This is a genomic window from Micromonospora costi, from assembly GCF_003626655.1.
GTDB lineage: Bacteria > Actinomycetota > Actinomycetes > Mycobacteriales > Micromonosporaceae > Micromonospora > Micromonospora costi.
The window spans coordinates 678,541-904,157 of the sequence record NZ_RBAN01000003.1 but is presented as its reverse complement, the minus strand read 5'-3'; the positions used below and the strand labels follow the sequence as shown (position 1 = coordinate 904,157).

Genomic DNA, 225,617 nt, shown 5'->3' with positions numbered 1-225,617 from the left:
AAGTTGTGCCACAGGCCGAGCGACACGGCGGGCAGCTTCAGGCCGCTGCGACCGCACCGGCGGTACTCCATCGTGCCGTACCGGTCGGGGTCGGCGAGGTAGCTGGTGTTCACGACACTCCTGTCAGGCGGGCGGCCGGGGCGGGTGCCGCCACCGGCCGGGGTGCGACGGGCCGCCACCGCCGCGGGTGCGGTGGGCGACGGGACCGCCGTGGGCGGCGGGCCCGGTACATCAGCAGAACCTATCCCGCCCGGCCGGGGCGACGCGGGCTTCGTGAGCTGCCCAACGCTGGCCCGGCCCGCGCCCCGGGCTTCGTGAGCCGCCCGACGCCGGTCAGACGGCCCGGCCCGCGCCCCGGGCCGCCCGCAGGTACTCCACCGCGGCGAGGAAATCCTCGGCGGGCCACGGCATCCGGCGGCTGATCTCCTCGCGATGGTCGTCCCAGAGCCGGCCCGCCGACGCCTGCTCCCGGGCGCCGTCCGTTCCAAGGAGCGCCCCGAGGCCGGTCCAGCGCCCGACCAGGTCACGGACGGCCGGGTCGTCGACGGGCGTACCGGCGCGCTGGTGCCGGATCGCCTCCTCGATCAGCGTGCTCATCTCGGCGCGGGCCGCGTCCACGGCCTCGGTGCCCAGGGCCGCGCGCCGCTCGGCGAGCCGGTCGCGCTGGTCCTGGCTGAAGTAGCGCTCGTACATCGACATCGTCTCCAGGGTCGTGAGGAACTGGTCGGGACGGGGCACGTCCTCGGCGTCGAGCTGCGCCACCAGCTCGGTGAGGTGGATTTCGAGCCGGTTGGCCCGCTCGATCTGCACCCGCACCTGGCGCAGCTGCGCGTCGAGGAGCTGCCGCAGGGCGGCCGGATCGGCGCCGCCGTGGTCGAGCACCACGGCGATCTCCGGAAGCGACAGACCCAGCTGGCGCAGCCCGCGTACGCGGTAGAGCCGGCGTACGTCGGCCGCCGTGTACCGGCGGTGTCCGCTCGCCGTCCGCTCGCCGGGCGAGACCAGGCCGAGCTGGTCGTAGTGGTGCAGGGCGCGGACGGTCACGCCCGTGGCCCGGGCCAGCTCGCCCACTGTCCAGCGCCGTCCGCTGTCGTGCTCCGTACCCACGGCGCCACGCTATGACCTGCCGCTACGTCAGGATCAAGCCCGCGACCGGGCCTTCCCCCGGCGGTGGAACTGCCCGCCGGCGGGCCGCTAGCCTGACGCCGGGGCGGCACGCGGAGGGGGCGCATGAGCCGGGCTGTCGAGGAGTCCAACCGGGCGATGCTGCGCGCCCGGGACGCGATGGACCGGGCGTACGCCGACCCGCTGGACATCCCGGCGCTGGCCCGCATCGCCCACGTGTCCGAGGCGCACTTCATCCGCACGTTCCGGGCCACCTTCGGGGAGACGCCGCACCGCTACCTCCAGCGTCGCCGTGTCGAGCGGGCGATGTACCTGTTGGCGCAGACAGACCGGGACGTCACCGACATCTGCTTCGCGGTCGGGTTCAGCAGCCTCGGCACGTTCAGCCGGACGTTCCGGCAGATCGTGGGGGAGTCGCCCACCGCGTACCGTCGCCGCAAGGCGCCCCCGGACGTCCCGTCCTGCTTCACCAAGGCCTGGACGCGACCCAGCAGTTTTGGATAAGCACCAGGTCAGGGCGGCCCTCTAGCGTCATGGGCATGACGATGAACGCACTGACCCGCTCCCAGATCTACGTCCTCGACCAGGACGAGGCGCTCGACTTCTACGTCGGCACGCTCGGCCTCGAGGTGAACACCGACGTCGACCTCGGCTTCATGCGCTGGCTCACGGTGAACGTCCCCGGCGACAAGGACCGGGAGATCCTGCTCGAGAAGCCCGGCCCGCCGGCCCTCGACCCGGGGACCGCCGAGCAGGTCCGCGAGCTGCTGACCAAGGGCGCCATGGGCGGCTGGCTCTGCCTCACCACGGACGACGCGCGCAAGACGTACGAGACGCTGGTCGCGAAGGGCGTCGACATCACCGACGAGCCGAGCGAGAAGCCGTACGGGATCGACTTCGGGATCCGCGACCCGTTCGGCAACAAGATCCGCATCGGCCAGATGTTCGCGCAGGGCTGAGGGAGGGCGGACCGGTGACCCAGACGATCACGTTCGATTCCGTACGCCCGGCCGAGGCCGTCGGCCGCGACCGGCTCCTGCTGGTCGGAGGCATCCTGGCGGGGCCGCTCTTCGTCGGCTCCGCGCTCGTCCAGGGCCTCACCCGGGACGGCTACGACTTCCGGCGGCATCCGGTGAGCGTGCTGAGCACGGGTGATCTGGGCTGGATCCAGATCGCCACGTTCCTGGTCACCGGTCTGCTCACCATCGGCGCCGCGTGGGCGCTGCGGCGGGTCGAGCCCGGCGGGTCGGCGTGGCTGCCGCGGCTGGTCACCCTCTACGGCATCGGCCTGATGGCCGCGGGGGTGTTCAGCGCCGACCCGGCGGACGGCTTCCCCGCGGGCACACCGCGCGGGGCCGGGCAGATCAGCTGGCACGGCGGCCTGCACTTCCTGGCGGCGGCGCTCGCCTTCGTCGCGCTGATCGTCGCCACCGTGCTGCTCGCCCGCCGCGCGGCGCGGTCGGGCCAGCGGGTCCGCGCCGGGCTGAGCCTGCTGGTCGGCGCGTTCTTCGCGGTGGCCTGGGTCGCCATGATCGTACGGCCGGGACCGCTGACCATGATCGGTTTCGGGCTCGGCGTGACGGCCGGCTGGGCCTGGCTCACGGGAACCCTCATGGCAGCCGTGCGGGGGTCGACACGCTGAACCGCCGGGCTCGATGAGCCGCTCGACCGGCTCGGCCGCGGCACACGGATCGGGAGGCGCGACGACGGTCGCGCCTCCCGCCGCGCGTGTCCGGCGCGTCGCGCCGTAGGGTCGGCCCGACCGGGTGAGGGAGGGTGACGGTGGCGGACGCGGAACTCGTCGTCGAGGTGACCGGGCCGGTGGCGACGGTGGTGATCCGCAACCCGGCGCGGCGCAACGCCATGACGCCGGGCATGTGGCGACAGCTCCCGCCGCTCCTCGACGAGCTGGAGGCCGATCCGGGGATCCGCGCGCTCGTGCTGACCGGCGCGGGCGGAACGTTCTGCGCGGGTGCCGACCTCGGCGACCTGGACGAACTGCTCGCGGCCGGTGACGCGAGCATCGCGGTGACCGCCGAGGAACGGCTGGCCGCGTTCGCCAAGCCGACCATCGCGGTGGTGCGCGGCGCGTGCGTGGGCGGGGGCTGCCAACTCGCGGTCGCCTGCGACCTGCGGATCGTGGCGGCCGACGCCCGGTTCGGCGTACCGCCGGCCCGGCTCGGGCTGGTCTACCCGGCGCCCACCACCCGGCGGTTGACCCGGCTGGTCGGGCCGTCCGCCGCGAAGTACCTGCTCTTCACGTCGGAGCTGGTCGACGCCGAGCGGGCCCTGCGGATCGGCCTGGCCGACGAGGTGGTGCCGGGGGACGCGCTCGCCGCCCGCGTCCAGGAGATCACCGACGCGATCGCCCAGCGCTCGCCGCTCAGCGTCGCGGCGGCGAAGGAGATCGTCGACGACCGGGCCGGCCCGGCCCGGGTCGCCTGGTGGCACCGCAAGGCGCTGGCCAGCGGCGAGGCGCGCGAGGGCGTCGCCGCCGTCCGCGAGCGCCGTACGCCCCGCTTCGCCTGGCGCGCCTGACGGCCTGACGCGCCTGATGCGCCCCGTCGATCATGCAGTTGTGGTGGTGGATGAAAGGGGCAATCACCCCTGATCCGGGCACCATAACTGCATGATCGACGGGGGCGGAGGGGGGCGGCGGAGGGGGAGGGGATAGGGGGCCGGCGGGTGCTGCGCCGGAAAGTGGCCCGACGCGGCCCCCCGTTCCCGCCGGCCGGTCCGTTCACCGCCCGGCGAGCGATGCCCAGCTCGGTACCGCCGGCCGCCGGCGCAGCGGCATGCCCGCCTCGGCCGGCGTCCGGTCGCCCTTGCGCTGGTTGCACGCGTAGCAGGCGGCGGTCGTGTTCTTCCAGGTGTTCCGGCCGCCCCGCGAGCGCGGCAGGACGTGGTCGACGGTGCTGGCCGGCCCGCCGCAGTACGCGCAGCAGTGGTGGTCGCGCCGTAACACCCCGGCGCGGGACCAGGCCGGGCCGGCGCCGAACCGCCAGCGAGTGACGACGTACCGGACCAGCCGGACCACCCGCGGGAGCGGGAAGACGCCGATCACCCGGTCCGGCTCGGCCTCGTGGATCTCGGCGACCCGGCGGCAGAGCATCCGGATGGCGTGCTGGACGGTGACCCGGTGCAGCGGGCCGAGGTCGGCGTTGACGACGAGGACGGCGTTCACCGGGGACTCCTTCCACGGGGACGGCGACGGGCGTAGGGGGCCGGACAGCGAAAAGCCGCCCGGTCCGGCTGGCGGGACGGGCGGCTGGACGCGTGGCGGCACGCGTCAGTCGGGCCCGTCCCGGGGACCTTCGGCTCGGCAACCGCCGGGCAGCCGCGACGGCACGGCGATGACGTGCGACATCGACATGGACGGCTCCCGGAGTGGTGGTTGACCTTGCGCGATCACCGTAGGTCCAGCCCTGAGACGCGGGCAACGGAATTCGATCGAGCCGCCGGCACCGGGGTTCAGCGACGCTTCGCGAGCAGGCCGCGCGGCCGGACCGAGTCGACGGGCTCCGCGGCCGCGCCCTCGGCGCGCAGGATGTGGTTGGCCGCCATGATCCCGGTCGCCGCCGCGCGCTCCATGAGCGCGCTCGGGAACGGCGTCGCGATCCCGTCGCCGGCCACGTAGAGGCCGCCCGCGCCGGTGCGTACCTCGGGTCGCCAGGCGTGACCGCCGGGCGGGAAGGCGGGCGCCTGGGCCGCCACCCGGGCCCGCAGCTCGCGGACCCGCAGCCCGCCGACCTCCGGCCAGAGCACCGCCAGCTCGGCGCGCATCCGCTCGGCCAGCTCCGTGGCGGCCACGCCCGGCTCGCAGGCGTACGCGTGCAGTTCGACCACGCTCCCGCCGGTGCGCTCCGCCCAGCGGCGCGGTTCCCGCTCCAGCCGGTGGTAGAGCGTCACCGAGTCCAGGGTGGACTGGCGGGAGACGCCGCTGAAGACGGCCCGGTCGGGTCGTACGTCGCCGTCGAACCAGTAGCGGGCCACCGCGTACGGCGGGCCGGGCCTGCCGAACGCGGGCATCGCGGCCACCAGCCGCGGCGCGTGGTCGGCGAGGCCGGGCGACGCGCCCACCAGCGTGGCGAGCGCGGGCGGGTCCACCGCGAGGACGACGTGCCGGGCGTCGTACGCCGTGCCGTCGGCGGTCGCCACCCGCCACTCGTCGCCGTGCCGGTGCAGCGCGGCGGCCGGCACACCGGTCAGCACCCGGCCGCCGTGCCGTTCGACGTGCCGGGTCAGCGGCGCCCAGATCGCCGTCGCGTAGTCCTCGTGTGGCGCGTCGAAGGCCAGTCCCTCGCCGTTGCCGAGCAGGTAGAAGTGGAACTGGGCGACCATCTCGGCGGCCGACATCTCCGCCTCGTGGTTGAAGAACGAGTGCGAGAACACCTCGAAGAGCATGGCCCGGGCGCGGTCCGGCAGCCGCAGCGAGTCGAGCAGCTGCTCGGCGGTGCGGCCGTCCAGCTCGGCGTAGGTGCGGACCGGGTCGTAGCGCAGCAGCGGCAGCGCGGCGTCGCGGTCCATGTCGCGCAGGTCGGCGAGACGCAGGCTGGGGCTGCGGGCCAGCAGCGTGAGCAGGTTCAGCGGCGGCGCGGCGGGCAGGTCGCCGAACTCCTCGGTGGGCCACCGCGCGGAGAGGATCGGGTAGCCGCGCACCGGGCGCAGGAAGCCGAGGCCCGGGTCGATCCGCCGGAGGACGGCCCGCCAGTTGTAGTACTGCCGGAAGAACGCGTGGAAGCCGTGCTCGACCTGCTGCACGCCGTCGCCGAGCGCTTCCGGCCAGGCGCCCAGCCGGCCGCCGAGCGTCGACGCCGCCTCCAGCACGGTCACGCGCACGCCCCGCTCGGCGAGCACCACCGCCGCCGACATACCGGCGATCCCGCCGCCCACCACCAGCGCCGTAACCGGGTGCGGCACGCGGGGGGCGCCACCACCGCCGGGGTCGACCCGATGCGGCCGTACGCCGAGAAGCCGACCGACCATCCGCGACAGCGCCATCCGGACTCCGGGGGTGTGAGGGGCTCTCGCCTGTCTAACGGTCGGGCGGTGCGGAGGTGAGGCAGCGGCGCTCGCGGTCCGAGGCGGGCCAGACGTACTCGAGGTCGGGCGGGACGTCACCGAAGATCGGCCGGTAGTGCTCCGGGTCCTTGCGGACCAGGGACGAGCGGTGGCTGAGGTGCAGGTCCTCCCGTCCCAGCCAGGGCGGGAGCTCGCCGGCGTCGGCCAGCTCCTGCTGGGTCCGGATCGTGGCGACGCCGCAGGCGGCGGCGAGGTCGCGGGTCATGGTGCCGGCGCAGGTGTCGGCCCGGCCCGGCTCGGACCAGACCGCGCACATGTCCAGCCCGTACCGGGTCAGCGCCTCCTCGTACCCGGCCCACATCTTGACCGCCGGATGGTTGCGCCAGCCGTACGTCGGCCAGGTGAGCCCGCGCAGCACCTGGATCGTCTCCACCCGCTGCTTGCCCAGCCGCTTCTGGTCCAGCGTCCGCGCGCTCGCCAGGAAGTCCGGGTACGGGAGGAAGGTCTGCATGCCGCTGCTCTACCCGCCGTCCCGGCCCGCATACCTGGTCCGGCACGAACCGGACGGGCTCGCCCACGCTGGTCGTGCTGACTACGATCCGGGCATGGGGGAGCCGTGGCGGGACCGGGCACGTCGGGCGGTCGAGTGGAACTGGCGGCTCCGCCCCGCCGGTGATCCCCGCCCCCACTACGTCGTCTGCGGCCGTGACGCGCTGGCCTACTACGTGGCGAAGGCGTTGCTGGAGACCGAGCTGCCCGCGGGCGGCGCGCGGGTGACGGTGGTGGTGCCCGAGCGGCACCGGGCCAACGGACCGGACGTGGCGACGCTGCGGGGCGTCCGGGTCGTCCGCTCCGACCGGCTCGACGAGGCGACCTTCCGCGCTGCCAACCTCGCGGGCGCGGCCGGGCTCGCGCTGCTGCACCAGGACGACGTGGGCAACCTGCACGCGGCGCTCTGCGCCCAGGCGGTCGACAAGCAGGTCCGCCAGGTGCTGCGCATGTTCAACGGGACCCTCGCCGACGGCGTGCGCACCCTGCTCCAGGCCCCGGTCGAGGTGCTCTCCGACGCCGAGATGGCCGCGCCCGCGTTCGTCGCGGCGGCGCTCGGCGAGGTGGACCCGACGCACGTCCAGCACCGGGACCGCACGCTGCGGGTGGCCCGGAGGGTCGACGTGCGGGAGCAGGACGTGGTCTGCGGCCTCGCCGACCTTCGCGATCCGCAGCGGGTGGTGCTGCTGCCCGCCGACCCGTCGACCGCCGACCTCGTGCTCGCCGAGGCCACCGGGCAGCCGCCCGGCACCGAGGTCGCCGCGCGGCGGCTCGTCCGGGCCCGGCGCCGCCGCCGGCCGGTCGCCGTACTGCTGCGGGCGGTCCGGGGCTTCGCCACCCGCAAGATCGGCATCGCGATGATGGTCGTGCTGGCCGTGATCGTCGTCCTCGGGGCACTGATCGCGCAGGCCGAGGGGGTCTCGCCCGCCGAGGCGCTCTACCTGACCCTGGTCACCACCCTGAGCGGCGCCGACCCGGACACGAGCAAGGCACCGGACGCCCAGGTCATGCAGGTGGTGCTCAACCTCGCGGGGCTCGCGCTGATCCCGCTCATCACCGCCGTCGTGGTCGACGGCATCGTCAACGCGCGGCTGGCCCTGCACACCGGCCGGCTCCAGCCGCACCGCTCCGGTCACGTGGTGGTGGTCGGGCTGGGCAACGTGGGCACCCGGGTCATGGCCCAGTTGCGCGAGTACGACGTCGAGGTCGTCGCCATCGACAAGGTGCCCGAGCCGCGCGGCGGCGCCCTCGCCCGGCAACTGGAGGTGCCGCTCATCGTGGGCGACGCCGCCCAGCCGGAGACGCTGGAGGCCGCCTCGGTCGCCGACTGCCAGGCGCTGGTGGTGGTCTCCACCGACGACGTCGCCAACCTGGAGGCGGCCCTCGCCGCACGGGACCTCCGCCGTGAGCTGCGGGTCGTGCTGCGGCTGTTCGACGGTGACTTCGCCGAGCGGGTCGAGGAGGCGTTCGGCATCGGGGTCTCCCGGTCGGTCTCCTACCTGGCGGCGCCCGCCTTCACGGGCGCGCTCACCGAGCGCGCGGTGATCGCCACCATCCCGGTGGGGCGGCACGCGTTGCCCGTCGCCGAGGTGCCGGTGGCCGCCGGGTCCGAGCTCGACGGGCGCCCGCTGAGCGCCGTCTCGCGGGACGGCCAGGTGCGGCTCATCGCCCGTACGCCGGCCGGCGGGCGGACGATCTGGTGGAAGGACCTGGACCCCCGGCAGGTGATCTTCGCGGGCGACCGGCTCACCGTGGTCGCCCGGCGGGCCGGCCTGGACGGGCTCACCCGGCAGTGCGCGCCGCCCGCCCCGGTGCCGCCCGTGCCGACCAGCCGCCCGGCCGGGACGCTCCGTCCCGTGCCGTCCGGCACGTCAGGCGTGCCGCTGCCGAACGGCGTACCCGACGGCGCCGACCGCGAGCACGGCGAAACCGGCGACCACGCTGGTCAGCGGCAGGTTGGCCGCGAGCAGCAGGCACCCGACGAGCCCGAGCAGGGCGAGCGCCTGAACCGGTAGCCTCCGGGCCGGTTCGCGGCCCAGGGTGAGCGCGGCCGCGTTGGTGATGGCGTAGTAGACCAGCACCGTACAGCTGGAGAAGCCGATGGCGTGGCGGACGTCGCCGGGCAGCACCACCAGGATCACGACCGCCGCCACCGCCAGCTCCGCCCGGTGCGGCACCCGGCGGCGCGGGTGGACGGCGGCCAGCACGCCCGGCAGGTCCCGGCGACGGGCCATCGCGAGCAGCGTGCGTCCCACCCCGGCGAGCAGGGACAGCAGCACACCGGTCACGGCGACCGTTGCGCCGGCCCGGACCACCCAGGCGAGGCCGGGGAGCCCGGCCGCGGTCACCACGTCGGCCAGGGGCGCCGCGGAACCGGCCAGCCGGTCGGCGCCGAGCACCGCGAGGCTGACCACCGCGAGGACCAGGTAGATCGCCAGCACCACGCCGAGCGCCAGCGGCACCGCCCGGGGGATCGTCCGCTCCGGTTCGCGGACCTCCTCACCGAGGGTGGCGATCCGGGCGTACCCGGCGAAGGCGAAGAAGAGCAGGCCGGCGGCGGTGAGCACACCGCGGCCCGAGCCGCCGGGATCGCTCAGCCGGTCCAGCTGGGCGTCGCCGCCGACCAGCCCGGCGACCGCGACCAGCGCCAGCACCGCGAGCACGACCGCGACGAGCACCTTCGTGGCGGTCGCGGTCTTGCCGATGCCCCGCAGGTTCACGGCGGTCACGGCGAGGACGGCGAGCACCGCGACCAGCCGGGCCTGCCCCGGCCAGAGGTACGCCCCGATGGTCAGCGCCATCGCGGCGCAGCTCGCCGTCTTGCCGACCACGAACCCCCAGCCGGCCAGGAAGCCCGCGAACGGACCCAGCCGTTCCCGGCCGTAGACGTAGGTGCCGCCGGACTCGGGGTAGCGGGCGGCCAGCCGCGCGGAGCTGGACGCGTTGCAGTAGGCGATGAGACCGGCGAGCACGAGGGCGGGCAGCAGCCCGGCGCCGCCGGCCGCCGCAGCGGCCGGCGCGAAGACCACGAAGACGCCCGCGCCGAGCATCGACCCCAGCCCGATGAGCACCGCGTCGGGCACGCCCAGCCGCCGTTCCAGGTCAGTCACGGCGGGGGAGGTTACGGGCCGGAGGTGAACAACCGGGTACGCGCCGACCCGGGCAGCCGGGCCGGCAGTGGTACGTCGTCCCACGGCACCCGGTGCAGCAGGCGGTCGAGCAGCAGCCCGAGCAGCAGGCCGGCCACCGAGTCGGTGAGCCAGTGCCACCCCAGGTACGTGGTGGTGCAGAGCACGATCAGGGGCGGCAGCACGCGGACCGCGAGGACGAGCCGGGGCGGGACGGTACGTCCGTAGGTGCGTAGCAGGGGCGCGAGCAGCAGCGCGAGCACGCCGTACCAGACGATCGCGTTGGCCACGTGCCCGGACGGGTAGGACTGCGCGAACCGCACCGGCAGGTCCTGCTGGAAGAGGGGCAGCGTCTGGTCGGGCGGCAGGAACGGCTCCTTGATGCTGGCGCTGGGCGCCGGCCGGGCGGTCCAGACCTTGAGCGGCCCGATGGTCAGGTACGTCAGCGCGAACGCGACGACCGGCGGCAGGACCGGCCGGACCGAGCGGACCCGGACCGCGACGAGCACCCCGAGGCCGGCCGCGATGAGGGTGAGCGGGGTGCCCTGCCCCAGCAGGTTCAGCACCCGGGCCACCCAGTACGCGACCGCCGGCCGGTGCCCCTCGGCCCAGTCCGCCACCGCGCGGTCGATCCCGAACAGCTGGTCGGCGGCGAGCGCTACGGTCAGCCCGACGAGCGCGGCGAGCAGCAGGCCGTCGTACCACCATCCGGCGGGCCGCACCGGCCGCAGCCGCACCGCTTCGCGTGCCACCGTGGTCTCTCGCACCCGACCACGCTACCGGGGGCTGTGGGCCGAGCCACGATGGGAAGCGCTTCGCGGGGGGTACCCGGCATGCTTGTCCCCGTGCGGATCACGTCTGCTCTCGTGGACCCGGCGCTGCTCGACCTTCCCTGGTCGACTCCGCTGGAGGAGTGGCCTGCCCAGCACCTGGTGGCGCTGCCCCAGGGCATCTCCCGGCACATCGTCCGCTTTGTCCGTCTCGGCGACTACGTGTACGCCGTGAAGGAGACCGGCGAGCGGGTGGCGGAGCGGGAGTACGACCTGCTCCGGGCGCTGGAGCGGATCGACTTCCCGGCCGTGGAGGCGGTGGCGATCGTCGCCGACCGGCAGACCGACGACGGCGAGCCGCTGGACCCGGTCCTGATCACCCGGCACCTCCAGTTCTCGCTGCCGTACCGGGCGCTCTTCTCGCACACCCTGCGCCCGGAGACCATGGGCCGGTTGCTCGACGCCCTCGCAGCGCTGCTCGTCCGGATGCACCTCACCGGCTTCTTCTGGGGCGACTGCTCCCTGTCGAACACGCTGTTCCGGCGGGACGCCGGGGCGTTCGCGGCGTACCTCGTCGACGCGGAGACCGGGGCGCTGCACCGTTCGCTCTCCAACGGCCAGCGCGGTGAGGACCTGGAGATCGCCCGGGTGAACATCTTCGGGGAGGCGTTGGACCTCCAGGCCGCCGGGCTGCTGCACGAGTCGATCGACCCGGAGGTGGTCTGCGAGGAGGTCGTGCAGCGCTACGAGCGGCTCTGGCACGAGATCACCTACGAGCAGCAGGTCGAACGCGAGGCGCGGCACGACATCGAGGGCCGCATCCGCCGGCTCAACGAGCTCGGGTTCGACGTCGCCGAGATCGCCGTGTCGACGATCGACGACGGGCGCTACCTGGTGCGGCCGAAGGTGGTCGACGCCGGGTACCACACGCGCCGGTTGTTGCGGCTCACCGGCCTGGATGCCGAGGAGAACCAGGCCCGCAAGCTCCTCAACGACCTGGACGCCTACCGGGCCGAGAGCGACCTCACCGACGAGCAGCAGGCCGCGCACCGCTGGCTGACCGAGGTGTTCGAGCCGGTGGTCCGCGCGGTGCCGGCGCACCTGCGGCGCAAGCTGGAGCCGCAGGAGGTGTTCGCACAGATCATCGAGCACAAGTGGCTGCTCTCCGAGCGGGCCGGCCGGGACGTGGGCATGGCGCCGGCCGTGCAGTCGTACCTGTCGGACGTGCTGGCGCACCGCCCCGACGAGCAGGCCGTCCTCGGCGTGGAGATCTCCACCGCGGCCGGCTGACGGGCCGACGGGCGCAGAACCACGCACACCCACCCACGCCGGCCACCACCCACCCGACCCCGCAGTCGGCCCCGCCCCGCCGCGGTCGGGTCGGGCCGCTGGTGCGGGTTCGCTCACCGCGGAAGATGCCTCCCGCAGGCCCGCGAACCGGACACAACCCCCAAACCAGCCACACCGAACCGGTGATCGACTCGACATCCTGGAAGTCGCGGTGTCCACCCCGACCGGACACCGCGACATACATGCAACCCGAGTCGATCAAGCGCCGCCCCTAGCACCAGATCGGCGATGCGGCATCCGACCCACCTCGACCCCGCCACATCGGCGACACGGAGTCGATCACGCCTGACCTGCCGGCCCGGCGGCCCGATGCCTGTGCCCGCATCAGCCTCCTGCGCCCGGATCGGCCTCGCCGGCCATCCTGTCCTGCACCTTCGCGGCGCAGCGGTCCAGCACCGTACGGGCGTCCAGCGCCGTCACGCGGGCGCCGCCCGTCGCCCCGGCCCGGTCACTCCTGCCAGGAGCCGGCCCGCAGCACCCGGATCACGTTGAGGTCGTCGTCGAGCACCACGAGGTCGGCGCGGAGGCCGACCTGGAGCGCGCCGACCTGGTCGCCGAGCCCGATCGCCCGGGCGGGGGTGGTGGCGACCATGCGGGCGGCGTCCGCCATGGGGATGCCGGTCGCGACCGCGTGCCGTAGCGCGGCGTCCATGGTGAGGGTGCTGCCGGCGATCGCGCCGTCGCGGGCCAGGCGCGCCACCCCGTCGGCCACCGTGACCGCCTGGCCGCCCAGCTCGTACTCGCCGTCGGGCATGCCGGCGGCGGCCATCGCGTCGGTGATGAGGGCGGCCCGCTCGGGCCCGGCGACCGAGGTCGCGAACGTGAGCATGCCGTCGTGCAGGTGCACCCCGTCGGCGACCAGCTCGCATACCACGTTCGGGGCGTCGAGCAGGGCCACCACGGGCCCGGGCTCCCGGTGGTGCACCGGGCGCATCCCGTTGAACAGGTGGGTGCCGACGCTCGCGCCCGCCGCGATCGCCGCGCGGGTCTCGTCGTACGTGGCGTCGCTGTGCCCGACCGCGGCCACCACCCGGTGTGCGGTGAGCAGCTTCACCGCCTCCAGCGCGCCGTCCCGCTCGGGCGCCAGCGTCACCATCCGGATGGTGCCCCCGCCCAGCTCGATCAGCTCGGTCAGCTCCTCGGTGGACGGGTCGCGCAGGAACTCGGGGTTCTGCGCGCCGCACCGGGTCGCCGACAGGTACGGGCCCTCGAAGTGGATGCCGGCCAGCACCCCCTCCTGCACCAGCGGACGGAACGCCGTGGTGGCCTCGCGCATCAGCGCGAACGGCGAACTGACCAGGCTGGCCAGCAGGGTGGTGGTGCCGTGCCGGAGGTGGAAGCCGGCCGCCCGCCGGGCCTCGTCGGCGTCCCCCGTGGTGAACGTGTGCCCGCCCCCGCCGTGCGTGTGCATGTCCACGAAGCCGGGCAGGATCCAGTGCCCGTCGCGGACCGACGGGTACTCCGCCACCGCGCTGATGCGCTCCCCGTCCCACTCGACGCAGCCCTGCCGGATGACGCCGGTCGGGGTCACCACCTTGCCGCTCACCCGCTGGGTCATTCCATCTCCATCGTGTCCGGGACGCCGCCTGCGGCGTCGAGGGCGAGCAGGGCGGCGCCGAGGCAACCGGCCTCGTCGCCGAGGGCCGCCGCGACCAGGCGCGGCTCCCGGTGGAACGTCATCCGGTCGCGCAGCGCGGCCCGCAGCGGGTCGAGCAGCCGCGCGCCGGCCTGGGCCAGCCCGCCGCCGACCACGATCGTGGCGACGTCGAAGAGCGCCTGCCCGGTGGCGAACCCGTCGGCCAGCGCCTCGACGGTCTCCTCCCAGACCTGGGCCGCGAGGGGTTCACCGGCGGCGGCCCGCTCGGCCACCTCGGCGGCGGTGGCGGGCGCGCCGGCCAGGTCCGCGTAGCGGCGGCCGACCGCGGCGGCGGAGGCGACCGCCTCCAGGCAACCGGGCCGCCCGCACCCGCAGCGCGGCCCGCCGGGGCGGACCAGGATGTGCCCGATCTCGCCGGCCGCGCCGTGCGCGCCGATGCTGGCCGTGCCGTCGACCACGTGGGCGGCCGCGATGCCCGTGCCGATGGCCACGAAGAGGACGTGACCCGCGCCCCGGCCGGCCCCGAGCCGGGCCTCGGCGATCCCCCCGGCGCGCACGTCGTGGCCGAGCGCCGTGGGCAGGCCGAGCCGGGCCGCCACGAGGTCCCGCACCGGTACGTCGCGGAAGCCGACGTTGGCCGACCAGACGGCCACCCCGCGCGCCTCGTCGACCACGCCCGGCACCACGATGCCGGCGGCCACGGGGGTACGGCCGTCGGCGCGCGCCTTGCCGGCGAGGCCCTCGGCGACGTCGAGGATCGTGGCGACCACGGCCTCCGGGCCGCGCGCCGCGTTCGTGGGGTGCCGTTCGGTGTGCACGGTGATGCCGTCCGGCCGGACCAGGGCGCACTTCATCCCCGTGCCGCCGACGTCCAGCGCGACGACGACGTCGCTGTCCCGCCCGACGGTGCGTTCGCGGGACTCGGTCACGCGAGTACCACGGACCGGGTCAGGTGGCGGGGCGCGTCCGGGTCCAGGCCCCGGCTCGTGGCGAGCGCGACCGCGAACCGCTGGGCCAGGATCAGGTCGGCCATCGGGTCCACCGGGGTCCGGCCGGCCGCCCAGCTGCCGAGGACCGTACGGCAGCCGTGGGTGCGGCTGTGCGCGAAGGCCGCGCCGGTCGCGGCGACGTCCTCCGCCAGGCCCTCGGGGAGCGCGCCGAACGCCCAGACCAGCCGGCCGGTCGCGGCGATCGAGATCGGGCCGTGCCGGTAGTCCATCGCGGGGTACGCCTCGGCCCAGAAGGTGGCCGCCTCGCGGCACTTCAGCGCGGCCTCGTGCGCGAGCCCGACCGTCCACCCCCGACCGAGGAAGGTGACCTGCTCGATGCTGGCCGGCTCGATGGGCAGCGGGGCGCGGACGGCGACCTCGGCGTCGGCCGCGAGGGCGTCGAGGTTCTCGCCCAGGTGGGCGCGGAGCAGGGCCAGCGCGGTCGTCGCGAATCGGGTCTGCACGACCGAGCGCTCGTCGGCGAACGGCATGGTGACCGCCGCGTCGGCCAGCTGCACGGCCGGTGACCCGGGATCGCCGACGAGGGCGGTCGTCGCGAGCCGCCCGCGCAGCGCGTCGAGCAGCTCCACGACCTCTGTGGTGGTGCCGGAGCGGGTGATCGCGATCAGCCGGTCGTAGCGGCGTCCGGTCAGGAACTCCGAGGCCTGGAAGGCGTCGGTCTCGCCCTGGCCGGCCCGTTCGCGCAGCGCCGCGTACGCCATGGCCATGAACCACGAGGTGCCGCACCCGACGACGGCGACCCGCTCACCGGGCGCCGGCAGGTCCGCTGCCACCCCGGCGACCAGCTCCGCCGCCTTCCGCCAGCAGTCGGGCTGGCTCGCGATCTCCGCGTCGACGTACGACATGAGGACTCCTCGCCGAGGGTGGCCGTGCGCGATACGGCTCGTTACGCCCGTCTTTCGCGCGTCATTCTGCGCGAATCCGGGTGGCCGTGGCAACCGGCACACGGATCGAGCAGGGCAATGTTTTGCGCCTACGTAGTTTCGCGCACTACTGTGCACGCAATCAATCACGGATCGTGCAGTCGCTTGGGAGGGCCCGCGAGGTGGATCGGTACGCCAGATGGAACGCCCTGCTCGAGATGCTGACCGACAGCGGCCGGGTCAGCGTCGAGGAGGCGGCCGATCGGCTCGACGTGTCCCAGGCGACCATCCGGCGCGACTTCGACCAGCTCGCCCAGCAGCAGATGATCACCCGTACGCGGGGCGGCGCGGTCGCCAACGGCGTGTCGTACGACCTCCCGTTGCGCTACAAGACGGCCAAGCACTCGGCCGAGAAGCAGCGGATCGGCGCGGCGGCCGCGGCGCTGGTGTCGCCGGGCACCGTGGTCGGCCTCAACGGCGGCACCACGAGCACGGAGGTGGCGCGCGCCCTCGCCGTGCGGCCGGACCTGAACACGAGCGCCGAGGGCGCCCAGCTCACGGTCGTGACGAACGCCCTGAACATCGCCAACGAGCTGCTGGTCCGGTCCCGGATGAAGGTCGTGGTGGCCGGTGGCGTGGTCCGGCCGAAGTCCTTCGAGCTGGTGGGCCCGCTGGGCGGGGCGCTGCTGCGCGAGGTCACCCTGGACGTCGCCCTGCTCGGCGTGGACGCCATCGACCCGCAGCTCGGCGCGGCGGCCCACCACGAGGGGGAGGCCGCCATGAACAACCTCATGGTGGCCCGGGCCAAGCGGGTCGTGATCATCGCGGACTCGTCCAAGCTGGGCGGTCACGCCTTCGCCCGGATCTGCCCCGTGGACCGGGTGGAGACGCTGGTCACCGACTCGGGCGCCGACCCGAACGTGGTCGAGGCGTTCCGCGCGGCCGGCGTGCACGTCGTCTGCGCCTGAGTCCACGTCCTTTCTCACTCACCGTGATCGACTGACCCCGATCGTCGCTCTTTCGGCGCGTCACTGCATACCGGGTATTGCAGCGCCGTGCATACCGCGTATGGTGTCGCCTGTCACGCCCGAATCGGGGGAGGTGCAGCTTGCCAGCTGTCCTGGAGATCGAAGGTCTACGGAAGACCTACAAGAGCCGCCGGCGCGGCACCCGCAACGCGCTGGACGGCTTCGACATGCGGGTCGACGCCGGCCAGGTGCACGGCTTCCTCGGCCCGAACGGGTCGGGTAAGACCACCACGCTGCGTACGCTGCTCGGTCTGATCCGGCCCGACGGGGGCCGGATGGCCCTCCTCGGCCACGAGGTGCCCGACGCGCTGCCGGCCGTCGCCGGGCAGGTCGGCGCCATCGTGGAGAGTCCGCAGTTCTTCCCGCACTTCACCGCCCGGGACACGCTGTCCCTGCTGGCGTCCGCCGGCGGTGTGGCGCCCATCCGCATCGACGAGGTGCTGGAGCTGGTCGGGCTGCGGGACCGGGCCGGCGAGCGGGTCAAGACCTACTCGCTCGGCATGAAGCAGCGGCTCGCGGTCGCGTCCGCCCTGCTCAAGAACCCGAAGCTGCTGATACTGGACGAGCCGGCCAACGGCCTGGACCCGGGCGGCATCCGCGAGATGCGGACGCTCATGCGCAACCTCGCCGAGTCCGGCATGACGGTGGTGCTCTCCAGCCACATCCTCGGCGAGATCCAGCTGATCTGCGACTCCGTGACGATCATCTCGCTGGGCCGGCGCGTGGCCTTCGGGCCGGTCGACGAGGTGCTCGCGCAGCACTCCTCCGGCGCGGTCCGGATCCGTCTGGAGGCCGTCACCGACCTGCCGTCGGCGGCCGACGTGCTCACCCGGGCGGGAATCCGGGTCACCGGGCACCCCGACCACCTGATGCTCGGCGGCGTCGACAAGCCGGCCTCGGTCACGCGGCTCCTCGCCGAGCAGGGCCTCTACGTGAGCGAGCTGGCCCCCGTCGCGGTCGACCTGGAGAGCGTCTTCCTCGAACTGACCGCCACCGCGCCGGTGCCCGGCCAGCACCGGCAGGTCGACCAGTCCACGAAGGTCGGTGGGGCGGAGCAGTCCGGCGCCACCGGAGGGGGGTGGGGGGCGTGAGCCTCTACCGTACGGAGCTGCGCCGGCTCGCCAAGCGGCGCTTCACCCGCTACATGACGCTGCTCGGTCTGCTGGTGCTGGCCGCGGTCGTGGTCGGGACGTTCTTCACGAACCAGAAGATCGACGCCTCGGTGCGGGCCCAGGCGGATCGCCAGGCCGAGCAGCAGTACCAGGAGCAGGTGCGCTACTCGCAGCAGGAGCGGACCGCGTGCGAGCGCGACAAGGCGGCCGGCGCGGCCGATGCCAACCGCTATCCACCGGACTGCGCGATGATCCAGCCCCCGCCCCGGGAGGCGTTCGAATCCCGGTGGTTCCTGCCGTCGACGTTCAACTTCCGGGAGAGCTTCGCCGAGACCCTGGTGCCGTTCGCGGCGATCCTGGCACTGGTCGGGTTCGTGATCGGCGCGTCCTTCGTGGGCGCCGAGTGGAGCACCGGCGGGATGATGAATCTCCTGCTGTGGCGGCCCCGGCGGCTCACCGTACTGCTGACCAAGCTGGCGGCGCTGCTCACCGGCCTGCTGGCGGTGACCCTGCCCGCCGCGGTGCTCTGGTTCGCGGGGTTCTGGGCGGTCGCCACCTTCCGGGGCAGCACCGAGAAGGTGACCTCGGGCGTCTGGCAGTCCTTCGCGCTGACCGGGCTGCGCGGGGTGGCGCTCGTGCTGGCCGTCACGACGATCGGCTTCGCCCTGGCCTCGCTGGGGCGGCACACCGCGATGGCCCTCGGCGGCGTGGTGGCCGTGATGGTGGTGGGCCAGTTCGGCCTCGGCATCCTGCTCAGCATGGCCGGCGTCCGGTTCCCGGAGGCGTGGCTGCTGCCGACGTACGCCCTGGCGTGGATGCAGAAGAAGGTGACCCTGGAGGACTGGCAGGCGTGCAACGCCACTTTCACCGGTGAGTGCCGGCCGGACACCTTCGACGTGACGTGGGGGCAGTCCTCGGTGCTGTTCGCCGTGGGCGTCGCGGTGGTGCTCGGCGCGGCCATCTGGGCCATGCGCCGCCGGGACATCTCCTGACCGTCCATCCGTGGCGGACGACGGCCGGGGCGATCACTCGCCCCGGCCGTCGCGTGTCCACCCGCCTCGGCCGGCTGCGCCGCTTCCGGGCGCGCTGGTGCGGGCCCGCCCCCGATGTACGGGAAGCCGCCCGTCGATGCCGCCGTGACGTCGGATGCGTCGCGCGTCCGCCCTGGTTAGGCTGAGGTTCCCCCCGGTCGGCGTCGCGGTTGCCGGCCGCCCGCCCGAGGAGCGCCATGCAGCCTGCCGACGCCGCCCCGGCCGCCGCCGAGCCGCCGACCGACGCTCCCGACGCCGCTCCCTCACGCGGCACCCGGGCCGGGCACGTCCCGCCGCCGCGCTCCGCACCGCCCGCCGAGGCGGTGCCCGACTCCGGGCAGCCGGTGGTCGACGCGGAGGAGACCCCGACTCCCGCACCGGTCGAGACGGGCGCGGGGCTCACCGAGCGGGAACGGGCGATCCTCGCCTTCGAGCAGCAGTGGTGGCGGCACGCCGGCGCCAAGGAACAAGCCATCCGGGACGCCTTCGGCCTCTCCGCCACGCGCTACTACCAACTGCTCAACGGGCTGCTCGACAACCCGGCCGCGCTCGCCGCCGAGCCGGTCCTCGTGGGCCGGCTCCGCCGGCTTCGTTCCTCCCGCGCCCGCAACCGCCGCCGCTGACCCCGACGTCCCCGGCGACCCGCCCGCCGATCATGCAGTCGTGGTGGCCGGATTGGCCGTCCGCACGACTTTTGTCAACCACCACGCCTGCATGATCGGCGCTTGACCCGCGGGCCTCTGCTGCCGAACCCGCCGGCCGTGAATGTCGCCGGACCCGGCGGGTAGGCGTCGGGTGGCGTTCCGGGGTCACCTCGTGTCCCGGGGCCGACGAAGGGAGTGCACGATGACGGCGATCAACCAGAACAGACCGCCGAGCGGCACCACTGAGCAGGCCCGCCAGCAGGCGTCCCGGGTCGGTCACCAGACCGCCCAGGCCGGTGGCCAGCTCGGCCACGCGGCGGCCGAGCAGGGTCGGCAGGTGGCCGCGCAGGCGCGGCAGCAGGCCCACTACCTGAGCGGCGAAGCCACGTCCCAGCTGCGTGAGCAGGCCCGCTCGCAGAAGCACCGGGCCGCCGAGGGATTGCGCAGCATGGGCCGCGACCTCGGTTCGATGGCCGACCAGGGCGATTCCGGCATGGCCGGTGAGGTCGTCCGTCGGGTCGGCGACGTCGCGCAGCGGGCCGCCGGATGGCTCGACGAACGCGAGCCCGCCGACGTGCTTCACGACGTGCGGTCGTACGCCCGCCGCCACCCGGGCATGTTCCTGACCGGTGCGGCGGTGGCCGGGCTGCTGTTCGGCCGGCTCACCCGGAACATGACCTCGTCCGGCGACGGGCACCACCCCGAGGCCGGCAGGGGACAGACCGGGCAGCCGATGCGGCACACCGGGCAGATGGCGCAGACGCCGACCGGGCCGCAGCCGTACGAGCGGACCGTCGAGGCGCCGTACAGCGCCGACGTGCCCTACACCCGGGCCGGGCGGGCACAGAACATGCCGCCCGCCGACCGGCAGGACCCGGGCATGCCCGGCGGGGTGGCGCCGTGAGCGCCCCCGAGAAGGAACGCACCCAGTCGGTCGGTGAACTGCTGGGTGACGTGACCCGCGACATGTCGACGCTGTTCCGCCAGGAGATCGACCTGGCCAAGGCGGAACTGCGCGAGGAGGCGACCCAGGCCGGCAAGGCCGGCGGCATGTTGGGCGGCGCGGCGTTGGCCGGCTTCCTGACCGTGCTGTTCGTCTCGTACGCGGCCTGGTGGGGTCTGTCCAATGTGATGGACCAGGGCTGGGCCGCGCTGATTGTGGCGGCCGTCTGGGCGGTTGTCACCGCCATCCTGTTGGCCGTCGGGCGAAACAAGCTGCGGCAGTTCCGCGGAGTGCTGCCCCGGACGCAACAGACCGCACGGCAGGTGCCGAACGCCTTGCGCGGCCGGTGAGCCAGCCGGGAGGGAGCAGGATGTCCACCGATCCGGACCTCATCCGGGAGCAGATCGAGCAGACCCGGAGAGACCTGAGCAGCAACGTCGACGCGTTGACCGACAAGGTCGACCCGCGACGGATCGCCGGTGACCGCGTCGGCCAGGCGCGCGGCGCGTTCACCCGGGTGAAGGAGAAGGTGATGGGTTCGCAGATGGACGGGCACGGTGCCGCGCAGCGGATGACCGGCTCGATGCAGCAGATGTCCGGCCAGGCGGGGCAGAAGATGTCGTCGGCCGCCGACTCGATGCAGCACATGACGGGCCAGGCGGGGCAGAAGATGTCCTCGGCCGCCGACTCGATGCAGCACATGACCGGCCAGGCCGGCCAGCGGATGTCCAACGCCGCCGGCTCGGTGCGGGACGAGGCCCGCTCGATGGGACAGCAGTCCCGGCAGCAGTTGCAGGGCAACCCGCTGGCGGCCGGTCTGATCGCGTTCGGCGCCGGGCTGCTCGCCTCCGCGCTGATCCCGCCGAGCCGCCGCGAGCGGCAGTGGACCGGGCAGGCCAAGGACATGGTCGGCCACCAGCTCAGCGAGCACTCGGGCCAGCTGCGGGAGCAGGCGAGCCACGTCGGCCACGAGTTCCGCGAGAACATGCAGGGGCCGGCGCAGGAGGCCGCCAGGTCGGTCGGGTCGACCGCCATCAAGGGCGCGTCCCAGATGCGGGAGCAGGGCCGATCGGCTGCCCAGCACGTGCGTGGGCAGACTCACGAGGCGGCCGGTGAGCTCCGCCGTTGAGCCGGTGCGGGCGGTGGGGCGGGCCCCGCTCATGCGGGTCCGCTCCGCCTCCGCTCCGATCCCCGGACGGGACGCCAACGAGGATCTGGTGTTCCGTTTCGGGCCGTTGGTCGGCGTCCTGGACGGCGCCACCGTTCCCGAGGGCTTCGACACGGGGTGCGTGCACGGGCCGGAGTGGTACGTGCGGCACCTCGCAGCGCGGCTCGTGCTCGCCGAAGCGGTGCGCCCGGCGGCCACGCTCATGAGCAACCTCGCGGCGGCGATCCTCGCGGTGCGCGCGGACCACGGCGGCGAGTGCGACCTGGACCATCCCGGCACGCCGTCGAGCACGGTGTGCCTGCTGCGCGAGGGCGGCGACCAGGTGGACTACCTGGTGCTCTGCGACAGCCCCCTGGTGCTCGACGCGGGCGGCCGGGTCACCGTCGTCTCCGACGACCGGCTCGACGCCGCGATGGCCGATCTGCGCCGCACGCTGGCGACCGTCCCGGCGGGGGACGCCGAGGACCGGCTCACCCGGTTCCGGCAGGCCGTCGGGGTGCAGCGGGAGCGGATGAACCGCACGCACGGGTACTGGGTGGCCGCCGCCGACCCGGACGCCGCGTACCACGCGGTGACGGGGACGGTGCCGCTGCGCGGGCCGGGCGCGCTGCGCCGGGCGGTGCTGCTCAGCGACGGCGCGTCCAGTGCCGTCGAGCAGTTCGGTCTGGTCGACTGGGCCGGCCTGCTGGACGTGGTGACGGCCGAGGGGCCGGGCGCGCTGATCGACCGTGTACGGGCGGCCGAACGGGACCTTCCGGAGCGGCTTCGCCGGCACAAACGCGCGGACGACGCCTCCGTGGTGCTCTGCGAGTTCGACCCGGGCGACAGCCCGGCTGACGACGGAGCGTGAGCTAGCGCCGGGGCGGCCCGACCGGCTGGTACCGGCCGACGGACCGCCATTCGCTGCGGGATGGGGTGGACTTCTCCCGGTAGGGCCGGCAGACTGCGGCACGTGGCGGGTACGGTCCGGTTGGAGCCGGTGGACGAGCGAAACCTCGAGCCGTTGCTCTCCGTAGCGGCCGCCGAGGCGGAGCCCGGCGACGTGATGCCGCCGGTGGAGGCGCCGGCCGGCTGGTCACACGCGCGGCGGGAGGCGTTCCGCGAGTTCCACCGGGCGAGCTTCGGCGGGCTTGCCGGCCCGACCCGGACGCAGATGTACGCGATCCTGGCCGGCGGTGAGGTCGTCGGGATGGTCCGCATGACGCGCCGCGACGAACCCGGGACGGTGGAGACCGGCATGTGGCTCGGCCGCTCGGCGCGCGGCCAGGGCGTCGGCGGGGCCGCCCTGCGGGAACTGCTCAACGAGGCGGCGGCGGCCGGCATGCGTGCCGTTGTCGCGGAGACCACCCGGGACAATTCGAGCGCCGTCCACGTATTGGAGAAATGCGGCGCCCGAATTCGATCGGACGGGGACAAGGTGTACGCCGAAATCTGTCTTGATTCCGCGCCACCGGCCCTCTGATCCGATTCGCACGTTCTTTCTCCGACTGTCTCCTTCGCGCTCCTGACCAGCGCGTCCGTGCCTAGACGTCCGTTTTGACGCACTCCCGACCCGTCTTTCGGAATGGGTTCGCCAGCGTCTGTGGCGAAATCGTCTGCGCGGTTTCGTGGTGGTGCCCTGGGGTACTGCCCGCCGGGTCCGCCAAAACGGGACGCCTGATGAAAGGTCCCGCTCGCGTCGGTCAGCGGGCCCTTTCTTCGGCCCCGACGGCAGCAGGCGTCCGGACCGCGGGGGAGCGAAGGAGAATCGATGAACAGCGGAGCACGAATCGGACTCGCAGCGGGTCTCGGCTATCTGGTCGGTCGGCGCCGGAAGCTGCGTGTCGCCCTGGCCCTGGCTGCGGCCGTCGCGGCCGGCCGGGCGAGCATGCACCCGGGCGGCCTCTTGAAGCGCGGCGCGGACCTGCTGCAGGCCCACCCCCACCTGGCGAGCGTCGGCCGTCTCGGTGGCCCGCTCGCCGTGGCCGGCAAGGCGGCCGCCAGCGCCGCGGCCGGCAACGGTATCGACGCCATAAGCGGCAAGCTCCGCGACTCGGCGGACACGCTGCGTCGACGCTCCGCGGGGCTCACCGGCCAGACGTCCGGGGGCGACGGGGCCGAGCAGGCGTCCGACGGCAGTGAACCGGCCGAGCCCGCCGGCCAGCGGCGGGGGCGGTGAGCATGGCACCGAACCCGAGCAGCGGCGGGCTGAGCGGCAAGGTTCGCGGCCAGCTCGCCGACGAGGTGCGGAACCTGGCCCAGGCGCTCGGTGAGCGGGCGGCCTCGGCGGTGACCGAGAAGATCACCGGCGCGACCGACCGGCTCAGCGAGTACGCGAAGCAGGGCGGCGGCCCCGGCCTCATCGCGGCCGCCACCGGCGCGCAGCGGATGGCCAAGGGTGACTCCCCCGTGAAGGCGATGATCCACGCCGGCATGGCCGGCGGTAAGGAGAAGGTGATGTCGGCCCTCGGCAGGGGCAAGGGCGGCAAGGGCGGCGGCAAGAAGCTCAAGGTGACCAACATCGTCGAGACGATCGAGGTCGGCGTGCCGGTGCGGGTCGCGTACAACCAGTGGACCCAGTTCGGTGACTTCCCGAGCTTCATGAAGAAGGTCGAGAACGTCGACACCGAGTCCGACGAGAAGCTCACCTGGAAGGCGCAGGTCTTCTGGTCGCACCGGTCGTGGGAGTCGACGATCGTCCGGCAGATCCCCGACCGGCTCATCCACTGGCGGTCGAAGGGTGAGAAGGGCTCGGTCGACGGGACCGTCAGCTTCCACGAGGTCACCCCGGACCTGACCCGGATCCTGGTGGTGCTCGAGTACCACCCGCAGGGCCTGTTCGAGCACACCGGCAACCTGTGGCGCGCCCAGGGCCGCCGCGTCCGGCTGGAGCTGAAGCACTTCGTCCGGCACGTGATGACGCACACCGTGCTCGACCCGGACTCGGTGCAGGGCTGGCGAGGCGAGATCGAGGACTCGCAGGTGGTCAAGGACCACGACACGGCCGTGCGGGAGGAGCGCGAGCAGGAGGAGCGGGAGCGTCCCGAGCCGGCGGCCGGCCGGGAGGAGCCGGAGGAGCCGGCCGAGGAGGAACCCGGCGAGGAGGAGCCGCGCCGGGAACGGGCCCGTCCCGCCGCCCGCGGGCGCCGCCGTCCGGTGCGGCGCCGTCCCGCCGAGGAGGAGTACGACGAGTACGAGGACGAGTACGACGAGGGCTACGAGGAGGAGCCGGAGGAGCCCGAGGAGCCCGAGGAGCCGCGCCCGACGCGTCGGCGGGCACCCGAGCGGGCGCGCCGTGCCCGTCCCCGCGAGGAGCCGGAGGTGGGCGAGGAACCGCGGCCCCGCCGTACGCCCCAGGCGCCGCGCCGTCCCGTGGTCCGCCGTCGCCGAGAGGAGTCGGAGCAGTGACCATCGCGACCACTGACGGCCAGGCCGGCGGCGCTCTGGAGCGGAGCGGGTCGTCGTCCGGGCTGGCAGACGTCGTGGAGACGGTGCTCGACAAGGGCGTCGTGATCGACGCCCAGGTCTCGGTCGCCGTCGTCGGCATCCAGTTGTTGGAGATCAACGCCCGCGTGGTGGTGGCGAGCGTCGAGACGTACCTGCGGTTCGCCCAGGCCGTCGACCGCCTCTCCATCACCCCGCGCGACCAGAAGGGGCTGCCGGACCTGGTCGAGGGAGCCACCGGGGCGGTGACCGCCGGCAAGGCGGCGTCCGGCGTGGGCAAGACCGTCGGGGCGATCGGCGGCGCCGTGCGCGACGCCGTCGGTGAGCTGGGTTCCGACCGCGACCGGGACCGCCCCCGGCGCCGCCGCCGCGACGAGGAGCGGACCGATGAGTGAGGAGCGAGGCTTGTTCATCTACGGCATCGTGCCGTCCGATGTGGAGCCGACCCCGGACGCGTCCGGGGTCGGCGACCCGCCGGGTGAGGTGACCGTCGTCCGGCACGGACGGGTGGCCGCCCTGGTCAGCGAGGTACCGCTGGAGACGGCCCTCGGCCGGCCCGCGGACCTCACGGCGTACCAGGAACTCCTGGACGGGACCGCCGCCGTGGCCCCCGTGCTGCCGGTCCGCTTCGGCACGGTGGTCACCGGGCCGGACGCCGTCGCCGACCTGCTCGACGCGCACGGCGACCGGTTCGCGTCGGCGCTCGACGAACTGGAGGGACACGTCCAGTACGTCGTGCACGGCCGGTACGAGGAGTCCGCGCTGATCCAGAGCGTGCTCGACGACAACACGGCCGCCGCCGACCTGGCCGACCAGGTGCGCGGGCAGCCCGAGGAGACCACCCGGGAACAGCGGATCCGGCTCGGCGAGATCATCAGCCAGGCGGTGGAGCTGCGGCGGGAGGCGGAGAACCGCGACCTGCTCGACACCCTCGGCCCGCTTGCCACGTCCGCCCTCGCGCGGCCGCCGAGCAACGAGCTGGATGCGGTGAACGCCGCCTTCCTGGTCGAGGCCGACCGGGAGGACGACTTCGTCGACGCGCTGGAGGAGTTCGCCGAGCAGCGGCGGGGCCTGATCCACATGCGGCTGCTCGGCCCGCTCGCCCCGTACGACTTCGTGAGCGCGCACCAGCTGGCCGGGTGAGCGGTGGACATCCTCTGGGCGCTGCTGACCCTGCCGTACGCGCCGGTGCGCGGGCTCACCGCCGTGGTCAAGGTGATCGCCCGCGAGGCGGAGTCGCAGCTCTACAGCCCGACGAACATCCGCCGCGAGCTGGAGGAACTGGACGCCGCGGCGGCCGCCGGCGAGCTGTCCCCGCAGGAGCGGGACCAGCGCCAGCAGCAGGTGCTCGAACGGCTGACCGGCCCGACCGAGCGCCCGGCCGCCGCCCAGGGCGGGCGCGAGCCGGCGCCGGCCCGACGGAACGGCGACGACGGGCGCCGCGCACCCGTCGTACGCCGGAACGGGCCGGCGCGGCGGCGCGCGGCCGCGGCGGGCCCGCGCGGCGGCGACCCACGGCCCGCCGCCGAGCGGGCGCGGCGGGCGGAAACGGAGCGGCGACGAAACGGTGGGGGAGGTGTACGGGATGGATCGGATCCGCGGCGACGGCGGCCGGGAACGCCGGCGTGAACCCGAGCCGGAGGACGAGTGGGTGGACGACGAGGAGTACGTCGAGCCGCTGTCGGCCGCCGAGGCGGCTCGGGAGGGGCTGCGGCAGATCATCGAGCTGACCGGCCGCGAACCGGTGGGGACCACGTCGCTGAAGGCCGTCAAGGACGGCTGGCTGGTCGGCGTCGAGGTGATCGAGGACCGGCGCATCCCCGCGTCCACCGACCTGCTCGGCCTCTACGAGGTGGAACTGGACATCGACGGCGCCCTGCTCGGCTACCGGCGGGTGCGGCGCTACCAGCGGGGGAAGGGCGAGGTGGGCTGAGATGACCAGTACGCCGTCGGTGGTGCAGAACTCCGGCCAGGTGCTGCCGGCCGGGCACGAGCCGGCCAACCTCGGCGACATCCTGGAGCGGGTGCTCGACCGGGGCATCGTGATCGCCGGGGACATCCGGGTCAGCCTCCTCGACATCGAGCTGCTGACGCTGAAACTCCGCCTGGTCATCGCCTCGGTCGACACCGCACGGCAGATCGGCATCGACTGGTGGGAGCACGACCCCTGGCTCAGCTCCCGCGCCCGCCCGCCCGTCGAGCCGGGGCCCCGGGACCCGGAGGAGGTGGAGGCCGAACGCCGGCCGCGGGTCGAGGCCCGGGCCCGGCGACGCGACGCCGAACGGGAGGAGTGGGATGAGTTCGACGGTTGACTGCGGTGCCGGTGACCTCGTCGCCGACACCGGCCGGTGGCTGCACGGGGTGGTGCGGGAAGCGGATCTCGGGCTGCTCACCGGTCTGCCGGGGATGGACGGCGAGCCGGTCCGCCCCGTCCGGGCCGGCGGCCTCGTGGCCGTGGTGAGCAGCGTGCCGCTGACCGAGTACGGCGAGGAGGCCCTGCGCCGGAACCTGGAGGACCTCGCCTGGTTGGAGCGGGCGGCGCGGGCGCACCACCGCGTGGTGGACGCCCTCGCCCGAGCCGGAGCCGTGGTGCCGGCCCGGCTGGCCACCGTGCACCACGACGACGGCCGGGTGGCCGCCTCGCTCACCGACCGCCGCGCCGAGCTGGTCACCCTGCTCGACCGGCTCAGCGGCCGCGGTGAGTGGGGAGTCAAGGGGTACGTGGTGCCGGGCGCGACGCCGCAGGCCGAGGAGACCGCGGGGCCCGGCGGCGCCGGGGCGGCGTACCTGCGGCGGCGGCGGGCCCAGCTCACCGCCCGCGAGGACGGGCAGCGGGCCGCCGCCTCCGCCGCGGCGGCCGTACATGACGCGCTCTCCCGGCACGCGGTGGCCGCCCGACGGCACCCGCCGCAGGACCGCCGGCTCTCGGGCGCTCCCACCGCGATGGCGCTCAACGGCGCGTACCTGGTGGACACCGCGACCCTGTCCGCCTTCGCCGGGCTGGTGGACTCGCTCCGCGCCCGGCACCCCGAGCTGCGCCTGGAGCTGACCGGGCCGTGGCCGCCGTACTCCTTCGTGGCGGAACGTCCGGCCGAGCCGGCGCTGGTGCGGGAGCCGGCATGCTGACCGCCCGCACCGCGCCTCGGCGGTGGGCGGTTGGCGTTGCGCCTCGGCGGCGGTGGTCGGCGCCTGGCGTCGCGGCTCGCCGGCCCTGGTCGGCGGCTGGCGTCGCGTCTCGGCGGTGGTCGGCGCCTGGCGTCGCACCTCGGTGGTGGTCGGCATGGTGACCACCTCGCTCGCGCCGAGCAGCGCGGACGACCCGCTGGCCTACCGGCCCGTCGCCCTGGTCGACCTGCTCGACCGGGTGCTGGCCACCGGCGTGGTGGTCAGCGGCGACATCACCCTGGCGATCGCCGACGTGGACCTCGTCCGGATCTCGCTGCGCGCCCTCATCGCGTCCGTCGGCGCGCTCGCGCCGCCGGAGCCGGAGCCCGCTCCCGGGCCGGTCACCGAAGGGGTGGTCGGATGACCGCGCATGACGGGACCGGCCCCGGCCCCGCGCGCCGGGACGAGGCGGCGGTCGTGGTCCCGGGTTCCGAGACCGCGCGCCGGGACGAGGCGGCGGAGCTGGTGGCCGCGCTGGACGCGCCGCAGTGGCGTCCGCCCCGGGTCACGCCGCTGGACCGGCGCCTCGCCGTGGACCGGGACTCGGTCGAGCGGGGACTGGCCAGCCTCGTGCTCACCGTGATCGAGCTGCTGCGGCAGCTCATGGAGCGGCAGGCGCTGCGCCGGGTCGAGCTGGGTGACCTCACGGACGAGCAGATCGAGCGGATCGGCGTGACGCTGATGGCGCTGGAGGAGCAGATGACCGGGCTACGGGAACACTTCGGCCTGGCCCCCGAGGACCTCAACCTGGATCTCGGCCCCCTGGGCCCCCTCCTACCAACAGACTGACCCGCCGCCCGCCCGGCCCCCCTCGCGCGGTGATCATGAAGTTATCGTCACGACACGCCGGTGGGAGCGCCGACAACTTCATGATCACGGTGTGGGTGGGGGTTCGTGGGTGGCCGCGTAGGCCGTTAGGTGGGCCAGCTGGGCTGGGTCCAGGGACGGGCGGACGCGTCGGCGGGCCGCGGCCACGTGCCCGGCGGTCACCGTGGTGGCGTTCAGCGACTCACGCATCGCGGCCAGCGCCGCCTCGCGTACCAGGGCCGCGCAGTCCGCGGCGGAGAACCCGTCCAGCTCGGCGCCGAGCGCCGCGAGGTCGACGTCCGGGGCCAGCGGTACCTGTCGGGCGGCGGCCCGCAGGATCTCCGCGCGGGCCGGCCCGTCCGGCGGCGGTACGTAGACCAGGCGCTCCAGACGCCCGGGTCGCAGCAGCGCCGGGTCGACCAGGTCGGGCCGGTTGGTGGCGCCGACCACGACCACGTTGCGCAGCGCCTCCACGCCGTCGAGTTCGGTGAGGAGGGCGGCCACCACGCGGTCGGTCGTACCGGCGTCGCCGGCCTGCCCGCGTACCGGGGCGAGCGCGTCGACCTCGTCGAGGAAGACCAGGGTGGGCGCGGCCTCCCGGGCCCGGCGGAACAGCTCGCGGACGGCCCGCTCGCTCTCACCGACCCACTTCGACAGCAGCTCCGCGCCCTTGACCGAGAGGACGTTCGCCCGCCCCGAGCCGGCCAGCGCGGTCACCAGGTAGGTCTTGCCGCAGCCGGGCGGCCCGTAGAGCAGGACGCCACGCGGCGGCTGCACGCCCAGCCGGGCGAACGTGTCCGGGTACGTCAACGGCCAGAGCACCGACTCGGTGAGGGTCTGCTTCACCTCGACGAGGTCGCCCACGTCGTCCAGGGTCACCGTCGCCAACTCAAGCGTGGACGCGGCCATCGTGGTCGGCCGGACCACCTCCAGCGCGGCCGTGAAGTCCGCCATCGCCACCGTCGGCGTCCGCGCCGCCTTCTGCCGCAACGCCGCCCGTACGCCGGCCTCGCGGACCAGCGCGGCGAGGTCGGCCGCCACGAAGCCCGGCGTACGACCGGCGACCTCGTCGAGCCGGACGTCCTCGTCGAGCGGCACCTCGCGGGTGAGCACGGTGAGCTGCTCCCGCCGCAGCGCCGGGTCGGGCAGCGGGATGCTGATCCGCAGGGAGAGCAGATCGGGCGCGCGCAACGCCGGGTCGACCGCCTCCGGACGGCCGGTCGTGCACACCACCGCCGCCCCGGCCCGGACCGTCTCGGCGAGCACCTGACGGAACACGGTGGCGACCGGCCCGGGCTGATCCGCCGGCGCGAGCGCCTCCACGTCTGTGACGAGCAGCACGGCCGGGCCACCCGAGCGGACGGCGGCCGCCGCGACGCGCAGCCGGTCCGCGGCCGCCTGGTTGTCGAGCGCGGCCACCTCGGGCGCCCACAGGGCGCAGATCCGGGCGCCCACCTGGGCGGCCACGGCACGGACCAGGGCCGACTTGCCGGAGCCCGCCGGGCCGCTGATGAGCACCCCGAGCGAGACGGTGGTGCCCAGCCGGCCCAGCACCTCGCGGTGGTGGAAGCCGAGGTCGAGCAGTTCGGTCAGCTCCTCGGCCTGGGCCCGTAGTCCCGGCAACTGGTCGAGCGCCGGCGCGTCGACGGGGACTTCCACCTCGCCGGTGGCGCCGGCACCTCGGCCGCCCGCCACGCCAGCGCCCGTGCCGCCGGCACCCGTGACGCCGGCACCCGTGCCGCCGCTCGGTCCGCCGCCGCTCGGCCCGGCGGCATCTGGGCGACCGCCCGCCCCGCCGCGGGAGCCGTGGGTCACCGGCCCATGCTCCCAGCCCACCAGGGTGTCCATCGTGACCAGCGCCCCGCCGGCCGGCTCGGCGGCGACCACGGTGAGCAGGGTGCTGGTCCAGGCGTACCCGACCGTGTTGGCGAGGCTGCGCCGGGCGGCCTCGACGAGGCTGCGGACCGACGCGTCCGGCAGCACGTCCTGCGGCATCAGCGACACGTCGTCGCCGGCGGTGACCACCTTGCCGAGCAGCGCGAGCCGGAGCATCTCCGGGCTCACGGCGGCCACGATCTCGACCGGCCCGGCGAGCGTGACCCGGGTGGCGGCGGTCACCGGCAGCGGGGTAATGGTCACCTGGCCCCCGTCCCGCACGCCCAGGTTGCCGAGCACCAGGTCGTCGGCGTACATGAGGGAGGTGCTCGCGTCCGGCCCGGCCGGCGCCACGATCCCGGCGGTCTCCCGCCGGCCGGCGAGCCGCACCGGGTCACCGGGACGCAGGCCCAACGCGGTCAACACCTCCGGGTGCAGCCGGACGACGCCGCGCCGGGCGTCCAGGGCCGCCGGGCGCAGGCTCGCGGTCAGGGTCAACTCGGGCGCCACCGTCCGACCCTAGCCGCCGGCGGCCCGCGCCGCCCGGCCACCGCTACCGGTCGTGATCGGTGAGCAGCGACGGGTCGCGGCGGATCAGCTCGGCGAGCCGGGCCGCCGGGGCGTGCCCGGTGCCGCCCCGCCCGGGCGGCCACGACGGCGCGTTCCTCCCGGACACCGGCCAGGTCGGCGGCGGCGCCAGCTCTGCGGCGACCGTCACCTCGTCACCGCTCCAGGCGACCCGCAACGGGTACGCCTGCCCGCCCTGCTCCACCCGGACGGTGACCGCCAGCCCGGGGTGCTCGGCCACGACCCGGCGGACGGCCTCGACGACCGCCTCGACGGGATCCTCCGCCGTGGCCCGGTCACCGTCGAGCCGGTGCGCGCCCGGCTCCCGGCCGCCTTGCGCGCCCGGCTCCCGGCCGCCTTGCGCATCCGGCTCCCGGCGGCCTTGCGCGTCCGGCTCCCGGCCGCCTTGCGCGTCCGGCTCCCGGTCGGTCTGCGCGCCCGGCTCCCGGTCGGCCTGTTCGGCCGGGCCCGCGGCCCGCCGCAGCGCCTCCTCGCGCCGGGCCATCCGGGCCAGTGTCTCGTCCAACCCACCTCTCATCACGACCACCCCTTCGTGGATACGGGTCTGACCGCCCCGGAGTTCAGGCCCCCCGGTCCCGGGTGGCCCGTTCCAGCGCCCGGTCCAGGACGACCAGCAGGGCGTCCCGTACGGAGAGCCGGTCCCGGGCGTCGAACTGCACGAGCGGCACGTGGTCGCCGACCGCCAGCGCCCAGCGGATCGATTCGAGGTCCAGCGCGAGCCGCCCGTCGAACGCGTTCACGCCCACCACGAACGGCAGCCCGGACTGCTCGAAGTAGTCGATGGCCGGGTAGCAGTCGTCCAGCCGCGAACTGTCCACCACCACGAGCGCTCCGAGGGCGCCGCGGGCCAGGTCGTCCCACATGAATCCGAAGCGGGCCTGGCCGGGCGTGCCGAAGAGGTAGAGCTTCAGGCTGCGGTCGATGGTGACGCAGCCGAAGTCCATGGCGACCGTGGTGGTGGTCTTGGTCGAGCGCGCCCCGGGGTCGTCGATGCCGATCCCGGCGCTGGTCATCTCCGCCTCCGTGGTGAGCGGAGCGATCTCGGAGATCGCGCCGACCGTGGTCGTCTTGCCCACGCCGAACCCGCCCGCGATCAGAATCTTGACGGGCACGGGGGGCGCGTCCGCCGGGCGCGGCCGGGGCAGTGCCCCGGGCACGGGTACGGAGGCGGTGGCGCGGGTCGGCGCTGACGCCGGCGGTGGGACGCGGTCGGTGGCCGGTCCGGCCCCCGCGGGCGTGCCGTAGCGGGTGGCGGCGCTGTTCCCGGCGAGCCCGCCGAGCGGGGCGACCGGCCAGTCAGGAGATCGCACGGAGTCCATCAATCACTCGCAGGATGAGATCGGGGTCGGAGGCGCCGCCGCCGTGATCGAGGTGCACCTCGAGGTGGCCGGCGGCCCGTAGGTCGCCGACCAGGACGCGGGTCACCCCGAAGTGCAGCCGGGTACGGGCCGATATCTCCGCGACGGAGATCGGCTCCGTGCAGAGCGCGACGATCGCCTGGAGTTCCGGCGCCAGGAGTGCGAGCGCCGCGCCCGTACCGACCGGTGCGGCGGTCACCTGGGTCTCCAGGCTGATCGCCGGGTCGACGGCGGCCACCCGCCCGGCGGTCAGCACGAACGGGCGGGGGACGGCCGGCCCGTCCGTCCCGGCCCCGGCGGCCGGCGCACCCGCGTCCGGGGCGGACGGCACGCGCAGGTAGGGCCGGATCCGGACCTGGTGATCCGGATCCGGCCCCGCGCCGGGGACCTCGCCGGTCATTGCTGGGCGGCGTTCTTCAGCTCGGCGATGAGGCGGGGGGTGAGCGCGCCGCCGGCCCGCCCGGCGAAGAGCGTCATCTCGTACGCGACGGTGCCCAGGTTGGCCGACCGGTCGGCGACCACCCCGAGCACCGACCCGCTGCTGATCGCGCTGATCAACAAGTAGCCCTCGGCCATGTCGACGACCACCCGGTTCAGGCCGCCGAGCGCGTACCAGCTGGCGGCGCCACCGGCCAGGCTCGTCATGCCGGAGACCACGGCCGCGAGGCGCTCCGCGTTGGACCGGTCCCGGATCGCCGACATGGCCATCAGCAGCCCGTCCGAGGAGACGGCGATCGCCTCCAGCACGCCGGCGGTGCTCGACGTGAAGGAGTCCAGCAGCCAGTTGAAGGTGCGGGCCTCCGGGCTGAGGTCCCCGACGGGAGCGGGGCTGCCCGGGTTGTCGACGTTGTCGTGCAGGAAGGAACTGGTCACCGTGTTGATCCCTCTTCGTTCCGACGGCCTGGACTGACTTCGCGCAGAGCACGGGCTACGCCCGCCTCGAACTCGGTGATGAGGTCGCGGACCTCGGCCGGGTCCCCGGGATGGGAGCTGATCGGCTGGCGGGCCGGCGGGGTGGGGAGGCTCGCGCCGGGGACCCGCCGGTTCAGCGTCGGCCGATCGGGCCGTACGCCCGGATCCGGTGCCGGCTGGTTCAGTTCGGCCCGGCGTACCCCGGACTGGATCGCCTCGACCAGCGCGCGGGCCGCGGTCGGGTCGACGGCGGCGGCGGCCGGCGGGCCGGCGGACGGGCCGCTCGGCGGCAGGTTCGCCCCCGGCACCCGCTGCCGCACGACCGTGCCGGCCGCGCTCCCGGGATCCTGGGCCGGCTCCGCGCCCGTGGCCCCCGCCGTGTCGGCGGCCGTGGTCGGCCGGACCGGGCGGCGGGGGAGGCCGGCCGGGGTGGTTCCGGCGGGCGGCGTCGCCACCGGGCCGGTGATCGGGGTCGCGGTGCCGGCCGCATCCTCGCCGGTCGGGCGGTCGTCCGCGCCGGGGCCGCCGGCCGGGGCGCTGATCTCCAAGTACGCGATGGCGCCGGTCGGTGCCGGCTCGACCCCCGTGCCGAAGGCGTCCCACGACTCGCCGGACTCCACCGACCGGGCGGCGCGGTCGAACAGGGCCGGGTCGAAGCCGGCGGGTTCGAGGCCGGCGGGGTCGGAGCCGGCCGGATCGCCCGGCGCGGTCCACGGCCCTGGTGAGTTCGGGGCGGTCCGCGGCCGCGGGACGGTCGGCGCGGTCCGTGGTCCCGGGACGGTCGGAGCCCCGGCCGGCCCGCCCGGGCCGGTCACCGGGGCGGGTGCGGCAGGCTGCCTGCCCGGCGCGCGGCGCTCCCGGGCGGGCACGGTGGCCCGGGCCACGGCGGCTCCGGCCCGGTCGGCGGGGCGCAGCACCAGCGACGCCTGCGGGATCTCCAGCCGGGCCGTCACCCCGCCGCCGCCGGTCGGTGCGAGGCTCACCGCCCAGTCGTGCCGGCGGGCGAGCCGCCCCACCACGAACAGGCCGAGCACCTCGGTCGGGGCCAGGTCCAGCCGCTCCCGCCGGGTGAGCCGCGCGTTCTCCTCGGCCAGGCGTTCCCGGGTCATGCCGATGCCGTGGTCGGTGACGGCGAGCCGGGCGCCGTGCTCGGTCCGCTCCGCGCTCACCAGCACGCGGGTGTGCGGCGGGGAGAAGACGGTGGCGTTCTCCATCAGCTCGGCGAGCGTCAGCACCAGGTCGCCGACCGTGGCCGGCGCCGCCGCGATCTCCGCCGGCACCCGGACGTCCACGCGGGTGTAGTCCTCGATCTCGCCGAGCGCGAGGCGGACGACGTCGGCGAGCGGGACCGGTGCCGTGTACGCGTCCGCGCCGGGCGAACCGGAGAGCACCACGAGGCTGCCCGCGTTGCGGCGCAGGCGGCTGGAGACGTGGTCGAGCCGGTACAGGTCGGCGAGCCGCTCGGGGTCGGTCTCCTTCTGTTCCAGCCGATCGATGAGGGCGATCTGCCGGCCGACGAGGTTCTGCGTACGGCGGCCCACGTGCCCGAACATCTGCGCCACGTTGCGCCGGCCGGCGACCTGCCGCTCGACCAGGCGGGCCGCGGTGGTCTGCACCCGCTCGAACGCCCGGGCCAGGTCGCCGATCTCGTCTCGGGCCCGGACGTCGACCGGTTCGAGCCGCACCGGCGACGCGCTCTCCGTCTCGTCGTCGGTGACCCGCACCAGTTCGCCCTCGGCGACGCGGGCGACCCGGTCGGCCGAGCGGGTGAGCCGGGTCAGGGGGCGGGCCACCGTACGGGCCACCGCCGCGCTGAGCAGCAGCACCACGGCCAGGACGAGCACGGCCACGCCGGCGACCAGGTACGCGGCGGTCAGCGCCCGCCGTTGCTCGCCGGTCACCTCGGCGAGTACGTCCGCCACGATCTTCTTCTCGATGAACTGGCCCAGGGTGATCATCGACCGGGCGGAGGGGAAGAGCGCGTCCAGCGGCACGTTGCGGACCGCTCCGGCCGGGTTGACCGCGCTCGTGGTGAGGAAGTCCGCGCTGGTACGGGCGGCCACGGCGGCGTCGTTCAGCTCGGCGAGCTTGCGCTGCTCCGGTGTGATGAGGCTGCGGAAGCGCACGCTGTCCGCCCGGAGCGCGGCCATGCAGGCGACGAAGCCGTTGTGCACGGCCGGGTCGGCGGTCGCCTTCACCAGCACGATCAGGGTGGCGCAGGTGCCCAGCCCCTCGTCGGCGCGGAGCAGGGCGTCCAGCGCCAGCACCTGGCGGCCGGCCGCCGTGCCGGTGTCCACGTCGAACGCGAGCCGCAGCGAGTCGATCAGCGCGACGTCGACCGGCCCGTACGCGTCCATCACCCGGCCCGGGGTCGCCGTGCCGGCCAGGACCGCGGCGCGCACGTCGGTCAGCGCGCGTACGCCCGCCAGCGCGTCGGCCACGCGGGGCGGCAGGGTGTCGCCGTGGTCGGCGCGCAGGTCGGCCACCCGGTCGTCCACGGTGGCCGCCGTGCGCACCAGCTCGGTGCGCTGCACGCGGCCGAGCAGCAGGCCGACCGAGAGCATGCGCTCCTGTTGCAGGTCCTGCACGAGTGTGCCGATCCGGCTGGCGAGTCGCACCTGGTCGGCGATCTCGCCGGCCCGCTGCGCGGCGGTCACCCGGTCGTGGACCACCGGGACCGCGAGCCCGACCATGCTGATCAGCGGGACGACCACGAGCAGGGCGAGCTTGCCGCGGATGCGGAGCCTACCGAGCAGCATCGGCGGGCCCCCACCGTGCGGCGTCGGGGTCGCCGGCCCGGCCCGCGGGCTGGAGCGGTCGCGGCTCACCGGACCCCGGCTGCCACGTCGGGGCCTCCGCCGTCCGGTCGTCCTCCGCCTTCCGTGCCCGTCGCGCCTCGGCGGCCGCGCGCCGGGCCCGGCGCGCGGCGGCGATCAGCACCCCCGCGAGGACGGCCAGCAGCAGGACACCCAGCCCGGCCGCGGCGACCACCAGCCACCGGTCCCGGTCGAGCCGGTCGACCCGGGCGGCCAGCAGCGCGTCGAGTTCGGCCAGGATGACCGGCTGGAGCTGCTCGGCGGCCGCGTGCGCGTCGAGCCGGGCCCCGGCGACCGGCGCCGCGTCCAGCGTCCCGGTGCGGGTGGGCGCGGACGCGGCGGCGAGCGCCTCGACGGCCCGCTGGTAGGTGTCGAGCGGCGTCAGCACGTTGCCACCGAGATCCGCGCTCTCGGAGCGGTCCACCGCGGCGCGGAGATCGTCGACGAGGGTGCCGGCCGGCGTGAGGGCGGCCACCCGCAGGGCGGCGAGCTGGGCGAGGGTGCGGCTCCGGTCGTCCGGGGAACGCCGCGCGGCGAGCGTGGCGAGGTCGGTGAGCCGTCCGGCCGCCACCATCGCCTCGGGCAACTGCCGCCCCGCCGCGTCCTGGAGGAAGAACGAGTCGGACTCCGGGTCGCGGATCAGCCCCGAACTCTCCCGGACCTTGCGGTGCAGGTCCAGCAGCAGGTCGGTGACCTCCCCGTACGCCGTGAAGGCGGCCTCCGGGTCGGTGGGTGGGCGGTCGCGCAGCGCCTCCAGCTTCGCGCGCAACCCGGCCCAGCGCTCCTGGGTGCGCAGCTCCGCGCCGACCCGGGCGTCCACCCGGGCGACCTCCTCGACCGCGTCGGTCAACGCCGCGCCGGTCGCGGAGCGTCCGGCGACCGCGGCGGACTGGGCGTCGACCAGCGCGTCGGTGACCGGGCCGAGGATGCGCAGGTATGCCACCCCGAGCCGCTCCCGGGCGGCGAGGCTCCGGTCGTCGTCGGTGAGGCGCCAGCTCTGCTGGAACAGCACGCCGAGCGGCGCCAGCAGGCCCACGACGAGCAGCAGCGGCACCACGCGGCGGGCGGTACGTGGACGCACCCGTGACGCGGGGACGGTCATGGCGGGTCTCCTCCGGAGGAGGCGGGACGGGGTGGGTGGCGTGGGGTGGGGGCGGTCGGGCCGGGAGCCGGGGTGGCCGGCCGCGGTCCCGTGCACCGGACCGGAAAAGTAACCGAACCGCAGGTCGGTGATCCTGCCGCCGATCGGTCAGCTTTGCGTCACTTCGAGCGATGTCACTGGTCGTCCGTCTCTCCGGCACGCTCGGTGCCATCGAGGGGTGTGACATGCAGCGATCAAGACCGATTTCCAGCGGTAGATCGGAATTCACGGAATCCGAATTCGTCCCGCTGAGATCCGCCCGAGGATGAGCGGTCGCACCGCCGCGGGCACCGATCGGACCAACCGGACGGACGTACGGCGGATCTCAGCCAACGCTCAGGGATCGACCCGTACCGTGTGCCGCATGAGATCGCCGCTGTCGGTCCCGTCGATCCGGCGTGCCCTGCCCACCGGACGCCGGGCGGTCGCCGCCGCGGCGGTCGTCGTGCTGCTGGCCGCCGCCGTCGTCTGGGCGGTCCTGCCGCGCGGTCCACAGGTGCGTACGGAGGCCGCCATACTGACCGTCCGCTCCGGACCGGACGGCCAGCAGCCGGTCGACCTGGACACGGCGCTCTACCTGCCGGAGGACGCGTCGGCCGGGCACCGGGTGCCCGCCGTGCTGCTGGCACACGGCTTCGGCGGCACCAAGGAGTCGGTCAAGGCCGACGCCGAGGAGTTCGCGGGCCGGGGGTACGCCGTCCTGACCTGGACCGCGCGGGGCTTCGGCCGCAGCGGCGGCGAGATCCACCTGGACCACCCGGACTACGAGGTGCGGGACGCGCAGCGCCTGCTGGACTGGCTCGCCGCGCGCCCGGAGGTCCGCACCGACGCGGCGGGCGATCCCCGGGTCGGCGTGGTCGGCGGCTCGTACGGCGGCGGGCTGGCCCTGCTCCTCGCCGCCCAGGACCGGCGGGTCGACGCGATCGTCCCCATGATCACCTGGAACGACCTGGCCCGCAGCTTCCTGCCGGAGAGCACGGGCGGCCAGCCCACGGCCGGTGTGTTCAAGAAGGGCTGGGCGGGCCTGTTCTTCGGCGGTGGCGGCAGCAGCGGCTCGGGGCCGGTGGGGCTCTCCGGGGTGACCGCGGCCCAGCCGCAGGGGGCGCCGGCCTCGGCCGGGCCGCCGAGCCCCGGCCCCGGCGAGGGCCCCGGCACCGGGCCGGGGCACGCCCCGGGCGCCGCCGCCGACCCGTCCTGCGGCCGGTTCGCCGCCGACGTCTGCGCCGCGTACCTGCGGATCGCCACCACCGGCCGGGCCGACCAGGCCGCCGTGGACCTGCTGCGCCGGTCGAGCCCGGCCGGCGTGCTCGACCGGATCGCCGCACCGACCCTCCTCGTGCAGGGCGAGGCGGACAGCCTCTTCCCGCTCGGCGAGGCCGACGCGAACGCCCGGGGCATCGCGGCCGCCGGCACCCCGGTGCGGGTCGCCTGGTTCACCGGCGGGCACGACGGCGGCGAGGGGCCACAGACCGATTCCGACCGGGTCCGGTTCCTGACCGTGCAGTGGCTCGACCACTACGTCAAGGGGGAGGGCACGGCTCCCGGGAACGACTTCACCTGGTCGCGGATCGCGGGCTTCGACGCGCTCGACCGCGGTCTCGTGGCCACGGGCTACCGCACGTCCGACTACCCGGGCACGGCCGGCGAGCGCCGTACCGAGATCGCGGTGACCGGCCCCGACCAGCGGATCGCCAACCCGCCGAACGGCAACCCGGCGGCCATCTCGTCCGTCCCGTTCGCCGGCGGGCTGTCCGGCCTGCTCGACGGGGTGGCCGGCGACGTGCCGGGGCAGCACGCCCGGTTCGAGTCGGCGCCGCTGACCGAGGCGGTGGACGTGGTCGGCTCGCCCACGTTCCCGATCCGGGCCGCGTCGCCGACGGGCGAGGCGGTCCTCTTCGTGAAGCTCTACGACGTCGACCCGAACGGCGCGGCCACCCTGCCCAACGGCCTCATCGCGCCGGTACGGCTCACCGGGCTGCCCGCCACCATCGCCGAGGCGCGGCCGGTGACCGTCACCCTGCCGGCGATCGTCCGCCGGTTCGAGGCCGGCCACCGGCTCCGGGTCGTGGTGGCCACCTCGGACCAGGCGTACACCACGCCGGCCGAGCCGGCCGTCTACACCGTGGCGGCCGGTGACGCGCCGCTGGCCCTGCCCGACGTGCCCGGCGAGCCGATCCCCACGGCGGCGACCGTCTGGCGCTGGGTGCTGGTCGGGCTGCTCGCCGCGATCGCCGTGGGGCTCGTCGTGGTCGTCGCCGTGGTCCGTCGCCGGCACCGGCGACACGACAGCTCCGTGCATCCGGCGTACGCGGACGTGCCGCTCGCCGTACGGCAGCTCCGCAAGGAGTACGCGGACGGCTTCGTGGCGGTCTCCAACGTGGACTTCGAGGTGCACCCCGGTCAGGTGGTGGGCCTGCTGGGGCCGAACGGCGCCGGCAAGACCACGACGCTGCGGGTGCTCATGGGGCTCACCCAGCCCACCGCCGGCGAGATCTACGTGTTCGGGCACCGGCTGGTGCCCGGCTCGCCGGTGCTGTCCCGGATCGGCGCGCTCGTCGAGGGGCCCGGTTTCCTGCCGCACCTGAGCGGCCTGGAGAACCTGCGGGCGTACTGGCGGGCCACCGGGCGGCCGGCGGAGGACGCGCACTTCGACGAGGCGCTGGAGATCGCCGGCCTGGGCGACTCGGTGCACCGCCGGATCAAGACGTACAGCCACGGGATGAAGCAGCGGCTCGCCATCGCCCAGGCCATGCTCGGCCTGCCCGAGCTGCTGGTGCTCGACGAACCGACCGACGGGCTCGACCCGCCGCAGATCGCCGAGATGCGCCGGGTGCTCCAGCGGTACGCCACCGACGGCCGTGCCGTGCTCGTCTCCAGCCACCTGCTGGCCGAGGTGGAGCAGACGTGCACCCACGCCGTGGTGGTCAACAAGGGCCGGATCGTGGCGTCCGGGCCGGTCGAGGACATCGTGGGCGAGTCGCCGAGCGTGCTGTTCGAGGTGAGCGACCCGGACGCGGCGCGGGCCGTGCTGGACGGGCTGCACGGCGTACGGGTGCTGCCCGAGAGTGACGGCCAGCTGGTCGTGGACACCAACGGCACGGCCCGCAGCGAGGTGGTGGCCGAGCTGGTCCGGGCCGGTATCGGAGTGGACCGGGTGGTGCCACGGCGCCGCCTGGAGGACGCGTTCCTCGCCCTGGTGGGCGAGACGTCGCGGGGAAGCGGGGACCGCTGATGGGTACGTCCACGGTGGGCGCCGCCCCCGGCTACCGGCCGTCGGCGACGCTGCCGTTCGCCGCCGAGTTCCGCCGCCAGGCGGCCCGCCGGCGTACGCAGCTGGCGCTCGGGTTCATGGTGCTGCTGCCGCTGATCATCCTGATCGCGTTCCAGTTCGACGCCGGCGACGACGACAACGGCGGTGGCGAGTTCGCCAGTCTGATCTCGTTCGCCACCTCGGGCGGCCTGAACTTCACCCTGTTCACGATCTTCGTCTCGGCGTCCTTCCTGCTGGTCGTGGTGGTGGCGCTGTTCTTCGGCGACACGGTGGCCAGCGAGGCGAGCTGGGGCAGCCTGCGCTACCTGCTCGCGGTGCCCGTGCCCCGGGCCCGGCTGCTCACGGTGAAGCTGCTGGTCGCGCTCGCGTACTCGGGGCTGGCGCTGCTGCTGCTCGCCGGCACCGCCCTGGCGGCCGGCACCGCCCGCTACGGCTGGTCGCCGCTGCGCAGCACGGTCGCCGCCGAACTGCCGCCGGGCGAGGGGCTGCTCCGGCTGCTCGCCGTGCTCGGGTACCTGGCGATCGTCCTGCTGGTGGTGGCCGGCCTGGCGTTCCTGCTGTCGGTGAGCACGGACGCGGCGCTCGGCGCGGTCGGCGGCGCGGTGCTGCTCTGGATCCTGTCCAGCATCCTCGACCAGATCACCGCGCTCGGGGCGCTGCGGGCCTTCCTGCCCACCCACTTCAGCACCGCCTGGCTGGGCCTGCTCTCCACGCCGGTGCAGACCGACGACGTGGTGCGCGGGACTATCGCCTCGATCAGCTACGCGACCCTGTTCTGGGCGCTCGCCTACTGGCGCTTCACCCGCAAGGACGTCACCTCGTAGGCGATGCGTCCCGGGCGTTTGCCCGGGGCCGTGGCGCGTTCCCGGCGGCTGTCCGGGGTGGTGGCGCGTTCGGGGCGGTTGCCCCGGGGTGGCGGCGCGCTACAGGCGGCTGTCCGGGGTGGTGACCACCGACGGCGCTCCGCTCGGGGCGGACGGGGCCGGCGGCTGGGCCGGCGTGGTCGGGTCGGCCCGCTTCCAGGCGCTGACGCCGATCCGGCCCGTGTTGCCCAGGTCGATGGGCCCGTCCGGGTCGACGCCCTGGGCGGGCTGGCCGGCGGCCGGCGCCACGTCCAGGTACTCCCCGTTGGTCGGCGCGGCGCTCGACTCGGTGTACGTGTTGCGCCAGAGCACCGCGGCGGTGGCCCGGTCGCCGGGGCGCAGCGTGAGCGGGCGGGGCGCCGCGTCGAAGCCCGACGTGATCTCCTTCGCCCCCTTGACCACCCTGAGCTGGATCGGTTGGCGCTGCTCGTCCCGCACCGTGAGCACCGGGTATCCGTTCAGCTCGTACGGTGCCGTACCGCAGTTGACCAGCTCCAGGCCGAGCGCCCGCAACCCCATGGCGGCGTCCGAGCCGGTCGAGCGGATGAGCACGCCCGACGCCGGGCACGCCGTCGATGCCGGCTCCGTGGGGCTCGTCAGCGGGGCAGGCTGCCGGTCGGCGGTCGGAGCCGGCGACCCGCCCGCCGACGTGCAGGCGGCGAGGGGAAGCGCCGCGACGAGCGGCAGACCGCTGAGCAGGAATCGGAGCCGTACGCGTCGCGGTGTCACCGTCGCATCCTCGCACCGCTGATCAACCCGCCTGCCCCCGTCCCCCGCAGCACACCGCCCGAGGCCACGGGCCGTTCTTGTGTCGCCATGTACTGCCACGGGCCGCCGACCGCTCGCCAGAGCCCCCGAGCGGTCAAGATCGTGCTACTTCGTGGAAGTAGTGGCCTCGCCGGCCGCCGGATACCACTACTTCCGGGATGTTGCGTGATCTTGGCGGTACGTGTCGGCGGCGGCCGTCGACTCTTGCCTAGCCGTCGGGCGTGCCCCGGATCTGGGGCAGCTCGACAGCGGACACAGGCCGACCAGATCACCGCCCACCCGTGGCCACGGTCGAAGGGGCGCAAGATCGTGCTACTTCCGGGATGTTGCGTGATCTTGGCCTGCGGGGTGGGTCAGGGGCGGGACCGGACGAGTGCCGCGGGCGGATCAGGTGTTGCTGGCCGCGGTGCTGCGGGTGAGGACGGCGTCGAGCAGCCCCGGGTAGAGCTTGTCCAGTTCGTCGCGGCGCAGCCGTACGTAGCGGCTGGTGCCGGCGACCCGGGTGCGGGTCAGCCCCGCCTCGCGCAGCACCTTCAGGTGGTGGCTGCGGGTGGCCTTGGAGACGCCGAGCTCGAAGGTGCCACAGGCGTACTCGTCGCCGGCGGCGAGCGCCCGGACGATCTGCAGCCGTACGTCGTCGGCCAGGGCGGCCAGCACGGCGGTGACGGGCACCTCGCGCAGTTCGGGTTCCTCCAGCTCCATGTGACCAGTGTAACCATTGTTCGACAGAAGTCGAACAAGCTCCTAGGGTCGGTGGCGTTGGTTCGAAGGTAATCGAACATAGGAGTCGAGGATGCGTTCCCGCGCCGCCGCCTTCCCGCTGCTCGCCGTGCTGAGCTGGGGCGTCATGTTCCCGGTCCTGGCCAGCGCGCTGACCCGGGTCGACCCGCTCAACCTGACCACCACCCGGTACCTGCTGGCGACCCTCGTCCTGATCGCCCTTCTGCTGCTCCGGGAGGGTGTGGCGAGCCTCCGCTCGGGCGGGCGCGCGGTCGAGGTGGCGGTGCTCGGCGTGATCGGCTTCGCCGGCTTCAACCTGCTCACCAACCTGGCCCTGGAGCACGCCGCGCCGCAGCAGATCGCCCTCTTCGTGGCCACCACCCCGCTGGTCACCCAGCTCGTCCGGTGGGCGCGCGACGGCGTACGCCCGCGGCCGGCTCTCCTTGGCCTGTCGCTGGTGGCCCTCCTCGGTGTCGGCCTGGTGATCACCCGGGGGCGCCTCGACGGTCTCGACCAGTTCGGCGCCGGCGGGCTCATGATGATCGGCGCGGTGGTCGGCTGGGCGATCTACACGCACGGGGCGAGCCGGTTCGGCCAGTGGTCGCCGCTGCGCTACACGACCCTGACCGCGTTCGCCGGCACGCTCGCCATGCTGGCCGCGAGCGCCGGCGCCGACCTCGCCGGGGTGCAGCACACGCCGGCCGCCGCCGACCTCGTGGCGGTCGCGCCGCAGCTGGCGTACGCCGTGATCGTGGCCGCCGTGATCGCGGTGCTGGCCTGGAACACCGGCGTGCAGCGGCTGGGCTCGGCCAACGCGGCGCTGTTCATGAACCTGGTCCCGGTGACCACGTTCGCGGTGCAGATCGCCCGCGGCTACCGGCCCGGCCCGGTCGAGCTGGTGGGCGCCGCCCTCACCATCGTCGCCCTGGTCGCCGCGAACCTGGTCAACCGGTCGCGCGTCGGAGCGCATCGGTTGTCGCGGGCCCCGCACCAGTTCGCGGTCACCGACCCGGTCGCGGTGGTGGACCCCGTCGCGGTGACGGCCCGCTGACGGCTCACACCGTGGGAACCCCCGGGAGGCGCGGCCCGGACGGCGCATAGACTCGGCGGTACAACTGAATACCTCATCCAGAGGGGCTGAGGGATACGGCCCGACGACGCCCCGGCAACCACTCCGCGCGCTCACCGACGAGCGACGGCGGGGCAGGTGCCAATTCCGTCCCCGCCGCAGGGTGCGATGCGGGGAAAGATGAGAGGACTCCTCGACATGACGTCGACGATCGCCGCGTCCGGCATCGACACCTCGGCCAGCCCCGCCCGCGCCCTGGTCTGCCGCGCCTGCCAGGCCCGCTACCCGCTCGCCGCCCAGCACGCCTGTTACGAGTGCTTCGGCCCGCTCGAGGTCGACTACGACGCGGCCGTGCTGGCCACCGTCACCCGCGAGCAGATCGAAGCCGGCCCGGCCAACCTGTGGCGGTACGCGGCCCTGCTCCCCGCCGGCCAGGACCCCGCCACCCGGGTCACCCTGAACCCCGGCCTCACCCCGCTGGTCGCCGCCCCGCACCTCGCCGCCGAGCTGGGCATCACCGCCCCGGTCTGGGTGAAGGACGACAGCGCGAACCCCACCCACTCGTTCAAGGACCGGGTCGTCTCCGTGGCGCTCACCGCCGCCCGGGCGCTCGGCTTCACCCGGTTCGCGTGCGCGTCCACCGGCAACCTTGCCAACTCGGTGGCCGCGCACGCGGCCCGCGTCGGGGCGCCGTCGGTGGTCTTCATCCCCGGCGACCTGGAGCAGGGCAAGGTCGTCACCACCGCGGTCTACGGCGGTGAGCTCGTCGCCATCGACGGCTCGTACGACGACGTGAACCGGCTCTGCGGCGAGCTGGTGGAGACCGACGAGTTCGAGGACACCGCGTTCGTGAACGTGAACGTCCGGCCGTACTACGCGGAGGGGTCGAAGACGCTCGGCTACGAGGTGGCCGAGCAGCTCGGCTGGCGGATCCCGGCCCAGGTGGTCATCCCCATGGCCTCCGGCGAGCTGCTCACGAAGATCGACAAGGCGTTCGCCGAGCTGGTCGAGATCGGCCTGGTCGAGGCGCCGGCCGGCGGCTGGAAGGTCTTCGGCGCCCAGTCGGCCGGCTGCAACCCGATCGCCACGGCGCTGCACTCGGGCACTGACGAGATCGTCCCGGTCCGGCCGACCGGCATCGCCAAGTCGCTGAACATCGGCGACCCGGCCGCCGGCCTGTACGCGCTGGAGGCCGTCCGCCGCAGCGGGGGCTGGATGGACTACGCCGACGACGACGAGATCCGCGAGGGCATCCGCCTGCTGGCCCGCACCACCGGGGTCTTCGCCGAGACCGCGGGCGGCGTGACCGTGGCCGTACTGCGCAAGCTCGTCGAGTCGGGCCGGCTCGACCCGGCAGCGGAGACCGTCGTCTTCAACACCGGCGAGGGTCTGAAGACCATCGACGCGGTCGCCGGCCAGGTCGGGCCCACCCACCGCATCCGTCCGTCGCTGCGCGCGGCCCGCGACGCCGGCCTGCTGGGCTGAGCCCGAGGGCCGTCGAGGGGCGCGACCCGCCCGGACGGAGGATCCGGCCGATCCGCCGGGTAACCGGCTTTTCGCTCTGGGTGCAGAAAACCCGCCGCTAAGGACTTGACGGCAGGAACCGGACGGCGCAAGATGCTCCGTGCGGGAGGGCGTATCGCCGGAGACTTTCCAAGTTCTTGCGACCCAACGCCGGAGGCGTTGTGCGATCGACCCTCCCGACCAACGTCCGAACGGGCCAGCGAATATTCGCTGGCCCGTTCGCGTTCCCGGCGGCACGCTTTGCGGCATGACCGTGACGATCGTGCCGTTCGACGCCGCCGACCCGGCCGCGATCGACGCGGCGTACCGGGTCGGGGCGGCGGCCAACGACGCCGACGTGCCCGACTTCCCGCCGTTCTGCCGGCAGCGCTTCGACGCCATGGTGAACCACCCGCTGCCGGGCACCGTCACGCTGTGGGCGCTGGCCCGGCTCGACGGCGTCCCCGCCGGCTATCTGGCGTTGGACCTGCCGCAGCTCGACAACACCGAGAACGCCACGGCCGAGCTGGTCGTCCATCCGGCGCACCGGCGGCGCGGGGTGGGCCGGGCGCTGCACGAGCACTGCCTGGGGCTGCTGCGGGAGCAGGGCCGCAAGCGGGTGATCGGCATGGCGGTGTCGGCGCTGGCCGGGGGCCCGGAACGGTCGGAGGCGGGCGCCGCGTTCGCCGCCGCCGTGGGCGCGCAGCCCGCGCTCGCCGAGATCCGCCGCCGGCTGGACCCCACGGGCGTCGACCAGGCCGCGCTGGACGCGCTGCTGGCCGTGGCCCGCGCCCACGCCGACGGCTACCGCACGGTCCGCTGGCACGGTCGCATCCCGGAGGAGTACGTGGCGGACATCGCGTACCTGGACGGCCGGCTGGTGACCGACGCGCCGATGGGTGACCTGGAGTGGGAGGCCGAGCAGGTCGACGCCGCGCGGATCCGGGGCACCGAGCGGGCGCTGGCGGCGCGGGGCCGGCGGCAGTACCACGTGGCGGTGCAGCACGAGGCGTCCGGCCGGTTGGTGGCGTGGACGCTGCTCGACGTGGGCGCGTCCGCCGACTGGCACGCGTTCCAGCAGATCACCATCGTCGACCCGGCACACCGCGGCCACCGGCTCGGCCTGCTCACGAAGATCGAGAACCTGCGTCACCTGCTCGCCCACGAGCCGGCCGTACGCGCGATCGACACCTTCAACGCGGCGGCAAACGCCCACATGATCGCCATCAACGAACAGCTCGGCTTCCGCCCGGTCGACGGCTGGACCGACTGGCAGTTGACGATCTGAGTTGTGACACGGCCCTACTGATTTTGGTGCTCTCTGTTGCATGATGGCGGGCATGACGGAGACCCCGCACCCCCTCTACGACCGGCACGTCGACACCCTCACCCGTGCGCTGACCGCGATCTCGGAGCGCGGGTACTGGTCCGCCTACCCGGAGTCGCCCAGCCCCCGGGTGTACGGCGAGACCGCCGCCGCGGACGGCAAGGCCGCCTTCGAGGCGTACCTGAACGGCGACTTCCCGCTCGACCAGCCGGGCGCCGGCGACCGGGTCGCCACCGAGACGAGCCCGTTCGGCGTGGACCTGGGCGTGCGCTACCCGCACGCGGGAGCCGACGAGCTGGTCGCCGCCGCCAGCGCCGCGCTGCCCGCCTGGCGCGACGCCGGGCCGCAGGCCCGCGTGGGCGTCTGCCTGGAGATCCTCGACCGGCTGCACAAGCACATCTTCGAGCTGGCCAACGCGGTGCAGTTCACGAGCGGCCAGGCCTTCGTCATGGCCTTCCAAGCCGGTGGGGCGCACGCGCTGGACCGGGCGCTGGAGTCGCTCGCCTACGCGTACGCCGAGATGACCCGGCACCCGGGGACGGCGGGCTGGGAGAAGGCCGCCGGCAAGGGCGACCCGCTGCGGATGACCAAGACCTTCCACGTGGTGCCGCGCGGCGTGGCCCTGGTGATCGGCTGCAACACGTTCCCGACCTGGAACTCGTACCCGGGCCTGTTCGCCTCGCTGGCCACCGGCAACCCGGTGATCGTCAAGCCGCACCCGCGCGCGGTGCTGCCCCTGGCCATCACCGTGCGCTACGCCCGGGAGGTGCTGGCCGAGGCCGGCTTCGACCCGAACCTCGTGCTGCTCGCGGCCGAGGCGCCGGGCGAGAAGCTCGCCTCCACCCTGGCCCTGCACCCCGCCGTCAGGATCGTCGACTTCACGGGCTCCACCGAGTACGGCGACTGGCTGGAGGCGAACGCCCGGCAGGCCGCGGTCTACACGGAGAAGGCCGGCCTGAACACCGTGGTGATCGACTCCACCGACGACTTCGCGGGCCTGTGCCGCAACCTCGGCTTCACCCTGACGCTCTACAGCGGACAGATGTGCACCACCTCGCAGAACATCCTCATTCCCCGGGACGGCATCGAGACCGACCAGGGGCACAAGAGCTTCGACGAGGTGGCCGGCGGCATCGCGGCGGCGGTCGGCAAGCTCACCGCCGACCCGGCCCGCGGCGTCGAGTTCACCGGGGCGATCGTCAACGACGGCGTGCTGGAGCGGCTCGACGAGGTGACGAAGGTCGGTGAGCCGGTGCTGGAGTCGCGTACGGTCGAGCACCCGTCCTTCCCCGCCGCGGTGGTCCGTACCCCGACGGTGGTGAAGGTCGCCGCGGACGACGCCGCGACCTACGGCCGGGAGTGGTTCGGGCCCATCTCGTTCGTCATCCCCACCGACTCCACGGCCCACAGCCTGGAGATCATGCGGAAGACGGTGGGTGAGAAGGGCGCGCTGACCGCCGGCGTCTACTCGACCGACGAGGCCGTGCTCGACGCGGCCGAGGACGTGGCGATCGAGGTCGGGGTGCACCTGTCGTGCAACCTGACCGGCGGGGTGTTCGTGAACCAGTCGGCGGCGTTCTCCGACTTCCACGGCAGCGGCGCCAACCCGGCCGCGAACGCCGCGCTCACCGACGGCGCGTACGTGGCCAACCGGTTCCGCATCGTGCAGAGCCGCCGCCACGCCTGACGCCCGTGCGGGGACCCCGGCCCGGGGTCCCCGCCGGTCAGGGTTGCCGTCGTGGGGGCGCCGCCGTCCGGGCGAGCCCGGGGTCGGCGGGCGCTGCTTCAGGCGGGGCGGCGCATCTGTAGTTCGGTCAGCGCCGGGACGGTGGGGTGCCGCACCCGGACCCCGGTGTCGACGAAGCCGATCTTCTGGTACGCCCGATAGGCCCGGTCGTTGCCGACCACGACCTCCATCATCAGCTCGGGCCGGCCGCACGCACGCGACCAGGCGGCCACCGCGTCGACCAGGTCGCCGAGCAGCCCGCTGCCCCTCCACGTGGGCGTCACGTAGACCGCGTAGACGACGGTCAGTCCCGGCTCGGTCGGCGTGACCGTGCCGCCGGCGTGCCCCACGAGCCGGCCGCCGGGATCGGCGATGAACTGCGCGGTCTGCGAGCCGGTCGAGGTGGCCGCGACCCGGGCGGCGTACTCGGCGTGCGGGCGGGCGGCCGCGTCGGCCAGGGTCTCGAGGAACGCCAGCGGCGCGTCGGCGAGCATCTCCAGCCGCAGGGCCCGCATCCGCGCGGCGTCGACGGGGCGTACGCGCCGGATCTCGGCCCGGGTGGGGTGGGGGCCGTCCGGAACGCTCGTCATGCCCGCATGCCTACCACAGCGACGGTGGACGATGGTTTCCCGCCGTTCATCGGTGGCATTTGCCCATTTTGTGATCGTGCGCCGCCGTCACACCTCGTGTAGCGTGCGATTTCGGTCACCGGATTCAGCGGCCGTCGCCGATCGCGGAAAACGGTGGTTTCCGAGCGCCCGGCCGTGCCCGCGCGCTCGGGTAGGAAGCGCCGCGCAGAGTGAGGAAGTGCACCGTGGCACAGGGCACCGTGAAGTGGTTCAACGCCGAAAAGGGCTACGGCTTCATCGCCGTCGACGGCGGGCAGGACGTCTTCGTCCACTTCTCCGCGATCGAGATGGACGGCTACAAGGCGTTGGACGACGGCCAGCGGGTGGAGTTCGAGATCGCCCAGGGGCAGAAGGGCCCGCAGGCGGAGCGGGTGCGCGTCATCGCCTGAGCGGCCCGTCCCGCACGCTCGTCGCCGGGAAAACCCCCGTTACGGGGCTGCGCCGCGGGCACCTGAGCCAGGAAGATCGTGAGCCGTTCCAGCTTCGCTGAGGAGGGTTCATGTCCGACCAGCCGCCCCCGGCCGCCCCGCCTCCGGGCCAGCCCGACCCGTCCGGTCCGCATCCGGGCTGGTCGAGCCCGTCCGGTCCGCCGTACGGCGCCGACCCCACGGCGTCCGGTGCCGCCGGTCCCCCGTACGGCGCCGCTCCGGCCACCCCGCCCCCCTGGGACCCGGCGGCGCCCCCGGCATGGGGTCCGGGCACGCCTCCGCCGTGGGATCCCTCGGGTGCCCCGACGCACCAGGGATGGGGGTACCCGGCCCCCGGTCACCCCGGCGGCTACCCGCCGGCTGCCGGCCCGTACGGCGGGCCGCCCTGGTATCCCGGGCCGCCCGCCGGCTGGTACCCGCCCGGTATCGACCCGGCCGACCCGCTGGTCACGCCGCCCGGCGCGCGTCTGAACGGCTGGTACGAGCGCCTCGTGGGCGCGATCCAGCGTGGCTGGCGGGTCCTGCTCCCCATCCTCCTGCTCACCCAGGCGCTGCCCGCCGCCGTGCTGTCGGTGGTCAGCCTCGGCGTCGACCCGACCGCGCGGTGGGAGGCCTCCACCGTCCAGGACCCGGCCGCGCTGCCCGACACCTTCTTCCAGGATCTGGCCACCGTCCTCCTGGTGTCCGTGGGCGGCGGCGTGCTGATCGGGTTCGTGCAGGGCATCGGCTGGGCGGCGGGCACCTGGACGCTGGCCCGTCAGGCCGCCGGCCAGCCCGTCGACGTGGGCGCCGCGTTGCGCTACGGCCTGCGCCGGGCGCTCGGGCTCTGGGGCTGGACGCTGCTGAGCGGCGTGATCATCGCCATCGGCGTGTGTTTCTGCGTCATCCCCGGCATCTACCTCGCCTTCGCGCTCAGCATGGTCGGGCCGATCTACCTGTTCGAGCGGCAGAACCCGATCGGGCGGTCGTTCCGGATGTTCCACCAACGGCTGGGGTTGCTGCTGGGACGGGTGGCGCTCGTGGCGGCCGTGGTGCTCGTCGGCAGCCTGGTCGTCGGCCTCGTGCAGGGGGCCGCCACCGCGCCGCTCGGGCTCGACCCGCTCGCGGCGCCGGGCACGGCGATCGGCGCGGTGGTGGTGCTCGCGCTCACCGCGGTGCTGACGCTCCCCGTCCAGCTCGTGCAACTCGTGGGGTTCGTGGTGACGTACGCCGAGCAGCGTGCCCATGAGGGCCCGGTGAACAGCGCCGGACTCGTCGCGGAACTCGGCTGACCGGTCTGGTCGTGCTTGCACTCGGCAGGGGAGAGTGCTAAACAAGTCATTGGCACTCGCAAGCCGCGAGTGCCAAAGGTCGGGGCGGTGGGGCCGCGGCCACACGGGCGGGACAAGCCGCCGGTGGGGCACGTGGCCGGTCGTCGCGGGCTATCCGGCCCGGCCGAGGAGACGTCGCCGTCACATGAGGGCGACGTTCCAAGGTGCGTACACCAGGCGGCCCATCCGGGACACACACTCGGGTGGCCCGTGAGTGTCCAGGAGGACAACGCCGTATGGCCAAGATGATCGCGTTCGACGAAGAGGCGCGCCGCGGCCTCGAGCGGGGCATGAACCAGCTCGCCGACGCCGTGAAGGTGACGCTCGGCCCCAAGGGCCGCAACGTCGTGCTCGAGAAGAAGTGGGGTGCCCCCACCATCACCAACGATGGTGTGAGCATCGCCAAGGAGATCGAGCTCGAGGACCCGTACGAGAAGATCGGCGCGGAGCTGGTCAAGGAGGTCGCCAAGAAGACCGACGACGTGGCCGGTGACGGCACGACGACGGCGACCGTCCTGGCCCAGGCCCTGGTTCGCGAGGGCCTGCGCAACGTGGCCGCCGGCGCCAACCCGATGGCCCTGAAGCGGGGCATCGAGGCCGCCGTGGCCAGCGTCTCGGAGGAGCTGCTGAAGCTCGCCAAGGACGTGGAGACCAAGGAGCAGATCGCCTCCACCGCCTCCATCTCGGCCGGCGACACCAGCGTCGGCGAGATCATCGCCGAGGCGATGGACAAGGTCGGCAAGGAAGGCGTCATCACCGTCGAGGAGAGCAACACCTTCGGCCTGGAGCTGGAGCTCACCGAGGGTATGCGCTTCGACAAGGGCTACATCTCCGCGTACTTCATGACCGACCCGGAGCGTATGGAGGCCGTCTTCGACGACCCGTACATCCTGATCGTCAACAGCAAGATCTCGTCGGTGAAGGACCTGCTCCCGATCCTCGAGAAGGTCATGCAGGGGGGCAAGCCGCTGCTGATCATCGCCGAGGACCTGGAGGGCGAGGCCCTGGCCACGCTGGTGGTCAACAAGGTGCGCGGCACCTTCAAGTCCGTCGCCGTCAAGGCGCCGGGCTTCGGTGACCGCCGCAAGGCCATGCTCACCGACATCGCCATCCTCACCGGTGGCCAGGTCATCAGCGAGGAGGTCGGCCTCAAGCTCGACGCCGTCAGCCTCGACATGCTGGGCCGGGCCCGCAAGGTCGTGGTGACCAAGGACGAGACCACGATCGTCGACGGCGCCGGTGACGCCGAGCAGATCCAGGGCCGGGTCAACCAGATCCGGGCCGAGATCGACAAGAGCGACTCCGACTACGACCGGGAGAAGCTGCAGGAGCGCCTGGCCAAGCTGGCCGGCGGTGTTGCGGTGATCAAGGTCGGCGCGGCCACCGAGGTCGAGCTGAAGGAGCGCAAGCACCGCATCGAGGACGCCGTCCGCAACGCGAAGGCCGCCGTCGAGGAGGGCATCGTCCCGGGTGGTGGCGTCGCGCTGGTGCAGGCCGGCAAGACCGCCTTCGACAAGCTGGACCTGACCGGTGACGAGGCGACCGGCGCCCAGATCGTCAAGATCGCGCTGGACGCCCCGCTGCGGCAGATCGCCGTCAACGCCGGCCTCGAGGGCGGCGTGGTCGTCGAGCACGTCCGCAACCTGGAGGCGGGCCACGGCCTCAACGCCGCCAACGGCGAGTACGTGGACCTGCTGGCCGCGGGCATCATCGACCCGGCCAAGGTGACGCGCTCGGCGCTGCAGAACGCGTCGTCGATCGCGGCGCTGTTCCTCACCACCGAGGCCGTCGTGGCGGACAAGCCGGAGAAGACCCCGGCCGCCCCGGCTGGCCCGGGTGGCGGGGACATGGACTTCTGAGTCCAGTTCCAACCGGAGAAGGGGCGGGCCGCTGACGCGGTCCGCCCCTTTCCGTATGCGCGCTGACCCGGTGACCCCCGTCGATCATGCAGTTATGGTGGGCGAAAGACCCGGCTATGCCCCTTTTGCGGGGCACCACAACTGCATGATCGACGGGCGCCGACGCGGCGGGGCCCGTCAGGTTGGTAGTGGGCGCTGGTTGCGGCGCTTTTGCGCCGGGTCGTACGGGGCGCGCAGCTGGATCGGCGCGTCCACCATCTCGATCGGTTCCTCGGTCAGTGGCTCACCGGCGTCGGCCATCTCCGCGAGCTGCTCGGCGTCGCCGTAGTCGAGCCGGTCGATCGGGAAGTGGCCGGGGAGATGGCCGACCGGCGTCCAGGTGACGGGCGCGACGTCGTCGGTCTGTTCGTCGTCCGTGGTCATGGCTGCCTCCTCTACCGAAACGGTAGGGGGCCGGAATGGCAGATGCGGGCGAATGGCGTTATCTAGGTCTATATCCTATTCGCCCGTTATTGAATTTCGAGCGCTTTCCGGTACAGGAAGAAGACGCGCTCGATCCGCGCGCCCGCACTGCGCGAGTAGAACGGTACCGGGCCCACCCAGCCGATCTGGGCCGAATCGTGCCCGGCCGCCCGCTGATCGGCCAGGCAGCGGCGTAGCAGCACCCCGCCGATCCCCGAACCCTCGGCCGCCGGGGCGGTGCCCATCGGACCGAACCAGCTCGGCCGGGACGACCCGTACGCGGCGAAGGCGACCACCTCGCCGTCGCGTTCGGCCAGGTGGCAGCCGGCCCCCGGGCGGCCCACCGATCCGGCCAGCTCGGCGTCCCACGTACCGCCGAACGTGCCACGGGCGAGCGCGACCAGCGCCGGCAGGTCGGCCGGCTCCGCCCGGCGCACCGTGATCCCCTGCGCGGCGAGCCGGTGCTCCGCGGCCTCGGTCGACCGCAGTGCGGGCGACCCGTCGTACGACAGGTCGGCTGTCATGTTCCACGCCGTCCGGTCCTGCCGGTAGCCGAGCGCGAGCGCCGCGCAGACCGCGGGCGTGTAGCGGACGTCGATGCCGGGCCACGCGTAGTAGGGCGGATTACCGGCGAGGAGCACCTCGCTCGCGCCCAGCCCGGCGAGCCGCCGTTCCGCGGCGGCCAGCAGCGCCCGGCCGGTGCCGCGGCGGCGGTGCTCCGGCGCGACCGCCAGGAGGTCCACGTGCCCGAGCCGCTGATCGGTCCCGGACATCGAGCCGACGAGTACGCCGGCCAGCTCCGCCCCCCGGTACGCGCCGACGGCCACGACCGGCCGGTCGGCCGCGGCCCGGGTCCACACCGCGTCCACGATCACGGTCGCCTCGGCGGCGTCCTCCGGCAGGTCCAGCGCCTGCTCGCAGAGCCGGCTGGCGGCCGCCGCCGAACCGGGGGCCAGGTCGGCGATCTCGATCTCCGCGTCCATGGTGGCCGACCCTAGATCACCGGGTACGGGTGCGCGCAAGATCCCGCCGGGTCAGCGGGCGGCCCGCACGGCCGCGTACGCGTTCACAACCCCCGCGCCCGTGATGTCGGCCAGCCCTCCGCACGCGTCCGCCGGATCGCTCGCCCGGTAGGTCGGCGTGGCCGGGGTGGCGGTCTCCCGGAGCAGCCGCCGGGTCCGATCGACGTCGCCGACGAGCGACGGGTTGGCCGACCACATCAGCGCCACGACGCCGGCCACCTGCGGCGTCGCCATCGACGTGCCGTCGAGTGTGCCGTACCCGCCACCCGGCATCGCCGAGCGCACCCCGACGCCCGGGGCCAGCACGTCGGGCTTCGGGGCGCCGCCCGGGGCCGGCCCCCGGGAGGAGAATTCCGCCACCCGGTCCTCCGCGTCCACCGCGCCCACGGTCAGCACATCCGGATACGGTGCGGGCGGGTCGTCGATCGACGCGCACCAGGGGCCGGTGTTGCCGGCCGCGGCCGCCACGAAGATGCCGGCGGCGTCGAGGGCGGCGGTGGCCGGCCGGAGCACGCCCGCGTCGCAGCCCTCGATGCCCGGGCAGCCCCAGGAGTTGGTGAGGATGTCGGGGGCCCGCTCGGGACGACCGGCGGTGAACGGGTCGCCGCCGAGCGGGAACGGGGCCAGCATGAACTGGAGGCAGTCCAGGTAGTGCGCCGGGCTGCCCAGGTTGCGGTCCAGGTTCACGCAGCCGACCCACTGGGCCCCCGGGGCGACCCCGATGCCGCCGCGCCCGACCGCGCTGCCGAGGGTGTGCGTACCGTGCCCGCCCGCGTCGGTGGGCGAGCGGGTGCCGTCCCACGGGTCGAACCAGGAGTCGTCGCCGCCCCGGAACCCGTCCGCCAGCGCGGGGTGCCGGCCGTCCACACCGGAGTCCGAGCTGCCGATCACGATGCCGGTGCCGGTCACCCCCAGTTGCGACCAGACCTGGTCGGCGCCGATCCGGCGGATGTTCCACTCCGGGCCGGTCGGGGCGGGGTCGGTGCCCCGGGTGGTGCCGGCCGGCGCGGGCAGGGGACGCAGCCGCTGGCTCACCAGCACCCGGGCCACCTCCGGCCGGCCGGAGAGCCACGCCCGCACCGCCGGCCCACCGTCCACCTCGATCGCGTTGACCAGGTAGTACGGCGTGGGGCGCAGCCCCAACCGGTTGAGGTCGCGGCGCAGCCCGGCCTGCGTACGGTCGGCGGTGGCGACCAACCGCCGGTACACCTCGGCCGCCCGCGCGTCCCGACCGGCCCGCCCCGGCGCGGCGGCCGGTAGGCCGCTCAGGTCGGCCTGCTCGCGCAGCACCACGAACAGCCGCTCGCCGTACAGGCCGGGCTGCCCCGGTCCCGCGTCGACCGCGGCGAGCGCCACCAGCAGCACCGCGGCGGTGACGGCCGCCGTCCGCCGGCGCGGGGTGCGACCGCGCGGCCGGGCGAGCAGCACGCCGTACGTGACGGCGACCAGCAGCGCGACCGCGAGCCCGGCACCGGCGGCGACCGCCACCCAGAACGGCACGTCCCGGCTCCCGGCCAGAAGCAGGGTGATCTCCTCGGGATCGGCGAAGGCCAGCGGCCCGAACGCGGCGAGCCCGACCAGCCACCGGGCCGGCCCGGCGGGGATCCGGCCGGCCGGGTGCCGGCGGCGGGCGGCCGCGTGGAGCGTGGCCAGCGCGAACCCGGCCGGAGGCAGGGTGACGAGGGCGGGCAGTTGCGCGCCGGACTGGCCGGCGCCGGCGGCGATCAGGAGCAGCGCCACCCCGGCGACCAGGCCGCCCACGAGCACGAGGCGGGCGGGCCGGGGCTGGTCGCCAACCGCGAACCGGTCCCAAAAGGCGCTGTCGAGCAGCACTCCGGCCACCGCCCCGAGGGCCGCGGCGGCGAGCGCGGCGAGGACGGTCTCCAGCAACCCGCCCAGCGCACCGAGCCAGGCCCAGGGCAGCAGCAGCGCGAACCCGGCCGCCATCGCGAGCAACGTGACGGGACCGGGCCGGAAGCGCGCACGCCGCGCCGGGCCGGTAGCGCCGGGACTGTCTCCCGCGTCGCGACCGGACGAGTCGCCGGGACCGTCCGTGCCGTCTGTGCGGGGGCTGACTGCGCCGGGACCGTCCGTGCCGTGCGTGGGGGGGCTGACTGCGCCGGGGCCGTCCGTGCGGGAGGCGGCCGGGGGTGTGCCGGCCGGCGTCGTGGGGCGGCGGGCGAGCCGGCGCAGCACGAGCGCGGCCAGGACGGCCATCGCGGCAAGGCCCGCGAGGTACGCCTCGTGGTGCACCGGCGGGACGGCCCGGAGCAGCCCGAACAGGCCGAGCAGCAGGACGCCGACCAGCCAGGCGCGACCGGTGGCGCGGACCGCGGCCGAGCGGGGCAGGAGGGCGAGCAGCACGGTGGGCGTCCCGACCAGCACCACGGTCAGCAGGCTCACGGCCGGCCAGAGCCACACCGCGCGGTCCCGGCCGAGGCCGAGCAGCAGCTGGTCGACCAGCCAGCCGGCCGCCTGCCCGAACACGGTGACGGCGACGATCCAGCAGCCGGTCAGCACCGCCGCCACCACCGGCCAGGGCCCGGGGCGGGGGGCGGCGGGCGGGCGGGCGTCCGCCCAGGGCGGGGGTACGGCCTGCATTGAGAAACAGTACGACGAGGCACCGACGCCGGCCCTCCCCCGGGGCGGGCGGACGCCGCGACGACCGGCCACGCGATCGTGATCCACACCAGCTCGGCGAGGTGGCGGTGTCGACCACACCGGGACCCCGCCACATCGGCGATCCGGAGTCGATCACGGCGGTGGCCAGTGCCGTGGCCGCGGCGCTGGGACGCGAGGCGTCGACGCGTACGTGCCGACGGATGGTCTTGGCGGTTACGGTGGACGGGTGCGCGACCCCAACGTGTCCCGATCCGTAGCCGGCCGGCTGTCGCCCGATCGGCGTGCCGACGACCTGCGCCGACTCCGCGCGGAACGGTTCGACGTGCTGGTGATCGGTGGCGGGGTGACCGGGGCGGGCGCCGCCCTGGACGCGGCCTCCCGAGGGTTGAAGGTGGCCCTCGTCGAGGCGCGGGACTTCGCGGCCGGCACCTCCAGCCGGTCCAGCAAGCTCATCCACGGCGGGCTGCGCTACCTGGAGCAGTTGGAGTTCCACCTGGTGCACGAGGCGCTCACCGAGCGGGGGCTGCTGGCCACCCGGCTCGCGCCGCACCTCGTACGGCCGGTGCCGTTCCTCGTGCCGCTGCCGGCCGGCCGGGGGCTGCGCGACCTGCCCGCTCGGACCTTCCGCCGTTCCTACTACGGCACCGGCGTCGCCGCGTACGACGTCTTCGCCGGCCTCTTCGGCACCGGTCGGGGCATGCCCCTGCACCGGCACCTGACCCGCGAGGGCGCGCGGCGGATCTTCCCGAGCCTGCGGGCGGACGCCCTGGCCGGGGCGATCCGCTACTACGACGGGCAGGTCGACGACGCCCGGCTCGTGGTGACGCTGGCCCGCACCGCGGCGAGCCTCGGGGCCACCGTGGTGAGCAGCGCACGCGCCGTTGGCCTGATCCGGCAGGCGCGGGAGGTGACCGGCGTCCGGGTGCGCGACCTGGAGGCGCCGGCCGGGTCGCCGGACGCTGAGTTCGAGGTACGGGCGCGTACGGTCATCGCGGCCACCGGCGTGTGGAGCGACGACATGTCGCGGATGCTCAACGACGTCGGGCTGCGCCCCGGGATGCGGGTACGCGCGTCCAAGGGCGTGCACCTGGTGGTGCCGCGGTCGGCGATCACCGGCGAGGCCGGGCTGATCCTGCGCACCGCCACCAGCGTGCTCTTCGTCATCCCGTGGGGCGGGCACTGGATCATCGGCACCACCGACACCGACTGGCGGCTGGACCGCTCGCACCCGGCCGCGTCCGCGCGCGACATCGACTACCTGCTCGACCAGGTCAACACCGTCCTGGACCGGCCGCTCACCACGGCCGACATCGAGGGCGTGTACGCGGGGCTGCGCCCGCTGCTGGCAGGGGAGGCCGATTCCACCTCGAAGCTCTCCCGGGAGCACGCCGTCGTCGAGCCCATGCTCGGGTTGCTGCTGGTCGCCGGCGGGAAGTACACGACGTACCGGGTGATGGCCTCGGACGTGGTCGACCGGGCCGCGCGGAGGCTCGGCGGCGTACGCCCGTCGCGCACCGCGGACCTGCCGCTGCTTGGCGCGGACGGGTACCCGGCGATGTGGCGGGACCGGGCCGACCTGGCCCGCCGGCACGGCGTCCCGGTCGGCGTGGTCGAGCACCTGCTGGAGCGGTACGGGACGCTGACCCTCGACCTGCTCGCGCTGATCGACGCCGAGCCGCTGCTCGGCACCGCGCTGGCCGGTGCGCCGGAGTACCTGGCCGCCGAGGTCACCTACGCGGCGCGCGCCGAAGGGGCGCTGCACCTGGAGGACGTGCTCACCCGGCGTACGCGGATCTCCTTCGAGACCAGCCACCGCGGCGTCGACTCGGCAGAGCACGCCGCCGAGCTGATGGGGGCGGTGCTCGGCTGGGACGCCGCGCGCCGGGCGCGTGAGGTCGAGCACTACCGGGCCCGGGTCGAGGCGGAGCGGCAGTCCCAGCTCATGCCGGACGACGTGGCGGCCGACGCGGCCCGGCTCGGCGCCCCCGACGTCCGGGGGTACGCCGCGGACCGGGGCGGTGACGGCGACCCGGCCGAGCTGTCGTCCTGACCGCCATAAGCTACCGAGGTGTAGGGCTACCAGGCGCAACCTACGGTGCTGTAGCTTCCGGCGAGTGGTTCGTTCTCGTTCACGTCTGCTCGTCCCTCTCCTCGGCGCGGTGCTGGCTGCCGCGTTGACCGGATGCTCCCTGGGTCACGCGGCGACCACCGAGGACACATCCGCGGCGAGCGACGCGGCCGCCGGCCTGCCGGGGCCGGACGCCCCGACCACCGTGGGCGATGGCCAGGTCACGCTGGTGCAGCAGGTCGGCGGTAACGGTCCACTGCGTACCCTGCGGGTGGAACGCGACGGCGCGTGGAAGTGCTTCGACTGCGCCGGCGACGGCGTCAACTCGACCGGCGCTCTCGACGCCGAGCAGGTGAGCCGGTTGCAGCAGCTGCTCGCCGACCCGGCGCTGGCGGGGGAGACCGACGCGGCACGGCGCTACCGGGCCACCTGCATCGACGCGTTGACCTCCAGCCTGCTCACCGCCGCCGGCCCCATCACGTCCCAGGACTGCCCGGGCGCCGCCCGACCGGCGATCGCCGGCGAGATCCTCCTGCTGCTCACCCAGGCCACGCCCGCCGAGCTGAAGGGCTGATCCGCCGGGCGGCACCGCGCGCCGGGCGTCACCCGTGCCGGCTCAGAGCACCTTGCCGGGGTTCAGCATTCCGGTCGGGTCCAGCGCCGCCTTGATGGCCTGCTGCACGCGTACGCCGACCGGCCCGATCTCCCGGGCCAGCCAGTCCCGCTTGAGCAGCCCCACCCCGTGCTCGCCGGTGCAGGTGCCGCCCAGGTCCAGACCGAGCTTCATGATCTCGTCGAAAGCCCGCCGGCCGCGCTCCAGGCTGGCCGGGTCGGCCCGGTCCACCACGATGTTGGGGTGCATGTTGCCGTCGCCGGCGTGGCCCACCACGCCGATCGGCACCTCGCACTCGGCGGCGATGCGGGCCACCCCGTCGAGCAGAGCGGCGAGCGCGCCGCGCGGCACCGCCACGTCGTCGATGACGAGGCCGCCGTTGCCGCCCGGGTACGCGTCCGCCGCGAACTTCTCCATGGCCGGGTGGGCGAGGCGGCGGGCCTGCAGCAGGGCGGCAGCCTCGACGGCGTCGGTGGCAGCGTAGACCTCGTCCGCGCCGGCCGACTCGCAGACCTCGGCGAGGGCGGCCAGGTCGTCGGCCGCGCGGGTGCCGGTGTCGGCGGCGGCCAGCAGCAGGGCCTGGGCGTCGGTGCGGAGACCCATCGGCTGGTACGCCTCGATGGCCCGCAGGTGGGTCTGGTCCAGCAGTTCCAGCAGGCTCGGGCTGAGCCCGCGGGCGGCGATCTCGGCCACCGCGGTGCCGGCCGCCGCGGTCGACGGGAAGACCGCGACCAGGGTGAGCGACTCCGCGGGGGCGGGACGCAGCGCCACGGTCACCTCGGTGACGACGCCGAGGGTGCCCTCGGAGCCGACGAAGAGCCGGGTGAGGTCGTAGCCGGCCACTCCCTTGGCGGTCCGCCGGCCGGTACGCAGCACCTCGCCCGAGGCGAGCACCACCTCGAGGCCCAGCACGTACTCGGTGGTGACGCCGTACTTGACGCAGCACATGCCGCCCGCGTTCGTGGCGACGTTCCCGCCGATCGTCGACGACTCCCAGGAGCCGGGGTCCGGCGGGTACCAGAGGCCCTGCTTCGCGACGGCCGCGGCGAGGGTGGCGTTCACCACGCCCGGCTGCACCACCGCGATGCGGCTCACCGGGTCGATCTCCCGGATCTCGTCCATGGCGACGGTGCTGAGCACCACGGCGCCGTCGACCGCGTTGGCCGCGCCGGCGAGGCCGGTCCGCGCGCCCTGCGGCACCACGGGTACGCCGTACCTCCCGGCCGCCCGGACCACGGCGACGACCTCCTCGGTGCTGTGTGGCCGGGTGACGACGAGCGGGGTGCCGGCCGCGCAGAGGTCGGCCTCGTCGCGCTCGTGCATGCGCAGCAGGTCCGGGTCGGTCAGCACGGCGCTCTCGCCGAGCGCGGCGCGCAGGTCGTCGATGAGGGGGGATCCGGCCATGCTGGAGAGGCTAGGTGCCCGGCCGCCGATCATCAACATGATCGACAAGGCCGGGCTAGGTTGGTGGGCATGCTCTACCTGGACCGGCCCGGCTGGCCGTCCCGGGGCCGGCTCTGGTCCCATCTCGTCAGCGACGTCTCCTATGCCGAGTTGCACGCGTTCGCGGAGGCGCTCGGCGCGCCCCGGCGCGGCTTCGACCGCGACCACTACGACCTGCCCGCCGAGCGGTTCGCGATGGCGGTCTGGCTCGGTGCGCGGGTCGTGCCCAGCCGCGAGCTGGTCCGGCTGCTCCGGGAGGCGGGCCTGCGCCGGCCGAAGCACCTGTCGCGGCCCCGCCCCCGGCCCGCCGATCATGGACTTGTGGTGCCCGGCCCGACCGCATAAGCACCTTTCGCGGCCCACCACAACTGCATGATCGCCGGGGTCAAGGGCGGGTCAGGGCGGCTAGTTCTCTTGTCAGGTTCGCGCGGGCTCGTTGTTCCCACTGCTCGTGCAGCTTGGGGAGGCGGAACAGGGTGGGCAGGGCCAGCAGGCCGTGGAGCACCCTCGCTCGGCCGGCCCGGAAGTCCGCGTCGGGCACGTGGGCGTACTCGCGCCGGACCGCGGCCGCGTACCGGTCGTACGCCGGCTCGGGCGCGGCGAGCACGGAGAGGTCGGCGTCACAGAGCAGCGCGCCGTCGGCGTCGCCCGCGGCGACCTCGTGCCCGGCGGTGAGCAGGACGAGCCGCCGTACCTCGGTCACCGCGGCGGGCGGCAGGCCGACCCCGGCGAGCAGGCGGCCGGCCAGGTCGGCGCTGTCCCGCTCGTTGGCGTCGCCGGCGGCCCGCGGGTTGTAGACCGCGTCGTGGCACCAGGCGGCCAGCCGCACCAGGTCCGCCCGGTCGGCCAGCCCGGCGTACCGGTCGACCACGTCGAGCACGGCGCGCAGGTGGTCGATCGTGTGGTAGTGCCGGTGCGGCTCCCGCCAGCGGCGCACCAGCTCGTCACCGGCGTCGGTCAGCCCCGGGCCGGCCGCGCCGGCACCCGTGGCCGCGGCCCGCCAGCGGTCGAGAAGATCAGGCACCCGACGAGTCTGCCGCACCGGCGGTCCCCACCGCACCGGGAGGATTCACCCGGCGTGCTGCGGGTAGTACCGGCTATGGCCGTGGCTCGGGGGCGTGGACGCCTGTCGCGCGTGCACCCCAAGAAGCTGAGCCGAGGGCTGGCCGACGTCGACAGCGAGCGCATCGCGGACGCGGTGGACGAGCTCCGCCATCGCAGCAAGGCGACGTTCCACGACCGGCTGCACCGCGTACGGATGGCCGCGGGGCTGGCGGTGCAGGCGGGGATCGCGGCGGCTCTCTCCTACCTGGTGTCGCACCGGCTGCTCGGCAACCCGCAGCCGGTCTTCGCGCCGATCTCGGCGGTCGGCACCCTGGCGGCCTCGGTCGGCCAGCGGTTCCGCCGCACCGTCGAGCTGATCGCCGGGGTGGCGATCGGGGTGGCGCTCGGGGACGGGCTGATCTACCTGGTCGGCACCGGAGCCTGGCAGCTCGGGCTCGTGGTGACCGCGGCCATCCTGCTGACGATCTTCGCGGGCGCGAGCGTGGCCGTCGTGATCCAGGCGGCCGCGACCGCCGTACTGATCGTGACCCTGAGCCCGTCCACCCAGAACCTGGAGATACCCCGGTTCGTCGACGCCGCCGTTGGCGGTGGCATCGCCCTGCTGGTGACCTCTGTGCTGTTCCCGCTCAACCCGCTGCGGGTGCTCAACCGGGCGGCCCGACCGGCGCTGGACCTGCTCGCCGCCCAGCTCGACGCCACCGCCGACGGGTTGCGGGAGCGGGACCGGGCGAAGGTGCAGCGGGCGTTGGACCGGCTGCGCAACAACAAGGAGGAACTGAACACCTTCACGGAGGCGATCGAGGGGGCGAAGGAGACCACGACGCTCTCGCCGGCGCGCTGGCACCGCCGGAACGAGTTGGCCCATTACGCGGAGGCGGCCGACCCCATCGACCGGGCGATGCGCAACAGCGGCACCCTCATCCGCCGCTCGGTCACCCTCATCGAGGACGAGGAGCCGGTCCCCGAACCGATGCCGGACGCGGTGTCCGACCTGGCCGAGGCGGTCCGCCTGCTCAAGCACGAGTTCGCGGTGGGCGACGAGCCGGAGAAGGCCCGGGAGCGGTCGCTGCGCGCGGTCAGCGAGGCCGGGCGGGCCTACGCCGCCGGGGTGGGCTTCTCCGGCAGTGTGGTGGTCGCGCAGGTGCGTACCGCGGCGAGCGACCTGCTGGTGGCCTCCGGGATCGAGCAGGAGGAGGCGAACCGGCTGATCCGGCAGTCGTTCGGCGGCCAGGAGGGGCCCCGGGGCGCGGGGCCCGAGCCGGCCGGAGCGCCGAAGCCGCCCACCGCGCCCCCGGTCGGCTAAGAACCGGGCTCACCCGAGCGTGGCGAGGGCCGCCAGCAGCCGGTCGACGTGCTCCTCCGTGCTGCCGAGGCCGATGCTGGCGCGCAGCGCGGTCGGCGGCAGATTCCGCCGTCCGGTACGCGCGGCCGCCTCGGCGAGCAGCCGCCGCGCCAGCGGGTGGGCGCAGAAGAGGCCGTCCCGCACCCCGATGCCGTGATCGCGAGCCAGTACGGCCGCCACGTCGGCGGAGTCCCGGCCGGCCACCGCGAACGACAAGATGCCCACGCGGGGCGCGTCGGGGCCGAAGGTACGCAGCTCCACGACGTGCGGCAGGGCGGCGAGGCCGTCCCGCAGCCGGCCGAGCAGCCGCTGCTCCTCGTCGTGCAGCGCGGCCCGGTCCGCGTCGGCGAGGGCGTCGCACACCGCGGCCAGCGCCACCGCGCCGAGCAGGTTCGGCGTGCCGCCCTCGTGCCGCGCCGGCCCCACCGCCCAGTCGACCTCGTGGGTGCCCGCCCCCACCCGGCTCGTGGCCCCGCCCCCGGCCAGGTACGGCGGGGCGGCGTCCAGCCAGTCGGCCCGCCCGATCAGCGCGCCGGCGCCGAACGGGGCGTAGAGCTTGTGACCGGAGACGGCGAGGTAGTCGACGTCGAGGGCGAGCAGGTCCACCGGCGCGTGCGGGGCCAGCTGCGCGGCGTCCAGCGCGATCCGGGCCCGGTGGCGGTGGGCCACGCGGGCCAGCTCGGCCACCGGCCAGCGCTCGCCGGTCACGTTGCTGGCCCCGGTGACCGCGACCAGCACCGGCAGCCCCGGATTGCCGGCGCGGCGCAGCTCGGCGAGCGCCGCGTCCAGCGCACGGACCGCGTCGCCCGCGTCGGCGGGCACGGGCAGCCGGACCGAGCCGCGCGGCCAGGGCAGGAGGTTGGCGTGGTGCTCGGCGGCGAACGTGACCACGGCAGTGCCGGCGGGCAACGCCCGGGCCAGCAGGTTCAGGGCGTCGGTCGTGTTGCGCGTGAAGATCACGTGGTCGTCGGCCCGGGCGCCGAAGAAGTCGCCGACCGTCTGCCGGGCCCGCTCGTAGGCGAGGGTGCAGCGGCGGGAGAGGGCACCGGCGCCGCGGTGCACGCTCGCGTACCACGGCAGCAGCGCGGCCACCGCGTCGGCCGCGGCCCGCGAGCACGGCGCGGTGGCCGCGTAGTCCAGGTTGATCTCACCCGGTACGCCGAGCACGTCGAGCGGCCGGGCGGCGGCCCGGGCGGTCGACGGAGCGGGCGATACGGGTACGAGGGTGACGGACATGCCGGAACCTCCGGGGCCAGGGACCCCGGGTCGGCGTCGGGACGGGGTCCGCGCTTGCCCGGCACACGAATCGGGGCCGGGCCCGGTCATCACCCGGGGCACCCCACCGCGAACCTCGACGAGGGTTGCCGGCCAGCAAGCCGGGGCTTGACGCTGGCGCTCGTGACCTGCCGGCAGCATAGCGGCTGCCGATGCGCCCGAACCAGCCGGTCCGGGCTGGCTACGCTGACCGCATGGCCGACACCCCGCCCGGCGGAACGCCGCCGTCGCCGACCGTGCCTTCCGCCCCGCCCGCGTCCGGTCCCGTCCCCCAGATGCTGCGACGCCGACGCCGCTGGCGGCGGCCCCTGGTGTTCGGCGGGGTGGTGCTCTTCATCGCCGCGTGCGCGGTCTTCATGGTCTGGACCATCGGCGAGAACATCGGCGCCCAGGCGCTGCTGATCGGCGTGGTGGCCGCCATCCTCCCGGTGCCCGTGCTGGTCGCCTGCTTCCTGTGGCTCGACCGGTACGAGCCCGAGCCCCTGAAGTACCTCATCTTCTGCTTCGCCTGGGGCGCGTTCGTCTCCACGGCCGCCTCGCTGACGGTCAACGACTTCGCCGCCGCCCGGATCGCCGACGCGGGGCTGCCGGCGGCACTCACCGGCGTGCTCGTGGCGCCGTTCATCGAGGAGACCACGAAGGCACTCGGGCCGATCCTGCTGCTCGTCTTCCGGCGGCGGGAATGGTCCGGCATCACCGACGGCCTCGTCTACTGCGGGCTGTCCGCGATCGGCTTCGCCATGGTCGAGAACATCCTCTACCTCGGTGGGTACGGCTTCGCGTCCGGCGCCGAGCGGTTCGGGCCGGCGACCGGTGCGCAGCAGGTCATCGCCATCTTCATCGTCCGGATCCTGCTGTTCGGGTTCGCCCACCCGCTCTTCACCTCGATGACCGGTGTGGGGTTGGGCATCGCCGCCCGCTCGCCCGACCGGCGCGTCCGGGTGCTGGCCCCGATCGCCGGCCTGCTGGTGGCCATGATGCTGCACGGCACGTGGAACCTGTTGCCGACGCTGAGCCAGGCGACGGGCCAGGCGCTGATCATGCTGTACGGGTTCATCGGGGTGATGGTGCCGATCTTCTTCGGCATGGTGGGGCTGGCGGTGTGGCTGCGCGCCTGGGAGGGGCGGCTCACCGAGCGGCGGTTGCCGGACTACGTCCGGGCCGGCTGGCTGAGCCCGCCGGAGGTCGCGGCGTTGAGCAGCCTCGGCCGGCGGCACGCGGCCCGTACGTGGGCGCGTCGGGTCGCCGGGGACGCCGGGGTGCGCGCGATGCGCGGCTACCAGTTCGCGGCCACCCGGCTGGCGCTGCTGCGCGACGGGTCGTTGCGCGGTCTGGACCGCAAGCCGGCGGACCGGGAGCGGACGGCCCGCGAGGAACGGGAGCTGCTGGAGTCGATCGGGGCGTACCGGTCCTTCTTCGTCGGCCGGGACCCGCAGGCGCCCACCGGGGTCTGGGACGGCAACCGCTACCACCTGCGGTTCCCCGACGGCTCCGAGCGCACCGTGGACGCCCCGGAGGAGCCCGTGGTGCCGATCCCGGTGGTGCTCGGCGGCCCGTCACCCGTCCACCCGGTGCTGCCGCCCACGCCGGGCTGGCCCGGTCCGCCGCCGGGCTGGCCCGGGCGCGCCTGAGCGCCTCGCGCGCCTGGCCGGCCGGGCGGCGAGGTCAGGTCATCAGGCTCGTGAGGAAGTCACCGAGCCCCTGGAACATCGCCACGAGCCCCGCTCCGATCGCCTTGAAGATGTTCGCCGCACCGTCCGGCCGGAACGCCATGAAGTAGATCAGGAACGCGATGAAGCCCCAGAACAGCAGCTTCCTGATCCATTCGGGCATCGTCCCTCCCCAGGGCCGGTGGTGCGGCTGGCTTCCCGGAGGAGGGCGGCGCAAACGACGTGCGGGGCGGCGAACCCCGCGTCCGCGCTAGAGGTAGAGGCCCGTGGCGTCGTTCTCTACGCGCTCGGCGGCCACGGCGTGGACGTCGCGTTCGCGTAGCAGGACGTAGCCACGGCCGTGCAGCTCCACCTCGGAGCGGTCGTCGGGATCGAAGAGGACCCGGTCGCCGGAGACGATGGAGCGGACGTTCGGACCCACGCCGACGGCGGTGGCCCACGCCAGACGCTTGCCCACCGCCGCGGTCGCCGGGATCACGATGCCGGCGCTGGAGCGGCGCTCGCCCTCGCTCCCGTCCATCCGGACCAGCACGCGGTCGTGCAGCAGGCGGATCGGCAGGCCGGAGTCGAGATTGTTGTCGGCGGTCACGCCGCAGACGGTACCGCGTCGCGCCCGGCCCGCCGCCGACGGTTGGCGGGCAGGTGACCGGGGCAATGTGTGGCGGAACTGCCCTATGGTGGCGGGGGCCGGCGTATGCTGTCCGACCTGTCGCCGTGGGCTGACCGGTCGTCTTGCCAGGAGGTGCGCTTGAGCCGCTTCGAGCGGGTACGCGGCCGGCTCCGCCGCGCGTACGAGTCGGGACGGGCATCCGTACGGTCCGGTCGGGCGGCGTCCGGCGACGCCGGAGAGGAGGGCGGAGTGGCCTCACCGGCCTCGCCCGGCCCGGTCGCGCCCCCGACGGCCACCGTGGTCGGCGGGGAGCCGCCGGCCGGCCCGCCGCCCACGTCGTCGAGCACCACCAGCCGGGACGACGCCGAGGTCCCGCACGCGCTGCGGATCGCCTCCGCCTGGTCGTGGCGCCTCATCGTGATCGGCCTCGTGGCCTGGGCGCTGCTGCGGATCGTCGGCACCATCCGCATCGTCATCATCCCGCTCGCCATCGCGCTGCTGCTCTCGGCGCTGCTGGCGCCTGCCGTGGGCTGGCTGCTGCGGGCCCGCTTCCCCCGCTCGCTGGCGACCGCGGTGGTGCTGGTCGGCGGCCTGGCCGCGGTGGTCGGCACGCTGACCCTCGTGGTGAACGAGTTCATCCGCGGGGTGCCGGAGCTGAGCGAGAAGTCCTCGCAGGGCGTCCGGCAGATCCAGAACTGGCTCAAGACCGGCCCTCTGCACGTCTCGGACAGCCAGCTCGACCGCTACATCGACGAGGGTCAGCAGTGGGTCAGCCAGAACACCGAGCGGTTCACGAGCGCGGCGACCACCACGGCCGCCACGCTCGCCGAGGTGCTGACCGGGACGCTGCTGGTGCTGTTCGCCACGTTCTTCTTCCTGCGTGACGGCAACAAGATCTGGCGTTTCCTGGTCCGGCTGCTGCCGGTGGCCGCCCGCTGGCGCGTGGACGACGCCGGCCGCGCCTCCTGGGCCACCCTCGTGGCCTACGTCCGGGCCACGGTCCTGGTGGCCTTCATCGACGCCGTGGGCATCGGCATCTTCCTGGTGATCTTCGACATCCCGTTCGCGTTCCCGCTGGCCGCGCTGGTCTTCCTGGGGGCGTTCATCCCGATCGTCGGTGCGGCGCTCTCCGGCGGCGTGGCCGTGCTGATCGCGCTCGTCGACAGCGGCCCGGTGACCGCCCTCATCATCCTGGGCGCCGTGATCGGCGTGCAGCAGCTCGAGGGGCACGTGCTCCAACCGTTGATCATGGGCCGCGCGGTGGCCATCCACCCGCTCGCCGTGATCATCGGCATCGCGGCCGGTGTGGTGCTCGCCGGCATCACCGGAGCGCTGGTCGCCGTACCGCTGATCGCCGTGCTGAACACGGGCATCCGCCGCCTCGCGGCCCGTACGGTGCCGGACACCCCGCCCGACGCCGTCGTGGTGGCCTCCCAGGCACCCTGAGGGGCCACCCGCGCCGCGCGGGCGTTGTGGGCCGGCTCAGGAGGCGGCGAGGCGTTGCAGCGCGCCGTGGACGACGTCCCGCCGGGTGGTGTACCAGAACGGCGGCAGCGAGCGGCGCAGGAACGGGCCGTAGCCGCGTGCCGTCTCCAGCCGCGAGTCGAGCACCGCGACCACACCCCGGTCGCCGGTCGCGCGGATGAGGCGCCCCACGCCCTGGGCGAGGCGTACCGCCGCGATCGGCACGCTCACCGCCGCGAACCCCGAGCCGCCCGACGCGTCCACGGCCGCGGCCCGGGCCGCCGCCAGCGGCTCGTCCGGCCGCGGGAAGGGCAGCCGGTCGATCACCACGAGCTGGCAGGAGTCGCCCGGCACGTCCACCCCCTGCCAGAGCGACATCACCCCGAACAGGCAGCTGGCGCGCTCCTCCCGGAACCGGCGGACCAGCAGCGGCAGCGCCTCCTCGCCCTGGAGCAGCACCGGCAGGTCGGTGCGCGCGCGGAGCAGCTCCGCGGCCTGCTGCGCGGCCCGCCGGGAGGAGAAGAGCCCGAGGGTACGCCCGCCGAGCGCCCCGACCAGCGCGAGCAGCTCCTCACCGGCCGCGTCGGGCAGGCCGGACACGCTGGGCCGGGGCAGGTGCGCGGCGACGTACAGGATGCCCTGCCGGGCGTAGTCGAAGGGCGAGCCGACGTCCAGTGACCGCCAGCCCGGCCCGCTGGTGGCCGGGGCCGCCGAGCCGTCGGCGGGCCCCGGCGTGTCGCTGCCCGTGGCACCGGCACCCGCCGGACGCCCCCGACGGGCCGTGGAGGCGGCCAGCGCGGCCGCCGCCGGGGACGGTGGCGACGGGGCCGGCGCCTCGAGCCCGAGCGCGCGGGCCACGGTGTCGAACCGACCGCCCAGCGTCAGGGTGGCCGAGGTGGCCACCACCGTGCGCTCCTCGTAGAGGTGGGTGGCGAGGGTGCCGGCGACCGAGAGCGGTGCCACCACGAGCGCCCGCCGGTTGCCGGTGTCGGACTTCTCCACCCAGGCGACGTCGTGCTCGTCCTCCTCCAGCAACCGCTGGGCCGTGGTGGAGAGCTCGTCGAGGGCCGCCCGGGCCTGCTGCTTGCGTACCGGATCGGGGTCGTCGGCCTTGACGTCGCCGATCGCGTCGAGCGCGGCGCGGGTCGCGGCGTCGAGCAGCGTGCACGCCTCGCGCAGCGGCGCGGGCAGGCCGGCGGTGATCCGCCCGGCGGGTGCCTCGGCGAGCCCCACGGCGAGGGCGTCGCCGGCCGCCGTGAGCGCGTCGGCCGTCTCCGGTCGCAGCAGCGGGCGGGCCCGCCGGGTGGACCGGTCGATCAGCTCCGGCACGAGTTCGGCCTGGGCGGCCGAGGACACCCGGTCGGCCAGCTCGTGCGCCTCGTCGACGACGAGCAGCTTGTGCGGCGGCACGATCTGCCGCCCGGCCAGCATGTCGACCGCGAGGAGGCTGTGGTTGGTGACCACGATGTCGGCCTCCCGCGCACGGGCCCGGGACGCCTCGGCGAAGCACTCGGCGCCGAACGGGCAGCGGGTCGCGCCCACACACTCCCGGGCCGGCATGGAGACCAGCCGCCAGGCCTGGTCGTCGACACCCGGATCCAGCTCGTCCCGGTCGCCGGTCTCGGTCTTCTCCGCCCAGTCCCGCAGCCGCTGGACCTGCTTGCCGAGCCGGCCCGCCTCACCGAGCCATTTCCCGGCGGCCGGGCGGGCGGCCGGGGCGTCGAAGAGGCCGTCCTCCGGCTCCTCCTCGGTCGAGTTGTCCAGCCGGGCGAGGCACAGGTAGTGGTGCCGCCCCTTCAGCACCGCGAACGTGGGCCGGCGGCCGAGCAGCGGCTCGACCGCGTCGGCGAGCCGGGGCAGGTCGTGGTCGACCAGCTGGGACTGCAGCGCCAGGGTGGCCGTGGAGACCACCACCGGCCCGTCGACGGTGAGCGCCGGTGCGAGGTAGGCCAGGGACTTGCCGGTGCCCGTGCCCGCCTGGACGAGCAGGTGCTCGCGGGCGGTCACGCACTCCTCGATGGCCGTCGCCATCTCCTGCTGCCCGGGGCGGGCGGAGCCGCCGGGCACGGCCCCCACGGCCGCCGCGAGCAGCTCCGCGCCGCTCGGCCGGGCACCCCGCCGCCGGCCCCCGCGGGCCGACGGGGCGGTGGAACCGGTGGCGGCGCGGGGTGGGGTCACCGTGCGACGGTACCCGCCGCCGCCGACAGCCGCGGCGCCGATCCGCCGCGTGGCGGCCACGGAGTTCCGACCGGTTACGCCGACGCTACGACGAGTGGGCGGTATCGGTTAGGGTGCGACTCATGCCGAGCGACGTGGTCCGTGTGATCTACCGCAAGTACGACGGCAGCGCGCACCGCGACTACCCGGCCCGTCGGCTCACCGAGGACGATCTCGGCGTCTGGCTCGGCGTTCCCGCCGGCACGAAGTCGGTCTACCACGGCCGGCCCTCGGTGGAGCAGATCCCGTTCGTCCTCCTGGTGCCGCACCACGCCTGGTGGACCGGCATGTTCAACCCTCCGCCGCGCACCAGCGAGGTCTACTGCGACATCGCGAGCCCGGCCCGCTGGGAGTCCGACGACACGGTCCACCTCTTCGACCTCGACCTCGACGTGGTGCGCCGGCGCGCCACCGGCGTCGTCGAGCTGCGCGACGAGGACGAGTTCGCCGAGCACCGGGCCCGCTTCGGCTACCCGGACGAGCTGGTGACCGAGGCGGAGGCGGCGGCGCGGTGGCTCCTCGGCGCGCTCGGCGACGGCACCGAGCCGTTCGCCACCTCGTACCGGAAGTGGCTGGCCCTGGTCGTCTGAGCCGCCGCCCCCACGCTCACCACCGGGGCGGCCACACCTCCGCGGGGTCGAGCGGGGGCAACGCACTGACCTTCTCGGGGTTGAGCTGGTTGTAGACGGCGGTGATCCGGCCGTCGTCCACCGCGAACGCGGTCACCATGCGCAGCGGACGCCCGTCGGTGTGCACGGTCTCGATCTGGAGCCCGAGCACGCCGTCGACCAGCACCGGCCGGGCCAGCACGCGGTGCCGGTAGCGGCCGGCCCGGCCGAACAGGCCCAGGGCGAAGCGGCCGACCGCCTCCGCGCCGACCACCGGCCGGCGGGCGGCCGGGAAGTGCCCGCCGCTGTCGCCCACGAAGACCACGTCCGGGGCCAGCACCTCGAGCAGCCGGGCCAGCTCTCCGGACTCGGTGGCGGCGACGAACGCCTCGACGACCCGCCGCTGCTCGGCCGGGTCCGCCGTCTGCCGGGGAGCGTCCGGGCCGGTGACGGCCCGGCGCGCGCGGGAGGCGAGCTGCCGGGCGGAGACCTCGCTGGTGCCCAGCACCTCGGCGACCCGGGCGAACGGCACGGCGAACACGTCGTGCAGGACGAACGCGACGCGCTGCTCGGGGGCGAGCCGTTCGAGGACCACCATGAGCGCGGTGCCGAGCTGTTCCGTGCGGACCGCCCGCTCGGCGGGGTCGGGCGCGAATCCGTCGGCCCCCGAGCCCTCCAGCGGGGTCACGAGCGGCTCCGGCAGCCACTCGCCGACGTACGCCTCCCGGCGTACGCGGGCGGAGCGGAGCACGTCCAGGCAGATCCGGGCGCAGGTGGTGGTCAGCCAGGCGCGCAGGTCGCGGACCTCGTCCCGCGCGGTGGGGTCGGCGAGCGCGTTCGCGTACCGCAACCAGGTCTCCTGCACGGCGTCCTCGGCCTCGCTCCGGCTGCCCAGCATCCGATGGGCCACGGCCAGGAGCCGCCCTCGCTCGGCCTCGAACTCCGTCGCCAGATCCCGCACCACGCGCTCCTCCCCGCCGGATGACGTCGCCCTGGCGCACATCCTCCCGCCCACTGGACAGTTTCGGGGACCGGGATGTGACAGGGGCATCGCGGCACCCGGCTCGGCGGGCGGATCCGGGGCGGGTGGGTGATGATCCGAGGGTGAGCCAACCTCGGGAGACGGAGATCACGCTGCCGGTCGCCGGGCCGATGCGACGGCTGCTGCGCGTCACGGAACCGGTCGACCTCGGCGCCGTCGACCCGCGGTCGACGCCGGGCCTGCCCGACCGGGCGGTCACCGGGGAGCACCGCAAGGCGTGGGCCCGCGCGCAGGTCGGCCTGCTGGGCGCGGAGCTGGCCCAACAGCAGGAGATGCTCTACGCCACCGCGCAGGCCGCCGAGGCCGGGCGGCACGCCGGCTCGCCGGCGCAGCGGGTGCTGCTGGTCCTCCAGGCGATGGACTCCGGGGGCAAGGACGGGACGATCAAGCGGGTGGCCGGCGCCATGAACCCGTTGGGCCTGCACATCCGCTCGTTCGGCCCGCCGACTCCGGAGGAGCTGCGGCACGACTTCCTGTGGCGGATCCGCCGGGCCCTCCCGCCGCCGGGGTACGTGGGGATCTTCAACCGCTCGCACTACGAGGACGTGCTGGTGGCCCGGGTGGCGTCGCTCGTGCCGGAGGCCACGTGGCGGGCCCGGTACGACGAGATCAACGCCTTCGAACGGGACCTGGCCGACGACGGGGTGACCCTGGTCAAGGTGTTGCTGCACATCTCGTACGCGGAGCAGGGCACGCGCCTGCTCGCCCGCCTCGACGACCCGCGTAAGCACTGGAAGTACAACCCCGCGGACATCGACGCCCGGGCCCGGTGGGACGACTACCAGGCGGCGTACGCGGACGCGCTGGGCCGGTGCGACACGGACGCCGCGCCCTGGTTCGTGGTGCCTGCCGACCGCAAGTGGTACCGCGACTGGGCGGTGGCTCATCTGCTCCATGAGACGTTCGACACTCTTCGCCTGGGGTATCCGCCGGCCGGTTTCGACGTCGCCCGGGAACGCGAGCGGCTGCGTGCTGGGGGAGCGGTGGCTGACGGGACGGTCGAGGTGAACGGCAGGTGAACGACCAGTGAATGCGGGCTGGCCAGGGGTGGGCCGCGAAATTCCGCCCTCCGCCGTTTCCTAGCATTCCCAGGGCAGGCGCCTCGGGAGGCGTCGCCACCCTTCCACCGACACGACGAGGTCCGTGCTGTGAAGTTTTCCTTCCGCCCCACCGAGGGCGCCTTCTACGAGCTCTTCACCAGGGCCGCGCAGAACCTGGTCCGGGGCACCGAGCTGCTGAACGAGCTGGCCCTGCCGGGCGTCGAGGTGCAGTCCGTCAGCGAGCGGCTCACCGAGGTGGAGCACGACAGCGACCAGATCACCCACGACCTGTACAAGAAGATCAACTCGACCTTCATCACGCCGTTCGACCGGGAGGACATCTACCGGCTGGGCTCGCTGCTCGACGACGTGATGGACCACCTGGAGGCGGTGGGGAACCTCCTCTACCTGTACGGCCTCACGAAGCTCCCCTCGCTGCCCAGGGAGATGCACGAGCTCGTCAACGTGCTCGACCAGCAGGCGAAGCTGACCGCCGAGGCGATGCCGCGGCTGAAGTCGATGAAGGACCTCGAGGACTACTGGATCGAGTGCAACCGGCTGGAGAACGACGGGGACCAGGCGTACCGGATGCTGCTCGTGCGGCTCTTCTCCGGTGAGTACGACGCGCTCACGGTGCTGAAGATGAAGGAGGTCGCCGACGAGCTGGAGGCGGCCTGCGACGCCTTCGAGCACGTGGCGAACACCGTCGAGACGATCGCGGTCAAGGAGTCCTGATCCTGTGACACCCGAACTCATCGCCGTGCTGGCGGTGATCGCGGTGGCCTTGGCGTTCGACTACACCAACGGCTTCCACGATGCTGCCAACGCGATCGCGACAAGTGTCTCCACACGGGCCCTGACACCCCGGATCGCCCTCCTGCTGGCCGCGGTCGGCAACTTCGTCGGCGCGCACTTCGGCGCCGGCGTGGCGAAGACGGTCGGCGACGGCCTGGTCACGCTCCCCACGGGGGTGGCCAGCCTCGGGGTGGTCTTCGCCGGTGTGCTCGGCGCGATCGCCTGGAACCTGATCACCTGGTACTTCGGCCTGCCGTCGTCCTCCTCGCACGCGCTCTTCGGCGGCCTGGTCGGCGCCACCCTGCTCGCGGCCGGCGGCGTGGTCCAGTGGATGAACATCGTCGAGAAGGTCATCCTGCCGATGGTGATCTCGCCGATCGTCGGCCTCACCCTCGGCTACCTCGTGATGCTCGCGATCCTCTGGCTGTTCCGGAAGGGGCAGCCGGGCAAGCTGAACCGGGGCTTCCGGTGGGCGCAGACCGCGTCGGCCGCCGCCATGTCGGTCGGTCACGGCATGCAGGACGCCGCCAAGACCATGGGCATCGTGGTCCTCGCGCTCTACACCGGCGGCTTCCAGGAGAGCAAGACGCACATCCCGGGCTGGGTCTTCTGGACGTCCGCCACGATGCTCGCCCTCGGCACGTACGCGGGCGGCTGGCGGATCATCCGGACCCTGGGACGCAAGATCATCGACCTGGGGCCGCCGGAGGGCTTCGCGGCCGAGACGGTGGCCAGCGCCGTTCTCTACTTCAACGCGCTCGTGCTGAAGGCGCCGATCTCGACCACGCACACGATCACCTCGGCGATCATGGGCGTGGGCGCGACGAAGCGGCTCTCCGCGGTGCGTTGGAACGTGGCCGGCAACATCGTCATCGCGTGGATCATCACGTTCCCAGCCGCGGCGCTGATCGCCTGCCTCACCTACCTGGTGGTGCGCCCGCTCTTCGGCTGAGCCGGACAGGAACGGACAGGGGCCCCCGGGTGTCACCCGGGGGCCCCTTCCCGTCGCGGGGAGGTCAGGCGTAGTCGACGCCGATCTGGGCGCGGATCGTGTCGAGCAGGGCCATCACCTCGAGGGTGGTGGCATGCGGCACCAGCGGGCTCTCGGTGAGCCCGGCCGCCAGGCAGCGCTGCACCTCGATCGCCTCGTACTGGTAGCCGCCGCCGGTCAGGTCGGCGGGGATCGTCTCCGGCTCGGCGCCGGCCCGGTGCAGGGTCAGCGAGTCGGGCCGGAAGAACGGCGCCGGCAGCTCGATGCGGCCGGCGGTGCCGGTCACGGAGGCCACCAGCGGGGTGGCGCCGACGATGCCGCAGCTCAGCGTGGCGACCGCGCCCGAGTCGTACCCGAGCACGATCCCCGTGTTCTCGTCCACGCCCTCGGGGCCGATCGTGGCCCAGGACCGGATGTGCTGCGGCGTCCCGAGCAGCAGGTGCGCCAGGCTCAGCGGGTAGACGCCCAGGTCGAGCAGGGCGCCGCCGCCCAGGACCCGGGCCCGCATCCGGTGCTCGGGCGGGAACGGCCCGGCCACCCCGAAGTCGGCCTGGACGCTCGTCACCGTGCCGATGGCGCCGTCGGCGATCACCTCGACCATGCGCAGGATCAGCGGGTTCGTCCGCATCCACATGGCCTCCATGAGAAAGACCCCGGCGGCGCGCGCGGTCTCGACCAGCTCGGTGCTGGTCGCCAGGTCGAGCGTGAACGGCTTCTCCAACAGCACCGCCCTGCCGGCGGCCAGGCAGGTCATGGCGGCCTCGTGGTGCGCGGCGTGTGGCGTCGCCACGTACACCACGTCGAGTTCCGGGTCCGCGGCCAGTTCCGCCCAGGAGCCGTACGCCCGCGGCACGTCGTGCCGCTCGGCGAAGAGCTTCGCGCTCTCGGCCGTACGGGAGCCGACCGCGACCAGTTCCGCATCCGGTACGAGCCGGAGGTCTTCGGCGAAACGCCCCGCGATCTGGCCGGTGGCGAGAATCCCCCAACGAGTCATGCCGGCCACGCTAGCCGAGCCCGCTGAACAGGCGATCAGGGCTCCACGGGTCGGGAACTAGGCTCGCCTCATGACGATCGACCACGACGGCTTCCCCGCGCCGCCGGCGCTCGTGGAGCACGCCCGGCGGTTCCGGGCCGAGGGTGGGGTGCCGGCGGTGCCCCGGGTGGCGGCCACCGTGCTGCTGCTGCGGCCGGCCGGCGAGGACTTCGAGGTGTACCTGATCCGCCGGGTCGCCGCCATGGCCTTCGGCGGCATGTACGCCTTCCCCGGCGGCGGGGTGGACCGGTCCGACTCCCAGGCGCACCTGGACTGGGCCGGCCCCGAACCGGCCGAGTGGGGGCGGCGGCTGGGTCTCGCGGCCGACGCGGCCCAGGCGGTGGTCTGCGCCGCCGCCCGCGAGGTCTTCGAGGAGGCCGGAGTCCTGCTGGCCGGCCCGGACGCGAACAGCGTGGTGGGCGACGTCAGCGGCGACGACTGGGAGGCGGCCCGGGTGGCCCTGGAGCAGCACCGGGGCGGCTTCGCGGACCTGCTCGCCGAGCGGGGGCTCACGCTCCGCTCCGACCTGCTGCTGCCGTGGAGTCGCTGGATCACGCCGGAGTTCGAGCCGCGCCGCTTCGACACGTACTTCTTCGTGGCCCTGCTGCCCGAGGGCCAGCGGACCCGCAACGTGTCCAGCGAGGCCGACCACGTGCTGTGGATCCGGCCGGCGGAGGCTCGGGCCCGGGCGGAGGCGGGCGAGCTGACCATGCTGCCGCCCACCCTCGTCACCCTGGGGCAGGTCGCCGCCGCGGGAGACCTGCGAGGCGTGGCGAAGGCCGCGGCAACCCGAGACGCCGCAACCCCGGTAACCCCGCGCCTGGACCTCCCACGAGAAGGCCCCCCACGCTTCACCCTGCCCTGACCCGGCACGCCAAAAGCCCCCCGCGATCTTGCACTTTCTGCCCCGGCAAACCAGGTCATACCGGGTCAGAACGAAGGCCGAAAGTGCAAGATCGCGGAGGGCGTGGTTCCCGTCGGCTCAGCCGAAGCGGCCCGTGATGTAGTCCTCGGTCTTCTTCTGGCTCGGGTTGCTGAAGATCTTCTGGGTGTTGTCGTACTCGATGAGGCGGCCGGGGTCACCGGTCTTCTCGATCGAGAAGAACGCCGTCCGGTCCGAGACCCGGGCGGCCTGCTGCATGTTGTGCGTCACGATGATGATCGTGAACTTGTCCTTGAGCTGGAACATCAGGTCCTCGATGGCCAGCGTGGAGATCGGGTCGAGCGCCGAGCAGGGCTCGTCCATGAGCACCACCTGCGGCTCGACGGCGATCGTCCGCGCGATGCACAGCCGCTGCTGCTGACCGCCGGAGAGGCCGGCGCCGGGCTTGCCGAGCCGGTCCTTGACCTCGTCCCACAGGTTCGCCGAGCGGAGCGCCTTCTCCGCGGCCTCGTCCAGGATCGACTTCCTGCGGACGCCGTTGAGCCGCAGCCCGGCCACCACGTTCTCGTAGATGCTCATGGTGGGGAACGGGTTCGGGCGCTGGAAGACCATGCCGATCATGCGCCGGACCGCGGTGACGTCCACGTCCCGGTCGTAGATGTCCTGGTCGTCGATGGTGAGGCTGCCCTCGACCCGGGCGCCCGGAAGCACCTCGTGCATCCGGTTGATCGACCGCAGGAAGGTGGACTTGCCGCAGCCGGAGGGGCCGATGAGGGCGGTGACCGTCTTCGGCTCGACGGTCAGGTTGATGTTCTCGATCGCCTTGAAGCTGCCGTAGTAGGCGGTGACGTTCGTGGCTTCGATGCGCTTGGCCATGGTGGTGGTACCTCCGGTGATCATCGGCCGAGCCGGTTGCGACGGGCCAGCAGCTTCGCCGCGATCGTCAGGATCAGGACGAGGGCTACCAGGGTGAGGGCCGCGGTCCACGCCCGGGCGGGGGCGTACCGCGACGCGTCGCCGGCCTGCTGGTAGACGAAGAGCGCGAGCGACGACTGGTTGTTCTCGAAGGGGTTGAAGTTGATCGCCGCGCCGCCGCCGGCGACGAGCAGCACCGGCGCCGTCTCGCCGGCAGCGCGCGCGATGGCGAGCATGACGCCGGTGACGATGCCGGGCAGCGCGGTCGGCAGCACGACCCGCAGGATGGTCTTCCACTTCGGCACGCCCAGGGCGTACGCGCCCTCGCGCAGCGGAGCCGGGACGAGCCGGAGCATCTCCTCGGTGGACCGCACCACCGTGGGCAGCATCAGCACGCTCAGCGCCAGCGCGGCGGCGAAGCCGGAGAAGCTCGGCCGGCCGTCGTTGAACCACGGCGACACGATCAGCACCCAGAACGCCAGGACGAAGAGGCCGGAGACGATCGACGGGATGCCGGTCATCACGTCGACGAAGAACCGGATCGCGAAGGCGAACCGGCCCCGGCCGTACTCGACCACGTAGATGGCGCAGAGGATGCCCAGCGGGACGGTGATCAGGGTGGCGATGCCGACCTGCTCCAGGGTGCCCACGATGGCGTGGTACGCCCCGCCCTCCGGGTCCCGGGCCCCGATGTTGTTCATCGAGGTGAAGAAGAAGTTGCCGTCGAGCCGTTCGAACCCGTTGCTGACGAGCGTCCACACCACCGACGCGAGCGGCAGCACGGCGAGCACGAACGCCGAGTGGATCAGCGCGCTCCAGGTGCGGTTGCGGGCCGAACGGCGCCCCTCGACGGCGTTCGCCGCGGCGAAGAGCCCGGCCAGGTAGAGCACCGCGGCCAGGACCACGACGAGCACCGGGCCGCCGATGCCGACGCCGTACACCACGGCGGCGGCCACCACGAGGGCGGCCAGCGCGATGGCGGGCGCGGCGTACCAGGGCAGTCGCTTCGCCCGCAGGGTGGCCGGCTGGGCCGCCGGGCGGGGACGGTGGGTGGTGACTGCGGTGCTCATGCGGCCGACTCCGTGAACTCCCGGCGGCGGTAGATGATCGCGCGCGCGGTGATGTTGACGATCAGCGTGATCGCGAAGAGCACGAGGCCGGAGGCGATGAGCGCGCCCCGGCCGGTCTCGTTCGCCTCGCCGAACGTGTTGGCGATGTTCGCGGCGATGCTGTTGCCGCCGTTCTCGATCAGGTTGAACGAGATGTTGAACGTGATGCCGAGCGTCATCGCGAGCGCGATGGTCTCACCGAGCGCGCGGCCCAGGCCGAGCATCACGGCGGCGATGATGCCGGGCCGCCCGTACGGCAGCACCGCCGTGCGGAGCATCTCCCAGCGGGTGGCACCGAGGGCGAGGGCCGCCTCCTCGTTGGCCGTCGGCGTCTGCAGGAACACCTCGCGGGAGAGCGAGGTGATGATCGGCAGCACCATGATGGCGAGGACCAGCGAGCCGAGCAGGATCGACTTGCCGAAGGGGCCGTCACCGCCGAAGAGCGGGATCCAGCTGAAGTACTTGTTGAGCCAGAGCGAGAAGTCGTGCACCGGCTGCAGGAAGATCTCCCGGCCCCAGAGACCGAAGACCACGCTGGGCACGGCGGCGAGCAGGTCGATGAGGAAGCCGAGCGTGGTGCCGACCCGGCGCGGTGCGTAGTGGGAGAGGTAGAGCGCGATACCCAGGGCGACCGGCACCGCCACGAGCAGCGCGAGGGCGGCACTGAGGACGGTGCCGAACGCCAGCGCGCCGATGCCGAACTTGGGTTCCGCGTCGTTCGGGAACCAGCCCTCGAACGTCCAGAAGCTCTCGGTGTTGGCGCGCAGCGCCGGCACCGCCTTGGTGACCAGGAAGACCGCGATCGCCGCGATGATGATCAGAACGGCGGAACCGGCGGCCAGGGTGAGGCCGCGGAAGGCCCGCTCGGCGCCGAACGCCCGGGCCCGCGGCAGCGCGCCGCCGCCGCCCAGCCCGGTGCCGCCCGGGGTACGGGTGCTGACTGGTGCCTCGGCCACATGCGCCGAGGCACCGGCGGGCCGCTCGTGACTCTGGGTCACGCGGGTCCCGCCGGTGCCGGCGTCGGCCGAGCGGTGGGGGGTTTCACCCATCTGCTCGCTCGATTCGGTTGCGGAGGTGGTTGTTCGGTCAGTCGGTCAGGTCAGGAGATGTTCTTGACCGCGGCCTCGACCTTGGTCCGGACCGACTCCGGCAGCGGGGCGTAGCCCAGCTCGGTCAGCGCGGACTGGCCCTCGGTGCTGGCGGCGTGGGTCAGGAAGCCCTTGACCAGCGGCAGCTTGTCGGCGGCGAGGCCCTTGCTGCAGACGATCTCGTAGGTCACCAGGACCAGCGGGTACGCACCCGGCTCCTTGGTGTTGTAGTCGATCGCCATCTTCAGGTCGTCGCCCTGGCCCTCGACCTTGGCGCTGGCGATGGTCTTGCCGGCCGACTCGGCGGTCAGCGCGGCGAACTCACCGGCGCCGTTGCCCAGCTTGGCCATCTTGAGGCCGCCGTTCTCGGCGTACGACCACTCGACGTAGCCGATGGTGCCGGCCTGGCCCTTGATGGCGCTGGCCACGCCGTCCGACTTCGCGGCACCGGTGCCACCCGGGGCCTTCCACTCCTTGGCCTTGCCGAAGGTCCAGTCGGCCTCGGCGGTCTTGCTCAGGAAGGCGGTGAAGTTGTCGGTGGTGCCGGAGGAGTCCGAGCGGTGCACGGCGTTGATGGCGGTCGACGGCAGGGTGACACCCGGGTTGTCGGCCTTGATCGTGGCGTCGTCCCACTTGGTCACCTTGCCAGCGAAGATCTTCGCCACGGTGGCCGGCTTGAGCTGGAGGTTGTCCACGCCGTCGAGGTTGTAGGCGATGGCCACCGGGCCGATCACCATCGGCAGGTGGATGGCCTGGCCGCCGGAGCACTTGGCGTCGGCCGCCGGCTGCTCCTCGGGCTTGAGCGCGGAGTCCGAGCCCGCGAAGTCCGCGGTGCCGGCGGTGAAGGCCTGGATGCCCGCGCCGGAGCCGGAGGGCTCGTAGTTGATGGTGACGCCCTGGCACTTCTGCTGGTACGCCTTGATCCACTCGTCCACGGCGTTCTTCTGGGCGGACGAGCCCTGAGCGTTGAGGGTGCCGGTCGCGCAGTCGGCCGCGGCGGCCGAGCCGGAGGCGCCGGTCGCGGGCTCGTTGTTGTCCGAGCCGCATGCGCTGAGAGCGAACGTCGCGGTAAGAGCGAGCGAGGCAATCGCGCCGAGCCGCTGGAGCTTCACCTGAGGGGTATCCCTTCACGTCTACTTGGCGCCCCGGATCGGGGCCCGGGGGACCGGCAGTGACCGGCCGATTCCACAAGTTAGGAGGGCCAGGTAGCCGGCTCGCCCGTCGCAAGTGAACGAGGGGTGAACACGTCCAGCAGACGAGGTGACGACACGCTGAGGGTGAGTTGTCCGTTACGTGAACTGGCGGACGCGTGTCGGACGTATGCCTATATTTCCAGTCTGCCGTTATCGGCCCGACGCGGGCCTGTGACCCGACGGTTACCGGCCGGATCGGGCCCCCGCCGGCCCGGCGTCATGTGGGTACGCGACCACCGTCTGCCGCGCCGGGCGTCGGCCGCGCCGGGCCGCCGCACCGCGACGGGGGTCCGCCGGGCGGCGCCGGATCGCCGGGCGGGCGGCGAGGTTGCCGGGTGGCGGCGACGGGTCGGACTGCCGGGATCAGCCCCGCTGGTAGTTGACGTGCGCGGCCCAGCGCAGGAAGCCGGACCGCTCGTAGAGGGCGACCGCGCCCGTGTTCGATTCGTCGACGTAGAGCATGACCCGGTCCAGGCCGCGCCGGTCGCGCAGGTACGCGAGCCCGGCCGTGGTCAGCGCCCGGCCCAGCCCGCCCCGGTGCGCCGACGGGTCGACGCCCAGCACGTAGACCTCGCCCATCGGCGTCGAGCCGGGGCGCTCGTGGACCTTGGTCCAGTGGAACCCGACCAGCCGCCCGGTCGACTCCTCGACCGCGAGCAGGAAGCCCTCCGGGTCGAACCACGGTTCGGCGAGCCGTACGCGCAGGTCGTCGTGCGTCCAGCGGCCCTGCTCGGGGTGCTCGGCGAAGGCCCGGGCGTTGAGCGTCAACCAGGCCGCGTCGTCCACGCCGGGCTGGAACGCGCGCAGCACCACCCCGTCGGGCAGGTGTGGCTCGGGCAGGGGGGCGGCGAGCGACCGGCGCAGCTGCCAGAGCACCCGGGCCCGGGCGAAGCCGAGGTCGACGGCGAGCGCGGCGGCGGACGGGTGGTCGCCGTGCGCCCAGGCGCGTACCGGACCGGTGGCCGCCTCGACCACGCCGCGGGCCAGCGACCGCCCCGTGCCGCGCCGCCGCTGCGCCGGGTGCACCACCAGTTCGACGCCGATCCCGTCGGCGGGGTCGCTGGTGTCGAGGTGGGCGTACCCGGTGAGTGTCCCGTCGCCGGCCCGGCTGACCAGGTGCACGGCCGGGGCGTCCGGGTCGCGTAGCCGCAGCAGGACGTGCTCGTCGAACGGGGCAGCGCCGTCGGTGTCGCCGGCCACGCGGGCCAGGGCGAGGACGTCGGCGACCTCCGCGGGGGTCAGCCGGTCGGCACGGGTGACCCGGGCGCTCCCGGGCTCGGCGCTGCTCACCGGTCCACCGTAGTCGGCCGGCCGCTCACGTCGCGTCGGTGGGCAGCGCCTCCAGCTGGAATCGGGAGGTGAGCGTCGGAAGGATCCGGTACAGCGCGTCCACGGTGCCCTGCCGGTTGCCGCCGGCGTCGTGCATCAGCACGATCGACCCCGGCTCGACCCCGCCGAGCACCGTCGACGCGATCTTCGCGGCGCCCGGCGCCTCCCAGTCCGCCGGGTCCACGTCCCAGTGCAGCGGCGTCATGCCCAGCCCGTGCGCCACCGACACCACCGGGTACGTCCACGCCCCGCCCGGCTGGCGGTACCAGACGATCGGCGCGTCGGGCACCGCGGCCCGGATCGCCTCGTTGGTGCGCAGCAGGTCGGCCCGGATGGCGGCCGTCGACCGTTTGCCGAGGGTCACATCGTGGTTCCAGGAGTGGTTGCAGAGGGTATGCCCGTCGGCCACGATCGCCTGGACCAGGTCGGGGTGGTTCTGGACCATCTCACCGACCACACAGAAGGTGGCCCGGACGCCGTACTCCCGCAGCGCGGCGAGGACCTGCGGCGTGTACTGCGGGTCCGGCCCGTCGTCGAAGGTCAGGGCGACGCGGGCGTCGCCGGTGGTGACGTGCGCGCCGAAGAGGGTGTCGTCGGCGGCGTCGCGGGACGCGCCGTCCTGACCCGACTCCGTGGGGCTCGCGCTGGCCGACGGGCTCGCCTCGGCGGGGGGCTGGTCGGCGTAGTGCGCCTTGTCCATGTCGCCGGTGACGCCGGTCGCGCTGTGCCGCGGCCGGTCCGGGATCAGGCTCCGGCCCAGGGCGTACGCCGATCCGAGCAGCGTGACCGCCACCAGGGTGACGATCGCCACCGCGCGGCCGGTGGAGCCGGGCCGCAGCAGCGTTCGTAGCCGATCGAGCCACCGGCTTCCGTGGCCGCCCCCCGTGGTCATCGCGCCCACCACCGCCCCTTCCACCAGCAACCCGGCAGTCAGAATAAAGCCGGCTAGCTGGGCAAATAGGGCGTATCGGGGAGAACCCCCGAATGGGTACCGGTCAGACCGGGAGCGGGGCGGGCTCCGCCTCGGGCAGCGACCGGGACGGCGGTACGACGAACTTGTAGCCCACCTGCCGGACGGTGCCGATCATCGACTCGTACTCGGAGCCGAGCTTGGCCCGCAGCCGCCGGACGTGCACGTCGACCGTCCGGGTGCCACCGAAGTAGTCGTACCCCCAGACCTCGCGCAAAAGCTGGTCGCGGGTGAAGACCCGGCCTGGGTGCTGGGCCAGGAACTTGAGCAGCTCGAACTCCTTGTAGGTGAGGTCCAGCGGCCGGCCCTTGAGTTTCGCGGCGTAGGTGTCCGGGTCGATGGTCAGCTCGCCGGCCCGGATCGAACCGCCGGCGCCCGCGATGGAACTGGTGAGCCGCCCGACGGCCAGCCGCAGCCGCGCCTCGACCTCGGCCGGGCCGGCGTTGGCCAGGATGACGTCGTCGACCCCCCAGTCGGCGTTCAGCGCGATCAGCCCGGCCTCGGTGACCACCGCGACCAGCGGGACGCCCAGACCGGTGGCGTGCAGCATCCGGCAGGTGGCCCGGGCCTCGGTCAGCTCGGAGCGGGCGTCCACCAGGACCGCGTCCGGACTCGGGCCGGCGACCAGCGTGCGCACGTCGCGCGGCGCGGTGCGGACCGAGTGCGGCAGCAGGTCGAGCGCCGGTAGCACGGCGGACGGCTCACCCGCGCGGGCGCTCACCAGCAGCAGGATCTCCACGATCACCTCCGTCCCGGCGGCCTGACGGCCGCGCGCGACCAGCGGCACTCCGGGCGGGGGTGCGCTGAGAAAAAGCGTGGTCCCGGCGTCGCTGACGGGCGGGGTAACGGGTTGAGCGTAACCGATCGGCCTGGCCACGCCCTCGGAGCATTTCCCGTTTGTTCGCTTTGCCCCACGATCACGGCTCAGGTTTAACGTCGTCGAAACGGTTGCCGCCGCTCAGTGGGCGGCCGTGCCCTCCGCGACAGGCCGTCGGTCTGGCACGATCGGGGCGTGTTTCCCTCCACCTCGCCCGAGACCGGCCGGGACCCGTGGTCCGACGGCCCCCGGCCCGGGCCCGCCTACGGCCAGCCGCCGGCACCGCGCAGCGGGCCCGGCGTCGACGACGGTGAACGCCGCGAGCGCGGTAAGCCCCGCCGGGCCCGGCGCAGCGGCGAGCCCTCGCGCCGCCCGGACGACGCCGCGGCGGACGAGCCGGACGAGGAGGTCGTGCCGCCGGTCGACGTCCGCAAGCCACTCTCCCTGGCCACCGCCGGGTTCTCCGCTCTGCTCGGGGTGGGCCTGGTGCTCGGCGCGCAGACCTCCGGCCCGGGGCACCGGCTCCCCTTCGCGATCATCATCGCCGGCGTCCAGCTGCTCTTCGTCCTCGCCTGGACGATGGCCATGCGCCCGCCCGCGCTGCTGCTCGTCGCGCTGGTCAGCGCCGGGGTGGCGGTCGCGGCCGACGTGGCGGCCGTGCAGACGGACATCGCCGGCCTCGCCCCGCTCGGCTACGTCGCGGCCGGCGGCTTCCTCCTCGGCGTACTCGGTCAGCTGGTGCGGCGGGTCGACCGCGTCCGGGTCACCGACTCGCTCGGCTCCACGCTGCTCATCATCGTGGGCGTGGTGGCCTTCGGCACGCTGGTCGTGCTGAGCAGGGTCCCCGCCGGCACCCAGGCCATCACCGTCTGCCTCACGGCGAGCGGCGTGGCGCTCACCGTGGCGCGGGTGACCGACGCCGTGGCGCCCTGGCCGCGGCTCGCACCGCAGGTGCCCCGGGGCGCGGCCGGGGTGGTCGCCGGCGCGATGCTCGGCACGCTGGTCAGCGCGCTGCTCGGCAGCTACCTCGTCACCCCGTTCACCCCCACCCGCGCCGCCATCATCGGGCTGGTCGCGGCCGTCGCGGCCGTGCTGGCCGATCTCGCCGTGGGGTACGCGGAGGCGGGCCGGCTCATGGCCGGCGAGGCTCCCACGATGTGGGTGGCCCGCCACATGCAGGGCCCGCTCGGTGGGTTCGCCCTGGCGGCCCCGGCCGCGTACGCCATGTGCATGCTCTTCCTCTGACCGTACGGTTGAGCCGGTTGCCGGTCGGGTACCAACCGGGCGCCGCGGCGCGGCACCGACAGTGACGACGCGCCCTGGGCGGCGCAGGACGACAGGAGGCGGCGTGGCACAGGCGGAACCGGCGTACGTGGACCGTCCCCGGCGACGCGGGCGGCGGGCGCTCGTGGTGCTCGTCGTCCTGCTCCTGGTGCTGGCCGGGCTTCTGGTGATCGCCGACCGGGTGGCCGTCGGTGTGGCCGAGCGGGCCATCGCCGACCAGGTCCGCCAGGAGGTGGCGAAGCAGAACGCCCAGTCCGCGCCGCCGGAGGTCGAGGTCGGCGGCTTCCCGTTCCTCACGCAGGTGCTCGACGGCCGCTACGAGCGGATCTCCATCGTGCTCCAGGAGGTGCGCGGCTCGGTCGAGGGCGACGCCATCAGCCTCCCGCGGCTCGACGTCGACGCCCACGACGTGCGCGCCTCGCTCGACACCCTCCGCTCCCGGCAGGGCGACGTGGTCGCGGAAACGGTGAACGGCACCGCCACCATCAGCTACGACAGCCTCGCGGCCCTGCTCGACCGGCCCGGCCTCAAACTCAGCGAGCAGGGCGGCAAGCTCGCCGTCACCGCACCCGTGGACGTCCTCGGCCAGCAGCTCACCGTCACCGGCACCGCCGACGTCACGGTGGGGGAGCAGGGGAAGGTCAGCCTCCGCTTCAACAACCTGGACGCACAGGGTCTGCCGAACGTCCCGCTGGCCCGCACGGTGCTCAACAACTACGCCCGGAGCATCTCGATCGACGTGCCGCTGCCCGAGCTGCCCTTCCAGCTCACCGTCCGCGAGGTCCGGCCGCAGCCCGAGGGGCTCACGGTCACCGCGGACGCACGGAACGTGCCGATCAACTCCGCCGGCTGAGGCGGCGCACCCGCGCGAACGGTCGGCGTTCCCGGGGCGTCCGGTGTCCCGGATGCTGGTCGGAACGGTGGCGGGCTCGGCGTCGGCTGGTAGGCTCCGAGCCCATGGGGACCCTCCTCACCAAACGGCGCGCGGTCGACCTGTGCCGCGTGGCCACCTGCCTGTGTCGCCCCGTCATCTGACGGCGGGGCTGTCCTCGGTCGCCTGACGCGGCCACCGGCACGCAGGGTCCACGTACCCTCCGGTGATCCCACCCATCCGCCCGGCAGCGGCGCCGTCGCACGAACCCGTGATCCGTCCTAACCCATGGGTCCCGCGCGTGGTGCGACACCATCATCGACATCAATCTCCGCGCGCTGGCTCACCATCCATCCTCACCAGGGAGTGATCTGATGAGTCGCGACACCGCACTCGTCTCGGCCGAGTGGGCCGAGAAGAACCTCGACGCCCCGGGCGTCGTCTTCGTCGAGGTCGACGAGGACACGTCGGCGTACGACACCGGCCACATCGCCGGGGCCGTCAAGCTGGACTGGAAGACCGACCTGCAGGACCCGGTGCGCCGGGACTTCGTGAACAAGAGCCAGTTCGAGGCGCTGCTCTCCGCGCGCGGCATCGGCAACGACGACACCGTGATCCTGTACGGCGGCAACAACAACTGGTTCGCGGCGTACGCCTACTGGTACTTCAAGCTCTACGGCCACCGGGACGTGAAGCTGCTCGACGGCGGCCGCAAGAAGTGGGAGCTGGACGCGCGTCCGCTCGTGAAGGACGCGGTGAGCCGTCCCGCCACGCAGTACGTCGCGCAGGAGCCGGACACGTCGATCCGCGCGTTCCGCGACGAGGTGGTCGCCGCGATCGGCACCAAGAACCTCGTCGACGTGCGTTCCCCCGACGAGTACGCGGGTCGCCTCCTCGCCCCCGCCCACCTGCCGCAGGAGCAGGCGCAGCGGGCCGGGCACGTGCCGACCGCGATCAGCGTGCCGTGGTCGAAGGCGGCCAACGAGGACGGCACCTTCAAGTCCGACGACGAGCTGCGCCGGATCTACGCCGACGCCGGGCTGGACGACGGCAAGGAGACCATCGCGTACTGCCGGATCGGCGAGCGTTCCTCGCACACCTGGTTCGTGCTCCAGGAGCTGCTCGGCCACCGCAACGTGAAGAACTACGACGGTTCCTGGACCGAGTACGGCTCGCTCGTCGGCGTGCCGGTCGCGCTCGGCGACGAGCCCGGGGAGGCGTGAGCCATGACCGCTCCCACCGCCGCGGGTTGCGCCGCTCCGGACCAGGCCGCGCCGCTGCCGGCCGGCCTGGATCTGGAGAAGGAGACCGTCATCACCGGCATCGTCCGCTCGCCCGAGGGTGAGGCCGTGCCGGGCGCCTACGTCCGACTGCTCGACTCGACGGGCGAGTTCACCGCCGAGGTCGTCACCTCGGCGGCCGGGCAGTTCCGGTTCTTCGCCGCGCCGGGCAGCTGGACCCTGCGCGCGCTGTCCCGGCACGGCAACGGCGACACCGCCGTGACCGCCGGCCGGGGCGTCACCGAGGTGAGCGTCACCGTCGCCTCCTGACCCACGCTCTGATCCGGCCGGGGCCGGTCACCCGTCGCGGGTGGCCGGCCCCGGCCGCGTGACACCATGGCCGGGTGAGCGGTGCTGTCCAGGCGGAGTACGCCCCGCCGACCGGTCCTGACGCGTCGGCTCCGAAGCGGCGTCGCTGGCTGCTCGTCGCCACGGTCGCCTGGGCGCTGCTGCTCGGGTTGTTGGCCTGGATCTCGGTACGCGACGACGCGCCCACCGTTCGCGAGCAGCGCAGTCTCGCCGAGGCCGGCCCGCGGGTCGACGCCGCCGTCGGCGAGCTGGTCACGGCGAGCGGTCCCGCGGTCCTGGAGCTGATTCCGGCGCGGGTCGAGCGGGGCTGCCGGCTCACCCCGCTCGCCGACGGGGCGACCCTCACCCGCGACGTGGAGGCGGTCGGCGCGGCGGGCGCGGAACGGGAACTGCTGGAGGGGATCGCCGACCGGCTGCCGGCGAGCTGGCGTGCGGGGGTCCGCCTGACACCGGACGGTGTCCGGCTGCGCGCCGACGCCGGTGAGTTCGTGTCCGTCGAGGGCCGCCCGACGGCCGACGGGCGGGTGCGGCTCACGGTCGAGACCGGTTGTCGACCGGTGGGCACCGGCTACACGTCCGCCGGGGGAGCGTCCGCCGGGGGTGCGGGCGGCGCGGAGATGGCCCTCGCCGGCGCGCTGCGGGCCCTCGGCGACCCGGCCGACACCGCCCCCGAACTGGTGACGGCGCCCTGCCCCGGCGGCGGCGTCGCCCGTACGGCCCGCTCGGCCACGGGCGGTGGCGCGGCGACCGCGGCGACGGCCCTGGCGCCGCTCGCCACCGGCGGCCCGGTGCTGGACACCCCCGAGGCGTACGCGTACCGCACCGGCGGCGTGGTCGTCCTCGCCGACACCGCGCCCGGCCACCCCCACGTGTCCGCCACAACCCCCTGCCCCTAACCCGACCCCCGACCCCCGCCCGCCGCCCGCCCGCCGCCCGCCGCGCCCGCGTAGACCCGCCCGGTGATCATGAAGTTATTGCCCCGACACGCCGTGCCGGTGGGCAATAACTTCATGATCACCGGGGTGAAGGGGGCCCGGGGCGACCGGGGCGGAAGGGGGGCGGTCAGGGGCGGTGGTTGGTGGGGGTGCGGCTGCGGCCCAGGGCGTCCACCTTGCCCCAGCGACCGGGGATGTCGAGCAGTTCGATGCGGCCCATGCCCTCGGGTACGGCGGGATCGATGATCAGGTGGTCACCCTGCGGCTCGAGACCGAGCATGACCCGCAGGAGCAGCAGCGGCGTTCCCGTCGACCAGGCCTGTGGGCTGCACGCCGTGGGGTACCGCACCGGGTAGTCGGTGAGGTCGCGGTTGTAGCCGGCGAACGCCTCCGGCAGCCGGCCGTCGAAGAAGCGGGACGCCGCGAGGATCGCGTCGCTGATCCGTCCGGCCTCCTCCCGGTAGCCGTACCGCCACAGGCCCCACGCGATGATCGAGTTGTCGAACGGCCAGACCGTGCCCACGTGGTAGCCGATCGGGTTGTACCGCCCCTGGTCGTCGGCGAGCGTACGCACGCCCCAGCCGGAGAAGAGCCGCGGCCCGAGCAGGTGTTCCGCGATCCGGCCGGCCCGCGACTCGTCCACGATGCCGCTCCACAGCAGGTGACCGATGTTCGAGGAGAGGGCGTCCACCTGCCGGCCGTCCGCGTCGAGGGCGAGCGCGTAGTACTCCTTCTCGGGGATCCAGAAGTCGTGGTTGAACCGCTGCTTCAGCTCCGCGGCCTCGCGCTCCAGCCGGTCGGCGTACGCCGGGTCGTTCCAGAACGTCCGCGCGAGCCGCGCCCCACGGATCTTCGCGTCGTACGCGTACCCCTGGAGTTCGCAGGTTGCCCGGGGGAACCCGGGCAGGCGGCCGTCGGCGTACGAGATCGAGTCCAGCGAGTCCTTCCAGCACTGGTTCGGCAGCCCCGTTCGGGGATTGCGGGTCTGGTACCAGATGTAGCCGGTGCCGAGCAGGTCGCCGTACGTGTCGATCCAGTCCAGCGCCGCCCGGGCCCGGGACTCCAGCAGCCGCACCAGCTGGCTGTCGCCGGTCCACCGCTCGTACTCGTCGAGCAGGATGACGAAGAGCGGGGTCGAGTCGGCCGACCCGTAGTACGGCGAGTGTGGCTGCTCCTCGAAGCCCGCGGTCTCGCCGTACCGGAGTTCGTGCAGGATCTTGCCCGGCTCCTCGTCGCGGAAGTCGTCCACCCGGTGTCCCTGGAGACCGCCGAGGATCTGGATCGTGGGCGGGATCAGCTCCGGCAGGAACGGCAGCACCTGGAGCGAGGTGAAGATGCTGTCCCGGCCGAACAGCGTCATGAACCAGGGCAGCCCGGCGGCGAGCAGCCGCACGCCGAGGGCGATCGACTCGTAGCGCAGGGCCGCGAGGTCGTTGAGGCTGCGCCGGTACGCCCCGGCGAGCGGCTGGCAGTCGCAGCCCAGCTTCGGCGCCCGCGCGATCAACTCGTTCTGCTCGGCCTCGATGGCGGCGGCGTCGCGGCTGCCGCCGTACGGCAGGGTGGCCCGGATGTCCTCGCCGCGTGCCCCGTACACGACGGTCACCACGTGCAGCCGGGTGGTCCACTCGCCGTGCCCCTCGATCCGGATGCGGAACGTCATGCCGGCCACGTCGATCTCGCCCGGCTCGCTCGTGCTGATCACCGTCTCCCGATGGAACGCGTCCCGCCGGTAGACCAACCGCAGCTCGTTGCCGCTCACCGTCGCCGTGGTCCGGCCCTTCTTCTGCCGGGCCGCCTTGATCTCGAAGATGTCGGCGAAGTCGGCGCCCACGTCGAGCCGCACCATGAACTCGACCGGCTCCCGCAGGTGGTTCAGCACCGTCAGCTCCTCGCGGAAGCTGCCGCCGATCGCCCGGCTGCGGATCACCGACACCTTCGCGTCGAGGTAGTGGGTCGGTTCACCGGGGGCCAGGAAGAACCGGGTGCTGTAGGACTCGGCCTGGTCGATGGAGAGCGCGTGCAGCCGCTCCCCGTCGAGGGTGAGCAGCCAGGTGGACAGGAACCGGGTGTCGAACGAGAACAGGCCGGTGGGGAAGTCGAACGAGGGCTCGATGTCCCCGCGCCGGTCGCTCACCAGGAACGTGTTGCCGTCCAGGATGCTGACCAGGTCCGTCACGCCAGCCGTCCGGTCTGCCGTCGAGCCACCTCGCGGGGGTCGCGGGTGCCCGGCGGATCGGGGAAGAACCGCCGGAAGGCCAGGAAGAGCACGACGTTCCCGCTGAACGTGCTCTCGTTGCGCAGCACCGCGGCGACGCCCTGCGCCTCACCGGTCACCAGCCGCTCGAACAGGTCCGCGCTGCTGTACCAGATGGCGTCGGCTGGCCCGCGGTGGCGGCCGACCTCGATCTCGCCGGGCCGCATCCGCACCAGCCAGTGCTGGGTCTCCTGGCCGGTGGCGAGGTCGATCTGGAGGGCGCCGCTCAGCAGCCCTCGCAGGACCTCGGGGGCGCGCGCGGGCAGCGATTCGAAGAACCGCTCGATCGCCTCGCTCACATCCGAATCGTAGGCAGCTGCCGGACATGTCGGGTGAGTATCGGCAGTCCGCCTGTACCGGACATTTCGGCAGGTGGACGAGGTGGAGTCAGTAGACGAGGGCCTGCGCGCCCTCGGCCATAGCCTCTTCGACGAAGACGGCGGCCCCGGCGATCCGTACGCCCGGGAGCACGTCGTCCGGGCCGATCTCCCGGCGGGCCGCGCACTGGGTGCAGGCCGTGACCGTGCCGGTGGTGAGCAGGACGTGCAGCAACTCGGCCAGCGGGGCGGAGTGCGGCAGCTCGAACTCCTCGGCCCGGCCGGGCAGCGCGAACCAGGTGGATTCGCCGGTCAGCCAGAGGGAGACCTCCACACCGGCCGCGGCCGCCGTCGCCGCGACCGTGAACGCCTGGGCGCACCGCTCCGGGGCGTCCGCCCCCGCGGTGGCCTTGACGACGAGAGTGCGCGCCATGCCGCCCAGCATAGGATGGCCGCGATGGTTACCGAGATCGGGTTCGTCAGCCTGCTGGTCGCCGGCCTGGGCGCGCTCGCCGGTGGCCTGATCTACCTGGCCGTACGCATCTCGAGAGGAAACTGGTTGAGCGCGAGGAGTGAGCCGGGTTTGCGAGCCCCGCAGTCGCGAGCGAAGGAGACCCGGTGAGCGCGAGGAGTGAGCCGGGTTTGCGAGCCCCGCAGTCGCGAGCGAAGGAGACCCGGTGAGCGCGAGGAGTGAGCCGGGTTTGCGAGCCCCGCAGTCGCGAGCGAAGGAGACCCGGTGAGCGCGAACCCGTCGGATGACAACCCGCTGCAGCCGCCACCGTGGCTGAACGCGCCGCCGGTCGACCCGTACCCGTACGAGGAGAGCCACGACCTGCGCGTCGGCCCGAAGCTGCACCCGGCCCTGGACGGCCTGCTGCCCTACATCGGGGTGTGGCGTGGCCGCGGGCGGGGCGGTTACCCGACGATCGAGGACTTCGACTTCGCGCAGGAGATCCGGATCAGCCACGACGGGCGGCCCTTCCTGTTCTACGAGTCGCGGGCGTGGATCCTCGACGAGCAGAGCCGCCCGGTGCGCCCGGCCGGCCGCGAGGTCGGCTGGTGGCGTCCGGTGTTCGACGGTGACCGCGCCACGGACGAGCTCGAGGTCACGCTCATGACCCCGACCGGGGTCATGGAGCTGTACCTCGGCCGGCGCAGCGGCACGCAGGTCGAGCTGGTCACCGACGCCGTGGTGCGGACGGCGACGGCCAAGGAGGTCACGGCGGGGCACCGGCTCTTCGGCATCGTCGAGGGCGCCCTGCTCTACGCCCAGGAGATGGCCGCGGTCGGCCAGGGGCTCAACCCGCACCTGTCGGCACGCCTCATCCGCGTCGGAGGTTGAGGCGCCCGTTCCTCGCCGGCGGAGTCACGGGCGGAGACGCCCACCGGGCGATCAGGGCCGGTCGGCGTCGGCGGGGACGGGGAACCCGAGGAGCTTCTGCAGGGCCGCGGTGTGCGCCGAGCGGGGCCGCGCCTCGCCGTCCAGGGCGGTGACCTCGGCGAGGCCCCGCACCGACGAGCTGAACCACAGGCCGTCGGCGTCGCGCAGCTCCGACGGGGTGACCATCCGCTCGGCGGCGGTGAGGCCCAGGTCGCCCGCGTGGCCGAGCAGCCAGTTGGCGGTGGTGCCGGGCAGGATGCCCGTGGTGGCGGCGGGCACCGTGCAGAGGGTGTCGCCGGCCAGCCACACCAGGTTGGCGGTCGGGCCCTCCAGCGCATAGCCGTCGGACGAGATCCAGAGGACGTCGTCCACGCCGGCCCGCTGCGCCCAGCGCCGGGCGGCCGTGCTCACCGCGTACGACGTCGACTTGATTCCCGCCGGCAGCCAGTCCAGCTCGACCCGGGATGCCGCCGGCACCCCGAGCGGCAGGGTGGCCACGGTTATTCCCGTCGCCCGGGCGCGGCGGGACGCCGCGGGGACCTCGGCGAGGGTGGCGTACACGGTCGGGGGCCCACCGCCCTCCGGCCCCCGGGTGCAGACGAGTCGCAGCGCGCCCTCCACGTCGGCGGGCCACCCCGCCCGGACGGCGTCGAGCAGCCCGACCAGCACCGCCCGTGGGGGCAGCGCCAGCTCGACAGCCGCCGCGGCGCGGGCGAGCCGGGCGAGATGCGCGTCCCGCAGCCAGGGCTGCCCGTCGCGCAGGTGCATGGTCTCGAAGAGCCCGTCACCGCGCAGCACCCCCAGGTCGTCGCCGCGCAGCACGGGCTCCCCGGCGGAGACGGCGCCGCGACCGAGCACGGCGATCCTCGATGCCACCATGACCGCCGAGCGTAGCGGCCATCGAGGTGAACCGGGACCGGCGGAACGGCGAACTATGATCGGATGGTGTCCGAATCCTCCCTCGCGGAAATGCTCCGCTCCCGTGGGCTGCGGCTGACGGCGCAGCGGCAGCTCGTCCTGCAGGCGGTGCTGGACCTCGGCCACGCCACGCCCGAGCAGGTGCACACCGCCGTGCGTGAGGTGGCCGCGGGTGTGAACATCACCACCATCTACCGCACCCTGGAGCTGCTGGAACGGCTCGGCCTGGTGACACACACCCACCTGTCGCACGGCTCGCCGACCTATCACGCCGCCGGGGAGCACCAGCACGTGCACCTGGTCTGCCGGCAGTGCGGCGCGATCGACGAGATCGACCCCGAGATGCTCCGGCCGCTCGCCGAGCAGCTGGCCGCCCAGCGGGGGTTCCGCGTCGACATCGGGCACGTGTCACTCTTCGGTGTCTGCGCATGCTGCGAGAACGGGGACCAGGAATGATCGACATCGCGGGTGCGGTGGCCGTCGAGAGCATCGACGAGGCCAGCCGCGACCAGCCCGAGCCGGTACACGCCGAGGCCGGCGTACGCGGCGTCGCCGCCCACTACGGCGACCCGATGCGCGAGCAGCGGGCCCTGGACACCGCCGTCGGCCTGGTCGACCGGTCGCACCGGGGCGTCGTAGCGGTGCCCGGCGAGGAGCGGGCCAGCTGGCTGCACACGCTCACCTCGCAGCACCTCGCCGACCTGGTCGCCGGTGAGGGCACCGAGTTGCTGGTGCTCTCCCCGAACGGGCACATCGAGCAGCACGCCATGGTCGCCGAGGACGGCCTGACCACCTGGCTGGACACCGAGCCGGGCGCGACCACCGGGCTGCTCACGTACCTGGAGAAGATGCGCTTCTTCAGCAAGGTCGAGCCGCGGGACGCCACCGCCGACTACGCCGTGCTCTCCCTGGTCGGGCCGGAGGCGCCGGGCGCGCTCGAGACGCTCGGCGTCACCGGGCTGGCCGCGCCCGACGCGGTCGCGGTGCCGGGCCCGAAGTTCCGGCACGGTGAGCTGCCGGCGCGGCCGAGCGTGCGGTACGCGGTGAAGCCGCTGCCCGCGGGCGGCTGGGCGCGCCGCGTGCCGCTCGGGGTGGACCTGCTGGTCCCCCGGGAGACGATGGACCAGGTGGTCGCGGAGCTGCGCGGCGCCGGGGTGCCGGTCGCGGGGCTCTGGGCGTACGAGGCGATCCGGGTGGCCGCCCGCCGGCCCCGGGTCGGTGTCGACACCGACCACCGGACCATCCCGGCCGAGGTGGGCCTGATCGGCTCCGCGGTGCACCTCGACAAGGGCTGCTACCGGGGCCAGGAGACGGTGGCCCGCGTGCACAACCTGGGCCGGCCGCCGCGCCGGCTCGTGCTGCTGCACCTGGACGGGGTGACCACGGACCAGCCGCCGGTGGCCGGGACGCCGGTGACCCTCGACGGCCGGGCCGTCGGCTTCGTGGGCACCGCCGTGCACCACTACGAGCTGGGCCAGATCGCCCTCGGGGTCGTCAAGCGCAACGTGCCCGAGGACGCCCGCCTCATGATCGACACCACGGTCGCCGCCATCGACCCGGAGTGACCCCGGCGCCGGAGGCCGCACGCGCCCGCCCCCTCCCGGTGATCAAGAGGTTTGCGTCGGATTCCGCGCCGGACGCGACGCAAACCTCTTGATCAACAGGGCGGTGGGCGGGGTCGGGTGCGCGCCGGTCGCGCGATCGACCTGGGCTCGGGCGGCGTCTAGGATCCGGGCATGACGACAGGGACGTTGATCACCGTTGCCCCCACCGGTGCCGAGTCGGCCAAGGCGGAGGTCCCCGCGCTGCCGGTGACCCTCGACGAGCTGCTGCTCACCGCGAAGGAGTGCGAGGCGCTCGGCGCCGCCGTGATCCACGTCCACATCCGTGACGACGAGGCCCGGCCGACGCTCGACCAGGGGCGGCTGCGGGAGACGGTGGCCGCGCTGCGGGAGAGCACCGACCTGATCGTCCAGCTCTCCTCCGGCGGCGCCGTCACCGACCCGGAGGCCGACCGGCTCGCGGTGCTCGACGCCGCGCCGGACATGGCGTCCTGCACCATGGGCACGGTCAACTTCGGCGACGACGTCTTCCTCAACCGCTGGGAGTTCATCGTCGAGCTGCACACGCGCATGCAGGAGCGCGGCGTCGTGCCGGAGTACGAGATCTTCGACCTCGGCCACCTGACCGCGCTCCAGCGCCTCCTCGGCAGGTACGGGCTGCCGCACGGCGGGCACGTGCACGTCGACTTCGTGATGGGTGTGCCGGGCGGTATGCCGGGCACCACCGAGACGCTGGTGGCGGCGCGGCAGATGCTGCGGGACCTCCCAGAGGGGACCACGTTCTCGGCCACCGGCATAGGCCGCAGCACCATCCCGGTCCTGCTCGCGTCGCTCTCGACCGGCGGCCACCTGCGGGTCGGCATGGAGGACACGGTGACGTACGCCAAGGGCCGGCCGGTGGAGTCCAACATGCAGCTGGTCGCCCGCGCGGTCGGTTTCGCGCAGCTCGCCCAGCGCCCACCGCTGACCACCGCCGAGGCCCGCGAGCTGCTCGGCCTGTAAGGCCGGCCCCTACGGTCACTCCTGTCACTGATTTCCGTACCACCTGGTCACCCGGCCGCCGGCCGCCGTCACACCGTCGGTACCGTCCACAGCGTGGCAAAGACGTACGAGGGCGGCGCGCCGCTCGCCGAGGTGGTCCGGTCCGGGTTCGTCGAGGGAGTGCACCGAGGGTCGGTCGTGGTGCTGGACGCCTCCGGGGCACCGGTCGCCGCGGCCGGTGACGTCGTCTCGGCGGTCTTCCCGCGATCGGCCAGCAAGCCCATGCAGGCGATCGGGATGCTCCGCGCCGGCCTGTCGTTGACCGATCCGGCAGACCTCGCGCTCGTCTCGGCGAGCCACGCGGGCGAGGACTTCCACCTGGAGCGGGTCGGCGCGTTGCTGGCCCGCGCCGGGCTGGACGAGTCGGCGCTGCACTGCCCGCCGGACCTGCCGGTCGGGGAGGCGGCCCGGACGGCGGTGCTGCGCGCCGGGGGCGGACCGACCCGGATCCAGATGAACTGCTCGGGCAAGCACAGCGGGATGCTGCTCACCTGCCGCGCCAATGGCTGGCCGGTCGACGGCTACTGGCGGCCCGAGCACCCGTTGCAGCAGCGGCTGCGGGCGGCGATCGAGGAGTTCACCGGCGAGGAGGTGGCGGCCGTCGGCGTCGACGGGTGCGGCGCGCCGGTGCTCGCCGTCTCGCTCACCGGGCTGGCCGGGGCGTTCCTCCGGCTGGTCTCGGCCGAGGTCGGCTCGGAGGCGCGGACGGTGGCCGACGCCATGCGGGCGTACCCGGAGGTCGTGGGCGGCACCCAGGCCGACGACACCCGGCTGATGCGTGGCATCCCCGGCCTGCTCGCCAAGGTCGGCGCGGAGGGTGTGATCGCGGCGGCCCTGCCCGGCGTCGGGGCGGTGGCCCTGAAGATCGACGACGGCGCGGCCCGGGCCCGGACCCCGGTGCTCGTCTCCGCGCTGCGGCGGCTGGGCGTCGACGCCCCGGTGCTCACCGAGTACGCCGAGGTGCCGCTCTTCGGTGGGGGCGTCCCGGTCGGAGCGGTCCGCCCCCTCTGGTGACCTGCCGGCTCAGGGCAGGAAGTCGAGCAGCGCCGCGTTGACCGGTTCGGGGCGCTCCAGCGGTGCGAGGTGGGCGGCGTCCGGAATGTCCGGCATCCGTACGCCTCCCGGCGCCTCGTCGGCGATGCGGTCGGCCAGGCGCCGGATGTCCGCGAGGTCGTCCGCGCCAACACCGACCAGTACGGGGACGCGCAGCTCGCCGAGCCGGTCGATCGCGGGCGGGTCGAGTTCGCCGACCTCGACGGCGCTGAGCGCCAGCTCGGCGGCGAGCGCCCGCCGGTCCATCTCCTCGGCGAAGCGGATCAGTTCGGGGTCGACGTCCTCGGGGCGGCGGGTCGGGCCCACCACCCAGAACCGCACCTCACCGGCGGCGGTGGCGGTGAAGTCCTCCTGGTCGACGTCGCCCACCAGCTCTTCCCAGAGCTGTTCGGTCTCCTCGGACCACTCGTAGCCGGAGACGGGGGCGCCGAAGAGCGCCAGGGCGGAGACCCGGTCGGGGTGGGTCAGCGCGGTGTCCACCGCGACCCTGCCGCCGAACGAGCAGCCGACCAGCGCCGCCCGGGGCAGACCGAGCGCGTCGAGCAGGCCGACCACGTCGTCGTGGTGCGCGAACGGCGCCGGTGGCAACTCCGAGTCGCCGTAGCCACGCAGGTCGAGGGCGATTACCCGGTGCCGGGCGGCGAGCGCGTCCACCTGCCCCCGCCACATCCGCCGGTCCGCGATGCCCGCGTGCAGGAGCACGACCGGGCTGCCCTCGCCGGCTTCGTCGTACGCGAGAATCGCGCCATTTACTTCGATCTTGGTCATCGGAGGACCGTACGCACCGGACGACGGGGCACGCAAGCGCATAGATGAGACGTCGCTAACTCTGGCTAGCATTTCGCTTGCAGGAGCTAGCACCCTGGGCTACCGTCGAGTGCATGGCCACCGGTAAGGACCTTCCCGACATCGGCGGGTTCATTCGCGACCTGCGGCGGAACGCGAAGATCTCGCTGCGCCAACTCGCCGAGCAGGCGGGGGTCAGCAACCCGTACCTCAGCCAGATCGAGCGTGGCCTGCGTAAGCCCAGCGCCGAGGTGCTCCAGCAGCTCGCCAGCGCGCTGCGGGTCTCCACCCCGGCCATGTACCTGCGGGCCGGGCTGCTGGACGACAAGGAGGGCCACGGCGTGCTCGCCGCGATCGCCGTGGACCCCGACCTGACCATGGCGCAGAAGCAGTCCCTGAGCCAGATCTACGAGACCTTCCGCCGGGAGAACGCCCGGCTCGCCGAGGCGACGGCGGCGGCGAGCGCGGCCCAGGAGGAGCCCGCGGCCGAGACCGGCCGGCCGGCCACGCCGACCGAGTCGGCGGGGCTGGTCAACCCGGCCGCCACCGGCCCCACCACTTCGGACGGCACGCCCACCGAGGCGGTCCTCGAGTCGGTGGCCGTCACCGAGGCCGGCCCGGCGCCCGCCCCACAAGCCCGCACGACCCCCGCCACCACGACCCCCGACAGGACGGCCGCCGGACCGGCGGCCCCGAAGGCCGCGGAGTCGGCCGAGGAGGAATTGTCATGACCCAGCCGAAGACCAACCGCATTCCGGCCCCGATCTACGCGGCAGCCGGCGCCGGCGAGCTGGCCCTCCAGCAGCTGCGCAAGCTGCCCGCGGTGGTCAGCGAACTCGGCACGAAGGTCGTCGCCGACCTGGGCGGCAAGGCCGTGGTGACCGGCTTCGAGCTGCGCGAGAAGGCCAACGAGACGCTGCGCGCGGCGAACCAGACCGCCGGCGCCCTGCGGGAGAAGGCCGCCGCCGGTGACCTCGACCTGAACAAGCTGCGCGCCGCGGCGGACCTCAACCGCGTACGCGAGGTCGCCGACCTGGACAAGCTGCGCGGGGCCGCGACCCGCAACGCCGCCGTCGTGCTGGCCGGCGCGCAGGCCGCCCAGGAGCGGGCGCTGGCCGCGTACGGCGCGCTGGTGGCCCGGGGTGAGCGCGTGGTCGGCGCCGGTGTGCTGGAGGCCGCCGAGACCGTGAACGCCGACATCGAGGCGACGGAGACCGAGGCCGAGCCGGCCCGGGCCACCGCGACCCCGGCCGAGGCGCCGAGCCCGACCGAGGTGGCCGAGCTCGCCGAGGCCAAGCCGGCCGCCGTCCGGAAGCCCCGCGCCACGAAGGCCACGAAGGCGGCCAAGCCGGCCGACACCCCGTCGGCGAAGCTGCCGCGGACCACCAAGCGGACCCGCCCGGCCGCCGAGTAGCACTGTGCGCCGGCGACCCCGGAGGCGTCCTTGTCGGACGTATCCGGGGTCGCCGGCATAAGCTTGCCGTCATGGCCTACGCCGCGCCGCTCTTCGCCTTCGAAGTCCGCTACGTGATCGAGCTGGTACTGCTCGTGTTCGCGCTCATCATCCAGGGCGTCGCGCTGGTGCACGCCATCACCCAGCGGTCCGACGCCTTCAATGCCATCGGCACCTTGCCCAAGGGCGGCTGGATCGCCATCCTGGCCGTCTGCCTGGTGCTCACCCTGCTCGGCTTCGGGCCGATCAGCCTCTTCGGACTGATCGGGATCGCGGCCGCGCTCATCTACCTGCTCGACGTCCGTGTGGGGTTGCGTGACCTCAGCGACGGCCGAGGGTTCTGGTGAGAAGTTTCCGCTGGCCACCACCGCCCGACGGCGGGCCCCGCACCTGGGGTCCCGGTCCTGGGGGCCCGCGCACCGGGCGCCCCGCCCTGCCGGAGCCGGAGACCGAGCTGGTCGCCACCCCGCACGACGTACGCCTGGAACGGCTCGTCACCGGCGCCGGCGACCCGGTGACCGTGTTCGCCCACGGGCTGGGCAACGGCATCGCCACCACCCGGCCGTTCGGCAGCGGCGTCGCCGGCCGCAAGATCTTCTTCCAGTTCCGCGGGCACGGCCGCTCGGACGCGCCGCCCGGTCCGTGGACGTACCAGGATCTCGCCCGTGACCTGCGGGCGGTTGCCGACCTGGGCGGGGCCACCCGTGCCTTCGGCGCGAGCCTCGGCGCCGGCGCGCTCTGCGCCCTGCTGGGCGAGAGCCCGGAACGCTTCGAGCGGCTGGTCTTCTTCCTGCCCGCGGTGCTCGACGAGCCGCGCGGCGAGGTGGCGCGGCAACGCCTCACCTCGCTGCTGGACGCGGTGGAGAGCGGGGACGCGTCAGCGCTCGCCGAGGCGGTCAGCGTCGAGCTGCCGGCCGCGGTGCGCAACACCCCGGCCGGTTGGGCGTACCTGCGCCAGCGGCTGGACCAGCTGCTCCGCGACGGGCTCGGCCCCGGGCTGACCAGCCTGCCGGATCAGGTCCCGCTCCCGGACATCGCGGCGCTGTCGGCCGTCACCGCGCCCGCGTTGGTGATCGGTTGCGCGGGCGACGACCTCCATCCGGTGGAGGTGGCCGAACGGCTCGCGGCCGTGCTGCCGGCGGCCACCCTGCACGTGTACGACCGGCCGGGCGTGCTCTGGACCGAGCGCGCCGACCTGCGGGAGCGGATTTCCGGGTTCCTCAACGAGTAACCTGCCCTGACATGGGTGTCACACATCACGGCCGGACGCACCGGCTGGACCTCGCCGACCCGTCCCTGCGCGAGTGGCAGTGCACCGTGCTGCACGCCGATCCGGAGCAGGGCATCGTCCTCGACCGCTCGGCCTTCTATCCCGGTGGGGGTGGCCAGCCGCCGGACCACGGGGTGCTGCTCTGGCAGGGCGTACAGACCCGGATCGTCGGGACGCGCAAGGGCGACGACCTCTGGTTGATCCCCGCCGAGGGTGACCCACTGCCCCCGGCCGGCACCACGGTCACCGGCGCCGTCGAGGACGAGCGGCGCAGCCGGCTGATGCGGACCCACTCCGGCCTGCACGTGCTCTGCGGCGTCGTCTTCCGGGACTTCGGCGCGCTGGTCACCGGCGGCAACATGGAGCCCGGCGAGGCGCGCATGGACTTCAACCTTCCGGAGGTCCCCACGGACTTCAAGACCCGGATCGAGGAGCTGGTCAACGCCGAGGTGGCGGCCGACCGGTCGGTGGCGACGCGAGTGCTGCCCAGGGCCGAGGCGCTCGCCCTGCCGGACATCATCCGTACCCAGTCCAACCTCATCCCGCCGGACGAGCAGGAGGTGCGGATCGTCGACATCGTGGGGCTCGACGTGCAGGCCGACGGCGGCACGCACGTCGCCTCCACCGCGCAGATCGGCAAGGTGCAGGTCGTGAAGGTGGAGAGCAAGGGCCGGGCGAACCGCCGGGTGCGTATCCGCCTCGTCGACTGAGGACGGTCAGTCCTCCGTGCGGCGGGCGCGCAGCGACCGGACCTTGTGCCGGTTGCCGCAGCGTTCCATCGAGCACCAGCGGCGCTGGCCGGGGCGCGAGGTGTCCACGAAGACGAGGTGGCAGTTGTGGGCCCCGCACTCGCGGATGCGCCCCGCGTAGGGGCCCGAGAAGAGGTCGACGGCGTCCCGGGCGATGGTGGCGAGCGCCTGCCCGCCCCGGGCCGGTAGCGCCCACCGCCGGGACCCCTCGGCGGTGAGCTCGGGGACCAGGGGCGCCCCGGCCGCGACCTCGTTGAGCGTGGCGAGGTCCGCGGGGGTGGCGTCGAAGTCGGCGGGGTCGTCGCTCGGTGGCCGCCCGCCGGTCCGCGCGCAGGCCAGGCGCCACAGCGCGTCCCGAAGCCGGCGCGCGGTGGCCAGTTCCTGCGGGTCTACCTCCACGCGGGCCGGGTCGAGGCGCAGCCGGGACAGCGCGAGCCAGGCGGCGAGATCCGCCGGCCGGTGCAGGGCCTCGTACCGGCGGCCCACCGGGCCCGGGCCGCCGGTGGTGAGGAACTCCAGGCTGAGGGCGCCCGGGTCGAAGCGGTAGCGGGTGCCCGTCAGGGAGACCAGGGTGAGTCCGCTTGCGTCGTCCGTCACGTAACCACTATAAACGGTTACAGCGGCGGCCCGCATCGGGCGGGTCGCCGGTCGGAGGTGAGGACGCGATGGCCCTGAACTGGAAGCTCGTCGTCGACTGTGCGGACCCGATCCCGTTGGCGCGGTTCTGGGCCGCGGCGCTCGACTACGAGCTGGAGGACAACAGCGACCTGGTCGACCGGCTGGTCGCGGCCGGCGCGATCGGGCCCGAGACGTACGTCGAGGTCGACGGCCGCCGTGCGTTCCGTCAGCTCGCCGCGGTGCGCCACCCGGACGACCCGGTCGACCCGGCCAGCGGGACCGGGCTCGGCCGCCGGGTGCTGTTCCAGGCCGTTCCCGAGCCGAAGCAGGGCAAGAACCGGCTGCACATCGACGTGCACGCCGGCCCGGCCGACCGCGAGGTGACGGTGAAGCGGCTCACGGCGCTCGGCGCGACAGTGCTGCGCGAGGTCGACGAGTACGGCAGCCGGCACACCACGATGGCCGACCCCGAGGGCAACGAGTTCGACGTGCAGTGACACCCGCCGCCGAAGTCGACAAGGAAAAACGGACTTCCGCTGTCAGGTATCGCTGGCAGCCTCGGTGGCATGACGAAACCGCTGACAGGAAAGATCGCGCTCGTGGCCGGGGCGACCCGCGGCGCCGGCCGGCAGATCGCGGTGCAGCTCGGCGCGGCCGGCGCCACGGTCTACGCCACCGGGCGCAGCAGCCGGGCCGGCCGGTCCGAGATGAACCGCCCCGAGACCATCGAGGAGACCGCCGAGCTGGTGACGGCGGCCGGCGGCGAGGGCATCGCGGTCCGGGTCGACCACCTCGTGCCAGAACAGGTGCGGGACCTCGTCGCCCGCATCGACGCCGAACAGGGCCGGCTCGACGTGCTGGTCAACGACATCTGGGGCGCTGACCCGCTCGTCACCTGGGAGAAGCCGGTGTGGGAGCAGCCGCTCGACGCCGGCTTCCGCACCCTGCGGCTGGCGATCGACACCCACATCATCACGGCCCACTTCGCGCTGCCCCTGCTGATCCGCCGGCCCGGCGGCCTGGTCGTGGAGATCGGTGACGGCACGACCGCGTACAACGAGAGGACCTACCGGCTCTCGGTCTTCTACGACCTGGCCAAGGTGTCCGTGAACCGGCTCGCGTTCTCCTGGGCCCACGAGCTGGAGCCGCACGGCTGCACCGCGGTCGCGCTCACCCCCGGGTGGCTGCGCTCGGAGGCGATGCTGGAGCACTACGGGGTCACCGAGGAGAACTGGCGCGACGGCGCCGCGAAGGAGCCGCACTTCGTCATGTCCGAGACGCCGGCCTTCGTCGGGCGGGCGGTCGCGGCCCTCGCCGCCGATCCCGACCGCGCCCGTTGGCACGGCCGGTCCGTGGACAGTGGCGGGTTGGCCCAGGTGTACGGCTTCACCGACGTCGACGGCACCCGACCGAACTGGGCGCGCTACCACGACGAGGTGGTGGCGCCCGGGAAGCCGGCGGACGACAGCGGCTACCGCTGACCGGGCGCGTCGGGGTCGTCCGGGCGCGGCGCGGCGTACAGGCCGGCCATCCGCTCGGCGGCCCCGGCCATCAGCGCCCGCAGCTCGGGCGGATCGAGCACCTCCACCTCGGGGCCCAGCGTGAGCAGCTGGGCGTACGCCACCTCGACCGACTCGACGGGCAGGCGCAGCACCACCCGGCCCTGCCCGTCCGGGCCGTCCGCGGCGGCGACCGCCTCCTCGTACACGAAGGGGGCGTCGACGAGGTGGCGGAGCCGGCGCAGGCCGGCGGCGCTCAACCGGAGCGTGACCTCGGCCGGCAGCATGCCGCGCAGGAACGCCTCGGCCTGCTCGCGCCAGTACCCGGCCAGATCGAACGCCTCGTCGCGGTCGAACGTCTCCCCGCCGACCTCGACGGCGGTGACCCGGTCCACCCGGTACGTCCGGTACCCGTCGCCGACCCGGCCCACCAGGTACCAGGTGCCGCTCTTGAGCACGAGACCGTAGGGGGCCAGCGCCCGGTCGACCTCGCGGTCGCCGCGCCGGTAGCGCAGCCGGACCGTCCGGTCCCGCCACACCGCGCCGGCCAGCTCGGCGAGCCATGGCGGCGGTCCGACCTCGCGGAACCAGCCCGGCACATCCAGGTGGAACCGCTGGCCGGCGCGGGCGGGGGCGTCGCGCAGGGCCGGCGGGAGCGCGGCGAGCACCTTCAGCTCGGCGGACGCCACGGCGTCGGCCAGCCCCATGTCGCCGGCCGGCCCGGGCAGCCCGGCGAGGAAGAGCGCCTCCGCCTCGTCCCGGGTCAGCCCGGTCAGCCGGGTCCGGTAGCCGCCGAGCAGGCGGTAGCCGCCCGTCCGCCCCCGGTCGGCGTAGACGGGCACCCCGGCGGCGGAGAGCGCCAGCACGTCCCGGTAGATGGTCCGCTCGGAGACCTCCAGCTCCCGGGCGAGCTCGGCGGCCGTCATCGTCTCCCGCGACTGGAGCAGCAGCAACAACGAGATCAACCGGGACGCCCGCACCGGTCCATCCTGCCCCGGTCAGCGACCGCCGGGAGTGAGCAGGCCCCGGTCGTACGCGGCGGCCACCGCGGCCGCCCGGTCGTTGACGCCGAGCTTCGCGTAGACGTGCAACAGGTGGGTCTTGACCGTCGCCTCGCTGATGAACAACCGGGCCGCGGTCTCACGGTTCGAGGAGCCGCGTGCCACCAGGGTGAGCACCTCCAGCTCCCGCTGGCTGAGGGGTTCCTCGGCCGGCGTGCGGAGCCGACCCATCAGGCGGCCCGCCACGCTGGGCGAGAGCACCGGCTCGCCGCGGGCGGCCGCCCGCACGGCGCGGACGAGGTCGTCGCGGGGCGCGTCCTTGAGGAGGTAGCCCGTGGCGCCGGCCTCGATGGCCGGCAGCACGTCCGCGTCCGTGTCGTACGTGGTCAGCACCAGCACCCGTGCCGCGCTGCCGGAGCGGGCCAGCCGCCCGATGGCCGTCACCCCGTCCATCCCGGGCATCCGCAGGTCCATGAGCACGACGTCCGGGTGGTGGTGCGCGGCGAGGGCGAGCGCCTCGGCGCCGTCGGCGGCCTCGCCGACCACCTCGAAGCCCGGGTCGCCGTCGAACATGCCGCGCAGCCCGTCGCGCACCACCGGGTGGTCGTCGACGATGAGCAGTCGTACCGGGTCGGTCAACAGGCACCTCCGGACAGCGCGGGCACGGACGCCGAGACGGCGGTGCCCCCGCCCGGCTCGCTCTCGACGGCCAGCTCGCCGCCGACACCGGCGACCCGCTGCCGCATGGCGGTCAGGCCGTATCCACCGTCGGAGCCGGGGACCGCCGGCCGGCCGGTCACGTCGAAACCCACGCCGTCGTCGCGGACGTCCAGCGTCACCACGTCCTCCATGTAGGACAGGGTGAGGCCGACCCGGGACGCCTTCGCGTGCCGGCCCACGTTGGTCAGCGCCTCCTGGGCGGCCCGGAGCAGGGTCACCTCGACCTCCGGGTGCAGCGGCCGGGCGTCGCCCGTCACGCTCACCTCGGCGCGTACCTCGTTGATCGTCGACCACCGCCGGGTGAGCTCGGCGATCGCGTCGGGCAGCCGGACGGACTCCAGCGCCTCGGGTCGGACCGCCCTCACCGACCGGCGTGCCTCGGTGAGGCTCTCCCGGGCCAGGGCGATGGCGTTGTCCACGTGCCGCTGCCAGTCCGACCGCCGGTCGCGGGCCTGCCCAGCGGCCTCCAACTGGGTGATGATGCCGGTGAGCCCCTGGGCGAGCGTGTCGTGGATCTCGCGGGCCATGCGCTGCCGCTCGTCGGTCACCCCGGCCTCCCGGGCCTGGGCCAGCAGTTGGGCGTGCAGCCCCTCGTTCTCGCGCATGGTCTCGGCCAGCCGGCGGTTCGCCTCGGCCAGCTCCTCGACCAGCCGCTTGCGGTTGGCGTGCTGCCGGTCGTTGATGGTGCTGAACCAGGTCACGGCACCGGCCACGCCCAGGTTGAAGGCGACAAGCACGAGCCAGAGCACCCCGTGCGACAGGGACGACGGGACGCCCCCGCCCTGCGCGGTGCCCGCGAGGACGGCCGAGGCGGCCACCCCGGCGAACCGCCAGTTGCCGGGCAGCAGGACCGCGTGCACGAAACCGGCCCAGGCGAAGAAGCCGTACCACGGGCTGTCGAGCACCAGCACCGCACCGAATGCGAGCAGCCCGACGTAGTAGACCGCCATGAGCGCGCGTCGCGTCACCCACTCCGGGTGCAGGTTGACGAACCAGGCGATCCAGCAGGCCGCCGCCGCGGCGACCAACAGATCGGGGACGAGCGAGAGGCCGACCGGCGCCGGCGCGGCGGTGGTGAGCAGCGCCCCGACGCCCAGCCCGACGTAGGGCACGACCTTGTGCAGGACCGCCTCGCGGTCCTCCCAGGCGGCCAGCCGGTCGACCTGCTCGGCGGTGCTTGTCATCGGGTACCCGCTCATTCCCAGCGGAACATCTTGGCTGCCGCCGTGCCCGCGAGCAGGGCGACCGCTGCCATTATGGCCAGGTGCAGCGGTCGCGGTGACGTGCCGGTCCAGGCATCGAGCAGCGCCTGCACGCCGGGCGGCGTGTAGTCGCCCATCCGGACCAGGACGTCCGGCAGGAGGAACCGGGGCACGTAGACGCCGCCGAAGAACATCACCACCAGGAACAGCGGCACGGCCAGCGCCTGCGCCGCCTTGGCCGTCCGCGCTGCCGCCGCCACCAGCAGCCCCAGCGCGAGCAGGGACGCGGTACCGAGGACGAGGGCCAGCGTGAAGCCCAGCGGGCGCCGGGGCAGCGGTACGTCGAAGGCCAGCCGGCCGACCACGACGAGCAGCAGCGCGCTGATCAGGATGGTGACGAGCGAGATGACCAGTTGGGCGGCCAGCAGCGCGCCCGGGCTGGCCGGGGTGGTGGCCAGCCGACGTAGCACCCCGCGTTCCCGGTAGGTGGCCAGCACCGTGGGCAGGATGTTCACCCCCGTCATGGCGAGCGTGATGACCAGCAGCGACGGGGCGAAATACTGGATGAAGGACAGGTCGCCGAACTGCGCCTCGGGCTGGCGCCCGGCCGGGATCAGCCCGAACACCAGCAGCAGCGCGAGCGGCAACGCGACGGTGACCAGCGGCGCGGCGAAGTCCCGCAGGTAGAGTTTGGTTTCGATCTTGAGGATCTGCCCGAAGGCGCGCATGCCGTTCTCCCTCAGTCGGTGGTCCGGTGACCGGTCAGCTCGACGAAGGCGTCGTCGAGAGTGGACTGTTCGAGCCGCAGGTCGGCGACGACGATCTGGTTGCGGGCGAGCACCGACGTGACCGCGTGCAGCAGCTCCCCGGTCCCGGTCACGACCAGGTGGCCGCCCGTGCGCTGCACGGCGGTCACCTCGGGCAGGTCCGTGAAGAGCTGGTCGTCGACGGGGGCGGACGGCCGGAACCGGACGCGTTGCTCCGGAGCGACCCTCGACACCAGGCCGGCCGGGCTGTCCAGGGCGACGACCCGACCCCGGTCGATGACGGCGATCCGGTCGCAGAGCCGTTCGGCCTCCTCCATGAAGTGGGTGACCAGGATGATCGTCACTCCACTGTCACGGACCTGCTCGATGAGCCCCCAGGTGTCCCGCCGTGCCTGCGGGTCGAGCCCGGTGGTCAATTCGTCGAGGATCGCGATCTCCGGGTTGCCCACCAGGGCCAGCGCGATCGACAACCGCTGCTTCTGGCCGCCGGAGAGCTTCTTGTACGGGGTGCCCCGCTTGGCGCCCAGGCCCAGCCTGTCGATCAACTCGCCCGGGTCGGCCGGGTCCCGGTAGAAGGAGGCGTACAGGTCCAGCGCCTCGCCCACCCGCAGCCGGTCCGGCAACTGGCTCTCCTGGAGTTGCACCCCCACCCGCTCGCGCAGCGGCGCCGCGTCCCGGCGGGGGTCGAGCCCGAGGACCGACACCCCGCCCCCGTCGGGGACGCGGAGCCCGGCGACGCACTCCACGGTGGTGGTCTTACCGGCGCCGTTCGGGCCCAGGATCCCGAAGATCTCCCCGCCCTCCACCGTGAACGTCACGTCGTCCACGGCCACCAGATCGCCGTACCGCTTGTGCAGGTTCGTCACCTCGATGACCGGCATCGCATCGCACCGTCCTTCCCCGGGAGTCGTGCCATCCCAGCGTCGCGGCGCGGGCCCGGCGGGGCATCGACCGGCCGGGGACGATCAGGGCCGGCGAGGGCTGACCCGAGCGATCCACCAACCGGTTGATGTGCCGGCAGCCACTAGGCTCTCCGGACGTGGACGTGACCAGCATCGCCCGCCCGGTGACCGGAGCCGCCAGCCGCTTCCTCTCCGGAGCGGGCCTGCTGCTGCGCGGCATCGGCCTGTACGTGCGCAGCCCGAAGCTCATGCTGCTCGGCATCGTGCCGGCGCTGATCTCCAGCGCCGTCTTCCTCACCGCGTTCGCCGTCCTCGTCTGGTTCGTCGACGACCTCGCGGCGCTCGTCACCCCGTTCGCCGACGACTGGTCGGCCACCTGGCGCAACCTCGTGCGGGTGGTCGCCGGGCTGGCCATCCTGGGGCTGGGCGGCCTGCTCGGCGTGGTCACCTTCACGGCGGTCACCCTGGTCATCGGCGACCCGTTCTACGAGGCGATCTCCGAGCGGGTCGAGGAACGGCTCGGCGGCACGCCGGGCGCGGTGGACGTGCCATTCTGGTCGTCGCTGCGCCGCAGCCTCGCCGACTCCGTACGCCTGGTGGCCCTCTCGACGCTGGTCGGCATCCCCCTCTTCCTCGCCGGTTTCATCCCCGTGGTGGGCCAGATCGTGGTCCCGGTGATCGGGGCGGCGGTGGGCGGGTGGTTCCTCGCCGTCGAACTCGTCGGGGCGCCCTTCTACCGGCGCGGGATGCGGCTGCCGGAGCGGCGGGCACGGCTCAAGGCGGACCGGCCCACGGCGCTCGGCTTCGGCGTGGCGGTCTTCCTCTGCTTCCTGATCCCGCTCGGCGCGGTGCTCGTCATGCCGGCCGCGGTGGCCGGTGCCACGCTGCTCGCCCGCCGCTCGCTCGGCCAGCCCATCCAGGAGACGTGACATGCGGGTAAGCCTGATCGAGGGGGACATCACGGCCCAGCGGGTCGACGTGATCGTCAACGCCGCCAATTCCTCGCTGCTCGGCGGTGGCGGCGTCGACGGTGCGATCCACCGCAGGGGCGGTCCGGAGATCCTCGCGGAGTGCCGGGCCCTGCGGGCATCCCGGTACGGCCGGGGCCTGCCCACCGGCCAGGCGGTCGCCACGACGGCCGGCCGGCTGCCGGCCCGCTGGGTCGTCCACACCGTCGGTCCGGTCTGGTCGGCGAGCGAGGACCGCTCGGCGCTGCTGCGCGACTGCTACGCGAACAGCCTCGCGGTCGCCGACGACCTGGGCGCCGGGAGCGTCGCCTTCCCGCTGATCTCAGCCGGCGTCTACGGCTGGCCAGTCGAGGACGCTGTACGTCAAGCACTGACCGTGCTGCGCGCGGCCGCCCCGGGCCGGGTCACCGAGGCCCGCCTCGTGCTCTTCGGCGCCGACACGTACGCGACCGCCGAGCGGGTCGCCGCGTCGCTCTGAGCCCGGCCCGGCCCGCACGCGAAGTCGCACGGGCCGGGCGGGCCGTCGTCCGTCACCAGGTGATGCGCAGGTTCATGCGCTCCTCCTTCCGTCGGGCGACCAGGCTAGGGCGGGCCGATCTTTAGGCCAAGCCTATTTTTAGGTCGGACCCATGTATGCTGGCCGGCGTGACGATCGACGGCAGCCTCCGCGAACGCAAGAAGCGGCAGACGCGGCAGTCCATTTCGGACATCGCGACCCGGCTGTTTCTGGAACGCGGCTACGAGCGGGTGACCATCGCGGAGATCGCGGCGGCGGCCGGGGTAGCGAAGATGACCGTGACGAACTACTTCCCGCGCAAGGAGGACCTGGTCCTCGACATCGCCGAGGAGTTCGTGGCGCTGCTGGCCCGCGCCGTCGCCGAGCGGCCGGCCGGCGAACCGGTGCGGGACGCGCTGCGCCGGCGGTACGCCGAGGCGGTGGCACGGCGCGAGGCGGCGGTCGGGTTCGCGGGCGAGCCCTTCGTACGCCTCGTGGAGGACAGCCCCGCGCTCGCCGCCCGTCTGCGGGAGCTGTTCGACCTGCGGGAACGGGCGCTCGCCGCGCAGCTCGCCGCCGAGCCGGCGACGGCCGGCGACGACCTCACGGCGCGGCTGGTCGCCGCGCAGCTCGCCGGGGCGTACCGGGTGCTCTTCGCCGAGGCGTTCCGGTTGATCCGGGCCGGGCACGACGAGGAGCAGGTGGCCGGGATCCTCGCCGAGGCCGGGGCCCGCGCCTTCGACCTGCTCGCCACCGCAGGGGATTGACATGACCGACTCCCTGCGACTGATGGCCGTGCACGCGCACCCCGACGACGAGTCCAGCAAGGGCGCGGCGACCCTGGCCCGGTACGCGGCCGAGGGCGTGGACGTGCTCGTGGTGACCTGCACCGGGGGCGAGCGGGGCGACGTCCTCAATCCCGCCCTGGACATCCCGGAGGTGCGTGCCAACCTGGGCCGCGTCCGCCGGGAGGAGATGGCGCGGGCGGCGGCGGTGCTCGGCGTACGGCAGCGGTTCCTCGACTTCGTCGACTCCGGACTGCCGGCCGGCGGCGCCGACCTGCCCGCCGACGCGTTCGCCCGGCTCCCGGTCGACGTGGCCGCGGCCCCGCTGGTCGCGCTGGTTCGCGAGTTCCGCCCGCAGGTCCTTGTGACGTACGACCCGACCGGCGGATACCCGCATCCGGACCACGTGATGGCCCACCGGGTCGCCCGCCACGCGTTCGACGTCGCCGCCGATCCGGCCGCCAACCCCGAGGCGGGCTCGGCGTGGGCCGTCGCGAAGCTCTACTATCTGGTCTCGTTCAGCCGTGCCTGGTTCCAGGCGCTGCACGACGCCACCCGGGCCGCCGGGCTTCCGTCGGCGATGGACGAGGTGCTGCGGGAGCTGCCCGAGGGCCTGCCGGAGCCACCCGTCACCACCCGGATCGCCTGCGCCGAGCACTTCGCCACCCGGGACCGGGCGCTGCTCGCGCACGCCACGCAGGCCGACCCGGCGCACCCCTTCTTCGCCCACTCCCGGGACATCGAGCGGCGGGTCTGGCCGACCGAGGACTACGAGCTGGCCGAGACGCGGGTGCCGGTGAGCCGGCCGGAGGACGACCTCTTCGCGGGGCTCAGGTCAGGTCACGCAGGCAGGACCACTGCGTGGCCACCGGCCGGTAGCCGAGCCGGGCGTTGACCGCCAGCATGGGGGCGTTCGCCTCGTCGTTCGAGGTGTACGCCGTGCGCACCCCGCCGGCGGCGGCCCGGTGCAGCGCCGCCTGCTTGGTGAGGCGGGCCAGCCCCCGCCCGCGGTAGCGCGGCACGGTGGCCGTGTAGTCCGACCACATCCGGTCGCCGTCCCGTTTGACCAGGCTGAACGCCACCACCTCACCGTCCACCTCGGCGGCCGTGCTCGCGTCCTTGTCCAGGCCGAGGTTCTCCCAGACGTCGTACCGCCAGATCTCGTAGGTGACCGCGTCCGAGGGCACGTCACCCGGCTCGTCCGAGGCCGCGGCGACCTCCGCCCGGTAGAGCCGCTCCGGGTCCAGGTCGGTCAGCGGCCGCCACCGTACGCCCGCGGGTGCCGCCGGCATCGACGGCACCGGATCCAGGTCGAGCGCCGAGTAGCGCATCTCCCGGCTGGGCGTGAAGTTGTGCCGGCGGGCGAACGGCAGGGACTCCTCCAGGGCCCAGGTGCGGACGCGCCGCACCCCGAGCGGGCGGAGGTGGTCGAGTGCCGCCTCCAGGAGGGCGGTGCCGATGCCCCGGCCACGGTGCTCGGGATGCGTGTGCAGCAGCGAGACCTCGCCGAAGTCGGGCTCGGAGGTGCGGATGTTCCGGTACGCCGACACCCAGCCGACCACCCGGGCGTCGACCTCGGCCACGAACGCCGTCCACTCCTCGTCGGGCGGCGGCTCGGCGATCATCTGCCGGGTCGAGGCGACCCCTCGCACCAGGTACGGGTAGACGATGGCGCGCAGCGCCACCACGTCCGCGGCGTCGTCGGGCCGGGCGGTGCGGATCCGGGGGTCAGCCATCGTTGCGCACCGCGGCGATCGCCTCGACCTCGACCAGCTGGTCGGAGTAGCCGAGCACGGCCACCCCGAGCAGCGTGCTCGGCGGTTCGTGGTCGCCGAACGCGTCCCGTACCACCTGCCAGACCGCGACCAGGTCCTCCTGTCGGGGCGACGCCACGTAGACGGTCGTCTTGACCACGTCGTCGAGGCGGGCGCCGGCCGCCGCGAGGGCGGTCGCGAGGTTGGCCATCACCTGTCGGGTCTGTGCAGCGTGGTCGCCCGGAGCCACGGTACGGCCCTCGCCGTCCAACGGGCACGCGCCGGCCGTGAACACCAGCCGGGCCGGTGGTTCGACGGTGGCCGCGTACGCGTACTCGGCGACCGTGGAGAGATCGGGGACGGGGATCAGGCGTACGGGTCCGGTCATCCGCGCGAGGCTACCGCCGGGTCGTCCGGCCCTCGACCGATTAACGGCGCCGCCGGTCGGTTCAGGCGGATTCGCGCAGGATCAGCTCGGTGGGGAGCGTGACCGCCGGCTCGATGGTCTCCCCGGCCGCGAGCCGCAGCAGCTGCCGGGTCATCTGCCGGCCGATTTCCTGGATGGGCTGGCGGACGGTGGTCAGCGGCGGCTCGGTGTAGGCCGCTGTCTCGGTGTCGTCGAAACCGATCACGGCCACGTCGTCGGGCACCCGCCTGCCCGCCTCGCGCAGCGTACGCAGCGCGGCCTGCGCCATGAGGTCGGAGGCGACGAAGACGGCGTCCAGGTCGGGATGCGCGTCGAGCAGGCGCCGCATGGCGGCCGCCCCGGACTCCCGGGTGAAGTCCCCGGTCGCCACCCGTTCGGCCAGCCCGGCGGCGGCCACCGTGTCCCGGTAGCCGGCGAGCCGCTCGATGCCCGCCACCATGTCCTGCGGGCCGGCGATGGTGGCGATCCGTCGCCGGCCGCTGTCGATGAGGTGCCGGACGGCGCGGCCCACCCCGCTCACGTGGTCCACGTCCACGTAGGGGAGCGGGGCGTCGTCGAGCGGCCGGCCGCTGCACACGACCGGGATGCCGAGCCGGGCGAGCCGGGCGGGCAGCGGGTCGGCCGCGTGCAACGACGCGAACAGCACGCCGTCGACGTGCCGGCCGGTCGTGTAGCGGGCGACCCGCTCGTGCCCGGCCGGCGAGCCGGCGAGCATCAGCACGAGCTGCTTGTCGGCGGCCTCCAGCTCCTGGCTGACCCCGCGGATGATGCCGGGAAAGAACTGGTCGTCGGAGAAGACCCGGGTGGCCGCCTCCGGCATGACCAGGGCGATGGAGTCGGTCCGCTGGGTGACGAGGCTGCGGGCGGCCAGGTTCGGCACGTACCCCAGCTCCTCCACCGCCCGGTGCACCGCCTCCCGGATGGGCTCGGCGACCGTGGTGGAGCCGTTCACCACGCGCGAGACGGTGGCCCGGGAGACCCCGGCCCGGCGGGCCACCGCTTCGAGCGTCGGTCGTTGCGCCGTCGTCATCGCCGACTTCCCCCCGCTCGTGTCACAGCCCGTTCCGGGAGATCACCTCCTGGTACCACCGGGCGCTGGACTTCGGTGTGCGGCGCTGGGTCAGGTAGTCGACGTGCACGATCCCGAACCGCCTGCGGTAGCCCTCCGCCCACTCGAAGTTGTCCAGCAACGACCATACGAGATAGCCACGGAGGTCCACGCCCCGGGAGATCGCCTCGTGCGCCGCGCGCAGGTGCCCCTCCAGGTAGGCGATCCGGTCGGTGTCGAGGACCTGCGACGGACCGCCGGGGAAGTCGGCACCGGGCTTGTCGGGGTACGCGGCGCCGTTCTCGGTGATGAGCAGCGGTACCCCCGGATAGTCGGTGGCGATCCGCTCCAGCAGCCGGGTCAGCCCGGCCGGTTCGACCATCCACCCCATGTCGGTCAGCGGGCCGACCGGCGGAAGGAACTCCACCGCGCCGTCGGTGCCCGGGTACGCGCCCCCGCCGCCGGCGCCGTCCGGCCGGCCGGCCACGTACGTCGGCTGGTAGTAGTTGATCCCGAGCAGGTCGATGGGCGCGGCGATCAGCTTCTCGTCCCCGTCCCGCACGAACGTCGGCTCGACGATCCGGCCCACGTGCTCCCGCACGTCCTCGGCGTAGCCGCCGGCGAGCAACGGGTCCAGGAAGATGCGGTTGTGCAGGCCGTCGACCAGGCGTACGGCCGCCGCGTCGGCGGCGCTGGACCCGTCCGCCGGGCGTACGTCGGCGGGGTTGAGGGTGATGCCGATGGTCCGCGCGCCGGCCGCGCGCAGCGCCCGCGCCGCCAGGCCGTGCCCGAGCAGCAGGTGGTGCACGGCGGTGAAGGCCGCCGCCGGGTCCTGCTCGCCTGGCGCGTGGACGCCGCTGCCGTAGCCCAGGTACGCGGAGCACCACGGCTCGTTGAGCGTGGTCCAGACGTCGACACGGTCGCCGAGCCGGCCGTACGTGGCGGCGGCGTACGTCGCGAAGTGCTCGGCGGTCTCCCGGTTGGTCCAGCCGCCGCGGTCTCCCAGGCTCTGCGGGAGGTCCCAGTGGTACAGCGTGACGATCGGGTCGATGCCCCGGGCCAGCAGGGCGTCCACCAGCCGGTCGTAGAAGTCGAGGCCGCGCGGGTTGACCGGGCCGGTGCCGTCCGGCTGGATCCGCGGCCAGGCGATCGAGAAACGGTACGCGCGCAGCCCCAGCTCGGCCATGAGCGCCACGTCCTCGGCGTACCGGTGGTAGTGGTCGCAGGCGACGTCCCCGGTGTGCCCCTGGTGCACGCGACCGGGGGTGCGGCTGAAGGTGTCCCAGATGGAGGGGCCGCGCCCGTCGTCGCGCGCCGCGCCCTCGATCTGGTACGCGGCGGTGGCGGCGCCCCAGAGGAAGTTCTCGGGAAATCGGAGACTGCTCACGCCTTGACCGCACCTTCCATGATCCCGCCGATGATCTGGCGGCCGAACAGGACGAAGACCAGCAGCAGGGGCAGCGTCGCGAGGGCCGTGCCGGTGAACACCTGCGACATGTCCTGGTAGTACCCGTCCGAGAGCGCCCGTAGCGAGAGCTGCACGGTCGGGTTCTCCGGGTCGTTCAGCACAGCGTACGGCCAGAGGAAGTCGTTCCAGGTCGTCATGAACGTGAGCAGCCCGAGCACCGCGGCGGCCGGGCGCAACGCCGGCACCACCACGTTCCACCAGATCCGTGCGGTGCCGCAGCCGTCCACCCGGGCCGCCTCGATCAGCTCGTCGCTGACCGCCTGGCCGGCGTACTGCCGCATCATGAACACGCCGAACCCGGTGACCAGCGCCGGGACGATCACCGCGGGCAGCCGGTCGTTCCAGTTCAGCTTCGTCATGAGCAGGTACAGCGGGATGACGCCGAGCTGGGTCGGCACCATCATGGTCGCGATGATCACCAGCAGCAGCGCGTTCCGGCCGCGGAAGCGCAGCTTCGCGAAGGCGAACCCGGCCAGGCTGGAGAAGAGGACCACCGAGACGGTGACCGTGCCCGCCACGATCGTCGAGTTGATGAGACCGGTCAGGAAGTACGCGTCGGTGTTGCCGAACAGCCGGGCGATGTTGGCGCCCAGGTTGCCCCCGGGGGTGACCGGCGGTGGCAGCTGTCCCATGGCGTCGCTGGAGCGGCTGGCCACCACGAACATCCAGTAGATCGGGAAGATCGACGTCACGGTGGCGAGGACCAGGGCCAGGTAGGTGAGCGGGCTGGCCCGCCAGAGCCGGCTCATGGAAGCTCTCCCATCGCCGCCCGGCCGCCCGGCGTACGCCCGCCGAGCCGCCGGATGATCGCCACGTTGACGGCCGCGACCACGGCGATCAGCGCGAAGAGCAGCCAGGCGACGGCCGAGCCGTACCCGAAGTTGTAATGCGGCGCGAAGGCGTTCTCGAACATGTACATGGTCACCGTCTGCGACTCGCGCAGCGGCCCGCCGCGGATGGGGTTGGTGCCGGAGTGGAAGAGCCGGGGCTCGGTGAAGAGCTGGAGCCCGCCGATGGTGGAGATGATGACGCAGAAGATGATCGTGGGTCTGAGCAGCGGCACGGTGATCGACCAGAACTGCCGGGCCCGGTTCGCGCCGTCGATCGCCGCGGACTCGTACAGGTCGCGGGGGATGGCCTGCATGGCGGCCAGGAAGATCAGCGCGTTGTAGCCGGTCCACCGCCAGTCCACCATGGCCGAGATGGCCACCCAGGAGGCGAACCGGTTCGACTTCCACTCCACCGGATCCAGCCCGACCACGTCGAGCAGCCAGTTGACCATGCCGAACTCGCGGCTGAAGAGCACCCCGAACACGATCGCCACGGCCGCGGTGGAGGTGACGTTGGGAATGAGCACGGCCATCCGCCAGCCGGTGCGGAACCGCAGCCGGCGGTTGAGCAGGTTCGCCAGCCAGAGCGCGGCGAGCAGCTGCGGGACGGTGGAGATGACGAAGATGCCGAGGGTGTTGACCACCGCGTGCCAGAAGTCGGGGTCGGCGAGGAGCCGGGTGTAGTTCTCCGCACCGACGAACGCGTGGTCGCTGCCGAGCAGGTCCCAGTCGTGCAGCGAGACCCAGAACGTGTAGACCAGCGGGTACGCGCCGAAGACCCCGAAGATCAGGAAGAACGGGGCGATGTAGAGGTACGGGGAGAACCGGGTGTCGAGCCGGCTGAGCCGGACACTCGGCGACCGGCGGCGGTGCGGCGCCGGTGTGACCGGCGGGCGGGCGTCGAGCTGGACGGTCATGCCCAGGGGTTCCTTTCCGCGGTGCGGGCGGGACCCGTGTCACACCGGGCCGGCGGATCGCCGGCGCGGCCTCCGGGGCCCGCCCGCACGCTGGCTCGGGCTACTTGGCGGCGGCCTTCTTCGCGTTGGCCACCGCGTCGGTCCAGCCCTGCGCGGGGCTGCGCTGGCCCAGCTCGACGGTGCGTACCGCGTTCTCCACCTCCGTACGGACGGCCTGGTTCTTCGGGCCCATGTAGACCGGCTTCAGGTTCTTCGCGCCGGCGGCGAAGATCTGCCCCACGGGCGCGTCGGAGAAGTACGCGTTCGTGGCGTCGGCGATGGCCGGGTCGTCGAGCGCCTGGGGCGAGGAGGGCAGGGGGCCCTTGGCCTTGAACGCGCCGATCTGCCCCTTGGCGCTGGTCAGGAACTTGGCCAGCTCGATCGCCCGGGCCTGGTGCTTGCTCTGCTTCGGCACCGCGAGGTACGACCCGCCCCAGTTGCCGCCGTTGCCGGGCACCCGGGCGATGTCCCACTTGCCCTTCGCGGACGGCCCGGCGTTGCCCTCGATCACCCCGGTCATCCAGGCCGGGCATGCGATCGTGGCGAACTTCGCCTGCTTGAACGCGGAGACCCACTCCTCGGACCAGGCGAGGTACTTCCCGGCGAGGCCCGAGTCGACGATGTCCATGGTGGTGTCCCACGCCTGCCGCACCGCGGGGTTGCTGTCCACCACGAGGTTGTCACTGGTGTCGTAGTAGCTGTAGCCCTGGGTGTTGCCCGCGGTCTGGAGCAGGATGGTGTTGAAGGTGTTGGTGGCGGCGTCCACGAAGGAGGCCCCGGTCTGCTTCGCCGCGAACTGCTCCCCGACGCGGATGTAGTCCGGCCAGGTGGGCCACAGCTTCGAGACGGCGTCCCGCTCGGTGGGGAGGCCGGCCTTGGCGAACAGGTCCTTGCGGTAGCACATGGCCATCCCGCCGACGTCCGTGCCGAGGCCGATGAGCTGCTTCCCGTCGGCGGTGAGCCCGGCGTTCCACTTCCAGTCGAGGAAGTTGCCCTTGAGGTCGGCGGCGCCGTGGTCGAGCAGGTTCACGAAGTTGCCGGGGTTGGCCTTGTACTCGACGAGCAGCCCCTCCTCGATGGCGACGATGTCGCCGGCGCCCTTCCCGGCGGCGAGCCACTGGGTCAGCTTGGGCGAGTACTCGTCGAGGTTGCCGCCGGTCCCCCGCTCGACGATCTTCACGTCGGGATGGGCGGCCATGTACTCCTGGTACAGCTGCTCGTAGCCGAACTGGCCGAACACGTCCACGGTGAGCGTGATCGGACCGTCCTCGGCGGAGTCGCCGCCACCGCAGCCGGCGGTGACGACCAGGGCGGTGGCGGCGGCCAGGGCCACCGCGGCGAGGCGGCGGCGCGGAATGACACCCATCTGTCTCTGACCCCTCTCAGGTCGGGCGGGTGGTGGTCGGTACGGATCTGAGAGAGCGCTCTCACGACAGGGTGGTGTGCGTCACGCTACATGTCAAGAGAGCGCTCTCTCTGCCGTCCGTCCGCCGTGTCCGTCCGCCTCGTGCGGAGGCCTCACCAACGCCGAAGAGTGGCCCTCCCACCGGGAGTGGCCACTCTTCGTGAGGGTCGGGTCAGCTGACCCGCAGGCCGTCCAGCAGCGCCGGGTCGCCGGACACGTCGAGCGTGTCGAAGCTGACCCGACCCCACAGCGCGAGCAGCAGGTCGCTGGCCGTGCCGCTCACGTGCACCCGGGCGTGGTGGTCGTCGTGGTCCAGGAGGGTGTCCGTGTCCAGCAGGGCCACCCCCTCGCCCCGCAGCCGCAGGTACCACTGCTGCGCCGCGTCGACGGCCGCGAGCTGCACCACACCGTGCCACTGGCCCGGAGTGCGGCGCCGGCCCGCGGGAAGCCAGGTGTCCAGCACCTCGCTCACCCCGTCGGCCGCGAGCTTCGCCTCGATCGGCTCGCCCGCCGCGATGGCGAGCTGGGCGTCCCAGCGGTGCACCGCCGTCTCGTGCGCCGCCCGGCGGGGCCAGAAGGCGGCCTTCTTCGGCTGCGGCGCCCAGTTCCACGCCGTGGCTTCCGGGTCGAGCCCGTCGAAGAGGGCCATCAGCCGGTCGTACCCCTGCTGCCAGTACTGCAACGGGGTGACGCCCGCGTCCGGCTCGCCCAGGTCGGCACGCTGGCGGGGCGCGATGACCTGCCCGGAGCCGGCGAACGAGGCCACCCAGTGGTAGAAGCCCCCCAGGTGCAGGGTGAGGTCGGCGACGGTCCAGCCGGGGCACGAGAGCACCGGTGTCTCGGGCGGCGCCTCGGCCACCGCGGCGGCGAAGGCCGGGCCCTCGACCCGGAGCGCACCGATCCAGAAGTCCTTCGTGCCATGCACTCTGCTCATCGCCATCCTCCCGGGGGTGACCCGGCCACCAGTGGGTGCCGCGGCTACCCCTCAGCCTAGGGTGAAGGGTGTGTCAGACGTCTACGCCCAGCCGACAACCGGAGCCGACGCGACCGACGTGAGCGCCCTGGCCAGTTACACCACCTTGCGCATGGGCGGTCCCGCCGGCCGGATCGTGTCGGGCGCCAGCGCCGAGGAAATCGTACGAGCGGTGCGCGAGGCGGGCATGCGGGAAGAGCCCGTGCTGGTCCTCGCGGGCGGCAGCAACGTGGTGATCGGGGACGACGGCGTTCCCGGCACCGTCGTGCTGGTGCGTTCCCGGGGGCTGCACGTCGTCGCCGAGGACGCCGACACGGTGACCGTACGGGTCGAGGCCGGCGAGCCGTGGGACGACCTGGTGGCCGACACGGTGGCCAACGGCTGGTCCGGCCTGGAGTGCCTCTCCGGCGTCCCTGGCTCCACAGGGGCCACCCCCATCCAGAACGTCGGCGCGTACGGCCAGGAGGTCGCCGAGACCATCACCGGGGTCGAGGTGTACGACCGGGCCGAGGGGGCCACCGTCCGGGTCGCGGCCGCCGACTGCGGCTTCGCCTACCGGAGCAGCATCTTCAAGTACAGCGACCGCTGGGTGGTGCTCTCCGTCGACTTCCGGCTCGCCCGCTCGCCGCTCTCCGGTCCGGTCCGATACGCGGAGCTGGCCCGGGGGCTGGGCGTGGAGGTGGGCGACCGGGTGCCGCTGGCCGACGCCCGGGCGACGGTGCTGCGGCTGCGGGCCGGCAAGGGCATGGTGCTCGACGCCGAGGACCCGGACACCCGCTCGGTCGGCTCGTTCTTCACCAACCCGGTGCTGGACCGGGCCGCGTACGAACTGGTGCGCGAGCGCGCCGCCGACCTGGGCGAGCCGCCGTCCTGGCCCTGCCCCGGCGACCTCGTGAAGGTGAGCGCCGCCTGGCTCATCGACAAGGCCGGCTTCGGCAAGGGGCACCCGGGCCCGGGTGGCGTCGCCATCTCCAGCAAGCACACGCTCGCGCTCACCAACCGCAGCGGCCGGGCGTCCACCGCCGACCTCGTGGCCCTCGCCCGGGAGATCCGCGACGGCGTCCACACCCGCTTCGGCGTAACGCTCCACCCGGAGCCAGTGCTGGTGAACTGCGAGATCTAACCCCACTCCCCGCGATCTTGCAGTTTGTGCCCCGGCATAGGGGACATAAGCCTCGAACGAGGGGCCGAAAGTGCAAGATCGCGGGGGGCTACCGTGGGGCTACCGTGGGCCAGGGCACCGTCAGCTCGCCCAGGCGCCAGCGGGTCGGGCGGTCCAGCAGGGGCCACCCGGCCTCCTTCAGCGACCGGACGGCGTGCACCCAGCGCTGCCGGGGGCCGAAGACCGCGTACCCGGCGGCGTCGCGCCAGGCGTCGTCGAGCGCCCGGATCAGATCGTGCACCCGCTCACCCGGCACGTTGCGGTGGATCAACGCCTTGGGCAGCCTTTCGGCCAGCTCGGCCGGGCTCTCCAGGGTCGCGAGCCGGGCCGCCAGCGTCAGCGAGCGCGGCCCGTCGGCGTCGATCAACAGCCAGCCGCCCAGCCGGCCCAGCTCGTCACACGTCCCCTCGACCAGCACACCGCCCGGGGCCAGCGCGGCCGTCGTCGTCCGCCACGCCTCGGCCACCTCGCTCTCGTCGTACTGGCGCAGCACGTTGAGCGCGCGCACCAGCACCGGGCGCAGCCCGGCCAGCTCGAACCCGCCGCGGGCGAAGGTCAGCCACGGCGGGTCGGCGGCCGGCGCCGCGGCGGCCACGCGGGCCGGGTCGATCTCCAGCCCCACCAGGCGTACGTCGGGTCGTACGCCGGCCGCCAGCCGCGCGCGCAGCTCCACGGCGGTGACCGGGGTCGCGCCGTAGCCGAGGTCCACCACGAGCGGGTCGGGTGCGGCGCGGAGCAGGTCACCGCAGGCGGCCACGATCCAGTTGTCCACCCGGCGCAGTCGGTTCGGGTTCGTGGTGCCCCGGGTGATCACGCCGTACGGCCGGCGTCGCCCCGCTCCCGTGGTCACCGTGACCGCCGGACCGGCCTCGACACCGCGAGCGACCGCGGCACCCGCACGCCCGGCTCACCCCCCGCGCTTCACTGCGCGACCCGGTGCACCTTGTGCTGGGCCGCCTGGGCCAGCGGGCGGACCACCAGCCGGTCCACGTTCACGTGGTGCGGACGGGTGGCGCACCAGGCGATGCAGTCGGCCACGTCCTCGGCCACCAGCGGCTCGGGCACCCCGGCGTACACGGCCTCCGCCCGCTCGGCGTCACCGTCGAACCGGACCAGGCTGAACTCCTCGGTCTTCACCATCCCCGGGTCGATCTCGATCACCCGGATCGGACGGCCGGACAGCTCCAGCCGCAGGGTGCCGGCGATCGCGGTCTGCGCGTGCTTGGCCGCGGTGTAGCCGCCACCGCCCTCGTACACGGTGAACCCGGCCGTCGACGAGACGATCACGATGGTCCCGGCGCCGGACGCCTCCAGAGCGGGCAGCACCGCCTGGGTGACCCGGAGCGTGCCGAGCACGTTGACGTCGTACATCCACTGCCAGTCGCCGACCGAGCCGGACTCCACCGGTTCCAGGCCGCGCGCGCCACCGGCGTTGTTGACCAGCACCGTGACCGGCCCCGGAGCCGCGGCGGCCGCCTCCGCCAGAGCGGCGACCGACTCGTCCGACGTCACGTCGCACTCCACCGCCGTGGCGCGGCCACCGGCGGCCTCGATCTCGGCGACGAGCGCGCCAAGCCGGTCGGCGCGCCGGGCCGCGGCGAGCACGTGGAAGCCCTCGGAGGCGAGCCGGCGGGCGGTGGCCGCGCCGATCCCGCTCGACGCTCCGGTGACGATCGCGACAGAGGTCATCCGGTCATTGTGACGCCCGGCCGGACGGCCGCTCCGGCCGGGCGTGTCGCCGCTCACCATGAGGTCCGTCACGCCCGACCGCCGCCACCGCGCATTACCGAGCGCCGATCGGGAAGATGACATCCGGCGTACAGGTTGACCAAGACGCCGGTCGTGCGAGACGGCATCAACCGTGACCAGGGGAGCGGACGTGGCGGAACTGCACACCGGCGTCGGTCGTCAGCGAGGAGCACGTCCGTGGCCGCGGCCCCGGCGGATCGCCACCCTCTCGGTGCACACTTCACCGTTGCACCAGCCCGGCACGGGCGACGCCGGCGGCATGAACGTCTACATCCTGGAGGTCGCCCGGCGACTGGCCGAGGCGAACGTCGAGGTGGAGATCTTCACCCGGGCCACCTCGGGCGACCTGCCCCCGGTGGTCGAGATGGCGCCGGGCGTGCAGGTCCGGCACATCACCGCCGGGCCGCTCGAAGGGCTCACCAAGGAGGAACTGCCGGGGCAGCTCTGCGCCTTCACGGCCGGGGTGCTCCGCGCCGAGGCCGCCCGCCCGCCGGGTCACTACGACCTCATCCACTCCCACTACTGGCTCTCCGGCCAGGTCGGCTGGCTCGCCAAGGAGCGCTGGGGCGTACCGCTCGTGCACACCGCGCACACCCTCGCGAAGGTCAAGAACGCGCAGCTCGCGGCCGGGGACCGGCCGGAGCCGAAGGCGCGGGTGATCGGCGAGGAGCAGGTGGTGGCCGAGGCCGACCGGCTGGTGGCCAACACCCGGGCCGAGGCCCGCGACCTGATCGAGCGGTACGCGGCCGGGCCCGAGCGCGTCGCCGTCGTCCAGCCGGGCGTCGACCTGGGCCGGTTCCGGCCGGCACCCGGGGACCGGGAGCTGGCTGCCGCCGCCGCCCGCCGCCGGCTGGGCCTGCCCACCCGGGGTTACGTGGTGGCCTTCGTCGGCCGGATCCAGCCGTTGAAGGCTCCCGACGTGCTGGTGCGCGCCGCCGCCGCGCTGCGCGCACACGCCCCCGCGCTGGCCGAGCAGCTGACCGTGGTGATCTGCGGGGGCCCGAGCGGCAGCGGGCTGGACCGGCCCACGGCTCTCATGGAGCTGGCCGCCTCGCTCGGCGTCGCCGACCGGGTGCGCTTCCTGCCGCCCCAGACCGGCGACGACCTGCCGGACCTCTACCGGGCCGCCGACCTCGTCGCGGTGCCCTCGCACAACGAGTCGTTCGGCCTGGTCGCCCTGGAGGCCCAGGCCTGCGGTACGCCGGTGCTGGCCGCCGCCGTGGGCGGGCTCGTCACCGCCGTGCGCGACCAGGTGAGCGGGGTGCTGATCGACGGGCACGATCCGGTGGAGTGGGCGCGTACGCTCGCGCGGCTGCTGCCGGACCGGCTGCGGCGGAAGACCCTGTCCCGCGGCGCCGAGCGGCACGCGCACGGCTTCTCCTGGGACCGCACGGTCAGCAACCTGCTGGCCGTGTACGGCGAAGCGATGGCCGCGCACCGTGACCGCCTCGCCGCCCAGCTCGCCGGCGACGCCGCCTTCTCCTGTTCCTGGTAGGCGGGCCCGGCCGGTGCCGGGCGGGCGTCACCGGGTGGGTCACCGGTCCCGGCCGTAGAGTGGGTCCGGTGAGCGGGAAGAGCGATCTTGCGGCCCTCATCGAGTCGGTCTGCGACGAGCGCGAACTGGCCTGGGAAGCGACCGGTCCGCACTCGTACGCCGTGACCCTGCCCGGCACCCACAAGCTCAAGACGATCTGCAACCTCATCGTCGGCGAGCACGCGCTGCGGATCGAGGCGTTCGTGATGCGGCAGCCGGACGAGCGGCGCGAGGAGTTGTGGGCGTGGCTCCTGCAGCGCAACGCCCGCATGTACGGCGTCTCGTTCTCGATCGACGCTGTCGGCGACGTCTACCTCACGGGCCGCGTCAACCCGGCCGGCGTCGACGCGGAGGAACTGGACCGGTTGCTGGGCGCGGTGCTGACGTACGCCGACGAGTCCTTCGACACGATGCTGGAGATCGGCTTCGGCAGTTCGATCCGCCGGGAATGGGAGTGGCGGGTCAAGCGCGGCGAATCCACCGCGAACCTTGCCGCGTTCGCCCACCTCTTCGAGCCGTCGGGAGGTTCGGAGCCGTCCTGAGGGGTATGCCGCACCGCGCGGTGCGGCAGGTTTGGGACCCTCCGCGCGCCGAGGACGGACTGTCGAGGAGCGTGAGCGTCTCATGGCTCAGCGGAACAGCTCAGGTCGCGGCGGGACTGCGACCAGGACCAGGCAGCGAACGGGTAACCGGACCCCGAACACGCCGATGATCTCCGAGTCGGAGATCTCGCGGATGCGGGTGGACGACATCCGCGGCCAACTCCGCAAGCGCGGCGTCTCGGGAATCTCCGCGCTGCGCAAGCCGGAACTCGTGAAGGAACTGGTGCGGACGTTGCGCTCAGGCGGCGGCGCCGCGCGTAAGGCCACCGGTCCGGCGGGCCGGGCGACTGGCACGCGGTCGGCGGGCCGGGCCGCTGCCACGAAGAAGACGGCCGCTGCGCGGGCCGGTAGGGCCGCGCCGAGCCGGGCCAAGGCGGCACCGGCGAACAAGACCGCGCCGGCGAAGAAGGCCGCCGCGAAGAAGGCCGCCGCCAAGAAGACGGCGGCTGCCAAGAAGACGGCGGCTGCCAAGAAGACGACGGCCGCCAAGAAGACGGCGCCTGCGAAGAAGGCGGCGGCCGCGAAGAAGACGGTCGCCGCCAGGAAGACGGCGCCCGCCAAGAGGACGACCGCCAAGCGGACGACGGCGGCCGCCAAGAAGACGACGGCCGCGAAGAAGGCGCCCGCCAAGAAGACGGCGGCGAAGCGGACGGCGGCCAAGAAGACGACGGCGGCGAAGCGCACGACGGCCGCCAGGAAGACCGCCCCCGCGCGGACGACGGCGGCCGCGAAGAAGACGGCGCCTGGCAGGAAGGCCGCGCCGGCGCGGAAGACCACGGGTGGCCGTACGGCCGCGACGCCGACGGGCGGCGGCATGGCCGCGACGGCGCCGACCGGCATTCGTACCGGGAGCGGCACCGCCAGGTCGGCGCGCTCGTCGCAGGTCATCTCGTCGCTCGCGGACCGTCCGGAGCGTCCTGGGCGGAGCCTCGTGACGAGCAACCACGAGGTGATCCAGCGCTGGGCCCAGGAGCGCGGGGCCAAGCCGGCCACGATCGCGGGCACCGAGCGGGAAGGCCGCGCCGGTGTGCTCACGTTCAACATTCCCGGATACCGGGAAAGCAGCCGGATCCGCGAGATCACCTGGGACGAGTGGTTCCACACGTTCGACCTGCGCCGGCTGAACCTGATCTACCAGGAACAGATGCGGGACGGGCGGCAGAGCAACTTCTTCCGTACGGAATCACCCGATCGGGAGGACGCCTGATCCGTTTGCGGGAATGCCCGGCGGGTATGCGCTGTTGTCACCAACCGAGGCCCGGAGCAGGGATCCTCCGTCGGCTGTGACCGGCGAGACAGTCGAAGCAGGTTGAAACCGTAATCCGGGCGAATTAGCTTTATTGCGCCGCGCCACGCTTGGAAACGTTCGGGGGAGCGGCGGATCGATCAGATCCGTGCACCAAGCGAGGCGCGAGGGACGGGTGGATCAACCGTTGGGGGACGGTGCCCACCTGTTTGGACCGGCGGCGCGAGCGGGCGACGCTTACGGGGGTGAGTGTTGCCCGCCGCCGCCGGCCCCACCTTTCGCGGTGCCCACCACTGCCATCCGGCATGGTGGGCACTTTGCGTTGTGGGTAGCGTCGTTCGGTCCCTGCCGAGCTGCCCCAGATTTGGGGCACACCACGATGCGCGTCGGGCGCATCCGAGGTCAGCTGGGCGGCATAGGGACATATCGGCGATTCAGCGAGAATCGTCGCCGTACTACGCGCCGTGGACCGGCTTGGGTGATCCACAGCAGATCGCCGATATGGCTCGGTCCGAGCGATGGCGACCCCGCCAGATCGGCGACATGGAGTCGATCACCCTGGCCCTGCCCCATCGCCGCCCCATATCTGGGGCAGCTCGACAGGGACGAGACGCGCGCGTCGAGGCGGCGACCGGCCGACGTGTGCGGAGCGCTCGTCAGACGGCGGGGACGCGGTCTTCGGCCTCGGTCCGGTCGGCCCGGCCGTACGCCATGCTCCGGCGCAGCGCCGCGACCCGCCGTTCGCGGGGCGGCCCGGCGAGCAGGTGCCCGGCGGCGGCGACCAGGCCGAGGCCGCCCACGATGAGCCAGTGCGCGGAGCCGAGGTACTGCAGGCTCACCCCGCCCAGCGTGGGCGCCACGAACGAGGCGGCGGGGAAGGTCAGGTAGAAGACCGACTGGTAGCGGCCGCGCAGCTCGGGCGGCGCGAGGTCGGCGTTGATCTGTGCGTTCGGCGGCGCGGCGAGCATCGAGCCGATCGTCCAGACGACGGCGGCGCCCAGGTAGACGGCCAGCTCGTCGGCGATGGTGAGCACGCCGAACCCGAGCGCCATCAGGCCGGTGGAGGCGGCGAGCACGACGTGCTTGCGGTGCCGGTCGATCAGCCGGGGCACGAACAGCTGGCCCAGCACGATCAGCGCACCGCCGAGCGCCACCACGAGGCCGTACGCCGACGGGCTCAGCCCGTCCGCGCGCATCGCCAGCGGCATGATCGTCGAGGTCTGCATGCTGAGGACGGCCAGCACGAAGGTGAGCCCGACGAAGGTCAGGAAGATCCGGTCGGTGAGCGCGGTGAGCAGGCCCGGCCGCCGGGCGCGGCGTGGTGCGGCCGGGCCGGACGGCGGTGCGGAGGCGGACAGCGCAGCCGGCGCCTCGGCGCGTGCCGCGGGCGACGGCGTGGACGTGCCGCGCAGCGTCTCCGGCACCTTCCAGGCGATCACACCGGCGGTGGCCAGCGTGGCGGCCGCGTCGACCAGGAACAACGCGAGGAAGCTCGCCTCGGCCAGGACGCCGGCCAGCAGGGACGCGACGGCCATGCCGAGGTTGAAGGCCCAGAACTGGAGGTTGAAGGCGCGCGACCGGCGTGGCTCGGGCACAAGGTCGACGATCGCCGCCACGAAGGCCGGGCTGGGCATCGAGTGCACGACCCCGACCAGCGCCGCGAGCACCGCGATGAGCACCAGGTGCGTGCTGAGGGCCAGCGCGACCATCAGGCCGGCGGTGGTCAGGTGCGCCACGAGCAGGGTGGCCCGCCGCCCCCAGCGGTCGGTGAGCACCCCGCCCAGCAGCACCCCGACGGCGCCGCCGGCCCCGTACGCACCGACCACCATGCCGGCGAGGGCCTCGCTGGCGCCCCGCTCGTCGGTGAGGTACAGCGACAGGAAGAGCATCGCGAACGCGCCGGCGCGGTTGATGAGGATGCCCGCCCAGAGGTACCAGAAGGTGGCGGGTAGCCCACCTGCGGTTTCGTGCCACCAGCGGCGCAGGGGGTGCACCCGTCCTCCAGACAGTTCGGTTTCTTAACCGTTTCCGCCCCGACCGTATCGGACGCTCCGGGCCGCCCGGACCGACGCCCGGTGACATCCGCCCTGCGGTGACCCCGCCGCCGTCAGTTCGCCCGGACGGGCTCGGCCGGTCCGGTGGCGGCCGCCTCGGCCGTCGACGGCACCGGCGGCTCGATGGTCGTGACCGGGACGGCCGACTGGGCGGCGCGGCGCAGCGCCACGGCACGCCGCTCGCGGGCCGGGCCGGAGACCAGGTGGGCGACCGCCATGACACCGCCGATCGCGGCGCACGACGCCCAGAGCGCCGTGTTGCCGGCGTGCTCGCGGACCACGCCGCCGAGGATCGGCGCGGCCGCGCCGGCGATCTGCCAGGAGAGCGAGAACACGCCCTGGTAGCGACCGCGCAGCTCGGCGGGGGAGAGCTCGGCGATGAGGGTGGCGTTCGAGGGCGAGTTGAGCATCTCGCCGACCGTCCAGATCAGCACCGTGAGCCCGTAGAACCAGGCGACGTCGGCGAACGCGGTGAGCCCGAAGCCGACGCCCGTCACGAGGGAGGCGAGGGCCAGCACGTGCGACCGGCTGCGGCCACGGATCAGCCGGGGCACGAAGAGCTGACCGACGACGATGAGCACGCCGTTGAGCGCGATCACCGAGCCGTACGTGGCGGGGCTCAGACCGGAGTCGCCCATGGCGATCGGCAGCATCGAGATGTGCTGGAGGAAGACCAGCGCGGCGAAGAGGTTGAGCGCCACGAAGCCGAGGTAGATCCGGTCGCTGAGAATGGTGCGCAGCGCGCCGGCCGGGGCCGCCGTGCCCGCGCGGACGGGGCTGGCCGCCCGCCGGGTCTCGCCCACGCGGGTGAAGATGACCACCGCGGTGATCAGGGTGGTGGCCGCGTCGACCACGAAGAGCAGCAGGTAGCCGGCCTGCGCGGCGAAGCCGGCGAGCACGGCCGCGCAGGCGAAGCCGAGGTTGATCGCCCAGTAGTTCAGCGAGAAGGCGCGCAGCCGGTCCTTCTCCGGCACCACGTCGATCATCATGGCGCCGAACGCCGGGCGGGCCGCCTCGGCGAACGCCCCGAGCAGCAGGGCGCCGAGCGCCACGGCCCACAGCGGTCGGGCCAGGCCGAGCGCCAGCATCATGGTGGCCGCGCCGAGGTGCGCGGTGAAGAGTGTGGGCCGCCGACCCCAGCGGTCGGCCAGCGTGCCGCCGATGGTGGTGCCGACCGCTCCGCCGACGCCCCACAGGCCGATCACCAGGCCGGCCTGGGAGGCGGAGAAGCCGCGCTCCTGGGTGAGGTAGATGGCGAGGAAGACCAGGACGAAGGAGCCGAGCCGGTTGATCAGCGTGCCGGTCCAGAGGTACCAGAACCGTGCCGGCAGTCCGCCCGCCGTCTCCCGAAACCAGCCCCGCACCGTCCGCATCCGCGCCGTCCCCCCGCTTCGGTAATGACCGATCTATCTGAAGCGCCTTACAACCTAGTCGCGGGCGGGAACGCTGGTCATCAGCTTTTCCACGTGGTGGTCGTCACGACGGGTCCCCGCGTGTCCGTGGGTGCCGTACGGCAGGATGATCCGTATGACAGCGAGCGAGGGGCCCACCATCGGGACGCTGGTCCTGCTGCGGCACGGCGAGAGCGACTGGAACGCCAAGAACCTCTTCACCGGCTGGGTCGACGTCGACCTGACCGCCAAGGGCGAGGCCGAGGCCCGGCGTGGCGGCGAGCTGCTCCGCGAGCACGGCCTGCTGCCGGACGTGGTGCACACGAGCGTGCTGCGCCGCGCCATCCGCACGGCGGAGCTGGCGCTGAGCGCGGCAGACCGGCACTGGATCGCGGTGCGCCGGTCGTGGCGGCTCAACGAGCGGCACTACGGCGCCCTCCAGGGCAAGAACAAGAAGCAGACCCTCGACGAGTACGGCGAGGAGCAGTTCATGCTCTGGCGGCGTTCGTACGACACCCCGCCGCCGCCCATCGACGACAACGACGAGTGGTCGCAGGTGGGCGACCCCCGGTACGCGCTGCTGCCCACCGAGCTGATGCCGCGCACCGAGTGCCTCAAGGACGTGGTCGAGCGGATGCTGCCGTACTGGTACGACTCGATCGTGCCGGACATCCTGGCCGGCCGTACGGTCCTGGTGGCCGCGCACGGCAACTCGCTGCGCGCCCTCGTGAAGCACCTCGACCAGATCTCCGACGAGGCGATCGCGAAGCTCAACATCCCCACCGGCATCCCGTTGCGGTACGACCTGGACCCCCACCTGCGCCCGCAGGTCCTGGGCGGGACGTACCTGGACCCGGAGGCCGCCAAGGATGCCGCCGCCGCGGTCGCCAACCAGGGCCGCTGACCCGACGACGAAGGCCCCCGGTCACCCGGGGGCCTTCGTCGTGCCGAGGGTCAGCTCGGCGAGGCGGCGGTCTCGCCGGTGATCAGGTAGACGACGTGCTCGCCCGCGTTCACGGCGTGGTCGGCGAACCGCTCGTAGAAGCGGCCCAGGAGGGTGGCGTCGATCGCGGTCTCCACGCCGTACGGCCAGTCGTCGCCGAGCAGCACGCCGAAGAGGTGCTTGTGCAGCTCGTCCATGGCGTCGTCGTCACGGTCGAGTTCGGCGGCGATGTCGGCGTCGGGCTTGGCGAGCACAGACCCGATCTTCTCGGCCATCCGGTCGGCGATGGCGGCCATGTCGGTGAAGATCTGCCGCAGCTCGGCGGGCACCGCGGGCGAGGGGTGCCGGCGCAGGGCGGTCTTGGCCACGTGGTCGGCCAGGTCGCCCATCCGCTCCAGGTCGGCGGCCACGTGCAGAGCGGTGATCATGGCGCGGAGGTCGGAGGCGACCGGCGCCTGGCGGGCCAGCAGATCGCAGACCCGCTCCTCGACGTGGCGGTAGAGGTCGTCGATCTCGGCGTCCCGCTCGATGACCGTCTCGGCCGCCTGCCGGTCGGCGGTGAGCAGGGCCCGGGTGGCCTGGCGCATGGCGGAGCGGACCCCCTCGGCCATGTCCACCAGCAGCTGGCTGACGATGTGCAGGTCGGCCCGGAACTCGTCGCGCATTGTCACGTCCTGTGGAATCCGTCGCCGGCGGGCTGCCGGCGCATCGTTTGAGCGGTGCGGACCACGGTAGGTCGTACGGGCGGATCCGACATTAACCCCGGTGAACGACGCCGGACGTGGAAGTGAACTTTGCCAGAAGCGAGCCTGATTCATCCCGTTCTGGGCGGTCGCCAGGTTAACAATGACCCTACGATCGCCGGGTGGAGTGGGTGGTGGCGGTCGTGGTGGCCGTGGCGCTGGCGGCCGGACTGGTCGTCGGGCTCCTGCTGCCCCGGTTCCGTGGCGGGCCGGGCCGCCGCGCCAGGTCGACCGGGGGCGGTGGCTCCCGATGGAGTACGGGGAGGCCGGCCATCGCCGAAGATCCGCAGGCCGGGCTCGGCCGCCGCACGATCGACTCGCTCCGGGCCGGCGTGGTGGTGCTGGACCCGGACGACGTGCCCGTCCTCGTCAACCCGGCGGCCCGCGCCATGGGGCTGCTGCGTACCGGCACGACCCCGGGCTCGATCGCGGCCCACCCCCTGATCCGTACCCTCGCCGGCCAGGTCCGGCGCACGGGCATCCGGCGCGAGATCGAGCTGGACCTCCCCCGGGGCCGCGACAGCGCGGGGGACAACCCGCTGGGCGTGCACCTGCGGGCCATGGGCGTGGGCGCCGGCTACATCGCCGTGGAGGCGGCCGACGTCACCGAGTCGCACCGGCTGGCCCGGGTGCGGCGGGACTTCGTGGCGAACGTCAGCCACGAGCTGAAGACCCCGATCGGTGCCCTCCAGCTGCTGGCCGAGGCGCTGCTGGACGCCACCGAGCCGGCCACCGACGCCGCGCCGGACCTGTCCGAGGACATGGTCGCCGCGCGCCGGTTCGCCGAGCGCATCCAGCACGAGTCGACCCGGCTGGGCCGGCTGGTGCAGGAGTTGCTCGAACTGACCCGCCTCCAGGGCGCCGAGCCGCAGCCGGCGCCCGAGCCGGTCTCGGTGGACTGGGTGATCGCCGAGGTGGTCGACCGTACGCGCACCACCGCCTCCGCCCGCGGCATCGAGGTCGTGGCCGAGGGCGACCGGGGGCTCACCGTGTACGGCAGTGACACCCAGCTCGCCACGGCGGTGGCCAACCTGGCCGAGAACGCCATCAACTACTCGGGCGACGGCACGACGGTACGGATCACCGTCCGTGGTGGCGAGGAGCACGTCGAGATCGCCGTGGCCGACCAGGGCATCGGCATCGCCCCCACCGACGTCGACCGGATCTTCGAGCGGTTCTACCGCGCCGACCAGGCGCGCTCGCGGGCCACCGGCGGTACGGGGCTGGGGCTGGCCATCGTCAAACACATCGCGAGCAACCATGGCGGACGGGTCGATGTGTCGAGCACTCTTGGTGGTGGGTCGACGTTCACCCTCCGGCTGCCCGCCCGACCCCCGGAAGACCTCCTGGCGACACTGCCGGGCGCTGGGATCGAGCCCGGTCCGGCCGAGCTTCGGCAGGTCTGACAGCAATGGAAAGGAATACCCGTTGAGCCGCGTTCTGGTGGTCGAGGACGAGGAGTCGTTCTCCGACGCCCTGTCGTACATGCTCCGCAAGGAGGGCTTCGAGGTCTCGGTCGCCGCGACCGGCACCTCCGCCCTGACCGAGTTCGACCGGACCGGCGCCGACATCGTGCTGCTCGACCTGATGCTGCCCGAAATGTCGGGCACCGAGGTCTGCCGGCAGCTCCGGCAGCGCTCGCACGTGCCGATCATCATGGTCACCGCCCGGGACAGTGAGATCGACAAGGTGGTCGGCCTGGAGATCGGGGCCGACGACTACGTGACCAAGCCGTACTCGCCGCGCGAGCTGGTCGCCCGGATCCGGGCCGTGCTGCGCCGGCAGAGCCCGGAGGCAGCCGAGTCGGGTGCCCCGACGCTGGCCGCCGGCCCGGTCCGCATGGACATCGAGCGCCACGTCGTGACGGTGGACGGCGGCCCGGTGCAGCTCCCGCTCAAGGAGTTCGAGCTGCTGGAGTTGCTGCTGCGCAACGCCGGGCGGGTGCTCACCCGGGGTCAGCTCATCGACCGGGTCTGGGGCGCCGACTACGTCGGCGACACGAAGACCCTGGACGTGCACGTGAAGCGGCTCCGTTCGAAGATCGAGCCGGAGCCGTCCGCGCCGCGGTACATCGTCACCGTGCGTGGCCTGGGCTACAAGTTCGAGCCCTGATCGGCGGCCGTCGGGTCGGGGGCCGCGCCGGACGCGTGGGCCCCGACCGGGCCGGATCGGGTGATCAGGACTGATCGTCGGCGGGGTGCGGTGCGACCATGCCCTGACGGACGCGGACCGCGCACAGCTCGGCCAGCCGCGCGTACGCGGGGGCGCCGATCAGCGCGGTGAGCTCCGGGCCGTACGAGATGTACATCGGCTCGGCGCCGACGTGCGCGTCCGTCGAGGAGGTGCACCACCAGTCGAGGTCGTGCCCGCCCGCGCCCCAGCCGCGCCGGTCGAACTCGGTCAGGGTGGAGACCAGCACCTTGGTGTTGTCCGGCCGCTTCGTCCACTCCTGGTCCCGCCGGATCGGCAGCTGCCAGCACACGTCCGGCTTGTACTCCAGCGGGTGCACGCCGTCGCGCAGCGCCTGCGCGTGCAGGGCACACCCGCCCCCGCCGGGGAAGTCGGCGTCGTTGAGGAAGACGCACGGCCCGTCGGTGCTCTGGGTGGCGGTGCGCCGGGCCGGGTTCTTGCCGTCGATCGTGTCGTTGGCGGTCCAGTTCTTGAACCCGCGCCGGAAGTGCTGCCAGGTCTCCGGGGTGAGCCGCTTGACCGCGGCACGCACCCGCTTCTCGTCGTCCGAGTCGGTGAAGAACGCGCCGTGCGAGCAGCAGCCCTCGGCGGCCCGGCCGGCGATGATGCCGTGGCAGCCGCGACCGAAGATGCAGGTCCAGCGGGAGAGCAGCCAGGTCAGGTCGGCCCGGATGAGGTGGCTCTCGTCCGCCGGGTCGGTGAACTCGATCCATTCCCGGGGGAAGTCCAGCGGCACCTCGCGGCTGCGCGGGTCGCCCGGGTCGTCGACCAGTACGCGGAGCTCCATCGTCACCCGGCCCAGCGTACGCGCGGTCGACCGTGCGGGCCGTCGAGCCGGCCAAACGTGTTGCCAATAGGGTCGACTCATGCGACTGGGGGTCCTCGACGTCGGTTCCAACACGGTGCATCTGCTGGTGGTGGACGCGCACCACGGCGCGCACCCCTGGCCGGCGCACTCGGAGAAGGTGGTGCTGCGCCTCGCCGAGCAGATCGGCCCGGACGGCGCGCTGACCGCTGCGGGCGCGGACACCCTGGTCCGGGCGGTGAGCATGGCCAAGGCGGCGGCCGCGGGGCTGAACACCGACGACCTGATCGCCTTCGCGACGTCGGCGGTCCGTGACGCCACCAACGCGGCCGAGGTCCTGGCCCGCGTCCGCGACGAGACGGGCGTACGCCTGGCGGTCCTCCCCGGTGCGGACGAGGCGCGCATGACGTTCCTCGCGGTCCGGCGCTGGTTCGGCTGGTCGGCCGGGCGGCTGCTGGTGCTGGACATCGGCGGCGGCTCCCTCGAGATCGCCGCCGGGATCGACGAGTTCCCCGACGCGGCGGTCTCGCTGCCGCTGGGCGCCGGGCGGCTGAGCCGGGAGCGGCTGCGGATCGAGCCCGCGGACACGGCGCCGCCGAGCGCCCAGGCCGTGGAGGAGCTGCGCGAGTACGTCGACACCATGCTCGACCCGGTGGTCAAGGAGATCGTCGACGTGGGGTGGGACCGCCCGGCCGGCACCTCCAAGACGTTCCGCACGCTGGCCCGGCTGGCGGGGGCGGCCCCGTCCGGGGCGGGCCTCTGGGCCCGGCGCAGCCTCACCCGCACCGGGCTGCGCCAGGTGATCGGCTTCATCCGGCACATCCCGCCCGGGCAGCTCGTCGAACTCGAGGGGGTCAGTGCGGGCCGGGCCCACCAGCTCCTGGCCGGCGCCATCGTGGCCGAGACGGTGATGCGCCGCCTCGGCGTCGACAAGCTGGACATCTGCCCGTGGGCGCTGCGGGAGGGAGTGATCCTGCGCCGGCTCGACCAGATCGGCCCGGGCTGAGGCGGGAGGCGCCATTCCGGCCGCTTTGCGGTCGCTCGTCACGATGTCCGGGCGGGACCGGGCTACCCTGGCTGGTGTGACTTCCCGCGTCCCGGTCCTCCTGTCCAGCTCCTCGGTCTTCCCGGAGCGGACCGCGGCGGCGTTCCAGCTGGCCGCGGCCCTCGGCTACGACGGGGTCGAGGTGATGGTCTGGACGGACGCGGTGAGCCAGGACGCGGGCGCGCTGCGCGGCCTGTCCCAGCACTACGGGGTGCCCGTGCTGTCGGTGCACACGCCGTGCCTCCTGGTCACCCAGCGGGTGTGGAGCCCCGACCCGTGGGAGCGGCTGCGCCGGTCGGCCGAGATGGCCGAGACGCTCGGTGCGCCCACGGTCGTGGTGCACCCGCCGTTCACCTGGCAGCGTGACTACGCCCGCCGGTTCCGCGAGGGTCTCGACGAGGTCTCCGGGCGTCACCCGGGGCTGCGCATCGCCGTGGAGAACATGTACCCGGTGCGGATGGCCGGGCGGCAGTTCGTGCCGTACGCGCCGGGCTGGGACCCGACCGAGACCGGCTACCCGGCCTACACGCTCGACCTGTCGCACTGCGCCGCGTCACACACCGACTCGATGGAGATGGCCGACCGGATGGGCGCCGCGCTCGCGCACGTGCACCTGGGCGACGGCACCGGCGAGGGGCGTGACGAGCACCTCGTCCCCGGCCGGGGCACGCAGCCCTGCGCCGAGCTGCTCCGGTCGCTGGCCGGGCGGGGTTTCACCGGCTCGGTGGCCGTGGAGGTGTCGACCCGGGGCGCGCGCAGCCGCGCGGTGCGCGAGGCGGACCTGCGCGCCGCGCTGGACTTCGCCCGCCAGCACCTGGGCACGCCGTCCCCGGTCGACGCCTGATCGGCGCCCGCCGGGGGTGGGCGTCAGCTGACCGGGGTGAGCGACTCGGCCGCCGCCGGCTGGGCGGCGACCGCGACCTGCTCCCCGATGGCGGCGCGCTTGCGGGCCCGATGCGCGGCCACGTGCGACCGGGTGGCGCACCGCTCCGAGCAGAACCGCCGGCAGCAGTTGGACGACGTGTCCAGGTAGACGTTGCCGCAGCGCTCGTCGGCGCAGACGCCGAACCGGGCGCTGCCGTACTCGCAGAGCCAGACGGAGAGGCCCCACACGGCACCGGCCAGGTACTCGGCGCTCACCGAGGCGCCCCGGCTGGTCACGTGCATGTGCCAGTCGCTGGAGTCGTGCCCCGAGATGCGGGGTTGCACCGGGTACGCCTCGAGCAGCGCGTTCAGCTCGGTCACCGCCTCGGCGTCGCGCCCGGAGGTGCCGTACTCGAAGACGTCGCGCAGGCGCTTCTGCGCCCGCCGGAAGATCGTGAGGTCCCGGTCCCCGACCTCCTCGCGCATCCAGGCGCTGGTGTCGGGGAAGAGGGCCCGTAGGTCGTCGAGGTCGTCCAGGCGGGCGTTGACGAGGTCAACGCCGGTCCGGGCGTACGCGTCGAAGTTCACGCCCTCAACCGTAGACGACTCAGTCGGGACGCGGCGCGTCGATGTAGTGCGGCAGGAACCGCGCGTAACCGTCGGTGATGAGGCTGGCGCTCTCCCGCAGGCCCGCGCCGGCCGACTCGCCCGCCACCGTCCAGCTGCCCAGCACCAGCCGGTTGCCCGCGAACTCGGGCAACGGGCGGAACTCCTGGTAGCACCAGCCCTCGTCGCCGTAGATCCCGGGATTGGCGATCTCCTCGGCGGGCGTGACGATCCGCACCGAGCCGCCCTCCCGGCCGAGCAGCGGTTTCGCCACGTACTCGGTCATCCCGCGCGGCGAGTCGAGGTACGCCGGGAGCAGGTACTCGTGGCCCGGGTACAGCTCCCAGAGCACGGCGAGCAGCGCCTTGTTGGACAGCAGCAGCTTCCAGGCCGGCTCGATCCAGGTGGTCGGGGTGCCCGGCTCCAGCGCCAGCCGCCCGTACGGCTCGGCCAGCATCCACTCCCAGGGGTAGAGCTTGAAGCAGGTGGTGACCGGCCGGTCTTCCCTGTCGACGAAGCGCCGGCCGTCCCACCCGATCTCCTGGATCGGCAGCAGCTCGACGGTCAGCCCGGCCTGGCGGGCCGTCTCGGCCAGGTAGCCGGCCGTCATGTGGTCCTCGCCCGACTCCTCCTCGCTGGACCACACGACGTGCACCCGCCGGTCGTGCAGCCCCGCGCCGATCTTCGCCCAGGCACCGACCAGCCGCTCGTGCAGGCTGTTCCACTGGTCCCGGTCGGGGCGGGTCTCCTCCAGCCAGTACCACTGCACGATCGCCGCCTCGACCAGCGCCGTCGGGGTGTCGGCGTTGTACTCGAGCAGCTTCGGCGGCCAGCTGCCGTCGTACCAGAGGTCGAAGCGCCCGTAGAGGGTCGGCGGCGCCTCGCGCAGCGACCGCGCCACGGCCTCGGCGGCCCACGCCGGGATGCCGAACTCGGCGTACCGGCGCCGCGCCACCACGTGCTCGGCAGCGGCGACCGCCATCCGGTGCAGCTCCTCGGTCGCCTCCTCCAGCCGGAGCACCTCGTCCAGCTCGAAGGCGTACGTCGCGGTCTCGTCCCAGTACGACATGACGCCACCGTCGGGCAGCTCGGTGTCGACGTACACCAGCCCCTGCGCGCGGATCGTGGCGTCCCAGCCCGCCCGGGGGGTGACCCGCTCCCGGCGCACGTCAGCCGCCGCAGGAGGCGAGATGGGTGCCGAACCCGCCGCGGTCCGGCACGGCGGCGACGGCCGGTGCAGGCGCGGTCCGCCCGACGGCCGGATCGGCGAGCCGCATCCCCAGCGCGACGGTGTCGCCGCCCCCGGTGGGGCCGAGCGCGCAGTCGTCGTCATCGTCGTCGGAGGTGAGGTTGCAGCCGGACAGGGCGAGCGCGAGGGCGGTGAGCGCGCCGAGCTGCACGGAGGCCGACCGGAGCCGGCGGCGGGGGTGTCGTTCCACGGCATCGTTGTAACCGATCCGCGCCAGTCGCGCCGCCCCGCGTCCGGCCTTGGCGGGCCCGTCGCCGGGCCCCTGCACCCAGCCGGCCGCCCGTCGGCGCGGGCCCGCGCCCGGGCGTTACGCTCGGCTCATGCTCCGTTCCGTCATCCTCGCCGCCGCCCGGTCATCCCAGGTCGAGCGGCTCGTCGCGACGGCCCCGTTCACCCGGGACGTCGTCCGCCGGTTCGTGGCCGGCGCCCGGACCGACGACGCGCTGCGCGCGACCCGCGCACTCGTCGACGACGGTCTCGCCGTCACCCTCGACTTCCTCGGCGAGGACACCGTCACCGCCGAGCACGCCAACGCCACCCGGGACGAGTACCTGAAGCTGCTCGGGGTGCTCAGCGAGGCGGGGCTGACGCCGCCCGCCGAGGTCAGCGTGAAGCTCTCCGCGCTCGGCCAGATGTTCGACGAGCAGCTGGCGTACGACAACGCGCGGGCGATCTGCGCGGCGGCCGACGAGGCCGGCACCACGGTCACCCTGGACATGGAGGACCACACCACCACCGACTCGACGCTGGACATCCTCGCGAAGCTGCGGAAGGACTACCCGTCGACCGGCGCGGTGCTCCAGGCGTACCTGCGGCGGACCGAGTCGGACTGCCGTGAGCTGGCCACGGCCGGTTCGCGGGTGCGCCTGTGCAAGGGCGCCTACCGGGAGCCGGAGTCGGTGGCCTACCAGTCGGCCCGCGAGGTCGACAAGTCGTACGTCCGGTGCTTGAACATCCTGATGTCCGGCGAGGGCCACCCGATGCTGGCCACCCACGACCCGCGGCTGATCGCCATCGGCGAGGACCGGGCGCGCTGGTTCGACCGGGGGCCGGACCGGTTCGAGTTCCAGATGCTCTACGGCATCCGCCCGGAGGAGCAGGCCCGGCTGGTCAGCGACGGCTACACGGTCCGCACGTACGTGCCGTACGGCGACCAGTGGTACGGCTACCTCATGCGCCGGCTCGCCGAGCGTCCGGCCAACCTGGCCTTCTTCGGCCGCGCCCTGCTCTCCAAAAAGTAGCCGCACCCCCCACCCGCCCGCGATCTTGCACTTTCCGCCCCGGCATCCCCGACAAAAGGGGTAATCCATGGGCCGAAAGTGCAAGATCGGCGAAGCCTTGACGCGATTGGCTAACTGCATTAGCTTTGGCGTTATGAGCGTTAGCTACGTGGAGCGCCCGGGCGGACGGGTCGCGTACGAGGTGCACGGCGACGGGCCGCTGGTGGTCCTGTCCCACGGCATGGGGGAGAACCGCGGCTCCTTCCGTCACCTGGTCCCGCTGCTCGTGGCGGCGGGCTACCGGGTGGCCACCGTCGACGTACGGGGGCACGGCGACTCCAGCGCCGGCTGGCCCACGTACGCCCCGGCCGAGGTGGGAGCCGACCTGCTGGCCGTGGTCCGCGACCTCGGGGGCGGTCCGGCGGTGCTGGTCGGCAGTTCGTCCAGCGCCGCGGCCGTGGTGTTCGCGGCGGCCGACGCGCCCGAGCTGGTCGCCGGGATCGTGCCGGTCGGCGCGTTCGTCGACCAGGTGAAGCCCAACCCGGTCATGCGGGTCGCGCAGGCGCTGGTGCTGCGCAGCCCACGGCTGTTCGGGATGTTCCACAAGACCCTGTTCCCCGTCACGCGCCCCGCCGATGACGCCGCCTACCGGCGGTCGATGGTCGCCACGCTGCGCGAGCCCGGCCGGATGGCGGCAGTGCGCGGCGTGGTCGCCCCGGTCGGGCCACACTGGACCGCGCGGGCCGCCGAGGTCCGGCAGCCGGTCCTGGTGCTGATGGGTGCCCGCGACCCCGACTTCCGCGATCCCGGTGCTGAGGCCCGGGCCGCCCGCCGGCTGTTCGCCACCGCCGAGGCGCGCATGATCGACGACTCCGGCCACTACCCGCACGCCGACCAACCCGAGCGGACCGCCGAGCAGCTGACCGCGTTCCTCAAGGTGGTGCACACCGATGCCTAGGGCCGGGCTCAACCAGCAGACGGTGGTGCGCGAGGCCGCCCGGCTGGCCGACGACGTCGGCTACGAACAGCTCACCCTCGCCGCGCTGGCCGGGCGGCTGGGCGTCGCACTGCCCAGCCTCTACAAGCACGTCCGGGGCGCCGACGCGCTGGCGCAGAAGCTGTCCGCGCTGGCCACCGCAGAGCTGGCCACCGAGCTGACGACGGCCGCCGTCGGGCGGGCCGGCGTCGACGCGCTGCGCGCCATCGCGACGGCCTACCGGGCGTACGCACGGCAGCATCCCGGGCGCTACCCCGCGACGCAACGGGTGCCCGATCCGACCGACCCCGAGCACGTGACCGCCGGCGAGCGCGCGGTCGGCGCCATCTACGCGGTGCTGCACGGCTACGGGCTGACCGGCGACGAGGCGGTCGACGCCGCCCGCGTGCTGCGCAGCGCGCTGCACGGCTTCGTCTCCCTGGAGGCGGCCGGCGGGTTCGGGCTGCCCCGCGACGTCGATCGCTCGTACGAGCAACTGATCGCCGCGCTGGACACCGCCTTCCGCTCCTGGCCGGGAGGGCGGGCGCGGTGATCCGGGGTCTCGGGCTGCTCCTGCTGTTCCTGCTGGAGCTGGCCGTCCTGGTCGTGGGCGCCCGGTGGGGCTGGGCGGTGCACGGCAACCTCGCGCTCCGGCTGCTCGCCGCCGTGGCGGTGCCTGCGGTGCTCGCCACGCTCTGGGGCGTGTTCGGTTCGCCGAAGGCCCGGGTCGTGCTGCGGGCACCGGCCAAGCAGGCCTTCCAGGCCGCCTGGTTCGTGGCGGGCGGCGGGATGCTCGCCCTGCTCGGCCGGCCGCTGCTCGGGCTCGCGCTGGTGCTCGTCTGGGCAGTCACCGTCACCCTGCTCCGGCTCTCCGGCCGCCCGGCCTGACCGCACCGCCGGCCTGGCCGCGCCGCGCGAGCCGATCGCTCCGTCGGGCGCGAACCGCGCCTCGCCGCGTGACCGCACCGGCCGCGCCGCCTGGCCGGGCCGCCACTCGGTGGACGGTGGCCGGCCGCATCGTGGACGCCGGCCTCGCCCGATCGGACGGATGGCCGTACCCTTCGCCGGGTGAACGACGGTCTGGACGAGGCCCCGCCGCGCCGGATCCGCCCCCTGTGGACGGTGCTCACGGTGGTCGTACTGCTGTTGTTGGCCTGCGGAGTGCCGGCCGTGCTGGTCGCCGGTGCGGTCGGCGAGCACGGTGGACGGCCCGTGCTGCGACGGGCCGACACGACCGCCGACGATCCGGCGAGCCGGGCCGCCCGCGACCTCGCCGCGCGGATCACGACCGTGCTGGACCGGCAGTCCGCCGCGTTGCTGGCCGGTGACCAGGCCGGCTTCCTCGCCGTCGCCGAACCGGCCGCGCACGCCGACCTGCGGCGCCGGTTCGCCGCCCTGCGGGCGCTGAAGGTGACCACGTGGCGGGCCGAGGTGACCGGCCTGCCCACCGAGATCGCGGGCCGCCCCGGCGAGTGGCGGCTGCTGGTGCGTTTCCAGTACTGCATCGTGGTGCCCGGCTGCCGGCCGAGCCCGGTGCTGGCCGGAACCCGGTGGCGTGACGACGGGCGGCAGCCGCGACTGGTCGCCGTCGAGGAGTCGAAGTCCGCCGAGACCGGCACCCGCCCGTGGGAGATCAGCGACCTGGTCGCCGCGACCGGCGCGCGGACCGTCGTGGCCACGACCCCGGCGCTGCGCGGGAAGCTGCCCGGCCTGCTGGCCCGGGCCGAGGCGGCGGCGAAGGTGGCCGACGGCTACGCGCTGGGCGACTCGCGGCCGGACCGCTACCGCGTCTTCCACGCGGGCCGGGCCGAGTGGGAACGCTGGTACGGCGGCGGCCGGCCGACGTGGACCGGCGGGTACGCGGTCACGGTCGGGGGTGGACACCACGAGGTGGTGCTCAACGGCGAGGGCGACGAGGCCGGCCTCGACGACCTGCTCCGGCACGAGCTGACCCACGCCGCGTCGCTGCCCGACCAGGGTTATCCGGGCAAGGCCACCTGGTGGCTGGTGGAGGGGCTGGCCGAGTACGCGGGCGCCGCCGGCCGGTCGGTCGACCGGTACGAGGGGCTGGCCGAGGTGCGGCGGCTCGTCCAGGGTGGCTGGAACGGGCGGCTGGAGGGGATCGCGCCGGCCGACGACGCGCCCGCGGACCGGGTCGGCGGCAGCTACGGCGTGGGTTACCTGGCCGTACGGCATCTCGTCGACCGCTTCGGCGAACAACGCCTGCTCGACTTCTTCGCGGCCGTCGTGCACGAGCGCGCACCGGTCGCGCGTGCGGCGGAGCAGGTCTTCGGTGAGTCGTGGACGGCCCTGCACGACGAGTGCGTCGCGTACGTCCGGGCCCGCGTGTCCTGACACCGCCCCGGCGCGTGTGACGGGCTCCATGATCCACCGCCGTCCGGCGTGTCCGGGGCACCTGCGACACTGGTGCCCGCTCCCAGCGCGGAGCCCCGGTTTCCGCGTCCGGACGTGGAGCCGGGGCACCCGTCCGGTGGCTCCGGTGGCGCCGCCGGAGCCACCGGGCGCCTCCGCGGAACGCGTCCGGGTCGCCTCGGCGCGGCAGGCCCGTCGCGGTGCGTCCCGGGACGGTTGCGCCCCGTGGGTCCCAGCAACGGGACGCCCGGCGCGCGAGGGGAGATATCGCCAGCTCAGAACGGGTGAACCCGAGCCCGAACCATGATCAGTTGTACGAAGGGATCGCGCCGGTCACAGCGGCCCCGCTACCGTACTGGTAACACGCGCGTCGCCTCTCCGGGCGGGAGCATCCCCTTGGCATGGGCACGCGCCGGGCATGGGATGGGGTCGGGTGAGCCATGGCCGGGTCGCAGTCCGACGGTCGACTGTCGGAGGTCAAGTTCCTGACCGTCGCCGAGGTGGCGACGGTCATGCGGGTGTCGAAGATGACGGTCTACCGCCTGGTGCACAGCGGTGAACTCACCGCCGTGCGGGTGGGCCGGTCGTTCCGGGTGCCCGAGCACGCGGTGCACGAATATCTGCGGGGCGCCTTTCAGGAGACCGCCTGAGCCACCGGCCGAGCCGCCGCGCCGGCGTTGAACGGGAAGGCGTCCGCCGCGCGCGCGGGATCGTGCGGGGAACGCCGCCCGGCGGCGTGAGGCACCGGCCGCCGGCCCCCTCGGGCCGGCGCATCGACGGGGTCGCGTTGGTCCTGCTGACGCACTCCCGCTACCCTGGACCCCGACCGTGACCGCACCCCGGTGCGCCCTGCCGCCCGAGCTGGTCCGGTCCGTTGTCCGCAAGCGGTCGCCGACGCCACCCCGCGTGGCGTTCTCCGGTCCGCCCCGCACGTTGCATCGAAAGGCTGTCGTATGGGCTCGGTGGTCAAGAAGCGCCGCAAGCGCATGGCTAAGAAGAAGCACCGCAAGCTGCTGCGCAAGACCCGCGTCCAGCGTCGCCGTCTCGGCAAGTGACCCCTCGCCGGGCACACGGCCCGGCGTCGGTTCGCTTGCCACCTGTCGACCCTCGGAGGCTCAGGTGATCAGGCCGTGGTCGTCCCGGCTCGATCCCGCCTGCCGGGGTAGGTGCGAGAGATGACCCCCGGTGGCACCTCCGGTGCTCCGGGGGTCGTCGTCGTGACCGGGGTGGGTCGTTACCTCGGCGCGCACGTGGCGGCCCGCCTGGCCGCCGATCCGAGGATCGAGCGGGTCATCGGCATCGACCCGCCCGAGTCCGGCGGCGAGTTCGCCGGTCTGCTCGACGGTGTGGAGCGGATCCGCACCGACGCCGGATCGCTCGGCGGTCTCCTCGCCGACCTCGATGTCGACGCGGTCGTACACCTCGCGCTGGTCACCGCACCGGACCCGCAGCACGGCGGCCGGTCGGCGATGAAGGACCAGAACGTCATCGGCACTATGCAGCTGCTCGCCGCCTGCCAGCGGGCGCCGCGGCTGCGCAAGCTCGTGGTCCGCTCCTCGACGGCCGCGTACGGTGCGTCCTTCCGGGACCCGGCGGTGTTCACCGAGGAGACCGAGCCGCGCGAGGTGCCCCGCGGCGGTTTCGGCCGCGACATCCTCGACATCGAGGGGTACGTCCGCGGGTTCCGCCGCCGCCGGCCCGACGTGACGGCCACCGTGCTGCGCTTCGCGCCGTTCATCGGCTCCACCGCCGACACGACGCTGACCCGCTACTTCTCGCAACCGGTCGTGCCGACCGTCTTCGGCCGCGACCCGCGGCTGCAGTTCCTGCACTTCGACGACGCCCTCGAGGTGCTGCACCGCTCGGTGGTCGAGGACCATCCGGGCACCTACAACGTGGCCGGGCCGGGCGTGCTCTCCCTCTCGCAGGCGATCCGCCGCGCCGGTCGCGTGGCCGTACCGGTGCTGGAGCCCGGCCTGTCGGGCGCCGCCGCGCTCGCCCGTACCTTCCGTCTCGGCCGGTACGGCCTGGACCAGGTCGACCTGTTCGTGCACGGCCGGGTGGTCGACACGAGCCGCCTGGAGCGGGAGTACGGCTTCACGCCGCGGTCGACCGCCGCCGCGTTCGACGACTTCATCCGCGCCCACCACGGCGGGGCCGTGGTGACCCGTGACCAGCTCGCCACGGCGGAGCAACTGGTGCTCGACGGGATCCGGCAGGTGCGGGCCGCCGTGCGGGAGCGGTCGTGACCGGGCCGGGGCAGGAGCGCGACGGCGCCGAGATGGGCGGGCGGTTCGACGTACCGCCGAACCCGCCGTCACCCGACGCGGAGCCGGCGCGGCGCAACGGGCACCGACCCACCGGTCAGGCCGGCGGGCCCGCCACGCGGGAGGGGCCGGCGGTGGCCGACCGGCCGGGCGACCCCTGGGACCGGAGGGTGGCGAGCGGCCTGGCGTTCCTGCGCCGGCGGCTCGCCGGTGAATACGAGGTCGACGAGTTCGGCTTCGACCCGGACCTCACCGAGGCGGTCTTCCACCCGGTGCTGCGACTGCTCTACCGGGACTGGTTCCGCACCGAGGTGACCGGGATCGAGAACGTGCCGAGCGACGGAGCCGGGCTCGTCGTGGGCAACCACTCCGGCACCGTGGCCCTCGACGCGCTGATCCTGTCGGCGGCCCTGCACGACCAGCATCCCGCTCACCGCTTCCTCCGCCTGCTCGGCGCCGACCTGGTGTTCCGGATGCCGGTCGTCTCGGAGCTGGCGCGCAAGTCGGGTGGCACGGTGGCCTGCAACCCGGACGCCGAGCGGCTGCTCGGGGCCGGCGAACTGGTCGGCGTGTTCCCCGAGGGCTTCAAGGGCATCGGCAAGCTCTACGCCGACCGCTACAAGCTGCAGCGGTTCGGCCGGGGCGGCTTCGTCTCGGCGGCGCTGCGCACCGGCACCCCGATCGTGCCCGTGGCGATCGTGGGCGGCGAGGAGATCTACCCGATGCTCGCCGACATCAAGCCGCTCGCCCGGTTGCTGAAGCTGCCCTACTTCCCGGTGACGCCGACCTTCCCCTGGCTCGGGCCGCTCGGCATGATCCCCCTGCCCAGCAAGTGGCTGATCGAGTTCTGCCCGCCGATCCCGACGGCGCACCTCACCGACTCCGCGGACGACCCGCTGGTGGTGTTCAACCTGGCCGACCAGGTGCGGGAGACCATCCAGCAGACGCTGCACAAGCTGCTCGAACGGCGTCCGGACCCGTTCGGCCCGTGACCGGGCCGGTGGGCGTGACCGGACGAACGGTCAGCCGGCGCGGTGACGGCGGTGCAGCGCGAGCCCCGCGCTGACCGCACCGGCGACCAGGCCGGCCGCCGCCGTGGACGGCACGACGATCTTCACTGCACGACGGCCGGTGCGGAAGTCCCGCACCTCCCAGCCGTGCGCCCGGGCCCGCCGCAGCAGCGCGCCGTCCGGGTTCACAGCGACCGCACGGCCGACGGCCGAGAGCAGCGGCAGGTCGTTGGCGGAGTCGCTGTAGGCGGCGCAGCGGCCCAGGTCGAGCCCCTCGACGGTGGCGAGCTGGGCCACGGCCTCCGCCTTCGCGGGCCCGTGCATCAGCTCGCCGACCAGCCGCCCCGTGTACGCGCCGTCGACGATCTCGGCGACCGTGCCGAGCGCACCGGTGAGGCCGAGCCGGGACGCGATCACCCGACCGATCTCCACCGGGGCGGCGCTGACCAGCCAGACCCGCTCCCCGGCGTCCAGGTGGCGTTGCGCGAGCTGGCGGGTGCCGACCCAGATGCGCGGCGCCATCAGCTCGTCGAAGATCTCCTCGGCCAGACGTTCCACGTCGTCCACCCGCCAGCCCTCGATGAAGGCGAGGGCCGCCTCCTTCGCCTGCGACATGTCGCCCGCGTGTTCACGGGCGAGCAGCCGGAACCGCAGCTGCTGCCAGGCGAACCGGGCCAGGTCGGTGGTGGTGAAGTAGTCGCGCGCGGCGAGCCCGCGGGCGAACCAGTAGATCGAGGCGCCCTGCATCATCGTGTTGTCCACGTCGAAGAAGGCGGCTGCGGTCGGATCGGGTGCCGGTGGCACGGGTGCCAGATCGGTCTCCGCCCAGCCGGCGGTGTGACCGTGGGCGTCGGTGCTGACCGTCACCTTCCGGCTGCGGGCCACGCGACCTCCCTCCCTCGACCGGTGCGACGTGCGCCTCCAGCGAGGGTAGCCGGACCCGGTCGACCGGCGGGGATCCGCGCGGTTAACTGTGGTGAGGTCGCTCAGCGGTCCGCGGGGCAGCTGGCGGGCGTCGGCCCGAGGGTGTCGCTGGCCACGGGCACGGGGAGGTCGCAGCCGATGGCGGCGCGCAGCGCGTCGGACCGCTCCCGGACGGCGTCGAGCAGCGCCAGCGACTCGCGGGTGCGGTCCCGGTCGTCCCGGGCGGCCCCGGCGAGCAGGTCGTTCACCGCGCGCCGTTGCCCGGCCACGAACGTGTTGACCGCGTCCAGGCCCGCCGCGTCGGCGCGCTGCACGGCGGCCGTGGTCAGCAGGCGTACGCCCTGGCGGGTGTCGGCGTCCATGTCGTCGAGCACGGCGCTGTACCCGTCGTGATCGCCGCGCAGCTCGGCCGCCTCGCCGAGCCGGGTACGGGCGAAGTCGAGGAAGAGCTGGCCGCGGCTGCTGTCGGAGCTGGCCAGGGCGAGCTGGGCGCGCTCGGTGGAGCGCTTCATCCCGTAGAGCGCGTCGCCGGGCACCGCGTTCTCGCTGGCCGCCGAGATGCCGGACACGGCGATCGCGCCGGCCGCCACCCCGACGAGGATGGCGCCGCGGGCCCGGGCCCGGCGGGCGGTGACGGCGGGCAGCAGGGAACCCCGGCCGCTTCCCGTGGTGGCCCGCTGGCCGGCCGGTCCGGCGGCCGTGGCGGCGGCCGGTGTGCCGAGCCCTTCGCGCTCGGCGGTGGCCAGCAGCATGGCTCGCAGGCCGGTGCGGAACTCCGGGTCCACCTCGACCGTGGGGCGTTCGGCGGCGAGGCGTTGCCCGACCGCGACGAGCGGGGCGAGCTGATCGTCGATCCGGGACCGGACGTGGTGCCGTCGGCCGCCGTTGGCCTCGTCGAGAAGCTGAGCGAAGCGCTCCGCGCGCCGGCGGGAGAAGAGGATGTCGTCCACCGCAGGCACCTCCCTCTCGCTGGTCACGGCCGGTCGGCCGCCGTGTGGCCGACGACCGGCGGCAGCGTGAAGCCGCAGAGGTGAGGTCGAAGGACAGCTCGTGCCCGTCGACCTCGGAGGCCCGGGGGGATACCGGGGCAACCACCGGTCGCACCCGGAGAAACGGAACGGACCGGGCACGGGTTACGGGCCGGGCGGGTCGGAAATCACAGAAAGTGACCAGGATCACCATGTCACACCGACTCTGGGCCGCGCGATCAGAGGTGCGTCGGTGCCGGTCCCGGCAACGGGACTACGGTTGGAAGCCGTCGGGCAGGAGCCGGGCCAGTGCCCTCACCGCGCGGTACTGGAGCGCCTTGATGGCGCCCTCGTTCTTGCCCATGGCGCGTGCCGTCTCGGCCACCGAGAAGCCCTGGAGGAACCGGAGCACGATGCACTCCTGCTGCTCCGGGTTGAGCTGCTTGACGGCGCTGAGCAGGGCGACGTTGGTGATGTGCTCGACCACCGCAGCCTCCGGGCTGCCCTCCGGGCCCCGGTCCTCGCGGTCGGCGTCGAGGACGTCGCCGGTCGTCACCTCCAGCCGGTAGCGACCCGACTTGAAGTGGTCGGCCACCAGGTTGCGGGCGATGGTGACGAGCCAGGCGCCCAGGTCGCGGCCCTGCCAGGTGAAGCTGCCGATCCGCTTGAGCGCCCGCAGGAAGGTGTCGGAGGTGAGGTCCTCGGCGAGCTGCCGGTTGCCGACCCGGAAGTAGACGAAGCGGAAGACCGTGTCCACGTACCGGTCGTAGATCAGGCCGAACGCCTCGGCCTCGCCCGCCTGCGCCCGCTCGACCAGCGTCCAGACCTCGGTGGCCGGGTCGGACGGGTCGGGGCGGCTCGGGTAGCCGGTGGCGCTGCCCGTACCGGCGGGCGTGGCGGCGGCCGGTACGGCGGGCAGCACGGCCGTCTCCCCGGCCGACGGGTCGGTGGTCGTGGGGGAGTCGTCCACGCGACGGCTCTGCGCGGGCATGGTGGGCCGGGCGGGCGCCGCCACGCGGCTGCCGGCCGTCTTCGCGTTTCCGCCGGGCACCGCCGGCCGCGCGGGTGGCTCGTTGTGGTGGGGACGGTTGCGGACCCGGTTGGCGGCGCCGTCGCCGCGCACGGCGAGGCCGCCGGAGTCGTCCAGCGGGCCTGCGGCGCGTTCGTTGACGCCGGTGCGGGCGGTCGGGCCGGTCAGGCCGAGCGGTCGTTCCGCGTAGCCGAACGTGGTCACCGCGTCGCCCCCGTCCCGTCGGCCGACGGGCATGCCGCGCGGGCGACCCGGGCGGGTACGCCGCGGTCGGGCAGAGCGGGTCGGGGGTGTGCCGACGGGCGGCAGTTCCCCTTGAGGTGCTGGTCCAATGCGCTGACGGGCACGGGGGCCTCCTCGGGCTGAGGGGTGTCGACTCACGGCAAATGGGGTGAGCCGACCCGAGTGATGATAGGGCCAACGTCACCCGCGCGTGGCAAGTCCGTTACACAGGGCCGAAGTATTTCCCTCCGTGTCGCACCGATGGCGGACCGGTTGTCCGTCGTGTGCGGTTGACTTTCGACAGTTCCGGTGGTCCGGAGTGGAAACCCTGGTCAGTACGGCGATGGACGGGCCCCGGCCGGGCGTGTCGGTCGGGTAGCCGACACCCGCTCCGGGGAGTCGTCCGGCGTGTCGGAGCGTCCCATGTGCGGGACCGCAGTGGACCGTCCACGGCACACGAAATCGTCCCGTACACGGGACTGAGGCCGATGCCCGGCCGCACCGGCGGCGAGGTCATCACGGACGCGGGCGGGACGCTTCCGAGGCATGGCCGCCGCCGGGTCGCTGTGCCAGACTGAGCGACCGTGCAGGACGCAGTGAGCGGCTCCGAGCAGAACCTCGCCGACCGGGTGCGCCGGGCGGCCGTGGCCCGTGGCGACCGACCCGCGCTGCGCTGGCGGGACCGCACGATCGACTGGTCCGAACTGGACGCCACGGTGACCGCGGTGGCCCGGGCCCTGGCCGTCGCCGTGCCCGCGCCGGACGCGTCCGGCCGGCCGGCCCGGGTGGCCATCGCCCTGCCCAACTCACCCGACTTCGTGGTCACCTACCTCGCCACCCTGCGCGCCGGGCTGGTCGCCGTGCCGGTGAATCCCGGCCTCACCGCTCCCGAGCTGCGCCACGTGCTCGCCGACTCCGGGGCGGCGCTGCTCGTCGCCACCGAGCCGATCCGCGACCTGGTCGCCACGATCGCCGGGGACCTGCCCGCGCTCACCGCCGTGCACACCACGCCGCCGGTCGCGCCCGCAGACCCGGCCGGCGAGGCCGCCGGCTTCCCCACCCGGCGGGGCGACGACCTGGCCGTGCTGCTCTACACCTCGGGCACCGAGGGCCGGCCGAAGGGCGCCATGCTCCCGCACCGCGCGCTCGCGGCCAACCACGAGCAGGTGAGCCGGATCGACCCGCCGGTCGTCGGGCCGGACGACACCGTGCTGCTGGCCCTTCCGCTGTTCCACGCGTACGGCCTCAACTCGGGGCTCGGCGCGGTGGTCCACCACGGCGCGACCGGGGTGCTCGTGGACGATCCCGGCCCCGACGCCGCGCTCGCCGAGATCGCCCGGCACCGGGTGAGCGTCCTCGTCGGCGTACCGTCGATGGTCCTGTCCTGGTCCACCGCGGACGCGGACACGCTTTCCGCGGCCATGACGTCGGTCCGCGTGGTGGTCTGCGGCGCGGCGCCGCTGGAGCCGGCCGTCGCGGCGCGCTTCACCGCCGCCACCGGCCGGCCGGTGCACGTCGGCTACGGGCTCACCGAGACCGCCCCCGTGCTCACCTCCACGCTGGTCGGTGGGACGCCCAAGGCCGGCTCGATCGGCCGGCCGCTGCCCGGCGTGCAGCTGCGCCTCGTCGGCGCGGACGGTGCCGACCTGTGGCGCGACGGGGTGGCCGAGCCGGACGAGGACGCCGATGGCCCCGACCTCACCGACGCCACGGCGGGCACCGACCCGGGACAGATCGTGGTGCGGGGCGCGAACCTGTTCACCGGCTACTGGCCCGACGGTCGGAGCGGCCCGGACGCGGAGGGCTGGTGGGCGACCGGTGACGTGGCGTACGCCGACGAGGACGGCGACCTCTTCCTCGTCGACCGGCTCGGCGAGCTGATCATCGTCAACGGCTTCAACGTCTACCCGCACGAGGTGGAACTGGCACTCGCCGCCCATCCGGGCGTGGCCGAGTCGGCGGTACTGGGTGTGCCGCACCCGCGGACCGGCGAGACTGTCCGGGCGTACGTGGTGCGGGCCGCCGGGGATCCGGTGACCGCCGAGGACCTGCTCGCCCACTGCGCGCGGAACCTCGCCCGGTTCAAGTGCCCGACCGGCGTGGAGTTCGTCGAGGCCCTGCCGCACTCGGCGATCGGTAAGGTCCGTAAGACACAGCTCCGGTCGGCGACCGTTCCGGCGGCGCCCGCGGTGCCGTCCCCGGCGGCGCCGGTCGACCCGCGTACGGAGGTGCCCGATGTCCCCTGACGCCCGGCTCACCCTGATCACCCGGCCCGACTGCCACCTGTGCGAGGAGGCCCGGGCCGCGCTGGAGCGCGTGGTGGCGGTCACCGGCGACCGCTGGGTCGAGAAGGACGTCACTGGCGACCTGGAGCTGGAACGCGACTACGGCGACCGGCTGCCGGTGGTGCTGCTCGACGGCAAGGAGCACGGCTACTGGCGGGTGGAGGAGGAGCGGCTGCTGCGCGACCTCACCACCCCGCAGCTGTGAGCGCCGGCGGTAGGGTTCGGCGATGAGCTCTGCGCGACCCCACCTGGTGTGGGACTGGAACGGCACCCTGCTCAACGACCTCAGCCTGGTGGTGGCCTCCACCAACGCCGCCTTCGCGAGCGTGGGCGGGCCGACCGTGACGGCGGACGAGCACCGGGTGCGGTTCCGCCGGCCGATCGCCGAGTACTACGCCGACGTGCTCGGCCAGGCCGTCGACGAGGAGGCGTTCGGCCGGCTCGACCGGATCTTCCACGACGCGTACCGCAGCGGGTTGACCACCTGCGAGCTGGCTGCCGACGCGCGGACCGCGATGGCGGCGTGGCCGGGCGACCAGTCCCTGCTCTCCATGTGGTTCCACGACGAGCTGGTGCCGACCGTGCACGGCTACGGGCTCGCGGAGCACTTCCTGCGCGTGGACGGGCTGCGCGGCACGGTCGGCGGTGACCGGAAGGCGGAGTCGCTCCGCAAGCACCTCGCCGAGCTGGGCGTGGACGGTGGCTCGGTGGTGCTCATCGGTGACTCGATCGACGACGCGGACGCCGCCACCGACGTGGGCGGGCGGGCCGTGCTCTACGCCGGGGGGTTCACCGACCCGGCCCGGCTGCGCGCCTCCGGCCACCCGGTCGCCGACACCCTCACCGAGGCCGTGACGCTCGCGCGCTCCCTGTTCTGACCGTGCCGGCCGGTCAGTTGCGCAGGTAGGCGAGGACCGCCAGGACCCGGCGGTGCTGCTCGGTGTCGGGCGGCAGGTTGAGCTTGGTGAAGATGTTGCGTACGTGCTTCTCGACCGCGCCGTCGCTGACCACCAGCGTGCGCGCGATCGCCGTGTTCGACCGCCCCTCGGCCATCAGGGCGAGCACCTCCCGCTCGCGCGGGGTCAGCTCGCGCAGCGGGTCGTCGCGCCGGCGCCGGGCGAAGAGCTGGCCGACCACCTCCGGGTCGAGCACCGTGCCGCCGCCGGCCACCCGCCGCAGGGCGTCCAGGAACTCGTCGATCGCGGCCACCCGGTCCTTGAGCAGGTAGCCGACCCCGCCGCCGGCGCCGCCGGTGGTCGCCAGCAGGTCGTCGGCGTACGACACCTCGACGTACTGGGAGAGCACCAGGACCGGGCTGCGCGGCACGAGGGTGCGGGCCCGTACGGCGGCCCGCAGCCCCTCGTCGGTGTGCGACGGCGGCATCCGCACGTCGACGATCGACACGTCGGGCCGGTGGGCCACCACCGCCTCGACGAGCGCCTCCCCGTCGCCGACCACGGCGACCACGTCGTGCCCGTGCTCGGTCAGCAGCCGGACCAGCCCCTCCCGGAGCAGGACAGCGTCGTCGGCGATCACGATCCGCATGGTGCTGTCTACCATGCCGGCCTCAGAGGGGGAGATCCGCGCGGACCTCGGTGGGCCCGCCGGCCGGGCTGACGACCATCAGCTCGCCCCCGGCGGCCCGGATCCGGTCGGCGATCCCGGCCAGTCCGTGCCCCTTCGCGACATGTGCGCCACCCTGGCCGTCGTCGCCCACGCTCACCGTGAGCTGCCGGCCCGATCGCAGCACGCTCACCTGGCACTCGGTCGCCCGGCTGTGCTTGGCGACGTTGGTCAGCGCCTCGGCCACCACGAAGTACGCGGTGCTCTCCACGGCCGGGTCGAGCCGGCCCTCCGGCGTGCCCAGGTCGGGATCGACCCGCAGCTCGATGGGGATGAGCCCGCGCCCGGCGAGCGCGGCGAGTGCGCTGGGCAGACCGCGGTCCACCAGGATCGGCGGGGCGATGCCCCGGGACAGCGCGCGCAGCTCGGCCAGCGTGTCGCGGGTCTGGGTGACCGCCTCGTCGAGGGTTCGCCCGGCGGCCTCCGGGTCGGAGGCGAGCTGCTGCCGGGCCCGGCTGAGGTCCATGGCCAGCCGGACGAGCCGCTGCTGGGGGCCGTCGTGGATGTCCCGTTCGAGCCGGCGCAGCGCGGCCGCCTCGGCGGACGCGGCGGCCCGCTTCTGCTCCTCCAGCACGATGATCCGGTCGCGCATCTCGGCCACCCCGGTGAGCATGGCCCGGGCGAAGCGGGCCTGCAGCAGCGCGCATCCGCGGATCACGATCGGCAGGGTGATGAGGAAGAAGATCCCGATCGCCGTGTTCAGGCCGACCCGGGCGGCGGTGGAGCTGCCCAGGCCCAGCAGCTCGGGCAGGTCGGTGTCGTCCGGCCCGTGGGGCAGCGCCCAGTCGTACGCCCAGTAGAGGCTGCCGCCGATCGCGCCCGCCCACCACGTCACCGTGACCACGAAGGTGCCCACGGCCACGATCAGCTTGAGGATGCCGTGGGCGAGGTCGAGCCAGGACTGGGTGTCGCTGATCGGGACGAAGATTCGTCGCCAGGTGTTGGCGCCCGGGTCGGCCGTCCGGTAGGTCGGGCGTACCCGGGGCTGTCCCAGCACGCCGGGCAGCCGGAGCCGCTCGATGTCGGCGAAGCCCCGGGCGGCGTGGAGGACGCCGCTGAGGATCGGCAGCCCGATCACCGTCACCACCAGGCCGACGCCGAGCGACAGGCCGACCACGAGGACGATGAAGCTGGCGAGCGCCAGCGGGAAGCCGAGCAGGACGTAGCCGGAGTCGAGGAAGAGCTGGCGGGAGACGGTCGGCGCCAGCCTCGGCTGGTCGGCGGTGACGGGAACGGCGGTCATGCCAAAAGGCTAGGCAGCGGACCCCGTCGAACCCATCCCGCAGCCCGCCCGACAAACCGTAGGGCTGCCCCTACCCCACCGTTTCCGCGATCTTGCAGTTTCGGCCCCTGGTTCGTGGCTTCTGTCCGGTTTTGCCGGGGCGGAAAGTGCAAGATCGCGGGTGGGGGAGCGTGGGGGCGCGCCGTGGGGACGCGTGATTGGTCAGGGAAGTCGGAATTGAGCAATAATCGCCCGGCGGCGTGTGGCGGAGGCCGCCAGATCGATCTTGCGTTATGGAGGCCCAGGTGAAGCCGCGTCGCGAGCTGACAAGATCGCGATTTGTGCACGTCTTCACAAGCGCCTACTCTGTAATTCCGACGCGCCCTGCTAGCACAGCCGGCACCCTCGGTCGCCAGCGGGAGTCCCGAAGCGGCCGACCGCCGGAGTCGGCCGAGGATCGCACCGCACGGAGTCTCATGAGTCAGCACCGTCACCCTGGCGCGCCCGGTAGCGCCGGTGCCGTACCGGCACTTCCGGACCTGCCCGAGGCGACCGTCGCGCGGCTCCCGGAGTACCTGCGGGCCCTGCACAACCTCGCCGACACCGGCCACGAGACGGTCTCCAGCGAGGGGCTGGCCACGGCCGCCGGCGTCAACTCCGCCAAGCTCCGCAAGGACCTCTCGCACCTCGGCTCGTACGGCACCCGCGGCGTCGGCTACGACGTGGCGCTGCTGATCGAGCAGATCGAGTCTGTGCTCGGGCTCACCCAACGGCGGGCCGTCGCCCTGGTCGGCGTGGGTAATCTCGGTCACGCCCTGGCGGGCTACGACGGGTTCGCGAGCCGCGGCTTCCGGATCGCCGCCCTCTTCGACGCGGACCCGGGCCGAGTCGGCGAGGAGATCAACGGCCTGGTCGTCCGGCATGTCGACGAGCTGCCCCGGGTCGCCGCCGAGGAGTCCATCGCGATCGGCGTGATCGCCACCCCGGCGTCCGCCGCCCAGCGCGTGGCCGATCAGCTGGTCGAGGTCGGCGTGACGAGCATCCTGAACTTCGCGCCCTGCGTACTCTCGGTTCCGGAGGGGGTCGACGTGCGCAAGGTCGACCTCGCCATCGAGCTGCAGATCCTGTCCTTCCACGAGCACCGCAAGGCGTCGCTGACCGCGCTGCCCGCCACCGGCGGGTCCGCCCTCACCGCTCTGCCGGGTGGGCTCGCGGCCACCGACTCGCAGGAGGCGATCGGCACGTGAAACTCCTCGTCGTCGGCACGTCCTACCGCACCGCCCCGGTCGCCACGCTGGAGCAGCTCGCGGTGCCGCCCGCCGAGCTGACCCGCACGCTGGACCGCCTGGTCGCGCAGCCGTACGTGAGTGAGGCGGTGCTCGTCTCCACCTGCAACCGGGTGGAGGTCTACGCCGCGGTGTCCGGTTTCCACGGGGGCCTCGGCGACATCTGTGCCGTCCTGGCCGAGAACGCGGACTGCCCGCCCGCGGCGCTCGCCAACCACCTCTACGTGCACTACGACTCCGCGGCCGTGGACCACGTGTTCCGGGTCGCCACCGGGCTCGACTCGATGGTGGTCGGCGAGGCGCAGATCCTCGGGCAGCTCCGTGACGCGTACCACTGGGCGACCGCCGCCGACTCGGCGGGCCGCCTCCTGCACGAACTCATGCAGCAGGCCCTGCGGGTGGGCAAGCGCGCGCACGCCGAGACCGGCATCGACCGGGCCGGCCAGAGCGTGGTGACCGCGGCGCTGGAGCTGGCGGCCGATCATGTCGACGGTGACCTCGCGGGCCACCCGGCGCTGGTCGTCGGGGCCGGCGCCATGGGCTCGCTCGGCGTGGCGACGCTCTCCCGGCTGGGCGCCGCGCCACTCGCCGTCACCAACCGGGGCGCCGACCGGGCCGTCCGGCTGGCCGAGTCGTACGGCGCCACGGCCGTCCCGATGGCCGAGCTGCCCGCCGCGCTCTCCACAGTGGACATCGTAGTGGCCGCCACCGCGGCCACGGAACCGGTCCTCACCCGTTCGGTGGTGGCCCGGGCGCTGGCCGAGCGTGACCCGGCCCGCGGGCCGCTGGTCCTGCTCGACCTGGCGGTGCCCCGCGACGTCGAGGTCGGTGTGGCCGAGCTGCCCGGCGTCGAGGTGATCGACATCGACCGCATGGCCGCGGTGCTCGCCGAGGGCCCGGCCGCCAGCGAGGCGGCCGCCGTCGAGCGAATCGTCACCACCGAGGTCGAGGGCTTCCTCACCTGGCTGCGCGGCGCCGACGTCGCCCCCACGGTGGCCGCCCTGCGTGGCCGGGCCGACGACGTGGTCACCGCCGAGCTGCGCCGGCTGGCCCAGCGGCGGCCCGACCTCAGCGACGACCAGCGCGCCGAGGTCGCCCGTACGGTCCACCGGGTGGTGCAGCGGTTGCTGCACCAGCCGACCGTACGCGTCCGCCAGCTCGCCGCCGAGCCCGGCGGCGACCAGTACGCGGCTCTGCTCCGCGAGCTGTTCGACCTCCAGGTGCCGCAGACCTCCCCGGTCGACACCGTCCCCGAGGTCGTGGAGACCGAGTCCTCTCCGTCCACCGGAGGTGAACGATGACCGCCCCCCTGCGCCTCGGCACCCGGGGCAGCGCCCTCGCGATGGCCCAGTCCGGGCACGTGGCCGCGGCCGTGACCGCGGCCACCGGGCGTCCGGTCGAGCTGGTCGAGGTGGTCACCGCAGGCGACCGCTCGCACGCGCCCGTGCACCGGCTCGGTGTCGGCGTCTTCGTGTCCGCGCTGCGGGACGCCCTGACGGCCCGCACCATCGACTTCGCGGTGCACTCCTACAAGGATCTGCCCACCGCGGCCCCGGCCGGGTTGCACATCGCGGCGGTGCCGCCCCGGGAGGACCCGCGCGACGCGCTGGTCGCCCGCGACGGCCGTACGCTCGCCGAGCTTCCGCCCGGCGCCCGGGTCGGCACCGGCTCGCTGCGTCGCATGGCGCAGCTGCACGCCCTCGGCATGCAGCTGGACGTAACGCCGATCCGGGGCAACGTGGACACCCGCCTGGCGCGGGTGTCCGGCCCGGACGCCGACCTGGACGCTGTCGTCCTGGCCCGCGCCGGGTTGGCCCGGCTCGGGCGGGCGGGCGAGATCACCGAGACGCTCGACCCGATGCTCATGCTGCCCGCGCCCGCCCAGGGCGCCCTGGCGGTGGAGTGCCGGGCCGACGACCAGGATCTGCTCGAACTGCTCGCCGCGCTCGACCACGCACCGTCCCGCGCCGCGGTCACCGCGGAACGGGCGTTGCTGGCCACCCTGGAGGCCGGGTGCAGCGCACCCGTCGCCGCCTACGCCGAGATCGCCGAGGGCGATACCGGTGAGGAGATCTACCTGCGCGGTGCGGTGATCAGCCCGGACGGTACCCGTGACCTCCGGCTGTCCCGCACCGGAACGCCCGCCGACGCGGCGGAGATCGGCAAGGCACTCGCCGCCGAACTCCTCGACCTCGGCGCCGACTCGATCCTCGGCCACGAAGGACACACCGGTCCGGGGACCCAGCAATTTGGGAGCACAGAATGACCCGCACCCGTAAGCCCGTAGGCCGTATCGCGTTCGTCGGGGCCGGTCCCGGCGACCCGGGCCTGCTGACCCGCCGGGCGCACGACGCCCTGGTCGACGCCGACCAGGTGGTGTACGACCGGGGGGTCCCCGAGTCGCTGCTCACCGCCGTGCGCGCCGAAGCCCGCGAGGACGCCGAGTTCACCCCGGCGGAGGGCGCGCCGGGGGACGTGGCCAAGGTGCTGATCTCGGCGGCCCGCGCCGGGCAGAACGCGGTGCACCTGGTCGCCGGTGACCCGTTCGGCCACGACTCGGTGGTCAAGGAGGTGCAGGCGGTCGCGCGTACCGCCGCGCACTTCGAGGTGGTGCCGGGTGTCGGCCAGGCCGAGGGCGTGGCCACCTACGCGGGCGTTCCGCTGCCCGGCGTACGCACCGCGGCCGACGTCGAGGACGTCAGCACGCTGGACTTCGAGGCGCTGGCCGCCGCGGTCACCCGAGGCTCGCTGGCGCTCGCGGTGGACGCGGGCGACCTCGCGGCTGTCCGGGACGGCCTGCTCGCGGCGGGCGTGGACGGCGCGACCGAGGTCGGTGTGACCGGCGACGGCACCGGCGAGACGCAGTACACGACCACGTCGACCGTGGACAGCTTCGTGGCGGCGGCGCTCGGCTTCACCGGCCGGGTGGTGCTCACCCTCGGCGAGGGCGTGGGCCAGCGGGACAAGCTCAGCTGGTGGGAGAACCGGCCGCTGTACGGCTGGAAGGTGCTCGTGCCGCGCACCAAGGAGCAGGCCGGCGTGATGAGCGCGCGGCTGCGCGCGTACGGGGCGATCCCGTGCGAGGTGCCGACCATCGCCGTGGAGCCGCCGCGCACCCCGGCCCAGATGGAGCGGGCCGTCAAGGGCCTGGTCGACGGCCGGTACGCCTGGGTGATCTTCACCTCGGTGAACGCGGTCCGCGCGGTCTGGGAGAAGTTCGCCGAGCACGGCCTCGACGCCCGGCACTTCGGCGGCGTGAAGATCGCCTGCATCGGCGACGCGACGGCGGAGGCGGTCCGCGCGTTCGGCATCCAGCCGGAGCTGATCCCGTCCGGCGAGCAGTCGTCCGAGGGCCTGCTGGCCGAGTTCTCGCCGCACGACGAGGTGCTCGACCCGGTCGGCCGGGTGCTGCTGCCGCGCGCCGACATCGCCACCGAGACGCTCGCCGCCGGGCTCACCGAGCGCGGCTGGGAGGTCGACGACGTGACCGCGTACCGGACGGTCCGCGCGGCGCCGCCGCCGGCCGAGATCCGGGACGCCATCAAGTCGGGCGGCTTCGACGCGGTGCTCTTCACCTCGTCCTCCACCGTCCGGAACCTGGTCGGCATCGCCGGGAAGCCGCACGCGCGTACCGTTGTTGCCGTCATCGGGCCGAAGACGGCGGAGACCGCGACGGAGTTCGGCCTGCGGGTCGACGTCCAGCCGCAGCACGCCTCGGTGCCCGATCTGGTGGAGGCGCTCGCGGCCTACGCCGTCGAGCTGCGCGAGAAGCTCGCCGCCATGCCGGCGAAGCAGCGCCGCGGCTCGAAGGTGCAGGGCCCGACCGCCCTGAGGTTCCGGTAGTCGTCAGGAGGCGTCCGTGCCGTACCCCGAGATCCGCCCCCGCCGCCTGCGCCGCACGCCGGCGCTGCGGCGGCTGGTCTCCGAGACCCGTGTCGACCCGGCCGAGCTGGTCGTGCCGATGTTCGTCAAGGAGGGGCTCACGGAGCCCCGGGCCATCGCCTCGCTCCCGGGGGTGCTCCAGCACTCCCGGGACTCGCTGCGCAAGGCCGCGGTGGAGGCCGTCCAGGCCGGCATCGGCGGGATCATGCTCTTCGGCGTGCCGGCGGAGCGGGACCCGGTCGGCTCCGGCGGGATCGACCCGGACGGCATCCTCAACGTGGCCATCCGGGACGTGGTCGCCGAGGTCGGCGACGCCACCGTGGTGATGAGCGACCTGTGCCTGGACGAGTTCACCTCGCACGGCCACTGCGGCCTTCTCGCTCCGAACGGCGAGGTCGACAACGACGCCACGCTGGCCGCGTACGCCGAGATGGCCGTGGCGCAGGCCGACGCCGGGGTCGGTGTGGTCGGGCCGTCCGGGATGATGGACGGCCAGGTCGGGGTGGTCCGCAAGGCGCTCGACGCCGCCGGCCACCAGGACGTGGGCGTGCTGGCGTACGCCGTCAAGTACGCCTCGGCGTTCTTCGGTCCGTTCCGGGAAGCCGTGGAGTCGGCGCTCGAGGGTGACCGGCGGACCTACCAGCAGGACCCGGCCAACGTGCGGGAGTCGCTGCGTGAGGTGGCGCTGGACGTCGCCGAGGGCGCCGACATGGTGATGGTGAAGCCGGCGCTGCCGTACCTCGACGTGGTGTCGGCGGTCCGCGCGGCGGTGGACGTCCCGGTCGCGGCCTACCAGGTCTCCGGGGAGTACGCGATGGTCGAGGCGGCCGCCGCGAACGGCTGGATCGACCGGGAGCAGGCCATGCTGGAGACGCTCACGTCGATCCGGCGGGCCGGTGCCCAGATCATCCTCACCTACTGGGCCGTCGAGGCCGCACGGCTGCTCCGCGAGCGCTACTAACCCGGCGGTCCCGGTGCCGGCCCGCCCGGTCGGCCCGGCGCCCGGCCGGTGGGCCCGGCACCTCGGGTGGGCGGGCCCGGCGCCCGGCCGGTGGGCCCGGCACCTCGGGTCGGTGGGCGTGGCGCCCGGGATGGTGGGCCCGGCACCTGGGGCCGGTGGGGCCCGGCGCCGGGGCCGGCGGCGCTCACGAAGCGTTACATTTGCGCGCCCGCTGCCACACCCTTGCGCATCCTTTGCTCTGCAGCCTCATATGCAACAGCTACGGTCCGCAACCGGTGCATATTTGGGTGCAGAGCAAAGGCGGCGGCGGGGGTTGTCGGCGGCGAGCCGGTCGGGTCGGGAAACGCCTGGTTAGCGCGATGTGCCGCTGGCGACCCTACGTGGGGGGGGCGGACCGCGCTGTCGGCCGTCACTCTCGGTGCATGAGCGCCATCGGTTGGCCCCGCGTCACCCAGCGTGATTGCCGCCTCGGGGCTCGGCACAGGCGCGTTATCCACAGGGCGCCGGGTTGTCCACAGGCGGACCGGACGGGATTGCCTCAGCTCCCCGCAGCCGGGACGGTGGCCGCATGAGTGTTCCGCCGAGTCCGCGAGACGCCGACGACCCCGAGCCGGACGGCGAACCGACCGACCCCGGGCCGGTCGCCCCGCCGTCCGAGCCGCCGGTGCTGCTCACCAAGCCGTTCGACGTGCCCTGGCCGGCGGCAGGCATCGTGCGGGCGGTGCGGCGTCGGGCCGACCTCAGCCAGCGGGAGTTGGCCCGCTGGGCCGGCGTGAACCACGCCACCGTTGGCCGGATCGAAGCCGGCCGGATGGTGCCGAGCATCGCGCTGCTCCGGCGCATCATCGGCGTGGCGGGCTACCGCCTGGCCGTGGTCGACGAGTTCGGCCGTGTGCTCCGGCCGATGCGGGACCGGGAGGATGCCCGCGACGGGGCGGACCGCCGCTACCCGTCCCACCTCGACACGATCCTCGACCCGGAGCCGGGGGAGTGGTGGGCGGACATCTACGGGCTCGCCCGCCCGCCCGAGACGTTCTACCGCGACCGGAGGGTCCGTGACGCGATGCGGCGGCGCAGCCAGTGGGAGGTGCGGGTGGCCAAGTACCGGGACGTACCCCCGCCGCCCCGGCGGTGGCGCGGAGACTGAGGCCAGTCGGGAGGGCGTGACTCCCGACGGTCTCGGCCCAACGCGGGCGGCCCGCCGATCCGGTCGCGGATCGGCGGGCCGCCGTGGAACGCTCGTACGCTCAGTCGTCGTCGCGGATCGTGCCGGTCGCGAGCGGGTCGACCAGCCGGAGGCCGGGGATGCCGGCGACCAGCAGCGTCAGCTGCTCATCCGTCTCCCGCTTCCGGTCACCGCGAACGGTCACCGGGAACGCCAGCGAGGCCTGGCCGGCCGCCAGCACCTTGCAACCGACGTACGGCTCGTAGTCCGACCCCGCCTGCGCCGTGGTGCCGTACGTGGCGGCGCAGACCAGCACCGGCTGCGACAGCGGCCGGGACACCGAAACGGTGAAGGTGAGCTCCCGCTCGCCCTTGTCCCCCTCGACCACCGACACGTCCGCGACGCTCAGCGCGGCGCGGGACTGGAACCGCGCCACCTGCGGGTCGTGGTCACTCGACCCGCGCGACCCGTCGCCGGTGTGCTCGGCCGGCCAGTCGGCGTTGATGTGCGCCGCCCGGACCTGCACGAGGTCCCGGTGCAGGGCGTCGTTGACGAAGAGGTGGTCCAGCGTCTGCGCCTGCCCCTCGAAGCTGTACGAGTACGCCGACGACGGCACCTCGGCCGCCAGGTCCTCCCACAGGTTGTGCAGCCCGGCCGCGTAGAGCGGGGCCAGCTGGTCCGACGGGGTGGGCTGGGCGGCGGTGGCGATCGGGTCGTCCGGACGCGGGAACACGTTCAGGTCACCGCCGTACACCACGCGGGCGTCCGCGTCCGCCGCCTCGATCGCCGTCACGATCGCGGCGCCGTACGCGGCCTGCTCCCGCCGCTGCCCGACCCGGCTGTCCGGCCCAGACGAGTAGTGGTTGCTGACCGCCCACAGGGTGAACCGCTCGGTCGACCCCGGCGCCGCGGCCACGCTGAACTTGCCGACCTGCGGCGCGCGCGTGAACACATTCGTGCCATCCTGGCCAGTCGAGGTGTCCACGTCCGACGGGAGCAGGGCGTTGAGCGCCTTCGGGTTCTGCACGTCCGCGTTGGCCGGCAGCCCCGCCGCCCGGTACTGCACGGCCGGCGCCGACCCGAGCACCGGGTCGTCGGCGGCCGCCGGAGCCAGGCGCACCCGGTCCGTCCGGTAGAGGAACGCCGCCGTGATGCCGCGGGCGTCCGCGCCCGTGCGGTCGTACGCGGCGGCGTACGCCGGGCCACCTGCCGCCGCCACCGCGAGCGCCAGCTCCTGGATGGTGTCCGGCGCGCCGTCGGCGTTGTCGGTGCTGCCGCAGGCCAGCGCGCCGCCGGAGACCGAGCAGATGTCCTGGTCCTCGGCCTCCTGCACGAGGATCAGGTCCGGGGCGTGCAGGTCGGTGACGATCTGGTCGGCGAGCGAGGTGAGGTGCTCGCGGTAGTCGGCCTCGTCGGCGGGCACGTAGTCGAACGGCGGCCGGACGCCGGTACAGCCCGGGTTGCCGGTGAAGTCGCAGCCGTCGAACGGGTCGTCGCGGAAGTCGTAGAGGTTCTCCACGTTGTAGGTCGCGACGGCGAACTCCTCGGACCGGTCCGCCGGCTTCGGCGGGTTGTTCTTCGACGGGTCCGCGCCCGCCGCGAACTGGATCTGCTCCACCTGCACGCCGTACTTCTCGAACGAGTAGTAGACCCCGCCGAAGGCGTCCTGCCCCACGATGTCGAAGGTGCGGGCCGGCGGGATCAGCGCGCCGCTGTCCCCGGTGGTGGCCTTGACGCCCATGCTGCCCAGCAGCACGCGCTGGCCGTTGCCGTCGTCGAAGACGCGGGTCGGGTCGTTGTCCAGCGGGTGCGCGTCACGGAAGACCCGGCGGGCGTACGGGTCGGCGCGGTCGAGCAGCGGGTCGTCCCGGTCGATGACCCAGACCTCCGCGTCGGCGGTGGAGGCGAAGACGTCCCGCCCGCTCACCGCGCCGCTGCCCGAGCGTACGCGCAGCCGCGCGCCCTCGTGCCGCTCCCAGAAGCGGCCCGCGGCGGCCAGGTCGGCCGGCGGCGCCGCGTCGGTCACCTCGACCGCGGTGTTCACGTCCACACCGGAGGCCAGCCTGCGGACCAGCGAGGCGCTGGAGAGCTGGGTCATGTTGTAGTACTCCGACACGCGGGCGCGGAGCACCACCTCGTCGCCGACCGTCGGCACGTAGCCGCCGATCAGCGAGGTGAACGCGCCCATGAACACGAAGATCCCGTCCGAGCTGGTCGGGTCGCCGTCGGTGGCGTCACGCCGGCTCTGAAGGAAGAAGCCGTGCTGGTCCTCCCCGGCCGAGGTGCGGGCCAGGGTGAGCTGGGTGATCACGCCCCGGACGTCGTACAGCGTGCTGCTCGTACCGTTGCCGCTCGCCGGCGCGAGGGGCGACCGGTCGGCCGCGCCGGACTCGCCGTCGGACGTCGGACCCTGCACCTCACCGACCGTCAGCTCCCGCGTCACCTGCACCGGGAGGGTGCAGGTCGCGGTCGCGCCGTCGGCGTCGGTGGCCGTCAGCGTCACGGTGTACGCCCCGGCGGCCAGGTCGGCGCTCGTGCCGACGGTAGCCCGGGCGGTGCCGCCCACCGCGTCGGCCGGGGTGACGGCCGTCCGGCTGATCGAGCCGGTGGCCGGCGCCGGGCTGACCCCGGTGACCGCCAGGTCGACGATCGTGTCGTCCGGGTCGGTGGCCGTGACCTCGCGGGTCGCCGCCGTGCCGGCCGGGGTGACGAGGGCTCCGCCGCACGTCACCGTGGCGGGCGCGTCGACCGGTCCGCCGCCGTCGACGCTGTGCGCGCCGAGGCCGTCGAACGTGTCCGTCGCGTGTCCCGTCCACTGCGCGGCCGCGTCGAACGCGTCGGACGGGTCCGTGTCGCCGGCGGCCACCGACGGCAACCGTCGCAGCGTGTTGTCGGCGGTGCTGGTGAGGCCCGAGCCCCACTCGGCGCCCGGGTCGACGCCGACCTGACCGACCGAGTCCAGCACGGCGGCGCCCCGGCGCAGCACGATGGCGTCGTCGCCGTTGAACAGGCCGGCGCTGCTCGTCTGGTCGGCCTGGGCGAGGATCGCCGGCGCGGCCGAGGCCGACGCGAACACGAACACGTCGCCGGGAGCGACCGTGCCGGTCAGCGGGAAGCTGGTGGCCGAGGTGGAGCCGTTGAAGTAGAGCTGGAGCTGGTAGCCGCCGGCGGCCAGGTCGACGGGCGCTCCCGTGCCGTTGAACAGCTCGAGCGCCTTGTTGTTCGACGTGCCTTCGACGTACTCGGATATGAAGAGGTCGGTGGGCGCGGCGCTGGCCGCGCTGGGTGTGACGCCGATGGCCGAGGCGGTGACGGCGGCGGCGGTCGCGAGCGCGGCGAGGGTGCGGCGCGGGCGCATGGGGCCTCCACGATGGGCGGACGGTGAACTAACGCACGTTAAGGGTGCCTGTTGACCGTCGTCCATCCCCCGCCGGTCGGAATCGTGAACTTCCCGTCTCAACGAGCGGCGTCGAGGCGGTGGACCAGCTCGGCCACGTCGACGCTGTATTCGCACCAGTCGCGGTCGGGCTGGTAGCCCAGCTCGGCGTTGACCTTCAACATCGCCTCGTTGGCCTGGGCGTTCCAGGTCTGCACCTCGGCCAGCTCGGGCTCGGCCGAGCGCAGTTCCAACAGCATCCGCGCCTTGATCGCCCGGTCGATGCCGTAGCCGCGGTGGTCCTGCACGACGATCGTGTCGTACTGGTCGGCGCGCGTGGGGTGCTGCGCGGGCACCACCACCTCGGTCAGGCCGGCCACCTCGCCGGTCTGCTCGTGCAGCGCCAGCACGATGTACGGCTTCATGCCGCGCCGGTGCAGGCAGTTCAGGCTGTCCCGCAGGCGCTGGGCGTCGTAGGAGCTGGGGCGAAGCTCGCCGTCCTCGACGTCACGCACCTCGGCCTTCGCCCGGGCGTACGCGTCGAGCAGCTCGTCCGGCGGGCCGCCCGGGTGGAACTCCAGGTGGTAGCCGGCGCCGACGCCCGTGGCCATTTCGGCCAGGTCGGGCCAGTCCACCCCGGACAGATCGAGGACACTGCGGGTCTCCACGTATTCCCGCGTGAAGCCGAGCGACTCGTAGAAGCCCACGGCTGGCGTGTCACCGACCACCTCGACGCCGATCGAGGAGAAGCCCTCGTGGTAGACCCGCCTCGCGGCCACCCGCACGAGGTCACGCCCGACGCCGGTGCGCCGGACGGAGGGGTGCACCAGCACCTCCAGCACGCCGATGTCGCCGAGCAGCAGCACGTGCACCTGCCCGAGGATCGGGCCGGGCGTGCCGTCGGAGGCCGGGTCGGCCTGCGCGACCCAGGAGATCCGTCGCTGGCCGGGCATGACCTCGGTGAGGTATTCCCGCAGGGAACGCTCCCGCCAGAGCGGGTCCTGCGGCAGGTCCGCCGCGAGGACCGCATTGAGCGTGTCCAGCAGCGATGCGATCTCGGCGGACGACGCGGTCCGCGCGTCCCACTCGCGCACCATCACCCGTCTAGCTTGCCGCTAACGGCAGCCTGGGGGAAGTGTCCAGTTCTCCAAATGTATGCGGACGATCACTTCACGTGCGGCTGGCCTGTCCGTACTGGTTCGCGGTATCGAAGACCTTCTGGGCGTAGCGGCGCACGTCGTTGTACGACAGGATCGCGTTCCACCAGTCCGCCGGGATGCTCAGGTTGCGGCCACCCTTGCACAGGTAGTTGGCGGCGGAGAGGGCCGCGTCGTCCAGGTCGTGCGGGTCCTTCCGGCCGTCGTTGTCCGCGTCCGCCCCGATCTCCTTCCAGGTGGTCGGGATGAACTGCATGGGCCCGATGGCACGATCGAACGTCGCGTCCCGGTCGAATTCCCCCCGGTCGGTGTCGATGATGCGCATCCGGCCGTCCCGCCCGTCCAGCGGCAGGCCGATGATCTCCGGGGTGGCCCGGCCGTCCTGGCCCAGCGTGGCGCCGTTGGCCTGCCCGTGGCCCGACTCGACGAAGCCGATGGCGGCCAGGGTCGTCCAGCTCAGCGCGCAGCTGCGGTTGGTCTGGGCGAGGACGAGCTCGGCGTAGCCGTACGCCTGCATGGCCACCGGGGCGATGCCGACCTTGGGGCCGACCTGGCTGGCCCAGCCGGCGAGCGCGTCCGACGGCCGGCCGCCCAGCGGGGTGGTCACGGGCCCGGTCGGTGGCACGCCGGTGGGCGGAGCGGTGGTGGGTACGGCGACGCCGGGCAACCCGGACGGCGCCGTCGACGGCAGCATGTCCGTCGGCAGCCCGGCCGGCGGGGCGGACGGCTCCGCGGTGGCGTCGATCGCGACGGGGCGCGGCGAGCGGATCGCCGCCGGTACGACCAGCGCGCCCGCCGCAGCGGTCGCCGCGACCAGGGCGAACAGGAAGACTCCGGGCAGGGTGAGCCGGCCGCTGGGCCGGCGGGACCAGGCCCGGGTGGCCCGGGCGGCGGCGACAGCGGCCCCGCGGGGGCCGAGTCGTACGGCGTGGGCGAACGGCACCCGGTGCCGCCGGGACCGGGCCTCGGGCACGACGGCGGCACCGACCGCCGGGGCCGGCGTCGCGTCGCCACCCACCGCCCCCGTGCCGCCGCTCTTGGCGGCGTCACCGGCGGCCGGGTCGGCATCGCCTCCGGCCAGCGGATCGATCCTCGTCGCGTCCGGCGCCGGGTCGGTGTCGGTCTTCGTCGTCGCGTCGGTACCGGCGTTCGCCGCCGTGCCGCCCGCCCCGGGCGCGGGCTCCGCGTCGGCCCCTGGCGTCGCGCCGACCGCCGGCCCGGTGTCGCCGTCCTGCCTGGCCTCGCTCGTCGTGGCCGGGTCGGTCACCTCTCCGGCGTCGGGCTTCGGGCCGTCCGGTGCGTCCCCGGCCGTCGTGTCGGCGTCCGTCGTGGACCCCGCGCCGGTCGCGGCGGCGTCCCTCGTGGCGTCCGTCGCCGGCTCGGCGGGGGCGGGCTCGGCCGGCGCCTCGGATCGCAGCCAGGGGCGGCGTGGCCGGGGCAGGCGCGATGCCGGATCGGGCGCCGCGCCCGACTCGGCGAGCGGCCCGTCGAGCGGCGCGGCCGGTCGTAGGGGTCGAAGGGTCGATCTGTCCTCGCCGTCCACCACCCGTCGAGTATCACCCATCACTCCCGGCACGTCAGGCCCGGACGTACCCTGATGCCATGCCCCGGTACGAGTTCCGCTGCCGCGCCTGCGGCGACACGTTCGAGGTCAACCGCCCGATGGTCCAGGCGGGCGACCCGGCCGCCTGCCCGCAGGGCCACCTGGACACGGTGAAACTGCTCTCCACGGTCGCGGTCACCGGCCGCACCGGCGGCGGCCCGGGCGGTGGCGGCACGGCGCCCGCCGGCGGCGGCTGCTGCGGCGGCGCCTGCGGCTGCTGAGCCGGCCCGTCGCCCCCTCCGGCGGGCCTCCGTCGACCCACCGAGCGGCGGGCGGACCTTGCCCCGTGCGATGCCGAGTGGCACCTTGAGTCCGAGCCCGGCCGGCCGTTCTCACGATGTGTGACCGCTCCGCTTCGGGCAGCATGAGTCCGACGTCACGGGCGGAGGTTCGACGCATGGCGGCACGGATCCAGCTCCCGACCGGATGGGTGACCTTCGTCTTCACCGACATCGAGGGCTCGACCCGGCTGGCCCAGCTGCTCGGTCCCGGCTACCGCCCGGTGCTGCGTGAGCACCGCCGGCTGCTGCGCCGGACGCTCGCCGGTACCGGCGGCGCGGAGCTGCTGACCGAGGGCGACTCGTTCTTCCTCGCGTTCGCCGACGCGACGGCGGCGCTGACCGCCTGCCTCACCGCCCAGCGGGCACTGGCCGACCACGAGTGGCCCACGGCCGAGGCGGCGCCGCGGGTGCGCATGGGCCTGCACACCGGGTACGCCGAACCCCGCGACGGCGAGTACGCGAGCCCCGAGGTGCACCGGGCCGCCCGGGTGGCCGCCGCCGCGCACGGCGGTCAGGTGCTCTGCTCGGCGTCCACGGCCCGGCGGGCCGACCCGCTGCCGGACGGGGCGTCCCTGCTCGACCTCGGGCTGCACCGGCTGCGCGGGTTCGACGACCGGGAGCGGCTCTTCCAGCTGGTCGCGCCGGGCCTGGAGCGGCAGTTCCCGCGCCCGCGTACGGCCGACGCGGTGGCGCACAACCTGCCCACCCAGGTCACCTCGTTCGTGGGCCGGGAGGCGGAGCGGGCCGAGCTGCGCCGGCTCGTGGAGGAGCACCGGCTGGTCACCGTGCTCGGGGCGGGTGGCGCGGGGAAGACCCGGCTCGCGGTGGAGCTGGCGTCCGGGGTGGTCGAGGCGTACCCGGACGGGGTCTGGTTCGTCGACATCGCCGCGGTGACCGACCCCGGGCTGGTGGCGTTCGAGATCGCGGCCGTGCTCGGCCTGCGTCCCGAGCCGGGCCGCCCGATGGTGGACACCCTCGTGGAGTACGCGGCCGCCCGCCGGATGCTCGTCCTCCTGGACACCTGCGACGCCCAGCCCGCCGCGTCCGCCGAGGTGATCTCCCGCCTGCTCGCCGGCGGTCGCGGGGTGCGGGTGCTGGCCACCACCCGGGAGTCGTTCGGGCTGCCCGGCGAGGTGGTGTGGCGGATCCCGCCGCTCTCGGTCGATCCCGTCGTGAACGGCGGCGAGAGCGACGCGGTGGCCCTGCTGCTCGACCGGACGGCGGCGGCGCGGGGCGGCCGGCAGCCGGACCCGGCCGAGTCCGCCGACCTGCGCCGGGTGGTGCAGCGGCTGGACGGCCTTCCGCTCGCCATCGAGCTGGCGGCGGCCCGGCTGCGGGTGCTCTCGGTCGGTCAGCTCGCGGAACGCCTCGACGACGTGCTCGGCACCCTCGACGCCGGGCGGGACGACCCGGAGCCGCCGCCCGTGGACCGGGGCTGGATGGGCAACCAGCAGGACACCGTCGACCTGGTCGCCGCCGCGGCGGGAGCCTCCCCGCCGACCGCGGCCACGCGGGCGGTGCAGCGGTCCGCCACCGAGCGGCACCTCACCATGCAGGCGACCGTCACCTGGTCCTACCGGACCCTCGGGCCGCGGGCCGCCCGGCTGCTGCGTTGGCTGTCGGTGTTCGCGGGCCCCGTCGACCTGGCGACGGTGGAGTGGCTGCTCGGCGACGACCCGCTCGACCCGCTGTCGGTGCTCGTGGACAAGTCGATGGTGCTGGCCGAGCCGCACGCGTCCGGCAGCACCTACCGGATGCTCGACCCCATCCGGGCGTACGCGGCGCGGCGGCTCGCCGAGGCCGGCGAGGAGCAGGCGGCCCGGGACCGGCACGTGGCCTGGTCGGCGCACGCCCTGGACCGGGCGCACCTGGGCGCGGACGGCCGGCCCGTCACCGTCTCCCTGTACGCCCTCGACCCGCTCGCCGGTGAGTTGCGGGCGGCGTTGCGCTGGTGCACCACGGGCGGCAGTGCGGGGGCCGGCCTGCGGCTGGCCGGCGGCCTGGACCAGTGGTGGCGGGAGCGCGGCCTGGCCCGCGAGGGGCGGCTCTGGCTGTTCCGGCTCTACGGGCGTATCGCCGAGACCGGTGAGCGGATCCCGGAGGCCGAGCTGGCGGCGGCGTACCACATGCATTCGCTGCACGCCGGCGCGGACGGCGAGTTCGCCGAGGAGCTGCGCTACTCGCAGCGGGCGGAGGCGGCGGCCCGGCAGGCGGGCGACGCCGGCCTGCTGGCGCGGGTGCTGGCCGGCCGGGCCGCGCCGCTCGTCGACATGGGACAGTTCACGGAGGCCGAGCGGGTCTGCCGGGAGGTCATCGACTGGGCACACAGCGAGGACGTGCTCGGTGACGCGCTGCTCGCCGTCTACAGCCTGGCCGAGCTGCTCTGGCGGCGCGGCGCGCTCGACGAGGCCGCGGAACTGCTCGGGGCGGCCCGCCCGGTCGAGGCCGCCCGCCCGGTCGAGCGCGGCCGGCGTTCGGTCGACATGCTGCTCGGCATGGTCGCGCTGGCCCGCGGCGACGTCGTCGCGGCGCACGAACACCTGCTGGTGGCGCTGCGGTCGCGGATGAGCCACGGGTTCCACGGCCGCGCCTGCGACACCCTGAACGCCATCGCGGTGCGGTGCGCCGCCGGGGGCGACGAGGTCCTCGCCGCGCGGCTGTTCGGCGCGGCCCAGGCCACCGGCGCCAACCTGCGCTGCACGCCCGGGATCTACGACGGGTACTGGGCGGAGCAGCAGGCCGCGCTGCGCGGGCGGTTGGGCGACGTGGCGTTCGACGACGCGTACGGCGAGGGCGCCGAGCTGAGCCTGGAGGAGGCGGCCGAGGTCGCGCTGGCCGTCGAACACCCCGACCTGGCGGCCGACTCCACGCGGTTCACCGCCGCTGCGGCGCGCCCGGCGCCCCGCCAGGCCGCGCCGGAGCGCCGCCCCGCCGGCCGGACCGAACGGGCCTGACGAACCGGCGGCGACCGCCCGGGTCGTTTCCTGACGACGGCGACCGGGACGGGCCCGCGCCGACGTTTCCGGCGACGCGGACCCGCACCGAGGTCGGTGCCTAGACGCGCAGGCCAGCGCGGCGCTCGGCGTCGGCCTTCATCTTCGCGGCGCGCTCGATGTCGGCCGGGTTCACGGCGGCCACCGAGCCGAAGATGCTGACCGCCTGGTAGTAGGTCCAGGCCAGGCTGAGGCAGGCCGGCCGGACAATCGAGTTGTACGTGGCGCAGACCCGCTTCAGGTCCTCGTAGAAGGCGCTGTCCAGGCGCGACTTGTTCGCCGCGAAGATCCCCATCGCCTTGTGGTTGCGGTAGCCGAAGTCGTGCCGGTAGCAGGAGAGCTCGAAGGCGAACCCGAGGGGGTTGTCCGGGCTCGACGAGCAGTAGTCGGTGGACCAGTCGAAGGCGTACTCCGACCAGGCGGCCTTGTTGAGGCGCGCGGAGTTCCAGGCGTTGTAGCTGCTGGCGCTGGTCTGCGTCCAGGCGGACAGGACGGAGAGCTTCTGCTCGCGGCTGACGGCGGCAGCGGCGGGCGTGGCGAGGCCGAGTGCCACGAGCAGCGCGAGCGCGCCCGAGGCGAGGAGGGTGGCGAGACGTCTGGGCACTGGTACCTCCGCGGGGGTGTGCGGGTAGCGGGAAGTTACCGGTGGGTCACCGGGTGCCGATCAGTCTCGATCAATCGACGGACGCAGATCTTGCGTCGCCACGGACTATTGGTGACATGCGTCGAAACAGACGAATGCCCCGGGTGCGCGGGGCACCCGGGGCATCCGGCGTCGGCGCCGGTCAGCGCAGGACGAAGGCCGGCGGGCTCGCCGGGCTCTCGTTGGCCAGCCGGTCGAGCGCGGTCACGTAGTAGGTGTACCGGTGGCCCGGCTCGGCCGTCGTGTCCACCCAGGACTGGACGGCGCCGTCGGTGGCCCGGACGGTGTCCACCAGGTGCGCGGCGTCGGCCAGGTCGCAGGCCCCCGCCAGCGTCACCCCGTCGAAGCGGTAGATCGCGTACGAGGTGGCCGTCCCGAACGGCCCTACGCCGTCGGCGGGCTGGCGCCAGCTGAGCCGCACCCCGTCGTCGTCCCGTGCCGACCGGGTGACGACCGGCATGAGCAGCGGCTTCGACGGCAGGTGGGACATGGTCGGGATCAGCGCCGGCCGGGAGTAGTGCTCGGCGGCGTAGATGTCGGTGGCGCCGAGCCGGTTGGCCCGCACCTGCACGGCCGAGAAGTGCACGTTGCCCTGGACCTCGGGGTAGGACCGGTTGAGGGTCAGGTGGTCCGACAGCTCCCGGGGGTTCATCCAGAACGTCCCGTACGCCGGGTCGCCGCTCTTGTAGTCGGCCTGCCCGATGTAGAGCTGCACCTTCGTGCCCCGGACGGTCTCCGCCCACCACGGCACCAGCCGCGCGTAGTCGGCGGCCGGGTACTGGCCGATGTACCAGTAGAGCTGCGGGACGATGTAGTCGATCCACTCCTCCTTGACCCACTTACGGGTGTCGGCGGAGATGATGTCGTACGACTGGCTGCCGGTGGTGTCCGAGCCCCGCGGGTCCGCGGAGGCGTTCCGCCAGATGCCGAACGGGCTGACGCCGAACTTCACCCAGGGCTTCGCCGCCTTGATCTTGGCGTTCATCTCCTGGATCAGCAGGTTGATGTTGTCCCGCCGCCAGTCGGCCCGGTCGGTGAAGCCCCGGTTGTACGCCGCGAACGTGGCGTCGTCGGGCACCTGGTAGGTGCCGCTCGGGTACGGGTAGAAGTAGTCGTCGAAGTGCACGGCGTCGATGTCGTACCGCTTGACCGCGTCCATCATCGCGGTCTGCACGAACTCGCGGACCTCGGGGATGCCGGGGTTGTAGTAGAGCCGGCTGCCGGCGACCCCGGCCGGCGGGTAGGCGAACACCCAGTCCGGGTGCTGGCGCACCGGGTGGTTCGGGGCGAGCTTCGAGATGTCGGCGCCCGCGCCGCCGGGGGCCGGCATGGAGACCCGGTACGGGTTCATCCAGGCGTGGAACTCCAGGTTGCGCTTGTGCGACTCCTCGACGAGGAAGGCGAGGGGGTCCCAGCCCGGGTTCTGGCCGCGGACCCCGGTCAGGTACTCGGACCAGGGCTCGACCTGCGAGGGCCAGAACGCGTCGGCGGTCGGGCGGACCTGGACCACGACGGCGTTGTGGTTGAGCTTCTGGGCCAGGTCGAGCCAGCCCAGGTACTCGGCCTTCTGCTTGGCGACCTGGTCCGGGGCGGTCCAGGAGTCCTTGCTGGGCCAGTCGATGTTGGTGACGGACGCGATCCACAGGGCCCGGAACTGTCGCTTGGGCGTGGCCGGATCCGTGGTGCAGGTGGTGGTGGCGGTGGCGCTCGTCGCGTCGGGCGCGGCGGTCGCGGGGGTGGCGGCGACGAGCGCGCCGAGCAGCGCCGCGGCCAGCCCGGCCGCGCCGAGCCGAGTTGCCTTCATGCGGTGTGTCCCTTCGTTGGGGCTCCCGTGTTCCTGGCGTCGCGGCGTCCTCCGGCACAATTCGCCGTCAGCTATGTGCCGCTGGTAGGAAATTTTCACACCGGTCGTGTCCCGCGCAAGAGGCCTGCGTGGGATCTGCCCGTCTGTCCGATACGGCGCGCCCCGGACGCGCCGCCGCGGTTCCGTCCGACGAGTCCGTTCCGGGCTTTCCACGGTGCCCGTATTCGCGCGAAGCGTGGTGGTTGGCGGTGATGCGTACTGGGTAGCAACGCCGGTCACCGGCCGCCACGGTGGTGGTCGCACGGTGGGAGGGGTGAGCGCGGTGTCCGTGCTGCGTACGAAACCGATCCGGGACGTGCTGGCGCAGAGCGGGGAGGAGGAGACCGGCGCCGGGCCCGGCCTGAAGAGGCGGCTCGGCGCGCTCGACCTCACCGGCTTCGGGATCGGCATCGTGATCGGCACCGGCATCTTCACGCTGACCGGCATCGAGGCCCGGGACAGCGCCGGGCCGGGTGTGGTCATCTCCTTCGCCATCGGCGGCGTGGTCGCGCTGCTCGCCGCGCTCTGCTACGCCGAACTGGCGTCGAGCGTGCCGGCTGCCGGCAGCGCCTACACCTACGCGTACGCCACGATGGGCGAGATCGTCGCCTGGATCATCGGCTGGGACCTGCTGCTGGAGTTCGCACTCGGCGCGGCGGTGGTCGCCCGGGGCTGGTCCGGATACCTGGCCGAACTGTTCAACCTGCCCACCGCCTGGTTCGGCGAGGAGGGCAGCGTCGTCAACATCGGCGCGATCGCGATCGTGCTGGTCCTCGGCGCCATCGGCATCGTCGGCATCCGCGAGTCCGCCCGGGTCACCAACCTGCTGGTGCTCGTCAAGGTGGCGATCTGCGTGTTCGTGGTGGTCGCCGGGCTCTTCTTCGTGAAGGCCGCCAACCTCACCCCGTTCATCCCGCCGGCCGAACCGGCCTCCGGCGGGGACGGCGGCCTCAAGCAACCCGTCACCCAGGCGATCTTCGGTCTGGAACCGTCCGTCTTCGGGTTCGTCGGGGTGCTCAGCGCGGCCGCCGTGGTCTTCTTCGCGTACACCGGCTTCGAGGCCGTGGCCAACCTCGGCGAGGAGACCCGCAAGCCGCGCCGGGACCTGCCGCTCGGGCTGCTCGGCACGCTGCTCGTCTCGACCGTGCTCTACATCGGCGTCTCGCTGGTGGTGGTGGGCATGGTGAAGTACACCGACATCGACCGGGGCGCCCCCATCGCCTCGGCCTTCGAGTCCGTCGGCGCCGGCTGGGCCGCGACGCTCGTCTCGATCGCCGCGATCGCCGGCCTGACCAGCGTCATCCTGGTGGACCTGGTGGCCATGGGCCGGATCGGCTTCGCCATCGGGCGCGACGGGCTGATCCCCCCGTCGATCGCCAAGGTGCACCCGCGCTGGGGCACCCCGTACCGGATCTCGGCGATCATGACCATCGGGGTGGCCCTGCTGGCCGGCCTGCTGCCGCTCTCCGCGCTGGCCGACCTGGTCAGCATCGGTGCCCTGTGCGCGTTCGTGCTCGTGTCCCTCGCCGTGCCGATCCTGCGCCGGACCCGCCCCGACCTGGAGCGGCCGTTCACCGTGCCGTTCTCGCCCGTGCTGCCGGTCGTCTCCGCACTGGCCTGCTTCTACCTCATGCTCAACCTGTCGGTCGAGACCTGGCTGCGGTTCCTGGCCTGGATGCTGATCGGTGCGGTGATCTACTTCGGGTACGGCTACCGGAAGAACCGCCTGGCCCGACGCGAGGCGGATGCCGCCCCGCAGCCCCGCGAGCCCGTGGCCGGCAGCTGACGCGCCCACCCCGGACGACCGGAGGGGCCGCCCCACGCGGGGCGGCCCCTCCGGTCGTCGCTGCTCAAGGGCGGGGCTGTGCGGTGCCCGTCGGGCCCTTCACGACCGGCTTCCCGTCGGTCCAGACGACCTCGTCGAGCCAGGTCTGCCGACCCGGGTCGGTGCTGCCCTCCTGGCCCGGCGGCCAGGCGTGGTAGAGCAGCCAGGTACGCCCGTCCTTGACCACCATCGAGGCGTGCCCCGGGCCGGAGGCCGCCTCGTTCGTCCGCAGGATCGGGTTCTCCGGCGCCTTCACGCACGGCCCACTCGGCGACTCGCAGACCGCGTACCCCTCGGCGTACGCGGCCCGGTCGTACGCGTTCGCGGCGAAGAAGAGGTACAGCTTCCCGTCGTGGCGGTGGAAGAACGGCCCCTCGACGAGGGTGCCCTCCCACGGCTCGGTCTGCTTGAGCAGCTTCGTCGGCTCGCCGACCAGGCTCAACCCGTCCTCCGAGAGGCGCTGCGACCAGATCCAGGTGTCCACCCCGATGGCGTTGCCGTCGTTCTTCCACAGCAGCCAGAGGCTGCCGTCGGCGTCCCGGAACGGGCTGGCGTCGATCGCGCCGCCGAGGTCCGCCTGGCAGATCAGCGGGCCGGCCGACTCGTCCCGGTACGGCCCCTGCGGCGCGCTCGCCACCGCCCGCCCGACACACTGCCGCCCCGACTCCCGGCCCGCGACCGTGTAGTAGAGGACGAACCGGTCGGGTGCGAGCGGGATGGCCTCCGGCGCCCAGGTCTTCCCCGGGTCCGCCCAGTCGGGCAGCTCCGGGAGCGCGTCACCGGCGGGCGTCCAGTCGACGAGGTCGGGTGAGGTGTGCACCGGGACGTTGTGGCCGGCGGCGTTGGTGTGGAACAGGTACCAGGTGCCGCCGACCTGGATCGCCTGCGGGTCGGGCGCGTCGGTCCGGATGACCGGGTTGGTGAACATGCTCGCGTCGCTCTCCGTACTCGGGGAACCGGTGTGGTCGGTGTCGCCGCAGCCAGCGGCGAGCAGTGCGGCGGCGAGGACCGCCGCCGCGCCGCGTCGCCGGAGTCGCCCGGCCGTCATCCCTTCAGGCCGCTGCGGGAGACACCCTGGATGATGTGCCGCTGGGCGACCACGAAGAGGATCAGCACGGGCACGCTGGCCAGCACGGCACCCGCCATGATCACCGGGTAGTCGGTGACGTACGAGCCCTGGAGCAGGCCGAGGCCGGGCGGCAGGGTCAACTTCTCCGGGCTGAACAGCACGAAGATCGGCCACAGGAAGTCGTTCCAGTTGGTCAGGAACGACAGCACCGCGAGGGTGGCCAGTGCGGGCTTCGACAGCGGCAGCACCACCCGGTAGAAGATCTGCCACTGGTTCGCCCCGTCGAGCACCGCGGCCTCCTCCAGTTCCCGGGGCAGGGAGAGGAAGAACTGCCGCAGGAAGAACACCCCGAAGGCGCTGGCGGCGCCGGGCACCACCACCACGGTGAGGGTGTCGATCCAGTGCAGCGTGTCGACGATCAGGAAGTTCGGGATGATGAGCGAGGTCGGCGGGATGAAGAGCGTCCCGACGATCAGCGCGAAGCTCACCCCGCGGCCACGGAACCGCATCCGGGCCAGGGCGTACGCGGCCATCGAGGCGGTCACCAGCACCAGCAGCGAGTGCAGCGTCGCGGCGAGCATGCTGTTGAGGAACCAGCGCAGCACCGGGTTCGCCGAGTTGTTGAGGATCTGCTGGTACCCGTATCCGGAGAACGGGTCGGGCAACCAGGTCGGCGGGATCCTCTGCGCGCCGTCGTAGGTCTTCAGCGAGGTGATGACCATCCACACCAGCGGGGTCAGGAAGACCAGGGCGAGGATCACCAGGATGGCGTAGAGGCCGGTGCGGCTCAGGGCGGTCGCCCGGCCGCGCGTGGGCGTCGTCATGGCAGTCCCCTCAGTCTTCCCGGTAGCGGAAGAGGCGGAAGTTGGCGAGGCTCACCACGGCCAGCATCAGCGCGAACACGATGCTCATGGCGGCGGCGCGGCCCGCGTCGTTGTCCCGCAGCCCCTCCTCGACGATGAACCAGACCACGCTGCGGGTCTCCGTGCCGGGCGCGCCCTGGGTGATCAGGAACGACTGCCCGAACACGTTCGCCGAGGCGAGGATCGTCGTGGTCATGACGAACAGCAGCACCGGGCGCAACCCGGGGAGCGTGACGTGGCGGAACCGTTCCCAGGCGCTCGCGCCGTCGACCTTCGCCGCCTCGTACAGCTCCTGCGGGATGTCCTGGAGGCCGGCCAGGTAGATCACCGCGTTGAAGCCGGAGGTCCACCAGACGGTCACCCCGACCAGCGAGATCCACGCCCACGGCACGTCCGTCACCCACGGGGTGTCCGCCGGCAGGCCGACCACGCCGAGCAGCCGGTTGACCAGGCCGAGGTTCGCGTCCAGCAGGAACCGCCAGAGCAGGCCGATCACGGCGACGCCCAGCACGTACGGCGCGAAGTACACCGCCCGGAAGAACGTCCGGCCCGGGAACGAGCGGTTCAGCAGCACCGCGAGCCCCAGCGGCACCACCACGAGCAGCGGCACCGAGAGGACGGTGAAGATCGCGGTGGCCCGTACGCTCTGCCACCAGTCGCCGTAGACCGCCGAGTCGCTGGAGAACAACTCCTTGTAGTTGTCGAGCCCCACGAACGGCCGGTTGGGCAGCTGGAAGTCCCACTGGTGCAGGCTGAGCCAGACCCCGAGCAGGATCGGCAGCGCCCCGAACACCGTGAACAGAACCAGGTACGGCGCGAGGAACAGGTAGGGCGTCAGCCGCCCGCCCCGGCCCGCCGAGGAGCGCCGGCGGGCAGCGCTGGCCGCCGGGGGCGGCGCGTCACCGCGCGCCGCCCCGACCTCGATCACGTCCGCCACGGAGAATCAGCTCCCGTACTTCTTGCGGTTGTCCTCGAGCTGCTTGTTGGCCTTGGACACCCCGTCGTCGAGCGCCTGCTTGGGCGACTTCTTGCCCAGCGCGGCCTCGTTGAACGAGTTGTAGAACGTGGTGAGGACCTCGCCCAGGCCGGGGGTCGCGGGCGGGAAGGCCGCGTACTCCAGCTCGGGGGCGAGCGCGCCCACCTCGGTCAGCGCCTTGAAGTCGGCGCTGTCCCGGACGCTCTTGCGGGCCGGGACCTGGCCGCCCTTGGCCCAGTCGAGGGAGTGCTGGCTGAGCCAGTTGATGAACACCTTCGACGCGGAGACCTTGTTGGCGTTGTTGGCGCGCTGCTTCACGATGGTGAAGTTGTGCGAGTTCGCCCAGGCGGCCGGCGTGCTCCCGATCTGCGGCAGCGGCGCCACGCCCCACTGGACGTCCGGGCTCTTCTTCAGGTCGTTGATCTGCCAGATGCCGTTGAAGGTGAAGGCGTTCTTGCCGCTCTTCAGCGCCAGGTACTCGGCGTCCTGGCCGACGTTCGACGGCGAGTGCCCCTGCTTGATCATGTCGACCATCCAGGTGCACGCCTCGACCGCCTGGTCGGAGTTGAACGTGGCCTTGTTGACCTCGGCGTCGAAGAGGCTGCCGCCGAACTGGTAGACCAGCGAGTAGAAGGACATGCCGCCGGTGAACTGGAACGGGCTGATCCAGAAGCCCTGGACGCCCGACTTCTTCAGCTCGGTGAGGGCCGCCGTGAAGTCGTCCCGGGTCGTCGGGGGCTTGTTCGGGTCGAGACCGGCCTTCTCCATGACGGACTTGTTGTAGTAGAAGCCCAGCGGGTGCATGTCCAGCGGGATGCCGTACCGCTTGTTGTTGTAGATGCCGCCCTTCCACACGGTGGGGGCGAAGTCGGCCTCGGTGAGCTCCAGGGTCGTGGCCACGTCGTCCAGCTCGGTGATCACGCCGCGGGCGGCGAACGTGGCGAGCTGGTCCATGTGCATGACCGCGATGTCCGGCCCGTTGCCGCTGGAGGCCGCGCCCGGGAGCTTGTTGTAGTAGTCCTCCCACTGGTACGTGGCGACGGACACGGCGATGTTCTGGTGCTCGGAGTTGAACTGGCTCACGAGCGTCTTGAAGATCTCGCCGTCACCGCCGGTGAACCCGTTCCACAGCTTCAGGTCCACCTTCGGGCCGGTGTAGTCCTTGCCACCGTTTCCGGCCGCCGGGCCGGACGAGTCGTCGCCACCGCCACAGCCGGCGAGGGTCAGCGTGGCCGCGGCACCGAGCCCGATGCCGAGGCCGAGGAGCCGCCGCCGGCTCATTTCGTTGGGGATCATGCCGTATCTCTCCTTGGGGGACGGGTTGAAGTGTGCCTGGTCAGGGCCGGTTTCCGAAGCGCAGCACGTTCCAGGAGGCGGCCGGCAGGCGTACGGAGCACCGGCCGGCGTCGATGGTGGGGGTGCGCAGTTCCCGGGGCGTCACCCTGTCGGGTTCGGCCTCGGTGTTCGTCGCCGCCGGGTCGTCGCCGGCGGCGAGGCTCACGTGCGAGGAAGCGGACAGTCCGGACATCGCACGCAGGTCCAGGTCGAGCGCCAGCTCGGTCTCGCCGCGGTTGACCGCGAAGACGGTCAGGTCGCCGGTCTCCTCGTCGTGGACGGCCACGGTGTCGAGCACCGGGACGTCCCCGTACCGCTTCGTCTCGTAGCGGGGCGAGACCGGCTCGGTGCGCAGGACCGTGCCGCGGGCGTACCGGGCCGTCAGGGCGAACGGGTGGAAGATGCTCTGCCGCCAGGCCGGGCCGCCGTTGCGCGTCCGGATCGGGGCGATCACGTTCGCGAGCTGCGCCTGGCAGGCCACGCCGACCCGGTCGGCGTGCCGGAGCAGGGTGATCAGCAGGTCGCCGACGACCACCGCGTCGACCGCCGTGAAGTCGTCCTCGATGAGCGCCGGCGCCTCGACCCAGCCGCGCCGGTCCAGGTCGGCCTGGAGGCGGGACTCGTACCAGACGTTCCACTCGTCGAACGAGATCTTCAGCTTGCGCTTCTGCCGCTGCTTGGCGGCCACGTGGTCGGCGGTGGCGACCACCTCGCTGATGAAGTTGTCCATGTCCACGGCCGAGGCCAGGATGCTGGCCCGGTCACCGTCGGACGGGTCGTAGTAGGTGTGGGCGGAGATGTAGTCGACGTGCTCGTAGGTGTGTTCCAGCACGGTCGCCTCCCAGGAGGCGAAGGTCGGCATCCGCCGGTTGGAGCTGCCGCAGGCGACCAGGCTGATCGAGGGGTCGATCATCTTCATGGCGCGGGCGGCCTCGGCGGCGAGCCGGCCGTACTCGTCAGCGGTCTTGTGCCCGACCTGCCACGGGCCGTCCATCTCGTTGCCGAGGCACCAGAGCCGTACCCCGAACGGGTCCTCGGCGCCGTTCTTGCGCCGCAGGTCGGACAGCTGCGTGCCACCCGGGTGGTTGGCGTACTCCAGCAGGTCGAGCGCCTCCTGGACGCCCCGCGTGCCGAGGTTGACGGCCATCATCGGCTCGACCCCGGCCTCGTCGGCCCAGGTCATGAACTCGTGCAGGCCGAACGCGTTGGTCTCGATCGTCTTCCAGGCCAGGTCGAGCCGGCGCGGACGGTCGCCGACCGGGCCGACGCCGTCCTCCCAGCGGTAGCCGGACACGAAGTTGCCGCCGGGGTAGCGGACGACGGACACGCCCAGCTCCCGGGTCAGCTCCAGGACGTCGCGCCGCAGTCCGCGGGCGTCGGCGCTCGGGTGGCCGGGCTCGTAGATCCCGCCGTAGACGCACCGCCCCATGTGTTCGACGAACGAGCCGAAGAGGCGTCGGTCGGCGGGTCCGATCGCGAAGGCGGGGTCGATCGTGAGCTGCGCGGTCCGCACGAATGTCACCTTTCGTCATTTCTGTGGCCGGGTGACCGCAGTCACCGTCCACCCGGTGTCCCTGGTTTCTACAACGTTGTAGTCAACGTTGTAAAGAGCTGGTGACGAGGTACAGTGCCCCTGGTTACGTCGGGGGAGGTTGGGAGTGCGGCACAGGCTCAAGGACGTCGCCGAACGGGCCGGGGTGTCGGTGAAGACCGTCTCCAACGTGGTGAACGGCTACGTGCACGTCCGGCCGGACACGCGGGCGCGGGTCGAGGAGGCCATCGCCGAACTCAACTACCGGCCCAACCTCTCCGCCCGCAACCTGCGCAAGGGGCGCACCGGCGTGATCGCGCTCGCCGTGCCCGAACTGGACATCCCGTACTTCGCCGAGCTGGCCCGGCACGTGGTCACCGCCGCCGCGGCCCTCGGCTGGACGGTGCTCATCGACCAGACCGGCGGCGTTCGCGAGCAGGAACGGGTGGTCGCGTCCGGCATCACCGACCACCTCATCGACGGCCTGATCTTCAGCCCGCTGGCGCTCACCGCGGACGACCTGACCAACCTCGACGGCACGCCGATGGTGCTGCTCGGCGAGCGCGTCGACCACGGCCCCGCCGACCACGTCGTGATCGACAACGTGGCCGCCGCGCGGGAGATCACCACCCATCTCGTGGGGCTGGGCCGGCGCCGGATCGCCGCCATCGGCTCGCAGCGCACCCCCGAGGGCGCCAGCGCGCGGCTCCGGCTCGACGGCTACCGCAGCGCGCTGGAGGAGGCCGGCCTCGGGTACGACGAGACGCTCGTGGCGCCCGCGCCGGCCTGGCACCGCGCGGACGGCGCGGCTGCCATGCGGGCCCTGCTCACCTCCGGCGTACGCCCCGACGCCGTCTTCTGCTTCAACGACACCCTCGCGCTCGGGGCGCTGCGCGCCCTGCACGAGGCGGGCCTGCGGGTGCCCGATGACGTGGCGGTGGCCGGCTTCGACGGCATCGAGGACGGGCGCTTCTCGGTGCCGACGCTCACCACGATCGCCCCCGACAAGGAGCGCATCGCCCGGCTGGCCGTCGAACTGCTCGCCAACCGCATCGACGGCGACCGCACCGCCCCGGCCCGCGAACTGTCCGCCCCGTACCGCCTCGAGCCCCGCGAAAGCACAAAGGGCCGCTGACCCAGCCCCCTCCTTGGGCCCGTTGATCATGAAGTTATTGCCCCGACACGCCGACGTTCAGGGCAATAACTTCATGATCAACGGGGTGAGTGGCGGGGGTCAGTCGAAGAAGCGCGCCACGTGGGACTTCGTGGGGGCTTCGGCGTCGGCGGGTACGGGCGTGAGGTCGGCGAAGATGGACGCCCCGTCGCAGCCGGCGTGCAGCGGGAACCAGCGCGGCGTGCCCGGTGGGCGCATGAGGCAGACGCCCTTGATCGTCTGGACGTCGAGCAGCCGTACGTGGGTCGGGTCGGCCACCGCGTTCACGTGCCCCCACCAGGGGCTCATCACGTGCAGCACGCCGCCCGGCCGCAGCACCCGGTGGCACTCGTCGAGCAACGGCAGGAAGTCGATCAGGTGCTCGAGGATGTGCACGGCGAAGAACACGTCGACCGAGTCGTCGGCCAGCGGTAGCGACCCGGACAGGTCGGCCACCGCGTCGACGCCCGCCGCCGGGAAGATGTCCAGCCCCAGGTTGCCGGGCCACTGCTTGGTCGCCCCGCAGCCCAGGTCCACGACCACCGGGTCCCGCCCCGCGACGCGTACGCCGCACCAGACGCCGAACACCCCCGCCAGCCGGCCGATCCGCTCGCGGACCAGCCGCAGCTCGGCCTGGTCGGCGACCTCGCCGGTCACGTGCGCGACCCCCCGGTCGAAGCGCACCTCGACGGCGAGGCCGCGCAGCCGGTCGTCGTGCGCCTGCTGGTCGGCCCACGCCTCGGCGAGGAAGTCGTCGATCGCCCGCAACCGGTCGGCGGACGGCGGGGTCTGTGCCAACGCGACCATGGATCACCTCCGGCTGCCCGTTACCCACGCTGTCGCCGGATATGCCCCACTCGCGCTCGGCCCGCCCGGAAGGCGTGCGACCTGCCCCGAAGGCGTGCTGCCCGCCCCGAAGTCGTGCGGCCGGCAGCCGTGGGCGGGCGGCCGTCCCGCGAGCGTCAGCCGCCGACCGTGCGGCGCGGCCGGCCACCGACCCGCATCCGCTGTCGCGGCGGGGGAGCAGCGGCCGGCTTCGGCCGCTTCAGGTGGTAGCGGTGCAGCTCGTTGTTGCCGGGCAGCGACGGGTCCTCGCTCATCGCGACGAGTTCCCAGCCCTGGTCGCCCGCCCGGTTCAGGTGGGCCAGCGCCGTGTCCCCGTACGGGGTGATGTCGACCATCGAGCCGTCCGGGCCGTACCAGACGAACACGACCTCCCAGCCGAGGTCGTTCGTCGCCGCCTGCCGCCGCCGGACCAGCAGCGCGTACTCCCACTTGAGCATGGGCTCATTCTCACCCCGCGCCGCGCCGTCGGCACGGATCAATCCTCGGCGATCCGCCCCGCGTCCACGCGCAGCCGCCGGGTGGTGGCCACGGCGTCGAGCATCCGCCGGTCGTGGGTGACCAGCAGCAGCGTCCCCGGGTACGTGGCCAGCGCCGACTCCAGCTGCTCGATGGCGGGCAGGTCCAGGTGGTTGGTCGGCTCGTCCAGCACCAGCAGGTTCACCCCGCGCCCCTGCAGCAGCGCGAGCGCCGCGCGGGTGCGTTCGCCGGGCGACAGGGTCGCGGCGGGACGCAGCACGTGCGCCGCGCGCAGCCCGAACTTGGCCAGCAGGGTCCGGGCGTCGGCCGGCGACAGGTCCGGCACGGCGGCGCGGAACGCGTCGATCAGCGGCGCGTCACCCAGGAAGAGCCCGCGCGCCTGGTCCACCTCGCCGACCACGACGCCGGGGCCCAGCGTGGCGTGCCCGGCGTCCAGCGGCAGCCGCCCGAGCAGGGCGCCCAGCAGGGTCGACTTGCCGGAGCCGTTCGCCCCGGTGATCGCCACCCGGTCGGCCCAGTCGATCTGGAGGTTCACCGGCCCCAGGGTGAAGCTGCCCCGGCGTACGACAGCATCGCGGAGGTTGGCCACGACGGCGCCCGCGCGGGGCGCGGCGGCGATCTCCATCCGCAGCTCCCACTCCTTGCGGGGCTCCTCGACCACCTCCAGCCGTTCGATGAGCCGCTCGGTCTGCCGGGCCTTCGCCGCCTGCTTCTCGGTCGCCTCGGCGCGGAACTTCCGGCCGATCTTGTCGTTGTCGGTCGCCTTGCGCCGGGCGTTCTTCACGCCCTTCTCCATCCAGGCGCGCTGTGACCGGGCGCGGGCCTCCAGGGCCGACCGGGTCTCGGCGTACTCCTCGTAGTCGGCGCGGGCGTGCCGGCGGCCCACCTCCCGCTCCTCCAGGTAGGCCGCGTAGCCGCCGCCGTAGTGGTTGACCTGCTGCTGCGGCAGGTCCAGTTCGAGGACGCGGTTGACCGTCCGCGTCAGGAACTCCCGGTCGTGGCTGACCAGCACGGTGCCGGACCGCAGCCCCGTCACGAACGCCTCCAGCCGCTCCAGGCCGGCCAGATCCAGGTCGTTGGTGGGCTCGTCGAGCAGGAAGACGTCGTACCGGCTGAGCAGCAGCGAGGCCAGCCCCGCCCGGGCGGCCTGCCCGCCGGAGAGCCCGGTCATCTCCTGGTCCAGGTCGACGGCGAGCCCCAGCTCCGCGGCGACCTGCTCGGCCCGTTCGTCCAGGTCCGCGCCGCCGAGGGCGAGCCAGCGTTCCAACGCGTCGGCGTACCGGTCGTCCGCGCCGTCCGCCCCGGCGGTGAGCGCCTCGGTGGCGGCGTCCAGGGCGGCCTGCGCGCCGGCCACGCCGGTGCGGCGGGACAGGAAACCGCGCACCGTCTCGCCCGGCCGCCGGTCCGGCTCCTGCGGCAGGTGCCCGATGCTCGCCGTGGGCGGGCTGAGCGTGACGCTGCCGGCCTCGACCGGCAGCAACCCGGCGAGCGTACGCAGCAGCGTCGACTTTCCCGCCCCGTTCGGCCCGACGAGGCCGATCACGTCTCCGGGTGCGACCACCAGGTCCAGCCCGGAGAAGAGCGGGCGGTCACCGTGCCCGGCGGAGAGGTCCTTGACGATCAACGTGGCGCTCATGAGGAGGCGAGCCTATCCGGCCCGGTGCCCGCGTTCCCCGCCGAGAGGGGGCACACTGCTCGGGTGGTGACCACTCTGGCGATCGACTGCGGCGGCGGTGGTATCAAGGCCTCCGTCCTGGACGCGGCGGGCACGATGCGGACGCGTCCGCTGCGGGTGCCCACGCCGTACCCGCTGCCGCCCGCGCTCTTCGTCAAGACCCTGCTCGACCTCGGCGCCCAGCTTCCCGCGGCCGACCGGGTGACCGTCGGGATGCCCGGCATGCTCCGGCACGGCGTGGTGGTGGCCACGCCGCACTACGTGACCCGGGCCGGGCCGCGGACGAAGGTCGATCCCGACCTGCTCGCCGAGTGGTCCGGCTGGGATGTACGGTCCGCGCTGGCCGACGCGTTCGGGCTGCCGGCGCTCGTGCTCAACGACGCCGAGGTGCACGGCGCCGGCGTCGTGGCCGGCACCGGGCTGGAGCTGGTGCTCACCCTCGGCACGGGGCTGGGCTCCGCGCTCTTCGACGGCGGGGTGCTGGCACCCCACCTGGAGCTGTCGCACGCGCCGGTGCGCTGGGGGATGACGTACGACACGTACATCGGCGAGCCGGAACGCCGCCGCCTCGGCGACGCGTTCTGGTCCCGGCGGGTACGCGGGGTGGTGGACGGCCTCCGGCCGGTGTTCCGCTGGGACCGGCTCTACCTGGGCGGGGGCAACTCGCGGCTGATCCGCCCCGAGCAGCTGGCCCGGATGGGCGACGACGTGGTGGTGGTGCCGAACACCGCGGGGATCCTCGGGGGCGTCCGCGCGTGGGACCTGGCCGCCACCCGCTCGGCCTGACGCCCGGGGGCCCTCGCGCGGAGAGTGGCGGAGGGAACAGTCGCCGTCCTCCCGGTGTTGTGCCAGCGTCGGGGGAAAAGACGACGCGAGACGAGGGGGTGGGTCGAATGGATCTTCTGGCCGAGTACCGGCGGGCGACCATGTTCTTCGAAGCCGGTGACCCGACCGGAGCGGCCCGGCTGCTCGAGCCGATCGTCGAGGCGGAGCCGGACAACGCCTCGGTACGGCAGCTGCTGGCGCGGGCGTACTTCCAGTCCGCCCAGCTCAACCGCGCCGAGGAGCAGCTGCGCGAGCTGGTCGACCGGGACCCGAGCGACCACTACGCGCACCACGTGCTGGGCCGGACGCTGGAGCGGCTGAACCGGCACGCCGACGCGCTGCGGCACCTGCGGATCGCCGCCGCCATGCACAGCGGCAACGACGACTACCGCACCGCCCTGCGCCGGGTCGAGACCCGGGTGGGCGGCGGCCGCTGAGCGGCACCGACCGGAGACCGGACGAAGGGCAGCCCCACTGGGCTGCCCTTCGCCGTATCCGGGTCCGGCCGGCGGACGTGCCTACGATGAACGGGTGAAGCTCAAGCTCGACCTCCACGACATCTTCAACAAGGGCCAGGACATCGACCGCGCGCTCCGGGGGATCATGGACGAGGCGGTCGCGAAGAAGGCCACGCTCGTGGAGATCATCCCGGGCAAGGGCTCCGGCCAGCTCAAGAAGCGGGTGCTGCGCTTCCTCGACCAGAAGGACGTCAAGCAGCTCTACCACCGGGTGGAGAAGGACTCGAAGAACTTCGGCCGCCTTTTCGTGCACTTCCGCTGGAAGTAGGGCCGAAACACTCCCGTCGGGGGCATCTCCGCGCGGGACAAAACGAATCGGAACGCGGCATCGAGACTCGTAGCCTCGCGAGGATGGGCAGCAACGACGAGCGTGACGTGGTCCGCCGCGGGTACGACGAACTCTCCTACCGCTACCGGGCGGACGATGCCGACGACGGCCAGTATGGTCCCTGGCTCGGCGACCTGCACCGGCGCCTACCTGCCTCGGCAGCGGTCCTCGATCTCGGATGCGGCTGCGGCGTGCCGGTCGCCCGCTTCCTCGCCAACGCCGGGCACCAGGTCACCGGCATCGACATCAGCGATGTGCAGGTCGAGCGGGCACGCCGCCTGGTGCCCGCCGGCACCTTTCTCCGCGCTGACGCCACCCGACTCGATCTGCCACCCGCCTCGTTCGACGCCGTGGTCTGCCTCTACGCCCTGATCCACATGCCCCTGGCCGACCAACCGCGGCTCATCAAGAGAGTCGCCACCTGGCTACGGCCCGGCGGCTGGCTGCTAACCACCGTCGGCAACAGCGCCTGGACGGGCACCGAGGACAACTGGCTCGATGGCCCCGCCACCATGTGGTGGAGCCACGCTGACGCCTCCACCTACCGTTCCTGGCTTGAACAAGCGGGGCTGGAGGTCACGTCCGAGGACTTCGTTCCGGAGGGCGACAGTGGGCACGCGCTGTTCTGGGCGCGGCGGCCACAGAGTTGACCTCCGTGGAGCTTCGAGTCGACGGGGACGGGATCACTGGACTCGTGCCGTGCGGGAGGCGATCATCGGGCCGTGGCTGAGATCGTCGTTGAGATTCACGTCCCGCTGGTGGCAACGCCTGGCCTTGCCGCTCGCGCCTACCAGTTCCCATGGATCGAAGACATCGAGGACTTCCTCGCGGATCTGGAGGGCCAGGGGGCGGTCGAGGTTATCGACGAAGGGGAGGAGTACGGAGACGTCTACGTCTTCGCCATTGGTGGAGCCGAGGAAGCTCGTCTTCTGGCCGCCGCGTCCCGCGTAGCCATGCTCGACCGGGTGCCACGAGGTGCGTTCGCCGTCGTCACGGACGACGAGACAGACGACATCGGCCAGGGGCGGCGAGTGGACCTCGAGAAGTCCTGAGCGCGTGCCGGGGTGGCGATTCAGGATCCGGTCGTCTGATACCTGTGGAGCGCCGCTTCGGCGAGCTGGTCGAGGTACGTGTCGCCGCCGGGTTCGTTGCCCTGCTCCTGGACGACCAGCAGGGTCGTCCCGGCCCGGACGAGGATGCTGTCGCATTCCAGCGTGTCGGTACCGGACGTCATCCGGCAGCTGACGTGAACACTGTCGTCGCCCAGCCGCGGCCCTGGCTCCAGCGCGAAGCGGTAACCGCCGTCGTCGCCCTGGCCGGACGACGCGACGGCGGGGCAACGGCCGATGAGGGTTCGCAGGTCGGCCATTGCTCGTCGTGCGCCGTCGTCGGCATAGGTCCTGAGGACTTCGTTTCCCACCCAGAGGCCATCGGGACCCGCGTCGTAACTGAGGGTGGCTGCGGCCATCGCCGACGGAGTCCCGGTCAGCCGCGTGGCCGACAGCAGCGGGACCATCCTGTCCGAACAGGGCGCGGCGACGTCCTGGTCTCCCGCATCCGGCGGCATGACCGTCGCGATCTGCACGGCGAATCCCGGCGGCACCGAGTCCGTGTCCACCAGCCGTGCGGACAGCGTCGCGGAGTAGCCGGACCCGCCGGTCGGCGGAACCGCTGGGGAAGGTGGCCTCGTGGCCGACCCCGTCGCCCGCGTCGCGGAGGGAGTTTCGCCCGCTGATCGATCCACTGTGGGAGTCGTCGACGACCCGCACGCGGTCACCAGGCAGGCGCTCACCACCGCGATCAACCTACGCAGCACCATCCTGACCACCCGGCAGACTCCACCTCTCGCAAGATCTACACAACTTCCCGGATGTAGTTGTCTCCCTGGCTCGGGAGGCAACTACCTCCCGGAAGTTGCGCGGATCATGACACAGGCGCGCGCGGATCCTCGGCCGGGGCGACCGCTCAGACCGGGTACGTCCGGGCCACCGCGAGCATCTCGGAGCTGTGTGAGCCGACGATCCCGACGTCCGGCGGGCGGGGATGGAAACCAGGCAGGCCGTCCAGCCCGTCGCTGGCGTCCATGGCCCGCAGGTCCACCCGCTGCCCCTTCGGCGCGACGGTGAGCGTCACCTCGATGCCCTCGGCCGGCGGCGCGTGGAAGACCACCCCGAATCCCCACGTCCCGTCCCGTGCCTCGACCGGCACCGCACGGCCCGCCACCTCGGCGCGCAGCACGGTGGCCGTCGTGGTGTCGACGTGCAGGCTGGCCAGCCGGACCGCGCGCTGCGGGGTGAGCCGTACCCGCAGGGTCCGCTCGCCGCCCGCGGTGGTGTCCGCGAGCACGTCCAGCTTCGGGGCCGGCAGGTTCGCCGGCTGCGCCGGGCCCGCGAACAGCTCGTGGTCGCCCAGCGCCGGGAAGTCGGCCGTGGACGCGCGGCCCTGCACGTACTGGCGGGTCCAGTCCTGCGGATCCGTCTCGTCGCTGAGCCACCGGGCCGAGCCGGTGCCGGCGTCCAGGGCGTACATCAGGTGGGTGGGCGCGGGGTGCGTGGCGTCGAACCGGTCGACGCGGAGCCCGACCCCGGCGCAGACCACCGCCGCGACCGCGGCGGCGAGCGCGGGCAGCGCGCCGAGCCGCCGGGCCCGCAGGGCGACCAGGCCCCGCTGCCCACCGGCCTGCGGGTGCAGCAGGTCCACCACCGGCAGGGCGGCCAGGCCGAGCAGCGCCGCGACGAGCGCGCCGACCCCGCCCATGGCCATGCCGAGCGCCGGGAACAGCAGGATCACCGTGGGGAGCAGGATCACCACGCCCACCGCGGCGGCCACCGTCACGGCGATCACTGGCCAGGGGCCGTCGATCCGCGTGCCGAGCGCGACCAGCCCGCCGAACGCCCCCGCCAGCGCCGGGAGGGTGGTGAGGTACGCGCCGCCCGGCACCGCCACGGCGAGCACCACCCCGAGTACGGCCAGCCAGCCGAGCCCGCCGACCGCGAGCGCGGCCGGGCCGATCCAGCGGCGGGTCAGGGCGTACCAGGCAAGGACGACCGTGGCGGCGGCGGCCAGCACGGCGACCCGGTACCAGGTCGGCCGGTACGGGTCGAGCAGTTCGGTGTAGCCGGGCCGGATCGCGGTGACCACGGCCCACAGCGCCTGCGCGGCGAGCGGCGCGACCACGACAGGCACCAGGGCCAGCCCGAAGCCGGCCGCGAGCCGGCCTCCCGTGGTGCGGCCGCGCCGCCGGACCAGCCAGCCGAGCGCGGCCACGGCGACCAGCGCGAGCACCGCGAGCGGCAGGGTGAGCCAGCCCGGGTAGTGGACCAGGGCGCCGGGAACCGGGAAGTACGTGGCGTCCCCGCCGGCCCGCAGGTCGGTGAGGTCGATCCGGCCGAACTCGCGGGCCAGCCCGAGCGCGTTGTCGCCGTGCTGCTGGAGGCTGGCCCGGTCCATCCGCGCCGGGGTGTCCAGCGGCGTGTGGTACACCGCCGCCCCGTCGATGTACGCGGAGTTGAGACCCACGAAGTTCTCCGCGAGGAACGCCGTGAAGTCGGTGTCGTTGGGCAGCGCCCGGTAGATCTCCACGGCGAACGAGGTGCCCACCGCGTGCGGTGCGGCCCGGCCGAAGACGTCGACCAGCTTGGCGTTGTCCCGCGACGTCTCGAACATGATCACCGGACCGCTGGAGCCGCGCGCCTCCAGGTTGAGCACCACCCCGCCGTCGGCGGCGAGCGGGTGGGTGGACGCGAACGCGGACGCGCCGCACAGGCACGCCTCCTCGGCGTCGGTGAGCACGAAGACGATGTCGTTGCGGGGCCGCGGCCCGGCGCTCAGCGCGCGGGCCACCTCCAGGATCGCCGAGGTGCCGGCGGCGTCGTCGTTGCCGCCCGGGCCGGTCTGCACCGAGTCGTAGTGGGACACCAGGAAGACCCGGCCGGTCGGGTCGGTGCCGGGCAGCCGGGCCACCACGTTGCGGACCCGGGCCAGGGTGGCGCCGCCGGCCGCCCCGCTGAGCTGCCCGGCCTCGGGGGCCACCGTGTCCTGCACCTGCGTCTCCAGGCCCAGCCCCCGCAGCACCTGCTCGACGTGCGCCCGGACCTGGTCGTTCGCCGCGCTGCCGGCCGGGTGCGGGCGCGCGGCGATCGTCTCCACGTCCCGGTACGCCCGGCCGGCGCTGAACTCCCCGGCGGGCGCGTCGACCGGGCGTGGCGCCGGGGGACGCAGGGCGAAGAGGCTGCCCGCCCCGACCGCGACCAGCGCGACCAGCGCCGCCGCCGCCGCGAGCAGCCGTCGCCGCGGCCGGGCCAGCGCCCGGTCCGCGCCGGGCACGCTCGCGACCGGGTGGGCGGGTGCGCGGTCCGGGGCCGGGGTGGGGGGTGCGCCCACGGGAACTCCTCGGGGACGGGGGCCAGGGTGGGACCATCCTGCACCGCGCCGGCCCGCAGCGGTACGCCCGGGAGACCGGACGGCCGGCCGGAGCCGTCCCGGGGCGGGCGGCGGGGACGGCGGTGGTCCGCTATGTCCCTTAGCGTGTAGTGATCCGGCCCATGCTCGCGGGCACTGAGCCCGTCGTGTTGTGTGCGACCGTTGTCTAATACAGGATCAGCAGGGCACTCGGAAGGAGCCCGACATCACCAGCGATCTCCCGCGTCTCGCGGCGGTGACCCGGCCGTACCGGGGGGCCGGCCTGGCCGGCCCTTCCGTCGTGCCCCGGGCTCCTGGCGATCTGGGGCAGCATCCGCACGTCCCACCCGGTGAGCGGCTGCGCGTCCTGCTGGTGGAGGACGACGAGGGGGATGCCTTCCTCGTCGGCGAACTGCTGGCCGAGACCAACTCGATGATCGACCTGCTCGTGGCCACCAGCCTGAGTGAGGCGCGCCAGCGGGTCATGGGCGTCGACTGCGTCCTGCTCGACCTGGGCCTGCCGGACGCGCAGGGGCTGGACGGGCTACGCCAGGTGCTGGAGATGGCGAGCGGGGCGGCGGTCTGCGTCCTGACCGGCCGGACCGACGAGCACCTCGGCATCGTGGCGGTCGCCGAGGGCGCCCAGGACTACCTGGTCAAGGGCCAGGTCGACGGGGTGCTGCTGACCCGGGCGCTGCGCTACGCCGTGGAGCGTAAGCGCGCCGACGAGAACGCGCGCCGGCTGCGCGAGGTCGAGTTGCGCCAGGCCGAGTCCGCCCGCCTGGAGCGGGGCCTGCTGCCGCAGCCGCTGATGACGACCGACCAGGTCGCGGTGCACACCTTCTACCGGCCCGGCCGGCACGCCGCCCTGATCGGCGGCGACTTCTTCGACGTCGTGCAGACCCGCCCCGACCGGCTCGACATCATCGTCGGCGACGTCTGCGGGCACGGGGTGGACGAGGCGGCGCTCGGCGTCGAGCTCCGCGTGGCCTGGCGCGCGCTGGTGCTCGCCGGTGTGCCCGACGACGAGGTGCTGCCCGCGCTGGAGCAGGTGCTCATGAGCGAGCGCCGCCTACAGGAGATCTTCGCGACCGTGGCGACCGCCCGGCTCGACCTGGACGCCAACCGGGCCACCGTACGGCTGGCCGGGCACCCTCCGCCGCTGCTGCTCGCCGGCGGCGGGGTGGCGCCGGTGCCGGCACCCGGCGGCCTGCTGCTCGGCGTCCGGCCCCGCCCGCCGGTCGCGTACGACCTGGAGTTCGACACCGAGGACTGGTCCCTGCTGATGTACACCGACGGCCTGATCGAGGGGCGCGTGGGCGACAGCGACGAGCGGCTCGACGTGCCCGGTCTCAGTGATCTGCTGGAGGAACAGGAGAGTCGGGCGGTGCCGCTGCCCGAGCTGCCCGCCTGGCTGGTCGGCCGGGCCGAGCAGATCAACGGCGGCCCGCTGGCCGACGACGTGGCCATGTTGCTGGTCACCCGGGGCGGTGGCCGGTGAGCGCCGGTATCCGCAGCTGGAGTCTGCGTCAGCGGGTGGTCGCGCTGCTCGCCGTCGTCGGCGTCCTGCTCATCGGGCTGGCCGCCACCGAGGGCGTCCTCGCGGCGCGGAACCGCACCCAGGTCGACGCGCTGTTGAACAAGACCGGCCCGCTGCGGGTGCAGGTGCAGGAGCTGCTGAACTCGCTGCTGGACCAGGAGACCGCGGTGCGGGGCTACGCGGTCAGCGGCGACCGGGCCGACCTCGCCCCGTACGACGCCGGTGTCGAGCAGGAGAGCGCGGTGGCCGCCTCGATGCGGCGGCTGCTGGACGACTACCCGCGGGTCGGCGAGGAGCTGCGCGAGGTCGAGGCCCGGGCGGAGCAGTGGCGGCAGGCGGTGGCCATCCCGGTCATCATCGCGACCGAGCGTGACGGCACCGCGGCCGGGCAGGCGCTCATCACCGAGGCGGCCCGCCAGCAGTTCGACGGCGTCCGGGCCGCCGTGGACGACCTCCAGGCCGAGATCCTCAACGCCCGGGAGAGCAACGCCCGTGAGGTCCGGCGCACCGGCAACCTGCTGGCCGTGCTGCTGATCGTCGCGGCCCTCGTGGTGGTCATCGCCGGTGCGCTGCTGCTGCTGTCGCTGGACCGGACGGTGGTGCGTCCCATCACGGTCCTCGCCGACGAGGTCCGGCAGGTCGCCGAGGGCAACTTCCAGCACGCCATCTCCGGGTCGGGGCCGCCCGAGTTCGTCGAGCTCGCGGACAACATCGACGCGATGCGCCGCAGGATCGCGGCGGACCTGGCCGAGGTGCGGGAGGCCCGCGAACGGATCGAGTGGGTCAACAGCCAGCTGCAGAAACAGGCCGAGGAGCTGACCCGCTCCAACCGCGACCTGGAGCAGTTCGCGTACGTGGCCTCGCACGACCTCCAGGAGCCGCTGCGCAAGGTGGCGAGCTTCTGCCAGCTGCTCCAGCGCCGGTACGCCGGCCAGCTCGACGAGCGGGCCGACCAGTACATCGCGTTCGCGGTCGACGGCGCGCAGCGGATGCAGCGCCTCATCAACGACCTGCTGGCGTTCTCCCGGATCGGCCGGATCACCGCCGGCTTCACCGAGGTCGACATGAACAAGGTGATGGGCGACGTGGCCGGCCAGACGGAGGCCGCCCGCCAGTACGCGGACGCCGAGCTGACCTGGTCCGAGCTGCCGGTCATCCGGGGCGAGGAGCCGCTGCTCACGAACCTGCTCGCCAACCTGGTCAGCAACTCGATCAAGTTCCGCCGGCCGGACGTGCCCCCGAAGGTGCACGTGTCGGCCCGCCTGGTGGGCGAGGAGTGGGAGATCACCTGCCAGGACAACGGCATCGGCATCGAGCCCGAGTTCGCCGACAAGATCTTCGTCATCTTCCAGCGGCTGCACTCCAAGGACGCGTACCCGGGCACCGGCATCGGCCTGGCCATCGTCAAGAAGATCGTGGAATATCACGGTGGCCGGGTCTGGGTGGACACCGACGTCCCGGAGGGCACCGCGATCCGGTTCACGCTCCCCGCGCTGCCCGAGGACGTCGAGGCGGCGGCCGGCGGGCCCGCGGACGCGGACCAGGAGACGGCCGACGGGGAGGGGACGGGCGCGGCGGAGGCCGGCGCCCCGGGCGAACTGCCGGAGCAACCGGCCGGGGCGGACGGCCCGGACCGGGCGGAGGAAGCGCCGGAAGGCGGTAGAACGGGTGGCATGAGGGAGACGGTGGGATGACCGCGCCGGCAGACGGCAAGAGCCCGATCGAGGTCCTGCTCGTCGAGGACGACCCGGGTGACGTGCTGATGACCCAGGAGGCGTTCGAGGAGCACAAGCTGCGCAACCGGCTGACCGTCGTCTCCGACGGCGCCGAGGCGCTGGCCTACCTGCGCCGCGAGGGCCAGTACGCCGAGGCGGTGACGCCGGACCTGATCCTGCTCGACCTCAACCTGCCCCGCCGCGACGGCCGTGAGGTGCTCGCGGAGATAAAGAAGGACGAGCAGCTCTGCCGCATCCCGGTGGTGGTCCTGACCACCTCGCAGGCCGACGAGGACATCCTGCGCAGCTACCAGCTGCACGCCAACGCCTACGTGACCAAGCCGGTGGACTTCGAGCGCTTCATCTCGGTGGTCCGCCAGATCGACGAGTTCTTCGTCAGCGTGGTCAAGCTGCCGCCGCGTGGCTGACACGCTTCTCGACGACGTCGGTGGGCTGCTCCGGGAGGCCGCCGACCAGGTCGTGCTTCCCCTGTTCCGCAAGCTCGACGACTCGGACGTCACCGAGAAGGCGCCGGGCGAGCTCGTCACCGTCGCCGACCAGCGCGCCGAGCAGCTGATCTCGGCGGGGCTGCGCCGGCTGCGGCCGGGTTCGGTGGTGGTCGGCGAGGAGGCGGTCGCGGAGGACCCGGAGCTGCTGCGGCACCTGCGCGGCGGCGGGGACGTCTGGCTCGTCGACCCGGTCGACGGGACGTCCAACTTCGCGGCCGGCCGCCGGCCGTTCGCGCTGATGGTCGCGCTGCTGGCCGAGGGCGAGCCGGTCGCCGCCTGGGTGCTCGACCCGCTGGCCGAGACCCTCGCGGGCGCACGGGTCGGCGAGGGCACGTTCGTCGACGGGCGATCGCTGCCCACCATCGAGGTCCCGACGGGGCCCGGCTCGCTACGCGGCGTGGCGATGACCCGGTTCCTGCCCCCGGCCGCCCGGGACCGGGTGCGCGCCGGGGAGGACCGGATCGGCGAGCTGCTGCCCGGGCAGCACTGCGCGGGGCGGGAGTACCTGGACATCCTCGTCGGGCGGCAGCAGTTCGCGCTGTTCTGGCGGACCCTGCCCTGGGACCACGCTCCGGGTGCGCTGCTGGTCCGGGCCGCCGGTGGCGTGGCCCGCCGGTTCGACGGCACCGAGTACCACCCCGCCGACGAGGGGCACGGGCTGCTCGTGGCGGCGAACGAGCAGGTCTGGGCCGAGGTGCGCGAGGCCCTGCTCGACGGCTGACCGGCGCGCTCGGCTACCGCGCCGGCACACCGCGTCGATGTTTCGCGCCCCCCGCGTTCAGGGGACCGGCCAGCGCCGCACGGTCCGGTATCGTGACCGGCGGTCACCGCCAGCAGGCCGCCGCCCGGCGCCGGCGGGGCCGCCGCCGCGCAGGATCAACGGGGGCCGGCGGTCGATGGAAGGACGCTTGTCGTGCCCAGGACCATGCCCAGCCGCCGTCGCGCCCGCGGCCCGCTGATCGCCCTGCTCGCCGCCGTCGCCCTGCTGCTCGGCGCCGGGGCGGTGCCCGCCTATGCGGAGCCGAACGAGGGCGGCAGCAAGAAGCTGCGCGACGCGCTGGAGGCCACCGCCCGGGCGCACATCGAGGCCAAGGCGAAGCTCGACAACTCCAAGCGCCGGCAGAAGCAGCTGACCACCGAGCTGACGACGCTCCAGGGGCGGGTCACCCAGCTCAGCGCCCAGGTCGGTGAGGTGGCCGCGCGTTCGTACCGGATGGGCCGGCTCACCCCGACGTCGATGCTGCTCAACACCGCCTCCCCGGAGGTCTTCCTGGAGCGGGCCGCCAACCTCGACCTGATGGCGCAGCGGGACGGCAAGCGGCTGCGCGAGCTCGGCGCCGCGCACGAGCAGGCGCAGCAGGCCAAGCTCGCCATCGACGCCGAGGTGCGGGAGCAGCAGAAGCAGCTCGCGGTGATCGCGAAGAAGAAGAAGGAGGCCGAGGCGGCCCTCGCCGAGGTCAGCTCGGGCGGCAGCGGCGGGTTCAGTGGCGGGAGTTCCACGTCGGCGAAGCCGGCGCCACGCAACTCGGACGGCTCGTGGCCGTCGGAGTCCTGCTCGGTGGACGACCCGACCACCTCCGGATGCATCACCCCGCGCACGCTCAACGCGCTCCAGCAGACCAAGGCGGCCGGCTACACGCGCTACGTCTCCTGCTACCGCAGCGGCGGCGACGGCGAGCACCCCAAGGGCCGCGCCTGCGACTTCTCGGCCGCCGCGGGCGGCTTCAAGGACGCGAACGCGACCGGTGGCGACAAGGCGTACGGCGACAGCCTGGCCGCCTGGCACGTCCGCAACGCCAACCGGCTCGGCGTGCTCTACGTGATCTGGTACCGGCAGATCTGGCATCCCGGCACGGGGTGGCGCTCCTACAGCGGCAGCGGCAGCCCGGCGGCGAGCCACACGAACCATGTTCATCTCTCGATGTACTGACCCACGGGCGCGGGTCGGCTGCGTACCATCGCGACGATGAGCGCCTTCCCGTCCGACGTCGCGGACCCGCCCGCGCCCCCCGCACCCGTACCCGGGCCCGGCCGCGCCCTGCCCAACGGGCTCGCCGCGTTCCTGGTCTTCTTCTCCAGCGGCGCCGTCCTCGTGCTGGAGACCGTCGCGCTGCGCCTCGTCGGCCCGTACGTCGGTGTCACGCTCCAGGTCACCAGCTCGGTGATCGGCATCGCGCTGGCCGCCATCGCGTACGGCGCGTGGACCGGCGGCTGGCTGGCCGACCGGCGCGACCCGCGCCCCCTGCTGGCACCCGCGCTGGTGCTCGCCGGCATCGCCACGGCCGTGACCCTGCCGGTCGTGCGGTACGCCGGCGAGGTGCTGCGCGGCGACGCGGCGAGCGCGATCCTGCTGCTCGTCGCGCTGGCCGTCTTCGTCCCGGCGGCGCTGCTCGCGGCGGTCACCCCGCTCGTGGTCAAGCTCCAGCTCGCCGACCTGCGCCGCACCGGCCAGGTCGTCGGCCGGCTCTCCGGCATCGGCACGCTCGGCGGCATCACCGCCACCCTGCTCACCGGCTTCGTGCTGGTGGCCGCGCTGCCCAGCACCGTGATTCTGCTCGCGCTCGCGGTGTCGCTCGGGGTCGCCGGCCTCGGCCTCGGCTGGTACCTGCACCGGCGAGCCGCCACCGACCTGCCCGGCGCGGGCCGGGCCAGGGCCGCGCTGGCCGTGCTCGGCCTGGTCGGCGCCGGGCTGACCACCGTGGCACCCAACCCGTGCGACGTCGAGACGGCTTACCACTGCGCGAAGGTGGAGGCCGACCCGGGCCGGCCGAGCGGGCGGACGCTGCTGCTCAACTCGGCGCAGCACTCGTACGTGGACCTGGCCGACCCGCGCCACCTGGAGTACGCGTACACGAAGTGGTTCGGCGCGGTCGCCGACGTGACCGCGCCCGCCGGCCGGCGGCTCGACGCGCTGCACCTGGGCGGCGGCGGCTTCACCATGCCGCGCTACCTGACCGCGACCCGGCCCGGCACCGACAACCTGGTCTTCGAGATCGACGGCGGGCTCATCGAGCTGGGCGAGCGGGAGCTGGGCGTACGCCAGGGCACCGACCTGCGCGCGGTGGCCGGCGACGCCCGGCTGCTGGTCGCCGCGGAGGCCACCGACAGCCGCGACCTCGTGGTGGGCGACGCCTTCGGGCACCTGGTGGTGCCCTGGCACCTGGCCACCCGGGAGATGGCCGCCGAGATCCGCCGGGTCACCCGCCCGGCCGGCGTCTACGTGCAGAACGTCATCGACTACCCGCCGCTGCGGTTCATCCGCAGCGAGCTGGCCACGGTCGGCGCGGAGTTCCGGCACGTGGCACTGATCGCGCCGCCCGAGGCGATCGCCGGCGAGCAGGGCTCCAACTTCGTGATCGTGGCCTCCGACGCGCCGCTGCCCCTCGACGCGGTGCGCGAGCGGCTGGCCGAGGTGGACTCCCGGGCGACCCTGATCGCGGACGCCGAGCTGGACGACTTCGTGGACGACGCGCTCGTGCTGACCGACGACTACGCGCCCGTGGACCAGCTGCTGGCCACCGCCTGAACGGGTGACTTGCCTGACCGATTTCGACCGCCGAGGTGTAGCCGTGGCGGGTCCGGGCAACAACCCCGACCATGGGTGCAGGGGACTGGAACGGCACGCCACCGCTCGGTGAGCGGTACCGGCTGATCGAGCAGCTCGGCGCGGGCGGCATGTCCGTGGTGTGGCGCGGCTACGACGAGGTGCTCGGCCGCCAGGTGGCGGTCAAGGTGCTGGCGTCCCGGCTGGCCGCCGACCGCGCCTTCCGGCACCGCATCCGGATCGAGGCGCAGGCCGCCGCGCGGCTCTGCCACCCGAACATCACCAACGTGTACGACTACGGCGAGGCCGAGCAGGGCGGCCTGACCGTCCCGTACGTCGTCATGGAGCTGATCGACGGCGGTTCGCTGAGCAGCCGCCTGGGCCGCGAGCGGCGGCTGCCCTGGCGGGAGGCCGTCACCATCGCCGCGGAGGTCGCCTCGGCGCTCGCCACCGCCCACGCCCGCGGTGTGGTGCACCGGGACGTCACCCCGGGCAACGTGATGCTCACGGCGACCGGCGTCAAGGTCGTCGACTTCGGCATCTCCGCACTGGTCGGGGAGAGCGAGAAGGGCTCGGACGGGGCGCTGCTCGGCACGCCCGCGTACCTCGCGCCCGAGCGGCTCGACAACGGCCAGGTCTCGCCCGCCACCGACGTGTACGCCGTCGGCCTGCTGCTCTACCGGATGCTCACGGGCCGGTTGCCCTGGCAGGCCAGCACCACCACCGAGATGCTGCGGGCCCACATGTACAGCGACCCGGAGCCCATGCCGGAGGTGCCGGGGCTGCCCGACGAGGTGGCCGACCTGGTGCGCCGCTGCCTGGCCAAGCGCCCCGAGGAGCGTCCGCCCACCGCCGAGCTGGCCCGTACGCTCGCGGACGCGGCCGGCGTGCTGGCCGTGGTGCCGGTCTCGCCGGCAGCCGGCGGCCCGGTGGACCCCGCCATGCTGGCCAGCGTCGGCACCACCATCCTGCCCTGGTCGGCGGAGACCGACGCCCTGCCGTTCTCGCGTACCCGTCAGCGGCGGTCGGGCGTCCGGCGCCGGAGCCTGGAGGCGGGCGCCGCGGCGGCCGGCCTGGTGGCGGTCACCGCCGCGCTGTGGGGGGTGACGGGACGCAGCCCGGCCGCCGGTGGGGTGGAGCAGCCGACCGAGGCCCGGATGGGGCTGGAGAAGCCGCCCGCGTGCCAGGTCACGTACGCGCTGCGCGCCGACTCGGGCAAGGACTTCAACGCCGACCTCACGCTGAAGAACACCGGCGACCGGGAGCTGCGCGACTGGACCATGAACTTCACCTATCCCGGGCAGCAGACGCTCACGACGTCGAACCCGGCGTCGGTGAGCCAGGAGGGGCGGACGGTGGTCGTACGGCCGCCCGCGGAGCGGGCCGCCCTGGCGCCCGGCGCCGCCGAGAAGGTCAGCCTGACCGGCCGGTACACGGGCGCGAACCCGCTGCCGGTCACGTTCACGGTCGGCGGCGAGCGCTGCGGGGTGCAGGTGTCCGGGGTAGCCGGTGCCGCGCCGAGCCCGGCCACCGGCAAGGCGACCACCGCCAAGGCCCCGGCCACGAAGGCGGCCCCGCCGCGCAGCGGCGGCGGGGCCGGCGGTCCCGGCGTGAAGGACAAGCCGGCCAAGCCCGAGAAGCCCGGCAAGGGGAAGGGCGCGGGTGGTGGCCCGGGAAAAGGGTGACGGGCGGTAAGGGCCACGGCAAGCGGTGAACGACGGCCGGTGCTCGTCCCCGCCGGCCGTTGCCCGTCCCCGCCGGCGTTGCCCGTCCCCGCCGGCGTTGCCCGTCCCCGCCGGCTTGCGGTTCGCGGCTCGCCTCAGCCCAGCTCGGCGAAGCCCTGAACCTGGGCGATGCTGCCCTCGACCACCAGCACGCTGCCCTCCTGGAGCACCGTCGAGTCCGAGGCGTACCGGAACGGCTCGCCCCGCGGCTTCGCGCCGAGCACGCGTACGCCGTACCGGTCGATGGGCCGTACCTGCGACAGCGCCTGCCCCACCAGCGACTGCGGCACCCGCACCTTGGCGATGGCGAAGTCGTCGCCGAACTCGACGAAGTCGAGCATCCGGGTCACGATCAGGTGGGCGACCCGCTCACCCGTCTCCGCCTCGGGAAAGATCACGTGGTGCGCGCCCACCGAGGAGAGGATCCGGGCGTGCTTCGACGAGGTGGCCCGCGCCCAGATCTGCGGCACACCGACCTCCACCAGGGCCAGCACGCTGAGCACGCTGGCCTCGACGGACGCGCCGATGGCCACCACGGCGCGCGGCAGGTCCGGGACTCCGATCTGGCGCAGCACGTCCTCCTCCGTGCTGTCGGCCTGCACCACCCGGTCGAGCCGGTCCGACCAGCGCTGCACGAGTTCCGCGTTGCGGTCGATCGCCATCACCTCGTGCCCGAGCCGGGTCAGTGACTCGGCCAGGTGGGCGCCGAACCGGCCCAGCCCGACCACTGCGACGCCGCCGTCGTCCGATCTTCTAGCCGACAATGGGTTGCTCCTCCGGGTATCGGTACCGCCGACGGCGGGTGTTGAGGGCGATGGCCGACCCGAGGGCGAGCGGGCCGACCCGGCCGATGAACATCAGGACGGTGAGCACGAGCTGGCCGCTTTCCGGCATCGACTGGGCCAGCCCGACCGTCAGGCCGGTGGTGCTGAACGCCGAGGTGACCTCGAAGAGGGCCTTGTAGAAGAGCGTGCGCTCGGTCAGCAGGATCACCGCCACGGTGCCGAGGGCGACGAGCGCGACGCTGAGCAGGGCCACGGTGACGGCCTGCCGCTGGGTGGCGTTGGCGACCCGCCGGTGCCCGACCGTGACGTCGGGTTCGCCGCGTAGTTCGGCCCAGATGACGAACGCGAGCAGGAAGAACGTCGACACCTTGATCCCGCCGGCGGTACTGGCGCTGCCACCGCCGATGAACATGAGCGCCACGAGCAGGGGATAGCTCTCCTCCTGGAGCGACTCGACGTTGATCACGTCGAAGCCACCGGTGCGGCTGAGCGCGGTCTGGGCGAAGGCGGCCAGCACCTTCCCGCCCATGCCGTACTGGCCGATGCTGAACGGGTTGGTCCACTCGGACAGGAGCAGCCAGAGGAACCCGGCGGCCAGCAACGCCACGCTGCCCCAGATGGTCACCTTCGTGGCGACCGTCCACAGCACGGGACGCCGCCACTCGCGGACCGCCTCGAACAACGCCGGGAAGCCGAGCCCGCCGATGATCGCGCCGAACGCCAGCGGCAGCGCCACCCACGGATCCTGGCCGAACGCCACCAGTCCGTCGGTGTAGAGGGCGAAGCCGCCGTTGTTGAACGCCTGCACGGAGTGGAAGACGCCGGACCAGAGCGCGTATCCGGGTGAGTAGTCGTACCCGAGCCAGAGCCGGCCGGCGACGATCGCGGTCATCACGGCCTCGCAGGCGAACACCGTGACGACGATCCGGCGCAGCAGGCGGGCCACGTCGCCCCTGCCGAACTCCTGGGTCTCCGCCTCCACGAGGAGCCGGTTGCGGAGCCCCAACTGGCGGGACACGGTCAGGATGACGAGCGCCGCGACGGAGAGGATGCCGAGGCCGCCCAGCTGGGTGAGCAGGGTGATGATCACCAGACCCCAGCCGGACCAGTAGTTCGGCGTGTCGTTGACGGCCATCCCGGTGACCGACACCGCGGACGTCGCCGTGAAGAGCGCGGTGACGAACGGCGGACGCTCGTACTGGACGGTCGTGGCGCGAATCATCAGTAGCCCGGTGCCGATCAGGATCGGCACCAGGAACCCGAACGGCACCAGGCGTACGGGATGACGGAAGATCCGGCGCACCAGACAATCTTCCTGTCGCACCGGTGCCGGCACGGCCGAACGCGCAATCCGGAGATTCACCTGTCGGCCAGTCCGCGACCAACTGCCGGTCAATCGAAGACGGTCTCCTGAGGCGGTTCCCCGACGACAGGAGACCGCGTTGCGACGTACCCTTTCCGCCCTCGGCGTGGCCGGGGCGCTGCTCGCCACCGCCGTGGCCGTGCCGACCATGGCCGCGTCGGCCGAACCGGCCGCCGACCGGTCGGCCTCCCGGGCCAGCGACCGGCCGCTCGTGATCGGCCACCGTGGCGCGAGCGGCTACCGGCCCGAGCACACCCTCGAGGCGTACCGGCTGGCGATCCGCATGGGCGCCGACTTCGTCGAGCCCGACCTGGTCTCGACAAAGGACGGCGTACTCGTGGCCCGCCACGAGAACGAGATCTCCGGGACCACCGACGTGTCGGCCCACCCGGAGTTCGCCACGCGCAAGGCGACCAAGACCATCGACGGTGTCGCCGTGACGGGCTGGTTCACCGAGGACTTCACCCTGGCCGAGCTGAAGACGCTGCGGGCCAAGGAGCGGCTGCCGCAGGTACGGGTCACCAACACGGCGTTCGACGGCAGGTTCGAGGTGCCGACCCTCCAGGAGGTCATCGACCTGGCCCGGAACGAGGGGCGGGCACGGGGCCGCACCATCGGCATCTACCCGGAGACCAAGCACCCGACCTACTTCGCCTCCATCGGGCTGGCGCTCGAGGAGCCACTCGTGACGGTGCTGCGGGCCAACAAGCTCACCCGCAAGAACTCGCCGGTCATCGTCCAGTCGTTCGAGACCGCCAACCTGCGCAAGCTGAACCGGATGATCGACGTCCGGCTGGCCCAGCTGCTCGACGCGGCCGGCCGCCCGTACGACTTCACCGTGGCCGGTGACGCCCGCACCTACCAGGACCTGGCCTCCGCCGCCGGGCTGAAGTGGATCGCCGGGTACGCCGACGGCATCGGCGCGAACAAGAACCTCATCGTGCCCCGCGACGCCGCCGGCAAGCTGCTCGCCCCGACCAACGTGGTGCGGGACGCGCACCGCGAGGGCCTCATCGTGCACGCGTGGACGTTCCGGGTGGAGAACCAGTTCCTGCCCGTGGACTTCCGCATCGGCACCGACCCGAACGCGCGCGGCGACATCACGAGCGAGTACGAGCTGTTCTTCCGCCTCGGCCTGGACGGCGTCTTCAGCGACCAGCCCGACACGGCCGTGGCCGCCCGCGCCAGCCTCGCCTGACACCCCGGGCCTCTCGCAGGCCGCTGGCCCGTCACCCAACCCCCCGGGTGACGGGCCAGCCCGTCTCCGCAGCCCTTCGTCCGGCCCCGCCGGCGATGATCCGCGCCGCTGGCGATGACCGCGTCGGCGATGACCGCGCAACTTCCCGGAAGTTGTGGCCTTCCATGCGCCGTGACACCACAACTTCCCGGAAGTTGTGTCCGACCGGCTCGCCACGGCTGCCGACACGCCGCGCGACGCTTCACATCCGTACGGTTGTTCGACACGATGGGCCGGTAGATCGAGAGGGGGGCGGCATGGCGGACAAGAGTGCCATCGAGTGGACGGAAGCAACCTGGAATCCCACCACCGGTTGCGATCGGATCTCGGCTGGCTGCGACAACTGCTACGCGATGACCCTGGCCAAGCGCTTGAAGGCCATGGGCTCGCCCAAGTACCAGGTCGACGGTGATGCGCGAACCTCAGGGCCCGGCTTCGGGGTGGCGTTGCATCCGGACGTGCTCGATGTCCCGAGGCGCTGGCGTGAGCCCCGCACCGTGTTCGTGAACTCGATGTCGGACCTGTTCCACGCGCGAGTTCCCCTGCATTACGTGCAGCAGGTCTTCGCAGTGATGCGCGAGACGCCGCGGCACACGTACCAGGTTCTCACCAAGCGTGCGACGCGACTCGCGAAGCTGGCACACCGGATCGACTGGCCGCCGAACGTCTGGATGGGAGTCAGCGTCGAGGACGACAGCCAGCGCGCACGTATCGACCAACTTAGGGAAGTGCCAGCGGCAGTGCGGTTCATCTCGGCAGAGCCGCTGCTTGGTCCCATCCCGAACCTCGACCTGAGCGGCGTCGACTGGTTGATCGCGGGCGGGGAATCCGGCCAAGGGTGTAGGCCGGTGGACCCAGACTGGGTTCGTGACCTGCAGGACCAGTGTCATCGAGCCGGAACGGCGTTTTTCTTCAAGCAATGGGGTGGTCGGACGCCCAAGGCGGGTGGCCGGCTTCTGGACGGCCGTACCTGGGACGAGATGCCGACGCCGCGCGCGTTCGCCGCAATGTCATGAGCGTCAGGTAGCCGACGGTCTCCACAAGACTTCCTTCCAGAAGTCGCCCGTACCTGGGTGGTTGATCAATTGCTGCCGATACAGCGACTTGACGGCTTGTCGAACATGGGGCGCCCACGCGTGCCCCAAGAGTTCCCCATATACGGAGGGCACACGGTCGACCAGCCGAAACGATCTGTCATCCGCCAGGATCCGCAGGATGTTGCTCTCGATCGTCCGCACCCAGCGCGGAGCGTTCTGCGCCTTGTACTGTTCCGGATCGAAGACGGGTCCTTCGCCGAACAACGTCTGCGGTCCTGCCTGGCCGCGGCGCATCTGTTCCTCCACCCATGCCTCTTCCCACTCCACGCCAGCCTTGCCCAGCGTGTCAGCGAAGTGCCAGGCACCTTCGCCGTGAGTCGTGAACAGTGCCAGGATGTACCTCGGCGCGAGATCGGGCCGGGGACGCACCGGCATTTCGATTGCCTGGTACTGAGTTCCCTCCGTCAGCCTCTCGGCGTAGCGACGAGCCACACGCAGGGCTACGTCAGTTGCGCTCTGCTCATCGCTCGGTTGCTGGACCTCCGAGAACAGACTGGTCCACCAGTCACCACCCAGAAAGCGGTTCAGCCGGGCTGCTGTCTTGCGGTCACTCTCCGACAGGCCGCCCCGCTGCTTCTGCGCTACCTGCACGGCGCGGCCCATTCGAGCCACAGAGGAGACGCTGAAGTGAAGGAGAACCTCGGTCGGAGGCCAGTTCGGCCTACCGAGTAGGCGATATTTGATCAGCTCGAAGTCAAGAGCAGGGCCGAAGGGGTCGAGGAAGGCGAAGAGCGAGGCGCCCTTGGCCCGAGCCAGCACTTCTGGTAGGTGCTCGTCAAGACTGCCTTGACGCAACTCGCGACGGACCGGTCCGCCCTTGGTGGCCAGTACCTCTTGCAGGTTGACGAAGTTGTCCGGGTCCTGCTCCACGAAGAACGCGAGCACGTCGCGGAAACCCTGCACGAACTCGGCACACCGGGAGAGCAGTAGCGGCGAGCCTGGTTCGCCACCCTCATACTCCCCGCGGCCTGCATAGCCGTCGAGGAAGACGATGGGATTTCCCTGGCCGGTCTTCGATGCGAAGACCACCGGGTATCGCTTGAGGATGCCGTGCTTCAGAACAGCAGCCGCCTTGCGTGACTTGAAGAAATCATCGTTGGCTGACATCGCACCTCCCCGCCGATCGCCAAGAGTGACGTGAAGGTAGCTTTACGTATGGGGCGTTGTCCGCCCCGCGGTGTACGCCCGGACTGCCTGCGTGTCACTGGCACTCGCCGTGACCAGCACCGCTGCAGCCGTGGGCTATCGACGGCTGAGGCTCTCTGTCCTTGATCTGACAACGAGGGCGGATTCAACGGTGCGGAGGAGCTCGATCTTGCAACCGCGCCGATCTTGCAACCGCGCCAGTGGACCCGGCACCGATAGGGGCCGGAGTATGGCGGCTCGCAGGTGCAGGATCAACGCGGTCGCCCGTGCCGCGTGAGGCCGCAGTCTTCCCTAGGTGGTGTCGCCCTCGGTCGTCCGGCGTCTGCCGGACGACGTCATGGACTCCCGCTGCCGGTGATGATCGGCGCAACTTCAGGGAAGTTGTGGCTTCCCACGCCTCGCGAGACCACAACTTCCCTGAAGTTGTGTCGATCTTGCCCGGTGGCCGGTGCGCGCCGCCCGACGAGGCCCTGCCGCGGCCTTCTCCGTGACGGGCGAGCCTGCTCTCGGGCGGGCGACCGTGACCGGCCCTGCGGCGACCATCGCGGTCGATGGCCGGAGCCGACACATGACCTTCGCCGATGACGGTGGCGGCGCCCATCGCGGCGTGGCGGAGGGGCGGGTATGGACGGGCCTCTGTAAGGCCAGGCCACCCCACTCCTGTTACTTGTGTGTTTCGACCACATAGCCCGTGGGTGACGTCACTTCTAGCGTGAGCCGACAATGAGTTCCCTCCCTCCGAGTCCTCACGTGGAGTCGCAATGACGGTCCGGACGACGCGGCGGGCGTTCCTCTCCGCCGCCACGATGATGGCCGCGGCCCTGGCCGCCACGGCCTGTGGCAGCCCGCAGGACACCGCCTCCGGCGGCGGCGACAGCGCCGCCCCGGTCAAGGTTGGCCTGGTGTACTCGCAGTCGGGTGCGCTGGCCAGTTACGGAAAGCAGTACATCGACGGTTTCAAGGCCGGCCTCGACTACGCGACCAAGGGCACCAACAAGGTCGGCGACCGGGCCATCGAGATCACCGAGGTCGACGACGCCGGTGACCCGGCGAAGGCGGTCTCCGCGGCCAAGGACCTCATCGGCAAGGGCGCCAAGATCATTGCCGGCTCCACGGCCTCCGGTGTGGCGCTCCAGGTCGCGCCGATCGCCGCGCAGAACAAGGTTCTCTTCATCTCCGGGCCGGCCGCGACCGACGCGGTGACCGGGGCGAACAAGTACACGTTCCGGTCCGGCCGCCAGTCGTACCAGGACGTGGTGACCGCGAAGTCGTTCATCGGGGACCCGGCCGGCAAGAAGGTCGTGGTCTTCGCCCAGGACGGCGCATTCGGTGACGCCAACGAGGCGGCCGTGAAGGCGGTCATCGGCAGCGCCGGCGCCACGGTGAGCAGCGTGCGGGCGCCGGCCAGCGCCACCGAGTTCACCCCGTTCGCCAGCCAGATCAAGGCCGCGAAGCCGGACCTGCTCTTCGTCGCCTGGGCGGGCACCACCGCCCCGGCCATGTGGCAGACCCTCGACCAGCAGGGCGTCCTCTCGTCCACCACGGTCGTCACGGGCCTCGACATCCGCGCCTCCTGGCCGACCTTCGGCGCGGCCGGTAGCAAGATCTCCTTCCTCTCGCACTACTTCGACGGGGCCAGCGACACCGAGGCCAGCAAGGCGCTGAAGGCGAAGGTCGGCACCGTCGACCTGTTCCACCCGGACGGCTTCGCGGCCGCGCAGATGGTCGTCCGCGCCGTGCAGGAGGGTGGCGACGACGTCGACAAGATGGTGACGGCCCTGGAGGGCTGGAAGTTCGACGGGGTCAAGGGCGCCATGACCATCCGCGCCGAGGACCACGCCCTGCTCCAGCCGATGTACCAGGCCAAGTTGACCGGCAGCGGCACCGAGTTCACGGCCAGCGCCCAGAAGAGCCTGACCGGCGACGAGACCGCGCCACCGGTCGTGGCCATGAAGGGCTGACCTGATGCTCGCCACCCGCGGTCTGACCTGGCGGATCGGTGAGGTCGCCATCGTCGACGGCGTCTACCTCGACCTGGCACCCGGTGAGTTCGTGGGCGTGATCGGGCCGAACGGCGCGGGCAAGACCTCGCTGTTCAACCTGATCACCGGCCTGCGCCGGGCCACGGAAGGTCGGGTGACTCTCGACGGGCAGGACATCACCGCCCTCCCGCCGCACCGCCGCGCCCGGCTCGGGCTCGGCCGTACCTTCCAGGCGTCGTCGGTCTTCGGCTCGCTGAGCGTGCGGGAGAACGTACGGCTCGCCGTGCAGGCGCACCGCGGGGGCTCGATGAAGCTGTGGCGGCGGGCGGCGGCCGACCGGGAGGTCGCCGCCGCCGCCGACGCGGCGCTCGACCGGGTCGGCCTCGCCCACCGGGGTACGGCGCTCGCCGGCACCCTGGCCCACGGTGAGAAGCGCAAGTTGGAGATCGCGCTGCTGCTCGCCGGCGAGCCGCGCGTCATGCTGCTCGACGAGCCGATGGCCGGCGTCAGCGCCGAGGACGTGCCGGAGCTGGTCGCGGTGATCCGCTCGCTGACCGGAGACAGCGGCCGGTCGGTGCTCATGGTGGAACACCACATGGACGTGATCCTGGAACTGGCGGACCGCATCGCCGTGATGCACCACGGGGCGCTGCTCGCCTGCGACACCCCGGAGACGGTGATGGCGAACCCCACGGTCCAGGAGGCCTACCTCGGGGAGTCGCTATGACGGAACCCGTCCTGACCGTCGAGGACCTGTCGGTCCGGATCGCCGGGCTGCACATCCTCCAGGGGGTGTCGTTCACGGTCGCGCCGACCGGCGTGACCGTGCTGCTCGGGCGCAACGGCGTCGGCAAGACCACCACGCTGCGCGCGGTCGTCGGGCTGACGCCGCGCAACGGGGAGGTGCGCGGCACGGTCCGCATGGGCGCGCAGAGCCTGCTCGCCCGCCCCACGTACCGGCTGGTCCGCGGCGGGCTCGGCTACGTGCCGGAGGACCGGTGCGTCTTCGCCGGCCTCACCGTGACGGAGAACCTGCGGCTCGCCGAACGGCGGGGCACCATCCCGGCGTACGACAAGGTCTATGCGCTCTTCCCGGAGCTGGAGCGGCGCGGACGGCAACGGGCCGGCTCGCTCTCCGGCGGTCAGCAGCAGATGCTCGCGATCGGCCGGGTGCTGCTCAACGACAACCGGTTGCTGCTGGTCGACGAGCCGACCAAGGGGCTGGCGCCCAAGGTCGTCACCGAGGTGGCCGAGGTGCTCGAACGCGTGGCGGAGTCCGTGCCGGTCCTGCTGGTCGAGCAGAACCTGGCCGTCGTCCGGCGGCTCGCGAAGGACGCCGTGGTGCTGGCCGCCGGCCAGGTCGCCTGGACCGGCGACGCGCAGGAGCTGCTGCTGGAGACGGCGCTGACGAAGTCGCTGCTGGGCGTGGGTACGGGCGAGCCGCACCACGCCTCGGGCCGGGCGGCGCCGGTGGGGAAGGACGCGCACTGATGGACACCGTGATCCTGCTGACGCTGACCGGGCTCGGTCTCGCGGCGCTCTACTTCCTGGTGGCCTCCGGGCTCTCGCTCGTCTTCGGCCTGGCCGACGTGCTCAACTTCGCGCACGGGCTCTTCCTCGGCGTCGGGGCGTACGCGACGTGGTGGGCGGCGGGCAACCTGCCGGGCGCCGGGTCGGACGGGTTCGGCTTCGTGCTCGCGGTCGCCTTCGGGGTGGCCGCCGGCACCCTCGTGGCCGTCCTCGTGGAGCTGGTGCTGATCCGCCCGCTCTACTCGCGCACCATCGAACAGGTGCTGGTCACCGTCGGTCTCTCGCTGGCCGGGGTGGCGTTGCTGCAGGCCACGTGGGGCGCCGACGCGCGGCCGTTCCCGCGTCCCGAGTGGACGCGGGGCGTGACCGGGATCCTCGGCGCGCAGGTGCCCAACGGCGGTCTGCTGCTGGTCATCGCCGCGGTCCTGGTGCTCGGCGCGCTGCTCGCGTTCCTCCAGTGGACCCGGTACGGGCTGGTGATCCGGGCCGGCGTGGAGAACCGGGAGATGGTGACGGCGCTCGGCATCGACGTCCGCAAGGCGTTCACCCTGGTCTTCGCGATCGGCGGGGCCGCCGCGGCGCTGGCCGGTGCGCTCGGTGGGGTCTACTTCGGCACCGTCTCGCCCGGGCAGGGCAGCTCCCTGCTGATCTTCGCGTTCATCGTGGTGGTGATCGGCGGAATGGGCTCGGTGGTGGGGTCCGCGTACGCGGCGGTCGCCGTCGGCCTGCTGCAACAGTTCGTCAACTACTACGGCACGTCCGGCCTGGGCGACATCTGCGTGGTCGGACTGCTGGCCGTGGTGCTGCTGCTGCGCCCGCAGGGCATCGCCGGAAAGGTGGCAACGGCATGACCGAGGTGAAGAGCCCCGAGGTACCCGCGCCGCCCGCGGCGGTGCCCGCCGAACTGACCTCGGAAAGGGGCCGGTGGCACCGGGTACGCCCGTACCTGCCGCTGGTCGTGCTGCTCGTCGCGGCGATCCTGCCGTACTCGACCGTGCAGCTGCCCGGGATCTTCGAGGGGCCGCTGAACTCGCCCGGCACCCTGCAACTGCTCGCCATCTGCCTGATCTTCGGTGGGCTCGCCGCCGGGTACGACCTGCTCTTCGGCCGGACCGGGATGCTCTCCTTCGGGCACGCGCTCTACTTCGCCGCCGGCGTGTACGGCACCGACGTCCTCATCACGAAGGCCGGGCTGCCGCTGTGGCAGGCGGCGCTGCTGACCATCAGCGGCGGGACGATCCTCGCGGCGCTGCTCGGTGCGGTGGCGCTGCGTACGGTCGGCATCGCGTTCGCCATGGTGACGCTGGCGTTCGCGCAGGTCGGGGCGATCCTGGTGGCCCGGGACTTCGGCGGGCTCACCGGCGGCGAGGAGGGCCTGCCGCTGGACGTGTCCGGGCTGCCCGCCGGGCTGGTCGGGGTGACCAACACGGTGAACCTCTACTGGCTGGCGCTCGCGTACCTGGCCCTGGTGGTGTTCGTCGTGCACCGCGTGAGCGGCTCGGCGACCGGGCGGGTGCTGGCCGGCCTGCGCGACGACGAGCGGCGCATCGGCGTGCTCGGCCTCGACCCGTACCGCTACAAGCTGGTGGCGTTCACCCTTGCCGGCGGTCTCGCGGCGAGCGGGGGAGTGGTCTACTGCCTGATCGTCGGCGGCGCGTCCCCGCACATCACGTCCTCGGAGCTGACCCTGTCGCTGCTGGTCATGGTGGTGCTGGGTGGGCCCGGCACGCGCTGGGGGCCGGTGCTCGGCGGCATCCTCTACATGTACCTGGACCACCGGCTCACCGCGTTCGGCGCCTCCGATGCGGTGGACTCGCTGCCCGCGGTGCTCAGCCGCCCGCTCTCCCAGCCGCTGTTCGTGCTCGGCACCATCTTCATCCTGGCGGTGTACTTCTTCCCGGGCGGCCTGGCCAGCCTCACCCCCCGCCTGACCCTGCTACGCCGCTCCCTGACCGGCGGGTCTTCCCGTCGATCATGAAGTTATTGTCACGACACGCCGTGCCGGCGGGCGATAACTTCATGATCGACGAGAGATCTCCGGGGAGGGGCGGCACGTGAGCGCACGGTTGGCTGTGGTCAGTGGTGGCGGGACCGGCATCGGCGCGGCGATCGCGGGGGCGTTCGCCTCCGACGGGTACGACGTGGTGATCGTCGGACGGCGGGCGGACGTGCTCGACGCCGCGGCCGCACGGGTGGACGTCGAGTGCGGGCGCGCCGGAGCGGTCCGCGCGGTGGCCGCCGACCTCACCGACCCGGACCAGGTCGACCGGGTCGTGGCCGCCGTCGACGGCCGGACGGTCGACGTGGTCGTCAACAACGCCGGCGGCTACCTCGGCGGGGACACCGACACGCTCGCCGGTGCGGCCGCGTACTGGCGGGCCAACCTGGACGCCAACGTGCTCACCGCGGTCCTGCTCACCGAGGCGCTGCGGCCGGCGCTGCGCCGCCCGGGCGGCCGGGTGATCCTCGTCAGCTCGATCGCGGCGCTGCGCGGGGGCGCCGGGCCGTACTCGGCGGCGAAGGCGGCGCTGCACGGCTGGGCGTACGACCTGGCCGCCCAGCTCGGCCCGGAACAGATCACGGTCAACGTGGTGAGCCCCGGCTACGTGGCCGACACCGAGTTCTTCGGCGACCGGATGACGCCGGAGGGGCACGCGAAGCGGGTCGCGGCCACCCTGGTCGGGCGCGCCGGCGTACCGGCCGACGTGGCCGAGGCGGTCCGCTACCTCGCGAGCCCCGCCGCCGGCTACGTGACGGGCCAGGTGCTGGGCGTGAACGGCGGCTCCGTACTGGGCCGCTAACCCGCGCGGTGCGCCCGCCGGTCACCCCCCGCGATCTTGCACTTTGCGCCCCGGCGAATCGGGGCGAAAGCCGCGTTCGAGGGGCACAAAGTGCAAGATCGGCGGGATGGGGGGTGGGGCGCGGGCGCGGCGCGCACGGGTTGCTTGTCGGGCGGGGCTGGTAGAAATGCCGGATGGGCCAGGATCGGGCGGCGGTACGGGAGCGCGCTGAGGCGGTGCTGCGGCGGTTGGCCGGCGAGCACGCCCGGCTCCGGGAGGACCAGTGGCGGGCCATCGAGGCACTGGTGGTCGACCGGCGCCGGGTGCTCTGCGTGCAGCGCACGGGCTGGGGGAAGTCGGCCGTCTACTTCGTGGCGACCGCACTGCTACGCGAACGTGACCTGGCGACGGCCGGCCCCGACGGCCCGGCCAGCGCGCCCGGCGCCGGCGTGCCGGCGGGCACGGACGCCCCGGTCGGCACGGACACGCCTGTCGGCACCGTGGGGCCCACCGTGATCGTGTCGCCGCTGCTGGCGCTCATGCGCAACCAGGTGGAATCCGCGGCGCGCGCCGGCATCCGCGCCCGCACCATCAACTCGGCCAACCTCGACGAGTGGGACGAGATCACCGGCGAGATCCATGCCGGCGCGGTCGACGTGCTGCTCATCAGCCCGGAGCGGCTCAACAACCCGGACTTCCGCGACGGCGTACTGCCCAAGCTGGCCGGCACCACGGGCCTGCTGGTGGTGGACGAGGCGCACTGCGTCTCCGACTGGGGGCACGACTTCCGGCCGGACTACCGCCGGCTGCGTACCTTCCTTGGCGACCTGCCGCCGGGTACGCCGGTGCTCGCCACCACCGCGACGGCCAACGCCCGGGTCACCACCGACGTCGCCGAGCAGCTCAGCACCGGTGACGGCAGCGACGCCCTCGTGCTGCGCGGCTCGCTCGACCGCGAGTCGCTGCGGCTCGGCGTCCTCGACCTGCCGAGCCCGGCGCACCGGCTGGCCTGGCTGGCCGACCACCTCGACCGGCTGCCCGGCTCGGGCATCGTCTACACGCTGACCGTGGCCGCAGCCGGCGAGACCGCCGAGTTCCTGCGTTCCCGCGGCTACCCGGTGGCCGCGTACACCGGGCAGGCCGACGACACCGACCGCCGGGCCGCCGAGCAGGACCTGCTGGACAACAAGATCAAGGCCCTGGTCGCCACGAGCGCGCTCGGCATGGGTTTCGACAAGCCCGACCTCGGTTTCGTGGTGCACCTCGGCGCGCCGCCGTCGCCCATCGCGTACTACCAGCAGGTCGGCCGTGCCGGCCGCGCCGTGGAGCACGCCGAGGTGCTGTTGCTGCCCGGCGCCGAGGACGCGGCCATCTGGCGTTACTTCGCCTCCCTCGCCTTCCCGCCCGAGGAGCAGGTGCGCGCCGTGCTGGCCGCCCTGCACACCGACCGGCCGCTCTCCACCCAGGCACTGGAACCCCTGGTCGACCTGCGTCGGGCCCGCCTCGACCTGATGCTCAAGGTCCTCGACGTGGACGGCGCCGTCCGCCGGGTCCGCGGTGGTTGGCTCGCCACCGGCGAGCCCTGGACCTACGACGAGGCACGGTTGCGCCGCGTCGCCGCCGCGCGCACCGCCGAGCAGCAGGCCATGCGGGAGTACGCGGCCACGCCCGGCTGCCGGATGCGCTACCTGCGGGAGTGCCTGGACGACGCCGGTGCGACCGACTGCGGCCGGTGCGACCGGTGCGCGGCGGCGCTGTTCACCACGGAGGTGTCGACCGAGGCGTTGACCGCCGCGCAGACCTTCCTGGGCCGGCCCGGGGTGGAGATCGCGCCGAAGAAGCTGTGGCCCACGGGGATGGAGTCGGTCGGCGTACCCCTGAGGGGCCGGATCGCCCCCGCGGAGCAGGCGTTGCCCGGCCGGGCCGTGGGGCGCCTCTCCGACCTGGGCTGGGGCGCGCGGCTGCGCGGCCTCGTCGGCCCGGACGCACCCGACGCCGTGGTACCCGACGACGTGGCGGCGGCCGTGGTGGAGGTGCTGAAGGCCTGGGCGCACGGCGACGCCCCCTGGCCGCGCCGGCCCGTGGCGGTCGTCGCGGCCGGCTCGCACCGGCGTCCCCGGCTGGTCGGCTCGCTCGCCGAGCGGATCGCCACGGTCGGCCGGCTGCCGCTGCTCGGCCAGCTGCCGCCGGCCACCGCGGCCGCCGGCGGCGCGCGGGGGAACAGCGCCCAGAGGGTACGCGCGCTGCACGACGCGTTCACCGTGCCGCCCGACCTCGCCGCCGCGCTCGCCGACCTGGCCGGTCCGGTGCTGCTCGTCGACGACCTGGTCGACTCGGGCTGGACCATGACCCTGCTCGCCCGGGCGCTGCGCCGCGCCGGCGCCCCCGACGTGCTCCCGCTCGCCCTGGCCGTGGCCGGCTGACCCGGCCGGGCGGGCGCGGTGGCCGCACCGGCTCGCCCGAGCCGGACGGGCCGCCCCGGCGGGTGGCCCGGGTGCGTCGCCGGTTCCCGTCGGCCGGGAGGTGGGAAAAGTTCCCGCGCGGCGCGAGGTGCGACCGTCGCCACGCCAACGCGAGACCGGCGGGCGGCGGCCCGGCCCGGCGGTACCGTGGGCGCCATGGATCAGCAGGAGGTCGTCCGCGCGTACGCCGTCACCGGCATGACCTGCGAGCACTGCGTCCGGGCGGTCACCGACGAGCTGTCCACGCTCCCCGGCGTCCGGGAGGTCCGGGTGGACCTGGCCACCGGGACCGCCACGGTCACCAGCTCCCAGCCGCTGCCCGACGAGGTGGTGCGGGCGGCGGTCGACGAGGCCGGCTACGAGCTGGGCGACGGCGGTGCCTGACCCGATCTCCGCGACACCCGACCGCAGCACCCTTCGGCTGGCCCTCGCGGTCGGCGGGCTGGTGCTCGCCGTCCTGCTCGGCTTCGGCCTCGGCCGGATCAACTCGGGCGGCGAGCCAACCACGGCGGTCGGCCTGGAGGCCAGCGACCACACGCATCCTCCGGGTACCGCGGCGCACGACCACGGCGCCGGCGGCGACACGACCGCGAGCGCGGACGCCGGCGGGCTCGCGGTCAGCGCGGGGGGCTACACCCTCGCCCCGCTGGCCGCCGCGTTCACCGCCGGCGAGGCGACCCCGTTCACGTTCCAGATCCGCGACGCCCAGCGCAAGCCGGTCACCCGGTTCGCCGTGGTGCACGACAAGCCGATGCACCTCATCGTGGTACGCCGCGACCTCACGGGCTTCCAGCACCTGCACCCCACGATGGCGCCGGACGGCACCTGGTCGGTGCCGCTCACGCTGCCGCAGGCGGGCACCTGGCGGGCGTACGCCGACTTCACCACCGTCGCCGACGACGGCACCCAGACCCCGTTGACCCTCGGCGTCGACCTGACCGCGCCCGGCCGGTACGACCCGCGTCCCCTGCCGGCCCCGGCCACCTCGACCACGGTCGGCGGGTTCGCCGTCGACTACCAGGGCACGCCGCAGGTCGGCGCCACCGTGCCGCTGACGTTCCGGATCACCGCCGATGGCGCCGTCGCGCCGCTGGAGCGCTACCTCGCCGCGTACGGCCACCTGGTCGCGCTCCGCGAGGGAGACCTCGGATACCTGCACGTGCACCCGGAGCCGCAACTGGTCGACGGTGCGGTGCGGTTCTGGCTGACCACGCCCGGGCCGGGCCGCTACCGGCTCTTCCTGGACTTCCAGGTGGCCGGCGTGGTGCGTACCGCGGAGTTCACCGTCACGGTGCCGTGACGGCCGGACGGGCCGGTCGGGCGGCCCTGCCGGCGGGTCCGGGCGAGCCGACCGGGGCGGGGCGGGGCGGTTGCGTGGCCCGGCGGGGTGGTTAGCCGGCCCGGCGGGGTGGTCAGCCGGCCCGGCGGATGGGGCGGCGCGCGAGGTAGCGCAGCAGGTCGCGGATGTGGTGCTTCTCCTCGAGCGGCACTGTCGGGTCGGCGAGCCGGTCCAGGATCACGCGGACGTCCGCCTCGACCGTGCCCTCGTCGCTGCGCCGCCGCGGCATGGGGCCGGCGTCCGGCAGGCCGAGCGCGCGGAACGCCGCGGCGACGGGCAGGTCGAGGGCGGCGCAGAAGCCGCGGACCTTGGCCAGTTCGGGGTAGTCCTGCCAGTCGCCGGCCAGCCACCGGAAGACGGTGGACCGACCGACGCCGGTGTGGCCGGCCAGGTCGGTGACTGTCCAGCCGCGCTCGTCACGAGCGTCGTCGATGGCGCGCCGCACGAACCGTGCGAACGCCATCTGCGGCGAAACCTCTGTGGAACCCATTCCTGCGGGTCTTCCCTCCCGAGGCGGTGCACCGGGACGATGTCGTATACGAGCGTAGTACCGCACGGGCCGGAAACAATTGACTGACCGCACAAACTGTCCCGTTGACGGGACCTTTTTCTCCGCATGATCGTGGGAGCCACTCGGCGACCGCGACCGCGACGGCCACCGCTAGCGGACGATGGGCTACCGCGGGGCCGGCGCGGCTCTGTCCTGCGTGGACAGAAGCGTCTCCAACCGTGGGGTGACCTGCCACTGATCGACGAGGTCCCGGTAGTCCCGGCGCTGCTCGTCGGTCGGCCCGGTACCGGTGTGCCGGGCGCGGATCAGCAGGTTCCGCGGCGTGTGCCGGGAGTCGACGAACTCCACGACCTCGGCGCGGTAGCCGTGCAACCGGAGCAGCCCGGCCCGCAGCGCGTCGGTGAGCACGTCCGCGAACCGTTCACGCAGGATGCCCTGGCGGGTCAACAGCTCGTACGGCGCCGGCGCCGGGCGGGCGCGTAGCTGGGCGGCCACGTCGTGGTGACAGCACGGCGCGGCGAGCACCCAGCGGGCACCCCAGCGCACCGCGCGGGCCAACGCCTCGTCGGTCGCCGTGTCGCAGGCGTGCAGGGCCAGCACCAGGTCGGGCGCGGCCCCGACCGTCGCGTCGGCGATCGTGCCGGCCACGAAGTGGACCCGGTCACCCCAGCCCAGCCGCTCGGCCAGCTCGGTGTTGCGGCGGCGCTGGTCCTCCCGTACGTCCACGCCGACCAGCTCGACGTCGAGCCCCCGCCCGGCCAGGTACCGGTATGCCGCGAAGGTCAGGTACGCGTTGCCGCACCCGAGGTCGACCACCCGGAGCGGGCCGGTCAGCTCGTCAGGCAGCGTCGCGGCGAGCGCCCGTAGGAACGCGTCGACCTGGCGGCGCTTCGCGGCCGAGCCGCCGATCTCGGTGAAGATCGGATCGCCCGGATCCAGCAGGTACGCCTTCTCCCGGTCGTGCCCGGCGTCCCCGGCGGCCGGACGGGCCGTGGTGGCCCGGTGCACCTGGGCCTCACCCGACTTGGTCACCCGCAACTGCAGGGTCGTGTCGGTGGTCTCCACGTGCCAGTTGCCGAACGGCTCGGCCAGCAGCGCGTCCACCGCGTCTCCCGCCTCCGGCCCCGGAGCCAGATTGCGGGTGTACGGGCGGGCGCCGTCGGAGGTGGAGATCTGCAACCTCGGCCCGGCCTTGAGCGACACCGGCCGCAGCTCGGCCCGGACCACGGAGGGACGCTGCCCGCGGCGGCGCCCGGCGGCCACGGCGCGGGTCAGTGCGGGGTCGAGCAGCAGCGTGCGCACCTCAGCCAGCGCAACGTCCAACGGTTCCGGCATCTCCCCATCCTCTCGCCATCCCTGGTGCCTCTCCCAACCACCCCAACCCGCACCCCCACGCCACCCCGCCCTGTCCCCGCCCCAGCTGCACCCTCCCGGCCCTCGCGCCTCCCCGTACCGCGGCCCTCGCGCCCCGGCCCGGCGCCCCCGTGCCTCGCCCAACCCGTCGATCATGCAGTTGTGGTGCCCCGCAAAAGCGACATACCAGCATCAACCGACCACCACAACTGCATGATCGACGGGAGCGGGGAGCCGCGCGCCGGGGACCGGGAGCTGGAGCGACAGTCCGGAGCGGGCAGGCGGGAGCCGGAGCGGGCGGCGGGGGCGGGGTTGGGGCGGCAGCGGGAGCAGGTACGGGTGGGGTGCTGGGAGCGGGTGAGGCCGGGGATGTGAGTGGGAGGGGTTGAGCGGAGCGGGGCTGCGGTGTCCGGGCGGGAGGGCTGGAGACGGGACGTCCCCCAGGCCCCGGATTGGGGTGGGGGACGTCCTCGGTCGTACGTGCTCAGTCGGCGGTGGTGGTGGCGGCCTCCGCGGTCGTACCGGTGCCACCGCCCGACCCGCCACGGCGGCGGCGCCGACGACGCGGCTTCGGCGACCCCTCGCCATCGGTGCCGGCCGTGACCGGCTCGGCGGTCGCGCCCTCGGCGATCACCGCGGTCGGCTCACCGGCGACCACCTCACCGGCCCGTCGGCGACGGCGGCGGCGCGGGGTGCCGGTGCCCTCCTCGGCGGGCGCGGCGGCGTCCGGCTCGGGGGCCGACGCACCGCGACCACGGCGGCGCTCGCCGCGCTCGCCGCGCTCACCGCGCTCACCGCGCTCGCCACGACCGCCGCTCCGCCCGCCCCGGCTCTCACCGCGCCGCGAGCGGCCACCGCCGAGGTCCTCCTCGACCTCGGCCGCGAGCCCGGCGCGGGTCCGCTCGGCGGTCGGGAGCGTGCCCGACACGTCGGGGGAGATGTGCAGGTCGGTGTAGAGGTGCGGGGACGTGTGGTACGTCTCCGGCGGCTCCGGCATCTCCAGCCCGAGCGTCTTGTCGATGATCCGCCAGCGGGGCATGTCGTCCCAGTCGACGAACGTCACGGCGACGCCGCTCGCGCCGGCCCGGCCCGTGCGGCCGATCCGGTGGGTGTAGGTGTCCTGGTCCTCGGGGCAGTCGTAGTTGATGACGTGGGTGACCCCGCTGACGTCGATGCCACGGGCCGCGACGTCGGTGGCGACCAGCGTGTCGATCTTGCCCGCACGGAACGCCCGCAGCGCCCGCTCGCGCGCGCCCTGCCCGAGGTCACCGTGTACGGCGGCCACGGCGAAGCCGCGGAAGTCGAGCTCCTCGGCGACGCGGTCGGCGGCCCGCTTGGTCCGTGTGAAGATCATCGTGAGGCCCCGGCCCTCCGACTGGAGGATGCGGGCCACGATCTCGATCTTGTTCAGCGAGTGGGTGCGGTAGACCAGCTGCTCGGTCTGCGGCGACGGGCCGGTCTCGGCGGTGTGCCCGGCGTGGATCGTCACGGGGTGGCGCAGGAAGCGCCGGGAGAGCGTGACGATCGGGTCCGGCATCGTGGCCGAGAACAGCATGGTCTGCCGGTCCTCGGGGAGCATGGCCAGGATCTTCTCGACGTCGTCGAGGAAGCCCAGGTCGAGCATCCGGTCAGCCTCGTCGAGGACCAGCGCGTGTACGCGGTCCAGCCGCAGGTGCTTCTGCTTGGCCAGGTCGAGCAGCCGGCCCGGCGTGCCGACGAGGATCTCGACGCCCTTGCGCAGCGCCTCGATCTGCGGCTCGTACGCCACGCCGCCGTAGATCGGCAGCACCCGGACGCCCCGGGTGCTGCCCGCGGCGGCCAGGTCCTTGGCGACCTGGAGGCCCAGCTCGCGGGTGGGTACGACGATCAGTGCCTGGGGCAGGCCGTCGCCGCCCTCGCTCGGCGCGAAGACCCGCTCGAGCAGCGGTACGCCGAAGCCGAGGGTCTTGCCGGTGCCGGTGGGCGCCTGGCCGATCAGGTCGGTGCCGCGCATCGCGATCGGCAGCGCGTACTCCTGAATGGCGAACGCGCGGGTGATGCCGGCCGTGGCCAGCGCGTCGACGGTCTCCTGACGCGCGCCCAGCTCGGCGAAAGTGGGTGCCTCCGGTCGTACCGGGGCGGTGGGGGCCAGCTCGCGGCCCCCCGTGCTGCTGTGCGTCAACTCGCTCATCTGGATGTGGGGGTGCCCTCTCGTGGGTGCGCCCCGTCATGTCCGCAGGGCGCGTTCGGTATGGCGCGGGCCACACGGTCGGGGGCGGATCGCCGAGCCGGACCGGGCCGCACGCGCGCCGCAGGCTTGACTTCGATCAGATCGGCGCCCACGGCAACTGTTCCATACTACCTGAACCGCCAGGATGCCGTCCTGATTCCGGAGTCGGCGCGATCCACGGGGATGAACCTGTGTCCCAGTTCACAGCACGTGCGGGCTCATCCGCCGGTCCCCCCGGAGAGTCGCGGCACGCCGCACCGCAGCCTGGCGGGACCCGCGCCGGTGCCTCGCGGGATCCCGCGCCGGTCCCGCTGGCGGTAGCCTGCGCTCGTGTCCGCCCCGACCACCCCAGGATCCGCCGTCGCCGATCTCCTCGGCCTGGTCGCCCTCGGCGAGCTGCTCGCCTTCGAGCGGATGGCCGGGGACGCCCGCCTCGCCCCGGACCTGCGGCGCCGGGCCGCGCTGGGCGAGATGGCCGCCGCCGAGATCGCCAACTACCACCGCCTCGCCGACCGCCTCGCCACGCTGGGGGTGCCGCCGGAGGAGGCCATGCGGCCGTACGTCGAGGCGTTGCAGGCGTACCACGACTCGACCGAGCCGCGGGACTGGGCCGAGGCGGTGACCAAGGCGTACGTCGGGGACGCGATCACGGACGACTTCCTGCGGGAGATCGCCGGGGCGTTGGGCGAGCCGGACCGGCAGCTCGTGCTCGACGTGCTGCACGAGTCCCGGTACGCCGAGTTCGCGGCCGCCGAGATCCGGCTGGCGATCGAGGCAGACCCGCGGGTGGCGCACCGGCTCTCGATGTGGGCCCGGCGGCTGGTCGGCGAGGCGCTCTCCCAGGCCGGCCGGGTGGCCGCCGCCGACCGGGGCGCGCTCACGGCGCTGATCGCAGAGGGGGAACGGGTGGACGTGCAGGCGCTCTTCCGGCGGCTGACCGCCGCGCACACCGAGCGCATGGCGGCGGCGGGGCTGAACAACTGAAGCCCCGGCCGCGAGGGCCGGGGCGGCGGGGTCAGGCGGCCGCGACGGGCGCGTCAGGCGGACTGTCCGGGACGGGCGGGTCAGGCCGGCTTTCCGGGACGGGTCGGTCGGGCCGGCTTTCCGGGACGGGTCGGTCGGGCCGGGACCGTGGGATGGGCGGGTCAGGCCGGGCCCGCGGGACGGGCCGGCGTCCGCGACGGGCGGTCGGCCCGCCGCGGACGCCGTGTACGCCTAGCGGACGGTGAACCCGACCGCCCGCGGGGACGCCTCGGCGATCTCGACGTAGGCGACCTTGTCGACCGGCACGATCACGCGCCGGCCCTTCTCGTCGGTCAGGGACAGCGTGCCGCCGTTCTTGGCGATGGCGTCGGTCACGATCTGCTCGATCTCGGCCGGCGCCTGCGCGCTCTCCAGAACCAGCTCGCGCGGCGCGTACTGCACGCCGATCTTGACCTCCACTGTGCCTCCTCAACTGGGGCGAAAGAGCCGCCGTGGGAAGGCTATCCGATCACCGGGGTGGCGGTCAGGCTGACTCACCCTGCAGCGGGAAGCTGGCGATGCCCCGCCACGAGAGTGCGGCCACCAGCGCCTCGGCCTCGGCCTTCGGCACCTGGCGACCGCTGGCCAGCCAGAACTGGGCGGCGGTCTCGGCGGCGCCGACGAGGCCGGAGGCGAGCAGCTCGGCGTGCGACCGGCTCACGCCCGTGTCCGAGATGATCGTGTCGGTGATCGCCGCGATGCAGCCCTGCTCGACCCGCTCCACCCGCTGGCGGACCGCCGGGTCGTTGCGCAGGTCCGACTCGAAGACCAGACGGAACGCCTCGCTCTCGTGGTCGACGAAGTCGAAGTACGCGCGCACCGACGCGCTGACCCGCTCCTTGTTGTCGCTGGTGCCGCGCATCGCCTCCTGGACCTTCGCCACGATCGCGTCGCAGTGCGTGTCGAGCAGGGCCAGGTAGAGCTCCATCTTGCCCGGGAAGTGCTGGTAGAGCACCGGCTTGGAGACCCCGGCGCGCTCGGCGATGTCGTCCATGGCCGCGGCGTGGTAGCCCTGCGCGACGAACACCTCCTGCGCCGCGGCGAGCAGCTGCTTACGGCGCGCCGAACGGGGCAGGCGCATGGGCCGGCCGGCGGTTTGAGCACCGTTCCCCACAGCGGTCATGGGAACCTCCGAGTCTCTCCGTACGAGCCGCCACTTTTACCCCGAACCGGTCGGGCCTCGACGCCCGTCGCGGAATTGGCCCGCCGCTGTAACTTATCGCCACTGTCACCACACGGTAGCCTCAGCGGGGGCGACCAAGGAGCGCGCGGTGAGTGAAGTAGGGCAACCCGGTGCCGCCACGCCGGGAGAGCACGGCGACGGGACGGGTCCGGAGGATGATCCTTCCCGCTCCGGCGGATGGGCGCCCCCGGCGGCCGGCTGGTCCCGCACCGGCGACCCCACGGCCTCCCGTGAGCCGGCGCCCCGCTGGCAGCCCGACCCGTCGTCCGGTTGGGCCGCCTCCTCACCCCGTCACGGTGACCTGCCCGCGCCGATCGCCGGCCTGCCAGGCGACCCCGAACCGCCGGCCCGGGTCAACGGGCACCGCGTCAACGGCGTGGGCCACGCCCCGGAGGAGCCGTACGCGGGTCGCCCCGCGCCCGTGAGCCCCCCGCCGGGCGGCCCCGGGGAGCTGCACCGTGAGCCGGCCGCCGAGCGTCTGGTGGTGCCCGCGCAGCGGCCCGTCCCGCCGGTCGAGCAGTCGCCGGGTCTCGCCGAGCCGGAGGCCGGCGCCGCCCGCCACTCGTCCGAGGAGCCGCCGCCCGCCCGCCCGCGCTGGGCCGAGCCGGCGCCGCCGACCTCCGCCCCACCGACCTCCGCCCCACCGACCTCCGGTCCACCGACCTCCGGCCCGCCGATCTCCGGTCCACCGACCTCCGGCCCGCCCGCCGTGCAGGTCCCGCCGGTCGGGACGGCCCCGTCCGGGTTCGAGGTGCCGCCGGGCTTCCACGCGCCCATCGTCGACCGGCCCGCCGCCGAGCAGCCGCCGGCTGAGCCGCGCGGCTGGGCCGACGCGTATCCGCCGGCCGGCGGATACGGCCCCGCGCAGCCGCGGGCCGTGGCCGAGCCGGGGCCGGCCGAGCCGGCGGCGGGCGAGCCCGACTGGTCCAGCCCGAGCTGGAACCGGCCGAGTTGGGGCGCCGCCTGGGCGCCGCCCTGGTCACGGCAGGGCGAGGAGCCGGCCGGTCGCCGGTCCCGCGAGGGCGACGAGCCGGCCGTGCGCCGGTCACACGACAGCGACGAGCCCGCCGCGCACCGGCCGGACGAGAGCGAGCAGCCGGCCGGACGTGGGGCCGAGGAACCCACCGGGCGCCGGGCCCGCCCCGAGAGCCTGCCGACCTGGGCCACCGAGCCGTACCGGCCGTACGAGCCGGTGCGGGCCGAGCCGGGCCAGGCGTACGAGCCGGGCCAGGGGTACGAGCCGACCAGGGCCGAGCAGGGGCAGGCGTACGAGCCGGGCCAGGCGTACGAGCCGGCCAGGGCCGAGCCGGGCCAGGCATACGACCCGGGCAGGGTCGAGCCGGGCCAGGGGTACGAGCCGACCAGCGCCGAGCAGGGGCAGGCGTACGAGCCGGGCCAGGCGTACGAGCCGGCCAGGGCCGAGAGGGGCCCGGGCCACGAGCCGGGTCAGCAGTACGAGCAGGGTAGGCCCGAGCCGGGTCAGCCGTACGACGTCGTCCGGTCCGAGCCCGAGGCCGGCCATCCCGTCCAGCCGGAACGGCCGGCGTCCGACGACCGGCCGGCCTGGGCCGGCGGACCCGCGGCGTCGTCCAGGGCCGTCGAGCCGGCCCCCGCCCTGCCGTCGCGTCCCGTGGACCGGCCCGCCTGGGCCGGCGGCCAGCCGGAGCCGCCGGTCGCGCCGCCCGAGCGGCCGACCTGGGCGCCTGCGACGAGCGCGGCGTCCGGCGGGGCCCCATGGGCGGCGGCCGACAGCGCCCCACCGATGGCGCCGAGGAGCGCCCCTCCGGCGGCGCCGACCAGCGGTCCGGCGGCCGGGCCGACCAGTGCGCCCCCGGCGGCGCCGAGCAGCGGCCCGACCGCAGGGTTGACCGCACGGCCGACCACCGGCGCGACCGCAGGGCCGACCCGTCCGACCAGCGGCCCGGCGGGGCCGACCAGTGCGCCCCCGGCGGCGCCGACCAGCGGCCCGACGGCCGGCCCGAGCAGCGCCCCGCCCGCCGCCGAGCGGCCGTCCTGGGCCCGCGGGTCCACCGGGCGGCCGGCCTCCTACGAACGCCCGGCCTGGGCGGGCGGCCGTCCGGCGAGTGGGCCACCGGCCGCACCCGAGGCGACCGCCGGCGACGCCCCGGAGGTCGGGCGTCGCGCCGCGCAGCCGTTCCGTCCGGGTGCGGGCGGCGAGGCCGCCGAGGCGTACGCACCGGCCGCGGAGCCGTCGGGCGGCCGCCGCGGCATCCCCACGCCGGGCTCGATCGGTGAACCACCGGCCCCCCCGGGTCCCGCCCCGGCCTCCGCCACGAGCGGGGCCGGTCGCCGCGACCGCAGCCATTCCGCGCCCGACCCGACGAGCGCCCCTCCCTACGCGGCCCGCCGATCCGCCCCCGACCCGGCAGCGACGGCGAGCCTCGCCGGTGACCGGCGATCGGACCCGACGGCGGCGGTGCTGCCGCAGCGCGTCCCCGCCGAGCCGGACGTGCCAGTCGTGCCGGAGCCGCCAGCCGTGGAGCCACCCGCCGAAACCCCGGAACTCGCCCGCATCGCCACCCACCTGCGCCGCGACGACGAGCCGGCGCCGCCGCAGGAGCGGCCCGAGGGCTTCGACGTCAACGCGATCCTCGGCGCCGTACGCGAGGTGGCCGGTGTCCGTGACGCCTCGCTGCGGCGCACCCCGGCGGGCGCGCACAGCCTCCGCCTCGACCTGGCCGACGGCGCCGATCCGGCCGAGGTGAGCCGGGTGGTCGCCCGCCTGCTCCAGGAGCGGATGGGTCTCGCGGCGGCCCCGCAGAACGTGCCCGGCGTGCCGGTCGCGCCCTCGCCGCCGGTCCGTCGCCGTGGCGCCGGGCGGCCGGCCGAGACGCGCGAGAGCCGGCCCGCCGTCGAGGCACGGAGCGAGACGCGCGAGACCCGGCCTGCCGTCGAGGGGCGGAGCGAGACCCGTCCCGCGCCGCCCGGGGAAACCGCCGACGCGGGCCGGCAACCGGTCGCCGAGTCGGATGTGGCGCGCCGGCGTCGGCCGTCCGCTCCGCCGCGCGGCCGGGCCACAGTGGACGAGCCTTCCGCTCCCACCGTTTCGCCGGGCGGGGCCACCGGCAGCCCGGCGACGATCGGGGCGTCGTACTCCGGCGCGCAGCTCAGCACCACCGAGGCGGCTCCGTCGCGCCCGCTGGACACCGGCGGGGTGCCCGGCCCCCGGGTGGTGATCGACCACGTGCAGGTGAGCACGTTCGGGCTCGACGCCACGGTGGAGGTACGGCTGATAGCCGCCGGTGAGAGCGCCGCCGGCTACGCCACCGGGCCGGCCGTCGACGGGTACGTCCTTCGGCTCTGCGCGGTGGCCGCCGCCGCGGCGGTGGACGAGCTGCTGGGCCGCTCGGACCACGCCGAGCGCGGGCGGTGCTTCGTCGAGC

The 225,617-nt window shown here is 73.7% G+C and carries 214 protein-coding genes, 7 pseudogenes and 2 riboswitches (2 of these 223 only partly in view); of the genes and pseudogenes, 125 read left to right on the top strand and 96 right to left on the bottom strand.

Going from position 1 to position 225,617, the window contains the following annotated elements; genetic code table 11:
• Positions 1–113 carry the start of an L-glyceraldehyde 3-phosphate reductase gene (gene mgrA, locus D7193_RS20870; RefSeq protein ID WP_206611931.1) on the bottom strand. 919 nt of this gene lie to the left of the window's left edge, so only the first 113 of its 1,032 coding nucleotides appear in the window; the start codon lies at positions 111–113; its stop codon lies off the left edge, out of view.
• A 220-nt stretch (positions 114–333) separates the two neighbouring features.
• Positions 334–1,107, bottom strand: a complete 774-nt coding sequence (locus tag D7193_RS20865) for a MerR family transcriptional regulator (protein WP_120781153.1) — start codon at positions 1,105–1,107, stop codon at positions 334–336.
• Positions 1,108–1,230: 123 nt separating this feature from the next.
• On the opposite strand from D7193_RS20865, the gene D7193_RS20860 reads away from it, so the two are divergent.
• The 4 genes from D7193_RS20860 (at position 1,231) to D7193_RS20845 (ending at position 3,663) form a co-directional block, all read left to right on the top strand.
• Positions 1,231–1,629 carry a helix-turn-helix domain-containing protein gene (locus tag D7193_RS20860; RefSeq protein WP_120781152.1) on the top strand — a complete coding sequence of 133 codons (399 nt, stop codon included), beginning with the start codon at positions 1,231–1,233 and terminating at the stop codon, positions 1,627–1,629.
• Positions 1,630–1,664: 35 nt separating this feature from the next.
• Positions 1,665–2,084, top strand: coding sequence for a VOC family protein (locus tag D7193_RS20855; protein WP_120781415.1), 420 nt, complete (start codon positions 1,665–1,667; stop codon positions 2,082–2,084).
• A gap of 14 nt (positions 2,085–2,098) precedes the next feature.
• Positions 2,099–2,767, top strand: coding sequence for a DUF998 domain-containing protein (locus D7193_RS20850; RefSeq protein ID WP_158674831.1), 669 nt, complete (start codon positions 2,099–2,101; stop codon positions 2,765–2,767).
• 134 nt (positions 2,768–2,901) lie between these two features.
• Positions 2,902–3,663, top strand: a complete 762-nt coding sequence (locus D7193_RS20845) for an enoyl-CoA hydratase/isomerase family protein (protein WP_120781150.1) — start codon at positions 2,902–2,904, stop codon at positions 3,661–3,663.
• Positions 3,664–3,865: 202 nt separating this feature from the next.
• Here D7193_RS20845 and D7193_RS20840 read toward each other — a convergent pair whose 3' ends face one another.
• From D7193_RS20840 to D7193_RS20830, 3 genes are all read right to left on the bottom strand, one after another.
• Positions 3,866–4,309, bottom strand: a complete 444-nt coding sequence (locus D7193_RS20840; RefSeq protein ID WP_120781149.1) for an HNH endonuclease — start codon at positions 4,307–4,309, stop codon at positions 3,866–3,868.
• A 287-nt stretch (positions 4,310–4,596) separates the two neighbouring features.
• The gene (locus tag D7193_RS20835) at positions 4,597–6,126 is read right to left on the bottom strand and encodes a hydroxysqualene dehydroxylase (protein ID WP_120781148.1); all 1,530 of its coding nucleotides are present in this window, start codon (positions 6,124–6,126) and stop codon (positions 4,597–4,599) included.
• Positions 6,127–6,160: 34 nt separating this feature from the next.
• A complete protein-coding gene (locus tag D7193_RS20830) occupies positions 6,161–6,658 on the bottom strand; it encodes an MSMEG_6728 family protein (RefSeq protein WP_120781147.1) in 498 nt (165 codons plus the stop codon).
• Positions 6,659–6,752: 94 nt separating this feature from the next.
• Here D7193_RS20830 and D7193_RS20825 point away from each other — a divergent pair.
• Positions 6,753–8,663, top strand: a pseudogene (locus D7193_RS20825) (potassium channel family protein); the annotation flags it as partial.
• Here D7193_RS20825 and D7193_RS20820 read toward each other — a convergent pair.
• Together D7193_RS20820 and D7193_RS20815 are read right to left on the bottom strand one after the other, a co-directional pair.
• Entirely contained in the window at positions 8,568–9,806 is a 1,239-nt protein-coding gene (locus tag D7193_RS20820) for an APC family permease (protein WP_120781146.1), read from the bottom strand. The pseudogene D7193_RS20825 and the gene D7193_RS20820 sit on opposite strands and share 96 nt — an antisense overlap.
• Positions 9,807–9,817: 11 nt before the next feature.
• Complete coding sequence (locus D7193_RS20815) at positions 9,818–10,591, bottom strand: phosphatase PAP2 family protein (RefSeq protein ID WP_120781145.1); 774 nt, start codon at positions 10,589–10,591, stop codon at positions 9,818–9,820.
• A gap of 78 nt (positions 10,592–10,669) precedes the next feature.
• Between D7193_RS20815 and D7193_RS20810 the strand changes: the two genes are divergently transcribed.
• Complete coding sequence (locus D7193_RS20810) at positions 10,670–11,884, top strand: DUF4032 domain-containing protein (protein WP_377456079.1); 1,215 nt, start codon at positions 10,670–10,672, stop codon at positions 11,882–11,884.
• 508 nt (positions 11,885–12,392) lie between these two features.
• Here D7193_RS20810 and nagA read toward each other — a convergent pair.
• Genes nagA through D7193_RS20795 form a run of 3 tightly spaced genes read right to left on the bottom strand, consistent with a single transcriptional unit; the run spans position 12,393 to position 15,396 of the window.
• Positions 12,393–13,502, bottom strand: a complete 1,110-nt coding sequence (nagA, locus tag D7193_RS20805) for an N-acetylglucosamine-6-phosphate deacetylase (RefSeq protein WP_120781143.1) — start codon at positions 13,500–13,502, stop codon at positions 12,393–12,395.
• Positions 13,499–14,470, bottom strand: a complete 972-nt coding sequence (locus tag D7193_RS20800; protein WP_277749913.1) for an ROK family protein — start codon at positions 14,468–14,470, stop codon at positions 13,499–13,501. The genes nagA and D7193_RS20800 overlap by 4 nt, the downstream gene beginning before the upstream one ends.
• A complete protein-coding gene (locus D7193_RS20795; RefSeq protein WP_120781142.1) occupies positions 14,467–15,396 on the bottom strand; it encodes an SIS domain-containing protein in 930 nt (309 codons plus the stop codon). The genes D7193_RS20800 and D7193_RS20795 overlap by 4 nt, the downstream gene beginning before the upstream one ends.
• A 200-nt stretch (positions 15,397–15,596) precedes the next feature.
• Between D7193_RS20795 and D7193_RS20790 the strand changes: the two genes are divergently transcribed.
• The 19 genes from D7193_RS20790 to D7193_RS20705 all read left to right on the top strand — a co-directional run bounded on the left by D7193_RS20790 (position 15,597) and on the right by D7193_RS20705 (position 28,717).
• Positions 15,597–16,382 (top strand): DeoR/GlpR family DNA-binding transcription regulator, encoded by a 786-nt coding sequence (locus D7193_RS20790; protein WP_120781141.1) that lies wholly within the window; start codon positions 15,597–15,599, stop codon positions 16,380–16,382.
• A 140-nt stretch (positions 16,383–16,522) separates the two neighbouring features.
• The gene (locus D7193_RS20785) at positions 16,523–17,533 is read left to right on the top strand and encodes an ABC transporter ATP-binding protein (RefSeq protein ID WP_120781140.1); all 1,011 of its coding nucleotides are present in this window, start codon (positions 16,523–16,525) and stop codon (positions 17,531–17,533) included.
• Positions 17,530–18,546, top strand: a complete 1,017-nt coding sequence (locus D7193_RS20780; protein ID WP_120781413.1) for an ABC transporter permease subunit — start codon at positions 17,530–17,532, stop codon at positions 18,544–18,546. The genes D7193_RS20785 and D7193_RS20780 overlap by 4 nt, the downstream gene beginning before the upstream one ends.
• 236 nt (positions 18,547–18,782) lie before the next feature.
• Entirely contained in the window at positions 18,783–19,208 is a 426-nt protein-coding gene (locus tag D7193_RS20775; protein ID WP_120781139.1) for a DUF3263 domain-containing protein, read from the top strand.
• A gap of 223 nt (positions 19,209–19,431) precedes the next feature.
• Positions 19,432–20,133 (top strand): hypothetical protein, encoded by a 702-nt coding sequence (locus D7193_RS34280; RefSeq protein WP_241563224.1) that lies wholly within the window; start codon positions 19,432–19,434, stop codon positions 20,131–20,133.
• A complete protein-coding gene (locus tag D7193_RS34275; RefSeq protein ID WP_241563222.1) occupies positions 20,130–20,522 on the top strand; it encodes a phage holin family protein in 393 nt (130 codons plus the stop codon). Before D7193_RS34280 ends, D7193_RS34275 begins: the two co-directional genes overlap by 4 nt.
• A 20-nt stretch (positions 20,523–20,542) precedes the next feature.
• Positions 20,543–21,301: a DUF3618 domain-containing protein gene (locus D7193_RS20765; protein ID WP_120781137.1), complete on the top strand. Its 759-nt coding sequence runs from the start codon at positions 20,543–20,545 to the stop codon at positions 21,299–21,301.
• 31 nt (positions 21,302–21,332) lie between these two features.
• Positions 21,333–22,190, top strand: coding sequence for a hypothetical protein (locus tag D7193_RS20760; RefSeq protein ID WP_377456153.1), 858 nt, complete (start codon positions 21,333–21,335; stop codon positions 22,188–22,190).
• A gap of 102 nt (positions 22,191–22,292) precedes the next feature.
• Positions 22,293–22,802 carry a GNAT family N-acetyltransferase gene (locus tag D7193_RS20755; RefSeq protein WP_120781135.1) on the top strand — a complete coding sequence of 170 codons (510 nt, stop codon included), beginning with the start codon at positions 22,293–22,295 and terminating at the stop codon, positions 22,800–22,802.
• A 288-nt stretch (positions 22,803–23,090) separates the two neighbouring features.
• The gene (locus D7193_RS20750; RefSeq protein ID WP_120781134.1) at positions 23,091–23,498 is read left to right on the top strand and encodes a hypothetical protein; all 408 of its coding nucleotides are present in this window, start codon (positions 23,091–23,093) and stop codon (positions 23,496–23,498) included.
• A gap of 2 nt (positions 23,499–23,500) precedes the next feature.
• Positions 23,501–24,727 (top strand): SRPBCC family protein, encoded by a 1,227-nt coding sequence (locus tag D7193_RS20745; RefSeq protein ID WP_120781133.1) that lies wholly within the window; start codon positions 23,501–23,503, stop codon positions 24,725–24,727.
• Positions 24,724–25,158: a gas vesicle protein GvpJ gene (gene gvpJ, locus D7193_RS34975; RefSeq protein WP_120781132.1), complete on the top strand. Its 435-nt coding sequence runs from the start codon at positions 24,724–24,726 to the stop codon at positions 25,156–25,158. Before D7193_RS20745 ends, gvpJ (D7193_RS34975) begins: the two co-directional genes overlap by 4 nt.
• Positions 25,151–25,906 carry a GvpL/GvpF family gas vesicle protein gene (locus D7193_RS20735; RefSeq protein ID WP_120781131.1) on the top strand — a complete coding sequence of 252 codons (756 nt, stop codon included), beginning with the start codon at positions 25,151–25,153 and terminating at the stop codon, positions 25,904–25,906. The genes gvpJ (D7193_RS34975) and D7193_RS20735 overlap by 8 nt, the downstream gene beginning before the upstream one ends.
• 3 nt (positions 25,907–25,909) lie before the next feature.
• Positions 25,910–26,392, top strand: a complete 483-nt coding sequence (locus D7193_RS20730) for a gas vesicle protein GvpG (RefSeq protein WP_120781130.1) — start codon at positions 25,910–25,912, stop codon at positions 26,390–26,392.
• On the top strand, positions 26,349–26,696 hold the full coding sequence (locus D7193_RS20725; protein ID WP_120781129.1) for a gas vesicle protein GvpO: 348 nt from the start codon (positions 26,349–26,351) through the stop codon (positions 26,694–26,696). The genes D7193_RS20730 and D7193_RS20725 overlap by 44 nt, the downstream gene beginning before the upstream one ends.
• A gap of 1 nt (position 26,697) precedes the next feature.
• On the top strand, positions 26,698–27,075 hold the full coding sequence (gvpJ, locus tag D7193_RS34970) for a gas vesicle protein GvpJ (protein ID WP_120781128.1): 378 nt from the start codon (positions 26,698–26,700) through the stop codon (positions 27,073–27,075).
• The gene (locus tag D7193_RS20715; RefSeq protein ID WP_120781127.1) at positions 27,059–27,889 is read left to right on the top strand and encodes a GvpL/GvpF family gas vesicle protein; all 831 of its coding nucleotides are present in this window, start codon (positions 27,059–27,061) and stop codon (positions 27,887–27,889) included. The genes gvpJ (D7193_RS34970) and D7193_RS20715 overlap by 17 nt, the downstream gene beginning before the upstream one ends.
• 22 nt (positions 27,890–27,911) lie before the next feature.
• Positions 27,912–28,292: a gas vesicle protein gene (locus D7193_RS20710; RefSeq protein WP_241563220.1), complete on the top strand. Its 381-nt coding sequence runs from the start codon at positions 27,912–27,914 to the stop codon at positions 28,290–28,292.
• Complete coding sequence (locus tag D7193_RS20705) at positions 28,289–28,717, top strand: gas vesicle protein K (RefSeq protein WP_187356261.1); 429 nt, start codon at positions 28,289–28,291, stop codon at positions 28,715–28,717. Before D7193_RS20710 ends, D7193_RS20705 begins: the two co-directional genes overlap by 4 nt.
• An 84-nt stretch (positions 28,718–28,801) precedes the next feature.
• On the opposite strand, the pseudogene D7193_RS20700 reads toward D7193_RS20705, so the two are convergent.
• The 8 genes and pseudogenes from D7193_RS20700 to D7193_RS20670 all read right to left on the bottom strand — a co-directional run.
• Positions 28,802–30,367, bottom strand: a pseudogene (locus D7193_RS20700) (AAA family ATPase); the annotation flags it as partial.
• Positions 30,368–30,531: 164 nt separating this feature from the next.
• Positions 30,532–31,120: pseudogene (locus tag D7193_RS34910) on the bottom strand (AAA family ATPase); the annotation flags it as partial.
• 43 nt (positions 31,121–31,163) lie between these two features.
• On the bottom strand, positions 31,164–31,715 hold the full coding sequence (locus tag D7193_RS20695) for a hypothetical protein (protein WP_120781410.1): 552 nt from the start codon (positions 31,713–31,715) through the stop codon (positions 31,164–31,166).
• 43 nt (positions 31,716–31,758) lie between these two features.
• Positions 31,759–32,517 carry a GTP-binding protein gene (locus tag D7193_RS20690; RefSeq protein WP_206611930.1) on the bottom strand — a complete coding sequence of 253 codons (759 nt, stop codon included), beginning with the start codon at positions 32,515–32,517 and terminating at the stop codon, positions 31,759–31,761.
• A complete protein-coding gene (locus tag D7193_RS20685; RefSeq protein ID WP_120781125.1) occupies positions 32,495–32,956 on the bottom strand; it encodes a DUF742 domain-containing protein in 462 nt (153 codons plus the stop codon). Before D7193_RS20685 ends, D7193_RS20690 begins: the two co-directional genes overlap by 23 nt.
• Positions 32,953–33,429, bottom strand: coding sequence for a roadblock/LC7 domain-containing protein (locus tag D7193_RS20680; RefSeq protein ID WP_174242680.1), 477 nt, complete (start codon positions 33,427–33,429; stop codon positions 32,953–32,955). The genes D7193_RS20685 and D7193_RS20680 overlap by 4 nt, the downstream gene beginning before the upstream one ends.
• The gene (locus D7193_RS20675) at positions 33,426–36,227 is read right to left on the bottom strand and encodes a sensor histidine kinase (protein ID WP_120781407.1); all 2,802 of its coding nucleotides are present in this window, start codon (positions 36,225–36,227) and stop codon (positions 33,426–33,428) included. The genes D7193_RS20680 and D7193_RS20675 overlap by 4 nt, the downstream gene beginning before the upstream one ends.
• Positions 36,214–37,386 carry a hypothetical protein gene (locus D7193_RS20670; RefSeq protein WP_120781124.1) on the bottom strand — a complete coding sequence of 391 codons (1,173 nt, stop codon included), beginning with the start codon at positions 37,384–37,386 and terminating at the stop codon, positions 36,214–36,216. The genes D7193_RS20675 and D7193_RS20670 overlap by 14 nt, the downstream gene beginning before the upstream one ends.
• Before the next feature lie 403 nt (positions 37,387–37,789).
• On the opposite strand from D7193_RS20670, the gene D7193_RS20665 reads away from it, so the two are divergent.
• Together D7193_RS20665 and D7193_RS20660 are read left to right on the top strand one after the other, a co-directional pair.
• The gene (locus tag D7193_RS20665) at positions 37,790–40,657 is read left to right on the top strand and encodes an alpha/beta fold hydrolase (RefSeq protein WP_120781406.1); all 2,868 of its coding nucleotides are present in this window, start codon (positions 37,790–37,792) and stop codon (positions 40,655–40,657) included.
• Positions 40,657–41,520 carry an ABC transporter permease gene (locus D7193_RS20660; protein WP_120781123.1) on the top strand — a complete coding sequence of 288 codons (864 nt, stop codon included), beginning with the start codon at positions 40,657–40,659 and terminating at the stop codon, positions 41,518–41,520. Before D7193_RS20665 ends, D7193_RS20660 begins: the two co-directional genes overlap by 1 nt.
• A gap of 99 nt (positions 41,521–41,619) precedes the next feature.
• Here D7193_RS20660 and D7193_RS20655 read toward each other — a convergent pair whose 3' ends face one another.
• Positions 41,620–42,288, bottom strand: coding sequence for a DUF4232 domain-containing protein (locus tag D7193_RS20655; protein WP_120781122.1), 669 nt, complete (start codon positions 42,286–42,288; stop codon positions 41,620–41,622).
• A 426-nt stretch (positions 42,289–42,714) separates the two neighbouring features.
• Positions 42,715–43,029, bottom strand: coding sequence for an ArsR/SmtB family transcription factor (locus tag D7193_RS20650; protein ID WP_120781121.1), 315 nt, complete (start codon positions 43,027–43,029; stop codon positions 42,715–42,717).
• 91 nt (positions 43,030–43,120) lie between these two features.
• Here D7193_RS20650 and D7193_RS20645 point away from each other — a divergent pair, with 91 nt between their 5' ends.
• The 4 genes from D7193_RS20645 (at position 43,121) to paaN (ending at position 48,633) form a co-directional block, all read left to right on the top strand.
• The gene (locus D7193_RS20645; RefSeq protein WP_120781120.1) at positions 43,121–44,098 is read left to right on the top strand and encodes a DMT family transporter; all 978 of its coding nucleotides are present in this window, start codon (positions 43,121–43,123) and stop codon (positions 44,096–44,098) included.
• 70 nt (positions 44,099–44,168) lie between these two features.
• Positions 44,169–44,303: riboswitch (SAM riboswitch) on the top strand.
• An 11-nt stretch (positions 44,304–44,314) separates the two neighbouring features.
• Positions 44,315–45,601, top strand: a complete 1,287-nt coding sequence (gene thrC / locus D7193_RS20640; RefSeq protein ID WP_120781119.1) for a threonine synthase — start codon at positions 44,315–44,317, stop codon at positions 45,599–45,601.
• 286 nt (positions 45,602–45,887) lie between these two features.
• Positions 45,888–46,907, top strand: a complete 1,020-nt coding sequence (locus D7193_RS20635) for a GNAT family N-acetyltransferase (RefSeq protein WP_120781118.1) — start codon at positions 45,888–45,890, stop codon at positions 46,905–46,907.
• A 52-nt stretch (positions 46,908–46,959) separates the two neighbouring features.
• Positions 46,960–48,633: a phenylacetic acid degradation protein PaaN gene (gene paaN, locus D7193_RS20630; protein WP_174242679.1), complete on the top strand. Its 1,674-nt coding sequence runs from the start codon at positions 46,960–46,962 to the stop codon at positions 48,631–48,633.
• Between the two features lie 98 nt (positions 48,634–48,731).
• Here the strand turns inward: paaN and D7193_RS20625 are convergent, their stop codons facing one another.
• A complete protein-coding gene (locus D7193_RS20625; RefSeq protein WP_120781116.1) occupies positions 48,732–49,262 on the bottom strand; it encodes a GNAT family N-acetyltransferase in 531 nt (176 codons plus the stop codon).
• Between the two features lie 224 nt (positions 49,263–49,486).
• On the opposite strand from D7193_RS20625, the gene D7193_RS20620 reads away from it, so the two are divergent.
• From D7193_RS20620 to groL, 3 genes are all read left to right on the top strand, one after another.
• Complete coding sequence (locus D7193_RS20620) at positions 49,487–49,690, top strand: cold-shock protein (protein WP_013288855.1); 204 nt, start codon at positions 49,487–49,489, stop codon at positions 49,688–49,690.
• A gap of 110 nt (positions 49,691–49,800) precedes the next feature.
• Positions 49,801–51,000 carry a hypothetical protein gene (locus D7193_RS20615; RefSeq protein ID WP_120781115.1) on the top strand — a complete coding sequence of 400 codons (1,200 nt, stop codon included), beginning with the start codon at positions 49,801–49,803 and terminating at the stop codon, positions 50,998–51,000.
• 275 nt (positions 51,001–51,275) lie between these two features.
• Complete coding sequence (gene groL, locus D7193_RS20610; RefSeq protein WP_120781114.1) at positions 51,276–52,898, top strand: chaperonin GroEL; 1,623 nt, start codon at positions 51,276–51,278, stop codon at positions 52,896–52,898.
• A gap of 177 nt (positions 52,899–53,075) precedes the next feature.
• Here the strand turns inward: groL and D7193_RS20605 are convergent, their stop codons facing one another.
• The 3 genes from D7193_RS20605 to D7193_RS20595 form a co-directional block, all read right to left on the bottom strand.
• Entirely contained in the window at positions 53,076–53,321 is a 246-nt protein-coding gene (locus tag D7193_RS20605; protein ID WP_120781113.1) for a hypothetical protein, read from the bottom strand.
• Positions 53,322–53,407: 86 nt separating this feature from the next.
• Positions 53,408–54,343 carry a GNAT family N-acetyltransferase gene (locus D7193_RS20600; RefSeq protein ID WP_120781112.1) on the bottom strand — a complete coding sequence of 312 codons (936 nt, stop codon included), beginning with the start codon at positions 54,341–54,343 and terminating at the stop codon, positions 53,408–53,410.
• Positions 54,344–54,394: 51 nt separating this feature from the next.
• Complete coding sequence (locus D7193_RS20595; protein ID WP_120781111.1) at positions 54,395–56,983, bottom strand: S8 family serine peptidase; 2,589 nt, start codon at positions 56,981–56,983, stop codon at positions 54,395–54,397.
• A gap of 262 nt (positions 56,984–57,245) precedes the next feature.
• On the opposite strand from D7193_RS20595, the gene D7193_RS20590 reads away from it, so the two are divergent.
• Together D7193_RS20590 and D7193_RS20585 are read left to right on the top strand one after the other, a co-directional pair.
• Entirely contained in the window at positions 57,246–59,054 is a 1,809-nt protein-coding gene (locus D7193_RS20590) for a glycerol-3-phosphate dehydrogenase/oxidase (RefSeq protein ID WP_120781405.1), read from the top strand.
• A gap of 64 nt (positions 59,055–59,118) precedes the next feature.
• Positions 59,119–59,646, top strand: coding sequence for a hypothetical protein (locus tag D7193_RS20585; protein WP_120781110.1), 528 nt, complete (start codon positions 59,119–59,121; stop codon positions 59,644–59,646).
• Between the two features lie 42 nt (positions 59,647–59,688).
• Here D7193_RS20585 and D7193_RS20580 read toward each other — a convergent pair whose 3' ends face one another.
• A complete protein-coding gene (locus tag D7193_RS20580; RefSeq protein WP_120781109.1) occupies positions 59,689–61,089 on the bottom strand; it encodes an FAD-binding oxidoreductase in 1,401 nt (466 codons plus the stop codon).
• Positions 61,090–61,158: 69 nt separating this feature from the next.
• Between D7193_RS20580 and D7193_RS20575 the strand changes: the two genes are divergently transcribed.
• Positions 61,159–61,473, top strand: a complete 315-nt coding sequence (locus tag D7193_RS20575) for a DUF4031 domain-containing protein (RefSeq protein WP_120781404.1) — start codon at positions 61,159–61,161, stop codon at positions 61,471–61,473.
• A 40-nt stretch (positions 61,474–61,513) separates the two neighbouring features.
• On the opposite strand, the gene D7193_RS20570 is transcribed toward D7193_RS20575, so the two are convergent.
• Positions 61,514–62,152 (bottom strand): HD domain-containing protein, encoded by a 639-nt coding sequence (locus D7193_RS20570; RefSeq protein ID WP_120781108.1) that lies wholly within the window; start codon positions 62,150–62,152, stop codon positions 61,514–61,516.
• A gap of 81 nt (positions 62,153–62,233) precedes the next feature.
• On the opposite strand from D7193_RS20570, the gene D7193_RS20565 reads away from it, so the two are divergent.
• The gene (locus tag D7193_RS20565) at positions 62,234–63,496 is read left to right on the top strand and encodes an FUSC family protein (protein WP_120781403.1); all 1,263 of its coding nucleotides are present in this window, start codon (positions 62,234–62,236) and stop codon (positions 63,494–63,496) included.
• A 9-nt stretch (positions 63,497–63,505) separates the two neighbouring features.
• Here D7193_RS20565 and D7193_RS20560 read toward each other — a convergent pair whose 3' ends face one another.
• Complete coding sequence (locus tag D7193_RS20560) at positions 63,506–64,771, bottom strand: aminotransferase class V-fold PLP-dependent enzyme (protein WP_120781107.1); 1,266 nt, start codon at positions 64,769–64,771, stop codon at positions 63,506–63,508.
• Positions 64,772–64,816: 45 nt separating this feature from the next.
• A riboswitch (SAM riboswitch) is annotated at positions 64,817–64,939 on the bottom strand.
• Positions 64,940–64,962: 23 nt separating this feature from the next.
• Here D7193_RS20560 and D7193_RS20555 point away from each other — a divergent pair.
• Entirely contained in the window at positions 64,963–66,441 is a 1,479-nt protein-coding gene (locus D7193_RS20555) for a PrsW family intramembrane metalloprotease (RefSeq protein ID WP_120781106.1), read from the top strand.
• A 34-nt stretch (positions 66,442–66,475) separates the two neighbouring features.
• Here the strand turns inward: D7193_RS20555 and D7193_RS33740 are convergent, their stop codons facing one another.
• Together D7193_RS33740 and D7193_RS20550 are read right to left on the bottom strand one after the other, a co-directional pair.
• Complete coding sequence (locus D7193_RS33740) at positions 66,476–66,643, bottom strand: hypothetical protein (protein ID WP_165947321.1); 168 nt, start codon at positions 66,641–66,643, stop codon at positions 66,476–66,478.
• An 87-nt stretch (positions 66,644–66,730) separates the two neighbouring features.
• Complete coding sequence (locus D7193_RS20550) at positions 66,731–67,069, bottom strand: GroES family chaperonin (RefSeq protein ID WP_120781105.1); 339 nt, start codon at positions 67,067–67,069, stop codon at positions 66,731–66,733.
• A gap of 105 nt (positions 67,070–67,174) precedes the next feature.
• Between D7193_RS20550 and D7193_RS20545 the strand changes: the two genes are divergently transcribed.
• Entirely contained in the window at positions 67,175–68,536 is a 1,362-nt protein-coding gene (locus D7193_RS20545; RefSeq protein ID WP_120781104.1) for an AI-2E family transporter, read from the top strand.
• A 36-nt stretch (positions 68,537–68,572) separates the two neighbouring features.
• Here D7193_RS20545 and D7193_RS34905 read toward each other — a convergent pair.
• Positions 68,573–69,265 (bottom strand): annotated as a pseudogene (locus tag D7193_RS34905) (ATP-dependent DNA helicase); the annotation flags it as partial.
• Between the two features lie 114 nt (positions 69,266–69,379).
• A pseudogene (locus tag D7193_RS34900) lies at positions 69,380–70,732 on the bottom strand (ATP-dependent DNA helicase); the annotation flags it as partial.
• 122 nt (positions 70,733–70,854) lie between these two features.
• On the opposite strand from D7193_RS34900, the gene D7193_RS20535 reads away from it, so the two are divergent.
• Positions 70,855–71,361, top strand: a complete 507-nt coding sequence (locus tag D7193_RS20535) for a DUF402 domain-containing protein (protein WP_120781103.1) — start codon at positions 70,855–70,857, stop codon at positions 71,359–71,361.
• A gap of 16 nt (positions 71,362–71,377) precedes the next feature.
• Here the strand turns inward: D7193_RS20535 and sigJ are convergent, their stop codons facing one another.
• Positions 71,378–72,340, bottom strand: a complete 963-nt coding sequence (gene sigJ, locus D7193_RS20530) for an RNA polymerase sigma factor SigJ (RefSeq protein WP_120781401.1) — start codon at positions 72,338–72,340, stop codon at positions 71,378–71,380.
• Positions 72,341–72,531: 191 nt separating this feature from the next.
• Between sigJ and D7193_RS20525 the strand changes: the two genes are divergently transcribed.
• The 3 genes from D7193_RS20525 (at position 72,532) to D7193_RS20515 (ending at position 75,208) form a co-directional block, all read left to right on the top strand.
• The gene (locus tag D7193_RS20525) at positions 72,532–73,440 is read left to right on the top strand and encodes a PPK2 family polyphosphate kinase (protein WP_120781400.1); all 909 of its coding nucleotides are present in this window, start codon (positions 72,532–72,534) and stop codon (positions 73,438–73,440) included.
• A gap of 129 nt (positions 73,441–73,569) precedes the next feature.
• Positions 73,570–74,196 (top strand): DUF47 domain-containing protein, encoded by a 627-nt coding sequence (locus D7193_RS20520; RefSeq protein WP_120781102.1) that lies wholly within the window; start codon positions 73,570–73,572, stop codon positions 74,194–74,196.
• Between the two features lie 4 nt (positions 74,197–74,200).
• Positions 74,201–75,208: an inorganic phosphate transporter gene (locus D7193_RS20515; RefSeq protein ID WP_120781101.1), complete on the top strand. Its 1,008-nt coding sequence runs from the start codon at positions 74,201–74,203 to the stop codon at positions 75,206–75,208.
• A 64-nt stretch (positions 75,209–75,272) separates the two neighbouring features.
• Here D7193_RS20515 and D7193_RS20510 read toward each other — a convergent pair whose 3' ends face one another.
• Positions 75,273–76,241 carry a Gfo/Idh/MocA family protein gene (locus D7193_RS20510; protein ID WP_120781399.1) on the bottom strand — a complete coding sequence of 323 codons (969 nt, stop codon included), beginning with the start codon at positions 76,239–76,241 and terminating at the stop codon, positions 75,273–75,275.
• Between the two features lie 70 nt (positions 76,242–76,311).
• Here D7193_RS20510 and D7193_RS20505 point away from each other — a divergent pair, with 70 nt between their 5' ends.
• Positions 76,312–77,145: an NUDIX hydrolase gene (locus D7193_RS20505; protein ID WP_120781100.1), complete on the top strand. Its 834-nt coding sequence runs from the start codon at positions 76,312–76,314 to the stop codon at positions 77,143–77,145.
• 117 nt (positions 77,146–77,262) lie between these two features.
• Here D7193_RS20505 and pstB read toward each other — a convergent pair whose 3' ends face one another.
• The 7 genes from pstB to D7193_RS20470 form a co-directional block, all read right to left on the bottom strand.
• Positions 77,263–78,039 carry a phosphate ABC transporter ATP-binding protein PstB gene (pstB, locus tag D7193_RS20500; protein ID WP_120781398.1) on the bottom strand — a complete coding sequence of 259 codons (777 nt, stop codon included), beginning with the start codon at positions 78,037–78,039 and terminating at the stop codon, positions 77,263–77,265.
• A gap of 20 nt (positions 78,040–78,059) precedes the next feature.
• Positions 78,060–79,148, bottom strand: a complete 1,089-nt coding sequence (pstA, locus tag D7193_RS20495) for a phosphate ABC transporter permease PstA (protein WP_120781099.1) — start codon at positions 79,146–79,148, stop codon at positions 78,060–78,062.
• Complete coding sequence (pstC, locus tag D7193_RS20490; RefSeq protein WP_120781098.1) at positions 79,145–80,236, bottom strand: phosphate ABC transporter permease subunit PstC; 1,092 nt, start codon at positions 80,234–80,236, stop codon at positions 79,145–79,147. The genes pstA and pstC overlap by 4 nt, the downstream gene beginning before the upstream one ends.
• A 50-nt stretch (positions 80,237–80,286) precedes the next feature.
• Complete coding sequence (gene pstS / locus D7193_RS20485; RefSeq protein ID WP_120781097.1) at positions 80,287–81,387, bottom strand: phosphate ABC transporter substrate-binding protein PstS; 1,101 nt, start codon at positions 81,385–81,387, stop codon at positions 80,287–80,289.
• A gap of 444 nt (positions 81,388–81,831) precedes the next feature.
• On the bottom strand, positions 81,832–82,758 hold the full coding sequence (gene mshD, locus D7193_RS20480) for a mycothiol synthase (RefSeq protein WP_120781096.1): 927 nt from the start codon (positions 82,756–82,758) through the stop codon (positions 81,832–81,834).
• Positions 82,759–82,783: 25 nt separating this feature from the next.
• A complete protein-coding gene (locus tag D7193_RS20475) occupies positions 82,784–83,689 on the bottom strand; it encodes a polysaccharide deacetylase family protein (protein WP_120781397.1) in 906 nt (301 codons plus the stop codon).
• A gap of 103 nt (positions 83,690–83,792) precedes the next feature.
• On the bottom strand, positions 83,793–84,512 hold the full coding sequence (locus D7193_RS20470; protein ID WP_187356263.1) for a winged helix-turn-helix transcriptional regulator: 720 nt from the start codon (positions 84,510–84,512) through the stop codon (positions 83,793–83,795).
• A gap of 267 nt (positions 84,513–84,779) precedes the next feature.
• Here D7193_RS20470 and D7193_RS20465 point away from each other — a divergent pair, with 267 nt between their 5' ends.
• The 6 genes from D7193_RS20465 (at position 84,780) to D7193_RS20445 (ending at position 89,224) form a co-directional block, all read left to right on the top strand.
• Positions 84,780–85,829 carry a hypothetical protein gene (locus D7193_RS20465; RefSeq protein ID WP_120781095.1) on the top strand — a complete coding sequence of 350 codons (1,050 nt, stop codon included), beginning with the start codon at positions 84,780–84,782 and terminating at the stop codon, positions 85,827–85,829.
• Between the two features lie 103 nt (positions 85,830–85,932).
• On the top strand, positions 85,933–86,721 hold the full coding sequence (locus D7193_RS20460) for an LmeA family phospholipid-binding protein (RefSeq protein ID WP_120781094.1): 789 nt from the start codon (positions 85,933–85,935) through the stop codon (positions 86,719–86,721).
• Between the two features lie 104 nt (positions 86,722–86,825).
• A complete protein-coding gene (locus tag D7193_RS34730; RefSeq protein WP_311202345.1) occupies positions 86,826–86,903 on the top strand; it encodes an Ms5788A family Cys-rich leader peptide in 78 nt (25 codons plus the stop codon).
• 210 nt (positions 86,904–87,113) lie between these two features.
• The gene (locus D7193_RS20455; protein WP_120781093.1) at positions 87,114–87,962 is read left to right on the top strand and encodes a sulfurtransferase; all 849 of its coding nucleotides are present in this window, start codon (positions 87,114–87,116) and stop codon (positions 87,960–87,962) included.
• 3 nt (positions 87,963–87,965) lie between these two features.
• Positions 87,966–88,289 carry a DUF1416 domain-containing protein gene (locus D7193_RS20450; protein WP_120781092.1) on the top strand — a complete coding sequence of 108 codons (324 nt, stop codon included), beginning with the start codon at positions 87,966–87,968 and terminating at the stop codon, positions 88,287–88,289.
• Positions 88,290–88,363: 74 nt separating this feature from the next.
• Positions 88,364–89,224: a hypothetical protein gene (locus D7193_RS20445; protein WP_120781091.1), complete on the top strand. Its 861-nt coding sequence runs from the start codon at positions 88,364–88,366 to the stop codon at positions 89,222–89,224.
• Between the two features lie 166 nt (positions 89,225–89,390).
• On the opposite strand, the gene D7193_RS20440 is transcribed toward D7193_RS20445, so the two are convergent.
• The 3 genes from D7193_RS20440 to D7193_RS20430 all read right to left on the bottom strand — a co-directional run bounded on the left by D7193_RS20440 (position 89,391) and on the right by D7193_RS20430 (position 92,279).
• A complete protein-coding gene (locus D7193_RS20440) occupies positions 89,391–91,439 on the bottom strand; it encodes an amylo-alpha-1,6-glucosidase (protein WP_120781090.1) in 2,049 nt (682 codons plus the stop codon).
• A complete protein-coding gene (locus tag D7193_RS20435; protein ID WP_120781089.1) occupies positions 91,436–91,816 on the bottom strand; it encodes an SCP2 sterol-binding domain-containing protein in 381 nt (126 codons plus the stop codon). The genes D7193_RS20440 and D7193_RS20435 overlap by 4 nt, the downstream gene beginning before the upstream one ends.
• 88 nt (positions 91,817–91,904) lie before the next feature.
• Positions 91,905–92,279: a DsrE family protein gene (locus D7193_RS20430; protein WP_120781088.1), complete on the bottom strand. Its 375-nt coding sequence runs from the start codon at positions 92,277–92,279 to the stop codon at positions 91,905–91,907.
• 12 nt (positions 92,280–92,291) lie between these two features.
• Between D7193_RS20430 and mtfM the strand changes: the two are divergent.
• Both mtfM and D7193_RS20425 read left to right on the top strand, forming a co-directional pair.
• Positions 92,292–92,390, top strand: a pseudogene (gene mtfM / locus D7193_RS34615) (small membrane protein MtfM); the annotation flags it as partial.
• 180 nt (positions 92,391–92,570) lie between these two features.
• Positions 92,571–93,176: a heme-binding beta-barrel domain-containing protein gene (locus D7193_RS20425; protein WP_120781087.1), complete on the top strand. Its 606-nt coding sequence runs from the start codon at positions 92,571–92,573 to the stop codon at positions 93,174–93,176.
• 51 nt (positions 93,177–93,227) lie between these two features.
• Here the strand turns inward: D7193_RS20425 and D7193_RS20420 are convergent, their stop codons facing one another.
• On the bottom strand, positions 93,228–94,094 hold the full coding sequence (locus tag D7193_RS20420; RefSeq protein WP_120781086.1) for an aminotransferase class IV: 867 nt from the start codon (positions 94,092–94,094) through the stop codon (positions 93,228–93,230).
• Positions 94,095–94,157: 63 nt separating this feature from the next.
• On the opposite strand from D7193_RS20420, the gene D7193_RS20415 reads away from it, so the two are divergent.
• The 4 genes from D7193_RS20415 to D7193_RS20400 all read left to right on the top strand — a co-directional run bounded on the left by D7193_RS20415 (position 94,158) and on the right by D7193_RS20400 (position 97,750).
• Positions 94,158–94,589 carry a Fur family transcriptional regulator gene (locus D7193_RS20415; RefSeq protein WP_120781085.1) on the top strand — a complete coding sequence of 144 codons (432 nt, stop codon included), beginning with the start codon at positions 94,158–94,160 and terminating at the stop codon, positions 94,587–94,589.
• The gene (ygfZ, locus tag D7193_RS20410; RefSeq protein ID WP_120781084.1) at positions 94,586–95,698 is read left to right on the top strand and encodes a CAF17-like 4Fe-4S cluster assembly/insertion protein YgfZ; all 1,113 of its coding nucleotides are present in this window, start codon (positions 94,586–94,588) and stop codon (positions 95,696–95,698) included. The genes D7193_RS20415 and ygfZ overlap by 4 nt, the downstream gene beginning before the upstream one ends.
• A gap of 171 nt (positions 95,699–95,869) precedes the next feature.
• Positions 95,870–96,697, top strand: coding sequence for a beta-keto acid cleavage family enzyme (locus tag D7193_RS20405; RefSeq protein WP_120781083.1), 828 nt, complete (start codon positions 95,870–95,872; stop codon positions 96,695–96,697).
• A 93-nt stretch (positions 96,698–96,790) separates the two neighbouring features.
• A complete protein-coding gene (locus tag D7193_RS20400) occupies positions 96,791–97,750 on the top strand; it encodes an asparaginase (RefSeq protein ID WP_174242676.1) in 960 nt (319 codons plus the stop codon).
• 9 nt (positions 97,751–97,759) lie between these two features.
• Here D7193_RS20400 and D7193_RS20395 read toward each other — a convergent pair whose 3' ends face one another.
• On the bottom strand, positions 97,760–98,557 hold the full coding sequence (locus tag D7193_RS20395; protein ID WP_174242675.1) for an alpha/beta fold hydrolase: 798 nt from the start codon (positions 98,555–98,557) through the stop codon (positions 97,760–97,762).
• A 113-nt stretch (positions 98,558–98,670) separates the two neighbouring features.
• On the opposite strand from D7193_RS20395, the gene D7193_RS20390 reads away from it, so the two are divergent.
• From D7193_RS20390 to D7193_RS20370, 5 genes are all read left to right on the top strand, one after another.
• A complete protein-coding gene (locus D7193_RS20390; protein WP_120781080.1) occupies positions 98,671–99,306 on the top strand; it encodes a helix-turn-helix domain-containing protein in 636 nt (211 codons plus the stop codon).
• Positions 99,303–99,989 carry a hypothetical protein gene (locus tag D7193_RS20385; protein WP_120781079.1) on the top strand — a complete coding sequence of 229 codons (687 nt, stop codon included), beginning with the start codon at positions 99,303–99,305 and terminating at the stop codon, positions 99,987–99,989. The genes D7193_RS20390 and D7193_RS20385 overlap by 4 nt, the downstream gene beginning before the upstream one ends.
• A gap of 71 nt (positions 99,990–100,060) precedes the next feature.
• Complete coding sequence (locus D7193_RS20380; RefSeq protein ID WP_120781078.1) at positions 100,061–100,375, top strand: DUF2516 family protein; 315 nt, start codon at positions 100,061–100,063, stop codon at positions 100,373–100,375.
• The gene (locus tag D7193_RS20375) at positions 100,372–101,259 is read left to right on the top strand and encodes an alpha/beta fold hydrolase (protein WP_120781077.1); all 888 of its coding nucleotides are present in this window, start codon (positions 100,372–100,374) and stop codon (positions 101,257–101,259) included. Before D7193_RS20380 ends, D7193_RS20375 begins: the two co-directional genes overlap by 4 nt.
• A gap of 11 nt (positions 101,260–101,270) precedes the next feature.
• Positions 101,271–102,008 (top strand): alanyl-tRNA editing protein, encoded by a 738-nt coding sequence (locus D7193_RS20370; protein ID WP_120781076.1) that lies wholly within the window; start codon positions 101,271–101,273, stop codon positions 102,006–102,008.
• A gap of 6 nt (positions 102,009–102,014) precedes the next feature.
• Here the strand turns inward: D7193_RS20370 and D7193_RS20365 are convergent, their stop codons facing one another.
• A complete protein-coding gene (locus tag D7193_RS20365; RefSeq protein WP_206611929.1) occupies positions 102,015–102,644 on the bottom strand; it encodes a CGNR zinc finger domain-containing protein in 630 nt (209 codons plus the stop codon).
• A 68-nt stretch (positions 102,645–102,712) separates the two neighbouring features.
• Between D7193_RS20365 and D7193_RS20360 the strand changes: the two genes are divergently transcribed.
• Positions 102,713–103,162 (top strand): VOC family protein, encoded by a 450-nt coding sequence (locus tag D7193_RS20360; protein ID WP_120781074.1) that lies wholly within the window; start codon positions 102,713–102,715, stop codon positions 103,160–103,162.
• 69 nt (positions 103,163–103,231) lie between these two features.
• Positions 103,232–104,146, top strand: coding sequence for an SDR family oxidoreductase (locus tag D7193_RS20355; RefSeq protein WP_120781073.1), 915 nt, complete (start codon positions 103,232–103,234; stop codon positions 104,144–104,146).
• On the opposite strand, the gene D7193_RS20350 is transcribed toward D7193_RS20355, so the two are convergent.
• The 5 genes from D7193_RS20350 to D7193_RS20330 are packed head-to-tail and all read right to left on the bottom strand — an operon-like array spanning position 104,137 to position 108,735.
• Positions 104,137–105,144 carry a helix-turn-helix transcriptional regulator gene (locus tag D7193_RS20350; protein ID WP_120781072.1) on the bottom strand — a complete coding sequence of 336 codons (1,008 nt, stop codon included), beginning with the start codon at positions 105,142–105,144 and terminating at the stop codon, positions 104,137–104,139. The two genes, D7193_RS20355 and D7193_RS20350, sit on opposite strands and share 10 nt — an antisense overlap.
• A gap of 18 nt (positions 105,145–105,162) precedes the next feature.
• Positions 105,163–105,804 carry a response regulator gene (locus D7193_RS20345; protein ID WP_377456058.1) on the bottom strand — a complete coding sequence of 214 codons (642 nt, stop codon included), beginning with the start codon at positions 105,802–105,804 and terminating at the stop codon, positions 105,163–105,165.
• Positions 105,801–107,069 (bottom strand): sensor histidine kinase, encoded by a 1,269-nt coding sequence (locus tag D7193_RS20340; RefSeq protein ID WP_241563217.1) that lies wholly within the window; start codon positions 107,067–107,069, stop codon positions 105,801–105,803. The genes D7193_RS20345 and D7193_RS20340 overlap by 4 nt, the downstream gene beginning before the upstream one ends.
• An 11-nt stretch (positions 107,070–107,080) precedes the next feature.
• Entirely contained in the window at positions 107,081–107,815 is a 735-nt protein-coding gene (locus D7193_RS20335; RefSeq protein ID WP_120781070.1) for an ABC transporter permease, read from the bottom strand.
• An 11-nt stretch (positions 107,816–107,826) separates the two neighbouring features.
• The gene (locus D7193_RS20330; RefSeq protein WP_120781069.1) at positions 107,827–108,735 is read right to left on the bottom strand and encodes an ABC transporter ATP-binding protein; all 909 of its coding nucleotides are present in this window, start codon (positions 108,733–108,735) and stop codon (positions 107,827–107,829) included.
• Positions 108,736–108,863: 128 nt separating this feature from the next.
• Here D7193_RS20330 and D7193_RS20325 point away from each other — a divergent pair, with 128 nt between their 5' ends.
• From D7193_RS20325 to mca, 4 genes are all read left to right on the top strand, one after another.
• The gene (locus D7193_RS20325; protein WP_120781068.1) at positions 108,864–109,685 is read left to right on the top strand and encodes an EI24 domain-containing protein; all 822 of its coding nucleotides are present in this window, start codon (positions 108,864–108,866) and stop codon (positions 109,683–109,685) included.
• A gap of 1 nt (position 109,686) precedes the next feature.
• On the top strand, positions 109,687–110,202 hold the full coding sequence (locus D7193_RS20320) for an O-acetyl-ADP-ribose deacetylase (protein WP_120781067.1): 516 nt from the start codon (positions 109,687–109,689) through the stop codon (positions 110,200–110,202).
• 167 nt (positions 110,203–110,369) lie between these two features.
• Entirely contained in the window at positions 110,370–110,987 is a 618-nt protein-coding gene (locus D7193_RS20315) for a TetR/AcrR family transcriptional regulator (protein ID WP_241563215.1), read from the top strand.
• Between the two features lies 1 nt (position 110,988).
• Positions 110,989–111,900 (top strand): mycothiol conjugate amidase Mca, encoded by a 912-nt coding sequence (gene mca / locus D7193_RS20310; RefSeq protein WP_174242674.1) that lies wholly within the window; start codon positions 110,989–110,991, stop codon positions 111,898–111,900.
• Here mca and D7193_RS20305 read toward each other — a convergent pair.
• The 8 genes from D7193_RS20305 to D7193_RS20270 form a co-directional block, all read right to left on the bottom strand.
• The gene (locus D7193_RS20305) at positions 111,836–112,741 is read right to left on the bottom strand and encodes a GNAT family N-acetyltransferase (protein WP_120781065.1); all 906 of its coding nucleotides are present in this window, start codon (positions 112,739–112,741) and stop codon (positions 111,836–111,838) included. The genes mca and D7193_RS20305 overlap by 65 nt on opposite strands.
• The gene (locus D7193_RS20300; RefSeq protein WP_120781064.1) at positions 112,734–113,147 is read right to left on the bottom strand and encodes a RidA family protein; all 414 of its coding nucleotides are present in this window, start codon (positions 113,145–113,147) and stop codon (positions 112,734–112,736) included. The genes D7193_RS20305 and D7193_RS20300 overlap by 8 nt, the downstream gene beginning before the upstream one ends.
• A 61-nt stretch (positions 113,148–113,208) precedes the next feature.
• Entirely contained in the window at positions 113,209–114,216 is a 1,008-nt protein-coding gene (locus D7193_RS20295) for a LacI family DNA-binding transcriptional regulator (protein WP_120781063.1), read from the bottom strand.
• Between the two features lie 22 nt (positions 114,217–114,238).
• Complete coding sequence (locus tag D7193_RS20290) at positions 114,239–115,621, bottom strand: GH1 family beta-glucosidase (RefSeq protein ID WP_120781062.1); 1,383 nt, start codon at positions 115,619–115,621, stop codon at positions 114,239–114,241.
• The gene (locus tag D7193_RS20285) at positions 115,618–116,451 is read right to left on the bottom strand and encodes a carbohydrate ABC transporter permease (RefSeq protein WP_120781061.1); all 834 of its coding nucleotides are present in this window, start codon (positions 116,449–116,451) and stop codon (positions 115,618–115,620) included. Before D7193_RS20285 ends, D7193_RS20290 begins: the two co-directional genes overlap by 4 nt.
• Positions 116,448–117,449 (bottom strand): carbohydrate ABC transporter permease, encoded by a 1,002-nt coding sequence (locus tag D7193_RS20280; protein ID WP_120781060.1) that lies wholly within the window; start codon positions 117,447–117,449, stop codon positions 116,448–116,450. Before D7193_RS20280 ends, D7193_RS20285 begins: the two co-directional genes overlap by 4 nt.
• A 100-nt stretch (positions 117,450–117,549) precedes the next feature.
• Positions 117,550–118,854: an ABC transporter substrate-binding protein gene (locus D7193_RS20275; protein ID WP_120781059.1), complete on the bottom strand. Its 1,305-nt coding sequence runs from the start codon at positions 118,852–118,854 to the stop codon at positions 117,550–117,552.
• A 211-nt stretch (positions 118,855–119,065) separates the two neighbouring features.
• The gene (locus tag D7193_RS20270) at positions 119,066–119,827 is read right to left on the bottom strand and encodes a maleylpyruvate isomerase family mycothiol-dependent enzyme (RefSeq protein ID WP_120781058.1); all 762 of its coding nucleotides are present in this window, start codon (positions 119,825–119,827) and stop codon (positions 119,066–119,068) included.
• 70 nt (positions 119,828–119,897) lie between these two features.
• Here D7193_RS20270 and D7193_RS20265 point away from each other — a divergent pair, with 70 nt between their 5' ends.
• Complete coding sequence (locus D7193_RS20265; protein ID WP_120781057.1) at positions 119,898–120,989, top strand: UDP-N-acetylmuramate dehydrogenase; 1,092 nt, start codon at positions 119,898–119,900, stop codon at positions 120,987–120,989.
• Positions 120,990–121,077: 88 nt separating this feature from the next.
• Here D7193_RS20265 and D7193_RS20260 read toward each other — a convergent pair whose 3' ends face one another.
• Together D7193_RS20260 and D7193_RS20255 are read right to left on the bottom strand one after the other, a co-directional pair.
• The gene (locus tag D7193_RS20260) at positions 121,078–121,878 is read right to left on the bottom strand and encodes a class I SAM-dependent methyltransferase (RefSeq protein WP_120781056.1); all 801 of its coding nucleotides are present in this window, start codon (positions 121,876–121,878) and stop codon (positions 121,078–121,080) included.
• A gap of 71 nt (positions 121,879–121,949) precedes the next feature.
• On the bottom strand, positions 121,950–122,717 hold the full coding sequence (locus D7193_RS20255; protein WP_120781393.1) for an SDR family oxidoreductase: 768 nt from the start codon (positions 122,715–122,717) through the stop codon (positions 121,950–121,952).
• A gap of 190 nt (positions 122,718–122,907) precedes the next feature.
• On the opposite strand from D7193_RS20255, the gene mshA reads away from it, so the two are divergent.
• From mshA to D7193_RS20240, 3 genes are all read left to right on the top strand, one after another.
• Positions 122,908–124,272 (top strand): D-inositol-3-phosphate glycosyltransferase, encoded by a 1,365-nt coding sequence (mshA, locus tag D7193_RS20250; protein ID WP_120781055.1) that lies wholly within the window; start codon positions 122,908–122,910, stop codon positions 124,270–124,272.
• Between the two features lie 68 nt (positions 124,273–124,340).
• Entirely contained in the window at positions 124,341–124,853 is a 513-nt protein-coding gene (locus D7193_RS20245; RefSeq protein WP_120781392.1) for a type III secretion system chaperone family protein, read from the top strand.
• 193 nt (positions 124,854–125,046) lie between these two features.
• On the top strand, positions 125,047–126,120 hold the full coding sequence (locus D7193_RS20240) for a hypothetical protein (RefSeq protein ID WP_241563261.1): 1,074 nt from the start codon (positions 125,047–125,049) through the stop codon (positions 126,118–126,120).
• 695 nt (positions 126,121–126,815) lie between these two features.
• Here the strand turns inward: D7193_RS20240 and D7193_RS20235 are convergent.
• Together D7193_RS20235 and D7193_RS20230 are read right to left on the bottom strand one after the other, a co-directional pair.
• The gene (locus tag D7193_RS20235; RefSeq protein WP_120781053.1) at positions 126,816–128,153 is read right to left on the bottom strand and encodes an MFS transporter; all 1,338 of its coding nucleotides are present in this window, start codon (positions 128,151–128,153) and stop codon (positions 126,816–126,818) included.
• Between the two features lie 113 nt (positions 128,154–128,266).
• Positions 128,267–129,586: an MDR family MFS transporter gene (locus D7193_RS20230; protein ID WP_120781052.1), complete on the bottom strand. Its 1,320-nt coding sequence runs from the start codon at positions 129,584–129,586 to the stop codon at positions 128,267–128,269.
• A gap of 154 nt (positions 129,587–129,740) precedes the next feature.
• Here D7193_RS20230 and D7193_RS20225 point away from each other — a divergent pair, with 154 nt between their 5' ends.
• Positions 129,741–130,508, top strand: a complete 768-nt coding sequence (locus D7193_RS20225; RefSeq protein ID WP_120781051.1) for a phosphoglyceromutase — start codon at positions 129,741–129,743, stop codon at positions 130,506–130,508.
• A gap of 50 nt (positions 130,509–130,558) precedes the next feature.
• Here D7193_RS20225 and phoU read toward each other — a convergent pair whose 3' ends face one another.
• Positions 130,559–131,212: a phosphate signaling complex protein PhoU gene (phoU, locus tag D7193_RS20220; RefSeq protein ID WP_120781050.1), complete on the bottom strand. Its 654-nt coding sequence runs from the start codon at positions 131,210–131,212 to the stop codon at positions 130,559–130,561.
• A gap of 200 nt (positions 131,213–131,412) precedes the next feature.
• Between phoU and D7193_RS20215 the strand changes: the two genes are divergently transcribed.
• Positions 131,413–132,696 carry a sensor histidine kinase gene (locus D7193_RS20215; RefSeq protein ID WP_174242673.1) on the top strand — a complete coding sequence of 428 codons (1,284 nt, stop codon included), beginning with the start codon at positions 131,413–131,415 and terminating at the stop codon, positions 132,694–132,696.
• 22 nt (positions 132,697–132,718) lie between these two features.
• The gene (locus D7193_RS20210) at positions 132,719–133,402 is read left to right on the top strand and encodes a response regulator transcription factor (RefSeq protein WP_120781049.1); all 684 of its coding nucleotides are present in this window, start codon (positions 132,719–132,721) and stop codon (positions 133,400–133,402) included.
• Between the two features lie 64 nt (positions 133,403–133,466).
• On the opposite strand, the gene D7193_RS20205 is transcribed toward D7193_RS20210, so the two are convergent.
• Complete coding sequence (locus tag D7193_RS20205) at positions 133,467–134,267, bottom strand: DUF3109 family protein (RefSeq protein WP_120781390.1); 801 nt, start codon at positions 134,265–134,267, stop codon at positions 133,467–133,469.
• A gap of 79 nt (positions 134,268–134,346) precedes the next feature.
• Here D7193_RS20205 and D7193_RS20200 point away from each other — a divergent pair, with 79 nt between their 5' ends.
• Positions 134,347–135,291, top strand: coding sequence for a Ppx/GppA phosphatase family protein (locus D7193_RS20200; protein WP_120781048.1), 945 nt, complete (start codon positions 134,347–134,349; stop codon positions 135,289–135,291).
• 76 nt (positions 135,292–135,367) lie between these two features.
• On the top strand, positions 135,368–136,174 hold the full coding sequence (locus tag D7193_RS20195) for a sugar phosphate isomerase/epimerase family protein (protein WP_174242672.1): 807 nt from the start codon (positions 135,368–135,370) through the stop codon (positions 136,172–136,174).
• A 23-nt stretch (positions 136,175–136,197) separates the two neighbouring features.
• Here D7193_RS20195 and D7193_RS20190 read toward each other — a convergent pair whose 3' ends face one another.
• Genes D7193_RS20190 through D7193_RS20180 form a run of 3 tightly spaced genes read right to left on the bottom strand, consistent with a single transcriptional unit; the run spans position 136,198 to position 138,239 of the window.
• Positions 136,198–136,782, bottom strand: coding sequence for a CGNR zinc finger domain-containing protein (locus D7193_RS20190; RefSeq protein WP_120781047.1), 585 nt, complete (start codon positions 136,780–136,782; stop codon positions 136,198–136,200).
• A 19-nt stretch (positions 136,783–136,801) separates the two neighbouring features.
• Positions 136,802–137,968, bottom strand: coding sequence for a glutathionylspermidine synthase family protein (locus D7193_RS20185; protein ID WP_120781046.1), 1,167 nt, complete (start codon positions 137,966–137,968; stop codon positions 136,802–136,804).
• A 1-nt stretch (position 137,969) separates the two neighbouring features.
• Entirely contained in the window at positions 137,970–138,239 is a 270-nt protein-coding gene (locus tag D7193_RS20180; RefSeq protein ID WP_241563213.1) for a hypothetical protein, read from the bottom strand.
• Between the two features lie 130 nt (positions 138,240–138,369).
• On the opposite strand from D7193_RS20180, the gene D7193_RS20175 reads away from it, so the two are divergent.
• The 9 genes from D7193_RS20175 to D7193_RS20130 all read left to right on the top strand — a co-directional run bounded on the left by D7193_RS20175 (position 138,370) and on the right by D7193_RS20130 (position 145,877).
• On the top strand, positions 138,370–139,290 hold the full coding sequence (locus D7193_RS20175; protein ID WP_120781045.1) for a proline dehydrogenase family protein: 921 nt from the start codon (positions 138,370–138,372) through the stop codon (positions 139,288–139,290).
• 133 nt (positions 139,291–139,423) lie between these two features.
• The gene (locus D7193_RS20170) at positions 139,424–140,227 is read left to right on the top strand and encodes an alpha/beta fold hydrolase (protein ID WP_120781044.1); all 804 of its coding nucleotides are present in this window, start codon (positions 139,424–139,426) and stop codon (positions 140,225–140,227) included.
• Complete coding sequence (locus D7193_RS20165; protein WP_120781043.1) at positions 140,220–140,798, top strand: TetR/AcrR family transcriptional regulator; 579 nt, start codon at positions 140,220–140,222, stop codon at positions 140,796–140,798. The genes D7193_RS20170 and D7193_RS20165 overlap by 8 nt, the downstream gene beginning before the upstream one ends.
• Positions 140,795–141,133 (top strand): DUF2568 domain-containing protein, encoded by a 339-nt coding sequence (locus D7193_RS20160; RefSeq protein WP_158674829.1) that lies wholly within the window; start codon positions 140,795–140,797, stop codon positions 141,131–141,133. Before D7193_RS20165 ends, D7193_RS20160 begins: the two co-directional genes overlap by 4 nt.
• Before the next feature lie 180 nt (positions 141,134–141,313).
• Positions 141,314–142,600, top strand: coding sequence for a hypothetical protein (locus D7193_RS20155; RefSeq protein WP_120781041.1), 1,287 nt, complete (start codon positions 141,314–141,316; stop codon positions 142,598–142,600).
• Positions 142,601–143,058: 458 nt separating this feature from the next.
• A complete protein-coding gene (locus D7193_RS20145) occupies positions 143,059–143,268 on the top strand; it encodes a helix-turn-helix domain-containing protein (protein WP_007465625.1) in 210 nt (69 codons plus the stop codon).
• A 303-nt stretch (positions 143,269–143,571) separates the two neighbouring features.
• Positions 143,572–143,673: a 30S ribosomal protein bS22 gene (locus D7193_RS20140; protein WP_007465623.1), complete on the top strand. Its 102-nt coding sequence runs from the start codon at positions 143,572–143,574 to the stop codon at positions 143,671–143,673.
• A gap of 120 nt (positions 143,674–143,793) precedes the next feature.
• Positions 143,794–144,867, top strand: a complete 1,074-nt coding sequence (locus D7193_RS20135; protein WP_120781040.1) for an NAD-dependent epimerase/dehydratase family protein — start codon at positions 143,794–143,796, stop codon at positions 144,865–144,867.
• Positions 144,864–145,877 carry a lysophospholipid acyltransferase family protein gene (locus D7193_RS20130; RefSeq protein WP_377456047.1) on the top strand — a complete coding sequence of 338 codons (1,014 nt, stop codon included), beginning with the start codon at positions 144,864–144,866 and terminating at the stop codon, positions 145,875–145,877. Before D7193_RS20135 ends, D7193_RS20130 begins: the two co-directional genes overlap by 4 nt.
• 30 nt (positions 145,878–145,907) lie before the next feature.
• Here the strand turns inward: D7193_RS20130 and D7193_RS20125 are convergent, their stop codons facing one another.
• The 3 genes from D7193_RS20125 to D7193_RS20115 form a co-directional block, all read right to left on the bottom strand.
• Complete coding sequence (locus D7193_RS20125) at positions 145,908–146,780, bottom strand: HAD family hydrolase (RefSeq protein WP_120781039.1); 873 nt, start codon at positions 146,778–146,780, stop codon at positions 145,908–145,910.
• A 101-nt stretch (positions 146,781–146,881) separates the two neighbouring features.
• The gene (locus D7193_RS20120; protein WP_174242702.1) at positions 146,882–147,778 is read right to left on the bottom strand and encodes a DUF5667 domain-containing protein; all 897 of its coding nucleotides are present in this window, start codon (positions 147,776–147,778) and stop codon (positions 146,882–146,884) included.
• Between the two features lie 283 nt (positions 147,779–148,061).
• Positions 148,062–149,021 (bottom strand): ECF subfamily RNA polymerase sigma factor, BldN family, encoded by a 960-nt coding sequence (locus D7193_RS20115; protein WP_120781386.1) that lies wholly within the window; start codon positions 149,019–149,021, stop codon positions 148,062–148,064.
• A gap of 602 nt (positions 149,022–149,623) precedes the next feature.
• Here D7193_RS20115 and D7193_RS20110 point away from each other — a divergent pair.
• Genes D7193_RS20110 through D7193_RS20100 form a run of 3 tightly spaced genes read left to right on the top strand, consistent with a single transcriptional unit; the run spans position 149,624 to position 152,202 of the window.
• Positions 149,624–151,285 (top strand): AMP-binding protein, encoded by a 1,662-nt coding sequence (locus tag D7193_RS20110; protein ID WP_338324096.1) that lies wholly within the window; start codon positions 149,624–149,626, stop codon positions 151,283–151,285.
• Complete coding sequence (locus tag D7193_RS20105; protein WP_120781037.1) at positions 151,275–151,529, top strand: glutaredoxin family protein; 255 nt, start codon at positions 151,275–151,277, stop codon at positions 151,527–151,529. The genes D7193_RS20110 and D7193_RS20105 overlap by 11 nt, the downstream gene beginning before the upstream one ends.
• 22 nt (positions 151,530–151,551) lie before the next feature.
• Positions 151,552–152,202 (top strand): HAD family hydrolase, encoded by a 651-nt coding sequence (locus D7193_RS20100; RefSeq protein ID WP_120781036.1) that lies wholly within the window; start codon positions 151,552–151,554, stop codon positions 152,200–152,202.
• Between the two features lie 13 nt (positions 152,203–152,215).
• Here D7193_RS20100 and D7193_RS20095 read toward each other — a convergent pair whose 3' ends face one another.
• On the bottom strand, positions 152,216–152,869 hold the full coding sequence (locus tag D7193_RS20095) for a response regulator transcription factor (protein ID WP_120781385.1): 654 nt from the start codon (positions 152,867–152,869) through the stop codon (positions 152,216–152,218).
• A 22-nt stretch (positions 152,870–152,891) separates the two neighbouring features.
• Entirely contained in the window at positions 152,892–154,190 is a 1,299-nt protein-coding gene (locus D7193_RS20090) for a sensor histidine kinase (protein WP_120781035.1), read from the bottom strand.
• Between the two features lie 455 nt (positions 154,191–154,645).
• Between D7193_RS20090 and D7193_RS20085 the strand changes: the two genes are divergently transcribed.
• From D7193_RS20085 to D7193_RS20055, 6 genes are all read left to right on the top strand, one after another.
• Entirely contained in the window at positions 154,646–155,416 is a 771-nt protein-coding gene (locus D7193_RS20085) for a redox-sensing transcriptional repressor Rex (protein WP_120781034.1), read from the top strand.
• Entirely contained in the window at positions 155,413–156,756 is a 1,344-nt protein-coding gene (locus D7193_RS20080; protein ID WP_120781033.1) for a glutamyl-tRNA reductase, read from the top strand. Before D7193_RS20085 ends, D7193_RS20080 begins: the two co-directional genes overlap by 4 nt.
• Entirely contained in the window at positions 156,753–157,721 is a 969-nt protein-coding gene (hemC, locus tag D7193_RS20075) for a hydroxymethylbilane synthase (RefSeq protein ID WP_120781032.1), read from the top strand. The genes D7193_RS20080 and hemC overlap by 4 nt, the downstream gene beginning before the upstream one ends.
• Positions 157,718–159,298 (top strand): bifunctional uroporphyrinogen-III C-methyltransferase/uroporphyrinogen-III synthase, encoded by a 1,581-nt coding sequence (locus tag D7193_RS20070; RefSeq protein ID WP_120781031.1) that lies wholly within the window; start codon positions 157,718–157,720, stop codon positions 159,296–159,298. The genes hemC and D7193_RS20070 overlap by 4 nt, the downstream gene beginning before the upstream one ends.
• 16 nt (positions 159,299–159,314) lie before the next feature.
• The gene (hemB, locus tag D7193_RS20065) at positions 159,315–160,298 is read left to right on the top strand and encodes a porphobilinogen synthase (protein ID WP_120781030.1); all 984 of its coding nucleotides are present in this window, start codon (positions 159,315–159,317) and stop codon (positions 160,296–160,298) included.
• Between the two features lie 568 nt (positions 160,299–160,866).
• The gene (locus D7193_RS20055; RefSeq protein ID WP_120781029.1) at positions 160,867–161,445 is read left to right on the top strand and encodes a helix-turn-helix domain-containing protein; all 579 of its coding nucleotides are present in this window, start codon (positions 160,867–160,869) and stop codon (positions 161,443–161,445) included.
• Between the two features lie 100 nt (positions 161,446–161,545).
• On the opposite strand, the gene D7193_RS20050 is transcribed toward D7193_RS20055, so the two are convergent.
• The 3 genes from D7193_RS20050 to D7193_RS20040 all read right to left on the bottom strand — a co-directional run bounded on the left by D7193_RS20050 (position 161,546) and on the right by D7193_RS20040 (position 167,437).
• Positions 161,546–164,821: a lamin tail domain-containing protein gene (locus D7193_RS20050; protein ID WP_120781028.1), complete on the bottom strand. Its 3,276-nt coding sequence runs from the start codon at positions 164,819–164,821 to the stop codon at positions 161,546–161,548.
• Positions 164,822–164,919: 98 nt separating this feature from the next.
• Positions 164,920–165,936 (bottom strand): GNAT family N-acetyltransferase, encoded by a 1,017-nt coding sequence (locus tag D7193_RS20045; RefSeq protein ID WP_120781027.1) that lies wholly within the window; start codon positions 165,934–165,936, stop codon positions 164,920–164,922.
• A gap of 73 nt (positions 165,937–166,009) precedes the next feature.
• Positions 166,010–167,437: a lytic murein transglycosylase gene (locus D7193_RS20040; RefSeq protein ID WP_421930407.1), complete on the bottom strand. Its 1,428-nt coding sequence runs from the start codon at positions 167,435–167,437 to the stop codon at positions 166,010–166,012.
• 161 nt (positions 167,438–167,598) lie between these two features.
• Between D7193_RS20040 and D7193_RS20035 the strand changes: the two genes are divergently transcribed.
• Both D7193_RS20035 and D7193_RS20030 read left to right on the top strand, forming a co-directional pair.
• Positions 167,599–167,820, top strand: a complete 222-nt coding sequence (locus D7193_RS20035; RefSeq protein ID WP_120781025.1) for an FmdB family zinc ribbon protein — start codon at positions 167,599–167,601, stop codon at positions 167,818–167,820.
• A 176-nt stretch (positions 167,821–167,996) separates the two neighbouring features.
• Positions 167,997–170,834, top strand: a complete 2,838-nt coding sequence (locus D7193_RS20030) for an ATP-binding protein (RefSeq protein ID WP_241563211.1) — start codon at positions 167,997–167,999, stop codon at positions 170,832–170,834.
• Between the two features lie 100 nt (positions 170,835–170,934).
• Here D7193_RS20030 and D7193_RS20025 read toward each other — a convergent pair whose 3' ends face one another.
• Both D7193_RS20025 and D7193_RS20020 read right to left on the bottom strand, forming a co-directional pair.
• Entirely contained in the window at positions 170,935–171,477 is a 543-nt protein-coding gene (locus D7193_RS20025) for a phospholipase (RefSeq protein WP_120781024.1), read from the bottom strand.
• A 181-nt stretch (positions 171,478–171,658) separates the two neighbouring features.
• Complete coding sequence (locus D7193_RS20020; protein WP_120781023.1) at positions 171,659–173,320, bottom strand: glycoside hydrolase family 10-like protein; 1,662 nt, start codon at positions 173,318–173,320, stop codon at positions 171,659–171,661.
• A gap of 313 nt (positions 173,321–173,633) precedes the next feature.
• Here D7193_RS20020 and D7193_RS20015 point away from each other — a divergent pair, with 313 nt between their 5' ends.
• Positions 173,634–175,145, top strand: coding sequence for an amino acid permease (locus tag D7193_RS20015; RefSeq protein ID WP_241563209.1), 1,512 nt, complete (start codon positions 173,634–173,636; stop codon positions 175,143–175,145).
• A 64-nt stretch (positions 175,146–175,209) separates the two neighbouring features.
• On the opposite strand, the gene D7193_RS20010 is transcribed toward D7193_RS20015, so the two are convergent.
• The 5 genes from D7193_RS20010 to arfA are packed head-to-tail and all read right to left on the bottom strand — an operon-like array spanning position 175,210 to position 180,940.
• Positions 175,210–176,232 (bottom strand): glycoside hydrolase family 43 protein, encoded by a 1,023-nt coding sequence (locus D7193_RS20010; RefSeq protein WP_120781022.1) that lies wholly within the window; start codon positions 176,230–176,232, stop codon positions 175,210–175,212.
• Entirely contained in the window at positions 176,229–177,077 is an 849-nt protein-coding gene (locus tag D7193_RS20005; protein ID WP_120781021.1) for a carbohydrate ABC transporter permease, read from the bottom strand. The genes D7193_RS20010 and D7193_RS20005 overlap by 4 nt, the downstream gene beginning before the upstream one ends.
• Positions 177,078–177,087: 10 nt before the next feature.
• Complete coding sequence (locus D7193_RS20000; protein ID WP_120781020.1) at positions 177,088–178,053, bottom strand: carbohydrate ABC transporter permease; 966 nt, start codon at positions 178,051–178,053, stop codon at positions 177,088–177,090.
• A gap of 6 nt (positions 178,054–178,059) precedes the next feature.
• A complete protein-coding gene (locus D7193_RS19995; protein WP_120781019.1) occupies positions 178,060–179,388 on the bottom strand; it encodes an ABC transporter substrate-binding protein in 1,329 nt (442 codons plus the stop codon).
• 40 nt (positions 179,389–179,428) lie between these two features.
• Positions 179,429–180,940, bottom strand: coding sequence for an arabinosylfuranosidase ArfA (gene arfA, locus D7193_RS19990; protein WP_120781018.1), 1,512 nt, complete (start codon positions 180,938–180,940; stop codon positions 179,429–179,431).
• A 145-nt stretch (positions 180,941–181,085) separates the two neighbouring features.
• Between arfA and D7193_RS19985 the strand changes: the two genes are divergently transcribed.
• Positions 181,086–182,093, top strand: coding sequence for a LacI family DNA-binding transcriptional regulator (locus D7193_RS19985; RefSeq protein WP_120781017.1), 1,008 nt, complete (start codon positions 181,086–181,088; stop codon positions 182,091–182,093).
• A 99-nt stretch (positions 182,094–182,192) separates the two neighbouring features.
• Here the strand turns inward: D7193_RS19985 and D7193_RS19980 are convergent, their stop codons facing one another.
• The 3 genes from D7193_RS19980 to D7193_RS19970 form a co-directional block, all read right to left on the bottom strand.
• The gene (locus D7193_RS19980; protein ID WP_120781016.1) at positions 182,193–182,918 is read right to left on the bottom strand and encodes a methyltransferase domain-containing protein; all 726 of its coding nucleotides are present in this window, start codon (positions 182,916–182,918) and stop codon (positions 182,193–182,195) included.
• A 155-nt stretch (positions 182,919–183,073) separates the two neighbouring features.
• Entirely contained in the window at positions 183,074–183,394 is a 321-nt protein-coding gene (locus tag D7193_RS19975; RefSeq protein ID WP_120781015.1) for a hypothetical protein, read from the bottom strand.
• Between the two features lie 38 nt (positions 183,395–183,432).
• Positions 183,433–185,070 (bottom strand): ABC-F family ATP-binding cassette domain-containing protein, encoded by a 1,638-nt coding sequence (locus tag D7193_RS19970; protein WP_120781014.1) that lies wholly within the window; start codon positions 185,068–185,070, stop codon positions 183,433–183,435.
• 63 nt (positions 185,071–185,133) lie between these two features.
• Here D7193_RS19970 and D7193_RS19965 point away from each other — a divergent pair, with 63 nt between their 5' ends.
• The 5 genes from D7193_RS19965 to D7193_RS19945 all read left to right on the top strand — a co-directional run bounded on the left by D7193_RS19965 (position 185,134) and on the right by D7193_RS19945 (position 187,832).
• Positions 185,134–185,895, top strand: coding sequence for an ROK family protein (locus D7193_RS19965; RefSeq protein ID WP_120781013.1), 762 nt, complete (start codon positions 185,134–185,136; stop codon positions 185,893–185,895).
• Positions 185,896–186,002: 107 nt separating this feature from the next.
• Positions 186,003–186,371, top strand: coding sequence for a tetratricopeptide repeat protein (locus tag D7193_RS19960; RefSeq protein WP_120781012.1), 369 nt, complete (start codon positions 186,003–186,005; stop codon positions 186,369–186,371).
• Between the two features lie 94 nt (positions 186,372–186,465).
• Positions 186,466–186,720, top strand: coding sequence for a Smr/MutS family protein (locus D7193_RS19955; RefSeq protein ID WP_088987488.1), 255 nt, complete (start codon positions 186,466–186,468; stop codon positions 186,718–186,720).
• 83 nt (positions 186,721–186,803) lie between these two features.
• Positions 186,804–187,430 carry a class I SAM-dependent methyltransferase gene (locus D7193_RS19950; RefSeq protein WP_120781011.1) on the top strand — a complete coding sequence of 209 codons (627 nt, stop codon included), beginning with the start codon at positions 186,804–186,806 and terminating at the stop codon, positions 187,428–187,430.
• Between the two features lie 72 nt (positions 187,431–187,502).
• Positions 187,503–187,832, top strand: a complete 330-nt coding sequence (locus D7193_RS19945) for a hypothetical protein (RefSeq protein ID WP_120781010.1) — start codon at positions 187,503–187,505, stop codon at positions 187,830–187,832.
• Positions 187,833–187,852: 20 nt separating this feature from the next.
• On the opposite strand, the gene D7193_RS33280 is transcribed toward D7193_RS19945, so the two are convergent.
• Both D7193_RS33280 and D7193_RS19930 read right to left on the bottom strand, forming a co-directional pair.
• Entirely contained in the window at positions 187,853–188,365 is a 513-nt protein-coding gene (locus D7193_RS33280; protein ID WP_147434423.1) for a hypothetical protein, read from the bottom strand.
• A 380-nt stretch (positions 188,366–188,745) separates the two neighbouring features.
• Positions 188,746–191,163, bottom strand: coding sequence for a M28 family peptidase (locus D7193_RS19930; protein ID WP_377456040.1), 2,418 nt, complete (start codon positions 191,161–191,163; stop codon positions 188,746–188,748).
• Positions 191,164–191,482: 319 nt separating this feature from the next.
• Between D7193_RS19930 and D7193_RS19925 the strand changes: the two genes are divergently transcribed.
• From D7193_RS19925 to D7193_RS19895, 7 genes are all read left to right on the top strand, one after another.
• Positions 191,483–192,682 (top strand): PP2C family protein-serine/threonine phosphatase, encoded by a 1,200-nt coding sequence (locus D7193_RS19925; RefSeq protein WP_120781381.1) that lies wholly within the window; start codon positions 191,483–191,485, stop codon positions 192,680–192,682.
• On the top strand, positions 192,679–194,415 hold the full coding sequence (locus D7193_RS19920) for a sensor histidine kinase (RefSeq protein ID WP_120781007.1): 1,737 nt from the start codon (positions 192,679–192,681) through the stop codon (positions 194,413–194,415). Before D7193_RS19925 ends, D7193_RS19920 begins: the two co-directional genes overlap by 4 nt.
• Positions 194,412–194,864 carry a response regulator gene (locus D7193_RS19915; RefSeq protein WP_120781006.1) on the top strand — a complete coding sequence of 151 codons (453 nt, stop codon included), beginning with the start codon at positions 194,412–194,414 and terminating at the stop codon, positions 194,862–194,864. The genes D7193_RS19920 and D7193_RS19915 overlap by 4 nt, the downstream gene beginning before the upstream one ends.
• Entirely contained in the window at positions 194,857–195,666 is an 810-nt protein-coding gene (locus D7193_RS19910) for an inositol monophosphatase family protein (RefSeq protein WP_120781005.1), read from the top strand. Before D7193_RS19915 ends, D7193_RS19910 begins: the two co-directional genes overlap by 8 nt.
• 204 nt (positions 195,667–195,870) lie before the next feature.
• Positions 195,871–196,875, top strand: a complete 1,005-nt coding sequence (locus tag D7193_RS19905) for a coiled-coil domain-containing protein (RefSeq protein ID WP_174242700.1) — start codon at positions 195,871–195,873, stop codon at positions 196,873–196,875.
• Between the two features lie 36 nt (positions 196,876–196,911).
• Complete coding sequence (locus D7193_RS19900) at positions 196,912–198,471, top strand: fused MFS/spermidine synthase (protein ID WP_120781003.1); 1,560 nt, start codon at positions 196,912–196,914, stop codon at positions 198,469–198,471.
• 71 nt (positions 198,472–198,542) lie between these two features.
• A complete protein-coding gene (locus D7193_RS19895) occupies positions 198,543–200,174 on the top strand; it encodes a serine/threonine-protein kinase (protein ID WP_120781002.1) in 1,632 nt (543 codons plus the stop codon).
• A 134-nt stretch (positions 200,175–200,308) separates the two neighbouring features.
• Here D7193_RS19895 and D7193_RS19890 read toward each other — a convergent pair whose 3' ends face one another.
• Together D7193_RS19890 and D7193_RS19885 are read right to left on the bottom strand one after the other, a co-directional pair.
• On the bottom strand, positions 200,309–200,977 hold the full coding sequence (locus D7193_RS19890; RefSeq protein WP_120781001.1) for a potassium channel family protein: 669 nt from the start codon (positions 200,975–200,977) through the stop codon (positions 200,309–200,311).
• Positions 200,967–202,301 (bottom strand): TrkH family potassium uptake protein, encoded by a 1,335-nt coding sequence (locus D7193_RS19885; RefSeq protein WP_120781000.1) that lies wholly within the window; start codon positions 202,299–202,301, stop codon positions 200,967–200,969. The genes D7193_RS19890 and D7193_RS19885 overlap by 11 nt, the downstream gene beginning before the upstream one ends.
• 139 nt (positions 202,302–202,440) lie before the next feature.
• Here D7193_RS19885 and D7193_RS19880 point away from each other — a divergent pair, with 139 nt between their 5' ends.
• Positions 202,441–203,559, top strand: coding sequence for a glycerophosphodiester phosphodiesterase (locus tag D7193_RS19880; RefSeq protein WP_120780999.1), 1,119 nt, complete (start codon positions 202,441–202,443; stop codon positions 203,557–203,559).
• Positions 203,560–203,855: 296 nt separating this feature from the next.
• Entirely contained in the window at positions 203,856–204,614 is a 759-nt protein-coding gene (locus D7193_RS19875; RefSeq protein ID WP_120780998.1) for a DUF5131 family protein, read from the top strand.
• Positions 204,615–204,617: 3 nt separating this feature from the next.
• Here the strand turns inward: D7193_RS19875 and tcmP are convergent, their stop codons facing one another.
• The gene (gene tcmP / locus D7193_RS19870; protein ID WP_120780997.1) at positions 204,618–205,802 is read right to left on the bottom strand and encodes a three-Cys-motif partner protein TcmP; all 1,185 of its coding nucleotides are present in this window, start codon (positions 205,800–205,802) and stop codon (positions 204,618–204,620) included.
• 800 nt (positions 205,803–206,602) lie between these two features.
• Between tcmP and D7193_RS19865 the strand changes: the two genes are divergently transcribed.
• From D7193_RS19865 to D7193_RS19825, 9 genes are all read left to right on the top strand, one after another.
• Positions 206,603–207,802, top strand: a complete 1,200-nt coding sequence (locus D7193_RS19865; protein ID WP_120780996.1) for a substrate-binding domain-containing protein — start codon at positions 206,603–206,605, stop codon at positions 207,800–207,802.
• A gap of 4 nt (positions 207,803–207,806) precedes the next feature.
• The gene (locus D7193_RS19860) at positions 207,807–208,550 is read left to right on the top strand and encodes an ABC transporter ATP-binding protein (protein WP_120780995.1); all 744 of its coding nucleotides are present in this window, start codon (positions 207,807–207,809) and stop codon (positions 208,548–208,550) included.
• Positions 208,547–209,314: an ABC transporter ATP-binding protein gene (locus D7193_RS19855; protein WP_120780994.1), complete on the top strand. Its 768-nt coding sequence runs from the start codon at positions 208,547–208,549 to the stop codon at positions 209,312–209,314. Before D7193_RS19860 ends, D7193_RS19855 begins: the two co-directional genes overlap by 4 nt.
• Entirely contained in the window at positions 209,314–210,204 is an 891-nt protein-coding gene (locus D7193_RS19850) for a branched-chain amino acid ABC transporter permease (protein WP_120780993.1), read from the top strand. Before D7193_RS19855 ends, D7193_RS19850 begins: the two co-directional genes overlap by 1 nt.
• Entirely contained in the window at positions 210,201–211,331 is a 1,131-nt protein-coding gene (locus D7193_RS19845; protein WP_120780992.1) for a branched-chain amino acid ABC transporter permease, read from the top strand. Before D7193_RS19850 ends, D7193_RS19845 begins: the two co-directional genes overlap by 4 nt.
• 76 nt (positions 211,332–211,407) lie before the next feature.
• Positions 211,408–212,154, top strand: coding sequence for an SDR family NAD(P)-dependent oxidoreductase (locus D7193_RS19840; protein ID WP_120780991.1), 747 nt, complete (start codon positions 211,408–211,410; stop codon positions 212,152–212,154).
• A gap of 173 nt (positions 212,155–212,327) precedes the next feature.
• Positions 212,328–214,556 carry a RecQ family ATP-dependent DNA helicase gene (locus D7193_RS19835; protein WP_120780990.1) on the top strand — a complete coding sequence of 743 codons (2,229 nt, stop codon included), beginning with the start codon at positions 212,328–212,330 and terminating at the stop codon, positions 214,554–214,556.
• Positions 214,557–214,751: 195 nt separating this feature from the next.
• On the top strand, positions 214,752–214,979 hold the full coding sequence (locus D7193_RS19830; protein ID WP_120780989.1) for a heavy-metal-associated domain-containing protein: 228 nt from the start codon (positions 214,752–214,754) through the stop codon (positions 214,977–214,979).
• Entirely contained in the window at positions 214,972–215,895 is a 924-nt protein-coding gene (locus D7193_RS19825) for a hypothetical protein (RefSeq protein WP_120780988.1), read from the top strand. Before D7193_RS19830 ends, D7193_RS19825 begins: the two co-directional genes overlap by 8 nt.
• A 112-nt stretch (positions 215,896–216,007) precedes the next feature.
• On the opposite strand, the gene D7193_RS19820 is transcribed toward D7193_RS19825, so the two are convergent.
• A complete protein-coding gene (locus D7193_RS19820; RefSeq protein ID WP_120780987.1) occupies positions 216,008–216,424 on the bottom strand; it encodes a helix-turn-helix domain-containing protein in 417 nt (138 codons plus the stop codon).
• 186 nt (positions 216,425–216,610) lie between these two features.
• The gene (locus D7193_RS19815) at positions 216,611–217,780 is read right to left on the bottom strand and encodes a class I SAM-dependent methyltransferase (protein ID WP_120780986.1); all 1,170 of its coding nucleotides are present in this window, start codon (positions 217,778–217,780) and stop codon (positions 216,611–216,613) included.
• Positions 217,781–218,011: 231 nt separating this feature from the next.
• Between D7193_RS19815 and D7193_RS33495 the strand changes: the two genes are divergently transcribed.
• Positions 218,012–218,173: a hypothetical protein gene (locus D7193_RS33495; RefSeq protein WP_158674828.1), complete on the top strand. Its 162-nt coding sequence runs from the start codon at positions 218,012–218,014 to the stop codon at positions 218,171–218,173.
• Between the two features lie 109 nt (positions 218,174–218,282).
• Here the strand turns inward: D7193_RS33495 and D7193_RS19810 are convergent, their stop codons facing one another.
• Complete coding sequence (locus D7193_RS19810) at positions 218,283–219,968, bottom strand: DEAD/DEAH box helicase (RefSeq protein ID WP_120780985.1); 1,686 nt, start codon at positions 219,966–219,968, stop codon at positions 218,283–218,285.
• A gap of 369 nt (positions 219,969–220,337) precedes the next feature.
• Between D7193_RS19810 and D7193_RS19805 the strand changes: the two genes are divergently transcribed.
• Entirely contained in the window at positions 220,338–220,991 is a 654-nt protein-coding gene (locus tag D7193_RS19805; RefSeq protein ID WP_120780984.1) for a ferritin-like fold-containing protein, read from the top strand.
• A 231-nt stretch (positions 220,992–221,222) separates the two neighbouring features.
• On the opposite strand, the gene D7193_RS19800 is transcribed toward D7193_RS19805, so the two are convergent.
• Together D7193_RS19800 and D7193_RS19795 are read right to left on the bottom strand one after the other, a co-directional pair.
• A complete protein-coding gene (locus D7193_RS19800; protein WP_120780983.1) occupies positions 221,223–221,450 on the bottom strand; it encodes a DUF3107 domain-containing protein in 228 nt (75 codons plus the stop codon).
• A 64-nt stretch (positions 221,451–221,514) separates the two neighbouring features.
• Entirely contained in the window at positions 221,515–222,153 is a 639-nt protein-coding gene (locus D7193_RS19795) for a TetR/AcrR family transcriptional regulator (protein ID WP_120780982.1), read from the bottom strand.
• Positions 222,154–224,125: 1,972 nt separating this feature from the next.
• Here D7193_RS19795 and D7193_RS19790 point away from each other — a divergent pair.
• A pseudogene (locus tag D7193_RS19790) lies at positions 224,126–225,617 on the top strand (hypothetical protein); its annotated part runs 179 nt beyond the window's last position; the annotation flags it as partial.

Bases quoted from the DNA above. Each gene is read 5' to 3' on its own strand.
- D7193_RS20860 (WP_120781152.1), top strand. From the start codon at position 1,231: ATGAGCCGGGCTGTCGAGGAGTCCAACCGGGCGATGCTGCGCGCCCGG.
- D7193_RS20855 (WP_120781415.1), top strand. From the start codon at position 1,665: ATGACGATGAACGCACTGACCCGCTCCCAGATCTACGTCCTCGACCAG.
- D7193_RS20835 (WP_120781148.1), bottom strand. From the start codon at position 6,126: ATGGCGCTGTCGCGGATGGTCGGTCGGCTTCTCGGCGTACGGCCGCAT.
- D7193_RS20830 (WP_120781147.1), bottom strand. From the start codon at position 6,658: ATGCAGACCTTCCTCCCGTACCCGGACTTCCTGGCGAGCGCGCGGACG.
- nagA (WP_120781143.1), bottom strand. From the start codon at position 13,502: ATGACCCAGCGGGTGAGCGGCAAGGTGGTGACCCCGACCGGCGTCATC.
- D7193_RS20795 (WP_120781142.1), bottom strand. From the start codon at position 15,396: ATGTCGTACGTCGACGCGGAGATCGCGAGCCAGCCCGACTGCTGGCGG.
- D7193_RS20775 (WP_120781139.1), top strand. From the start codon at position 18,783: ATGCAGCCTGCCGACGCCGCCCCGGCCGCCGCCGAGCCGCCGACCGAC.
- D7193_RS34280 (WP_241563224.1), top strand. From the start codon at position 19,432: ATGACGGCGATCAACCAGAACAGACCGCCGAGCGGCACCACTGAGCAG.
- D7193_RS20765 (WP_120781137.1), top strand. From the start codon at position 20,543: ATGTCCACCGATCCGGACCTCATCCGGGAGCAGATCGAGCAGACCCGG.
- D7193_RS20760 (WP_377456153.1), top strand. From the start codon at position 21,333: ATGCGGGTCCGCTCCGCCTCCGCTCCGATCCCCGGACGGGACGCCAAC.
- D7193_RS20750 (WP_120781134.1), top strand. From the start codon at position 23,091: ATGAACAGCGGAGCACGAATCGGACTCGCAGCGGGTCTCGGCTATCTG.
- D7193_RS20745 (WP_120781133.1), top strand. From the start codon at position 23,501: ATGGCACCGAACCCGAGCAGCGGCGGGCTGAGCGGCAAGGTTCGCGGC.
- D7193_RS20735 (WP_120781131.1), top strand. From the start codon at position 25,151: ATGAGTGAGGAGCGAGGCTTGTTCATCTACGGCATCGTGCCGTCCGAT.
- D7193_RS20725 (WP_120781129.1), top strand. From the start codon at position 26,349: ATGGATCGGATCCGCGGCGACGGCGGCCGGGAACGCCGGCGTGAACCC.
- gvpJ (WP_120781128.1), top strand. From the start codon at position 26,698: ATGACCAGTACGCCGTCGGTGGTGCAGAACTCCGGCCAGGTGCTGCCG.
- D7193_RS20715 (WP_120781127.1), top strand. From the start codon at position 27,059: ATGAGTTCGACGGTTGACTGCGGTGCCGGTGACCTCGTCGCCGACACC.
- D7193_RS20705 (WP_187356261.1), top strand. From the start codon at position 28,289: ATGACCGCGCATGACGGGACCGGCCCCGGCCCCGCGCGCCGGGACGAG.
- D7193_RS20695 (WP_120781410.1), bottom strand. From the start codon at position 31,715: ATGAGAGGTGGGTTGGACGAGACACTGGCCCGGATGGCCCGGCGCGAG.
- D7193_RS20690 (WP_206611930.1), bottom strand. From the start codon at position 32,517: ATGGACTCCGTGCGATCTCCTGACTGGCCGGTCGCCCCGCTCGGCGGG.
- D7193_RS20685 (WP_120781125.1), bottom strand. From the start codon at position 32,956: ATGACCGGCGAGGTCCCCGGCGCGGGGCCGGATCCGGATCACCAGGTC.
- D7193_RS20675 (WP_120781407.1), bottom strand. From the start codon at position 36,227: ATGCTGCTCGGTAGGCTCCGCATCCGCGGCAAGCTCGCCCTGCTCGTG.
- D7193_RS20670 (WP_120781124.1), bottom strand. From the start codon at position 37,386: ATGACCGTCCCCGCGTCACGGGTGCGTCCACGTACCGCCCGCCGCGTG.
- D7193_RS20665 (WP_120781406.1), top strand. From the start codon at position 37,790: ATGAGATCGCCGCTGTCGGTCCCGTCGATCCGGCGTGCCCTGCCCACC.
- D7193_RS20660 (WP_120781123.1), top strand. From the start codon at position 40,657: ATGGGTACGTCCACGGTGGGCGCCGCCCCCGGCTACCGGCCGTCGGCG.
- D7193_RS20650 (WP_120781121.1), bottom strand. From the start codon at position 43,029: ATGGAGCTGGAGGAACCCGAACTGCGCGAGGTGCCCGTCACCGCCGTG.
- D7193_RS20645 (WP_120781120.1), top strand. From the start codon at position 43,121: ATGCGTTCCCGCGCCGCCGCCTTCCCGCTGCTCGCCGTGCTGAGCTGG.
- thrC (WP_120781119.1), top strand. From the start codon at position 44,315: ATGACGTCGACGATCGCCGCGTCCGGCATCGACACCTCGGCCAGCCCC.
- D7193_RS20635 (WP_120781118.1), top strand. From the start codon at position 45,888: ATGACCGTGACGATCGTGCCGTTCGACGCCGCCGACCCGGCCGCGATC.
- paaN (WP_174242679.1), top strand. From the start codon at position 46,960: ATGACGGAGACCCCGCACCCCCTCTACGACCGGCACGTCGACACCCTC.
- D7193_RS20625 (WP_120781116.1), bottom strand. From the start codon at position 49,262: ATGACGAGCGTTCCGGACGGCCCCCACCCCACCCGGGCCGAGATCCGG.
- D7193_RS20615 (WP_120781115.1), top strand. From the start codon at position 49,801: ATGTCCGACCAGCCGCCCCCGGCCGCCCCGCCTCCGGGCCAGCCCGAC.
- groL (WP_120781114.1), top strand. From the start codon at position 51,276: ATGGCCAAGATGATCGCGTTCGACGAAGAGGCGCGCCGCGGCCTCGAG.
- D7193_RS20605 (WP_120781113.1), bottom strand. From the start codon at position 53,321: ATGACCACGGACGACGAACAGACCGACGACGTCGCGCCCGTCACCTGG.
- D7193_RS20600 (WP_120781112.1), bottom strand. From the start codon at position 54,343: ATGGACGCGGAGATCGAGATCGCCGACCTGGCCCCCGGTTCGGCGGCG.
- D7193_RS20595 (WP_120781111.1), bottom strand. From the start codon at position 56,983: ATGCAGGCCGTACCCCCGCCCTGGGCGGACGCCCGCCCGCCCGCCGCC.
- D7193_RS20580 (WP_120781109.1), bottom strand. From the start codon at position 61,089: ATGGCCGGATCCCCCCTCATCGACGACCTGCGCGCCGCGCTCGGCGAG.
- D7193_RS20575 (WP_120781404.1), top strand. From the start codon at position 61,159: ATGCTCTACCTGGACCGGCCCGGCTGGCCGTCCCGGGGCCGGCTCTGG.
- D7193_RS20560 (WP_120781107.1), bottom strand. From the start codon at position 64,771: ATGTCCGTCACCCTCGTACCCGTATCGCCCGCTCCGTCGACCGCCCGG.
- D7193_RS20555 (WP_120781106.1), top strand. From the start codon at position 64,963: ATGCGCCCGAACCAGCCGGTCCGGGCTGGCTACGCTGACCGCATGGCC.
- D7193_RS33740 (WP_165947321.1), bottom strand. From the start codon at position 66,643: ATGCCCGAATGGATCAGGAAGCTGCTGTTCTGGGGCTTCATCGCGTTC.
- D7193_RS20545 (WP_120781104.1), top strand. From the start codon at position 67,175: ATGCTGTCCGACCTGTCGCCGTGGGCTGACCGGTCGTCTTGCCAGGAG.
- D7193_RS20535 (WP_120781103.1), top strand. From the start codon at position 70,855: ATGCCGAGCGACGTGGTCCGTGTGATCTACCGCAAGTACGACGGCAGC.
- D7193_RS20525 (WP_120781400.1), top strand. From the start codon at position 72,532: ATGCGACGGCTGCTGCGCGTCACGGAACCGGTCGACCTCGGCGCCGTC.
- D7193_RS20510 (WP_120781399.1), bottom strand. From the start codon at position 76,241: ATGACTCGTTGGGGGATTCTCGCCACCGGCCAGATCGCGGGGCGTTTC.
- D7193_RS20505 (WP_120781100.1), top strand. From the start codon at position 76,312: ATGACGATCGACCACGACGGCTTCCCCGCGCCGCCGGCGCTCGTGGAG.
- pstB (WP_120781398.1), bottom strand. From the start codon at position 78,039: ATGGCCAAGCGCATCGAAGCCACGAACGTCACCGCCTACTACGGCAGC.
- pstA (WP_120781099.1), bottom strand. From the start codon at position 79,148: ATGAGCACCGCAGTCACCACCCACCGTCCCCGCCCGGCGGCCCAGCCG.
- pstC (WP_120781098.1), bottom strand. From the start codon at position 80,236: ATGGGTGAAACCCCCCACCGCTCGGCCGACGCCGGCACCGGCGGGACC.
- D7193_RS20475 (WP_120781397.1), bottom strand. From the start codon at position 83,689: ATGACCACGGGGGGCGGCCACGGAAGCCGGTGGCTCGATCGGCTACGA.
- D7193_RS34730 (WP_311202345.1), top strand. From the start codon at position 86,826: ATGGGGACCCTCCTCACCAAACGGCGCGCGGTCGACCTGTGCCGCGTG.
- D7193_RS20455 (WP_120781093.1), top strand. From the start codon at position 87,114: ATGAGTCGCGACACCGCACTCGTCTCGGCCGAGTGGGCCGAGAAGAAC.
- D7193_RS20450 (WP_120781092.1), top strand. From the start codon at position 87,966: ATGACCGCTCCCACCGCCGCGGGTTGCGCCGCTCCGGACCAGGCCGCG.
- D7193_RS20430 (WP_120781088.1), bottom strand. From the start codon at position 92,279: ATGCTGGGCGGCATGGCGCGCACTCTCGTCGTCAAGGCCACCGCGGGG.
- D7193_RS20420 (WP_120781086.1), bottom strand. From the start codon at position 94,094: ATGGTGGCATCGAGGATCGCCGTGCTCGGTCGCGGCGCCGTCTCCGCC.
- D7193_RS20415 (WP_120781085.1), top strand. From the start codon at position 94,158: ATGGTGTCCGAATCCTCCCTCGCGGAAATGCTCCGCTCCCGTGGGCTG.
- ygfZ (WP_120781084.1), top strand. From the start codon at position 94,586: ATGATCGACATCGCGGGTGCGGTGGCCGTCGAGAGCATCGACGAGGCC.
- D7193_RS20405 (WP_120781083.1), top strand. From the start codon at position 95,870: ATGACGACAGGGACGTTGATCACCGTTGCCCCCACCGGTGCCGAGTCG.
- D7193_RS20395 (WP_174242675.1), bottom strand. From the start codon at position 98,557: ATGACCAAGATCGAAGTAAATGGCGCGATTCTCGCGTACGACGAAGCC.
- D7193_RS20390 (WP_120781080.1), top strand. From the start codon at position 98,671: ATGGCCACCGGTAAGGACCTTCCCGACATCGGCGGGTTCATTCGCGAC.
- D7193_RS20385 (WP_120781079.1), top strand. From the start codon at position 99,303: ATGACCCAGCCGAAGACCAACCGCATTCCGGCCCCGATCTACGCGGCA.
- D7193_RS20380 (WP_120781078.1), top strand. From the start codon at position 100,061: ATGGCCTACGCCGCGCCGCTCTTCGCCTTCGAAGTCCGCTACGTGATC.
- D7193_RS20370 (WP_120781076.1), top strand. From the start codon at position 101,271: ATGGGTGTCACACATCACGGCCGGACGCACCGGCTGGACCTCGCCGAC.
- D7193_RS20360 (WP_120781074.1), top strand. From the start codon at position 102,713: ATGGCCCTGAACTGGAAGCTCGTCGTCGACTGTGCGGACCCGATCCCG.
- D7193_RS20355 (WP_120781073.1), top strand. From the start codon at position 103,232: ATGACGAAACCGCTGACAGGAAAGATCGCGCTCGTGGCCGGGGCGACC.
- D7193_RS20340 (WP_241563217.1), bottom strand. From the start codon at position 107,069: ATGACAAGCACCGCCGAGCAGGTCGACCGGCTGGCCGCCTGGGAGGAC.
- D7193_RS20335 (WP_120781070.1), bottom strand. From the start codon at position 107,815: ATGCGCGCCTTCGGGCAGATCCTCAAGATCGAAACCAAACTCTACCTG.
- D7193_RS20330 (WP_120781069.1), bottom strand. From the start codon at position 108,735: ATGCCGGTCATCGAGGTGACGAACCTGCACAAGCGGTACGGCGATCTG.
- D7193_RS20325 (WP_120781068.1), top strand. From the start codon at position 108,864: ATGTGCCGGCAGCCACTAGGCTCTCCGGACGTGGACGTGACCAGCATC.
- D7193_RS20320 (WP_120781067.1), top strand. From the start codon at position 109,687: ATGCGGGTAAGCCTGATCGAGGGGGACATCACGGCCCAGCGGGTCGAC.
- mca (WP_174242674.1), top strand. From the start codon at position 110,989: ATGACCGACTCCCTGCGACTGATGGCCGTGCACGCGCACCCCGACGAC.
- D7193_RS20305 (WP_120781065.1), bottom strand. From the start codon at position 112,741: ATGGCTGACCCCCGGATCCGCACCGCCCGGCCCGACGACGCCGCGGAC.
- D7193_RS20300 (WP_120781064.1), bottom strand. From the start codon at position 113,147: ATGACCGGACCCGTACGCCTGATCCCCGTCCCCGATCTCTCCACGGTC.
- D7193_RS20295 (WP_120781063.1), bottom strand. From the start codon at position 114,216: ATGACGACGGCGCAACGACCGACGCTCGAAGCGGTGGCCCGCCGGGCC.
- D7193_RS20285 (WP_120781061.1), bottom strand. From the start codon at position 116,451: ATGAGCCGGCTCTGGCGGGCCAGCCCGCTCACCTACCTGGCCCTGGTC.
- D7193_RS20280 (WP_120781060.1), bottom strand. From the start codon at position 117,449: ATGACCGTCCAGCTCGACGCCCGCCCGCCGGTCACACCGGCGCCGCAC.
- D7193_RS20275 (WP_120781059.1), bottom strand. From the start codon at position 118,854: ATGGGTGTCATTCCGCGCCGCCGCCTCGCCGCGGTGGCCCTGGCCGCC.
- D7193_RS20270 (WP_120781058.1), bottom strand. From the start codon at position 119,827: ATGAGCAGAGTGCATGGCACGAAGGACTTCTGGATCGGTGCGCTCCGG.
- D7193_RS20255 (WP_120781393.1), bottom strand. From the start codon at position 122,717: ATGACCTCTGTCGCGATCGTCACCGGAGCGTCGAGCGGGATCGGCGCG.
- D7193_RS20240 (WP_241563261.1), top strand. From the start codon at position 125,047: ATGCGGGTGGACGACATCCGCGGCCAACTCCGCAAGCGCGGCGTCTCG.
- D7193_RS20230 (WP_120781052.1), bottom strand. From the start codon at position 129,586: ATGCGGACGGTGCGGGGCTGGTTTCGGGAGACGGCGGGCGGACTGCCG.
- D7193_RS20225 (WP_120781051.1), top strand. From the start codon at position 129,741: ATGACAGCGAGCGAGGGGCCCACCATCGGGACGCTGGTCCTGCTGCGG.
- phoU (WP_120781050.1), bottom strand. From the start codon at position 131,212: ATGCGCGACGAGTTCCGGGCCGACCTGCACATCGTCAGCCAGCTGCTG.
- D7193_RS20205 (WP_120781390.1), bottom strand. From the start codon at position 134,267: ATGGAGCTCCGCGTACTGGTCGACGACCCGGGCGACCCGCGCAGCCGC.
- D7193_RS20200 (WP_120781048.1), top strand. From the start codon at position 134,347: ATGCGACTGGGGGTCCTCGACGTCGGTTCCAACACGGTGCATCTGCTG.
- D7193_RS20175 (WP_120781045.1), top strand. From the start codon at position 138,370: ATGCTCCGTTCCGTCATCCTCGCCGCCGCCCGGTCATCCCAGGTCGAG.
- D7193_RS20170 (WP_120781044.1), top strand. From the start codon at position 139,424: ATGAGCGTTAGCTACGTGGAGCGCCCGGGCGGACGGGTCGCGTACGAG.
- D7193_RS20165 (WP_120781043.1), top strand. From the start codon at position 140,220: ATGCCTAGGGCCGGGCTCAACCAGCAGACGGTGGTGCGCGAGGCCGCC.
- D7193_RS20145 (WP_007465625.1), top strand. From the start codon at position 143,059: ATGGCCGGGTCGCAGTCCGACGGTCGACTGTCGGAGGTCAAGTTCCTG.
- D7193_RS20140 (WP_007465623.1), top strand. From the start codon at position 143,572: ATGGGCTCGGTGGTCAAGAAGCGCCGCAAGCGCATGGCTAAGAAGAAG.
- D7193_RS20135 (WP_120781040.1), top strand. From the start codon at position 143,794: ATGACCCCCGGTGGCACCTCCGGTGCTCCGGGGGTCGTCGTCGTGACC.
- D7193_RS20105 (WP_120781037.1), top strand. From the start codon at position 151,275: ATGTCCCCTGACGCCCGGCTCACCCTGATCACCCGGCCCGACTGCCAC.
- D7193_RS20100 (WP_120781036.1), top strand. From the start codon at position 151,552: ATGAGCTCTGCGCGACCCCACCTGGTGTGGGACTGGAACGGCACCCTG.
- D7193_RS20095 (WP_120781385.1), bottom strand. From the start codon at position 152,869: ATGCGGATCGTGATCGCCGACGACGCTGTCCTGCTCCGGGAGGGGCTG.
- D7193_RS20090 (WP_120781035.1), bottom strand. From the start codon at position 154,190: ATGACCGCCGTTCCCGTCACCGCCGACCAGCCGAGGCTGGCGCCGACC.
- D7193_RS20085 (WP_120781034.1), top strand. From the start codon at position 154,646: ATGAGTCAGCACCGTCACCCTGGCGCGCCCGGTAGCGCCGGTGCCGTA.
- hemC (WP_120781032.1), top strand. From the start codon at position 156,753: ATGACCGCCCCCCTGCGCCTCGGCACCCGGGGCAGCGCCCTCGCGATG.
- D7193_RS20070 (WP_120781031.1), top strand. From the start codon at position 157,718: ATGACCCGCACCCGTAAGCCCGTAGGCCGTATCGCGTTCGTCGGGGCC.
- D7193_RS20055 (WP_120781029.1), top strand. From the start codon at position 160,867: ATGAGTGTTCCGCCGAGTCCGCGAGACGCCGACGACCCCGAGCCGGAC.
- D7193_RS20050 (WP_120781028.1), bottom strand. From the start codon at position 164,821: ATGCGCCCGCGCCGCACCCTCGCCGCGCTCGCGACCGCCGCCGCCGTC.
- D7193_RS20045 (WP_120781027.1), bottom strand. From the start codon at position 165,936: ATGGTGCGCGAGTGGGACGCGCGGACCGCGTCGTCCGCCGAGATCGCA.
- D7193_RS20035 (WP_120781025.1), top strand. From the start codon at position 167,599: ATGCCCCGGTACGAGTTCCGCTGCCGCGCCTGCGGCGACACGTTCGAG.
- D7193_RS20030 (WP_241563211.1), top strand. From the start codon at position 167,997: ATGGCGGCACGGATCCAGCTCCCGACCGGATGGGTGACCTTCGTCTTC.
- D7193_RS20020 (WP_120781023.1), bottom strand. From the start codon at position 173,320: ATGAAGGCAACTCGGCTCGGCGCGGCCGGGCTGGCCGCGGCGCTGCTC.
- D7193_RS20010 (WP_120781022.1), bottom strand. From the start codon at position 176,232: ATGACGGCCGGGCGACTCCGGCGACGCGGCGCGGCGGCGGTCCTCGCC.
- D7193_RS20005 (WP_120781021.1), bottom strand. From the start codon at position 177,077: ATGACGACGCCCACGCGCGGCCGGGCGACCGCCCTGAGCCGCACCGGC.
- D7193_RS19995 (WP_120781019.1), bottom strand. From the start codon at position 179,388: ATGATCCCCAACGAAATGAGCCGGCGGCGGCTCCTCGGCCTCGGCATC.
- D7193_RS19980 (WP_120781016.1), bottom strand. From the start codon at position 182,918: ATGGTCGCGTTGGCACAGACCCCGCCGTCCGCCGACCGGTTGCGGGCG.
- D7193_RS19975 (WP_120781015.1), bottom strand. From the start codon at position 183,394: ATGCTCAAGTGGGAGTACGCGCTGCTGGTCCGGCGGCGGCAGGCGGCG.
- D7193_RS19970 (WP_120781014.1), bottom strand. From the start codon at position 185,070: ATGAGCGCCACGTTGATCGTCAAGGACCTCTCCGCCGGGCACGGTGAC.
- D7193_RS19960 (WP_120781012.1), top strand. From the start codon at position 186,003: ATGGATCTTCTGGCCGAGTACCGGCGGGCGACCATGTTCTTCGAAGCC.
- D7193_RS19950 (WP_120781011.1), top strand. From the start codon at position 186,804: ATGGGCAGCAACGACGAGCGTGACGTGGTCCGCCGCGGGTACGACGAA.
- D7193_RS19915 (WP_120781006.1), top strand. From the start codon at position 194,412: ATGACCGCGCCGGCAGACGGCAAGAGCCCGATCGAGGTCCTGCTCGTC.
- D7193_RS19905 (WP_174242700.1), top strand. From the start codon at position 195,871: ATGCCCAGCCGCCGTCGCGCCCGCGGCCCGCTGATCGCCCTGCTCGCC.
- D7193_RS19900 (WP_120781003.1), top strand. From the start codon at position 196,912: ATGAGCGCCTTCCCGTCCGACGTCGCGGACCCGCCCGCGCCCCCCGCA.
- D7193_RS19895 (WP_120781002.1), top strand. From the start codon at position 198,543: ATGGGTGCAGGGGACTGGAACGGCACGCCACCGCTCGGTGAGCGGTAC.
- D7193_RS19875 (WP_120780998.1), top strand. From the start codon at position 203,856: ATGGCGGACAAGAGTGCCATCGAGTGGACGGAAGCAACCTGGAATCCC.
- tcmP (WP_120780997.1), bottom strand. From the start codon at position 205,802: ATGTCAGCCAACGATGATTTCTTCAAGTCACGCAAGGCGGCTGCTGTT.
- D7193_RS19865 (WP_120780996.1), top strand. From the start codon at position 206,603: ATGACGGTCCGGACGACGCGGCGGGCGTTCCTCTCCGCCGCCACGATG.
- D7193_RS19860 (WP_120780995.1), top strand. From the start codon at position 207,807: ATGCTCGCCACCCGCGGTCTGACCTGGCGGATCGGTGAGGTCGCCATC.
- D7193_RS19855 (WP_120780994.1), top strand. From the start codon at position 208,547: ATGACGGAACCCGTCCTGACCGTCGAGGACCTGTCGGTCCGGATCGCC.
- D7193_RS19850 (WP_120780993.1), top strand. From the start codon at position 209,314: ATGGACACCGTGATCCTGCTGACGCTGACCGGGCTCGGTCTCGCGGCG.
- D7193_RS19845 (WP_120780992.1), top strand. From the start codon at position 210,201: ATGACCGAGGTGAAGAGCCCCGAGGTACCCGCGCCGCCCGCGGCGGTG.
- D7193_RS19835 (WP_120780990.1), top strand. From the start codon at position 212,328: ATGGGCCAGGATCGGGCGGCGGTACGGGAGCGCGCTGAGGCGGTGCTG.
- D7193_RS19830 (WP_120780989.1), top strand. From the start codon at position 214,752: ATGGATCAGCAGGAGGTCGTCCGCGCGTACGCCGTCACCGGCATGACC.
- D7193_RS19820 (WP_120780987.1), bottom strand. From the start codon at position 216,424: ATGGGTTCCACAGAGGTTTCGCCGCAGATGGCGTTCGCACGGTTCGTG.
- D7193_RS19815 (WP_120780986.1), bottom strand. From the start codon at position 217,780: ATGCCGGAACCGTTGGACGTTGCGCTGGCTGAGGTGCGCACGCTGCTG.
- D7193_RS33495 (WP_158674828.1), top strand. From the start codon at position 218,012: ATGATCGACGGGAGCGGGGAGCCGCGCGCCGGGGACCGGGAGCTGGAG.
- D7193_RS19810 (WP_120780985.1), bottom strand. From the start codon at position 219,968: ATGAGCGAGTTGACGCACAGCAGCACGGGGGGCCGCGAGCTGGCCCCC.
- D7193_RS19795 (WP_120780982.1), bottom strand. From the start codon at position 222,153: ATGACCGCTGTGGGGAACGGTGCTCAAACCGCCGGCCGGCCCATGCGC.